Annotated in this window: 223 protein-coding genes, 4 tRNA genes, 9 pseudogenes and 1 CRISPR repeat array (1 of these 237 cut by a window edge); of the genes and pseudogenes, 124 read left to right on the top strand and 112 right to left on the bottom strand. The window is 31.3% G+C overall.

Features of this window, described 5'->3' with window-relative positions; all coding sequences use genetic code 11:
• The 3 genes and pseudogenes from MJ_RS07500 to MJ_RS09370 all read left to right on the top strand — a co-directional run.
• A protein-coding gene (locus MJ_RS07500; protein WP_244409407.1) for an archaellin/type IV pilin N-terminal domain-containing protein crosses the window boundary here: on the top strand, positions 1-301 show its 3' portion. 773 nt of this gene lie to the left of the window's left edge; the window shows 301 of its 1074 coding nt (coding positions 774-1074); its start codon lies off the left edge, out of view; the stop codon is at positions 299-301.
• 312 nt (positions 302-613) lie between these two features.
• Positions 614-1654: an archaellin/type IV pilin N-terminal domain-containing protein gene (locus MJ_RS07495; protein WP_010870919.1), complete on the top strand. Its 1041-nt coding sequence runs from the start codon at positions 614-616 to the stop codon at positions 1652-1654.
• 232 nt (positions 1655-1886) lie between these two features.
• Positions 1887-2097: pseudogene (locus MJ_RS09370) on the top strand (IS6 family transposase); the annotation flags it as partial.
• 188 nt (positions 2098-2285) lie between these two features.
• Here the strand turns inward: MJ_RS09370 and MJ_RS07490 are convergent.
• Positions 2286-4712, bottom strand: coding sequence for a DUF5814 domain-containing protein (locus MJ_RS07490; protein ID WP_010870918.1), 2427 nt, complete (start codon positions 4710-4712; stop codon positions 2286-2288).
• 116 nt (positions 4713-4828) lie between these two features.
• On the opposite strand from MJ_RS07490, the gene MJ_RS07485 reads away from it, so the two are divergent.
• Both MJ_RS07485 and MJ_RS07480 read left to right on the top strand, forming a co-directional pair.
• Positions 4829-5032: a class III signal peptide-containing protein gene (locus MJ_RS07485; RefSeq protein WP_010870917.1), complete on the top strand. Its 204-nt coding sequence runs from the start codon at positions 4829-4831 to the stop codon at positions 5030-5032.
• Positions 5033-5041: 9 nt separating this feature from the next.
• Positions 5042-5635 (top strand): AAA family ATPase, encoded by a 594-nt coding sequence (locus MJ_RS07480; RefSeq protein WP_010870916.1) that lies wholly within the window; start codon positions 5042-5044, stop codon positions 5633-5635.
• Here the strand turns inward: MJ_RS07480 and MJ_RS07475 are convergent.
• The 9 genes from MJ_RS07475 to MJ_RS07440 all read right to left on the bottom strand — a co-directional run bounded on the left by MJ_RS07475 (position 5613) and on the right by MJ_RS07440 (position 24715).
• Entirely contained in the window at positions 5613-6788 is a 1176-nt protein-coding gene (locus MJ_RS07475; RefSeq protein WP_010870915.1) for a winged helix-turn-helix transcriptional regulator, read from the bottom strand. The two genes, MJ_RS07480 and MJ_RS07475, sit on opposite strands and share 23 nt — an antisense overlap.
• 7 nt (positions 6789-6795) lie before the next feature.
• Positions 6796-7047, bottom strand: coding sequence for a hypothetical protein (locus tag MJ_RS07470; protein ID WP_244409405.1), 252 nt, complete (start codon positions 7045-7047; stop codon positions 6796-6798).
• 15 nt (positions 7048-7062) lie between these two features.
• Positions 7063-8514 carry a hypothetical protein gene (locus MJ_RS07465; RefSeq protein WP_064496816.1) on the bottom strand — a complete coding sequence of 484 codons (1452 nt, stop codon included), beginning with the start codon at positions 8512-8514 and terminating at the stop codon, positions 7063-7065.
• A 65-nt stretch (positions 8515-8579) separates the two neighbouring features.
• On the bottom strand, positions 8580-17264 hold the full coding sequence (locus MJ_RS07460) for a lectin-like domain-containing protein (RefSeq protein WP_010870913.1): 8685 nt from the start codon (positions 17262-17264) through the stop codon (positions 8580-8582).
• Between the two features lie 132 nt (positions 17265-17396).
• The gene (locus MJ_RS09795; RefSeq protein ID WP_010870912.1) at positions 17397-17795 is read right to left on the bottom strand and encodes a hypothetical protein; all 399 of its coding nucleotides are present in this window, start codon (positions 17793-17795) and stop codon (positions 17397-17399) included.
• A gap of 50 nt (positions 17796-17845) precedes the next feature.
• The gene (locus tag MJ_RS09790; protein ID WP_244409403.1) at positions 17846-18100 is read right to left on the bottom strand and encodes a hypothetical protein; all 255 of its coding nucleotides are present in this window, start codon (positions 18098-18100) and stop codon (positions 17846-17848) included.
• A 15-nt stretch (positions 18101-18115) separates the two neighbouring features.
• Positions 18116-21067, bottom strand: a complete 2952-nt coding sequence (locus MJ_RS07450) for a hypothetical protein (protein WP_064496815.1) — start codon at positions 21065-21067, stop codon at positions 18116-18118.
• 98 nt (positions 21068-21165) lie between these two features.
• Entirely contained in the window at positions 21166-22992 is a 1827-nt protein-coding gene (locus tag MJ_RS07445; protein WP_010870910.1) for a hypothetical protein, read from the bottom strand.
• A gap of 247 nt (positions 22993-23239) precedes the next feature.
• Positions 23240-24715, bottom strand: coding sequence for a 2-isopropylmalate synthase (locus tag MJ_RS07440; protein ID WP_010870909.1), 1476 nt, complete (start codon positions 24713-24715; stop codon positions 23240-23242).
• Positions 24716-25189: 474 nt separating this feature from the next.
• Between MJ_RS07440 and MJ_RS07435 the strand changes: the two genes are divergently transcribed.
• The 3 genes from MJ_RS07435 (at position 25190) to MJ_RS07425 (ending at position 27562) form a co-directional block, all read left to right on the top strand.
• The gene (locus MJ_RS07435; protein WP_010870908.1) at positions 25190-26446 is read left to right on the top strand and encodes an LL-diaminopimelate aminotransferase; all 1257 of its coding nucleotides are present in this window, start codon (positions 25190-25192) and stop codon (positions 26444-26446) included.
• Between the two features lie 196 nt (positions 26447-26642).
• Positions 26643-26963, top strand: coding sequence for a DNA-directed RNA polymerase subunit I (locus tag MJ_RS07430; RefSeq protein WP_244409401.1), 321 nt, complete (start codon positions 26643-26645; stop codon positions 26961-26963).
• Between the two features lie 194 nt (positions 26964-27157).
• Positions 27158-27562 (top strand): roadblock/LC7 domain-containing protein, encoded by a 405-nt coding sequence (locus MJ_RS07425; protein WP_010870906.1) that lies wholly within the window; start codon positions 27158-27160, stop codon positions 27560-27562.
• A 353-nt stretch (positions 27563-27915) separates the two neighbouring features.
• On the opposite strand, the gene ahcY is transcribed toward MJ_RS07425, so the two are convergent.
• Positions 27916-29163, bottom strand: coding sequence for an adenosylhomocysteinase (gene ahcY, locus MJ_RS07420; RefSeq protein ID WP_010870905.1), 1248 nt, complete (start codon positions 29161-29163; stop codon positions 27916-27918).
• 374 nt (positions 29164-29537) lie between these two features.
• Between ahcY and larC the strand changes: the two genes are divergently transcribed.
• Positions 29538-30677 (top strand): nickel pincer cofactor biosynthesis protein LarC, encoded by a 1140-nt coding sequence (gene larC, locus MJ_RS07415; protein WP_010870904.1) that lies wholly within the window; start codon positions 29538-29540, stop codon positions 30675-30677.
• 2 nt (positions 30678-30679) lie between these two features.
• Here larC and MJ_RS09535 read toward each other — a convergent pair whose 3' ends face one another.
• Complete coding sequence (locus MJ_RS09535) at positions 30680-30841, bottom strand: hypothetical protein (RefSeq protein WP_162484765.1); 162 nt, start codon at positions 30839-30841, stop codon at positions 30680-30682.
• A gap of 118 nt (positions 30842-30959) precedes the next feature.
• Positions 30960-31088: a hypothetical protein gene (locus MJ_RS09880; RefSeq protein ID WP_280109647.1), complete on the bottom strand. Its 129-nt coding sequence runs from the start codon at positions 31086-31088 to the stop codon at positions 30960-30962.
• A gap of 141 nt (positions 31089-31229) precedes the next feature.
• Between MJ_RS09880 and MJ_RS07410 the strand changes: the two genes are divergently transcribed.
• From MJ_RS07410 to MJ_RS07395, 4 genes are all read left to right on the top strand, one after another.
• Complete coding sequence (locus tag MJ_RS07410; RefSeq protein WP_010870902.1) at positions 31230-31769, top strand: tRNA (cytidine(56)-2'-O)-methyltransferase; 540 nt, start codon at positions 31230-31232, stop codon at positions 31767-31769.
• 24 nt (positions 31770-31793) lie between these two features.
• Entirely contained in the window at positions 31794-32378 is a 585-nt protein-coding gene (locus tag MJ_RS07405) for a SagB/ThcOx family dehydrogenase (RefSeq protein WP_064496814.1), read from the top strand.
• 228 nt (positions 32379-32606) lie between these two features.
• Positions 32607-33377 carry a TatD family hydrolase gene (locus tag MJ_RS07400; RefSeq protein ID WP_010870900.1) on the top strand — a complete coding sequence of 257 codons (771 nt, stop codon included), beginning with the start codon at positions 32607-32609 and terminating at the stop codon, positions 33375-33377.
• A 120-nt stretch (positions 33378-33497) separates the two neighbouring features.
• Positions 33498-33938, top strand: a complete 441-nt coding sequence (locus tag MJ_RS07395; RefSeq protein WP_010870899.1) for an EVE domain-containing protein — start codon at positions 33498-33500, stop codon at positions 33936-33938.
• Here MJ_RS07395 and carB (MJ_RS07390) read toward each other — a convergent pair.
• From carB (MJ_RS07390) to carB (MJ_RS07370), 5 genes and pseudogenes are all read right to left on the bottom strand, one after another.
• Positions 33935-35791, bottom strand: a complete 1857-nt coding sequence (gene carB, locus MJ_RS07390) for a carbamoyl-phosphate synthase large subunit (protein WP_010870898.1) — start codon at positions 35789-35791, stop codon at positions 33935-33937. The two genes, MJ_RS07395 and carB (MJ_RS07390), sit on opposite strands and share 4 nt — an antisense overlap.
• 8 nt (positions 35792-35799) lie before the next feature.
• Positions 35800-36152: pseudogene (locus MJ_RS07385) on the bottom strand (HepT-like ribonuclease domain-containing protein).
• Complete coding sequence (locus tag MJ_RS07380; RefSeq protein ID WP_010870896.1) at positions 36145-36447, bottom strand: nucleotidyltransferase family protein; 303 nt, start codon at positions 36445-36447, stop codon at positions 36145-36147. Before MJ_RS07380 ends, MJ_RS07385 begins: the two are co-directional and overlap by 8 nt.
• Positions 36448-36472: 25 nt before the next feature.
• Entirely contained in the window at positions 36473-36634 is a 162-nt protein-coding gene (locus MJ_RS07375) for a hypothetical protein (RefSeq protein ID WP_064496813.1), read from the bottom strand.
• 9 nt (positions 36635-36643) lie between these two features.
• The gene (carB, locus tag MJ_RS07370; RefSeq protein ID WP_010870895.1) at positions 36644-38092 is read right to left on the bottom strand and encodes a carbamoyl-phosphate synthase large subunit; all 1449 of its coding nucleotides are present in this window, start codon (positions 38090-38092) and stop codon (positions 36644-36646) included.
• Positions 38093-38276: 184 nt separating this feature from the next.
• Between carB (MJ_RS07370) and gltX the strand changes: the two genes are divergently transcribed.
• Positions 38277-39938, top strand: coding sequence for a glutamate--tRNA ligase (gene gltX / locus MJ_RS07365; protein ID WP_010870894.1), 1662 nt, complete (start codon positions 38277-38279; stop codon positions 39936-39938).
• Between the two features lie 11 nt (positions 39939-39949).
• On the opposite strand, the gene rrmJ is transcribed toward gltX, so the two are convergent.
• Positions 39950-40687, bottom strand: coding sequence for a 23S rRNA (uridine(2552)-2'-O)-methyltransferase (gene rrmJ, locus MJ_RS07360; protein ID WP_010870893.1), 738 nt, complete (start codon positions 40685-40687; stop codon positions 39950-39952).
• Between the two features lie 86 nt (positions 40688-40773).
• Here rrmJ and MJ_RS07355 point away from each other — a divergent pair, with 86 nt between their 5' ends.
• On the top strand, positions 40774-42021 hold the full coding sequence (locus MJ_RS07355) for a flippase (RefSeq protein ID WP_010870892.1): 1248 nt from the start codon (positions 40774-40776) through the stop codon (positions 42019-42021).
• On the opposite strand, the gene MJ_RS07350 is transcribed toward MJ_RS07355, so the two are convergent.
• From MJ_RS07350 to MJ_RS07325, 6 genes are all read right to left on the bottom strand, one after another.
• Entirely contained in the window at positions 42014-42814 is an 801-nt protein-coding gene (locus MJ_RS07350; RefSeq protein WP_010870891.1) for an MBL fold metallo-hydrolase, read from the bottom strand. The two genes, MJ_RS07355 and MJ_RS07350, sit on opposite strands and share 8 nt — an antisense overlap.
• A gap of 67 nt (positions 42815-42881) precedes the next feature.
• Positions 42882-43370 carry a protease complex subunit PrcB family protein gene (locus MJ_RS07345; RefSeq protein WP_010870890.1) on the bottom strand — a complete coding sequence of 163 codons (489 nt, stop codon included), beginning with the start codon at positions 43368-43370 and terminating at the stop codon, positions 42882-42884.
• Positions 43367-44200, bottom strand: a complete 834-nt coding sequence (gene uppS / locus MJ_RS07340) for a polyprenyl diphosphate synthase (protein WP_394296057.1) — start codon at positions 44198-44200, stop codon at positions 43367-43369. Before uppS ends, MJ_RS07345 begins: the two co-directional genes overlap by 4 nt.
• Positions 44193-44918 carry a methanogenesis marker protein Mmp4/MtxX gene (gene mtxX, locus MJ_RS07335; protein ID WP_064496812.1) on the bottom strand — a complete coding sequence of 242 codons (726 nt, stop codon included), beginning with the start codon at positions 44916-44918 and terminating at the stop codon, positions 44193-44195. Before mtxX ends, uppS begins: the two co-directional genes overlap by 8 nt.
• Positions 44919-44923: 5 nt before the next feature.
• The gene (locus MJ_RS07330; RefSeq protein ID WP_010870887.1) at positions 44924-45910 is read right to left on the bottom strand and encodes a methanogenesis marker 12 protein; all 987 of its coding nucleotides are present in this window, start codon (positions 45908-45910) and stop codon (positions 44924-44926) included.
• 29 nt (positions 45911-45939) lie between these two features.
• Positions 45940-46392: an EVE domain-containing protein gene (locus MJ_RS07325; RefSeq protein WP_064496811.1), complete on the bottom strand. Its 453-nt coding sequence runs from the start codon at positions 46390-46392 to the stop codon at positions 45940-45942.
• Positions 46393-46529: 137 nt separating this feature from the next.
• Here MJ_RS07325 and wtpB point away from each other — a divergent pair, with 137 nt between their 5' ends.
• Genes wtpB through MJ_RS07310 form a run of 3 tightly spaced genes read left to right on the top strand, consistent with a single transcriptional unit; the run spans position 46530 to position 49044 of the window.
• Complete coding sequence (gene wtpB / locus MJ_RS07320; RefSeq protein WP_010870885.1) at positions 46530-47279, top strand: tungstate ABC transporter permease WtpB; 750 nt, start codon at positions 46530-46532, stop codon at positions 47277-47279.
• Positions 47279-48172 carry an ATP-binding cassette domain-containing protein gene (locus tag MJ_RS07315; protein ID WP_010870884.1) on the top strand — a complete coding sequence of 298 codons (894 nt, stop codon included), beginning with the start codon at positions 47279-47281 and terminating at the stop codon, positions 48170-48172. The genes wtpB and MJ_RS07315 overlap by 1 nt, the downstream gene beginning before the upstream one ends.
• A 17-nt stretch (positions 48173-48189) precedes the next feature.
• Positions 48190-49044, top strand: a complete 855-nt coding sequence (locus MJ_RS07310) for a ribose-phosphate diphosphokinase (RefSeq protein ID WP_209320027.1) — start codon at positions 48190-48192, stop codon at positions 49042-49044.
• 20 nt (positions 49045-49064) lie between these two features.
• Here MJ_RS07310 and MJ_RS07305 read toward each other — a convergent pair whose 3' ends face one another.
• From MJ_RS07305 to MJ_RS07295, 3 genes are all read right to left on the bottom strand, one after another.
• Positions 49065-50258 (bottom strand): TraB family protein, encoded by a 1194-nt coding sequence (locus MJ_RS07305; protein ID WP_010870882.1) that lies wholly within the window; start codon positions 50256-50258, stop codon positions 49065-49067.
• A gap of 90 nt (positions 50259-50348) precedes the next feature.
• Positions 50349-51617 (bottom strand): tRNA pseudouridine(13) synthase TruD, encoded by a 1269-nt coding sequence (truD, locus tag MJ_RS07300; protein ID WP_010870881.1) that lies wholly within the window; start codon positions 51615-51617, stop codon positions 50349-50351.
• A 99-nt stretch (positions 51618-51716) separates the two neighbouring features.
• Positions 51717-51801, bottom strand: a tRNA-Ser gene (locus MJ_RS07295).
• 383 nt (positions 51802-52184) lie between these two features.
• Between MJ_RS07295 and MJ_RS07290 the strand changes: the two genes are divergently transcribed.
• Both MJ_RS07290 and MJ_RS07285 read left to right on the top strand, forming a co-directional pair.
• Positions 52185-52631 carry an NADH-quinone oxidoreductase subunit B family protein gene (locus MJ_RS07290; RefSeq protein WP_064496810.1) on the top strand — a complete coding sequence of 149 codons (447 nt, stop codon included), beginning with the start codon at positions 52185-52187 and terminating at the stop codon, positions 52629-52631.
• Positions 52632-52699: 68 nt separating this feature from the next.
• A complete protein-coding gene (locus MJ_RS07285; protein WP_010870879.1) occupies positions 52700-53668 on the top strand; it encodes a respiratory chain complex I subunit 1 family protein in 969 nt (322 codons plus the stop codon).
• Between the two features lie 69 nt (positions 53669-53737).
• On the opposite strand, the gene MJ_RS07280 is transcribed toward MJ_RS07285, so the two are convergent.
• On the bottom strand, positions 53738-54616 hold the full coding sequence (locus MJ_RS07280; protein ID WP_010870878.1) for a coenzyme F420-0:L-glutamate ligase: 879 nt from the start codon (positions 54614-54616) through the stop codon (positions 53738-53740).
• Positions 54617-54733: 117 nt separating this feature from the next.
• On the opposite strand from MJ_RS07280, the gene MJ_RS07275 reads away from it, so the two are divergent.
• The 4 genes from MJ_RS07275 to MJ_RS07260 all read left to right on the top strand — a co-directional run bounded on the left by MJ_RS07275 (position 54734) and on the right by MJ_RS07260 (position 57678).
• The gene (locus MJ_RS07275) at positions 54734-55021 is read left to right on the top strand and encodes a hypothetical protein (RefSeq protein ID WP_064496809.1); all 288 of its coding nucleotides are present in this window, start codon (positions 54734-54736) and stop codon (positions 55019-55021) included.
• Between the two features lie 60 nt (positions 55022-55081).
• Positions 55082-55810, top strand: a complete 729-nt coding sequence (locus tag MJ_RS07270) for a KaiC domain-containing protein (protein ID WP_010870876.1) — start codon at positions 55082-55084, stop codon at positions 55808-55810.
• Positions 55811-56023: 213 nt separating this feature from the next.
• The gene (locus MJ_RS07265) at positions 56024-56326 is read left to right on the top strand and encodes a hypothetical protein (protein WP_244409400.1); all 303 of its coding nucleotides are present in this window, start codon (positions 56024-56026) and stop codon (positions 56324-56326) included.
• 320 nt (positions 56327-56646) lie between these two features.
• Complete coding sequence (locus MJ_RS07260; RefSeq protein ID WP_010870874.1) at positions 56647-57678, top strand: potassium channel family protein; 1032 nt, start codon at positions 56647-56649, stop codon at positions 57676-57678.
• On the opposite strand, the gene MJ_RS07255 is transcribed toward MJ_RS07260, so the two are convergent.
• From MJ_RS07255 to MJ_RS07245, 3 genes are all read right to left on the bottom strand, one after another.
• On the bottom strand, positions 57673-58242 hold the full coding sequence (locus MJ_RS07255; protein WP_010870873.1) for a protoglobin domain-containing protein: 570 nt from the start codon (positions 58240-58242) through the stop codon (positions 57673-57675). The two genes, MJ_RS07260 and MJ_RS07255, sit on opposite strands and share 6 nt — an antisense overlap.
• Positions 58243-58436: 194 nt before the next feature.
• Positions 58437-60152: a DUF505 domain-containing protein gene (locus MJ_RS07250; protein ID WP_010870872.1), complete on the bottom strand. Its 1716-nt coding sequence runs from the start codon at positions 60150-60152 to the stop codon at positions 58437-58439.
• A gap of 43 nt (positions 60153-60195) precedes the next feature.
• Positions 60196-60633 (bottom strand): hypothetical protein, encoded by a 438-nt coding sequence (locus tag MJ_RS07245; RefSeq protein WP_010870871.1) that lies wholly within the window; start codon positions 60631-60633, stop codon positions 60196-60198.
• Between the two features lie 302 nt (positions 60634-60935).
• On the opposite strand from MJ_RS07245, the gene fdhF reads away from it, so the two are divergent.
• The 6 genes from fdhF (at position 60936) to MJ_RS07210 (ending at position 68835) form a co-directional block, all read left to right on the top strand.
• A complete protein-coding gene (gene fdhF, locus MJ_RS07235) occupies positions 60936-62957 on the top strand; it encodes a formate dehydrogenase subunit alpha (RefSeq protein WP_083774551.1) in 2022 nt (673 codons plus the stop codon).
• Between the two features lie 57 nt (positions 62958-63014).
• On the top strand, positions 63015-63776 hold the full coding sequence (gene nadE / locus MJ_RS07230; RefSeq protein WP_064496806.1) for an NAD(+) synthase: 762 nt from the start codon (positions 63015-63017) through the stop codon (positions 63774-63776).
• Between the two features lie 177 nt (positions 63777-63953).
• Positions 63954-65042, top strand: a complete 1089-nt coding sequence (locus MJ_RS07225; protein ID WP_064496805.1) for a class II glutamine amidotransferase — start codon at positions 63954-63956, stop codon at positions 65040-65042.
• 45 nt (positions 65043-65087) lie between these two features.
• A complete protein-coding gene (locus MJ_RS07220) occupies positions 65088-66620 on the top strand; it encodes a glutamate synthase-related protein (RefSeq protein ID WP_010870869.1) in 1533 nt (510 codons plus the stop codon).
• 123 nt (positions 66621-66743) lie between these two features.
• Positions 66744-67520, top strand: coding sequence for a GltB/FmdC/FwdC-like GXGXG domain-containing protein (locus tag MJ_RS07215; protein WP_064496804.1), 777 nt, complete (start codon positions 66744-66746; stop codon positions 67518-67520).
• A gap of 241 nt (positions 67521-67761) precedes the next feature.
• A complete protein-coding gene (locus MJ_RS07210) occupies positions 67762-68835 on the top strand; it encodes a Coenzyme F420 hydrogenase/dehydrogenase, beta subunit C-terminal domain (RefSeq protein WP_064496803.1) in 1074 nt (357 codons plus the stop codon).
• Positions 68836-68841: 6 nt separating this feature from the next.
• Here MJ_RS07210 and MJ_RS07205 read toward each other — a convergent pair whose 3' ends face one another.
• From MJ_RS07205 to MJ_RS07190, 4 genes are all read right to left on the bottom strand, one after another.
• The gene (locus MJ_RS07205; protein WP_064496802.1) at positions 68842-69822 is read right to left on the bottom strand and encodes a tetratricopeptide repeat protein; all 981 of its coding nucleotides are present in this window, start codon (positions 69820-69822) and stop codon (positions 68842-68844) included.
• A gap of 64 nt (positions 69823-69886) precedes the next feature.
• Complete coding sequence (gene queC, locus MJ_RS07200; protein WP_064496801.1) at positions 69887-70585, bottom strand: 7-cyano-7-deazaguanine synthase QueC; 699 nt, start codon at positions 70583-70585, stop codon at positions 69887-69889.
• An 89-nt stretch (positions 70586-70674) separates the two neighbouring features.
• Positions 70675-72021: a type I glutamate--ammonia ligase gene (glnA, locus tag MJ_RS07195; protein ID WP_064496800.1), complete on the bottom strand. Its 1347-nt coding sequence runs from the start codon at positions 72019-72021 to the stop codon at positions 70675-70677.
• A gap of 105 nt (positions 72022-72126) precedes the next feature.
• On the bottom strand, positions 72127-73053 hold the full coding sequence (locus MJ_RS07190) for a tetratricopeptide repeat protein (protein ID WP_064496799.1): 927 nt from the start codon (positions 73051-73053) through the stop codon (positions 72127-72129).
• 450 nt (positions 73054-73503) lie between these two features.
• Between MJ_RS07190 and glnK1 the strand changes: the two genes are divergently transcribed.
• A complete protein-coding gene (gene glnK1, locus MJ_RS07185) occupies positions 73504-73842 on the top strand; it encodes a P-II family nitrogen regulator GlnK1 (protein WP_010870862.1) in 339 nt (112 codons plus the stop codon).
• Positions 73843-73884: 42 nt separating this feature from the next.
• Positions 73885-75132 carry an ammonium transporter gene (locus MJ_RS07180; RefSeq protein ID WP_064496964.1) on the top strand — a complete coding sequence of 416 codons (1248 nt, stop codon included), beginning with the start codon at positions 73885-73887 and terminating at the stop codon, positions 75130-75132.
• A gap of 37 nt (positions 75133-75169) precedes the next feature.
• Here the strand turns inward: MJ_RS07180 and MJ_RS07175 are convergent, their stop codons facing one another.
• A complete protein-coding gene (locus MJ_RS07175) occupies positions 75170-75514 on the bottom strand; it encodes a hypothetical protein (RefSeq protein WP_010870860.1) in 345 nt (114 codons plus the stop codon).
• 235 nt (positions 75515-75749) lie between these two features.
• Here MJ_RS07175 and MJ_RS07170 point away from each other — a divergent pair, with 235 nt between their 5' ends.
• On the top strand, positions 75750-76688 hold the full coding sequence (locus MJ_RS07170) for a PLP-dependent aminotransferase family protein (protein WP_010870859.1): 939 nt from the start codon (positions 75750-75752) through the stop codon (positions 76686-76688).
• Positions 76689-76701: 13 nt separating this feature from the next.
• Here the strand turns inward: MJ_RS07170 and MJ_RS07165 are convergent, their stop codons facing one another.
• The 6 genes and pseudogenes from MJ_RS07165 to gmhA all read right to left on the bottom strand — a co-directional run bounded on the left by MJ_RS07165 (position 76702) and on the right by gmhA (position 80756).
• On the bottom strand, positions 76702-77046 hold the full coding sequence (locus MJ_RS07165; protein WP_010870858.1) for a roadblock/LC7 domain-containing protein: 345 nt from the start codon (positions 77044-77046) through the stop codon (positions 76702-76704).
• Positions 77047-77117: 71 nt separating this feature from the next.
• Entirely contained in the window at positions 77118-77582 is a 465-nt protein-coding gene (locus MJ_RS07160; RefSeq protein WP_010870857.1) for a GTP-binding protein, read from the bottom strand.
• A gap of 31 nt (positions 77583-77613) precedes the next feature.
• A complete protein-coding gene (locus MJ_RS07155; protein ID WP_064496798.1) occupies positions 77614-78642 on the bottom strand; it encodes a H(2)-dependent methylenetetrahydromethanopterin dehydrogenase-related protein in 1029 nt (342 codons plus the stop codon).
• 109 nt (positions 78643-78751) lie between these two features.
• Positions 78752-79568: pseudogene (locus tag MJ_RS07150) on the bottom strand (hypothetical protein).
• Positions 79569-79627: 59 nt separating this feature from the next.
• A pseudogene (locus tag MJ_RS07145) lies at positions 79628-80165 on the bottom strand (bifunctional heptose 7-phosphate kinase/heptose 1-phosphate adenyltransferase); the annotation flags it as partial.
• A gap of 34 nt (positions 80166-80199) precedes the next feature.
• Positions 80200-80756, bottom strand: a pseudogene (gene gmhA, locus MJ_RS07140) (D-sedoheptulose 7-phosphate isomerase).
• A gap of 89 nt (positions 80757-80845) precedes the next feature.
• Here gmhA and galU point away from each other — a divergent pair.
• Both galU and MJ_RS07130 read left to right on the top strand, forming a co-directional pair.
• A complete protein-coding gene (gene galU, locus MJ_RS07135) occupies positions 80846-81697 on the top strand; it encodes a UTP--glucose-1-phosphate uridylyltransferase GalU (RefSeq protein WP_010870852.1) in 852 nt (283 codons plus the stop codon).
• 32 nt (positions 81698-81729) lie between these two features.
• Positions 81730-82143 (top strand): EamA family transporter, encoded by a 414-nt coding sequence (locus MJ_RS07130; protein ID WP_010870851.1) that lies wholly within the window; start codon positions 81730-81732, stop codon positions 82141-82143.
• Between the two features lie 58 nt (positions 82144-82201).
• Here MJ_RS07130 and MJ_RS07125 read toward each other — a convergent pair whose 3' ends face one another.
• Positions 82202-82456 (bottom strand): hypothetical protein, encoded by a 255-nt coding sequence (locus MJ_RS07125; protein ID WP_010870850.1) that lies wholly within the window; start codon positions 82454-82456, stop codon positions 82202-82204.
• A gap of 98 nt (positions 82457-82554) precedes the next feature.
• On the opposite strand from MJ_RS07125, the gene MJ_RS07120 reads away from it, so the two are divergent.
• A complete protein-coding gene (locus tag MJ_RS07120) occupies positions 82555-83730 on the top strand; it encodes a redox-regulated ATPase YchF (RefSeq protein ID WP_064496963.1) in 1176 nt (391 codons plus the stop codon).
• A 20-nt stretch (positions 83731-83750) separates the two neighbouring features.
• Positions 83751-84173: an acylphosphatase gene (locus MJ_RS07115; protein WP_064496797.1), complete on the top strand. Its 423-nt coding sequence runs from the start codon at positions 83751-83753 to the stop codon at positions 84171-84173.
• Between the two features lie 2 nt (positions 84174-84175).
• Here MJ_RS07115 and cobZ read toward each other — a convergent pair whose 3' ends face one another.
• The 8 genes from cobZ to mobB all read right to left on the bottom strand — a co-directional run bounded on the left by cobZ (position 84176) and on the right by mobB (position 90387).
• A complete protein-coding gene (gene cobZ, locus MJ_RS07110; RefSeq protein ID WP_064496796.1) occupies positions 84176-84607 on the bottom strand; it encodes an alpha-ribazole phosphatase CobZ in 432 nt (143 codons plus the stop codon).
• Between the two features lie 97 nt (positions 84608-84704).
• Complete coding sequence (gene map, locus MJ_RS07105; RefSeq protein ID WP_010870846.1) at positions 84705-85589, bottom strand: type II methionyl aminopeptidase; 885 nt, start codon at positions 85587-85589, stop codon at positions 84705-84707.
• A 4-nt stretch (positions 85590-85593) separates the two neighbouring features.
• Positions 85594-86355, bottom strand: a complete 762-nt coding sequence (locus MJ_RS07100) for a class I SAM-dependent DNA methyltransferase (protein WP_162484762.1) — start codon at positions 86353-86355, stop codon at positions 85594-85596.
• A complete protein-coding gene (locus MJ_RS07095; protein ID WP_064496794.1) occupies positions 86333-87166 on the bottom strand; it encodes an HsdM family class I SAM-dependent methyltransferase in 834 nt (277 codons plus the stop codon). The genes MJ_RS07100 and MJ_RS07095 overlap by 23 nt, the downstream gene beginning before the upstream one ends.
• The gene (locus tag MJ_RS07090) at positions 87153-87878 is read right to left on the bottom strand and encodes a hypothetical protein (RefSeq protein WP_064496793.1); all 726 of its coding nucleotides are present in this window, start codon (positions 87876-87878) and stop codon (positions 87153-87155) included. The genes MJ_RS07095 and MJ_RS07090 overlap by 14 nt, the downstream gene beginning before the upstream one ends.
• 20 nt (positions 87879-87898) lie before the next feature.
• A complete protein-coding gene (locus tag MJ_RS07085) occupies positions 87899-89002 on the bottom strand; it encodes an OBG GTPase family GTP-binding protein (RefSeq protein ID WP_064496792.1) in 1104 nt (367 codons plus the stop codon).
• Positions 89003-89273: 271 nt separating this feature from the next.
• Positions 89274-89543 (bottom strand): ArsR/SmtB family transcription factor, encoded by a 270-nt coding sequence (locus MJ_RS07080; protein WP_010870842.1) that lies wholly within the window; start codon positions 89541-89543, stop codon positions 89274-89276.
• Positions 89544-89682: 139 nt separating this feature from the next.
• Positions 89683-90387: a molybdopterin-guanine dinucleotide biosynthesis protein B gene (gene mobB / locus MJ_RS07075; protein ID WP_010870841.1), complete on the bottom strand. Its 705-nt coding sequence runs from the start codon at positions 90385-90387 to the stop codon at positions 89683-89685.
• A 94-nt stretch (positions 90388-90481) separates the two neighbouring features.
• Between mobB and MJ_RS07070 the strand changes: the two genes are divergently transcribed.
• The 4 genes from MJ_RS07070 to MJ_RS07055 are packed head-to-tail and all read left to right on the top strand — an operon-like array spanning position 90482 to position 97172.
• Positions 90482-91582, top strand: coding sequence for a DNA repair exonuclease (locus MJ_RS07070; RefSeq protein WP_010870840.1), 1101 nt, complete (start codon positions 90482-90484; stop codon positions 91580-91582).
• 2 nt (positions 91583-91584) lie between these two features.
• Positions 91585-94596: an AAA family ATPase gene (locus MJ_RS07065; RefSeq protein WP_064496791.1), complete on the top strand. Its 3012-nt coding sequence runs from the start codon at positions 91585-91587 to the stop codon at positions 94594-94596.
• 18 nt (positions 94597-94614) lie between these two features.
• The gene (locus MJ_RS07060; protein WP_010870838.1) at positions 94615-96756 is read left to right on the top strand and encodes a protein argonaute; all 2142 of its coding nucleotides are present in this window, start codon (positions 94615-94617) and stop codon (positions 96754-96756) included.
• Between the two features lie 20 nt (positions 96757-96776).
• Complete coding sequence (locus MJ_RS07055) at positions 96777-97172, top strand: type II toxin-antitoxin system VapC family toxin (RefSeq protein WP_010870837.1); 396 nt, start codon at positions 96777-96779, stop codon at positions 97170-97172.
• Between the two features lie 80 nt (positions 97173-97252).
• A CRISPR array of direct repeats spans positions 97253-97920; the repeat unit is 30 nt; unit sequence TTTCCATCCTCCAAGAGGTCTGATTTTAAC.
• Between the two features lie 484 nt (positions 97921-98404).
• Here MJ_RS07055 and MJ_RS09520 read toward each other — a convergent pair.
• A complete protein-coding gene (locus MJ_RS09520) occupies positions 98405-98530 on the bottom strand; it encodes a MetS family NSS transporter small subunit (protein WP_162484761.1) in 126 nt (41 codons plus the stop codon).
• Between the two features lie 2 nt (positions 98531-98532).
• A complete protein-coding gene (locus MJ_RS07050; RefSeq protein ID WP_064496790.1) occupies positions 98533-100002 on the bottom strand; it encodes a sodium-dependent transporter in 1470 nt (489 codons plus the stop codon).
• Positions 100003-100123: 121 nt separating this feature from the next.
• Here MJ_RS07050 and MJ_RS07045 point away from each other — a divergent pair, with 121 nt between their 5' ends.
• Together MJ_RS07045 and MJ_RS07040 are read left to right on the top strand one after the other, a co-directional pair.
• Positions 100124-101911, top strand: coding sequence for a S16 family serine protease (locus MJ_RS07045; RefSeq protein WP_064496789.1), 1788 nt, complete (start codon positions 100124-100126; stop codon positions 101909-101911).
• Between the two features lie 44 nt (positions 101912-101955).
• Positions 101956-103152 (top strand): MFS transporter, encoded by a 1197-nt coding sequence (locus MJ_RS07040; RefSeq protein WP_010870834.1) that lies wholly within the window; start codon positions 101956-101958, stop codon positions 103150-103152.
• On the opposite strand, the gene MJ_RS07035 is transcribed toward MJ_RS07040, so the two are convergent.
• From MJ_RS07035 to MJ_RS07010, 6 genes are all read right to left on the bottom strand, one after another.
• The gene (locus MJ_RS07035) at positions 103135-103365 is read right to left on the bottom strand and encodes a DUF504 domain-containing protein (protein WP_064496788.1); all 231 of its coding nucleotides are present in this window, start codon (positions 103363-103365) and stop codon (positions 103135-103137) included. The two genes, MJ_RS07040 and MJ_RS07035, sit on opposite strands and share 18 nt — an antisense overlap.
• Before the next feature lie 13 nt (positions 103366-103378).
• Positions 103379-104452 (bottom strand): Clp1/GlmU family protein, encoded by a 1074-nt coding sequence (locus MJ_RS07030; RefSeq protein ID WP_064496787.1) that lies wholly within the window; start codon positions 104450-104452, stop codon positions 103379-103381.
• Complete coding sequence (gene cbiB / locus MJ_RS07025) at positions 104449-105372, bottom strand: adenosylcobinamide-phosphate synthase CbiB (protein WP_010870831.1); 924 nt, start codon at positions 105370-105372, stop codon at positions 104449-104451. Before cbiB ends, MJ_RS07030 begins: the two co-directional genes overlap by 4 nt.
• Entirely contained in the window at positions 105372-106583 is a 1212-nt protein-coding gene (locus tag MJ_RS07020; RefSeq protein ID WP_010870830.1) for an aconitase X, read from the bottom strand. The genes cbiB and MJ_RS07020 overlap by 1 nt, the downstream gene beginning before the upstream one ends.
• 101 nt (positions 106584-106684) lie before the next feature.
• Positions 106685-107650 (bottom strand): radical SAM protein, encoded by a 966-nt coding sequence (locus tag MJ_RS07015; RefSeq protein WP_010870829.1) that lies wholly within the window; start codon positions 107648-107650, stop codon positions 106685-106687.
• Positions 107651-107680: 30 nt separating this feature from the next.
• A complete protein-coding gene (locus MJ_RS07010) occupies positions 107681-108514 on the bottom strand; it encodes a sugar phosphate isomerase/epimerase family protein (RefSeq protein ID WP_064496786.1) in 834 nt (277 codons plus the stop codon).
• A 161-nt stretch (positions 108515-108675) separates the two neighbouring features.
• On the opposite strand from MJ_RS07010, the gene MJ_RS07005 reads away from it, so the two are divergent.
• From MJ_RS07005 to MJ_RS06960, 10 genes are read left to right on the top strand one after another with little or no spacing between them, the layout of a single operon-like run.
• Complete coding sequence (locus MJ_RS07005; RefSeq protein ID WP_064496785.1) at positions 108676-109032, top strand: cation:proton antiporter subunit C; 357 nt, start codon at positions 108676-108678, stop codon at positions 109030-109032.
• Positions 109033-109069: 37 nt separating this feature from the next.
• Entirely contained in the window at positions 109070-110515 is a 1446-nt protein-coding gene (gene ehbF, locus MJ_RS07000; protein WP_010870826.1) for an energy conserving hydrogenase EhbF, read from the top strand.
• A gap of 29 nt (positions 110516-110544) precedes the next feature.
• Positions 110545-110859: a hypothetical protein gene (locus MJ_RS06995; protein WP_064496784.1), complete on the top strand. Its 315-nt coding sequence runs from the start codon at positions 110545-110547 to the stop codon at positions 110857-110859.
• Position 110860: 1 nt separating this feature from the next.
• Complete coding sequence (locus MJ_RS06990) at positions 110861-111649, top strand: Na(+)/H(+) antiporter subunit B (RefSeq protein ID WP_010870824.1); 789 nt, start codon at positions 110861-110863, stop codon at positions 111647-111649.
• A 21-nt stretch (positions 111650-111670) separates the two neighbouring features.
• Complete coding sequence (locus MJ_RS06985) at positions 111671-111922, top strand: hypothetical protein (protein ID WP_010870823.1); 252 nt, start codon at positions 111671-111673, stop codon at positions 111920-111922.
• A 12-nt stretch (positions 111923-111934) separates the two neighbouring features.
• Complete coding sequence (locus MJ_RS06980; RefSeq protein WP_010870822.1) at positions 111935-112378, top strand: nucleotidyltransferase domain-containing protein; 444 nt, start codon at positions 111935-111937, stop codon at positions 112376-112378.
• Positions 112354-112812, top strand: coding sequence for a HEPN domain-containing protein (locus MJ_RS06975; RefSeq protein ID WP_010870821.1), 459 nt, complete (start codon positions 112354-112356; stop codon positions 112810-112812). The genes MJ_RS06980 and MJ_RS06975 overlap by 25 nt, the downstream gene beginning before the upstream one ends.
• Positions 112813-112823: 11 nt before the next feature.
• The gene (locus MJ_RS06970; RefSeq protein ID WP_064496783.1) at positions 112824-114314 is read left to right on the top strand and encodes a 4Fe-4S binding protein; all 1491 of its coding nucleotides are present in this window, start codon (positions 112824-112826) and stop codon (positions 114312-114314) included.
• Between the two features lie 7 nt (positions 114315-114321).
• The gene (locus tag MJ_RS06965; RefSeq protein WP_244409544.1) at positions 114322-114825 is read left to right on the top strand and encodes a 4Fe-4S binding protein; all 504 of its coding nucleotides are present in this window, start codon (positions 114322-114324) and stop codon (positions 114823-114825) included.
• A gap of 46 nt (positions 114826-114871) precedes the next feature.
• On the top strand, positions 114872-116053 hold the full coding sequence (locus MJ_RS06960; protein ID WP_064496782.1) for an ATP-binding protein: 1182 nt from the start codon (positions 114872-114874) through the stop codon (positions 116051-116053).
• A 262-nt stretch (positions 116054-116315) separates the two neighbouring features.
• Here the strand turns inward: MJ_RS06960 and bioA are convergent, their stop codons facing one another.
• The 4 genes from bioA to MJ_RS06940 all read right to left on the bottom strand — a co-directional run bounded on the left by bioA (position 116316) and on the right by MJ_RS06940 (position 120329).
• On the bottom strand, positions 116316-117701 hold the full coding sequence (bioA, locus tag MJ_RS06955; protein ID WP_064496781.1) for an adenosylmethionine--8-amino-7-oxononanoate transaminase: 1386 nt from the start codon (positions 117699-117701) through the stop codon (positions 116316-116318).
• A 5-nt stretch (positions 117702-117706) separates the two neighbouring features.
• Positions 117707-118351, bottom strand: a complete 645-nt coding sequence (gene bioD / locus MJ_RS06950) for a dethiobiotin synthase (RefSeq protein WP_064496780.1) — start codon at positions 118349-118351, stop codon at positions 117707-117709.
• A gap of 145 nt (positions 118352-118496) precedes the next feature.
• Positions 118497-119615 carry an 8-amino-7-oxononanoate synthase gene (bioF, locus tag MJ_RS06945; RefSeq protein WP_010870815.1) on the bottom strand — a complete coding sequence of 373 codons (1119 nt, stop codon included), beginning with the start codon at positions 119613-119615 and terminating at the stop codon, positions 118497-118499.
• Positions 119616-119627: 12 nt separating this feature from the next.
• On the bottom strand, positions 119628-120329 hold the full coding sequence (locus MJ_RS06940) for a 6-carboxyhexanoate--CoA ligase (RefSeq protein ID WP_064496779.1): 702 nt from the start codon (positions 120327-120329) through the stop codon (positions 119628-119630).
• Between the two features lie 59 nt (positions 120330-120388).
• On the opposite strand from MJ_RS06940, the gene bioB reads away from it, so the two are divergent.
• Genes bioB through MJ_RS06925 form a run of 3 tightly spaced genes read left to right on the top strand, consistent with a single transcriptional unit; the run spans position 120389 to position 122994 of the window.
• Complete coding sequence (gene bioB / locus MJ_RS06935; protein WP_209320026.1) at positions 120389-121456, top strand: biotin synthase BioB; 1068 nt, start codon at positions 120389-120391, stop codon at positions 121454-121456.
• A 14-nt stretch (positions 121457-121470) separates the two neighbouring features.
• Complete coding sequence (locus MJ_RS06930) at positions 121471-122127, top strand: histidinol phosphate phosphatase domain-containing protein (RefSeq protein WP_010870812.1); 657 nt, start codon at positions 121471-121473, stop codon at positions 122125-122127.
• A 9-nt stretch (positions 122128-122136) separates the two neighbouring features.
• Positions 122137-122994 carry a fumarate hydratase gene (locus MJ_RS06925; protein WP_010870811.1) on the top strand — a complete coding sequence of 286 codons (858 nt, stop codon included), beginning with the start codon at positions 122137-122139 and terminating at the stop codon, positions 122992-122994.
• Between the two features lie 107 nt (positions 122995-123101).
• Here the strand turns inward: MJ_RS06925 and MJ_RS09785 are convergent, their stop codons facing one another.
• The 3 genes from MJ_RS09785 to MJ_RS09775 form a co-directional block, all read right to left on the bottom strand.
• Positions 123102-123797 (bottom strand): hypothetical protein, encoded by a 696-nt coding sequence (locus tag MJ_RS09785; RefSeq protein ID WP_010870810.1) that lies wholly within the window; start codon positions 123795-123797, stop codon positions 123102-123104.
• 46 nt (positions 123798-123843) lie between these two features.
• Positions 123844-124557 (bottom strand): hypothetical protein, encoded by a 714-nt coding sequence (locus MJ_RS09780; protein WP_010870809.1) that lies wholly within the window; start codon positions 124555-124557, stop codon positions 123844-123846.
• 91 nt (positions 124558-124648) lie between these two features.
• Complete coding sequence (locus MJ_RS09775; RefSeq protein ID WP_010870808.1) at positions 124649-126307, bottom strand: hypothetical protein; 1659 nt, start codon at positions 126305-126307, stop codon at positions 124649-124651.
• 213 nt (positions 126308-126520) lie between these two features.
• Here MJ_RS09775 and MJ_RS06905 point away from each other — a divergent pair, with 213 nt between their 5' ends.
• The 12 genes from MJ_RS06905 to MJ_RS06860 are packed head-to-tail and all read left to right on the top strand — an operon-like array spanning position 126521 to position 135220.
• Positions 126521-127243, top strand: coding sequence for a hypothetical protein (locus MJ_RS06905; RefSeq protein ID WP_010870807.1), 723 nt, complete (start codon positions 126521-126523; stop codon positions 127241-127243).
• 12 nt (positions 127244-127255) lie between these two features.
• A complete protein-coding gene (locus MJ_RS06900; RefSeq protein WP_010870806.1) occupies positions 127256-128194 on the top strand; it encodes a hypothetical protein in 939 nt (312 codons plus the stop codon).
• Entirely contained in the window at positions 128191-128688 is a 498-nt protein-coding gene (locus tag MJ_RS06895) for a hypothetical protein (RefSeq protein WP_010870805.1), read from the top strand. The genes MJ_RS06900 and MJ_RS06895 overlap by 4 nt, the downstream gene beginning before the upstream one ends.
• 2 nt (positions 128689-128690) lie before the next feature.
• Complete coding sequence (locus MJ_RS06890) at positions 128691-129062, top strand: hypothetical protein (RefSeq protein ID WP_010870804.1); 372 nt, start codon at positions 128691-128693, stop codon at positions 129060-129062.
• A 5-nt stretch (positions 129063-129067) separates the two neighbouring features.
• Complete coding sequence (locus tag MJ_RS09770; protein WP_244409398.1) at positions 129068-129817, top strand: hypothetical protein; 750 nt, start codon at positions 129068-129070, stop codon at positions 129815-129817.
• 23 nt (positions 129818-129840) lie between these two features.
• On the top strand, positions 129841-130653 hold the full coding sequence (locus MJ_RS09765) for a type II/IV secretion system ATPase subunit (protein WP_010870802.1): 813 nt from the start codon (positions 129841-129843) through the stop codon (positions 130651-130653).
• Positions 130646-132385: a type II secretion system F family protein gene (locus MJ_RS06880; protein ID WP_244409543.1), complete on the top strand. Its 1740-nt coding sequence runs from the start codon at positions 130646-130648 to the stop codon at positions 132383-132385. The genes MJ_RS09765 and MJ_RS06880 overlap by 8 nt, the downstream gene beginning before the upstream one ends.
• A 3-nt stretch (positions 132386-132388) precedes the next feature.
• Positions 132389-132943, top strand: coding sequence for a hypothetical protein (locus tag MJ_RS06875; protein ID WP_010870800.1), 555 nt, complete (start codon positions 132389-132391; stop codon positions 132941-132943).
• Complete coding sequence (locus tag MJ_RS06870; RefSeq protein WP_010870799.1) at positions 132940-133305, top strand: hypothetical protein; 366 nt, start codon at positions 132940-132942, stop codon at positions 133303-133305. Before MJ_RS06875 ends, MJ_RS06870 begins: the two co-directional genes overlap by 4 nt.
• Complete coding sequence (locus MJ_RS09760; RefSeq protein WP_010870798.1) at positions 133293-133955, top strand: hypothetical protein; 663 nt, start codon at positions 133293-133295, stop codon at positions 133953-133955. The genes MJ_RS06870 and MJ_RS09760 overlap by 13 nt, the downstream gene beginning before the upstream one ends.
• On the top strand, positions 133931-134443 hold the full coding sequence (locus tag MJ_RS09755) for a hypothetical protein (RefSeq protein ID WP_244409396.1): 513 nt from the start codon (positions 133931-133933) through the stop codon (positions 134441-134443). Before MJ_RS09760 ends, MJ_RS09755 begins: the two co-directional genes overlap by 25 nt.
• A 12-nt stretch (positions 134444-134455) precedes the next feature.
• A complete protein-coding gene (locus MJ_RS06860) occupies positions 134456-135220 on the top strand; it encodes an A24 family peptidase (RefSeq protein WP_010870796.1) in 765 nt (254 codons plus the stop codon).
• Here MJ_RS06860 and MJ_RS06855 read toward each other — a convergent pair.
• The 4 genes and pseudogenes from MJ_RS06855 to MJ_RS06845 all read right to left on the bottom strand — a co-directional run bounded on the left by MJ_RS06855 (position 135197) and on the right by MJ_RS06845 (position 140509).
• The gene (locus MJ_RS06855; RefSeq protein ID WP_010870795.1) at positions 135197-136255 is read right to left on the bottom strand and encodes a transglutaminase-like domain-containing protein; all 1059 of its coding nucleotides are present in this window, start codon (positions 136253-136255) and stop codon (positions 135197-135199) included. The two genes, MJ_RS06860 and MJ_RS06855, sit on opposite strands and share 24 nt — an antisense overlap.
• Before the next feature lie 16 nt (positions 136256-136271).
• Positions 136272-136572 (bottom strand): annotated as a pseudogene (locus tag MJ_RS09360) (hypothetical protein).
• Between the two features lie 399 nt (positions 136573-136971).
• Positions 136972-140019 (bottom strand): hypothetical protein, encoded by a 3048-nt coding sequence (locus tag MJ_RS06850; protein ID WP_064496777.1) that lies wholly within the window; start codon positions 140017-140019, stop codon positions 136972-136974.
• Between the two features lie 16 nt (positions 140020-140035).
• A complete protein-coding gene (locus MJ_RS06845; protein WP_010870793.1) occupies positions 140036-140509 on the bottom strand; it encodes a hypothetical protein in 474 nt (157 codons plus the stop codon).
• A gap of 193 nt (positions 140510-140702) precedes the next feature.
• Here MJ_RS06845 and MJ_RS06840 point away from each other — a divergent pair, with 193 nt between their 5' ends.
• From MJ_RS06840 to ilvD, 5 genes are all read left to right on the top strand, one after another.
• Positions 140703-141248, top strand: coding sequence for a hypothetical protein (locus MJ_RS06840; RefSeq protein ID WP_064496776.1), 546 nt, complete (start codon positions 140703-140705; stop codon positions 141246-141248).
• Positions 141249-141788 carry a hypothetical protein gene (locus MJ_RS06835; protein WP_010870791.1) on the top strand — a complete coding sequence of 180 codons (540 nt, stop codon included), beginning with the start codon at positions 141249-141251 and terminating at the stop codon, positions 141786-141788.
• Between the two features lie 123 nt (positions 141789-141911).
• Positions 141912-142418, top strand: a complete 507-nt coding sequence (gene leuD, locus MJ_RS06830) for an Isopropylmalate/citramalate isomerase small subunit (protein ID WP_010870790.1) — start codon at positions 141912-141914, stop codon at positions 142416-142418.
• Positions 142419-142439: 21 nt separating this feature from the next.
• Entirely contained in the window at positions 142440-142577 is a 138-nt protein-coding gene (locus MJ_RS09515) for a hypothetical protein (protein ID WP_162484760.1), read from the top strand.
• 82 nt (positions 142578-142659) lie between these two features.
• On the top strand, positions 142660-144321 hold the full coding sequence (ilvD, locus tag MJ_RS06825) for a dihydroxy-acid dehydratase (RefSeq protein WP_064496775.1): 1662 nt from the start codon (positions 142660-142662) through the stop codon (positions 144319-144321).
• An 880-nt stretch (positions 144322-145201) separates the two neighbouring features.
• On the opposite strand, the gene MJ_RS06820 is transcribed toward ilvD, so the two are convergent.
• A complete protein-coding gene (locus tag MJ_RS06820; protein ID WP_010870788.1) occupies positions 145202-146368 on the bottom strand; it encodes a cation:proton antiporter in 1167 nt (388 codons plus the stop codon).
• Positions 146369-146490: 122 nt separating this feature from the next.
• Here MJ_RS06820 and dph5 point away from each other — a divergent pair, with 122 nt between their 5' ends.
• Entirely contained in the window at positions 146491-147264 is a 774-nt protein-coding gene (dph5, locus tag MJ_RS06815) for a diphthine synthase (protein WP_010870787.1), read from the top strand.
• A gap of 16 nt (positions 147265-147280) precedes the next feature.
• Here dph5 and MJ_RS06810 read toward each other — a convergent pair whose 3' ends face one another.
• The 8 genes and pseudogenes from MJ_RS06810 to MJ_RS06775 form a co-directional block, all read right to left on the bottom strand.
• Positions 147281-148333 (bottom strand): bis-aminopropyl spermidine synthase family protein, encoded by a 1053-nt coding sequence (locus MJ_RS06810; protein ID WP_010870786.1) that lies wholly within the window; start codon positions 148331-148333, stop codon positions 147281-147283.
• The gene (locus tag MJ_RS06805; protein WP_010870785.1) at positions 148333-148824 is read right to left on the bottom strand and encodes a 6-carboxytetrahydropterin synthase; all 492 of its coding nucleotides are present in this window, start codon (positions 148822-148824) and stop codon (positions 148333-148335) included. Before MJ_RS06805 ends, MJ_RS06810 begins: the two co-directional genes overlap by 1 nt.
• Entirely contained in the window at positions 148821-149333 is a 513-nt protein-coding gene (gene hacB, locus MJ_RS06800; protein WP_010870784.1) for a homoaconitase small subunit, read from the bottom strand. The genes MJ_RS06805 and hacB overlap by 4 nt, the downstream gene beginning before the upstream one ends.
• A gap of 205 nt (positions 149334-149538) precedes the next feature.
• Positions 149539-150576: a branched-chain amino acid ABC transporter permease gene (locus MJ_RS06795; protein ID WP_010870783.1), complete on the bottom strand. Its 1038-nt coding sequence runs from the start codon at positions 150574-150576 to the stop codon at positions 149539-149541.
• Positions 150577-150597: 21 nt separating this feature from the next.
• The gene (locus MJ_RS06790) at positions 150598-151509 is read right to left on the bottom strand and encodes a branched-chain amino acid ABC transporter permease (RefSeq protein ID WP_064496774.1); all 912 of its coding nucleotides are present in this window, start codon (positions 151507-151509) and stop codon (positions 150598-150600) included.
• A gap of 68 nt (positions 151510-151577) precedes the next feature.
• Positions 151578-152290: pseudogene (locus tag MJ_RS06785) on the bottom strand (branched-chain amino acid ABC transporter ATP-binding protein).
• A 21-nt stretch (positions 152291-152311) separates the two neighbouring features.
• A complete protein-coding gene (locus MJ_RS06780; protein WP_064496773.1) occupies positions 152312-153073 on the bottom strand; it encodes an ABC transporter ATP-binding protein in 762 nt (253 codons plus the stop codon).
• A 108-nt stretch (positions 153074-153181) separates the two neighbouring features.
• Positions 153182-154435, bottom strand: a complete 1254-nt coding sequence (locus tag MJ_RS06775) for an ABC transporter substrate-binding protein (RefSeq protein WP_010870779.1) — start codon at positions 154433-154435, stop codon at positions 153182-153184.
• A gap of 189 nt (positions 154436-154624) precedes the next feature.
• Between MJ_RS06775 and MJ_RS06770 the strand changes: the two genes are divergently transcribed.
• A complete protein-coding gene (locus MJ_RS06770; RefSeq protein WP_010870778.1) occupies positions 154625-155047 on the top strand; it encodes a nucleoside-diphosphate kinase in 423 nt (140 codons plus the stop codon).
• Between the two features lie 76 nt (positions 155048-155123).
• On the top strand, positions 155124-157325 hold the full coding sequence (gene purL / locus MJ_RS06765; RefSeq protein ID WP_010870777.1) for a phosphoribosylformylglycinamidine synthase subunit PurL: 2202 nt from the start codon (positions 155124-155126) through the stop codon (positions 157323-157325).
• A 24-nt stretch (positions 157326-157349) separates the two neighbouring features.
• Here the strand turns inward: purL and metG are convergent.
• From metG to MJ_RS06710, 11 genes and pseudogenes are all read right to left on the bottom strand, one after another.
• A pseudogene (gene metG / locus MJ_RS06760) lies at positions 157350-159308 on the bottom strand (methionine--tRNA ligase); the annotation flags it as partial.
• A 127-nt stretch (positions 159309-159435) separates the two neighbouring features.
• The gene (locus tag MJ_RS06755; protein WP_010870775.1) at positions 159436-160605 is read right to left on the bottom strand and encodes a DNA double-strand break repair nuclease NurA; all 1170 of its coding nucleotides are present in this window, start codon (positions 160603-160605) and stop codon (positions 159436-159438) included.
• 163 nt (positions 160606-160768) lie between these two features.
• Positions 160769-162004: a translation initiation factor IF-2 subunit gamma gene (locus tag MJ_RS06750; RefSeq protein WP_064496772.1), complete on the bottom strand. Its 1236-nt coding sequence runs from the start codon at positions 162002-162004 to the stop codon at positions 160769-160771.
• Between the two features lie 283 nt (positions 162005-162287).
• On the bottom strand, positions 162288-162683 hold the full coding sequence (locus MJ_RS06745) for a 30S ribosomal protein S6e (RefSeq protein ID WP_010870773.1): 396 nt from the start codon (positions 162681-162683) through the stop codon (positions 162288-162290).
• Between the two features lie 267 nt (positions 162684-162950).
• Positions 162951-163145: a DUF2116 family Zn-ribbon domain-containing protein gene (locus MJ_RS06740; protein WP_064496771.1), complete on the bottom strand. Its 195-nt coding sequence runs from the start codon at positions 163143-163145 to the stop codon at positions 162951-162953.
• A gap of 2 nt (positions 163146-163147) precedes the next feature.
• The gene (gene pyrH / locus MJ_RS06735; RefSeq protein ID WP_064496770.1) at positions 163148-163828 is read right to left on the bottom strand and encodes a UMP kinase; all 681 of its coding nucleotides are present in this window, start codon (positions 163826-163828) and stop codon (positions 163148-163150) included.
• 262 nt (positions 163829-164090) lie between these two features.
• Entirely contained in the window at positions 164091-164294 is a 204-nt protein-coding gene (locus MJ_RS06730) for a histone family protein (protein ID WP_010870771.1), read from the bottom strand.
• A gap of 82 nt (positions 164295-164376) precedes the next feature.
• Entirely contained in the window at positions 164377-165426 is a 1050-nt protein-coding gene (locus MJ_RS06725; RefSeq protein WP_010870770.1) for a THUMP domain-containing protein, read from the bottom strand.
• Positions 165423-166349: a 2-phospho-L-lactate transferase gene (gene cofD, locus MJ_RS06720; protein WP_244409394.1), complete on the bottom strand. Its 927-nt coding sequence runs from the start codon at positions 166347-166349 to the stop codon at positions 165423-165425. Before cofD ends, MJ_RS06725 begins: the two co-directional genes overlap by 4 nt.
• A 5-nt stretch (positions 166350-166354) precedes the next feature.
• Positions 166355-167539, bottom strand: a complete 1185-nt coding sequence (locus MJ_RS06715; RefSeq protein ID WP_064496769.1) for an MJ1255/VC2487 family glycosyltransferase — start codon at positions 167537-167539, stop codon at positions 166355-166357.
• A 26-nt stretch (positions 167540-167565) separates the two neighbouring features.
• Positions 167566-168873 carry a DUF7343 domain-containing protein gene (locus MJ_RS06710; RefSeq protein WP_244409393.1) on the bottom strand — a complete coding sequence of 436 codons (1308 nt, stop codon included), beginning with the start codon at positions 168871-168873 and terminating at the stop codon, positions 167566-167568.
• Positions 168874-169139: 266 nt separating this feature from the next.
• Between MJ_RS06710 and MJ_RS06705 the strand changes: the two genes are divergently transcribed.
• Positions 169140-169988, top strand: coding sequence for a protein translocase subunit SecF (locus tag MJ_RS06705; protein ID WP_010870766.1), 849 nt, complete (start codon positions 169140-169142; stop codon positions 169986-169988).
• A gap of 8 nt (positions 169989-169996) precedes the next feature.
• On the opposite strand, the gene MJ_RS06700 is transcribed toward MJ_RS06705, so the two are convergent.
• On the bottom strand, positions 169997-170500 hold the full coding sequence (locus MJ_RS06700) for a UPF0254 family protein (protein WP_010870765.1): 504 nt from the start codon (positions 170498-170500) through the stop codon (positions 169997-169999).
• 18 nt (positions 170501-170518) lie between these two features.
• On the opposite strand from MJ_RS06700, the gene MJ_RS06695 reads away from it, so the two are divergent.
• Positions 170519-171220 carry a class I SAM-dependent methyltransferase gene (locus tag MJ_RS06695; protein WP_064496768.1) on the top strand — a complete coding sequence of 234 codons (702 nt, stop codon included), beginning with the start codon at positions 170519-170521 and terminating at the stop codon, positions 171218-171220.
• A 14-nt stretch (positions 171221-171234) separates the two neighbouring features.
• On the opposite strand, the gene MJ_RS06690 is transcribed toward MJ_RS06695, so the two are convergent.
• From MJ_RS06690 to MJ_RS06680, 3 genes are all read right to left on the bottom strand, one after another.
• Complete coding sequence (locus MJ_RS06690) at positions 171235-171996, bottom strand: geranylgeranylglyceryl/heptaprenylglyceryl phosphate synthase (RefSeq protein ID WP_010870763.1); 762 nt, start codon at positions 171994-171996, stop codon at positions 171235-171237.
• A gap of 13 nt (positions 171997-172009) precedes the next feature.
• Positions 172010-172276: a hypothetical protein gene (locus MJ_RS09510; protein ID WP_162484759.1), complete on the bottom strand. Its 267-nt coding sequence runs from the start codon at positions 172274-172276 to the stop codon at positions 172010-172012.
• A 240-nt stretch (positions 172277-172516) separates the two neighbouring features.
• On the bottom strand, positions 172517-173602 hold the full coding sequence (locus MJ_RS06680; protein ID WP_010870761.1) for a 3-dehydroquinate synthase II: 1086 nt from the start codon (positions 173600-173602) through the stop codon (positions 172517-172519).
• 188 nt (positions 173603-173790) lie between these two features.
• On the opposite strand from MJ_RS06680, the gene MJ_RS06675 reads away from it, so the two are divergent.
• Complete coding sequence (locus MJ_RS06675; RefSeq protein WP_244409392.1) at positions 173791-174249, top strand: hypothetical protein; 459 nt, start codon at positions 173791-173793, stop codon at positions 174247-174249.
• A 32-nt stretch (positions 174250-174281) separates the two neighbouring features.
• Here MJ_RS06675 and hxlB read toward each other — a convergent pair whose 3' ends face one another.
• Both hxlB and MJ_RS06665 read right to left on the bottom strand, forming a co-directional pair.
• The gene (hxlB, locus tag MJ_RS06670; RefSeq protein ID WP_010870759.1) at positions 174282-174824 is read right to left on the bottom strand and encodes a 6-phospho-3-hexuloisomerase; all 543 of its coding nucleotides are present in this window, start codon (positions 174822-174824) and stop codon (positions 174282-174284) included.
• An 86-nt stretch (positions 174825-174910) separates the two neighbouring features.
• A tRNA-Trp gene (locus MJ_RS06665) sits at positions 174911-175021 on the bottom strand.
• A 172-nt stretch (positions 175022-175193) separates the two neighbouring features.
• Here MJ_RS06665 and sucD point away from each other — a divergent pair.
• The 7 genes from sucD to MJ_RS06630 all read left to right on the top strand — a co-directional run bounded on the left by sucD (position 175194) and on the right by MJ_RS06630 (position 179645).
• Positions 175194-176060, top strand: coding sequence for a succinate--CoA ligase subunit alpha (gene sucD / locus MJ_RS06660; RefSeq protein ID WP_083774550.1), 867 nt, complete (start codon positions 175194-175196; stop codon positions 176058-176060).
• 148 nt (positions 176061-176208) lie between these two features.
• The gene (locus tag MJ_RS06655; RefSeq protein ID WP_010870757.1) at positions 176209-176547 is read left to right on the top strand and encodes an MJ1244 family protein; all 339 of its coding nucleotides are present in this window, start codon (positions 176209-176211) and stop codon (positions 176545-176547) included.
• 11 nt (positions 176548-176558) lie between these two features.
• Positions 176559-176885: an MJ1244 family protein gene (locus MJ_RS06650; protein ID WP_010870756.1), complete on the top strand. Its 327-nt coding sequence runs from the start codon at positions 176559-176561 to the stop codon at positions 176883-176885.
• Between the two features lie 91 nt (positions 176886-176976).
• On the top strand, positions 176977-177348 hold the full coding sequence (locus MJ_RS06645; RefSeq protein ID WP_010870755.1) for a DUF134 domain-containing protein: 372 nt from the start codon (positions 176977-176979) through the stop codon (positions 177346-177348).
• Complete coding sequence (gene atwA / locus MJ_RS06640; protein ID WP_064496766.1) at positions 177345-178949, top strand: methyl coenzyme M reductase system, component A2; 1605 nt, start codon at positions 177345-177347, stop codon at positions 178947-178949. Before MJ_RS06645 ends, atwA begins: the two co-directional genes overlap by 4 nt.
• Before the next feature lie 175 nt (positions 178950-179124).
• Complete coding sequence (locus tag MJ_RS06635) at positions 179125-179328, top strand: nSTAND3 domain-containing NTPase (RefSeq protein WP_064496765.1); 204 nt, start codon at positions 179125-179127, stop codon at positions 179326-179328.
• A 23-nt stretch (positions 179329-179351) separates the two neighbouring features.
• Entirely contained in the window at positions 179352-179645 is a 294-nt protein-coding gene (locus MJ_RS06630) for a hypothetical protein (RefSeq protein WP_010870752.1), read from the top strand.
• 2 nt (positions 179646-179647) lie between these two features.
• Here MJ_RS06630 and MJ_RS06625 read toward each other — a convergent pair whose 3' ends face one another.
• Positions 179648-180325 (bottom strand): hypothetical protein, encoded by a 678-nt coding sequence (locus MJ_RS06625; protein WP_010870751.1) that lies wholly within the window; start codon positions 180323-180325, stop codon positions 179648-179650.
• A gap of 90 nt (positions 180326-180415) precedes the next feature.
• Between MJ_RS06625 and proS the strand changes: the two genes are divergently transcribed.
• From proS to cas6, 5 genes are all read left to right on the top strand, one after another.
• Entirely contained in the window at positions 180416-181783 is a 1368-nt protein-coding gene (proS, locus tag MJ_RS06620; protein WP_010870750.1) for a proline--tRNA ligase, read from the top strand.
• A gap of 120 nt (positions 181784-181903) precedes the next feature.
• Positions 181904-182578 (top strand): archaeal proteasome endopeptidase complex subunit beta, encoded by a 675-nt coding sequence (gene psmB, locus MJ_RS06615; RefSeq protein WP_010870749.1) that lies wholly within the window; start codon positions 181904-181906, stop codon positions 182576-182578.
• A gap of 239 nt (positions 182579-182817) precedes the next feature.
• On the top strand, positions 182818-184722 hold the full coding sequence (locus MJ_RS06610) for a beta-CASP ribonuclease aCPSF1 (RefSeq protein ID WP_010870748.1): 1905 nt from the start codon (positions 182818-182820) through the stop codon (positions 184720-184722).
• A gap of 284 nt (positions 184723-185006) precedes the next feature.
• Positions 185007-186284, top strand: coding sequence for a type III ribulose-bisphosphate carboxylase (gene rbcL, locus MJ_RS06605; RefSeq protein WP_010870747.1), 1278 nt, complete (start codon positions 185007-185009; stop codon positions 186282-186284).
• Positions 186285-186299: 15 nt separating this feature from the next.
• Positions 186300-187025, top strand: coding sequence for a CRISPR-associated endoribonuclease Cas6 (cas6, locus tag MJ_RS06600; protein ID WP_010870746.1), 726 nt, complete (start codon positions 186300-186302; stop codon positions 187023-187025).
• A 629-nt stretch (positions 187026-187654) separates the two neighbouring features.
• On the opposite strand, the gene MJ_RS06595 is transcribed toward cas6, so the two are convergent.
• The gene (locus tag MJ_RS06595) at positions 187655-188494 is read right to left on the bottom strand and encodes a class I SAM-dependent methyltransferase (protein WP_064496764.1); all 840 of its coding nucleotides are present in this window, start codon (positions 188492-188494) and stop codon (positions 187655-187657) included.
• Between the two features lie 140 nt (positions 188495-188634).
• On the opposite strand from MJ_RS06595, the gene MJ_RS06590 reads away from it, so the two are divergent.
• The 5 genes from MJ_RS06590 (at position 188635) to eif5A (ending at position 193847) form a co-directional block, all read left to right on the top strand.
• Positions 188635-189525, top strand: coding sequence for a CBS domain-containing protein (locus MJ_RS06590; protein WP_010870744.1), 891 nt, complete (start codon positions 188635-188637; stop codon positions 189523-189525).
• Positions 189526-189780: 255 nt separating this feature from the next.
• The gene (oadA, locus tag MJ_RS06585) at positions 189781-191484 is read left to right on the top strand and encodes a sodium-extruding oxaloacetate decarboxylase subunit alpha (RefSeq protein ID WP_010870743.1); all 1704 of its coding nucleotides are present in this window, start codon (positions 189781-189783) and stop codon (positions 191482-191484) included.
• A 34-nt stretch (positions 191485-191518) separates the two neighbouring features.
• Positions 191519-191737 (top strand): zinc ribbon domain-containing protein, encoded by a 219-nt coding sequence (locus MJ_RS06580; RefSeq protein WP_064496763.1) that lies wholly within the window; start codon positions 191519-191521, stop codon positions 191735-191737.
• Positions 191738-191749: 12 nt separating this feature from the next.
• Complete coding sequence (locus MJ_RS06575; protein WP_010870741.1) at positions 191750-193255, top strand: acetyl-CoA carboxylase biotin carboxylase subunit; 1506 nt, start codon at positions 191750-191752, stop codon at positions 193253-193255.
• A gap of 193 nt (positions 193256-193448) precedes the next feature.
• Complete coding sequence (gene eif5A / locus MJ_RS06570) at positions 193449-193847, top strand: translation initiation factor IF-5A (protein WP_010870740.1); 399 nt, start codon at positions 193449-193451, stop codon at positions 193845-193847.
• Between the two features lie 14 nt (positions 193848-193861).
• Here eif5A and MJ_RS06565 read toward each other — a convergent pair whose 3' ends face one another.
• Genes MJ_RS06565 through MJ_RS06555 form a run of 3 tightly spaced genes read right to left on the bottom strand, consistent with a single transcriptional unit; the run spans position 193862 to position 197872 of the window.
• Positions 193862-194584 (bottom strand): anaerobic ribonucleoside-triphosphate reductase activating protein, encoded by a 723-nt coding sequence (locus MJ_RS06565; RefSeq protein WP_010870739.1) that lies wholly within the window; start codon positions 194582-194584, stop codon positions 193862-193864.
• Between the two features lie 8 nt (positions 194585-194592).
• On the bottom strand, positions 194593-196995 hold the full coding sequence (locus MJ_RS06560) for a plasma-membrane proton-efflux P-type ATPase (RefSeq protein ID WP_064496762.1): 2403 nt from the start codon (positions 196993-196995) through the stop codon (positions 194593-194595).
• A 34-nt stretch (positions 196996-197029) separates the two neighbouring features.
• Positions 197030-197872: a CBS domain-containing protein gene (locus MJ_RS06555; RefSeq protein ID WP_010870737.1), complete on the bottom strand. Its 843-nt coding sequence runs from the start codon at positions 197870-197872 to the stop codon at positions 197030-197032.
• Between the two features lie 80 nt (positions 197873-197952).
• Here MJ_RS06555 and MJ_RS06550 point away from each other — a divergent pair, with 80 nt between their 5' ends.
• From MJ_RS06550 to MJ_RS06535, 5 genes are all read left to right on the top strand, one after another.
• The gene (locus tag MJ_RS06550; RefSeq protein WP_010870736.1) at positions 197953-198372 is read left to right on the top strand and encodes a DUF61 family protein; all 420 of its coding nucleotides are present in this window, start codon (positions 197953-197955) and stop codon (positions 198370-198372) included.
• A gap of 12 nt (positions 198373-198384) precedes the next feature.
• Positions 198385-198555, top strand: coding sequence for a hypothetical protein (locus MJ_RS09595; protein ID WP_162828716.1), 171 nt, complete (start codon positions 198385-198387; stop codon positions 198553-198555).
• Between the two features lie 4 nt (positions 198556-198559).
• A complete protein-coding gene (locus MJ_RS06545) occupies positions 198560-198796 on the top strand; it encodes a hypothetical protein (protein WP_244409389.1) in 237 nt (78 codons plus the stop codon).
• 216 nt (positions 198797-199012) lie between these two features.
• Positions 199013-199291, top strand: a complete 279-nt coding sequence (locus MJ_RS06540; protein ID WP_010870735.1) for a hypothetical protein — start codon at positions 199013-199015, stop codon at positions 199289-199291.
• A complete protein-coding gene (locus MJ_RS06535; protein ID WP_244409387.1) occupies positions 199266-199988 on the top strand; it encodes a glycosyltransferase family 2 protein in 723 nt (240 codons plus the stop codon). The genes MJ_RS06540 and MJ_RS06535 overlap by 26 nt, the downstream gene beginning before the upstream one ends.
• A 19-nt stretch (positions 199989-200007) precedes the next feature.
• Here the strand turns inward: MJ_RS06535 and MJ_RS06530 are convergent, their stop codons facing one another.
• Positions 200008-200889 (bottom strand): TIGR00341 family protein, encoded by an 882-nt coding sequence (locus tag MJ_RS06530; RefSeq protein ID WP_064496761.1) that lies wholly within the window; start codon positions 200887-200889, stop codon positions 200008-200010.
• A 138-nt stretch (positions 200890-201027) separates the two neighbouring features.
• Here MJ_RS06530 and MJ_RS06525 point away from each other — a divergent pair, with 138 nt between their 5' ends.
• The 13 genes and pseudogenes from MJ_RS06525 to MJ_RS06465 all read left to right on the top strand — a co-directional run bounded on the left by MJ_RS06525 (position 201028) and on the right by MJ_RS06465 (position 212359).
• Entirely contained in the window at positions 201028-202713 is a 1686-nt protein-coding gene (locus MJ_RS06525; RefSeq protein WP_449405447.1) for an N-6 DNA methylase, read from the top strand.
• 78 nt (positions 202714-202791) lie between these two features.
• Positions 202792-203097: a hypothetical protein gene (locus tag MJ_RS06520; RefSeq protein ID WP_064496760.1), complete on the top strand. Its 306-nt coding sequence runs from the start codon at positions 202792-202794 to the stop codon at positions 203095-203097.
• A gap of 24 nt (positions 203098-203121) precedes the next feature.
• Entirely contained in the window at positions 203122-204387 is a 1266-nt protein-coding gene (locus tag MJ_RS06515; RefSeq protein ID WP_083774549.1) for a restriction endonuclease subunit S, read from the top strand.
• Between the two features lie 41 nt (positions 204388-204428).
• The gene (locus MJ_RS06510) at positions 204429-204725 is read left to right on the top strand and encodes a nucleotidyltransferase family protein (protein WP_010870729.1); all 297 of its coding nucleotides are present in this window, start codon (positions 204429-204431) and stop codon (positions 204723-204725) included.
• A 10-nt stretch (positions 204726-204735) separates the two neighbouring features.
• A complete protein-coding gene (locus tag MJ_RS06505) occupies positions 204736-205101 on the top strand; it encodes a HepT-like ribonuclease domain-containing protein (RefSeq protein ID WP_010870728.1) in 366 nt (121 codons plus the stop codon).
• Complete coding sequence (locus MJ_RS06500) at positions 205085-205333, top strand: nucleotidyltransferase family protein (protein WP_064496759.1); 249 nt, start codon at positions 205085-205087, stop codon at positions 205331-205333. The genes MJ_RS06505 and MJ_RS06500 overlap by 17 nt, the downstream gene beginning before the upstream one ends.
• Positions 205334-205391: 58 nt before the next feature.
• Positions 205392-208439: a type I restriction endonuclease subunit R gene (locus MJ_RS06495; RefSeq protein WP_064496758.1), complete on the top strand. Its 3048-nt coding sequence runs from the start codon at positions 205392-205394 to the stop codon at positions 208437-208439.
• 9 nt (positions 208440-208448) lie between these two features.
• On the top strand, positions 208449-208781 hold the full coding sequence (locus MJ_RS06490) for a M56 family metallopeptidase (RefSeq protein ID WP_010870725.1): 333 nt from the start codon (positions 208449-208451) through the stop codon (positions 208779-208781).
• 10 nt (positions 208782-208791) lie between these two features.
• Complete coding sequence (gene pssA / locus MJ_RS06485) at positions 208792-209397, top strand: CDP-diacylglycerol--serine O-phosphatidyltransferase (protein ID WP_010870724.1); 606 nt, start codon at positions 208792-208794, stop codon at positions 209395-209397.
• Positions 209398-209399: 2 nt separating this feature from the next.
• Complete coding sequence (locus MJ_RS06480) at positions 209400-210029, top strand: protein kinase (RefSeq protein WP_064496757.1); 630 nt, start codon at positions 209400-209402, stop codon at positions 210027-210029.
• A 27-nt stretch (positions 210030-210056) separates the two neighbouring features.
• Positions 210057-210824 carry a proteasome assembly chaperone family protein gene (locus MJ_RS06475; protein ID WP_064496756.1) on the top strand — a complete coding sequence of 256 codons (768 nt, stop codon included), beginning with the start codon at positions 210057-210059 and terminating at the stop codon, positions 210822-210824.
• A gap of 97 nt (positions 210825-210921) precedes the next feature.
• Positions 210922-211712, top strand: a pseudogene (locus tag MJ_RS06470) (DNA-methyltransferase).
• The gene (locus MJ_RS06465) at positions 211703-212359 is read left to right on the top strand and encodes a BsaWI family type II restriction enzyme (protein ID WP_244409385.1); all 657 of its coding nucleotides are present in this window, start codon (positions 211703-211705) and stop codon (positions 212357-212359) included. Before MJ_RS06470 ends, MJ_RS06465 begins: the two are co-directional and overlap by 10 nt.
• 11 nt (positions 212360-212370) lie before the next feature.
• Here MJ_RS06465 and MJ_RS06460 read toward each other — a convergent pair whose 3' ends face one another.
• From MJ_RS06460 to MJ_RS06445, 4 genes are all read right to left on the bottom strand, one after another.
• Entirely contained in the window at positions 212371-213591 is a 1221-nt protein-coding gene (locus MJ_RS06460; RefSeq protein WP_010870720.1) for a methionine adenosyltransferase, read from the bottom strand.
• A 120-nt stretch (positions 213592-213711) separates the two neighbouring features.
• Entirely contained in the window at positions 213712-214392 is a 681-nt protein-coding gene (locus tag MJ_RS06455) for a KEOPS complex subunit Pcc1 (RefSeq protein WP_010870719.1), read from the bottom strand.
• 243 nt (positions 214393-214635) lie between these two features.
• A tRNA-Gly gene (locus MJ_RS06450) sits at positions 214636-214711 on the bottom strand.
• A 34-nt stretch (positions 214712-214745) separates the two neighbouring features.
• Positions 214746-214821 (bottom strand) — tRNA-Gly (locus tag MJ_RS06445).
• A 210-nt stretch (positions 214822-215031) separates the two neighbouring features.
• On the opposite strand from MJ_RS06445, the gene dnaG reads away from it, so the two are divergent.
• The 8 genes from dnaG to MJ_RS06405 all read left to right on the top strand — a co-directional run bounded on the left by dnaG (position 215032) and on the right by MJ_RS06405 (position 220341).
• Positions 215032-216297: a DNA primase DnaG gene (gene dnaG, locus MJ_RS06440; protein ID WP_064496755.1), complete on the top strand. Its 1266-nt coding sequence runs from the start codon at positions 215032-215034 to the stop codon at positions 216295-216297.
• A complete protein-coding gene (locus MJ_RS06435; protein ID WP_010870717.1) occupies positions 216290-216601 on the top strand; it encodes a UPF0058 family protein in 312 nt (103 codons plus the stop codon). The genes dnaG and MJ_RS06435 overlap by 8 nt, the downstream gene beginning before the upstream one ends.
• 21 nt (positions 216602-216622) lie before the next feature.
• On the top strand, positions 216623-217489 hold the full coding sequence (gene hisG / locus MJ_RS06430) for an ATP phosphoribosyltransferase (protein ID WP_010870716.1): 867 nt from the start codon (positions 216623-216625) through the stop codon (positions 217487-217489).
• 228 nt (positions 217490-217717) lie between these two features.
• The gene (rpl7ae, locus tag MJ_RS06425) at positions 217718-218071 is read left to right on the top strand and encodes a 50S ribosomal protein L7Ae (protein WP_010870715.1); all 354 of its coding nucleotides are present in this window, start codon (positions 217718-217720) and stop codon (positions 218069-218071) included.
• Positions 218072-218191: 120 nt separating this feature from the next.
• The gene (locus MJ_RS06420; RefSeq protein WP_012980426.1) at positions 218192-218419 is read left to right on the top strand and encodes a 30S ribosomal protein S28e; all 228 of its coding nucleotides are present in this window, start codon (positions 218192-218194) and stop codon (positions 218417-218419) included.
• Between the two features lie 57 nt (positions 218420-218476).
• Entirely contained in the window at positions 218477-218689 is a 213-nt protein-coding gene (locus MJ_RS06415; RefSeq protein ID WP_010870713.1) for a 50S ribosomal protein L24e, read from the top strand.
• Between the two features lie 78 nt (positions 218690-218767).
• Positions 218768-219859 (top strand): DNA cytosine methyltransferase, encoded by a 1092-nt coding sequence (locus tag MJ_RS06410; protein WP_209320024.1) that lies wholly within the window; start codon positions 218768-218770, stop codon positions 219857-219859.
• Between the two features lie 50 nt (positions 219860-219909).
• On the top strand, positions 219910-220341 hold the full coding sequence (locus MJ_RS06405) for a RecB-family nuclease (RefSeq protein WP_064496753.1): 432 nt from the start codon (positions 219910-219912) through the stop codon (positions 220339-220341).
• A gap of 19 nt (positions 220342-220360) precedes the next feature.
• On the opposite strand, the gene MJ_RS06400 is transcribed toward MJ_RS06405, so the two are convergent.
• Positions 220361-222646 (bottom strand): DHH family phosphoesterase, encoded by a 2286-nt coding sequence (locus tag MJ_RS06400; RefSeq protein ID WP_010870710.1) that lies wholly within the window; start codon positions 222644-222646, stop codon positions 220361-220363.
• A gap of 215 nt (positions 222647-222861) precedes the next feature.
• The gene (locus MJ_RS06395; protein ID WP_064496752.1) at positions 222862-224724 is read right to left on the bottom strand and encodes a threonine--tRNA ligase; all 1863 of its coding nucleotides are present in this window, start codon (positions 224722-224724) and stop codon (positions 222862-222864) included.
• Positions 224725-224821: 97 nt separating this feature from the next.
• Between MJ_RS06395 and MJ_RS06390 the strand changes: the two genes are divergently transcribed.
• Positions 224822-225922 carry an APC family permease gene (locus MJ_RS06390; RefSeq protein WP_010870708.1) on the top strand — a complete coding sequence of 367 codons (1101 nt, stop codon included), beginning with the start codon at positions 224822-224824 and terminating at the stop codon, positions 225920-225922.
• A 135-nt stretch (positions 225923-226057) separates the two neighbouring features.
• Positions 226058-227614, top strand: a complete 1557-nt coding sequence (locus tag MJ_RS06385; RefSeq protein WP_010870707.1) for a 2-isopropylmalate synthase — start codon at positions 226058-226060, stop codon at positions 227612-227614.
• Positions 227615-227864: 250 nt separating this feature from the next.
• Here MJ_RS06385 and MJ_RS06380 read toward each other — a convergent pair whose 3' ends face one another.
• The 3 genes from MJ_RS06380 to vhuU form a co-directional block, all read right to left on the bottom strand.
• Entirely contained in the window at positions 227865-229172 is a 1308-nt protein-coding gene (locus tag MJ_RS06380) for a formylmethanofuran dehydrogenase subunit B (RefSeq protein ID WP_083774548.1), read from the bottom strand.
• A gap of 23 nt (positions 229173-229195) precedes the next feature.
• On the bottom strand, positions 229196-230371 hold the full coding sequence (vhuB, locus tag MJ_RS06375) for a F420-non-reducing hydrogenase associated-polyferredoxin VhuB (RefSeq protein ID WP_064496751.1): 1176 nt from the start codon (positions 230369-230371) through the stop codon (positions 229196-229198).
• A gap of 113 nt (positions 230372-230484) precedes the next feature.
• Positions 230485-230637, bottom strand: a complete 153-nt coding sequence (gene vhuU, locus MJ_RS06370; RefSeq protein ID WP_012980417.1) for a F420-non-reducing hydrogenase selenoprotein subunit VhuU — start codon at positions 230635-230637, stop codon at positions 230485-230487.
• Positions 230638-230686: the final 49 nt, after the last annotated feature.

Genomic DNA, 230686 nt, shown 5'->3' with positions numbered 1-230686 from the left:
TACTGGAGAAGAATTAAAACCAGGATTTGGAAGTGGAACATTGGTTGCACAATGGTTCTGCAGTTCTGCAACATACTTAGATAAACTATTCAACAACCCAGAATATGTTGTAGGAACATTACCAAAGAACTCAGAAAAAACTGTAAAAACCTACTTATTCTTCAATACATTATACTTGCCAAACTACAAAGGATCTACAAATGATGGATATGTGACATTTGAAGTTCCGTTAAAAGTTGTATCTAACGAAGGAGTAACTAAAGAAGTTAAAGTTAAATTTACGGTCTATGATGATGAGTAGATTTTCTAATTTTTTCTTTTTTATTTATATACATCCATAAATTCAAATTTAATATAAAAATCTCTTTTCAAATTCTGAAAAAAATAAAATTTATGAAAAATAAATATTTTTTCATATAAAAATCATACTGTTAGTTAAATTTTCATATTTAAAATTTTCTTTATGAATTATATAGAAAATTTTATATAGACGAAATTCGTATATACATAACCACCTACATTAAAGAAAGTTTAATAATATATAAAGTAATATTTAATTCCAATGACGGTCTCCTGTAATAGGATACCCGAGGAAAGAACGAGGTGATGTAATATGTTTGAATGGATGAAGAACAAAAAAGCAATCTCTCCAATCTTAGCCTTATTAATCGTGTTAGGAGTTACAATAGTCGTAGGAGCAGTATTCTACGCATGGGGAAGTGGATTATTTAATAACAGCCAGCAAAGTACTCAGTCAGCATTAGAAGGAACAACATCCACAATAACCTACGCTGCAGGAGCCATAGGTGTTGGAGTTCCAAAAGAAATTGATGTTGAAGGAGATTTGGATTTAACATATCCTACTCCAGATTACAAACTCTCTCACTTGACTACAACAGATTATGGCTCATATGATGAAAGATTAATCGTTCCAGTTCCATTAACTTTAGAAAACTACTATGATTCGACATTAACAAATGTAAAAATAGAAAGTGACGGAGCCACAGAAGTTGCTGGTTTAACACTCAAAAAGATTACATTAAACTACAACGGACAAAACTATGATGCATATTTATTATGCACAAATGATGGGACTCCATTTAAAGGTATATTAAATAGAACTGGAATATACCCAGATGCTACATGGACTGGAGATGATGGAAACAACTATACAAGTGTATACTACATATTAGCTCCAAACTCAGTTACTGGAGTTGCAGCAGTAGATGGTAGTAAAGATTTATCAGTTACAACTGCTAAGAAATGGCCATATTCACAAAATGATGTCCAAAGTATGAGGTTGTATGCAGGAGGATTCAACAATATGTGGTATGCATGTGCGGTTAATGGTTCATATTCAAGCTGGACAAATACATTAACAGCTACAAAATTCATTGGATGGAACACTGCTCAAGCATTTTACAAATACAAAACACCAATCGATGCTAAGTTCTATACTTCAGAATGGGATGTTGGAACATTACATAAAGGAGAAAAAGTTTCAAAAGAAATATTCTTCTTCTTTGGTTCAAGTATGGGTTTCCAAGAAGAGCCAAGTGGAGAAACAACTGTTAAAATCCCTGTAAAAGTTGTTTCCGACCAAGGAGTATATAAACAAGTTGATGTCAATATTGTATTAAAAGATAGGTTATAAATTCTCACCTTTTTTCTTTCTTTTTTTTATCTAAATAGTTTTAAAGATTTAAATATAAAATAACCTTTAACTGCTAATATGTAATAAAATATATGCAATAAAATATTTCTTTTTGGATTAAAAAATAATTAGAATTTCAAAACAACCTTAAAATTATATTACTTTTTCTAAAGGTGATAGAAGAGATTGTCAAGTTAAGTTTTTATTAAATATTGATAAAAAATAATAAAATATGAGGCTCATGATAGAAGTTATAAAGGAGAGAATCGTAGAGAGGAAGCTTTTTAAAAGGAATAGGAATCGATAGAGGTTAAAATCTTAGCAGGGCTTTTATACTACCTCGGATTATCATTGAGGAAAGTGGTTTATCCCCCTCCAAATTCGAAGATATAAGTCACGAATCGATTAGAATTTATTATCATAAGATTAAAGAGGTTTTAAATAGATTTCCAAGTAATGGTAAATTCGATACGGTTGTTAGTTGAGTAAAAAGCTTCATAATGTTCTATAATTGGGTGAAATCGCTGATTTAACAACCTCTAAATCAAAAATAAAAGCTAAATAAACATTTTTATTAAAAAATAAAAAATTTTTATATGTGTTATTATAAAATCATGTATCCAAATATTATCTATTTTGGATTTTCAATTTTCTCTTTTAGTTCTTTAACTTTCTCGGCATATCTCTTGTTAAATATCCTCGCTATTCTCTCTGTAGCGTCTAAAAGATTTAATAACTGCTCTAAGTAATAGTAAATATCTCCAGAGTACGTTTGTATTTTAAACTCTTCATATAATGTCTTTGATATCTGTCCAGGAGTTTTTCCAGAAATCCTTAGATTAATAATCATCTCTAAAATTTTTTCTTCAACTTCAACTCCCTCAAATTCCATAATAATTAAAGTTAAATCCTCCTTTAACTTCTTATCCTTAATTTTTTCCATCCCCTCCCTAATAACTTCCAAAGCATCAAAAAACCTTGAAGGAACATTTATATTCAAAATTTTTGAAAGCTTTATTTTTAAATTGTTTGATAAATAGACGTTTTCAAAGGGCATAATTTCAGTAATTAGTTTTATAATCTCTTTATTCTCAATAATCCCCTCTTTAATTTTTTCAGCAACCTTTGGATATAAAAATGAAATAGCAACTGCACTTCCATAATTTGTTAATTTCACATCATTATTAGCTTTTATCATTCCATAACTCTCTAAATTACTCAAAATTTTGTTCAAAGAAAATGCCCTTCCAATATAAGGAACTCTATCTATATCGTATCTGTTAGTTATTCCAGCTGAGATTGTAGCTAATATCTGCTCTTCCTCCTCATCCTCATTATATTCAACTTTAACATCTTCAGGAACTGCGTTTAATAATTTAAATGCCACTTCATCCTCAGTATTTTCCATCTTTGCATGATATTTCTTCCCTATTTCCACCAAAAGATAGACCTTCCCAATTTCATGCATCCCCTTTCTTCCAGCCCTCCCACACATTTGCTGGAATTCAGCAGGATTTAACCAATCAGCCCCCATAGCTAAACTCTCTAAGATAACAGTTGATGCTGGAAAATCAACCCCTGCAGATAAAGCGGCAGTTGTAACAACGCACTGAATTTTTTGATTTGCGAAATCATCTTCAACTTTCCTTCTTTTTATATATTCCATACCTCCATGATAGAACTCTGCTTTAATTCCTTTAGATTTTAAAGCTTTAGCTAAATACTCTGCTCTCTTTCTTGAGTAAGTAAATATTAAGCACTGCCCTCTATATCCAAATTTTGAAATGTTCTGCCATTCTCTTTTAACAATTTCTTTGATAATATTTAGTTTGGCAAAGTCATTTTTGCAGAAAATTATATGTCTCTCTAAAGGAACTGGCCTTCCATTATATAAAACTAATTTGGCATTTAGTTGTTTAGCCAATTCCTTTGGATTTCCAATTGTTGCTGATAAATATATTTTTTGTGCCTCTTTAAATAAAAACCTCAGCCTACCAATTAAACCATCCAATCTTGCTCCTCTCTCCTCTAAATTCAAAGAGTGGATTTCATCAATAACCACTGTTCCAATATCTTTTAATCTTTTAGTTCTAATTAAATAATCAATTCCTTCGTAAGTCCCAACGATAATATCAGCATCTAACGATGTCTCAACATCAACTTTCTTTCCAATCCTACCTAATCCAACTCTTAAACTAACTTTAAAACCTAATTTTTCATATCTTTCTTTAAATTCTAAGTATTTTTGATTTGCTAAGGCAACTAAAGGAACTAAAAATAGAAACTTTTTTCCAGTTTTAATTAAATTTTTAATTCCTGCTAACTCACCAATTAAAGTTTTTCCAGATGAAGTTGCTGAAATAATTAATAAATCATCTCCGTTTAACAAACCAGCTTTAACGGATAGTGTTTGAACAGGCAAAAGCTCTTCAATCCCCCTACTCTTTATTATCTCTTTAAGTTCTTCTGGAATATCTAACTCATCTATCTTATAATTTTCAATCTTATCTTCTTCACTACCTGTTATAATATCATATCTTGTTAATTCCGGCTTATCCAATGGATTTCTTATTCTCAACAAAGATAGAACTTTATCAACATCTTTAAATCTCTTTAAAAATTTCTCTATAAATTCTTCGCTAATTTTTACTTCCTCTTTGATTTCATTAATCCCGCAGTTTATACATATTTCTAAATTTCCATATCTACATCTATTATTTCTTGTCAATCTTTTGTAGATATTTTTTAATAAACAGAATGGGCAGAGTTCTATATAATCAAACTTTAAATTGTATGATTTTAAAACTTCTTCTATTTCTTCCTCATTTTCTTTTAATATAAATATTTTGTCAGATTTTAACAACTCCAAAACCTTAGACGGCTGAATTAACTTATCTCCTACTCTACATCTGTATAATTTGTATTTATCTCCAACTTTTTTGTAATTTGCAAATATCTTCTGATTATTTTTAACTTCTATCCCATCTTCTATTTTTCCACCTACTTTAACAATTTCTATCTCATCTTTTTTCTTTTTTGGCTTCCTAACAATAAGCATTATAAATCACCGTTCAAATAAACATTCAAATAAAGCTATGAATAAAATAAGTTATAAATAATTATAACTTTATAATAACTTATTAGTAAATTTAGTAAAACTTTTTTGGGGATATTATGAAATTTATAATGAAATTTATAAAATCCAATAAAGGACAAATTTCTTTAGAATTTTCTTTGTTAGTTATGGTTGTTGTTCTCTCAGCAATAATTGTTTCATACTATTTGATAAAGACAGCTATCGAAACAAGAAATGCAAATATGGATGTTATAAATCAAAGTTCCAATGTTGCTGAAAAATCCTTAAGCAATGTAACGTAGTGTGAAACCATGCTGTTGATAGGTATTACAGGAATGCCAGGAGCGGGAAAAAGCTCAGCTTATGAAATTGCTAAAAAATATAATCTACCAATAGTTTCCATGGGAGACGTTGTTAGATATGAAACAAAAAAAAGAGGCTTAGAATTAACTCCAGAAAATGTTGGAAATACAGCTATAAAGCTAAGAGAGGAGTTTGGAAATGAGGCAATTGCAGTTGCATGTCTAAAATATATAGAAGAAAATTTAAAAGATAAAGAAATAGTTATTGTTGAAGGTATAAGGAGCTTATATGAGGTTAATTATTTTAGAAAACATAAACCTTTGGTTTTAATAGCCATTCACTCTTCTCCATTAACAAGATTTGAGAGATTGAAAAAAAGAGGAAGGGAAGATGATTCAGCAAACTGGGAAGTATTTGTAGAGAGGGACTTGAGGGAGTTAGGATTTAGTATTGGACATGCTATTGCATTGGCTGATTTTGTAGTAGTTAATGAAAAAAGCTTTGAAGATTGTTTAAATCAATTAGACAACATTTTACAGGAAATTTTAAATAACTTGGAAAAATATAAGAAATATAACTTTATTTATGAAACTTTAAGATAGATTCATTTATATAATATACTATTCTGTTTCCCTCTTCTTTAGATTTTACAATTCCAAGATTTTCCAGTTTTTTTAAATTATACCTTACAGTTTCAACATTCAAATTCAAATCTTTAGCAATCTTTCTTAAATGAGCAGGACTTTTTAATAAATATTCAAATATGCTTTTTTGCGTTTCATTTTTTAAATATAACAGTGGCAAATCCCTCATATCCATATCTGCTGGATAGTAAATTAATCGATTACCAAATTTTTTACTTTTAATTAGATTTGCTTTTTCTAATATTCTTAAATGCCACGTAAGTGTTGATACTGGTTTATTTAGGTTTTTAGAAAGTTCTCTTAAATGACATCCAGGATTGTCTAAAATATAATTGTAAATTTCTCTTCTTGTGTCATTTAGAAGGACTTTTTCTTCATCAAGAAGATTTATACGAGAGAGGATAAATACTTTTACTGATGCTAGTGCAGATATTAGCTCCAAAAACTTCTTTTTTAGGGTTTCTTGAAAAGTTAGCATTAAAGATGCAAGAGTTAAGAAAACAGTAAAAAGTATATAGGGCAGAGGATTTGATGTTTTCTTAACTATATGTATATAAATAAGATTAGCTAAAACATCCTCATCTGGCTTAAAACCAACATATATTTTATTATTTATCTTTATCGCCGCTGGTTTTCCGTCTTTATATCTTGCTATAACCTCTCCTTTTTCTGGTAATTCATATAATGCCTCAACCTCTGATTGTTTTAATTTGAGTGGGTCTTTTATCCAGATAATTGTCTTATTGCCATTAACTTCTCTCGAACCATTTATTGAAGTAAAAATAATAGCCATCTTGTTTGTATTTACATTTTTCTTTGTAATGATAAGGTTATAACTTTTATTCTCTATTTTAAATCTTAGTTTTTTAATTAAAGGAGCTATGTCTCTATCAACTTTTATATATGGAGGAATAATCACGAATTCTTTTTTCTCTCCAATATAAAAACATGGAGTTCCATTCTCATAAGAAAGATAAACCGTAGTGTTGTAAAGGTATTGACTAACATTTTCTAAGCTAACATTAATACCATAAATATGTACATAAATACCATAAACATGAACGATGCAAAATAAGATTAAAATTATAAGTAATAAAGTGTCCTTTTTCATGATTTCACTAATCTATGACTATAGGTGGAGGATACATGATTAAATAGAGCCCTAACGATAAAAAAATTAACGAAATAAACAATAATAACAATCCAAAGCTTATGTCTATATTAAAAACACCAACAAATATAAACACTGAAATTTCAGAAATTATTATGGATGTTGAGACTAAAAATGAACCAATGAGCGTTCTTCTCCTTTGCATTTTTCTAATTTTCTTCAATTTTATTAATATTTCTTTATTGTTTTCTTCTACCACATACTTCACCTCTATTTAAAAAAGATATGCTTCAAGTCCTATTTCAACTGCCACATCATACGCCTTTTTATCACTTAAAAATACTCTACCTCCATACTTAACACCCAGTATAATGGCTTTTGCTGAATTTAGAGGAATATCATAAATTTCATGTAAGTCCCTTGCAAGGTCTTTTTCTACATCAGTAAGTTTAATAATAGTTATACCTCCAGGTAATATATTTCCTAACTTACAACCCTCTGGAACATATACTGTGCCACTTAGTAGTTCAAGGTCTTTAATTGAGAAAATCCCTTTATCAACAATATATGAACGTCTCCTAAATATTGGAGGAATCAACATAGCAGTTATTGAAGTAGTTGTAACTGTGGCTATAGCAGCAGCTACTTTTTTAAATTTTTCTTCAATTATTAGTGGGTACTTTCTTTCTTTCTCTTGTTTATTCATCTCATTTTTAGAAGGTTTTTTTGTCTCCTGAGTCTGTGACTTCTCTTCTTTTTTATGTCTCTGCATTTGGTTTATAGTTTTAGATGACTCTTCGTTTTCCTTTTCTTCTTTTTTCTTTTTTATTTCTCTTTCCATATAGTTATAATATGGAATGTTAAAACTTAAACCTTCAACTTTTCCTATTCCAATAATGTATGAATTATCAACCTTAATTGCTGGTTTTATTTTTATAGTTTCATAAACATCTCGCCATGCATAAAATTTAAGATAAAAAATAGGAACATAATCTGAAGTGATATTAAATGACTGTGATACATTCTCATTAGGTTCTATAATATAGGAATAATTACCAAAATCTATTTTTGTATTATTAACAACAGCCCAATAGCTTGCATTTACATTTAAAGAGACATTCTTATCATTTTTTATTATATAAATAGCTGTCCATTCAATAGAACCATTACTTAAAATTTTATTTGACTTTATTATGGAAAATGGTATTGGCAGAGAATATCTTATCATCAATTTAGCGGGTACTTCAAAACTTATATTGCTATCTCCGAAATATAAAATATTTGAATTTTGTATTTTTGATAAAGTTATTATTTTATAGGACTTGGCAGGAACTAAGACTGATGCATTTTTAATGTTAAATCCTCCTGGAAAAGATATGTTAAATAAGATACTGTAGGGATAGTTATTGATTATTTTATAATATACCCTCCATTCATCTCTGCTGATTCTACTTGCAGATATAGTTATGGATATGTTAAATTTTTTTGGGGGGAGATTAAGAGTTATATTTTTTGAATATGGAAGATAAAAGGAGGAGTTTCTATAAGATATATAGATGCTAAAAGCATCGGGATTTTCATAATCTATATGTAACTTAGATACATCAACTGTTTGAGAACCATTTGGATAAAATACAACCCCCCTATACTCATATATTTCCCCAAAACTTAAAGAAATAAATGCAAAAAATAGTATAATAATAATAATTAAATATACCGATCTCATGGTCCCCAATTATTAGGTTTTATTTTTTAAAGTATTTAAGATTTATAGAACAATTTTTTGACGAATTATTTTTTTGGGTCAATACCGATAATAAGTCCCTCAACTGTTGTTATATTGGTTGTTATTGATATGTTCATTGTCTCATTTGCATTTATCACATTAAATTTAAACCAGTAGGTGTTTCCATAGGTTCCATTTTCATCATAATCCCCTGAAATATTGATTACTTCAATATTATCTGGCTTATACCAATAAACATAAACATCTCTTGTTGTATTATATGATTTTATTGTTATGTTGTAGCCGTTTGGAAGCATTACTATAGTTCCAGTTATGTTGAAGAACTTTTTAATTAAGAGATAGTTTCTTCCAAATTCTGATGTTCCAATACCTTTTATCGTTGCTGTTGCAGTTAGTAAAGATTCATCTCCAACCCCTTTTCCAGAAACATTTATTGTTCCACTGAAAAATCCATTACTATCAGCAATCAAACTTCCCAAATAAATCCAACTTTCTCCATAGGTATCATTCAATACAGTGCCATCTGAAGAAATATTATTTCCTATTAAATTATCTCCGCCACTTAAATTTTTAACTAAATAAATCTCAACTACCGCATTTGCAAAGTTTGAACTGCCAGTTCCATTTCCAATGTATCCTTTAACTGTTAAGTTATCTCCGTTTAACTCAGCATAGGTAATTATTGGATAGTCAATACCATGATTTGCTTCATTATAGTTCAATAGCCCATCATTTAGAGTTACATTATCATCATCTAAGTCAATTCCGAGTAGAGAGTTGTTGTAAATTGAGTTTTTGGAGATTATTATATTGTAAGGAACAAAATCCCAGTTTGGAATTGTAATTCCCTTTTCATTGTTGAAGATTGTGTTATTAATTATGTTGATGTCTTTGCTTGCCCCTATTAAAATTCCATAGGCAGAGTTGTTTGCTATGATATTCTTTGAGATATTAAATTCTAAGCTAATCCAACTCTCATTTAACCCATAAACCTCAATTCCTCCAACTTTTCCACCATAAGTTGGATTTGGACAGAGATTGTTGTTTATTATTTTATTACCCTCTATTATTATATATCCATTATCTTGATTATAAACTCCATAAGCCCCAACAGTTATTCCTGCGGTTATATTTCCTATTGTGACAGTTAATCCATTGTATTGAATTGTGTTGTTTATAATGGATATATTTGTTCCAATCCAATCCCAAGAATTCCATCCATTTGCCTCTTGAATTAAAATTGCCTGAGCATCGCTGTATTGAATCGTGTTATTAAATATAGAGACATTCTCAACTCTTCCTCCTATGTATATTCCATTACCGCTATTTTCTTCAATACCATTATTTGAAATTATGTTGTTTTCAACTTTAACATCACATAATGTTCTGCTCCACAACCCTTCTAAAGAAATACCATTACCCAAGTTGTGAGATATATTGTTATTTAAAATTAAAACTCCCTTGGTATAGTTTCCACTGATTTTTATTCCACTTCCTGCTGGGTCTCCTCCAATCAAACCGTTATTGGTTATGTTATTATTAACTATGTTTATAGCATTTACTCCATAGATGTAAATTCCATCTTTGTAGGAGCCGTTTATTAGTGATTTGGATATATTTACATTTGAAGCACTTCCCAACGAATAGATAAACAACCCATAGCTTCCGCTGTTTAATACACTTGAGTTATAAAGTTTTAAATTATTCAAAAATCCATCAGAAGGGACTTCAATATCAATACTGTTGTTTATTGAATCTCTTAATAATGAATTCAACACACTGAGGTTTGATAAATTACCATAAGAGAGTATTGAGTAATTGTTATTATACAATAGAGAGTTTTCAACACTTACATTTTCTCCATTAAATATTGCAATTCCATCTGTGCTTGCATTAAATATATTTGATGAATTTATATATACGTTAGATGAATTAACTATTTCAATTCCATAGGCATTATATGAAATATTCGATTTTTGAATTTTTGAGATGTAGTTTTCTTTTAAATATATTCCTATGCTATTGTTCATTATATTTGAATTCAATATTGAGGAGGATGAATTCTCTAATAATAAACCTTCATATCTATTTTTATATATAAGGGAATTATTCACCAATATGCTTGATATATTTGCATAGATTCCAATAGAGTTATTAATTATTGAAGAGTTAAGTATTTCTAAAGTTGAGTTCTTTGAATACACTCCCTCATAAACGGAATTCTTAATCTGAGAGTTTATTAGTTTTATTCCATTTCCATCTTTATATAAAACCAATCCTTGATTACATGAGCTTATAGTTATATTATAGATTGTTATGTTTCCAAAACCACCAGCCCAGTTTGCCCAATAAATCCCTACACCGTTTTTTAAAGATATTTGAGAGTTATACAACATAGCCCATATTTTGTTCAACATTGAAATTCCATATCCTCCAGAGGCGTTTATTGTTAAATTGTCAATATACAATGGATAATTCTGCAAACTCCAATCATAATCAACTAACTTAACCCCTGCATTTAATATTTTTCCATAAATTCCACAACTCTTTAATGTTAAATTATTTAGCCCAGTTTCATTTCCTAATATTCCAACACTGACATTTTCAAAGAATATATTTCCAATGTATGTATCAGCCCCCACATTGTCAATAATTGGATTTGGAGATATTTCTTCGAGATTTAAAACATTATCCCCATTTTTCACATATGTTGGCTTAACGTATTGTAGGTTTTTTGCTCCTCCTGTTCCTCCTGTGAATCCGAAATAAGTTGAGTTTCCTATAATTTGGGTTATGTCTTTATTCCATGTTAATGCTAAATTGCCATCGAAATATACTTGGAGTGTTTTTGTTGTTGCATTCCATACGATTTTTATTAAGTGTTCTCTTCCATCCTCAACATTACCTAAATCGTATGGGTTTGGTGTTGAGTAAGTTAAGGAGTTGTAAGTGTGATTTAAGTTCCCATCAACATCTATTGCAATATGGTCGGTTGTTGCTGGGCTGTCAAAATCGTTAAGCCAAGTATCAACCTCCACCGCTACACTCGGAGAAATTCCACCATAACCCAAATCTCCTCCAGTTCCACCTAATTCGTTAGTCCCCAACGATTGCAAGGTAAAGGTTATACCATCTGCTCCATCAGGATTGTCTCCCAAATACGCATAAAACTCAACAACCAAATCCTCAGATAGATTAACCGGCTTGTAATACCAAACACTACCTTTTTGGTTGTAGTCATCAGGCGTTAGTATCAAAGTTAGATTATTTGAATTATTTATGTATGCGTTACCGTTAGCTATCCATTGTAATCCTGATAAAATGATGGTTCCATTAATCTGAGTTGAACCATTGACAATAGTCAAATTGTCTAATATTTTATTTCCACTTGTATAAATGTAGTGATTTCCATTCTTTGCGTCGATATTTGGTATTCTGAAATAACTCTCATCTTTCCCATAAATTGCATTTGCATTTTTTATAAATTGGGAAAAACTACCCTGCCCCGTAGATTTCGTATTTGTTATTACATCAAAGCTGAATCCAAATGTTATATTTTTCCCACTATATGAATTTAGATTTATCAAACAGTAGTGTTCATATTTTCCATCTTCCCAATTATCTTCTTCATTAGGGTCTCTTCCTCCAAACATCTCAACTACTCCATAAGTTGGATTTATTATATACCCATCCCCATTTTTTACGTATATTGGCTTAACATACTGGAGATTTTTTGCTCCTCCCGTTCCTCCTGTGAATCCGAAGTAAGCTGAGTTTCCTATAATTTGGGTTATATCCTTATTCCATGTTAATGATAAATTGCCATCGAAATATACTTGGAGTGTTTTTGTTGTTGCATTCCATACGATTTTTATTAAGTGTTCTCTTCCATCCTCAACATTACCTAAATCGTAAGGGTTTGGTGTTGGGTAAGTTAAGGAGTTGTAAGTGTGGTTTATGTTGCCGTTAACATCTATTGCAATATGGTCGGTTGTTGCTGGAGCATCAAAATCGTTGAGCCAAGTATCAACTTCAACCGCTACACTCGGAGAAATTCCACCATAACCCAAATCTCCTCCAGTTCCACCTAATTCGTTAGTTCCCAACGATTGCAAGGTAAAGGTTATACCATCTGCTCCATCAGGATTGTCTCCCAAATACGCATAAAACTCAACAACCAAATCCTCAGATAGATTAACCGGCTTGTAATACCAAACACTACCTGCTTCACCATAATCATCTGTTGTTAATAGAAGCTTATCTGGGAATATTGAAGCATTTCCGTTGGCAATCCATTGAGAAGAGTTTATTGGAGTATATACTGTTTGATATGTTTCTTCAGCCCAGATGTCATTTTTGCTATATTGAGGGTTTAAACCTCTTGTAGTTCCTACAGTTCTTGAATTCACTACCACAAAGTAAGTTTTTGAGGAGTTATAAACTAAGAAGGAATAATGACCAAAAATATCTGTTGTTGTTGAATTTACTATGGTATCTCCAATATCTGGAATACCATCATTATTGCTGTCTTCAAGTAGAGATACATTAACCCCATAAATTCCTTTATCTTCACTATCTTCTTTTCCAAGGGTTCCAAAGTCCTCTTTTACATAGCCCTGAATTTCATATCCGCAGTATATGGTATAGTTTTTCTTCGAAATTACACCATTAGATTCGATTCCAGTTATTGTAATAAGATATTTTCCTGACTCTGGGAGGCTAAATGAGTAATTATAGAGCTTCCAAAGTGATGGGGAGTTTTTATCTATTTCCTGTAGTAGCATTGAAGAGTTGATATATACACTACCGTTTGGATAATACACAGTTATATTTGCCCCGCTTATATCGTAAGAACCAATAGGGTCTGTAATATTTGCAAATATTGTAACATTTTCATTTGGAAGATAAACGTTTTTATCTGAAAATATGTTATAAACATTAACATAAGTCGTAGTGTTTAGCGTTATATTGGATGGATATGTTGAATTATGATAGATGTTTATTGAGTTAGAAGATATTTGATTTTCCACTCTCAAAACCAAATAGTAGTTTTTGGGTATTGTAATTATTGAATCTAAGGTTATATTGAAAATGTAAGATTTTATAGTATCATCTAAGTATAGATACTCAACATCACTTCCTAAAGTAAAGGAATCAATTCCATTTGTGGCCATTAACGAAACAACAATTTTATGCATTTCAGTTCCAAATATAACGTTTGGGTCATTTATATAAAGCAAAATTGGAATTTTTCCTACAACTGTAAAGTTGTCTGCGAATCTTGGATATTGTATCCATGAAGCTAATGAATTGCTATTAATTGTTGTGTAGTTGTTAATTGTTGTAGGTATTGAAGTATTTAGAGTTCTTAAAGTATCTCCATGTAAATAGAAAGTTTTTTGAACTGAAGGAGGATATGGTGTTGATGTCTGGAATGTTGTTTTTCCAAATATTGATGGATTATTTATATTAACAAATTTTAATGTAGTTGTATCAATCTCTCCTAATGGGGCTGTTGAAGGAATTGTCTTTGAGACAGTTAAATTTATCTCTCCAGTTGGCACATAGATATCTGGCAAATTATTTGAGTTTAAATCATAATTTGGGTTTATATAATCCCAGATTCCATCCCCATTGGCATCTTCAGCTATTAAAATGGAGTTGTTGTATATTTTCGTTGTCCATCCTTTCGTTAAGTAGGTTATATTTATATCAAATCTTCCTCCAACTCCAAAGTTATATAATGTTATATTGTAAAATATCTCTTCTCCAACATTTCCAGTCTTTTCCTGATAATTTGGTTGGACTGAAAATGATGTTATATAGATTATAATGCTTTTTTCATCGTTTGATGTATTCTGGTCATTTGGAAGATTTGTCTTTATTGTTATATTGTAGGCTCCATAAGGCATATTTGAGATGTTTACTGGAAAGCTCACGAGTTTTTCTTCTTCATAAGGAACTGAGAGGTTTATTAAAGTTGAGTTTGTATAAATATAAGTTCCATTTATCTGTGTTATATTAATTGACACATTCAAGTTGTATGCATCTACCAATCCATATAAGGCAATTGTTGAATTTATGTATATTATTGGGCCAATATTTGGGTTAAAGCTGTCTCCATTGTTTGGGTAATCTATACTTTTAACTCCAGTATCATATAACTGGCTTAAACCCATATTTATTTCGTTCATCATGTCTGTATAGTTATAACCTAACCCCCAAATTATTGGCACTACCCAAATTTCGCCAGGTTTTAATGAATCTTTAGTCCATGCTAATGCTGTCCCTGCATCACCCTCATATGATGAATCATTATTTAAATTATCATATCTAATATCAGACCACGTACTCCAGTACAAATTAACATCATGTTCGTAACTTGGGATATTTGATTTAAAACCTCCGTATTGTATATCCCCAACAGGTGCGTTAGAATCGTAGCCATACACAACATCATCAATACTATTATAGTATGCATCATCTCCCCACCAGCTTCCTCTAAAATTCCAATCCATCCCTTGGAAAAACTTTAAATTTGTATATGTTTTTGTGGTTGGATTTTTTATGTAGTATATGGTAGCAAACCATTTATTATTTCCTCTAATAATAACCTTTTGAGTAATATTTAGCTCATTATTATTCCAAGGAGCATACATATCTGTTATAATTACACTCTCTAAAATCCCATTTGGAACGGTATTTAAAGGAATATCTGTCCTATTTATTTCAGATAGGTAATAATATGTCCACCATCCCAAACTACCTGCAGTTCCTAAAACCCCATACTGTCTTGTTAATGCTCCACTTGTATATTTTATCGCTATTTTTGAACCAGCGTAAGCATCAATATTATTTGCATAATTGTAATCTCCAGTCCTCCCTGCATGGTCATAAGTAGCCACGGTAGTTTCATCATCCTCCTTATTATATGGAAAGACAATTGCTGAAATCTGCCCACAACCACCATAATCTTGCCCATTATAAGATAATTCAACAGCTATTGAATGATTTGGAGCTGGAGGAATTAAAGATATATCATATCCATAAATAGGATCGTCGTAGAAGTATAGTGTGTTATTTTCAATATACCATCTTACTTCTCCAATAACCTCTCCTGTTAATCTATTTATTGAAATGTTATTTCTTATTACTCTTCCATCATCTCCAACAATTTCTTTAACCCTATAACCTTTTGGAATCTTACAGCTGAATCTATACCAAACCCCATCTACTTTATTATTAACTTCAACTCTAATTTTATTACTGCTTATTTTTTTCACTATCTCAGTTGTATTTAGAATATTTTCAGGTAAGTTGTAATCTTTTAGAATTTCTTTATCTGCTTTAAGTTTGATTTCTACAATACTATAATTGTAAATCTTTACTATTTTTGAAATCTTGTATTTTTTTCTTTTTTCGTATCTTTTCAATAACTTCTTAATCTCTTTTTCACTACCTTCAAGTTTAATAATTATCTCCTTATTGACTGGGTCATAGGAAATTAGCTTTTTAATTTCTTCTTTATTTTTGAATTTAACTTTTATCTTTTCTTTTGCATTTCCACAAATTAAAATTATTTTTTTAATTTTTTCTGGTTTTGAGATATTTAACTTGGGTATTAAATAATCTAAAGGAATTTCAAAGGCCCCATTTATTAGTGAAATATTAATTTCTTTTTTATCTACAATGCAAGTTATAAACTTCGGTTCTTTAACATAGTAGGATACGTTTCCAACGATAAATCTATTATCTATCAATTTTGCATTAATTTTGTAATAATCTACAGCAAAGGTTTTTTTAATCCCATCAACAACTACTGAGTAATTTCCTAATATAACATTCTTTTTTAGTTTTGTGGATAAGATATAAAACTTCCCTTTTTTATGAACTTTTAGATGTATTATTTTATTGTTAGGGGTTACAATATATGCAGTATGTGGCTTAAAATTTGTTTTTATAACTATTTTTTCTGATGGGAAATAAACGTTTTTCAATATAACGGTTTTATTCGTTGTCGTATTTTCCTCGATAGAGTAATTTAAAAATATTGTTCTATTCAATGTCTCATTTTTGAATTTTGCATAAATAATGATTGTTTTATTTAGAATTAGAGGATATACCAAGTATTCATGTTTTTTTATTTTTTTAGTCTTAACTTTTATATTGAGGTCTAAATATTTAGCATAGGGTTTCCCATTTGTTTTAACAATCAACTTAAAATTGTTGAATGAGACATTTAGATAATGTAATTCTTCTTTTTTTATGTTTGTTTCTTTTTTTTCTTTTTCTGGTTTTGTGTAATTTAAAATAACTGTTCTATGTAATATTTTATCATTGAATTTTGAGTAAATTTCTATTGGAACATTTAAAACTATTGGAGAGATTATATATTCGTTATCACCTATTTTGATAAACTTTAAGGGCGTTTTATTTGCAAATCCAAAAACTTCTCCATTAGTTTTTACTATAACTCTATAACCATTAATAGTAATGTTTAAATAACACTCATTTTTTTCTTTGTTTGTATCTGTTGTATTATTGATTATTATGCTACCACTATTATTAGTGGTGTTTGTTAAGGAATTGTTTAACTTATATATCAATGAATTATTTAATTCAAAATTACTGTTGTTGTTTGTTGTTGATACATTTAAACCTAAACTCACGTTTGAAAGCAATAAAATAGTGAATACAAATATTGAAATATTCTTTAAATAGGATTTCATATTATCCCATTGAAATTTTTAACACTGTTCAAAAGTAAAGTAATGTATAGGTAGTATATAAAATTTATAGAACAAATATTAGACAATTATTGAGATTATTAGTTTTTATTCTTCTTATCTTCCTTATTTTCTTTATTTTTTTCTTCTCAACTCAGTATAGACAAATATTATTATTAATATACACAATATGCTTAACCAAAACACCACATATCCATGAACTGGAAGTTTCGGTAATGGCAATATTGAAAACTCAGCATTTATAATAAGCAAAGTTTTTTTAGGGATTTGGAAATTATTTCCATCTGGTTCTTGGTAGGTTAGATAATAAGGAGAGACAAAGTTTATATGGAAGTTTTTTATATTCAAATCCCCTCCAATAGGAATTGAGACAGTTTTAAACAATATTCCATTATCAACAATATCAGCATCATATTCAATTATTAGAGTTATATTTTTTCCACCATCTATTGGCTCCCATACTTGATATGTTATAACTGAATAGGTATCTTTATAAGAGACATTTACATCCATTGGATATTTTTTATCCCCAATTATATAATAACCCCTTAAATTCTCAATCTTTACAGGTTTTTTTCTTTTGTAAATGGTATTGGAATAATCAGTATTTTCTTTGACTCTTCTTTTTGTAATCTTAACTCCCCAATTCCTGGAACAAGAGGATACTTAACAAGATTTTGAATAGTTATAACATTTGTTATATGTGCAGGATTTTTTGTTAAATCAACGGTCATATTATAGTTTGTTATTTCCTCAACATCTGCAAAAGTTGGTGTTATAAATGCAAGGAAAATAAAGAGTAATGCAAATCTCTTCATCATCATCCCCCAACTTTATTTATTATTCCTTATATTCCTCTTTGTTAATATACCTAATCCAAAGATAACGTTTATCAGTATTAAAAATATCTCAAAGTTGTTTTCTACTGTTCCGGCTACTGTTGTTATTTTTGGTGAGGTTGTTGGTAGTAGTGAGTTTGTAGGGTCGATACCAACGATAAATGCGTCGCTTGGGTAGAATTCGCCAGTTCCGTTTAGTTTGTAGTGTATGACTACTGTTTTATTTGCAAGTATTTCAGCAGTGTCGTTCCAGTTACCGTCCCCATCTGCTCCTGGATATATTGCATGTAACGCCCACCACATGCTTAAATTATACCTTGGATTTGTTGTAATGGTGTGATTTCCTTCAGCAATCAACATACTTGATTGATTAACCCACTCATCTGAGACGGTGAAGTTCTTAGGAATCAAATCATAAACATACACATACTCAGGAGTCTTCACACTACCAATATTCTCCACAACTATATAAATATCATAAGTCCCATCCGCATCCGGAACAATATGCTTAGTCACCTTAATCAAATAACTACCCACAACATAAATCTCCTCAACAACAACATAGGAACTTCCTATTTGACTTACTTCATTTAAAAGGATATAATCTTTTTTTGACAGTGTAAATGAGCAGTTTGCCCAAACGATTGGAACTCCACTAAATGTGAAGTTGTAGGTTTTAGAGTTCCATACTTCTCCTGGAGGTATGTCAATATTTGGAGTTATAGTGTAATTACTCCCATCTATCCAGATAGATTTGTTAAATGGATTCCAATACAACTCATAAGCAGATTTATTTACTGCCCATATATTAAGATTCGTTAAATTAAAGGAATATGATTTTGCATCATTTTTAAATGTTACATTTTCTATCCAAATGTTTATTTCTCCCGTAGTTCCATGATCTGTTGAAATACTATAACTTCCAGATGCATAAACACCTTTTATAGATGTGTTTGTATTGGTCCCATTGTAATTAAATAGTATTTTAGCAAATCCATACTTTGCTAAAATATTATCCCTTTCACTATATGAATAATTTCCCAATACATTAAATACCAAAGTTGCACTATCATTACTCCAATTTAAGGTAATATTTGTCCAATTTATTGCATTTAGATTTGAGGTATTGTAATCTTTTTTGAAATAGTCCCCATCAAATAAAACTGCTGTTCCTTCACTTGAATTTGCAGATGTTATTTCAAGATACTTCCAGTTTTTATCTCCATAAAAGTCGAAGTTTTTTGAATTCACTTCCAAATCATCAACATAATAAACATAACCTCCATGAATAACAACCCTATCAAACTTTGTATAGGTATTGTCTATTGTTGAGACAGTTGCGGCTAAGGAACCATTTTGATAATAAGTTGAGAATGTTATTGTTCCATTTGAATAAATTTTTAGTTCGAAGTAATACCATTCATCCTCTGGAGGATTCCAATAAACTTCAGGACTAATTTCTGTAGGATTTCCATTAGTTCTTCTATCAATTGATATGTAATTACTGTAGTGATTTACCTCAAATGAATATCCATCAAAATTCTCATCCTCCAAACCAATCCTGTCTATAGGGCCTCCTCCCCAGTTGCTCGGTCTATATACCCATCCACTTATAACTACATCCCTTCCAATTTCTTTTGGAAGTAATTTGTACCCTCCATTTGGATCGTTGTTTAAACTTGTTGAAATCCCATATTTTTCTAAAGAGTAATTTCCAGAATGAGATTGAATAGATGACCATTGAACTATCCCGTTCTTATACTGATTCCAACCAGTCCAATTTTCAAAGTTATCATAAAACTGCCCATTACTTAGATATTTTATAACATTAACATTGACATTTTCTCCATTAGGAACGAGATTTTTGTTTAAATATACAATTAAATTTACAGTCCATTCTGACATTTTATTTGCTGGTATTTTTGTAACATCGTAAGTTTCATTTACTAATATTGGTAGGGTTTGAGATGCATCGATATCAAACTCATATTCCACATAGCTGTTATTTGGTAGTATTGGGATGTGTATGTATGTGTTTGCATTTGGTAAGTTTGTATAAGCAGGAGCAGAACTCTCAATAAAAACCCCTTTTGGAGTTCCATTATAAACTAATCTCAAACCACTTGCATTATTTTTTATATCCACTGCTACCCACACATCGTTTAAAGTATCTTCTTTATAAGGGGCAGTATTTTCAATAATGATATGTCCCGTTAAACCATAGGAATAGTTTGTTTTTCCTGTTCCATCCACAGTAGCAGTTGCGTTGTACTCTTCAATATATCTTACCCTTAGTGGAGGATATAAATCTGAAATCCTCAAATCATCAACATAGTAATCTTGTCCTCCATGCACAACAACTCTATCGAACTTAGTATAGATGTTATCTATTGCTGAGACAGTAGCTCCTAATGAACCATTCTCATAATAAACTTCTAATCTTAAAGTTCCATTTGAGTAGATATAAAACTTAAAATAATACCACTGATTTTCTGGAGGATTCCAGTTAGTTATTACTAAAGTATTTACAGCAATACCATTTTCTCGAGTTTCTATTGCAATTTTGTTATAGTCGTGCTCTATTCTTATAGAGTATCCGTTGAAATTCTCGTCCTCAATACCTATTCTATCCCATCTTCCGCTAACATATGGCAAAGGTCTATAAATCCAACCTTCCATTACAATATCCCTTCCAATTTCCTTCCCAATTAGTTTGTATCCACCATTTGGGTCATCATTTAGAAACTTTCTAAGGGAATATATTCCTGAATGTGCATAATTAGAAGATTGCTCTACAGCCCCACTACTGTAGTTATACCACCCACTCCAATTTTCAAAATCATCGTAGAATATTGTTTTTAATCCAGAAACACTGTTTAACATTGATGCCATAAATACGAACAGTAAAATACATAAATATATGAATTTTAATTTTATATTTGGCATGCCCCACATCACCCATATAATATCGATAAAATTAACTTAATGTCAAAAATCATATTTGAATTTAGAAAAAGAATTATAAAAAATAAAGAAAATTAGTTTTACATTACCCTTCTTATTATGATTCCCAACCCTACAAGTAGGGTCAATAATGCAAGGAATGGTTCTGAGTTGTTTTCTACTGTTCCGGCTACTGTTGTTATTTTTGGTGAGGTTGTTGGTAGTAGTGAGTTTGTAGGGTCGATACCAACGATAAATGCGTCGCTTGGGTAGAATTCGCCAGTTCCGTTTAGTTTGTAGTGTATGACTACTGTTTTATTTGCAAGTATTTCAGCAGTGTCGTTCCAGTTACCGTCCCCATCTGCTCCTGGATATATTGCATGTAACGCCCACCACATGCTTAAATTATACCTTGGATTTGTTGTAATGGTGTGATTTCCTTCAGCAATCAACATACTTGATTGATTAACCCACTCATCTGAGACGGTGAAGTTCTTAGGAATCAAATCATAAACATACACATACTCAGGAGTCTTCACACTACCAATATTCTCCACAACTATATAAATATCATAAGTCCCATCCGCATCCGGAACAATATGCTTAGTCACCTTAATCAAATAACTACCCACAACATAAATCTCCTCAACAACAACATAGGAACTTCCGTACTTTGTTGAGTATTCATTAATACTTCTATTTATTAATGTTATGTTCTCGTCTGCTACCTTAAATGTACAGTTTGCCCAGACAACTGGAATTCCATCAAATGTGAAGGCATATTTAGTTGAACTCCAAACGCTTCCTGGAGATAATATTTCATTAGGTGAGGACGTCTGTTTTGAATTAGGGATTAATAATGTTATATTAAATGGGTCTAATATTACTGGATTACTACCATTTACAGCCCATATTGTCACATGAGTTAAGTTAAAGTAGTAACTTGATGCCTTGTTTGATACATTAGCACTTTCGTACCATATTTCATACTTACCGCTTGATGCATTTAAGAATGGTCCTTCCTTGGTTGCACTTACTCCACCATATCCTGTTGCATAAATCCCTTCAATTTTTGTTCCTGATTTAGTTCCATTGAATTCAAAGAAGATAACAGCAAAACCATATTTCATTAAGGTTCCTGTTCTATTTGTGTAAGTGTTGTTTCCTGTTATGTTGATTGTAATGGTTGCATTTTTAGTAGTATTTATTACGACTCCTGTCCAGGTTAATGAATCGTTGTATCCTGGTAAGAAGTAAGGACCATCCCAGAGTGTTATTGAACCTTCGTTGGCTATAGCACCTGTTATATTTAAGAAATTCCAAGTGTCACTTCCATAATTATTTGGGTCGTTACTTAGATATTTTGTCATAATAACAGAAACTGGTGTATCTGTTGCCGGTAGTGCTGAAACATTTCTGCTTATGTTTAAATAGACACTCCAATTTGATAATCTTTCTGATGGAATTTTAGTATCACTATATGTTTCGTTGATTATCAATGGAACTCCAGTTATTGATTTATCTATAGCAAATTTAATTATAACATAGCTGTTATTTGGTAGTATTGGGATGTGTATGTATGTGTTTGCATTTGGTAAGTTTGTATATGCAGGAGCTGAACTCTCAATAAAAACCCCTTTTGGAGTTCCATTTACATAAACTTCTGGTCCAGTTATGTTGTTGGATATATTAACTGCCACCCAAACATCGTATAAAGTATCATTTATTGTAGTCCCAGTGTTGTTAATTACAATATATCCAGTTATACTTTCTATTGTTGAAGATACTAAGCCATCACCTGTAGTGTTACCTGTTATGTTATATTTTTCGTAATATGCCACATATAGTGGTCCATTATCTCCATATCCAAATACAGTCCCAATAAACAGCAATGACATTAACAAGGCCATAAATATTAACTTTCTCATAACTTCACCTCATGCATTTGTGTGAAATAGGGGAACATTCTTAAGTAGGTAGTAATAATGTAATGTCTTCCGTTTGTATAAATAATTTATGGAACATTTTTTAGACATTTTTGATTTTTCAAAAATTTAGAAAAAGAACCCAAAAAGTCCAAGGTTTTCAATTTGAAAATAATAACAGCCGATATATAAACCTTTTGATATTAAAATTATCAATACCTAATAAAACATTTTAAAATAAGCAAAAATATTAATTCAATAACATATTGATTCCTTCCATTACAGCATCTACAGAAGCCCTTATTATATCAGCGTCTGATTTTCTAACTTCAACAATTTCAGTTCCTTTTCTTAATTTAACAACAACCTCTATTAACGCATCAGTTCCTCCACCAATTGCTTCAACTCTATACTCTACCAACTTAATATCTGCAACTCCACTTATTGCCTTTCTCACAGCATTTATTGCTGCATCTACCGGTCCAACACCATAAGCAGTTTCTATTAAAGTTATATCTTCTCCTTTATAATGGAGTTTAACAGATGCAATTGGTGTTATTTTATTTCCAGATACAACAGTTAATTCATCTAATTTGATTTTCTCTTCTACCAATTTTCCAGTAACTTCTCTAACTATAGCCAACAAATCAGCGTCTGAAATGTATTTACCCAAATCCCCAAATTCTTTAACTCTTTCATATATTTTATTTAATTGCTCATCACTAACGTTTATGCCCATCAAATCAAGTTTGTATTTTAAAGCTTTTCTACCAGAATGCTTACCCAAAATAATTCTTCTTCTATTCCCAACCATTTCTGGTTTTATTGGCTCATAGGTTTCAGTATTTTTTATTAATCCATCAACATGTATTCCTGCTTCATGAGCAAATGCATTGTCCCCAACAATTGCTTTATTTGGTGGAACAGGAAGTTTCATCAATCTTGAGACAATTCTTGAAACCTCATATAACTTTTCCATCTTTATCTTAGTATCATAGCCATAGAGTATTTTTAAAGCAGCAACAACCTCTTCCAATGAGGCATTTCCTGCTCTCTCTCCAATACCATTAACTGTTACGTGGCACTGAACAGCTCCACCTAAAACTGCTGAGCAAGTATTAGCAGTAGCCATTCCAAAGTCGTTGTGGCAATGAACTGAGACCGGTAAATTAACATTTTCAGTTATTTTTTTAAATAATTCCTGACTCTTTTGTGGAGTTAAAACTCCTACTGTGTCACAAACACAAACTCTGTCTGCTCCAACCTTTTCCCCTTCATTAAATAGTTTTATTAAGAAATTTACATCACTTCTTGTTGCATCCTCTGCAGATAACTCAACAATCAATCCATGTTCTTTAGCATACTCTACAGCCTTTAAAGCTGTCTCTAAAACCTCATCTTCTGTTTTTCTAAGCTTATATTTCATGTGTATTGGAGATGTTGGCACTACTAAATGGACACTATCTACATCACATTCTAAGGCAGCATCAATATCTACAGGTAAAGCTCTAACAAATGAGCAGATTTCTGCATTTAAACCTTCTTTTGTTATTAATTTTATTCCTTCTCTCTCTCCTTTTGAAGTTATAGCTGAACCTGCCTCTATAACATCAACTCCAAGCTCATCCAATTTTTTTGCTATCTCTAACTTATCATTTGGTGTTAAAGAAACTCCTGGTGTTTGCTCTCCATCTCTAAGTGTTGTATCAAATATCCTTACCATCATAACAATCCCTCATAAAAAATAATTTAATGAAATTTAAATACTCATAATGAATCTGATGATAAAATTGAATCATCTCAAAGATATTTGATATTGTATATTTAAAATTTATGTGGGAAATAGTTCTGGACTAAAAAGTTGGTAATATACATCTTTAAATTTAAATTTATAAATTAAGATTTCTTTTAAAGATTTTATTCCTGCGAAAGCCCCATTAACTTTATTAATAATCTTTATAAAATTTTTATTATTTTTGAAAGATACTATACGAAAGTCATAAAATACTCGCATTAAAGATTTAATACAAAACAATAGCGAAATTTTTATATTTGTTAAAATTTACTTACATTAAAACAAGTAGTTTTTGCAAAAGTTATTAAAATTAAAAAATACCTTACTAAAGGAAGGCATTCATTACTACCCATATATTCTTTTAAAATGCTCCGCAAAAACTAAAAATGCCAATTTGGTGATAAAATGGAAAGTTACATACAAAACTTATTTGCTGAGAGAATTGGTGGAAAGAAGTTTGGGAAAGAAGATGTAATTTACAAGTTTGAGAAAATTAAGAGAGCTAAGCAAGAGGCAATGAAAAGACACCCTGATATGGAATTAATTGATATGGGTGTTGGAGAACCAGATGAGATGGCAGACCCGGAGGTTATAAGAGTTTTGTGTGAGGAGGCTAAAAAATGGGAAAACAGAGGATATGCGGATAACGGAATACAGGAGTTAAAAGATGCCGTTCCTCCATACATGGAGAAGGTTTATGGAGTTAAGGATATAGACCCAGTTAATGAGGTTATACACTCAATAGGTTCAAAACCAGCTTTAGCTTATATAACATCAGCATTTATAAACCCTGGAGATGTTTGCCTAATGACAGTCCCTGGCTATCCAGTTACAGCAACACACACAAAATGGTATGGGGGAGAGGTTTATAATCTCCCATTATTAGAGGAGAATGACTTCTTACCAGATTTAGAGAGCATTCCAGAAGATATCAAGAAGAGAGCAAAGATATTATATCTCAATTATCCAAACAACCCTACTGGAGCACAAGCTACAAAGAAATTCTACAAAGAGGTTGTTGATTTTGCTTTTGAAAATGAGGTTATCGTTGTTCAAGATGCTGCTTATGGAGCTTTGGTTTATGATGGAAAGCCTCTTTCATTCTTATCAGTTAAAGATGCTAAGGAGGTTGGAGTTGAAATCCATAGCTTTTCAAAGGCATTCAACATGACCGGTTGGAGATTGGCATTTTTGGTTGGGAATGAACTTATAATTAAAGCGTTTGCAACAGTTAAAGACAACTTTGATAGTGGGCAGTTCATCCCAATCCAAAAAGCTGGAATTTATTGTTTGCAACATCCAGAAATTACAGAAAGAGTTAGACAGAAGTATGAGAGAAGGTTAAGAAAGATGGTTAAGATATTAAATGAAGTTGGATTTAAAGCAAGAATGCCTGGAGGAACTTTTTATTTATATGTAAAATCACCAACAAAAGCTAATGGTATTGAATTTAAAACAGCTGAGGATTTCTCCCAATACTTAATTAAAGAAAAACTTATTTCAACAGTTCCATGGGATGATGCAGGGCATTATTTAAGATTAGCAGCATGCTTTGTTGCTAAAGATGAGAACGGCAATCCAACAACTGAAGAGAAGTATGAAGATATGGTATTAGAGGAGTTTAAGAGAAGATTGGAGGGAATGGATTTAGAATTTGAATAATTGATTTTTATTTATTTTAAATTTTTCATATTTTTATTTTTACTATTCTTTATTTATATATTCGGATTAATAAAAATATCTAAAACCTGTTCTAAAATTTATTTATACTAAAATCTCCACTATATACAATCAAATAGAAAAAAAGAGGATGTAAAATTTTTCAAATTTTTGAAAGAAATGAAAAAAGGTGAAAGGTATGGATGAGTATGAAAAAATCATCAATGACTTAAATACCATAAACTCAAAAGCAAAATTTATTGGTATTAAGATTATTATGGTAAGAAGAATTATCGATATGCATAAAGATAATGATAAATTAATAAAAAAGGTATTAGAGGGTATAAAAAATACTGATCTTTATGATTTAGTTTTAAATGCATGTCCTGAATTGAAAGGAGAAAGGATTAAAGATGTTTATTTTAAGAAGAATGATTATTTTAATGTCATTAAAAAGACAATGAGCAGTGAAAATACTGTATTGAAAAATGTGTTGATTAATGATGAATCTCCGCCCTAAAGATGGGAATTTTAGGAGATTATGGGTTAAACTTTCATCCTCTCCTGCTCCATCAAAGCCATATTTCTGAATGCTTATGTCATAATAATAAACATCTTAGAAAGATATTTATAGTACTACAAAGTCATAATAGGAACAAAATTACATGAATATTCAAAAAAATTACTAAAAAAATGAATCAATAGGCGATTAATATGAAGGCAACAGAAAACAGAAAAGTAAATGAAATAAATGAAATTCTTCTACCTCTATCAAAAAATTTAAAGAATGTTGAGGGATTTGTCATAGTCTCAAAGGATTCCCTTGTTAAAGTAGGAAATATTGACGGAGAAGATTTAGAAATAATATCAAGGCATATGGCTGTTGTTATGGGTAGTTCAGAGATGCTCTATAAAAGATTTAATGATGAAGTCGAATACATTGAAATTAAAGGAAAAAAGCATAAAATAATCTTATATAACTTAGATGATTTTATATTTGCAGTCGTTGGTAATATCAAAGCTGATGAAATAAAAGATAAGGTTATGGAATTAAAGTTTAAAGTTAATAACATTGACGGATTAACAGCTGAGAATATTATTGAAGAGATTGCTCTTTAAATTTTAAAATTTTAATAGGACTTCATGGGAATAAACCATTATAAGGAAAAATACGGTTAAATGTGCTTAAAAATAGAAACATGGAATTTAAACTCTTTGTGATATTATCAAACTAATATTTTAATGAATTTATAGGCATAAATAAACCAATAAACATATAGCTATATTGGAGTTATACCTACATAATATACTACACAGTAAATTACGCAAAAAGATTATATGTAATAAAAACTATATGATAATAACAAGGGACTTTAAAAAATGATTAAGAAACAATTAAAATTGTGGGGGAGGGGTTAAATATATATAACAATAGTCAAAGCAGCTTTTTTATTTTTAAAGAATCTAAGAAGTTAAGTTCCTTCTCTCCAATCTTCTAAATATTTTTTTTGCTCTTTAGTTAGTTCATCAATTTCAATACCCATAGCTTTCAATTTTAGAGAGGCAATCATTAAGTCCTGTTCGTAAGGAATGTTATAAACCCTTGGCTCTAACTTCTCATGATTTTTTAAGATGTATTCAGCCGCTAAAGCTTGGTTGGCAAAACTCATGTCCATAACCTCACATGGATGCCCATCTGCACATGCCAAATTAACCAACCTACCCTCTCCCAATAAATATATTTTCTTATTTCCTAAGTCGTATTCAGTTACACAATTTCTAACTTCTTTTATTGATTTAGCTAACTCTTCTAAGTGCTTTTTATTAATCTCATTGTCAAAGTGTCCAGCATTTGCTAAGATAGCTCCATTCCTCATCTTCAATATATGTTCCTTTCTAATAACATCCTTACATCCAGTTGTTGTTATAAATATATCTCCAATCTCCGCAGCTTTCTCCATCTTCATGACTCTAAATCCATCCATTCTTGCCTCTAAGGCTCTAATTGGATTAACTTCTGTAACTACGACCTCTGCTCCTAAGCCTTTAGCTCTCATTGCTACTCCTCTACCACACCATCCATAACCAGCAACAACAACAGTCTTTCCAGCAATTAATAAGTTTGTAGCTCTCAGAATTCCATCTAAGGCACTTTGCCCAGTTCCATATCTGTTGTCAAATAGATGTTTCGTATATGCATCATTTACATCCATAACTGGAAATTTTAAAGCTCCTTCTTTTTCCATAGCTTTTAATCTGATGATTCCAGTTGTAGTTTCTTCACAACCTCCCATTATGTTATCCAAAAGTTCAGTTCTCTTTGTATGCAATAAAAATATTAAATCACAGCCATCATCTATAACAATATCTGGTTTGTGGTCTAAAACCTTGTTTAGGTTTTCATAATACTCCTCTACTGTCTCTCCTCTCCATGCATAAACATGCATTCCTTTTTTAGCACAAGCAGCGGCAACATCATCCTGAGTGGATAAAGGATTGCATCCAGTTATAGCAATCTCTGCCCCTCCTTCCATCAATGTCTCTGCTAAAACAGCTGTTTTTGCTTCTAAGTGTAGAGCCATTCCTATTGTTATTCCTTTAAATGGCTTTTCTTCTTTAAATCTTTCTCTAATTAAATTTAAAACAGGCATGTGTTGTTTTGCCCATTGTATTTTTCTCTCTCCTTCTTTCCAGAGGTTTATGTCCCTAACTTCATACATTCATTTCACCTTAAAGAATTAATTTTAAAAATTAGTAGGGTAGCAGAGATATATAAATTACTATTTTTTAGTGAAGAAAAGCTTTTATTATTTATAAATTCAAATATATAAATTAAATTAATAAAAAGAAAATAAACCTTAAATTTTTATTCTGAATCGGTCTGATTTTAATCTTGTAGTTTCCAAAGAAGGACACCAGCTAATGTTTCCATTCCAAATCAGTCTGATTTTAATAGGACAATCATTCACAACATAACTTATTTACTTACTTAATTAATCTTAATTTTTAAGTGTGTGACAGTTAGGTTAAACTTTTTATTAGTATTATCAGTATATTAATAACTTAAACTCTAAAAAATAGAGAGGAGATTTTTATGTTTCTATTAGACCCATTTTCTGGAATTAGTGGAGATATGTTCTTATCAGCAATGATTGATTTTGTTGATAAAGAAGATTTTATAAATACAATTAAAAAAGTTATTGATGTAGAGATTGAGATAAAAAAGGTAAAGAAATGTCATATATTAGCTAACAAAGTTAATATAATCCCAAAGTGTATTAATTGTAATGCAAACACTTATAAAGATATTAAAAACGTTATTAAAAGTTCTGATATTCAAGAAGATATTAAAATTACTGCCTTAGAAATTCTAAAGATATTGGCTGAGGCAGAAAGCAAAGTGCATAATGTGGATGTTGAAAATGTTCATTTCCATGAAGTTGGGAATTATGATACAATTGCCGATATTGTTGGGGCAGCATATATTATAAACAAGTTAAATCTAAAAAATAACTGCTTATATAAGCCAATAAATGTTGGAAATGGTTTTGTAAGGACAGAACATGGATTACTACCAGTTCCAGCTCCAGCTACGGCTGAGATATTGAAAGGACTTAAAATATTTTTTTCTGATATAAATGAAGAGCTAACAACACCTACTGGATCAGCTATTATAAAGTATATAAATCCAAAATTAGCTAAAGGGGCTTTTATTATAAAAGAAGTTTCTTATGGAGCTGGAGATAAGGATTTAAATCTTTTAAATGCCTTAAGAGTTTTTAGAGTTGAAGATATAAAGAGGGAGGATATAGTTTTATTAGAAACGAACGTTGATGACATTTCAGCAGAGATTTTAGGCTATTTATATGAAGTTTTAGATGGAAAAGTTAGGGATTTGCATTTTATCCCTACATATATGAAGAAGAACAGACCAGCTTATACAATTAGGGCTATTGTTGATAGAGATATAGCTGAGGAGGTAGCCAAAATTATAATGAGGGAGACTGGTAGTTTAGGGGTTAGAATATTTGATATAGAGAGAATAACAGCTGATAGAGAATTTAAAACTATAAAATTGTTTGATGAATCTGTTAGATTAAAAGTTGGGAGAGTTAATGATGAAATAATCTCTCAAAAACCAGAGTTTGAGGATTTGAAGAACATTGCTAAAAAATATGGCATTCCTTTAAAAGATTTATATAAGTTAATAAATATTTCCCAAATTAAAAATTAGATTTACAAATCTTTTTTTAGATACCTTATTATAATCCAAAAACCAATACCTAATAACGCTCCAGCTATAAAGTTATCTAATAACATTCCAACACCTAAACCTATGCATAAGAAACCAAAAAATAATTCATCATTTTCAGCATCTTCAATAATCTTATCTATCAAAGGTTTATTTCTCTTTCTTCCAAGATTTGGAGGATAATTTTTTATCTAATTCTTCATAGTCATCTATAATCCCTTTATATTTTATAAGAGCTTATTAAAAGCCATATCCCTAAGCCTATTAAACATCCAGCCCAGCATCACCAAATATCATTCCAATCCCAAGACCTAAGACAGTAAATCCAAAAGTTATCATCCTTCTAATCTTCTTTAATTCAGTGTAATTATTGACTGCAAATATTTCTGCCATTTTCATCCCCTTATAATCAAAAAAGTAAATATAATCAAAAAATATGGATGTAGAGATTTGGAAAGTTGTTTTAACAACTGCATCATATATTTTCAAATATTTATGACTTAGAGTATAAATAATTTATGATGAGGGATTATTATGGTTGTTGAGGTTTTAAGATTAGGACATAGAGGAGACAGAGATAAGAGGATATCAACCCACGTAGCTTTAACCGCAAGAGCCTTAGGAGCAGATAAAATAATTTTTACAACTGAAGATGAACACGTTGAAAATAGTGTTAAAAAAGTTGTAGAGAGTTGGGGAGGAAACTTTGAGTTTGTTGTTGAAAAACATTGGAGAAAATATATTAGAGAATTTAAAAAAAGAGGGATTGTAGTTCATCTAACAATGTATGGGGCTAATATAAATGAGATAATGCCAGAGATTAGAGAAATAAGCAGAGATAAAGATATATTAGTTATAGTTGGGGCTGAAAAAGTGCCAAAGGAGGTTTATGAATTGGCTGATTATAATGTATCTGTTGGTAACCAACCACACTCCGAAGTTGCTGCTTTGGCAATCTTTTTAGATAGATTGTTTGAGGGTAAAACACTTTATAGAGATTTTGAAGATGCAAAGATAAAGATAGTCCCATCAAAAGATGGAAAAGTAGTTATAAGAGAAAAGCAAAATAAATAATATCAAAATATATTGGGGGATACTATGGAAATCCAACTTCCAGATATAGAGGAAATAAAGTTAGAGGATGTTTTGATAAAGAGGAGGTCAGTTAGGGAATATTGCTCATCTCCACTGACTTTGAGAGAACTTTCTCATATACTATTTGCTGCCTATGGAGTAACTGATGAAAGGGGATTTAAAACTGTTCCCTCTGCTGGAGCAACGTATCCATTGGAAATTTATGTAAATGTGAGGGATGTTGTTGGAGTTGAGGAGGGAGTTTATAAATATATTCCAGAGAGGCACTCAATTGTTAGAATTTTAGATGAGGAAGTAGGGCACGAATTAGCTTTAGCAGCTTTAAAGCAGATGTTTATCGCCATAGCTCCAATTGTTTTAATTATAGCTGCTAACTATGAAAGAACTACAAGAGTTTATGGAGATAGAGGATTTAGATATGTGCATATGGAGGTTGGACATGTTGCTCAGAATGTATATTTAATGGCTACATCTTTAGGTTTAGGAACTGTATCAGTTGGAGCATTTTATGATAATGAAATAAGGGAGATTTTAAAGATAAAAGAATATCCTCTATTATTGATGCCAGTTGGTAGGAAGATAGAGTAATAGTGTCTTTCAAAAAACAAAAAATAATAAAAGTTATTGAGAAAAATGGCAGGATTTTCACAGGTCATAAGTATTAAATAACGTGTTTATATGTATGAGGTCATCAATATTCTTTATTAAAAATCAAAAATTTAATTTCTATAAAAGCCCTATGAACGCTTTTTCCTAAAGGATAGCGTTCATTAATACATTATTTATCTCATAAAAGACACTATAAAGGGTGGGGATATGATAGACACTCACATACACTCAGATACAAGAGGTTTAGAGGATTTGGAGTTAATGGCAATGTGCTTAGATGGAGTTATAACATTAGCTCATGACCCATTTGAGATGAAGAACATTAAAGTTTGGGAAGCTCATGTAGAAAAGCTTTTAATTAATGAGTTAGAGAGGGCTAAAAAGGTTGGATTGAATTTGTTTATTTGTGTAGGGATGCATCCAAGGGCTATTCCTCCAGAGATTGATGAGGCTTTAGATAAAATAAAGAGTTATATAAATTATAATAGTAGGGTTGTGGGTATTGGAGAGATTGGTTTGGAGAAGGCTACAAAGGAGGAGAAGGAGGTTTTTATAAAGCAGTTACTTTTAGCTGAAGAGTTAAATATGCCTGCAGTTGTGCATACGCCAAGAAGAAACAAGGAGGAGGTAACTAAAATCATATTGGATGAGATTTCCACTCTGAATTTGAAAAATAGGGATATAGTTATTGAACACTGCAATAAAGAGACAACAAAATGGGTTTTAGATGAGGAGTTTTATGTTGGATTGACAATTCAGCCAGGAAAATTAACTCCATTAGAGGCTGTTGAGATAGTTAAAGAGTATAAGGACTTTGCTGATAAGATTCTATTGAATAGTGATTGCTCCTCAAACGCATCAGATGTTTTAGCTGTTCCAAGAACTGTTTTGAAGATGAAGATTAATGGTATTGAAAAAGATGTTATTTATAAGGTTGCTCATAAAAATGCTGTGAATTTGTTTGGATTGGACATATAACAAAAACCAAAAATTAATTTTAAAAATCAATAAAAAATTTTATTAATAAAAATAATAGTTAGGACTCTCCGTATATTTAATTTTACTCACAAAAAATAAACAGTTTTAAACGGCGATATTATGGCATACTGGCTTTGTATAACAAATGAAGATAATTGGAAGGTAATAAAAGACAAGAAGATTTGGGGAGTGGCTGAAAGGCATAAAAACACTATAAATAAAGTTAAAGTTGGAGATAAACTAATTATTTATGAGATTCAGAGAAGTGGGAAAGATTATAAACCACCATACATAAGAGGAGTTTATGAAGTTGTTTCAGAGGTTTATAAAGATAGTTCAAAAATCTTTAAGCCAACTCCAAGAAACCCTAATGAGAAATTCCCATATAGGGTTAAATTAAAAGAAGTTAAAGTTTTTGTGCCACCAATTAACTTTAAGGATTTAATTCCAAAGTTGAAATTCATAACAAACAAAAAGAAGTGGAGTGGGCATTTGATGGGAAAAGCAATGAGAGAAATTCCAGAAGAGGATTATAAGTTGATTATTGAAGCTAAAGCTTAAAACCTATTTTTTATCCTTGCATCAAGCTCATCTAATGAATAAACACTTAACTCTCCAGTTTTTACAGCTTCTATTGCCTTAACAGCAGCTTTTGCTCCAGGGATTGTAGTTATATAAGGAATACCCAAATCCACTGCTGCCCTTCTTATATAATACCCGTCTGACTTTGCCTTCTTTCCAGAGGAAGTGTTTATTATTAAGTGCATCTTACCATCTCTCATTAACTTTAGGATGTTATCATTTGGACTTTCAGATATCTTCTTAACAAGTATTGCTGGAATTCCATTTTCTCTCAACACTTTAGCAGTTCCTTCTGTTGCGTATATTGTAAAGCCAAGCTCATGCAACTTTTTAGCAACATCTACGATATGCTTCTTATCCCTATCTCTAACACTTATAAAGACATTTCCAACGATTGGCAATTCCATATTTGCAGATAACTGAGCTTTATAGTATGCCCTACCAAAGTCTTTATCTATTCCAATAGCCTCTCCAGTAGATTTCATCTCAGGCCCTAAAACAGGGTCTACTCCAGGCAATTTTTGGAATGGGAATACTGCCTCTTTAATTGATACATACTTCGGCTTTGCAATCCAAACCTTCTCAGCAACTTTTTCAACATCATAATCTTTAATTAACTCCTCCAACTTTTTGCCGAGCATAATCTTTGTGGCTAACTTAGCCAATGGAATTCCAACTGATTTACTCACATAAGGAACAGTTCTTGAAGCCCTTGGGTTTGCTTCCAAAACATAAACAACTCCATCTTTAACTGCATACTGCACGTTTAAAAGCCCCACTATGTTTAAAGCCCTTGCTAATTTGGCAGTGTAATCTATAACAGTATCAATTATCTCCTTTGGTAAAGTTTGAGGAGGAATAACTGTTGCTGAATCTCCACTATGCACTCCAGCCTCTTCAATATGCTCCATTATTGCCCCAATTAAAACACTCTCTCCATCACAAACAGCATCAACATCCAACTCAATAGCATCTTCTAAAAATTTATCAATCAACACTGGATGCTCCTCTGAAACTTTAACTGCCTCTTCCATATACTCAATTAACTCATCCTCGCTATAAACAATTTGCATTGCCCTTCCTCCTAAAACATAGGAAGGCCTAACTAAAACAGGATAACCAATTCTTTTAGCTATCTCCAATGCCTCTTCTTTTGTATATGCTGTTCCTCCTTCAGCTTGAGGAATATTTAACTTCTTTAAAAGTTTTGAAAACTCTTCTCTATCCTCAGCAGCATTTATATTCTCTGGAGTGGTTCCTAAGATATTAACTCCCGCATTTTTTAATTTCATGGCTAAGTTTATTGCTGTTTGCCCACCAAATTGAACTATAACTCCCAAAAGCTCTCCTTTCTCCTTTTCTCTTTCAGCAATATTTAATACCTCTTCAAAGGTTATTGGTTCAAAATAAAGCTTGTCTGATGTATCATAGTCGGTTGAAACTGTCTCTGGGTTGTTATTTATGATTATAGCTTCAATTCCCATTTCCTTTAAAGCTAAAACTGCATGAACACTTGAATAATCAAATTCTATCCCCTGACCAATCCTTATCGGCCCAGAACCGATGATTATAACTTTTTTTCTATCTGATGGATTGCTTTCATCTTGCTCCTTATAAACAAATGTCTCATAGGCAGAGTAATAGTATGGGGTTTTTGCCTCAAACTCAGCAGCACAGGTATCTACCATTTTGTATAAAGGAATGATATTGAGCTTCTTTCTCAAGTCCCTAACTTCTATCTCATCCATTCCTAATAAATTAGCTATCTGTTTATCAGAGAATCCCAATTTTTTTGCTTTCAATAATATTTCCTTTAATTTTTCCATATCCATATAATCACCTATTTTTTATTTTCAATATCTTTTAAAACTATCTCAACTTCTTTCTTTATTTTAGGAACGTCTTCTTTAACTATCTTCCAAAGAAGGATATAATCAATCCCAAAATATTTATGAATTAAATATTTCTTAATCCTACCATCTCTTTCCATGGGACGTTGGGAAACTTTTCCCTAAAATCATTATTTATGTATCTTGACGCTTCTCCAATAATTTCTAAGGCTCTAATAACCGCATATCGTATCATTTTATTATTTATAAACTCATTATAGTCAATATCTTTAGTAAATTCAATAACATCATTAGCACTTTCTAAAATATCATATAGGAATGCTTTAACATCCCTCTTAGACATAAATTAAATCCTCCTCAATAGATTTTTTTACATAAGGATTGTGGATTGATTTTTTTGTAATTAAATCAACTTTTAATCCCAAAATCTTTTCTAAATATTCAATTAGCTCCAAATACTCTGAAAATGAAGGATAGTTGTTTTCATCAAATTCAACCATAATGTCTATATCACTTTCTTCTGTCTGCTCCCCTCTTGCATAACTACCAAATAAGGCAATAGATTTAACCTTATATTTATCTTTAAGGATTTTTTTATGCTTTCTTAGGATTTCTTTTATTTCGGAGAGTGTTTTCATGGTTTCACACTATATACTATATTTCTTATTCTTCTTTAACCCTCTTTAATGCCAATAATCCATTAATTACACATATAATTCCAACTAAAGTTACCAATATTCTTCCAGTTATTAAAGCCAATAATGTTAATGCTACAAATATAAGATTCATCAAAATTAATATATTTATTTTGGTTTCTTTTTTCATAATTTCCCATTAAGCATTCAATTTCTTAATTTCTTCTTTTAATTTCTCCAATTCCTTCTTCATATCTACAATATTCTTAATCTTCTTAATGAAAAATTCATCAATATCCGTTAGCTCAACTATTTTCTCAACACTCCAACCCTTCTCTAACGCCTTAGCAATAACAAAAATTCTTTCATCAGTTGGATTCTTTAATATTTCTTCTATCTCTTCATCCGTATAGTCTTTATCCTTTCCATCTCCAATTATGCCGAATCTTCCAATGTCTAAACTTCTAATTGCCTTTTGCAAAGCTTCTTCAAAGCTTCTACCTATAGCCATAACCTCTCCAGTGGACTTCATACTTGTTCCTAATTTTTTATCTACTGTTTTAAACTTATCAAATGGCCATCTTGGGATTTTTACAACAACATAATCTAAAGTTGGCTCAAAGCTTGCTGGTGTTTCCTTTGTAACATCATTTAATATCTCATCTAATGTTTTACCGATGGCTATTTTAGCGGCAATCCTTGCTATTGGATAACCTGTAGCTTTACTTGCCAGGGCAGAGCTTCTTGAGACCCTTGGATTCACTTCAATAACTCTATATTCAGTCATCTCCTTATTTACAGCAAATTGTATATTACAACCTCCCTCAATTCCCAAATGTCTTATAATCTTTATAGCAGCGTTTCTTAGCTTTTGATAAAACTCATCTGGTAGAGTTTGGATAGGTGAGACAACAATACTCTCTCCAGTGTGTATTCCCATTGGGTCTATGTTCTCCATACCACAGACAATGATGCAAGTGTCTTTTCTATCTCTCATAACCTCAAGCTCAAATTCCTTCCATCCTAAAACACTCTCATCAATCAAAACTTGGTTGATTATAGAATATTTTAATCCTTTTGAGGTAATATCTATTAACTCCTCTTTGTTATGGGCAATTCCTCCTCCAGTTCCTCCTAAGGTAAATGCAGGTCTTACAATGACTGGATAGCCAATTTCCTCAGCAAACTCAACTGCTTCATCAACAGAATTAACGGCCTTACACTTTGTAACTGGCTCATTAATTTCAGCCATTGCCTCGGCAAAAAGTTCTCTATCCTCAGCTATTTCAATAGTTCTAATATTAGAGCCGAGAAGCTTAATTCCATATTTATCTAAAATCCCTCTTCTATGTAATTCTAAAGCTAAGTTAAGACCTGTTTGTCCTCCCATTGTTGGTAAAATAGCATCTGGCCTCTCTTTCTCAATAATCTTCTCAACGATTGTTGGATGTAATGGCTCTAAATAAACCTTATCTGCCATGTCTGTATCTGTTTGAATAGTTGCAGGATTTGAATTCACTAAAATAGTATAAATTCCCTCTTCCTTCAAAGCTTTACATGCTTGAGAACCTGAAAAATCGAACTCTGCAGCTTGTCCAATAACTATCGGTCCAGAACCAAAAACCATTACTTTTTTAATACTCTCCATCAATATCCACCACAATAATATTTTACAATATTTATATATTTAACTATTATTATTCAGATTATCTTAATATTGAGGATGAGCTTTTAAAATTGCATAACTATATTTATGTTACTTAACTTTAAGTATCCTTTTCCTAATAATCAGTTAAGGTTTTTAAAGTTAATGGTAGGTAAATGGTGATAATGTGGAAGAGAAGATATTGCCAATTGCATTAAGAAATGCCATAAAATACAATGGAAAAGCTAATCCAAAGGCAGTTTTAGGGATATTTTTGTCAGAAAATCCAGAATATAGGAGTAAAGCAAAGGAGGTAATGCCAATTGTTGAGAAAGTTGTTGAAGAAGTTAATAAACTATCATTGGATGAAATTAAGAAAAAGTTGGAAGAATTAGGAGAAGATGTTAAAAAGAAAGAAAAAAAGGAGAAAGGTTTAGAATTACCAAACGTTAAAGATAAGGTAGTTATGAGATTCGCTCCTAATCCATCAGGGCCTTTACATATAGGGCATGCAAGAGCAGCAGTTTTAAATGACTACTTTGTTAAAAAATATGGTGGAAAGTTAATTTTAAGATTAGAGGATACAGACCCAAAGAGAGTTCTGCCAGAAGCTTATGACATGATTAAAGAAGATTTGGATTGGCTGGGGGTTAAAGTTGATGAAGTGGTTATACAATCAGATAGAATAGAGCTTTATTATGAATATGGTAGAAAATTGATTGAAATGGGACATGCTTATGTTTGTGACTGCAATCCAGAAGAATTTAGGGAATTGAGAAATAAAGGAGTTCCATGTAAGTGTAGAGATAGAGCCATTGAGGATAACTTAGAGCTTTGGGAAAAGATGCTGAATGGAGAACTTGAAAATGTAGCTGTTAGATTAAAAACAGACATAAAACACAAAAACCCATCAATTAGGGACTTTCCAATATTCAGAGTTGAAAAAACTCCACATCCAAGAACTGGAGATAAATACTGTGTATATCCTTTAATGAACTTCTCTGTTCCAGTTGATGATCATCTTTTAGGAATGACTCATGTTTTGAGAGGAAAAGACCACATTGTAAATACTGAGAAGCAAGCTTATATTTACAAATACTTTGGTTGGGAAATGCCAGAATTCATCCACTATGGGATTTTGAAGATAGAGGACATTGTTTTAAGCACTTCATCAATGTATAAAGGAATTAAAGAAGGTCTCTATAGTGGATGGGATGACGTTAGATTAGGAACTTTAAGAGCTTTAAGAAGAAGAGGGATTAAACCAGAGGCAATATATGAGATAATGAAAAGAATTGGAATTAAACAGGCAGATGTTAAGTTTTCTTGGGAGAATTTATATGCAATAAATAAGGAGCTTATTGATAAAGATGCAAGGAGATTCTTCTTTGTCTGGAATCCAAAGAAACTTATTATCGAAGGGGCAGAGAAAAAGGTCTTAAAACTTAGAATGCATCCAGATAGACCAGAATTTGGAGAGAGGGAGTTAATATTTGATGGAGAGGTTTATGTTGTTGGAGATGAGTTGGAAGAGAATAAGATGTATAGATTGATGGAGTTATTTAACATAGTTGTTGAAAAAGTTGATGATATAGCATTAGCTAAATATCACTCAGATGACTTTAAAATAGCAAGGAAGAACAAAGCTAAGATTATACACTGGATTCCTGTAAAGGATAGTGTAAAGGTTAAAGTTTTAATGCCTGATGGAGAGATAAAGGAAGGCTTTGCTGAAAAAGATTTTGCTAAAGTAGAGGTTGATGATATTATCCAATTTGAGAGGTTTGGATTTGTTAGAATAGATAAAAAAGATAATGATGGATTCGTATGTTGCTATGCACATAGATAAAAATAATTTTTTTATTTTTTAGATTTTAATTTCCTAATCTCTTTAATTTTTTTAGCTAAAAGTTCATTATCTTCATTTTCAACTTTTTTAACCCTTTTTATCTTATCCTCTTCTTCCCATTTTTTTCCAGTGTATCTCTTAGCTATAACATAAACCTCAGCACTTTCTTTTCTTGAAGCTTGAGGTTTTGTAATATAAACCTTTTCAAAGTATTTTTTAACTAAATTTACATAATCATCTATCATGTCTCCATAAAATACCTTAGCTACAAAATTGCCTCTCTCTTTTAGCATCTCAGTAGCTATTTGTAAGGCAGTAGTTACTAAATCTATTGAACGAGCGTGGTCTATATCCCAATAACCGCTTATATTAGGGGAGGCGTCACTTATAACCACATCCACCTTTTTTTCATCATTTGGAATTAGCTCTCTAATTTTGTTCAAATTTTCTTCTAAGGTGAAATCTCCTTTTATTGCAACTACATTATCATATTCAAATGGCTTAACTGGTTGTAAGTCAATACCAATAACAAAGCCTTTATCTCCTACAATCTCTCTTGCCACTTGCATCCATCCGCCTGGAGCACAACCCAAATCCAAAACTATCTTTCCTGGTTTAATAACGTTAAATTTTTCATTTAACTGCATGAGTTTAAAAGATGCTCTTGAACGATATTTAAGTTTTTTAGCTAATTTGTAGTAGAAATCTCTCTTTCTTTGTAAAACCCATCTTTTATCTTTTCTTCCCATAGTTTCACCACAAATTTTAAAAATATTAAATGTAATTTTTAAAGAAATAATAGGTAATAAAATAAACTTAGGAAAAGCTGATTCTTATGAGTTTGTGTAAGGATAGTATTTACATCCTAATGTCAAATTTATACTCAAAGGGAATGGCATATCTATTTTATTTTATAACTGCATTTTTATTGGGAACTGAAGCATTTGGTATCTTAAAGGGATTAATGCCAATAGCTGACACTCTAACAATATTTTTCTCTTCTGGTATTCCTCCAGCCATAGCAAAATTCTTAGCTGAAGAAAAAGAGGTAGATATTAACAAATATATTCCAATATTATATTTAATGATTTTGCTCTCAGTTGTTGGATTTATCTTAACTCCTTATATAAAATACATTTTAGGAGGGCATTATTTAAATCTGCCAAATATTTTGTATTTTGCAGTAGGTCTTTGTGTTGTAGCTTCAACAGTAATAGCATTTTCAAGAGGTATTTTACAAGGATTGTTAAAGATGAAATATCTCTCCCTTACGTGGATTGTTGAATACACTGCAAAAGTCATATTGGTTTTTATTCTAACTCTATATTTGGGAATCTTTGGCTCTTTGTTATCAATATCTTTGGCATATTTAGTAGGAGGGATTTTTGGGCTATATTTGATTTATAAGGCATTAAAAGGAAAATTTGATTTCAAAAAATTAATTGACATAAAAAATACAACAAAAAACATATTCTCTAATTTTAACTTAGACATTTTGAGATATTCAATCCCTATTGCTTTAACGTCATCATCATACAGATTGTTTGGAGATATTGATAATATAGTTATAATGTCCATTATGGGAGGATTTTGGAGTGGGATTTATGGTTACTCCTCTCTAATATCAAGAGGAATATTTATGTTTGCTTCAGCTGTTAGCATCCCTTTACTTCCAAGAATATCTAAAACTAAAGATTTAAGCTTATTAAAAGAAGGAATTATCCAAAACACTATCTTCTCATCAATTTTTGTTATTGGTTGTTTGTTTTTCCCTGAAATCCCATTGATAGCATTTTTTAAAACAGCTAATCCAGAAGGAATTTTATGCCTAAGAATTTTAGCAATCTCTTCTTTATTTATGAGCTATTATACTTTAATATCCTCTGCACTTCAAGGTTTAGGGTATGCAAAAATTTCTTTCTATATAATATTGTTTGGGTTGGTGTTAAATATTATCTTAAATTTAATTTTGGTAAATGCTTATGGAATTGTTGGAGGAAGCTTAGCTACATTAATAACATCAATATCTGTCTTTTTAATTGGTGTTTTTGCTATTTTAAGAATAAAAAAGCATATTATTTAATTAGCTGATACTTATACTTTCCATTTAAAAGCTCAACTTTCAGTCCTAATCTTGCTGGAATAACCTCTATTCCAGTATTTTGGGAAATATATTCTGCCTCTATTTGAGGATTTGTCATCTTAACTCCCATGTGATTCATTATCAACAACTCTGGCTTTTTGTTCATTGAGTTTATTAAATCAATGGCATCGTTAGAGCAGAGATGCCCTTTAATTCGCTCATTTTTCTTTCTAACAATATTCGCTATTAAAATTCTAACTCCATCAAAGTCTTCAATTAGCTGAGGGATAAATTCAGTATCTGAAGTGTAACCAATATCTCCATAAATTGTTGATAGTCTAAATCCAATACCAAACGGGTCTCCATGTTTTGTATGTGTTGCCTTTATTGTTGTATCATACAACTCTGCAGAGTCTCCAGGGTATAAAACTCTAACCTCTTCAAGCTTTGATTGATGGTATTTTGATACAACATACTCATATTCTCCAAAACCTTCAACAACTGATAAGCTACCTAAAAAAACTCCTCGCTTTTTTGTCATTCCTTGAGTTATAGCTTCAACAATAATTTCTCCATCAGTGTAGTGGTCTGGATGGCAGTGAGATATAAACAGGGCATTAGTTCTCCATGGAGATATTTTTAGCTCGTTTAATCTCACTATCGCTCCCGGGCCAGGATCTACATGCATTCTAAGCTCATTTGTATGGATTCTAAACCCTCCTGTTGCCTTTTTTTGTGTTATTGTTGCCCATCTTCCACCACCACATCCCAAAAAAATAATTTCCACCCTCAAAATACCACATCTCCTTTTTTGTGTTTGAACTGTAAATTATATATTAAGCCAAAATTATTAAATCTTTTTATCTTACTTCCTTACACTCTACATTGTATGTTCCATTTACAGATAGTTTTATATATGGATAAGTTACAACCATTGCTGCAAATTCTTTTGGAGGAATAACTTTATAATAGACAGTAATTTTATTGGCAGTTTCTGTTATATTTATTATCTTTATTTTATATCCAGCGGTTGGCATCTCTTCCAAGTTTATGACTATTATAGTTTTGTTATCTTTGTAGTAATAATAATATCCCCTATTTTTCTCTCCAAAAGCTCCATAGGCAATTATTTCATAATTTAAAGTGTTTAAAATATTGGTATTATTATTTACAATTTTATCACTGACATTTTGGATAGTTTGATTTTTGGAAACATTTGAGTTTATACATGAATTATTTTTTATATTATAATTGCCTATTTGGGTTTTTTCAAAAGAGATACAACCACATAAAGTTATAGAACAAAGAATAGCAGTAAATAGAAACAATATAATTATTTTCTTTTTCATTTTCCAAACCTCCGCTGTCTTCTTTGGTAATCTCTAACCGCCCTTAGAAAATCCACTCTTCTAAATAACGGCCAATATATATCACAAAAATACAGCTCTGAATAAGAGCTCTGCCAAATTAAAAAATTACTAATTCTTTCCTCCCCAGAAGTTCTGATAATCAAATCAGGATTTGGAAATGGCAAATTTGCTGTGTATAAATGTTTATCTATTAACTCTTTATCAATATCTTCTGGTTCTATTTCTCCTCTTTTAACCTTTTCAGCTATCTTTTTTACAGCATCTATTATTTCTTGCTGTCCTCCATAAGCTATTGCAATATTAACAAAAAATTTGTTGTAGTTTTTTGTTCTCTCTTCAGCGTATTTTATTGCTTTTTGAACATTTTTTGGCAATAGATTAATTCTACCAATTGCTCTAACTCTAACTTCATATCTATGAATTTCTTCATCATCTGCAATCTCGTAAAACTTTTTTTCAAATAATTCCATTAATTTATCAACTTCTTCCTTAGGTCTTCTAAAATTTTCAGTAGAAAAGGCATATAGAGTAACAACATTTATGCCCAAATCCCTTGCCCATCTTAAGACTTCTCTAACCTTCTCAGCCCCCAAGTAATGCCCGTAGTATCTATCTTTTCCATAAATCTCTGCAGCCCTTCTATTTCCATCCATTATTATAGCTACATGTTTTGGTAAATTGTCTTTATCAATAGCCTCTTCTAAAATCTTCTCGTAAATTTTTAAAACTCCGGAGTTGTCTAAAAATCTATAAAAATCAATTATTACTCTTTTTCCAATACTCTTTAATTTGTTTTTTATCTTACCCAAAATCCCCACCTATTAGGAATTTAATAGCGTTATAGTATCTCTCCCAATTAGCGTTTCTACTTGTATCAATAAAATTGACATTTTTATCTGATAAAATAACTGCCCCATAACCAGGAATTTTGCAAATCAAACCTAAACATCTGAAAATTAAATTTCCAGTAATTCCATCTACAGCTATAATAATATTGTATCCATCTTTTAAATATTCCTCTATTAATATACCATTATGTATAATATCCACATTTCCTTTAAAATGCTCAACTATTTCCTCAGCTTCATATATTGTTTCATCCACTACTTTATTCCTTCCTAAATCTCCTAATCTTCCTCCAGAAAGGACTGCAACTTTTGCTTTAATATTATAATTTTTTAAAAAGTTAGATGCAAATTCTATAATCCTTATTTTATCTTTTATTCTCTCATTTTTGTCTTCTGATATATCATCAATCCCTACTGGAGATAGTAAAAAGATTCCATTAGTAAAGGGATTCTTTAAAATTGATGCCCTATAAAATTTTCCTATTCTTTCTCTTAAATAGAGAATTACTTTTGATGAAGATAAAGATCCCCTAACAGCCCCATCTATCTCTCCATCCAATAGTTTATCTACTAAAAGTTTTGGATTGTCAATTAATTCAACCTCTATTCCTTCTTCTTTTAATTTTTCATAAGCCTTCAAAACTTCTTCTTTATTGTCTCCTATGCCTATAGCATACATAATTATCACTTAAACTCCACTTCTATTCCTAAAATATCTCTCTTCCCTTTTAAAATATCCTCTGCTATCAAAGCCCCCCCAATAGCCCCACTTTCTCCATATAAGACAAATATCTTTGCCTCAACAAACTCTTTAATTCTTTTTGGAATATCTATCGGATTCCTTAAAGTCCCTATAGAACCTGCTAAAACCACTCTTCTTTTATTTTTATCCAATAAAGGTAATAAGCTATTTATCTCCATAGAGACACTTAAAATTAAGCTATCAACTGCCAATCTACAATTTTCATCATTAAAATAGTTGTTAATTATCTCTTCTTTTGTATTTTCAACACCTTTATAGAGCTTGGCTATTTTAACAGCCCCTGCCTTTGAAAATGCTTCATTTGCTGTAATTTTTCCAGCATCTATATCTCTAATCATTTCTAAATCTATAGGGCCATGTAACATTCCAATAGCTCCAATACACGCATCAAATCCTCCAAAAATCTTACCATCTTTTATTAATAAAGTTACAGTATTTGAGGATATATCGGATAAAACAAAATCATTAAATCCAAATAATTTATATGCATAATAAGCTATAGAAACCTTTTCTGGAGATGCTATATGGGAGTATAAAGCTCTAAACCTCTCATCTAAGCATTCTATTCCTCTATGCAATCCTGGAATAACAACAGCTGGCAATCCAGATTCTTTAATCTCATCATAAACCTTTGTTCCTCCTCCAACCTTTTCTCCAGCTCCTTCAATACTTAAAACTCCTCTATTTTTCACTTTTTCTATTGGTAGGATTTTGTTTATCCCATCTCCCATTGAGTAAGTTAAAGCAATCAAATCAATATCTTCCAATGAAATATGTTTCTCCAACTCCTCTAAGTAAGATTTTTCTTTGAGTTCTGTTCTCTTTAGTTTAAATATTATCTTTTTATCATTATCTTTTATGCATGTAGTTATTCCCGACGTTCCATGGTCTATTCCAACGGTTATCATAGTTTCACCAATAATTTATGCAATTCTCTTTATTTTATAGAAATCATTCCAAATTTCTTTTGAAAGGCTTTTAAAATTTCATTAAAATCATGATGTTCAAGTTCTCCCAAACCATATCCATCAATATAATCTTGTATTTTTATAAATCTTTTTATTACAGCCTCTTTTGAGAAAATTATTACTGAAAATGATACTCTCCAAGGGAAAGTAACTTTATTTAAGTTTATTTCATTGTCCCATATTGGTGTTTGGTCATCATAATATGTCTCTTTTATAACTCCAATAGCATGAATCTCTCCGGTTTTTGCAATTTGGAAAACGGCAACATCAAAAGGTTTTATTTGGTTATATTTTCTTATAAAACTTCTCCAATTCTTTTTCTGTTTCTCTCCAGCGTTTCTATCCCAAAATCCCCAAATCATATGATTATAGCAGATTTCAATATTTCTTATATTGTTAGAGCTAAAGAGCCAATATGTCATAACTATATCCCTCATTTTAATAAATTTTTAATGAAAATATTATACTATCAAATGTCATCAATTTTGTTTAACACAAATTTTATATAATTAGGTAATTTAATTACCTTAAAAATGATTAAGATTGATTAGGGATAGGCATGGAGAAGTTCGATATTGCGATGACAGTGTTTTTGGTAATGATATTCTTATTCATATTTTTACCAATTATTTATATGCTATCAAATCCCGGAGATTTAAACCAATTGTTGGATAAAGAGGTTATAGAGGCGTTTAAAACTACTCTATTAGCTGGAGCTGTTGCTACTCTAATAGCTCTAATTTTTGGAATACCAACTGGCTATATTTTGGCAAGGTATGATTTTAAATTTAAAAGCTTTGTTGAGGCTGTTTTAGATTTACCGATGGCAATTCCTCACAGCGTTATAGGTATCATAATCCTATCCTTCATTTATGGTATTGATATTATAAATTTTATTGGTAGATATGTAGTTGATAACTTTTGGGGGATTGTTACTGTCTATCTATTTGTTGGCATACCTTTTATGGTTAATAGTATAAGAGATGGCTTTTTAAGTGTTGATGAAGAGATTGAGTATGTCTCAAGAACCTTGGGGGCTTCAAAGATAAGGACGTTTTTTGAAATATCTCTCCCATTGATAAAAAATAATATCATCTCTGGGATTATTTTGAGTTTTGCAAGAGGAATTAGTGAGGTTGGAGCAATATTGATAATAGCATATTATCCAAAAACAGTTCCTATCTTAATATATGAAAGATTTATGAGCTTTGGATTAGATGCTTCAAAACCAATATCTGTTGGAATGATTTTGATTAGCATAGCGTTGTTTGCATTACTAAGGATGTTTGGGAGGATGAGAGGGAGATAATGCTTAAAGTAAATAATCTATCAAAGATTTGGAAAGATTTTAAATTAAAGAATGTCTCTTTTGAAATAGATAGGGAGTATTGTGTAATTCTCGGTCCAAGTGGAGCTGGAAAATCTGTTTTAATAAAATGCATAGCTGGGATATTAAAACCAGATTCTGGTAGAATTATTTTAAATGGAGAAGATATAACAAATCTACCACCAGAAAAAAGGAATGTTGGTTATGTTCCACAAAATTATGCCCTATTTCCAAACAAAAACGTTTATAAAAACATTGCCTATGGTTTAATAATAAAAAAAGTCAATAAATTAGAGATTGATAGAAAGGTTAAAGAGATAGCTGAGTTTTTAAATATTTCACATTTATTAAATAGGGATGTTAAAACATTAAGTGGAGGAGAACAGCAGAGGGTAGCTTTAGCAAGGGCTTTAATTCTAAATCCATCTATTTTACTTTTAGATGAACCAACATCTGCTGTAGATATTAAGATTAAAGAAAGCATTATATCTGAATTAAAAAAGATAAAGCATATCCCAGTTTTACATATAACCCATGATTTGGCTGAAGCAAGGACTTTGGGAGAAAAAGTAGGCATTTTTATGAATGGCGAGCTTATAGCTTTTGGAGATAAAAGTATATTAAAAAAACCTAAGAATAAAAAGGTTGCTGAGTTTTTAGGGTTTAATATAATAGACGATAAGGCAATAGCTCCAGAGGATGTAATTATTAAGGATGGAAATGGAGGAGAGGTTGTAAATATCATAGATTATGGAAAATATAAAAAGGTGTTTGTCAAATATAATGGTTACATCATTAAAGCTTTTACAGAAAGAGATTTAAATATTGGAGATAATGTTGGATTAGAGTTTAGAGAACAAACAAAATTAACATGAAATTTTTTGGTGATAAGATGATTGTAGTATCAGGAAGTCAATCCCAAAATTTGGCTTTTAAGGTAGCTAAGCTTTTAAACACAAAATTAACAAGAGTAGAGTATAAAAGATTCCCAGACAACGAGATTTATGTTAGAATAGTTGATGAAATCAACGACGATGAGGCAGTTATAATAAACACACAAAAAAATCAAAATGATGCAATTGTAGAGACAATTTTGCTGTGTGATGCTTTAAGGGATGAAGGAGTTAAAAAAATAACCTTAGTTGCTCCATACTTAGCTTATGCAAGGCAAGATAAAAAATTCAATCCTGGAGAGGCAATAAGCATTAGAGCTTTAGCAAAAATCTACTCAAATATTGTTGATAAACTCATTACAATAAATCCACACGAAACACACATAAAGGATTTCTTCACAATCCCATTTATTTATGGAGATGCAGTTCCAAAGTTGGCAGAGTATGTTAAAGATAAATTAAACGACCCAATAGTTTTAGCTCCAGATAAAGGAGCTTTAGAATTTGCTAAAACTGCATCTAAAATCCTAAATGCAGAATACGACTACTTAGAAAAAACAAGACTCTCTCCAACAGAAATCCAAATAGCTCCAAAGACATTGGATGCTAAAGATAGGGATGTGTTTATTGTTGATGATATCATCTCTACAGGAGGAACAATGGCTACAGCTGTTAAGTTATTAAAAGAGCAGGGAGCTAAAAAAATAATTGCTGCATGTGTGCATCCTGTTTTAATTGGAGATGCATTAAATAAGCTCTATTCAGCTGGAGTTGAGGAAGTTGTAGGGACTGATACATATTTATCAGAGGTTAGTAAGGTTAGTGTTGCAGAGGTTATTGTTGATTTATTATAATTTTTAAAATTTTTAATTTTTTATCCTAAAAACCCAATAAACTTTCCTAAGCAATAAAATACACCAATAGATGCCCCTAAATTTGAGAGAGTGGCAACTAACAAGACTCTAAATAAATTGTTGTTTAAGAGCTCTTTAATTGATTCAGCATTTATTATTCCCACTAAATCTTTATCTGTTATCTCTCTATACTTTAACTCTACAAGTCCAGCTATCGTCCCCACAGCCGCTAATGGTAATGGGACGAGAGTAGTTATAGGGGCTGATAGAAAGGCAACTAATGCAGTTATCAACTTCCCTCTTGCCAATAAAACTCCCAAGGCAGATAAGCCCCCAGTAAATAATATCCATTGAAAAGTAATCATCTTTAATAATTCTGGATTATTTAGGGCGTAACATATCATATACAAAAAGATGCTAATTATAGTCAATGAAATACCATATGTTAAAAGCTTTTTTAATGATTTTTTTCTCTTTTTTACCTTTATTAATTCCATTAAATCAATATCATTTCCATTTTCAAGCTTTTTTAAATATCTTACAATTCCCTCAACATGTCCCGCTCCAACTACTGCCACCAAAGAATTTTTATTCTTACTCAATTCAAATAACCTTTTAGCCATGAATCTATCTCTTTCATCTACTAAGACCTCATATATTGTTGGAGATATCTCCTTTAGCAATTTAATAAATTTTTCAGGATTTTTAACCATATCGTTTAATAAATCATCATCTAATTCCAAATCTTCCTCATCAGAATTTAATAGCTCCCAAAAAATCTTCATTTTTTCTTTAAATGTCATTCTATCCATTAATCTTGATAAAGTGATATCTATATCCCTATCAATTAGATATATTGGCAATCCATATTTGCTTGCTATTTCTATAGCTTTTTTCATCTCACTACCTGGCTTTATTCCAAAACTCTCCCCTATCTTCTTTTGAGAATTAGCTAAAATTAAATATATGAAAAATTTTAAAAAATTCCCTTCCTTTAATACTTTTTTTAAATCCACTTTTTTCTCTTCATTTGTAATTAATGAGAAAAATCTTCTATCATCAAGCTCTACTGCAATTCCTTCTGGAGAGACAGATGATATAATTTTTTCTACTTCTTCAATACTATCCTTTGAAACATGAGCAGTTCCAATTAAATAGATATCACATTCATTAACTCCATTAAATACTCTAACATGTCTCAAAATAATCACCATCTATTTGTAAAAAGTGTCGTTGATATTTTTGTAGAAATTATTATTAAATTGTGCCTTTAAATATTTAACACTAACTATTAATTGTTTAATTTATCTTTTTCTTTTTTTAGTTTTTACACCTAAGAAAGCCCTTTTTATTATAATTGTTGCATAACTTCCTTTTTCCAATTCATAGCTTAAAGTTATTTTATATTTTCCTTTATTCAATTCATCCTCTTCAAACTCTCCAATTTTTAAGTTTTTAGGGATTGAAAGAATCTTTCTTTCACTGTATATGAACTTCCCTAACTCTCCTATATTATTTAGCTCTTCCATAGTAAGGCCTTCTCTCTTTAAGATTTCTTCAATAATTTCTTTTTCTTCTCCACTATATTCAATGTCTGGAGCTATTGTTGGAAATTTTTTATCTTTCAATATATTAAACACTTCCTCATCCATTTTTTTATAGAACATAAGGGTTCCACATTCATATTCATAATAAACCCTATCTTCTTCTGGAACATATTTTCTTAATAACTCTTTTACACACTCATTCCATAGATAGCTTTGATAAGCAGCAACAAAAATTTTCTTCAGCCTATCATCAACATAACTTAAAGCTTTTTTATAATCATTGCTTTTTTTAAGCTCTTTAACCATATTCACATATAATCTTGACTTTATATTATTTTCCTTAATATACTCCCAAATTTTATCCCAATCTCCCCAGTTTTTATCTATAAATCTCTTTAAATCTTTTATTAATTTCTTTTCAGATTTTTTATATTTCGTTAGCAATATTTTCACAGCTTCTTCATAATTGCCTTTTATAACTTCTTTGGCAATGAATTTTTTATCAAAAACGCTTCCAAATCTCTGACTATCAAAATAATTTGGAGCTCCAAATTCTAAGTATTTTAAATTTTCTTTTATTTTTGGGATGTCTTCTTTTTTTAAACCCCTAACTGTTATTGTGAATCTATTTCCCTCTAAATCTCCCAACAATAGAAATTTTGATTCTCCGATTAACTCTAATTTTAAATTTGGTTCATCTAAGCTTAATTTTCCATATTTTTTTGGTATAGATATATATTGAGTAGTTAAAGCATGCCTATCTTTTAATCCACAGTATCCAATATCCTTCAATGGAATTTTAAATTTTTTTGCAATATAAGAGAATGCTTTCAAACTCTCTATATTTCTCTTTGTTAATTTATAAAGGTAGCATCTATCTCCAGCTATTTTATTAAAATCAATAATTTCTTCAACGATAAAATCCTCTGGCTTCATTCTAAGTTTCATAAAAGCACCCCAACAATATAAACTTCTATTATTAAACTTAAATTTAAAAAAAGACTCTTTGGTTGAAATATTTTTCATAAAAAGACTTGAAAATTCACAGGAATTAGTTCCACAGAAAAAATAACCTAAAGGAATTTTTAACTTTCTTGGGTAATTTTTTAACTCTAAAATAGATGACGCGGGGGCCGGGACTTGAACCCGGGCTGGGCGTTGCCCAATGGGATTAGCAGTCCCACGCCGTACCAGGCTGGGCCACCCCCGCAATAAAAGCAAACACTAATTGGGTATAAGGTATATATATAGTTTTCGTTTTTACAATACAAGATATAGAAAATTAAAAACTATTTCGAACCCTAAAACATACAAAATAAAAACAAACTCATAAATTCTCTTAAAAATAAAACTTTAAAATTGAAAAATTAGTAATACTTTTTATTAATTTTCCAATACCAAAATCAAACAACCTACTTATAATCTTAAAAATCCGAAAGATTTCTAAAACCTGTTCGCTATGCTCACAAGAAGCAAGAAATTAAATTAAAAAATCTATTATGCATATTAAAATTCTCAATAAAGCATAATCTATTTATATTTTATACATCACTATTTGTCATTAATGATAATGATAAATTACTGGTGACAGTGATGATTAAAAAAATCGCAAGGAAGAAGTGTATTCATGTAATGCTTGTTTATACTGGTGGATGTAACGCTTGTGATATTGAAGTTGTTAATGCTATATTCTCTCCATTTTATGATGCTGAGCAGTATAATGTTTTTTTAACATTTAATCCAAGAGAGGCAGATATTTTAGTTGTTACTGGTTGTGTTACTAAAGTTGTTGCAGAATCATTAAGAAAAATTTATGAGAAGATTCCAGAACCAAAGGCAGTTGTTGCTGTAGGAGCTTGCGCATTGATGGGAGGAGTTTATAAAAACATTGGAGGAGATTTAGGAACTTCAGATTTTGTTGCAGGACCTGTTGAAAACATTATTCCAGTTGATGTTAAAGTGCCTGGCTGTGCCCCAAGACCAGAGGATATTATTGCTGGGATAGTTAAAGCTCTACCTAAGGTTATCGAAGGAAAATGAGGTTTTTATAAAATTTTATGAGTGAGAATGATTTATGTTTGTAAAATTTCTTTAGTGAGGGATAGGTTATGATTGATGAGCTAATATCCATAATTGGCATTCCGGCTTTAGCATTTGCAATCTCTACATATATTCCGGGAATTCAGAGAAAGATAGAGGCAAGGATACAACAAAGAATAGGGCCGAGTATATTAGCCCCAGGATTTTGGGCATTTTTTAAGTTTTTATTTAAAGAGACAAAAGCTCCTGATGCAAATTTGCCAAAACTATATAATTTGCTGCCTTTGTTGTCTATAGTTGTGTTGTGGGCATTGTTGTCTATAACATCATTAACATCCTTCCATATATTATCTAACGAGATTGGTATTGTTGGATTGCTGAAGTTGGAGGAGATGATGTATGTTATATTAGGTTCTTTAGCATTTTCAATTATGGGCTGGAAAATGCCGTTTATAGATGAATGCAAAGGCACACCGTTTATAAAAACTTTAAAGCTTTCATTGGAGCAGTTAGGAGCTGTAAGAAGCTTTAAAATGATAACTATAGGTTCATTTCCATTTTATTTAGCAACATTTTTGCCATTTGTTCAAAAGAAGAGTATATTCTTAAAAGATATTGTTGGAGAACCATTTTTATTCTCATTGGCTGGGATATTTGGAGCTGCGTGTTATTTCATTGGATATGTGATAATGATTAAAGAATATCCATTCTCAATAACTCACACAAAGGCAGATGTTATTGAAGGTCCTACAATGGAATTAATTGCAAAATATAGAGCTTTATATTTAGCAAGTAAGGAACTTTTGTTAATAGCTTTAGGAAGTTTATTTGCAACTCTATACTTAGGAATAGCTCCAGATATAGAGAATCCTATAACAATAGTTGAAAACTTTGCTATAGCTTTGATATTCCCTATATTGGCCACATTTGTTAGGGCATTTTCGCCAGTACTTTTATTTAAACAGATATATCCTATCTCCTATGTGGCAACACTAATTGGTGTTATTGGCTTTATATTTGCATTGCTTGGATGGTAAAGTATTTCAGAAAATATCTAATGAGTTATGAGAAAATGCTTAAAACAGCAATAATAATTATTTTAAAAATTATCTTTGAGATTCTGGTTTATACTCTTCCTTAATTTTAACAACTACTACTGGAGTATGCTCCAATTTTTCCAAAATCTCTTCAGTTATAACATAGGTGTTGTATTTTTCTAAAACTTCATTAATGTTTTTTATTGTTTTATGCACTCTATCACAAATAAAAGCTATCCTTGTAAGCTCACCAATAGAATACTTTTTATATACCTCATTTCCAGCTATTGCTAATGGTGTGCATCCAGCAAATCCACCAATCTTTAAAACATCTGCCAACCTTCCAAGAATGAAACCAAAAACTCCAATACCACTTATTATTCCATCAATTGCATAGGGAAGAGCGGTAAAATAGAAATTCAAAACTCTATAAGTAGCATCAGTATCGGCAACCATAACAACAACATCAACACCTAATTCTTTTTTTATCTCTTTATATAACTCCTCAGCCCATTTTTTTGGATTTTTTGGGAGAGGACAGGCATAAGTCCCAGGGACGTTTGTTAAATCAACTCCTCCTTCAGCATAAGGTTTTAAGGCATATCTTAATCCAACTATTTCTATAATTGTCTGTTTATGCTTTAAAGTCTCTTCCTTTGGCATTCTTCTCAAATTTTTTATTTTATCTTCTTTAACTTTCAATAACTTTCCAAGCACATAGCCCCAAAGATATTTAGACCAATAATAGCAGAGATAAGCTAAAACTCCTGGTTTAAATTTACTCTCATCAATAAAATTTCCCTCAGCAGTTGAAACCATCTTTTCACTTAATACTACAAAATCTCCATCCTCTAATTTAATTCCACTATTTTTTATTGCTTCAACAACAATTGGGATAAAATTTTCTCCCCTTTTTATGTATCTTGTTTTGATGGGATAAGCTCTCATATTCTCACATGTTAAAGTGTATCACCGTAGCAATATTGAATAGGATATTTATAAATATGGCTAATTAATAAATTATTATTTTGTTAGATAAAATCAAATTTAATTATGTGGGGGAGTATGCCAAGAAGGAAAATAGACAAATTGTATGTAAAAATCTATTTCGAAGGTAATGCAATAGAAGGTGAATATGATTTTGACGCAGTTACACACTTAAAAAATGGCATATTAAAATACCTATGGACTGGAAAAAAAGACCCAATAATAATTTGGAATATGGATAATAAGTCATTTACCATTATTGACCCATCAAAGATATGTGCTGTAGAGGTACAGGGTTCATTAATGTTCTTAGATGACATCCCTGAAAAGAAATTGGAAATGAAGTCATTTAGTGAGAGAGATTAGCTTCCTTACTTAATTAATAATTAAAAATAATTAAAAACAATAACTACTAAAGGTGAAAACATGAAAAGAGTAAAAACTGGAATTCCTGGGATGGATGAAATCTTACACGGTGGAATACCTGAAAGGAATGTTGTTCTATTATCTGGAGGGCCTGGAACTGGAAAATCCATATTCTGTCAGCAATTTTTATACAAGGGGGTTGTTGATTACAATGAACCAAGTATTTTAGTAGCTTTGGAGGAACATCCTGTTCAAATTAGAGAGAATATGAGACAGTTTGGATGGGATATTAGAAAGTTAGAGGAAGAGGGAAAATTTGCTATAATCGATGCCTTTACATACGGAATAGGAAGTGCTGCAAAAAGAGAAAAATACGTTGTAAATGACCCAAATGATGAGAGAGAGTTAATAGACGTTTTAAAAACTGCTATAAATGATATTGGAGCTAAGAGGATAGGAATTGATTCAGTCACTACCCTATACATAAACAAGCCAATGCTGGCAAGAAGAACTGTCTTTTTATTAAAAAGAGTCATCTCTGGTTTAGGATGTACTGCTATCTTCACTTCTCAAATATCCGTTGGAGAAAGAGGATTTGGAGGACCAGGAGTTGAGCATGCAGTTGATGGGATTATAAGATTAGATTTGGATGAAATTGATGGAGAGTTGAAGAGGAGTTTAATCGTATGGAAGATGAGGGGAACAAGCCATTCATTAAAGAGGCATCCATTTGACATAACCAATGAGGGAATAATTGTATATCCAGATAAGGTATTGAAGCTTAGATAAAATTTTAAGGGAGAGGATGGAGTCATTTATCTTAATTTTATCTTAATTTTATTATTTTTGGGAGTAGTGTTTGCTTTTGGATTTTATTTGATATTCATAAAGCTTACTGGATTAAAATTGATGGATTATTTTCCAAGATTTAAAGAGAATAGACTAAAAATGATTTTTAGTATTTTAAGTGTGATTCTTGCCTTTCTCATAAATTGGTTGATTATGAAAAATTTTAGTTTTTTGATTGAGATAATTCATCCAATTGCATCAGTCTGGATATTTATTATATTGATATATTTATTATTAAGATTCTTATTCCTTAAAAGAGTCCCATTATCAAATTATGAAAAGAAATTCATGGGAAATATGTCTGCAATAGCCATATTTCTTGAACTTTTAAAAATTATCGAATATGTGGATGAGCATAATATTGCCTCTCCAATAACAGTTGCTTTAGTGTTTTTTATCCCAGTTGTTGTTTTTTTTAATTGCAAGTATTTTTATGAAATGGAGTTGTCAAGTTAGCGATTTCATCCAGTTGTAGAACATCATGAAGCTTTTTATCCAACTAACAACCATTAGGTTTTGTAAATACAGCAAAAAGGTTATATCCTATTAGTTGTTATCTATAAAATATGGCAAAATAGGGGGGCTGGTAGTTATGGAGATAAACAACTTTTACATCGGCTTTATTGGATTAGCAGTATTTATTTTTGCTATTACTATTATGTTCTATATTTGGGCTTTTAAGTTTGATAAAAAGTATTTGGCTAAGGAGTAGTAGAACCATCTTTTTTAATCCTTAAAACCAAAAATTAATAATTAAAAGATTATCATGTGAAACCATGGAGACGTCAAAGAAGTTAGTTATTGTTGCAGTTCTCTCAATAACATTAATTTTAACTTATGCCTATTTAATAAGCATAATTGAGGGGGTTGATTATTTCACAGCTCTATATTTCAGTGTTATTACAATAACAACCACAGGTTATGGAGATTTTACTCCAAAAACATTTTTGGGGAGGACATTAACTGTAGTTTACCTATGTGTTGGTGTGGGAATAGTGATGTATCTCTTCAGCTTAATAGCGGAGTTCATTGTTGAGGGGAAGTTTGAAGAGTTTGTGAGGTTGAAAAAGATGAAAAATAAGATTAAAACTTTAAAAGACCATTATATTATCTGTGGATATGGAAGATTAGGGAAGGTTGTGGGGGAGAAGTTTATTGAAGAGAATATCCCATTTATTGCTATAGATATTAATGAAGATGTCCTAAAGGAAGAGTATGAAAAATACCCAGATAAGTTTTTATACATTGTGGGGGATGCTAAAAAGGAGGAAGTATTGAAAAAAGCAAAAATTGATAAGGCAAAGGGATTAATTGCTACTCTTCCTTCTGATGCAGATAATGTGTTTTTAACCTTAACAGCAAGAGAATTAAATCCAAACATTTTAATTACTGCTAAAGCAGATGAGAAGGAAGCCATAAGAAAATTAAAAATAGCTGGGGCTAATAGAGTAGTGTCTCCGTATTTAATTGGCGGATTAAGAATGGCTGAGGTCTCTGTTAGACCAGGGATTTTGGACTTTTTGAGCACATTTATTAAGATAGCTAAAGATGAATATGAGGAAGATATTGAGTTGAGAAAGTTTGTCATTGAAAAAGATTCTGAATTAGCATATAAAAGTTTAAAAGATGCGAATATTAGAGGAAAAACTGGGGCTACAATCTTAGGTATTCGAAGAGAAAAGGAGTTTTGTATAAATCCTTATCCAGAGTTTATTCTAAAACCTGGTGATGTAATATATGCATTTGGAACTGAAGAAAACTTAAAATATTTGGAAAATCTTGTTAAAAAGAAAAAGAAAAAGTTATAATCCCATCTTTTTTATTCCCAATTTAACGGCATTCTTTTTTAGGTTTTGGTTTATCCCAATATAATCTAAAACCTTGCTCTCAAAGTTCATGTATGCAGCAACATTTAACAATATAACCCTCTTCAATAAATCGTCTAAAATATCAACAATCTCCTGGGCATCTTCTTTTAATTCCTCTTTTAATTTATTTTTCAATCTGTCTTCAATTTTAATAATTATTGCAGTTAAATACTCTGGTAGGAAATCTTTCTCTACGTATTTAATTCCTCTTTTTACAATTTCTTTATAAAATTCATTTAAATCACTATCATTGGATATTTCAAATAAACCCTTTATCCAATTTTTAAAATCTTCCTCAAGTTCCTTTCTTTTACTCTCATCAAATAATGTCTTTGTTTTTTCATATGAGAAGATATCATTAAATACCTCTTCAACCACTTCGTCTATTGTCTTACTAATTAAGTCCTTATATTGTGTCAATTTAGAAAAATCCTTCTCTTCAGATGCAAAGTGATGCATATTTTCAATAATTTCGTTGTATATTCCATCGAATGTTACGTTCATTACTACCCCCTCCTCTATGTTAATTTTTAATTTGAATTATGGGTATATACAAATATAGTGTTATTTTATTGTTTAATATTATTACTTATTTAGTTTAGTCTGGAGTTTTTTAAATAAAAAATTAAGAATAATAAGTTTCTATTTAACTGCATCTACTAAAAATATGATTTAGAAATGGTATAAATACTTATTGGTTATTGGTAGAAGTTTAGATAAGCTTCTACCAATTTAACTCCAGCGTCTGTTAATCCCTTCTTCCCTATGAATCCAACATTCTTTAATATAACCAAGTTCTTTTTAATCTCCTCTGGGGTTAAAGATAGATACTTAGCTAACAATACAATTTCATTTTCTTTATGTTCTTTACCCTCACTCTTCTCTTTCCAAACTTTATCAAACTCTTCTTTATGGTCATAGATGGTTTTTAATATGTTGAATGTTGTTGGAGTTACAGCAAACTTTGTTGCCAACAATTCTTGGATTTTCGCCATTTCTATAGCTGTTTTAACCTCTTCCCCTAATTCTGTTAATTTAATCATCTTGTTTTGCAACTCTTTAATGAATCCTTTGGATTCTGCCTCACCTAAAGATTTAATGATTTCTTTCTCATCTCCACCAACATGACCTTGGATTAACTTAACTAATTCATCTCTGTGGATATATCTCTTTCTTGGAATCTTAATTAGAGTTGAGATATCATATTTTGTTAAGTATGGCTTTCTTTTAATTGTTTTTGATAATTTTATTAAGTATTTTCCTTTTTCTGTTATTCCTCTTTTTACAGTTCCTTCTTCTTTACCTTTAATTACCCATTCAGCAATTGGCACATCTCCACTTTCTGGATAGGTTATAGCTTTCATTCCATCTGTTGATACCTCTCCTAAATCTTTAACCTTCTCTCCAAACTCTGTCATCCAATATGTGTCTTTATTTTTAACAACTTCTCTCTTTATTAACTCTTTTGATTCTAAGGTGTGTAATACAGCCCCTAAGTCATCAATATTTGTTCTCTTTTTAATTTCATCGTAAGTTGGTATAATTTCAGGGTTTGTTTCATACTTTTCCTTTATTTCTTCAATTGCCTTTAAAACCTTAATCTCATCCTCTAAGACATAGATTGGGAGGGTTTTCTCCTCAACCTTACCCATCTCTTTATAAGTGTCCATCATTGCTTGTCCTAATTCAGTAACTTTTCCTTCAGCATAGAAACCGCTTTCTGTCATCTCTTCAGTAGTTTCTCCTCTCTCCAAAATTTCAAAGTCCTCTTTTCTCAATATTAAAGCCCTACTTAAGTTTGGAACTAATGAAGCTACTTTTAAAACATAGTTCAATGCCTTTGTTGTAGAAAATGCCTTTCCACTTTCTGTTTTTGGTGAAATTAAAAGCAATCTCATAGCTTGGAGTGCATTAATTATGTTATCTCCATATTCTTTAGTGTTTTTGTAAGTTATTAGCTCATCATAAACTCCAATCTTTGGCATATCTTTTATAAATGCCAATAATTCAGGAGTTAGATAAACAACTGGATGTGTCTCTCTATATATCTTTAAAATCTCTTTTCCAATCTCTGTTAAACCATTTTCATCTGCTAAGAATCTCTCTTTTAACATTAACATCCAGTCCTCTGGAACATTTCCAGTTTCCTCCAACAATTCCATAATTTTAATAATCTCAGAATCTACAAATATATCTGGAATCTTTTCTAAATCAATTTTATCAACAATCTCCATCAATTTTTTACCAGCTTCAGTGAATATTATCTTATCTCCTTTTAATTCAGCAAATCCTAATATAAACAGCTCTAAAGCTCTTGTTTTAAACTCTTCTGGTAGAGCTTTTTCTATCTCGTTCTGCATTTCTGTCTCTTTCATCTTTTTTAATATTTCCAAGTGTCTCTTTTTTAGGAACACGATATCACCTCATCACTATTTATTATTATTTTTGTATTTATTTTTATTGTGTTGTAAGTTCTTCAATAAATGCTTTATTGAATTCTTTTATTGCTCTAAATCTAAGAATCCACAACATTATCATAAAAACTGTTGCTCCAAAGAATGTAACCCATACAAGCAGGCTAAGATTTGGCACCAAATATAACGTTAAAGTTACTAAGAACAAAATTGAATATCCAACATCAATTACATACCTGTATTTTTCCATCTCAAAGAGAAATATAGAAGTTAGTGTGAATGTTGTTATTTTCTCTAAGGTATTTGTTAAATGACTTTTATTTATTATTTTATTTTCAAGTTCTTTCACATCTTCCCCTTTTTCATAGGCTTTGCTAATCTTTCTTATTATTTCATATCCTATAAGAATATGGCCTCCAATCCCTAAAAATACTAAAAAACCCATGGCTGAGAGAATTCCAAGTATTATTCCTACATCCATTATTTTCCCCTATCATATTTTGTTCTAATATTGCTAATTTATATTCATTTTTTACTAATTAAAGTTCTCACTTTTTTATGTCTATGAAGTTCTATAAAAACTTTTCTATAATCAATTAATTTAAATATGTTTAGAAATTTATAAACATAAAAATTAAAAAATAGGATAAAAATTTACAGTTTTTAAACTGATATAGCACCCGCCACCCTGCGAACCCAATATAAATAATACAAGGGAGCAGGTGGCGAAAAAAGACCCGAAGCATGCACAAAAATAAAAATTTAAAAGAATTAGGTGAAACCATGGAATTTAAGATTGTAAATACTATCTGCCCTTATTGTGGAGTAGGTTGTGGTTTGGGGTTGGTAGTTAAAGATGGCAGAGTCATAGGTATTCATCCTAACAAAAGACATCCAATAAATGAAGGAAAGTTATGTGCTAAAGGAAATTATTGCTATCAGTTTATACACAGTAAGGATAGATTAACAAAACCATTGATAAAAAAAGAAAGTGGTTTTGTTGAAACTACATGGAATAAAGCTTTAGAAGTAATTGCAGAAAATTTAAAGACCTATAAGGATGAGATTGGCTTTTTTTCATCTGCAAGATGCACTAACGAAGATAACTACATTTTACAAAAATTTGCAAGGGTTGCTTTAAAGACAAACAATATTGACCATTGTGCAAGGTTGTGACATTCAGCAACTGTTACTGGAATGAGTGCATGCTTCGGGTCCGGTGCTATGACAAACAGCATAGAGGATATTGAATTAGCAGATTGTATATTGATAATTGGCTCAAACACCTTTGAACAACACCCATTAATCGCAAGAAGAATAATGAGAGCCAAAGATAAAGGAGCAAAAATAATAGTTATAGACCCAAGAAGAACAATAACTGCAAAAAACTCTGATATATATCTACAAATAATTCCTGGAACTAATGTTGCCTTAATAAACGCCATGATTAATGTAATTATAAAAGAAAATTTGATAGATAAAGAATTCATAAAAAATAGAACAGAAGGCTTTGAGAAATTAAAAGAAATTATTAAAAAATATACACCAGAATATGCATCAAAAATATGCGGAGTTGATAAAGAACTGATAATTGAGAGTGCTAAAATTTATGGAAATGCTGAAAGGGCATCTATCATATACTGCATGGGAGTAACACAATTTACACACGGTGTTGATGCTGTCAAGGCATTGTGTAATTTAGCCATGATAACCGGAAATATTGGTAAAGAAGGAACTGGGGTTAATCCATTAAGGGGGCAGAATAACGTTCAAGGAGCTTGTGATATGGGAGCTTTGCCAAATGTATTTCCTGGGTATCAAAAGGTTGAAGATGGCTATAAATTATTTGAAGAGTATTGGAAAACTGACTTGAATCCAAATTCTGGTTTAACAATACCAGAGATGATAGATGAATCTGGAAAAAATATTAAATTCCTATACATAATGGGAGAAAATCCAATAGTATCAGACCCGGATGTTAAGCATGTTGAAAAGGCATTAAAAAGCTTAGATTTTTTAGTAGTTCAAGATATATTCTTAACTGAAACTGCAAAATTGGCAGATGTTGTTCTTCCAGCTGCATGTTGGGCAGAGAAGGATGGAACTTTTACAAACACTGAAAGGAGAGTTCAATTAATAAGAAAAGCTGTAAATCCACCTGGAGAGGCTTTAGAGGATTGGATAATAATCAAAAAATTAGCTGAAAAACTTGGTTATGGAGATAAATTTAACTACAATAAGGTAGAGGATATATTTAACGAGATTAGAAAAGTTACGCCTCAATATAGAGGCATAACCTACAAAAGATTAAAAATTGATGGCATTCATTGGCCTTGTTTAGATGAAAATCATTCAGGAACAAAAATCTTACATAAAGATAAGTTTTTAACAGATAACGGTAGAGGAAAGATATTCCCAGTTGAGTATAGAGAAGTTGCAGAACTACCAGATAAAGATTATCCTTTCATTCTAACAACTGGAAGAATAATATTCCACTACCATACTGGAACCATGACAAGACGATGCAAAAATTTAGTTGAAGAGATTAATGAACCATTTATTGAAATAAATCCAGATGATGCCAAATCATTAAAAATTGAGAATGGTGATTTAGTTAAGGTGATTTCAAGGAGAGGAGAGATAACTGCCAAAGCAAGAATAACTGAAGACATTAAAAAAGGAGTTGTATTTATGCCATTCCACTTCGTTGAGGCAAATCCTAACGTATTAACCAATACTGCGTTAGATGAGTTGTGTAAAATTCCAGAGCTTAAGGTGTGTGCTGTAAAGATTGAACGAATTTAATTTATAGAATTGTTTATATAATAGGAATCATATTTCCTAATGTTATGGGGTGAGAGTATGGAAGAGATAGTTAATAAGATTACAAAATTTATCAGGGAGAAGGTTGAAGAAGCCAATGCCAATGGAGTTGTTGTTGGATTAAGTGGGGGTATTGATTCTTCTGTTACAGCTTATTTATGTGTTAAGGCACTTGGAAAAGATAAAGTTCTCGGCTTAATAATGCCAGAGAAGAATACAAATCCAAAAGATGTTGAACATGCAAAGATGGTTGCTGAGAATTTAGGAATAAAGTATATTATCTCAGATATAACAGATATCTTAAAGGCATTTGGTGCTGGAGGTTATGTCCCAACGAGAGAGTTTGATAAGATAGCGGATGGAAATTTAAAGGCAAGGATTAGGATGTGCATCCTCTATTACTTTGCAAATAAATATAATTTATTAGTTGCTGGAACTTCCAATAAATCTGAGATTTATGTTGGATATGGAACAAAACATGGAGACATTGCTTGTGATATAAGACCAATAGGCAATTTATTTAAAACAGAGGTTAAAAAACTTGCTAAATATATTGGTGTTCCAAAGGAAATTATTGAAAAACCACCATCAGCAGGGCTTTGGGAAGGACAGACAGATGAAGAGGAGCTTGACATTAAGTATGAAACTTTAGATACGATATTAAAGCTTTATGAGAAGGGCAAAACTCCAGAGGAGATTCATAAAGAGACAAACATTCCATTGGAAACTATTAACTATGTGTTTGATTTAATTAAAAAGAATGAGCATAAGAGAACTTTACCTCCAACACCAGAGATTTAATTTTTAATTTTAGTTTAAATATTTTATTTTAGTTATTCTATTTTAAAATTAAATTATTTTATATATTGTAATATTCCAAATCATAAGTCTCAGACCATAATTATTTAAATATAACTTCAACCAATATTTAGAAAACCCAAAAAACTATCTCTTTTATATCTCTACGGAGGGTTGTTCATGTGTGGTATTATCGGTTTTATGAGTAGAAAAAAAAGAATGATAAAAGGGGATAAGATAGCGTTAGCGTTAGATAGTCTAAAAGAGAGAGGTAATGGGAAGGGTTCTGGTTATGTAGGTTATGGAATATATCCAACAAAGTATAAAGATTGCTATGCATTCCACATTTTAATTGACAACACACCAAAGTTTGAGAAAATAAAGGTAGAGGTTGAGAATGTCTTAGAGCAGTATGGGACAATAGTTAAAGATGAGGAAATACCAACAGAAGATGGCATTATAGAAAAAACACAAATTCCTTGGAGATACTTTTATGAAGTTGATGAAAAATTTGCTGATAGAGAGGAAGATGTTGTCGTAGATATAGTTATGGAGATTAATGACAAAATAGATGGAGCTTTTGTCATTTCAAGTGGTAAGGATTTAGGTGTTTTTAAGGCAGTAGGATGGCCTGATGAGGTTGCTAAATTCTATAGAATAGATAAATATGAAGGTTATATGTGGTTAGCACATGCAAGATATCCAACAAACACAAGAGCATGGTGGGGAGGAGCTCACCCATTCAATTTATTAAATTGGAGTGTAGTGCATAATGGAGAGATAACAAGCTATGGAACAAACAAAAGATTTGTTGAAATGTTTGGTTATAAGTGTAGATTATTAACCGATACTGAAGTTGTTGCCTATATATTAGATTTATTGATGAGAAAACACAAAATCCCTGTTGAGTATGCCTTATCTGCTTTAGCACCAAGATTTTGGGATGAAATAGATAAGATGCCAGAGGAAGAGAGAGAGTTACATACAGCAATAAGATTGGCTTATGGAGGAGCTATGCTAAATGGTCCTTTCGCAATAGCAGTTGGAACTCCTCAAGGTTTAATCTTTATGAATGGAGATATTGAGAAAGACACAACAATGTTTGGTTTAACAGATAGAATTAAGTTAAGACCATTAATTGCAGCTGAAAAGGATGATATGATATTTATTTCAAGTGAAGAATCTGCTATAAGAAGAATCTGCCCTGACTTAGATAGAGTTTGGATGCCTGACGCTGGAATGCCTGTTATAGCAAGACCTTGGAAATAAACAAAGATTAAAAGATTAAAAATAAAAACATGAGGAAGTGAAATCATGATTCCCAGCTATGTGCCACCAAAGTATAAAGTAGAGGTTGACCCAAACAGATGTATGCTATGTGAGAGATGTACAATAGAGTGTTCCTGGGGAGTTTATAGGAGGGAAGGAGATAGAATTATTAGCTACTCAAACAGATGTGGAGCTTGCCATAGATGTGTTGTAATGTGTCCAAGGGATGCAATAACAATTAAAGAAAATGCAATATCTTGGAGAAGCCACCCATTATGGGATGTAGATGCAAGGGTTGATATTTACAATCAAGCAAAAACCGGCTGTATTTTATTGAGTGGGATGGGTAATGCCAAAGAACACCCAATCTATTTTGATAAGATTGTTTTAGATGCATGCCAAGTTACAAACCCATCCATCGACCCATTGAGAGAGCCAATGGAATTAAGAACTTACATTGGTAAAAAACCAAAGCAGTTAGAGTTTGAATTTGTTGAAGAAGAGATTGATGGCAAGAAGATTAAAAAAGCTAAGTTAAAAACAAAAATAGCTCCAAACTTAAAGTTAGATACCCCAATAATGATTGCCCATATGTCTTATGGAGCTTTGTCTTTAAACGCTCACCTATCATTTGCTAAGGCAGTTAAAGAATGTGGAACATTCATGGGAACTGGTGAAGGAGGATTGCCAAAAGCTCTCTACCCTTATGCAGACCACATAATTACCCAAGTTGCAAGTGGAAGATTTGGAGTTAATGAAGAGTATCTTATGAAAGGTTCTGCAATAGAGATTAAAATAGGGCAGGGAGCTAAGCCTGGAATTGGAGGGCACTTACCTGGAGAGAAGGTTACAGCAGAAATTTCAGCAACAAGAATGATTCCTGAGGGAAGTGATGCTATCTCACCAGCTCCTCACCATGACATTTACTCAATTGAGGATTTAGCTCAATTAGTTAGAAGTTTGAAAGAAGCAACAAGATGGAAAAAGCCAGTGTTTGTTAAAATTGCAGCTGTCCATAATGCTCCAGCTATTGCTGTTGGAATAGCAACAAGTGATGCTGACGCAGTTGTTATAGATGGATATAAAGGAGGGACAGGGGCAGCACCAAAGGTATTCAGAGACCATGTTGGAATCCCAATAGAAATGGCTATTGCCGCAGTAGATCAAAGATTGAGAGAGGAAGGTTTGAGAAATGAAATTAGCATCATAGCAAGTGGAGGAATCAGATGTTCAGCAGATGTATTTAAGGCTATAGCTTTAGGAGCAGATGCTGTCTATATTGGAACTGCTGCAATGGTTGCTCTTGGCTGTAGAGTTTGTGGAAGATGTTATACTGGATTGTGTGCTTGGGGAATAGCAACACAAAGGCCAGAGTTGGTTAAGAGATTAGACCCAGAAGTTGGAGCAAGAAGAGTAGCTAACTTAATCAAGGCATGGACACATGAAATTAAAGAACTCTTAGGAGCTGCTGGAATTAACTCAATTGAAAGCTTAAGAGGAAACAGAGATAGGTTAAGAGGAGTTGGCTTAAATGAGAAGGAGTTAGAAGTTTTAGGAATAAAAGCTGCTGGAGAATAAATAGAACTTTCACAAATAAAAATACTTTATTGAAGGGTGATGCCTTTGGCATCTAAATTCCAAAATCAGCATATAAACTGTGAAAGTTCTATTTAAATTTTTTAATTTTTAAAGGTGAAAGGCATGGAAGAGGTTGTTATAGATGCAAAGGATATGCACTATAGAGAGCTGAATGAAAAAATACATGAAATTTTAAGGGAAAATCCAGACATTAAAAAAATTGTCTTAAAAAACGTTTTAGGGCAGAGGTTTATTGCCGATGGAATACAGAAGAAAGATTTAACTATAGAGATTTACGGCATTCCTGGTGGAGATTTAGGAATGTTTATGAGCGGCCCTACAATAATAGTTCATGGAAATGCTGAATTTGCTCCTGGAAACACGATGGATGATGGAACAATAGTTATCTATGGAAGTAGTGGGGATGTAACCGCCCACTCAATGAGAGGAGGAAAGGTTTTTGTTAGAGGGGATGTTGGTTATAGAAGTGGAATTCACATGAAAGCTTATAAAGATAAAGTTCCAGTTCTTGTGATTGGTGGAAGAGCTAAGGATTTCTTAGGAGAATATATGGCTGGAGGTATTATAATTGTCTTAAACATTGATGAAAAAGGAAATGATTTAGGAAAGGTTAAAGGAAGAATGATAGGAACTGGAATTCATGGAGGGGCAATTTATATTAGAGGAGAGATAGACAAAGACCAATTAGGTGTTGCTGCAGATATAAAAGAATTTACTGAAGAGGATTTAGAAAAAATAAAACCATACATTGAAGAATTCTGCAAATGGTTTAATCTGCCAGAAGATGTTAAAAATAAACTATTGAATTCAAAATGGACAAAAATAGCACCAATCTCAAAAAGACCATTCGGTAAGTTATATACTCCTGACTTAATGTGAAACTTTTAGTAAAAGTTTCATCAAAACTCGTCCATTAAGTTAGACTTTCAGTCCTAATTAATGTCCATTATTATAACAGTGGGACTGAACGCAGTGAAGCCCACTCTGGAGTATTCCAATAGGCGAAGCCCTATGGTTGCGGAAGCTCTATACTCCCCGACTTAATGTAATTTAATAGAAATTTTTATCAATTTTTAAAACTATTTAGAAGAAACACCAAAATGAGCCTTAGGTGAGATTAATGAAATCTTACAAAAACCTAAAAGAGGAAGTTTGGGATACTAATAGATGTAGTGGTTGTGGAGCTTGTGTTGCAGTTTGTCCAGTAAATAACCTATATTTTAGAGAAGAAAGCCCAGTAAAGTTTGAGTGCGATGAATGTTCCTGTATAATAGTCCCAGCAGATATCGTTGAGCATCCAATTTCAGCAGAGTTCTGTAAGACAGTAGTTTATGACGTCCCTTGTGGAGCTTGTTACGATGCCTGCCCAAGGATAAAAAAATCTGCTATTCCAAAACCAAAGGGATTGGGGAATATATTAAAGGCAGTTAGAGCTAAAGCATCAATAGAGATAAAGAATGCCCAAAATGGTGGAGTTGTAACAGCCATATTGGCAAATGCGTTTGATGAAGGATTAATAGATGGAGCCATTGTAATGATGGATGACAAATGGACTTTAGAGCCAGAATCATATTTGGCGTTATCAAAAGAAGATGTTTTAAAGTCTGCTGGTAGCAAATACCTATGGAAAGGTCCAATATTAAAGGCGTTAAAAACAGCAGTTATGGAAAAGAAACTTAAAAAATTAGCTGTTGTTGGGACTCCTTGTGTTATAAACGCTATCTATCAGATACTATCATCAGATAACGACTTATTAAAGCCATTCAGAGAAGCTATAAGATTAAAAATTGCCCTGTTCTGTTTTGAGACTTATGATTACAGCAAGATGATTAAAAAGCTTAATGAAGATGGCATAGAGCCATGGGAAGTTAAAAAGATGGATATCGAATCTGGTAAGTTAAAGATAACCTTAATCAATGGAAACACTGTTGAATATAAGCTTAAAGATGTTGAGTCTGCAATGAGGAATGGTTGCAAGGTTTGCGGAGATTTCACTGGCTTAACATCAGATATTTCAGTTGGTAATGTGGGAACTGAGAAAGGCTATTCAACAGTCTTAATAAGAAACAAGTGGGGAGAAGGATTCTTTAAGAGAGCAGTTTATAATGGTTATATAACCTATGATGAGAACGTTGATTTAGAAGCAGTTGAAAAACTTGTTGAATTAAAGAAAAAGAGAGTTAAAAAGGATTAAATTCAACTATAACTTTTTTTCAATAAACTCTTTCAAAACATAATAATCCAAGATTTCATTTAATAAATCATCATTATGGGCATCTTTATAGGTATTTGGTAATGGTCGTTTTATAATCTCTTTATAGATTTCATTTAACCTATTTAGCCATTCTTCTTTTTTTACATTGCCATTTTTTAAATTATATGCAATATCCACAATTAGATTAATCTTATTTTTCTCAATTTCATTAAATTCATCTAAATCAAAATATTCCTTAAATAGCATAACATAATAAAGGCATTTTTCATAATTTTCTTTTAGTAGATGGGCAATAGCCAATAAATCACTCATTGATTTGTCAAATCTTTTAATGATTTCATTGACAATCTCATTAGATATTTGGCAACTTTTAATTTTATTTTTAAATTCCTCATAAACTTCTAAAAATCTTTTCCAATTTCCAGCCCCTATAAAAAACATCATCATAAAATCAAAGAAATCTGAATTGAAATTATATATATTATCTTCAAATAGTTTTCTTAAATGAGGCTCTCTGTTTAAGATTTCTTTTCTTTCTTCATAGCTAAAGTCAAAAGTTAAAACACTTTTTAAAATATCCTCTGAATTAGCATCTTTAATAACATCGTTATAAATCCACTCTCCCCCACTATTTAAAAAGTTTTTTGTAATATCTAATTTCCCAATCTTTGCAAATATTGAGGCAATAGTTGATAACTCTCCACTTAAATTATAATAATCTCCATCTGCCAAAATCCCTTCAACAAACCAGTCGAATTTTTTAATTCCTTCTTCAATGTTGTTATTTAAAATTTCTTTATAAGCCTCTTCTCTAAGTCCATAATAATCACATTTTGGGACATTTTCTTTAAAGATTTTATTAGATAAACTAAAATACTCTATTGCTTTATCGTAGTCCTTTTTATTATAAAACTCACATCCTTTAAGCCAATATTTGTATAGAAAATTTGACGAATCTTTGTTCATAATCTCCCAATTAAGCTCTAAACATCTCAAAATAAAAAATCAACATATTAAAGAATCAATCTTCCTATTCAATATACTTTGTCTTATCTTCAACTCCAGCCATTAAAAAAGCTCTCTTCCTTCTCATACAGCTCTCACACTTCCCACAGTGTAAAAAGTCCTCTCCATTATCATGATAGCATGAATAACTATATTTCAAAACCTCAACACCAAGCTTTTTCTCCAATTCAGCCCCTAATTTAACAATCTCCTCCTTTGTTTTGTCATATAGAGGAGCTTCTATCTTAACCTTATTTAGTGTTCCATACTCCAAAACTTTATTAAATGCCTCAACAAATTCTATTGTGTTGTCTGGGAAAGTAACTCCTTCCTCTTTATTTATTCCAATGAATATCTTCTCTGCATCCAATGCCTCAGCAAATCCGCTTGCTATACCAAACATGATTACATTCCTTGCTGGAACCCATACAGCCTTCATTGTTTCATAAGCTTTCTCACTATCTAACTCTTCCATTTTTAATGTTGGAATTTCCTTTTCAGTTATTAAAGAGCTTTTTCCAAACTGTTTAACGAATGGTAAATCTACAACAATGTGTTCAATACCCAAAATCTCACAAATCTTCTTTGCTGAATTAATCTCTCTCTTAGCCGCTCTTTGCCCATAGTTAAAAGTTATTGCCGTAACTTCATAACCTAAATCTTTAGCTATCAGTGTGACTACTGTAGAATCTAATCCACCACTTAAAACAGTTATTGCCTTCATAATAATCACCTTTTAAAATTATATTAAAATTAAATAATTGGAATCTTTGGAATTTTGCTGTAATAAAAAAAGGTAAAAGAGAAGAAATTTTAGTAGATTAAGTATTTACCTGTCTCCCAGTCAGTAACTGCTGTTCTGAAGTCATCCCACTCAGCTCTCTTGATTTCCATGTAGTTTTCATATATGTGTTTTCCTAAAGCTTTCTGCAAGACTTCATCACATTCTAACTCATCCAATGCAGCAGCTAAGTTTGCAGGAACTGACTCAATTCCTAACTGCTTTTTCTCTTCTTCTGACATCTTGAAGATGTTTCTCTCAACTGGCTCTGGAGCTGTCATCTTCTTCTTAATTCCATCTAATCCAGCAGCTAACATACATGCAAATGCTAAGTATGGGTTGCATGTTGGGTCTGGAGCTCTGAACTCGATTCTTGTAGCTTTTCCTCTTGCAGCTGGGACTCTGATGATAGCACTTCTGTTCTTGTTTGCCCATGCGATATTTACAGGAGCTTCGTAACCTGGGACTAATCTCTTGTATGAATTAACTGTTGGGTTTGTTATAGCAACTAATGCCTTAGCGTGGCTTAAGATTCCAGCAATGTAGCTTAAACATGTTTCACTTAATCCATTGTAAGGCCCTTCTGGGTCGTAGAATGATGGTTCTCCGTTAAACCAGACACTCTGGTGGCAGTGCATTCCGTTTCCGTTCATTCCAAAGAATGGTTTTGGCATGAATGTAGCTTTTAAACCGTGCTTCTTAGCAATGTTTTTGATTGTCATCTTGAATGTTATAACGCTATCAGCTGTCTTTAAAGCGTTGTCGAATTTGAAATCAACTTCGTGCTGTCCTGGAGCGACTTCGTGGTGTGATGCCTCAACGTGGAAGCCGAGGTTTTCTAAAGCTAAGACGATATCTCTTCTAATGTCTGGAGCGTCGTCTAATGGTTCAACATCAAAGTAACCTCCATCGTCAGCAGGAACCCATCTGTGTGGGTTGTGTGGGTCTCTCTTTAACAAGAAGAACTCTGGTTCTGGACCAACAAAGTATTCTCCATTCATTTCTTTCTTTAATTCTTCTAAAATAGCTTTTAATCTGCTTCTTGGGTCTCCTTCGAATGGTGTCTTCTCATCTTTATAAACATCACAGATAACTCTTGCAACACTTTTCTCTTCAGGTCTCCATGGTAAAACAGAGAGTGTTGATAAATCTGGTTTTAATAACATATCTGATTCTTCAATACCAACAAAACCGGTAATTGATGAACCATCAAACCAAACTCCATTTTCAAAGATTTCTCTTAATTCTTCGATTCCTTTTTCTCCAGCCTTAACTGGGTATGCGACATTTTTTGGGAATCCTAAGATATCTACGAACTGGAATCTTATGAACTTAACGTTGTTCTTCTTTACATATTCTATTGCTTGTTCGACGTTCATTTCCATCCCCCAATGCAATTTGATTGAATAATTCTGGAAGTAAGTTTCCTACTTCCATATATATATAATTTACGGTATATTCAATTTAAATTAAAATATAAAAATTTATTCATAAATATCAAGTGCTCTATTGTAACACTCTATAGCTTCATTAATTTTTCCAAGTTTTTCGAGAGCTATGGCTTTCCCATTCCAAGCATCTGGAATATTTGGGTTAATTTCCAGCACTTTATCAAAATATTTTATAGCTTCATTATATTTTCCAAGCTTGTTTAGTATAATACCCTTGTATAGATAAAGTAATGGGTCATCTGGATTCAATTTTAAAGCTTTTTTAGTATATTCAAGGGCTTGATTTAATCTTCCAAGATAAATCAAAATTTGTATTATGTACATTAATGCACGAATATCTTTATTATTTCTTTCAAAAACTTTTTTTAGACATTTTAATGCTTCTCCATATCTTCCAAGTTTAAATAATATTTCTCCTTTGTACAATAAGGACTGGCAATCTTTGGGATTTATTTTTAAAGCATTATCAAAACATTCTAATGATTTTTTAAGTTTGCCTTCTCTATATAATATTTCCCCTTTTTCAGCCCAGGCAATAGCTGATTTTGGATATTTTTTCAATATTTTATCAATAATTTTTAATGCATAATCATACTCTCCAAGTTTTTTTAGTATAAAGGCAGTTACATATTTAACAGGTAAATCAGATTTTTCTAATCTGCATAATTTTAAGAATACCTCTTTTGCTTCTTCTAATTTACCCAAACTTACCAATAAAGCTCCTTTTAAAAAATTTGCTAAAATATATTTTGGTTTTAATTTTAACGCTTTATCAAAATATTCTAATGCTTTATCATTTTCCCCCAATGTTCTTAATATTCTTGCTTTTCTTACATAAACATCGGGAGATTCCCTAACCTCTAAGATTTTGTCTATCAATAATAGGGCTTTTTCATAATTTCTTTTTTCAAGTGCATCAAAATATTCATCCCATAAAATGCTTTCATTATATATTTCCATATTCACCCCCTCCCCCAAGGTTTTAGCAATATGCGATTTTAATCCCCCTATTTTACGAATTTCGTTAAATTATTATTACTATGATATTATTTATTAAAATTATTTTAGTGTAAAATATAAATTTTTCTATCTGTGAATACTGGATATTTTCTTTTATTTCCATATTATTTCCACATTAGTTTATTTAAAGTTAATAAGATTGGGGTATTAATTGTTTTATGACATTATACGCTATAATATAATTATAAATATAAAAATTTAATTATAAAAGTCCATAAATTACTTGTTTATCCCAATATTTGTTTATTTTGCATTTCCTACATTTTTATACTTGGCTCTATAAATTACCGAAAAGTTTTTATACTATTTTTAGAGTAGTTAGGAATGTAATTTCCTTTTCCCTAAGAATAAGATTTCCGTTTCCAAGTATATATATGGAGGCTGAAAAAAATGAAAAAAGTTGAAGCAATCATAAGACCGGAGAAGTTGGAGATTGTTAAAAAGGCTTTGTCTGATGCTGGATATGTTGGAATGACTGTTAGTGAGGTTAAGGGTAGGGGAGTTCAAGGTGGAATAGTTGAGAGGTATAGGGGGAGAGAGTATATTGTTGATTTAATTCCAAAGGTTAAGATTGAATTGGTTGTAAAAGAGGAAGATGTTGATAATGTTATTGATATTATATGCGAGAATGCAAGAACAGGAAACCCAGGAGATGGAAAAATCTTCGTCATACCAGTAGAAAGAGTCGTAAGAGTAAGAACAAAAGAAGAGGGTAGAGATGTACTTTAAAAATTTAATTATGTAATTTAAAGAGAGTTGTGGGGTGAAAACATAGCTACTGCGGATTTGTTTGCGAATGCCACAGATATACATTCAATAGTTCAGGCATTGACCACCTTAGCAAATGCTTCAGATGTGTTCTTCCTTGTAGTAATGGGAGTTCTTGTCTTTATGATGCAGTGGGGCTTTGCGATGCTTGAAGGTGGTCAGGTAAGGAAGAAAAATGTTAATAATGTTATGATGAAGAACATGGTTGATTGGTTGATTGGTTGTGTTGCATGGTTATTCATTGGTGGAATTTTATGTTCAAAAGGTTTTGATTTATCTGCATTTATAGATTGGTGGAAACAAATACTTGGAACAAACTGGCCAAATAATGGATTGGACTTAGCAAGCTGGTTCTTTGGTCTTGTCTTCTGTGCTACTGCTGCAACAATTGTCTCTGGAGGAGTTGCAGAGAGAATAAAATTCAGTGCTTATGTTCTAATTTCATTGATTATTACAGGTCTATTATATCCTCTCTTCGTATATTTAGGACCTTGGGGAGCAAGTATAGTTCCATGGCATGACTATGCTGGAAGTTTGGTTGTTCATGGTTTAGGTGGTTTTTTAGCTTTGGGAGCAATTGCAGCATTAGGTCCAAGAATTGGAAGATTTGTTGATGGAAGACCAGTTCCAATATTGGGACACAACATTCCAATGGCAGTATTTGGGGCATTTGCATTGGCAATTGGTTGGTATGGATTCAACGTAGGTAGTTCATTGGCTTTAGGAGATATTTCAGGGCTTGTATGTGCTACAACTACAATGGCAATGGCTGGAGGAGGAATAGGGGCATTAATTGCTTCAAGAAATGATGTTCTATTTACAGCCAACGGAATAGTCGCTGGTTTAGTTGCAATCTGTTCAGGGACAGATGTTGTTAGCCCAATAGGTGGATTAATAATTGGTTTAATTGCTGGATTGCAAGTTCCAATTGTCTATAAACTTGTTGAAAAAGCAGGATTGGATGATGTCTGTGGCGTAGTGCCTGTCCATGGAACTGCAGGTGTTATAGGAGCAATCTTAACTGGAATTTTAGGATTAAAAATATTTGGTGGAGCAGGAGGCGTTAGTTTAATAGACCAGATAATTGGAGCAGTATTTTGTATTATTTATGGAACAGGGCTTGGATATATTTTAGCGAAGATTGTTGGTATTGCATTAGGTGGATTAAGAGTTAGTGAAGAAGAAGAAAAAATGGGATTGGATATGGCAGAACACAAAATGCCTGCTTATCCAGAAGAGACAGTTATCTAAAATTCTTAATTTATTTTAATTTATTTTTGGACAATAATTATTTAATCCTAAACCAACAATATCCGTTTTCTTTTATTATTACCTTATTTCCATCCCATAAATTTATTTTGTAATCTTTTTTAGTCAATTCTCTCATGCAGCTTGCCAATATTGAGGGAATTGGACATGCACTTCCTGGAATTTCTGCTTCTCCAATCTGCTTTGGACAATATTTACACTTATCAATTTTTATTCCTATTTTTTCATCATCAATAACAAAATCATTGCACATGTCACAAAAATTAATTAAAAATTTTATTAATTCCTTATCTTCTATTTCTTTTGGATTAACTGTCTCTTTTAAACACTTTGCTATCTTTTTCCCACCCAGAACCCACAACATTTGTTGTTCCTTGATTTAAAATCCCCAACCTTGAAAACTCTGCTATCATCGATGTTAAAACAATGTGAAGATTTTTTTTAGGCTCCTATTCTTAAATAATTCTTTATATTTTACCCCAACCCCACCTAATAATTAAAAATACGTTAAATTTAATTAAAATTGTTTTGTATTATAGGAGATATATAAATATTTCTATGTCATATCGTTATCAAATATTGAGGGATATGGTGAGAAGATGATTCTCAAGCATAGAAGACCAAATATATATGGATTAATGAATAAAGAGGGGAATAAAGAAGAAGTTGAGATGATAATTAACGAGTTATTAAATAGGGATTATAAAATAACGTTCCTCCCTTCAGGAAGTTCAGCAGTCTTTTTATCAATGTGGATAGCAAAAATTTATAGTAACGAGATTTCAATCCCAGATATGGGAGGTTGGCAGGGATTTTTAAAATTTCCTAAATTATTGAATCTAAAAAATAATATGATAGAAACGAATTTGGGAATTATTGATTTAGAAAAATTAGATGAAAGTTTAAAAGAAAACTCATCACTTATTTTAACATCTTTAGCTGGATATTTAGCTCCACAACCATTAAAAGAAATAAAAAAATTATGTGAGGAGAGAGAGGTTTTATTTATTGAAGATATTTCAGGAAAAATTGGAGGAGATTGTGGATATGGAGATATTGTTGTTTGCTCTACTGGAACTCCAAAGATATTAAACTGTGAATACGGTGGTTTTTTAGGAATTAGTAAAGAAATTGAAGAAAAATTAGGTAATGCTTTAAATGACATTAAAATTTTATCCAAAACATATAAAACAATAAACTATTTTGGACTTTTAAAAGAGGAGTTACTAAATGCTAAAAAAACGTATAAGAAATATGTAGAGGCATCTAAAATAATTAAAGATGAAATTGAAAATGCCTATTTTAGAGAGTTTGAGGGAATATCTGTATTTATTGAATGCGATAATCCAAAAAATATCTCTAAAAAAATAAACAGTTTAATAAAATTGGACAATAGAAAATCAATAACAACAATCTGTCCAAACTATGATAGAATTTTAAAAAATGGGATTGTATTTGAAACAAAGAAAATTGATATCTCTGAATTGAACAGAGAAGTTATCAATGAAATTATTATAGCATTAAGCTCTATTTTATAATTATAATATTATTTTAGAACATTGCTTTTATTTTTTCTGCGGCTCTTTTCATTGTTATTCTGATTAAACCTAAATTAACTTTCGCATCAGTTAGGACTACTAAAATTCCCTCTCCTGCATCGACCATTAGGGTTTTACCGTGCTCTCCTTCAATCATTGTTTGTTCTAAAGTACCCATTCCAATTTCTGCTGCTGTTCTTTCAGCAGCCCCAAATGCTGCTGAAGCCATAGCCCCAACTAACTCAGCATCAACACTCCCAGGCAATTGAGAGGCAATAACTAAACCATCCTTACCAACAACCATAGAACCCTTAATACCCTCAGTCTTATTCAACTCCAACAAAACCCTATCAATCATATTTTCACCCTTATACTCTGGCTTATGTAAATTATGCGTTTTTGCTATATATAATTTTTTAAATTTATTTGTTATGTGTGGGACATAATTTTATTTATAAGTTCGTCAAGTCCATCTTTTTTCACTGCACAACCTTTAACAATGAATTTTGGGTTGCAAAAGTTATAAACTTCGGAGGTATCGATATCTCCAACATCTGTTTTATTTATAAAAATTCCGTACGGGATTTTTTTAGATTCTAATAATTTTATTATTTCTTCATCTTCTTTAGTTATTCCTTTTGATGCATCCAACACTACTAAAGCAAAATTAGTCCCTTTTAATGCCAATTCTCTCATGAACTCAAATCTTTTCTGCCCTGGAGTCCCAAAGAAGTGTATCTTCTTATCTTTTATTGTTAATGAACCATAGTCAATAGCTGTTGTAATTCCTTTGTATTCAACTTTTCCAATTTTATCAATTAAATTTTCCATTAATGTTGTTTTTCCAACATCACTTGAACCAATAACTACAACCTTAACCTCATCTTTTTTCATGAATCTCCCCTAAAAATAAAATATTATAAGTTTAATGCTCAAATAATTTTCTTGCACTTCTTTTTATTGCCCCCTCTGCAGCAGCCCCTCCTATTAAAGTTTTTATCTCCTTAACTAATGATTGAGCCGCTACAAGTGTTGTTGGTTTTATTTCTGCTTTTTCTACTTCTGCCTTTAATGTTTCATCTAAGTTTTGAAGAATCTCTAAGGCAGCATCTAAATCCTTCTGTCTATCTAATAACTTCATTGATGAAGCACTCCTTATTAATAACTCTGGATTTAATGCCTTTACCATCCCTTCAATACCTGATGTTTCAACAAGAGAAGCCATTGTCTGTAGGGTCATGATAACTTGCTGTTCAATCATCTTCTTAGGAGCATTTATAATCTTTCTTCCAACTGTATAGTAGTCCAGAACTCCCGATAAAGCAACTGCAGTAACTAAACTCCCCATATCAGCAACAACTGAAGAAACATCAGCAGGAACAACATAAGCCTCTTTTCCTGCACTTTTGGCAAGCTCTACAGCTTTTTTTATCTGTTCCTCAGTAGCCAATTCTTTTCCATCAGTGGTTTTCCCACCAATCACATAATGTCCGTGTTGTGGAGTTCCAGGAACAGCTGCTGGATGCATTGATGAAATTCCTACATCCTTTCTTTTTGTTCTTAATATTGGTTCTAATGAGTAGTATAACACTACAGGTGAAACAGTGCAGGTGTTACAAATAACAGCATTTTCAGGAACATGTTCAATAATTGTCTTTGCTATTCTAAATGTTGCCTTACCAAAAGGGGTAAATAAAACATGAATTTCCCCGTGCTTTGCAGCTTCGACATCATCACTAACAACCTTAACCCCAGCATCTTCAACCTTTTTCCATAAATCATCACTCATTATGTTTTTATTTGGTTCAGCTAAAACAACATCATGCCCTGCCTCAGCAAATTCAATAGCCATCCTTGAACCGCCATAAGGTGGCTCCCCACCGAATTTTTCTGGAAGGTTTAATTTATTTATGTATAGATTTTGATTCCCCGCTCCATATACGGATACCTTCATGTTATCAACCTTGATTTTTCTTATATTACGCATTTAGAGTTTCTGATGATTATTATATAAATACTTTATTATTTATTTTTCTTATTATTATGCTATTCACCGCCCTCAACTACTTTAATGTGTTCTCTAAAGCTTTTGGAATGGCGTTAATTATCTCTGTAATTTGAGTATTTGGATTAACATTAGCTATCTCTCCAAGTTTTCTATTTATTTTACATCCTAAACTCAGTGCTTCCTCTGTTTTAAAATCAACACTTATTAAAGATGATACTATCTCTGTTAAAGTATCTCCAGTTCCACCAATACATTCCATTGCCTTTATTTTTGGTTCTTTTATTTTATCAATTATCTTTTCCTCTCTAATAGTATAGTCAGTTTCCCCTTTAACAACCATATACTTTGGCATTTTTAGTTTATAATCCCTTTCAATGAGTTTTGGCACTTCATTATCGTCTATCTCAGATATAAAACCTCTAACATAAGCTGGATGAGAAGCTTTTTCATCTGCTAAGAATGCCAATTCACCAACATCAGGCAAAAAGAGATAAAATTTATCTCCAATATTTGCTGCCTTTGCAGCATACATTCCTCCAGCATCTGCAATAATCTTTGGAGAGAAATTTATCTCTCTAATTTTTGAAATCTTTGGTTTTATATAATGTATTATAACCAAATCATCATCTATCTCTTTTAATGCGTCATAAATCTTTAAGCTTCCATCCCCTTCTCCAATATCCCCTGTAGTTATTACTTTAACATCTTTTTCATCAAAATACTCCAAAGTTTTTAAAACAGCCCCTATCAAAGCTCCGGCCCTCCATAGAAATAGGAAATTCCTTGTTATTTATTATTTTATCTCCTTTTAAAATGGGTTTTCCAATAGTTAAATCTAAACCTTTTATTGGCATAGTTCCTGCTATAATCATTAGTAATCCCTACAATTTATTCATTTTGAGTATTAACTAACTCCTTAGCTTTTTCAAACGCCCTTCTCTAACGCATAGCCCAAAACTGCGATAAATGTATCTCCAGCCCCTGAAACATCATGACCTCTTTGACTTCTGTTGGAACATGGTAAATATTTCATCAACAGTTATTAATGTAGCTCCTTTTTCACCTCTCGTTATAACAAAGTTTGAATTGTATTTATCAACTGATTCCAATCCAGATTTTTCCAACTCATCATCTTTATTTTCTATCTCCCTTCCTAAAATTTGGGAAGCCTCTTTTAGATTCGGTTTTATTAAATAGACATCCTTATAAAAGTCATTTTTTGGTTTTGGGTCAATTAAGATTTTTCCCTTAAATTCTTTTTTTATGTCATCCATGAGTTCCTTTGTAATTAATCCCTTTGCATAATCAGAGATTACTAATATATCTGATTTTCCATTGAGATTTTTAATAACTCCCAAAATTTTACTGCTTAACTCATCGTTTATTGGATAGATTTTTTCATAATCAACCCTAAGCAATTGCTGATTATAACCCATAGCAACAAATCTATGCTTTACTATTGTTGGCCTTCTTTTTTAACGTTTCTCTATCTTCAATTATCATCTATTTCACCAATTTTTTCTCAACCTCCTCACATATAACATGATAAATTGTTAGATGGCACTCTTGTATCCTTGCTGTGTCATTAGAAGGAACCACCAATGCCAAATCAACAATATCCTTTAGCTTTCCTCCACCTTTTCCCAATAAACCAATTGTATAAATCCCCATTTCCTTTGCTTTATTAGCTGCCTTTATAACGTTTTCTGAATTTCCACTTGTTGATATACCGGCCAAAACATCTCCTTCTTTTCCCAAAGCTTCAACTTGCCTCTCAAAAATCCTATCAAAACCATAATCATTTCCTATAGCTGTTAAAATTGATATATCTGTTGTTAATGCAATTGCAGGCAATCCTTTCCTTTCTAACTTAAACCTTCCTACAATCTCAGCGGCAAAATGCTGAGAGTTAGCTGCACTCCTCCATTTCCACAAATTAAAATTTTATTTCCATTTTTTAATGCATTATATATGACTTCAATAGCTTTTTTTAACTTTTCCTCATCTTCTTCAATGAATTTTAGTTTCACATTTGCACTTTCCTCGAAATACTTTTTCATAATCATCACCAAATTATTTATACCTACTATATTAATACTATATAATTGTAACATAAATTAATTTAATAAAAATTTACTAAAGGGAGAGGATGATAAGAAAGGCAGTAATTCCAGTGGCTGGTTTTGGGACTCGACTATTACCAATAACAAAGGCTCAACCGAAGGAGATGCTTCCAGTAGTTAATAAGCCAATAGTGCAATATGTTGTTGAAGATTTGGTAGAAGCAGGAGTAAAGGATATTTTATTTGTAACTGGGAAGGGAAAACAGGCAATAGAAAACCACTTTGACGTAAATTATGAGTTGGAGTGTAAATTAGAGAAATCTGGAAAATATGAACTTCTAAAAATTATTAAAGAAATTGATAGGTTAGGGAATATATTTTATGTAAGACAGAAAGAGCAGAAAGGTTTAGGAGATGCTATTTTGTATGGGGAGGAATTTGTTGGGGAGGAATACTTTATAGCAATGGTTGGAGATACAATTTACTCTAAAAATATTGTAAAAGATTTAATAAAAGCTCATGAAAAATACGGCTGTTCAGTTATTGCATTAGAGAGAGTTCCAAAAGAAGATGTTTATAAATATGGAGTAATTGATGGGGAAGAGATAGAAAAGGGCGTTTATAAAATAAAAAATATGGTAGAAAAACCAAAAGTTGAAGAGGCACCTTCAAATTTGATTATAACCGGGGCTTATTTATTATCTCCAAAGATATTTGAAAAAATTAGAGAAACTCCTCCTGGAAGAGGAGGAGAGATTCAGATTACAGATGCTATGAATCTACTTTTAAAAGAGGAAGATATTATAGGGGTTGAAATTAACTGTAAAAGATATGATATTGGGGACGCTCTTGGATGGTTAAAAGCAAATGTAGAAATTGGAGCTGAAAGATTCCCTGAATTTAGAGAATTCTTAAAAGAATTCGTTAAAAATTTATAATCTAATTTTATTTTTTATTAAGTTGGGATAGTATGGATACAGCAATAATATTGGGACTTTTAGTGGCTGTGTTTTATGGGGTTGGGACATTTTTTGCGAAAATTGTCTGTGAAAAAAACCCTTTATTTCAATGGATAGTGGTAAATATAGTTGGGATTATATTATGTTTAATCATATTACTCAAATATAAAAATATAATTATTACTGACCAAAAAATTCTTACTTATGCAATAATATCAGCAGTCTTAGTAGTGATTGGTTCTCTATTGTTATATTATGCGTTATATAAAGGAAAAGCAAGCATTGTTGTGCCCTTATCATCAATAGGTCCAGCGATAACAGTAGCTCTGTCAATACTGTTTTTAAAAGAGACTCTAACACTTCCACAAATGATTGGGATAGTTCTTATAATTATTGGGATTATTCTCCTTTCAATATCTAATTAATTTATTTAATTTATAAAGTTTAAATTTATAAGGTAATAAAAAATAAAGATAAAAATAGTTACTGCCCTTCTAAGGTTAATAAATATCTTCTTGCCCCTTGCATTCCAAGCTGTAATTTTATTGCCTTTATAAGTTCATAAACATCTTCAACAGTTTCAGCATCATATAACGCTTCCTTAAATTTCTCTCTTTTTGAAGGTTCTATCAAATTTAACAAGTATTCAACTGTGGCAACCAACTCAATATATTTCCTCTCTCTATTCATTAAGTTATCTAATTCATTTATTATCTCTTGAATTTTTGGAGACGGCATTCATTTCACCTATTGTGTAATTTTAAATATCATTACTACATAAAGTCATATAAATATTTTAACACCATACTCAATATTTTTATGGTGAGAACTTGGCAATGATTGGTTTAGTAGGGAAACCAAACGTAGGGAAATCAACAATGTTCAATGCTTTAACTGAAAAACCAGCAGAAATTGGAAATTATCCATTTACAACAATACAACCAAATAAAGGTATCGCTTATATAACAAGCCCCTGTCCTTGTAAGGAATTGGGAGTTAAGTGTAATCCAAGAAATTCAAAATGTATAGATGGGATTAGACATATTCCAGTTGAAGTTATAGATGTGGCTGGTTTAGTCCCAGGAGCACATGAAGGTAGAGGGATGGGAAACAAGTTTTTGGATGATTTAAGGCAAGCAGATGCATTTATATTGGTTGTTGATGCCTCTGGAAAGACAGATGCTGAAGGAAATCCAACAGAAAACTATGACCCAGTTGAGGATGTTAAATTCTTATTAAATGAGATAGATATGTGGATTTATAGCATTTTGACGAAAAATTGGGATAAGTTGGCAAGAAGAGCCCAACAAGAGAAGAACATAGTTAAAGCTTTAAAAGACCAATTAAGTGGATTGAATATAGATGAGGATGACATAAAGATGGCTATTAGAGATATGGATGAAAGCCCAATTAAATGGACTGAAGAAGATTTGCTAAACTTGGCTAAAAAGCTTAGAAAAATTTCAAAACCAATGATTATCGCTGCAAATAAGGCAGACCACCCGGATGCAGAGAAGAATATTGAAAGGCTAAAGAAAGAGTTTAAGGACTATATAGTTATTCCAACATCTGCAGAGATAGAGTTAGCTTTAAAAAGAGCTGAAAAGGCTGGAATTATAAAAAGAAAAGAAAATGACTTTGAGATAATTGATGAAAGCAAAGTGAATGAACAGATGAGGAGAGCTTTTGATTACATAAAGGACTTTTTAAAGAAGTATGGAGGAACTGGAGTCCAAGAATGCATAAATAAAGCTTATTTTGATTTGTTGGATATGATTGTTGTCTATCCAGTTGAAGATGAGAACAAATTTTCAGATAAGCAAGGAAATGTATTACCAGATGCATTTTTGGTTAAAAAAGGAAGTACTGCAAGAGACTTAGCTTATAAGGTGCATACAGAGTTGGGAGAGAAATTTATCTATGCAATAGATGCAAAGAAGAAGATTAGAGTAGGAGCTGATTACGAATTGAAGCATAATGATATTATTAAAATTGTCTCTGCCGCAAAATAATTAAATTTTTGGTGGCCTCCATGGCTACAACTTATGAGCTGAGAATTTATGGAAATGTGGAGTGTGCTGAATTTATAGATAAAGTTGAGAGTTTAGGAAAATTGTTGGATGTGAATGGGGTTGTTTATGTTTATAAAGACAGTGTTAGGATTTTGGCAAACTTTCCCAATGAGAAGAAAAGACAGCTTTTTAAGGAAATCATTAAAGATTTAGAAGATGATGGTGGGTTAATAAAGGTTGAAAGGATAGAAGAAAGAGATTTAAATACATATATTGAATTTCCTAATGGATTGAATAAGATTTCAACGAATGAGTTAAAAGAGATTAATAAAAAGTTGGATAAAACAATTAGCTATTTAGAGAATATTTTTAATGCCTTAGAGAAGCAAATAAAAGTTTCAGAGGAGATTAGAGACATATTGAAAGATACCTTTGAAGTTTAACTTTATTCAAACACCTTACTCATACACCCAGCCAACAAACCGGCTATAGCATCATCTAAGAACATAAAGCCTTTCCTATCTAACTCTCCAATTATTCCGGGTTTTTTAGCATCATAGAATCTAAAGTTAAATATTGCCTTAGTTCCAGCAATCTCATTTGCTATAGCTAATCCAATAACCTCATCAACATACACATAGTTTGGGTCTTCGTTGTAGTTGAATGGCAGATTGTTAGCTCTGCCTTCATTATCCAACAAAATTGCTGCAATTAACAAAGTTGAGACATTAGGGTTAGACAACTGCTTTAACAAAATCTCCTTAAGTTTCTCTTTAACTCTGTCTCTTTCTTCATTACTCCCAATATATAAATCCATTCCAGCATCCAATAAGCTGTCAATAGTTATTCCAAACTCCTCTAATTTTTTAATAATCATTTTCTCACTTTAATATTTTGGATTTTATGGGCATATCTCTTATAATAAACATTAAAATAAAATCTCATTTTTTATTAAAAAACTTAAATATTCTATACTATTTTGTTGTTATCTCAACACCATTTTCAGTTATTAATATTGTGTGCTCAGCCTGGCCAACTATTCCATTCTCCCTCTCTTTTAATATTGGATAACCGTAAATGCAAGATGCCCTAATTAACGAGTTTAAAGCCAGCCTCTCGCTCTCATTTTTTAAAACCCATCTTTCAGCAAAGGGTAGATAAGGGTAATTTTTTGATATAACGTCTAAAAGTTTTCTTGCTTGTGGCAATCTAATTGGTCTTTTGGCTAAAAATTTATATATGTTTCCAAGATTCCCATCTTTAACCATTCCAAAGCCATCTGTTGCAAACGGCTCTATAGCCACCAAATCTCCAACATCTATATATTGATTGGTTCTTTCATAGACATTTGGAATACTAATTCCTGTATGCAACTCATATCTATGCATCACATGTCCAGAGAGGTTGGATATTGGTTTATAACCATAACTCTCAATAACCTCCTGAATAATCTTTCCCATCTCTCCAATGTTCATTGGAGGGTTTATCTCCTTAATAACTGTATATAGTGCATCTTCAGATGCCTTTACCAAATCTTTATAAGAGTTTGATAAATCTACTGTTATAGCTGTATCTGCTATATATCCATCGACATGAGCTCCTAAATCTAATTTAACAACATCATCATCTTTAAACTCCAAGTTATCATTTAATTTTGGAGTGTAATGAGCTGCTATCTCATTAATTGATATATTGCACGGAAATGCTGGCTCCCCTCCTAATTCCCTAATTCTATTTTCAACAAATTCAGCAACTTCTAATAGCTTAACTCCTGGCYTTATTAATTTTACGGCCTCCTCTCTGACTTTAGATGCTATTTTCCCTGCCTCTATAATCTTTTCATACCCTTCAATCTCCATACTTTCATCCTTTAAGTTTTGGTTTTAATAAGTTTTTTAGTGTTGTTTGATAACCTTTAAATTGATTGTTATTTATTGCTGAAACTATAATATAATCAATTTGTCTTTCTAAGTTTTCAATATCTTTCCCATTTTTTAAGTTGTAGATAATATCCTTGACTATATTTTTTATTTTCTCCTTAACTTCATCTGAGAACGTGGGAATTTTTGCATTCTCTAACAACTTTTGTGTAAATGCCACTCTCCCTCCTCTTCTTCCACCATTTGCAAGATAATAATTTCTAAAAAATGAGCTGTTCAAATATCCTAACAAAAAGTATATGTCATCATCGTTGTAGGGTTGGATAAATATAACGTCTCCTGAAGGTAATAGTTCATCATCTCCTAAACTAAACCTATTATATGGTTTTCTGTCTAAAGTTGGAACATATATTCGTTTTTTATTTAGATTTTTTATTAAAAATTTATAGTTTCTCAATGCCTGCCAATTAAACCATTTTTTGTTTTTTGGAAGGTATCTATTCTCCATTCTGTCTTTAAACTTCAACAATTTTTTATATATGTTTGGATATTTGGTTTTAAATATTTCTTCATCTTTTAGGTTGTCTTCAATTAATATATATTGAACAAATCCCTCAACTACAAACCTTTTACAGTTTTTTGCCTTAACAAAATTTTTTATAAGTTGTTTTTCATCTTCATTTAGCTTTGAGATGTCATCTTCATTTAATAAAAATGCCTCATCAAATCCAGAAACTAAGCCCACTCCAACTTTTGCTATATCCTTTAATAACACATGAGGAAAATCTGGGATTTTTGTAAAAAAGGTAGACCAAGGTTTCTGGTGTAGTGTAATGAGGAATTTCCATGTATTCAAAAATATCGTTTGATTTTTTTGCATTTAACACATTAATAGCTTTTTCTTTTATCTCTTTTAATTTAACTTTTTTTGAGATAATTCTAATAACATCAATTTTTTCAGATTTGTGGTTAAATTCTCCTTTTTTAAACTTAAATATTATTGTTTCAGGATTTTCATTTTTAAATAGCCTAACTTCATCCAAATCAATAATTATTTCCAATTTTCCATGTTTTAGAATGTTGTCTCTTACAATTTTTGCATATGTGTTATAAAAAAAGTGATATGGAACAATATAAATCAACTCTCCACCATCTTTTAAAAGATTTATTGATTTTATAATGAAAGCATAATAAATGTCCCCCTCACTTGTGCCTATAATCCGTTTTACTTCTTTTTTTATAAATTCTGGAAGACTGTTGAAATGGGCATAGGGAGGATTTCCAATAATTAAATCAAATTTTTCTTTAAAGTTATAGCTTAAATAATCTCCTAAAATTATCTCAAATTCATCAAATTTTGCCTTGCAGTGGTTGTATAAATCTTTATCTATTTCAATACCCACACAATTTTTGTATCCAAATTCTCTTAATACCTCTAAAAATATTCCTTTTCCGCATCCAGTGTCTAACACTAATCCATTTTTTGGGATTGTAGAAAGATTTATCATTAATTCAGCTATTTCTTTTGGAGTTTCAACAAAGCTAATCTTCTCCATGTTTGCCCTCTTTAATATTAATCAGTTGGATTTTTATTGAGTTCAAGACAAGAATTTCTGTTTTTATTGAATTTAATGACTTTTCTAAAGATTCTAAAATTGCATCTATAAGTTTTTTAACAAAAGCAAAGTAATCTATTGGGTCACCAAGATTTGGGCTATACCTTATCTGAAACATGTTATTTCTTGGATTAACATAAAAATCGTCCTTAATCTCTTCTAATAAGAAAAATTTGTATCCTCTTCTATACTTATCAACAACAAAAATTCCATAAGATACAATTTCATTACCTGAAATTCTATTATAGACCAATTCTCCATTTATGGTTATTTCTGACGTTAATCTCTGCCGTTTTATGCCCAAATATAAACGTAAGAGGTTATTGTATGTTGTTACATCGTTTCTTGTATTACTTTTTAAATCACCAAATTTATTGTTTATGAATATTAAAAAATTCTTTCCATTTATTATTCCATAGCATAATAAATCATAAGGTGTCCTTCTACCTTCATAGGAATATATTTCATCCTTTGGTTCAGAAAATTTAATTTTTAAGTTTTCTTCAGAGATTGTATAGTCTTTTAATAAACTTAAAACCTTATCGTCCAAATTTCTATCGTTAATATTCTCATCATTTTTTATTTTATTATAAATTTCCCTAAATATATCTCTTAATTTTCCCGATAAAATTTTAAGTTCGTTATTAACCAATTTTACCACCATTTAATGCATTATCTCTTTATGACAATTGTTAAAATGTCTCCATCCTCTAATTTATGGTCTAATCCAACTCTCTGCCCTGGATGCTTTGCTGACTTCCCCCAAACTTGGGCATACCTGAAATTTCTAACGAAATCTTTATGCAGTTTTTCACAAACATCTTTTACAGTAGCTCCTCTTCTCATAATTAGTGGTTCATCAAAGTCTGGCTTTTTCCCCTGTGGTTTTAGATAAATCTTTATAAAACCCAATTTCTCATAGATTTTCTCTTTCAATAAATCCAAGTTAATTCCTTTGTTACCAGAAACTAAGATATAATCCTTACCAAATTCCTCTAACTTTTGTTTTATATATTTTAGATACTCCTCATCAGCTAAGTCTATCTTATTAACTACCACCAAAGAAGGGATATAAACTCTGTTTCCAGCTACAACATCAATAAACTGCTCTAAGGTTATATCCTCCCTTATAACAACATCTGCGTTGTGTATCCTATATTCATTTAATATTGCTTCAATTGTATCTTCATCGATATGGGTTAATGGAACGGTTGAACTAACGTTAATCCCTCCTCTCTCCTTAACTTTGATTTTAACATCTGGAGGAGTTTGGTCTAATCTAATTCCAACATTGTAGAGTTCTTTTTCAAGCACTGGTAGGTGGTCTAATGTGTAGATATCAACTGTTAATAAAATCAAATCAGCACTTCTTACTGCAGATAAAACCTCTGTCCCCCTACCTTTCCCTGATGAAGCACCAACAATAATTCCAGGAGCATCTAAAAGCTGAATTTTAGCTCCCTTATATTCTAATATACCTGGAACAATTGTTAAAGTAGTGAAAGCATAAGCCCCAACTTCCGATTTAGCATTTGTTAATTTATTTAGCAGGGTTGATTTCCCAACAGATGGAAATCCTACAAAGGCAGCTGTAGCGTCTCCACTTTTCTTTACAGCATAGCCCTTTCCTCCTCCACCTCCCCCTCTACTCTGAGCCTGCTCTCTCAACTTAGCTAATTTAGCCTTTAACCTACCAATGTGTTTCTGTGTGGCTTTGTTATATGGTGTCTTTTTTAATTCTTCTTCTATCCTTCTAATTTCTTCTTCAATTCCCATAACATCACCAACAATATTAAATTTATGGTTTCTAAAAATAAAAATCCTCTTAAGAGATAACAAAAATAGCATTTATAATTTTACGCATGCATTTATTATAAATTGCGTTTGCTACATTAAATAAAATAGTTAAAAAAAGAGAAATTTATAGTTTCCTCTGACTACCTAAGAAGTCACATTCTTGTTCTTTATAGAGCTTGGACATTAATTGGGGCTGAAAGCCCCAACTTAATGGACGGGAGGTATCCCAATAGGAGGTCTCCTCCTATGGTTATAATTCATCAACTAATTTAATAATCTCTTTAACTCTGTCATCTACGATGTAGTAGAAATTCCATGTTCCTTCTTTTCTTGCTTTAACTATTCCAGCCTTTTTTAAGATGTTTAAGTGGTGTGAGATTGTTGGCTGTGGCTTTTTTAGCTCATCTATTATTTTACAAACGCACATGCTTCCATTTTCAGCCAATAACTTTAAAATCATCAATCTTGTTGGGTCTCCAAATGCCTTGAAAATTTCTGCCGCTTTTTCGTACTTCTCCATTGTTATCCCTCGTGATTATTTTTTATTTCTATTAAAATGTTTAAGTATATATTTAGACATATATTTTTCCATATTGATGTTTAAATTGCAATCAACTTTACTATAATACATTACTAGTATTTAAATATTTTGGTTTTGTTTATTTCAGCTTGGATACGTCAATCTCAACCTTGATAGTCTTTGGATTATCAACACCTTTCAAGGTTTCAATCATTGCTTTAATTGTGCTACCAACAATCTTAGAGACAAAAGGAACAGCAGGAATTATTTTACCATCAACAATTATTTTTATACCTTTCGCTAATACACAATCATCCCATCTTGCTTCTCCTTTAACAACTGCCTTAACAAATGTTCTGCAGTTATACCCACAATGTCCACAGTTTAAGTTCATTGTAGGAACTACGGCTTTTTCATAAATAACTTTTAAAACATCGTCAATGTTGTAGTTGTAATCTTCAATTATCATTGCTGTATGGTCATCAATCAAATCACTCCCATCTTTATCCTTAAGCATAACTATCTTAGGGATGTTTAACCTTTTTAAAGCCTCTTTAAAACCTTCTATAATAACAAAATCTATATTGTAATCTGATAATACTGATAAAATGTTTTCTAAATCCATCCTATCTGTAAAGAAAACTGTTTTACTGTCAGTTGCTAAAACTGTTATTTTAGCTCCCGCGTTTGACAATCTGTAAGTATCAGTTCCTTTTTTATCTACTTCTACATCTTCTTTAGTGTGCTTGATAACTGCTATTTTTTTATCAGAATGTTTTAGAATTTCTTCAATTAGGGTTGTTTTACCAGAATCTTTATAACCAATAACGCCTATGACTCTCATGTTATCACCATAAATATAAAAACTGTAGGTTTAACATATTTAAATTTTATGCATTAATTATTCTATCACAAAATAAAAATTTGAGGGATAGTATATGATGTTCGTTCATATAGCTGATAATCACTTAGGTTATAGACAGTATAACTTGGATGATAGGGAAAAAGATATTTACGACTCATTTAAATTATGTATAAAAAAGATTTTAGAGATAAAGCCAGATGTTGTTTTACATAGTGGTGATTTATTTAACGATTTGAGACCTCCAGTAAAAGCTTTAAGAATAGCTATGCAGGCGTTTAAAAAATTACATGAAAATAATATAAAGGTTTATATTGTTGCAGGAAACCATGAAATGCCAAGAAGGTTAGGGGAGGAATCTCCATTAGCCTTACTAAAAGATTACGTTAAAATTTTAGATGGAAAAGATGTTATAAATGTAAATGGGGAAGAGATATTTATCTGTGGGACTTATTATCACAAAAAGAGCAAAAGAGAGGAGATGTTAGATAAATTAAAAAATTTTGAATCAGAAGCTAAAAACTATAAAAAAAAGATATTGATGCTTCATCAGGGAATAAATCCATATATTCCACTTGACTATGAACTTGAACATTTTGATTTACCAAAATTTTCCTACTATGCGTTGGGACATATTCACAAGAGGATTTTAGAGAGGTTTAATGATGGAATTTTAGCTTACAGTGGTTCAACAGAAATTATTTATAGAAATGAATATGAGGACTATAAAAAAGAAGGAAAAGGATTTTACTTAGTTGATTTTAGTGGAAATGATTTGGATATCTCTGATATAGAAAAAATTGATATTGAATGCAGAGAATTTGTAGAGGTAAATATTAAAGATAAGAAATCTTTTAATGAGGCAGTGAATAAAATTGAAAGATGTAAAAATAAGCCAGTTGTTTTTGGAAAAATTAAGAGAGAATTTAAACCATGGTTTGACACTTTAAAGGATAAAATTCTAATTAATAAAGCTATTATAGTAGATGACGAATTTATAGACATGCCAGATAATGTTGATATTGAGTCACTAAACATTAAAGAGCTTTTAGTGGATTATGCAAATAGGCAGGGAATTGATGGGGATTTAGTTTTAAGTTTATATAAAGCTCTATTAAATAATGAAAATTGGAAAGAGTTATTGGATGAATATTACAACACTAAATTTAGGGGATGAGTATGATACTAAAAGAAATAAGGATGAATAACTTTAAAAGTCATGTGAATTCAAGAATTAAGTTTGAAAAAGGGATTGTTGCAATTATTGGAGAGAATGGAAGTGGAAAATCATCTATCTTTGAAGCAGTGTTCTTTGCCTTGTTTGGGGCAGGCAGTAATTTTAATTACGACACAATAATAACCAAAGGAAAAAAATCCGTTTATGTTGAATTGGATTTTGAAGTCAATGGAAACAACTACAAAATTATCAGAGAATATGATTCTGGAAGAGGGGGAGCTAAGCTCTATAAGAATGGAAAGCCTTACGCTACTACAATTAGTGCAGTTAATAAAGCAGTAAATGAAATCTTAGGCGTTGATAGAAATATGTTCTTAAACTCCATATATATTAAACAGGGGGAGATAGCTAAATTTTTGAGTTTAAAACCCTCCGAAAAATTGGAAACAGTTGCGAAACTTTTGGGAATAGATGAGTTTGAAAAATGCTATCAAAAAATGGGGGAGATTGTTAAGGAATATGAAAAAAGATTAGAAAGAATTGAAGGAGAGTTGAATTACAAAGAAAATTATGAAAAAGAATTAAAAAATAAAATGAGCCAATTAGAAGAAAAAAATAAAAAATTAATGGAAATTAATGATAAACTAAATAAAATAAAAAAGGAATTTGAAGATATTGAAAAATTATTTAATGAATGGGAAAATAAAAAGTTGTTGTATGAAAAATTCATAAACAAACTTGAAGAAAGGAAGAGAGCTTTAGAGCTTAAAAATCAAGAGCTTAAAATTTTAGAATATGATTTAAATACTGTTGTTGAAGCAAGAGAAACTCTAAATAGACATAAAGATGAATATGAAAAATATAAATCATTAGTTGATGAGATTAGGAAAATTGAGAGCAGATTAAGAGAATTAAAGAGTCATTATGAAGATTATTTAAAATTAACAAAGCAGTTGGAGATAATAAAAGGAGACATTGAAAAATTGAAAGAATTCATCAACAAAAGTAAGTATAGAGATGATATTGATAATTTAGATACTCTATTAAATAAAATAAAAGATGAAATTGAAAGAGTGGAAACTATTAAAGATTTGCTTGAAGAACTTAAAAATCTAAATGAAGAGATTGAAAAAATTGAAAAATATAAAAGAATATGTGAAGAGTGCAAAGAATACTATGAGAAGTATTTAGAATTAGAAGAAAAGGCTGTAGAATACAATAAACTAACTTTAGAGTATATAACATTGCTTCAGGAGAAAAAATCCATTGAAAAAAATATTAACGATTTAGAAACAAGAATTAATAAACTTTTAGAAGAAACAAAAAATATTGACATTGAAAGTATTGAAAATTCATTAAAAGAGATAGAGGAAAAAAAGAAAGTTCTTGAAAATCTACAAAAAGAAAAGATAGAACTAAACAAAAAACTTGGGGAAATTAACAGTGAAATTAAAAGGCTGAAAAAAATTTTAGATGAACTTAAAGAAGTTGAAGGAAAATGCCCACTATGTAAAACACCAATAGATGAAAATAAAAAGATGGAATTAATAAATCAACATAAAACCCAGCTAAACAATAAATATACTGAATTGGAGGAAATAAATAAAAAAATTAGAGAGATTGAAAAAGATATAGAGAAATTAAAGAAAGAAATTGATAAAGAAGAAAATCTTAAGACACTAAAGACCTTATATCTTGAAAAACAAAGTCAGATTGAAGAATTAGAATTAAAATTAAAGAATTATAAAGAGCAGTTAGATGAAATCAATAAAAAAATATCCAACTATGTAATTAACGGAAAGCCAGTGGATGAGATATTAGAAGACATTAAAAGCCAGCTGAACAAATTTAAAAACTTTTATAACCAATACTTATCAGCTGTTAGCTATTTAAATAGTGTAGATGAGGAAGGTATTAGAAATAGAATTAAGGAAATTGAAAATATCGTAAGTGGATGGAATAAAGAAAAATGTAGAGAAGAGTTGAACAAATTAAGAGAGGATGAAAGAGAAATAAACAGATTAAAAGACAAATTAAATGAACTTAAAAATAAGGAAAAAGAACTTATAGAAATTGAGAATAGGAGGTCATTAAAGTTTGATAAATATAAGGAATATTTAGGTCTAACTGAAAAATTAGAAGAGCTTAAAAATATTAAAGATGGGCTTGAAGAGATTTATAATATATGCAACTCTAAGATTTTAGCAATAGATAACATTAAGAGGAAGTATAATAAAGAAGATATTGAAATTTACCTAAACAACAAAATTTTAGAGGTTAATAAGGAAATTAATGATATAGAAGAAAGAATATCCTACATTAACCAAAAACTTGATGAAATAAACTACAATGAAGAAGAACATAAAAAAATAAAAGAGCTCTATGAAAATAAGAGACAAGAACTTGATAACGTAAGAGAACAAAAAACAGAAATTGAGACAGGAATTGAATATTTAAAAAAAGATGTTGAAAGTTTAAAAGCAAGATTAAAAGAAATGTCTAATTTAGAGAAAGAAAAAGAGAAATTAACGAAGTTTGTTGAATATTTAGACAAGGTTAGGAGAATATTTGGTAGAAATGGATTTCAAGCATATTTAAGAGAAAAATATGTTCCATTAATCCAAAAATATTTAAATGAAGCATTTAGTGAGTTTGACTTGCCTTATAGCTTTGTAGAACTCACTAAAGATTTTGAAGTAAGAGTTCATGCTCCAAATGGAGTTTTAACCATTGACAATTTAAGCGGTGGAGAGCAGATAGCGGTAGCTCTCTCTTTAAGATTAGCCATAGCTAACGCTTTAATTGGAAATAGGGTTGAGTGCATTATATTGGATGAACCAACTGTATATTTAGATGAAAATAGAAGGGCAAAGTTAGCTGAAATCTTTAGGAAGGTTAAGAGCATTCCACAGATGATAATTATAACCCACCACAGAGAGCTTGAAGATGTAGCAGATGTGATAATCAATGTTAAAAAAGATGGGAATGTTTCAAAAGTTAAGATTAATGGATAGTTATGAGGAGGATATAATATGGTTTTAAATAAAGTTACATATAAAATAAATGCATACAAAATAAAAGAAGAATTTATTCCTAAAGAAGTGCATTTCTATAGAATTAAAAGTTTTGTTAATGAAGCATTTAATTTTTATAGATTTGTTAATTTTTATGGTGGCATGATAATTAATAAAAAAGATAAAAGTTTTGTTTTACCATACAAAGTTGATAATAAAGTATTGAAATACAAAGATGGAAATAACGAAATCCCAATAGACATTGAATATATTAAATCATTAAAATTAGAATATGTAAAACCAGAAATAGCTGAAAAACTTGTTAGGGGATATCTTAAATCTGTCCATAAAATAGAGCCAGAATTATCAAGAATTATAAAAAACATTAGAAAACACAAAGTAGTGGAAAATATAAAAGTTGAGTCATATTGTGAGTATGAAGTTAAAAAACATGATGGGGATTATTATCTTATATTAAACTTTAGACATACAGCGTCTATTACAAAACACTTATGGGATTTTGTTAATAGAGATAAAGCACTATTAGAGGAGTATGTTGGGAAAAAGATTATCTTTAAACCTAATCCAAAGGTAAGATATACAATTTCACTGGTTGATGCTCCAAACCCTCAAAAAATAGAGGAAATAATGAGTCACATAATTAAATATTACAAATGGTCTGAAGATATGGTAAAATCTACTTTTGGGGAGATTGATTATAATCAACCCATTATGTATTGTGAAGAAATCTTAGAACCATTTGCTCCACAATTTTGTAATCTTGTATTTTATATGGATGAATTAGATAGCTATATTCTTAAAGAATTGCAGAGTTATTGGAGATTATCTAATGAAAATAAGGGAAAAATTATAAATGAAATAGCAAAAAAACTTAGATTTATAGATAATACACCTAAAGAATTAGAATTTATGAAATTTAATAATACTCCATTGCTCGTGAAGGATGTAAATAAAAATCCTACCAAAATATATTCAACAAATACATTATTTACGTGGATTTACAATCAAAATGCAAAAATATATCTCCCATATGATGTCCCAGAAATTATAAGGAACAAAAATTTATTAACATACATACTTATTGATGAGGAAATCAAGGATGAATTAAAAGCTATTAAAGATAAAGTAAATAAAATGTTTAGAAACTATAACAAAATTGCTAATAAAACAGAATTGCCAAAATTCAATTATGCCAATAGATGGAAATATTTTTCTACAGATGACATTAGGGGAATTATAAAAGAAATAAAATCTGAATTTAATGATGAAATATGTTTTGCGTTAATTATTGGAAAAGAAAAATACAAAGATAATGATTATTATGAAATTTTGAAAAAACAACTTTTTGATTTAAAAATAATCTCTCAAAATATATTATGGGAAAATTGGAGGAAAGATGACAAAGGATATATGACTAATAATTTACTTATACAAATTATGGGAAAATTGGGGATTAAATATTTTATCTTAGATTCTAAGACACCTTATGATTACATAATGGGACTTGACACTGGATTGGGAATTTTTGGTAATCATAGAGTTGGAGGTTGCACTGTGGTATATGACTCAGAAGGTAAAATAAGAAGAATACAGCCAATAGAGACACCAGCTCCAGGAGAACGGTTACATCTGCCGTATGTAATAGAATATTTAGAAAATAAAGCAAACATTGATATGGAAAATAAAAATATTCTATTCTTAAGAGATGGTTTTATTCAGAATTCTGAAAGAAATGACCTAAAAGAAATCTCTAAAGAACTAAATTCAAATATTGAAGTAATTAGCATTAGAAAAAACAATAAATATAAAGTTTTTACGTCTGATTATAGAATTGGAAGTGTATTTGGAAATGATGGTATCTTCTTACCTCACAAAACTCCATTTGGTTCAAATCCTGTAAAATTATCAACTTGGTTAAGGTTTAATTGTGGAAATGAAGAAGGGTTAAAAATTAATGAATCAATTATGCAATTGTTATATGATTTAACTAAAATGAACTATTCTGCACTATATGGAGAAGGTAGATATCTTAGAATTCCAGCACCAATACATTATGCAGATAAATTTGTTAAAGCACTTGGTAAAAATTGGAAAATAGATGAAGAACTGCTAAAGCATGGATTCTTATATTTCATATAAAAAAGAGGTGAATCTAAGATATGTATAAAATAGTTCCAGATACCAACTTTTTAATTTACGTTTTTAAGCATAAGATAAACTTTGATTATGAGATAGAGAGGGCTTTAAATACAAAATTTGAAATTGTTATTTTATCTCCAATAAAAGAGGAGTTGGAAAGGTTATTAAAAAGTAGAGATTTAAAAGGTAAAGAAAAATTGGCTGTTAATTTAGCTCTTGCAAAGATAAAAAACTATAAGTTAGTTGATTACACTGCCAATTATGCAGATGAAGCAATTTTAAATTATGCAAAGGAAAATGAAAACGTTATAGTAGCAACAAACGATAAAGAACTTAAGGAAAAATTAATGGAAAATAACATCCCAGTGATGGTTGTTAGACAGAAAAAATATTTTGAGATTTTTGGAATGGTATAATATTTTTATTTTGTTTATAAAAAATTCCAGTTATAAGCTTTTTTATTCTCTAATACGTCTTATTTTAATGAATGCTAAAGTTTTCATCCTCCAAGAGGTCTGATTTTAACTCCTTTTCTACAATCTTCCCATCCTCTAAAACCACATAATTTCCATCCTCCAAGAGGTCTGATTTTAACATTTACAATTGTCAGAAGATAAGAAAAAAGAGTTTAATTTCCATCCTCCAAGAGGTCTGATTTTAACAAATGGGCTAATTAAGTATGTTGTCATCCCAATAGGCCATACTCAGTTTCCATCCTCCAAGAGGTCTGATTTTAACTAGGGATGAAACTGTTAATAGCATTGAAGAATTAAAGTTTCCATCCTCCAAGAGGTCTGATTTTAACAATGGAAACGGCTATATAAACGGTATATATATAGGTAATGGAATGCGTTTCCATCCTCCAAGAGGTCTGATTTTAACCTCAATATTATAGATTGTTAATTTACCCTCTTTTTCGTTTCCATCCTCCAAGAGGTCTGATTTTAACTATTTTAATTATAACTTTCTCAGTATCTTCCTCAGTAATTTCAGCTTTGTTTCCATCCTCCAAGAGGTCTGATTTTAACTATTTTAGAAGAGTTAAAAATACAAAAAGAATGCGGTTTCCATCCTCCAAGAGGTCTGATTTTAACTTTGAATGCAATAGAAAACAATTATACAAGTGAATATAAGTTTCCATCCTCCAAGAGGTCTGATTTTAACAGGGCAATCATTCACAACATAATATACTTCATCACTCTTAATATTTAAGCTTTTCTATACCATATTTTTCTAAGGATAAATAACCATCTTACAATATAAACCTTTTAGTATTTAAAATTTTATCTCTTTACTAAAACAGAGTATTTTTATCTCCTTAAATTCAAAAATTTAACTTGTCTGTTAGAGAAATCTTATTTACTTACCTAATTAATCCTAATTTTTAAAAATCTGAATAATTCAATAAACTCAAATATTTTAAACAATCAAACCAGCTAACCCTTAGAAATTAAATAAAAATCCTTTGAACTAATTAATAAATTCTAAATACTCTTATTTTCAAAATCCAAACATATTCAACAAGACAATCCATTAACCAAACAACAAAATTAAAAATCCCATAAAAACCTTAATAGTAAAATTCTAAAATATAATATCTATGGAATCCATATAAATATATAATGATGCAAAAAAAAATAAAGCATGATTAGGATTCACTATTTTCATCATCTCTATTATTTTTACTCCTAATTGACCTCCATAAAAAATAAATTGCCCCTCCCCACAAAATTACAGCACCAAATATAAACATTGCTATTGCTCCAAGATTCATGATTACCAACCTTTAATCGTTTTCATTTTTTGAAGAATTACACTTACAACAAACGCCAATGGAATGATTAAAGCCCCAAATATAACATAGGTTGTTTTATAACCTCCATAACCAGATGTTAAAACATTAGAGGCATCTAAGAATACAACAGCAGTTAATATTATTGGAGACACAACTCCAGCCAAATACTTCCACCAAACTCCCAACTTTATCTCTGAAAGTTTATTTACATGTTCTCTAAGCTTATCTCCACCAAATAGCCATATGGCTATTATAATCTCTAAGATTGCTGCTATTGGAAGCAAATAACCAGAGGCAAAGTGGTCAATAATATCCAAATAATATAATCCAGCTCCAGTTGTAAATATTGGTGAAATTATAATAAATAAAGCCAATACAGCAAGTAGAGCTTTTTTCCTACTCAATGAGAACTTATCTATAATTGCAGATACACTTGCCTCTACGATAGAAACAGCAGAGGATATTCCAGCAAAAACTAAGGCTAAAAAGAATACTATCCCAAATAATCTACTTGCAAATGGTAATAAAGACAGTGCCTTTGGAAAGGTAACAAAAGCCAAGCCAATCCCTTCTGAAACAGCCTTATCTAATGGAATGCCACTTGTATAGCTCATATATCCAAGTGTTCCAAATACAGCAAAACCAGCTAAAAATGAAAAACCGCAATTTAAGAGAGATACAGTAACAGCGTTTATTGTTAAATCACTTTTTTTGGGAAGATAGCTTGCATAAGCAATTAAAATTCCAAATCCTAAAGATAGGCTAAAGAAAATTTGAGAGAATGCACTTAACCACACGTTATAATTAAAGAGTGCTGAAAAGTCTGGAGTTAAATACCATTCAATCCCAGTTAAAGCTCCTGGTAGAGTTAGTGCGTTTAAAACCAACAAAATTATTAAAAACAGTAGAAAAGGAATCATTATTTTATTTGCTTTCTCCAATCCATTTTTAATTCCTGCACTTAAAATTAAAGCTACAATTCCCCAAACAGCTAAGGTAGATACTAAAATTCCATAAGAAACTCCACCAATGTCCTCTACACCAGATGATATTTGAAGTATATTATGGAAGAAATAAGCATTAGGGTCTGATGGATACCCATAGATAACTAAAATTATCAAATAGTAAAGACACCAGGCAATAATAACAACATAATAACTTGTTATAATAAACCCTGAAATAACTGCAAACCACCCTGTCCATTCTGAACCTTTATGCAATTTTTCCAAAGCTAAGGGTGCAGATTTTTTTGTATAATGTCCAATGGCAAATTCAAGAATCATTAATGGGATACCAACACAGAGCAAAGCAACAATATATGGAATTAAAAAAGCTCCCCCACCATTCGTATAAACCATATATCCAAATCTCCAAATGTTTCCTAATCCTATAGCCGAACCAACACTCGCCAATATAAATCCCAAGTTAGAGCTCCAGCTTTCTCTTTCCATATAACTCACACTACTTTTACTTTATACTTTAATTTCATACTATTTTTTATATTTGTTCTGAGTAATTATTTAAGTATTATCTGAAGTATAATGTATCCTTATGAAGACTTGGAGGGAGAATATGAAAAAAATATTGACATTGCTATTAATAACATTTCTTTTAAATTCTGCTTTTGCTGTGATTATAAAAGCTCCAGCAGTATCTTTAACGGATAGAGGATACGTGGGGGTTCCAATAAATATTCAAATTAATGTTACGAAGGGAGATGGACATGTATTTATGGACACTATGCCTCTAACTGAATTAGATATGCAAGGTTCTGCAAGAATCGCTGCAAAAGTTGCTGGGGAAGTTACTGGAAAAGATATGAGTAAATATAATGTATATATCACAGTAAGAAGTGATGTTCCAGTTGTTGGGGGGCCATCAGCAGGGGGAACGATGACTATTGGAATCATCTGTGAGTTGATGAACTGGAGTTTAAATAAACATGTTATGATGACTGGAACGATAAATCCGGATGGTAGTATAGGACCTGTTGGAGGGATATTGGAAAAGATAGAAGCTGCTAAGAAAGCAAACTGCACAATTATGCTAATCCCAAAAGGGCAGAGGTATGTTGAAGTAGAGGGCAACAAAGTTGATGCAGTAGAATTTGGTAAAAAATTGGGAATTAAGGTTATAGAAGTTGGAAGTATATATGAAGCGATTCCTTACTTCACAAATAAAAAGATAATAATGAAGGAATATCCAGAAAATCCACTTATCGAAGAGAAATATAAAGACATAATGAAGGAGTTAAGTGAAAACGTTTTAAAAACAGCTAATGAAAAATATGAAAACCTCTCTAAAGAGTTAAGTAACAGTTATGTTGGATATGAATATCAAAAAGCCCTGTTAAATGAACTAACTACCTCAAAGAGCTTATTAGAGAAGGCTAATGATGAATATCTAAAAAACAAATACTACTCTGCAACATGCTCTGCGTTTAACGCATTAATTAAACTTGAAACTATTGAACACACCCTAAAATACTTAACTGGAGAGGAAGATGTTAAAACTTTCTTAACAGAGGTTCAAAATAAAATTAGCCATGATAAAGAAATTGTTTATTCAAAAAATGTAACTACTAACAACTTTGAAGAGATATTGGCAGGAAGGATAAGAATTGCTGAAGCGGAAAAACTCTTAGATAATGCGTGGAAATCTTACTATTTAGGAAATTATGATGAAGCGATAAAGTATGGTAGCTTTGCGAAGTTGAGGGGAGATAGTGCAATATGGTGGGTTTCTTTAAAAGAAAATGATAACAATGGCAAGATAATAAATGAAGCTAAATTAAAATCATTAGCTCAGCAGTATTTAGACAACGCTGAAACAATCTTAACTTATGTAGAAACATTATTCCCCAATCTACCTACTGATGACCTTGAAAATGATTTAGAATCAGCAAAAGAGGCATATAAGGATGGGGACTATTTACTAACCATAGCTGAGAGTATAGATACCTGTGTAAAGGCAGAGATTCCATTGGTTATATTTGGAGATATTGAATACTCCAAAAAATATGCAAGGAACAAAATAAACTTGGCTGAAAACTTAGGAATAACTCCAATCTCAGCCCTTGGTTATTATGAATATGCAAATAGTTTAAATGATACCATTTCAAAAATTATGTATTATAAATATAGCTCATACTACGCCCAAATGGATATAGATGTAATAAAAGAGTTGAATAAAAGTATCAGTGAAAATATCAGCAGTGAAATTAATATAGTCACTAACGAGAATGTTAATATTGAAGAAACTACAACTAAGGAAAATAATGTTGGAATAATGATTTCTGCAATAATTGGTGGATTAATAGGGTTTGCAGGAGGATACTTAGCAAGAAGAGTTTCTGCTTAATTAACTTTTTATATTTATTTTTTAGTTTATTTTTATTATTTTTTATGGTGAGAAAAGTGGCAGAACAAAATTTACAAAAAAATAATGAGAATGATAGGGAATTATCTAAAAATGTTTATTTATTGGGATTTACAAGCTTTTTGAATGACATGAGCAGTGAGATGATAATGCCAATTTTACCAATGCTTATTACAAGCGTTGGGGGAGGAAGTTTATCAATAGGTTTAGTTGGAGGTTTAAGAGAGTTTATCTCAAACATTTTAATGGTTTTAATTGGTTATTGTTCAGATAAAGTTAGGAAAAGGAAGATTTTTGTTGTTTTAGGTTATTTAACATCTTCAATGTTTAAACTACTCTTAGGTTTATCAAAAAGCTGGTTAGGAGCTGTTATATTTTCTTCCCTTGAAAGAATGGGCAAAGGGATAAGAACAGCCCCAAGAGATGCGATAATATCTGAAAGTATGCCTAAAACTTTGGGTAAAGGATTTGGAATACAGAGAGCTTTTGATACCGCTGGGGCTATACTTGGCTCTACCTTATCATTATTGTTTATTCTATATCTTCAATATAGTTTCAATCAAATAATTTTAATAGCTGCGGTTATTGGATTTTTAACCCTAATTCCTCTATATTTTGTTAAAGAGAAACCTTCACCCTCTAATAATAAAATAACATTTAGAGTAGGGATTAAAAATTTACCAAAAGAGTTAAAGCTTTTTATTTTAATCTCAGCTATATTTACCCTAAGTAACTTTAGCTATATGTTTTATATTTTGAGAGCTCAGGAATTTTTAATGATAGTAGATGAAAAAATGGCTATTATAATCCCTATTGCTCTATATATTTTATACAACATCTTTTACGCCACATTTTCAATTCCATTTGGAATTTTATCTGATAAAATTGGGAGGAAGAGTGTTTTAACTATTGGATATATAGTTTATGGTATTGTCTCTTTAGGATTTGCCTACTTTATATCTCAAAAAAGCTTAATATTGTTATTTGCTTTATATGGAATTGCCTATGCATTATTTGCTGGAAATCAGAAAGCTTATGTCTCAGATTTATCGTCAGAGGATATTAGAGCAACAGCCTTAGGGCTGTTTTATACAGTTGTGGGATTAACAAGCTTACCTGCAAGTTTAATAGCTGGATATTTGTGGAAGATAAGCCCAGAAATGACATTTTTATATGGAAGTGTCTTAGCTATAATTTCAGGTTTGTTACTTCTTTTTATATAAAATCTCTCCAGTTTTTTTATTTCTAATCTCTAAGATTCTATGTAGAGGTATATAAGTGTCAAAATATATTAAATAATTCCCTTTAAGCTCAACATCATCTAAAGATATAGCTTTTTTATTTTCTTCAGCCCCTCTATGTAATATAACAACTTCAAAATCTTCTCTCTTATAATCAGGATGCCAAAAGATTTTGTTTAATATTTCTTTAAGCATAAATATCCCCAATTTATATAGAATCTCTATCTAATAAGCCAAGTTCCTCACCATTTTCATCAACTCTAATCCTTCCAAACCTTATTTCTCTAATATTTTTAATATCCTCTTCACTTATTGGAGTTAAAATTTCTAATGTTTCATTCTCAAAATCAATAGTTTTTAAAATACCTAATCCAATGCAAAAGCTATCTTCATCAATCAATCCAACTATTAAATTGTTAAACCGCTCTGGCTCAATGTAATATAGGATGTTTTTATCTATTTGCCTTGGCATATTTACCAAATCTCTTTTTACTATTGTATATCTTCCATCGCATTTGCTACCATAAAGTATCTTCCACTTAAAAAGTGATTCTAATAAGTATTTCTCATCCTCTAAAATCTTCTCTCCTTGAAATACCTTGGTTCCACCAATAACTACATCATTAAAACCAATATTATAAATTTTTGAGTTTTTAAAGTATTCTTTCCATTTCTCTGCTCTAATTTCTTTTCTTTCCTCTCTGCTGAATGATTTTGCATTTTCATAAACTTTTAAGTAAAAAACCCTGATTTTATTTTCAAAGGGCTTTAAAATACTCTTAAGTTCATTTCTTTTCTCCAATGCTATTATAATATCTGGCTTAATCATTTCTATTTTCATCCTCTTTAAATCAGCTCCAGAACCAGATATCAGCCCAGTGGTATCAACTATAATAATATCAGCCTTATCTTCAGCATAATCACACAATAATTTAGTTCCAGTAATCATCTCTCCAAAAAATTGTATTGGGGCTGTTGAACCAACGAAATAACTTTTGTATGGTTTAATTTCATATAAATTGTTAAAATTTGTTTCTGGGAAAGCTAAGCTTATAGTTGCTGGAGGTAAAATGCTCTTCTGCCCTACATCACTATCGACTATAGCAACTTTAAATCCTAAGTTTAAAAGCTCATTTGCCAAAAAAGTAGCTAATGTTGTTTTACCACTATCAACTCCTCCAAGTAATATAATTTTAAGAGGTTTTTGACTATCTTTAATACAACTCAGAGCTTCAAATCTATCCTCTGGAATCTCTGTAGTGTAATAAGCTTTACTTATCATGTTATCCACCAAATTAAAGTATAAATAATTAAAAACACAACGACTGTATAATCAACTGCCTTAAAAGCGTTTAAAGATTTTTCAACATCTATTTTCCCACTACCAAGTTTATAATATCCTATCTTCTCCAAAGTTATATTTAATGCATTTGCCAATGTAGCCATTGTATAACCAGAGTTTGGTGATGGAACCTTATTAGCTTCTTTTAAAAACCCATATATTGCCTTTTTAACATCTCCTTTATAAAATGGGGCAGTAATTATTAGCAAAATCCCTGCTATTCTTGAAGGAATAAAATTGGCAATATCATCCAACCTTGCTGCTAACTTCCCATACCATAGATATTTCTCATTTTTATAACCAATCATTGCATCTAATGTATTTATCGCCCTATAAACAAAGGCTCCAGGCAAACCAAAAAATATAGCATAGAATAAAGCTCCAATTATACTGTCTGTTATGTTCTCGGATAAGCTCTCTACTGCAGCCGATAATACATGCTCTTTATCCAACTTTGAGGCATCTCTGCTAACTATATGCTGAACAGCTTTCCTTGCTCCCTCTAAATCACCATTTTTTATATATTCAATCGGCTTTTTGCAGAATTCGAATAATGATTTGTAGCCAATAGTTGTTGATAACAAAAAACCATAGATAATATAGTTTAAAGGAAATGGTAACAGCATTATGCATTTATCAACAAAAAAAGCTATAACTCCCACAACTAATAGAGTAATAAATGTTGTTAGTGAGCCAAACAAAAAATCTCTATATTTATTTTTGCAATTTGTAGATTTAAATATGTTCTCTAAAAAAGCTATCAACTTCCCTATCCAAACCGTTGGATGAATACTCTCTGGCAACTCCCCAATGATTCTATCAAAAATAATAGCCAAAAATAAGATTATTGGATTCAGCATTATCTCCCTTTTAACAATTCCTCAATATCTCCAAAAATTACTTCACTCTTACAAAAGCTTGGTAGATAAACAGCAGCTTTTCCAGAGTTTGTTGCAACTCTTTTATAACCTAAATCCTCAATTGGAGAAACAACCATACAGGTGTCTTTAACTACCTTTCCACCAGCTTTTTCAATAATCTTTGTATATCCCATTCTATCTGCTATTGCTTTAATATGAAGAGAGCAGCAAACCCATAAATCAGCATTCAATTTTTTATTTTTTAAAAGTTCAGCAATTTTTTTAATTTCCATTAAACTGCAGTGAGGGCAACCAATACAAATTAAATCTGGCTCTTCATTTGTTGTATTTAATTTTTCATAAGCTTCCTTTATCTCCTCAACTCCAATAGATATCTTTTCAATTTTATCATTAACAACTTCTTTAACTCTGCATTCAGCTGTCAAGTTTTTTGCGTGATATAAGGCGATACCACCACTTGCAGCCATTGCAGCTCCCAAGGATTTTAAATTATCGTTATTTGGATTTAATTTATATAGATTTTCAAAATATGGAATGCCATTCTTAACAATCTTCCCAACTAAGTAACCTAAAGCTCCATAAAAACTCTCTCCATATTTAAAGTTAGAGATTAATTGTCCATCTAACTCAATGATATGTGTTGTCTTTCTATTTTCATCTAAGTGATATCCATAATATGGTGTTTTTCCAATAATTGCAGCTGCTAATGCTGATGGCCCACCTTCTCTATTTGTCTTAGCTCCTAAGACAGAGTTTGCAAAGCTCACAGCTGAGCTTTCGGCCCAACTTATATGCTCTCCGAATCTTGGAAGGTTTCCAGTTAAATAGGGCGTGCAAGTGCAACTTATCTCAACTTCCATCTTTTTAAATGCTTCAATAATTCTCAACTGCTTTTTGGCAAACTTCTCATCAATGCCAAGCTCTCTCCATATATCTAAATCCATTCCAGCTGGGTTTAAAGTGGCATAGACCTTAACTTTAACATCTTCTTTAGCAAAATCTTCCAAAAACTCTAAACCAATATCTTTAATAGTTTTGTATGAAACTCCAGAAATTTGAGCTGAGCTTATAGGGATTAGCTTATCAGCTCCATAAATATCTCCCAAAGAAACTAATAAATTCATACATCTTCTTAAAACCTCTCCATATTCTCCATCTAATATTTTCTCTTCTTCTTTAGTTAGATACATTTTTATCCCTCAAATTTTTACTAAAAATCTGATTAAAAATAGATTACAGTAGGGCTGAATGTAGTGAAGCCCCGCTCTGGGTATCCCAATAGGGCGAAGCCCTATGGGTTAGATACATTTTTATCCCTACTTTTAATATTTTTCATATAGAATACTTTTCCATCATATTCTAATTTTATTAGTTTTCCCTCATTTACCATTTTATTTATAATATCAAAGCTAATATTTGATTTATTTAACAATTCTTTAATAACTTCCTCTCTCATTGGATGAACGGAAGTTATAGCCAATATATCCTCTTCAACATTTTCAGAGAATATAAATTCATTTCCTTCAAATTTCCCTAAGAGTTTAATTTTATTTTTACCAATAATTTCATTAAATATGGCTAATATTTTAGTTATAACTTCTATTTTAGGAGGTTTTATATATTTTTCAGATGGTGGCCTTATTGGAGTATTTAAATAGCATTTATTTGGATTTAATTCTTTTAAAAATTCTGCTGTTTTGATTATAGATTCCTCTGTATATTTTATACTTCCTAAAATCATCGTTTCAGTTATCAACTCTCCTTTATAGTTATCTCTAAAAGCTATCATTCCTTCTAAGATTTTATCTAACACCAAATCTTTATGAGGTCTATTTATTTCTCTCCAAATTTTTTCATCAACAGAATCAACCTTAAAAGATACTAAATCAAAGTTTAATATGTCATTTCTAACATCTTCCCTCCAAATTAATGAAGAGTTTGTAATTATTGCTATTGGAATGTCAAAATCTCTAAGCATTTCAACTTCTTTTGATAAATTTATATCTAATGTTGGCTCTCCATCTGCAACAAAAGTGAGGTAGTCAATTTTCTCATTATTTAGCTTACCTATCCTCTCCTCTACTGACTTAAAAATATCTTCTGGACTATAAAACTCTCTCCTCTCTATAGTTTTGTTTATGGTTCTTCCAACTTGGCAATATACACAATCATAACTACAAAACTTACATGGAATGCTATTTATCCCTAGACTCTTCCCTAACCTCCTTGATGGAACTGGTCCAAATGCTATAGTCATAGAACCACCAAAAATAAATAAAATATAAAATTATTCCTCTATTTTCTCCTTCTCAGCCACTTTCTCATTAACGATTTCCAAATATTCTTTTAATATTTCCTTACTCTTCACAGCATCCCTAATATTTTTATTTTCTATGCTAATAACTCCATCATAGCCAATTTCTTTTAGCTTTTCAAGGACTTCAATAAAGTTAATATTTCCTTCTCCTATTTTCAAATGCTCATCATCATAGCCGTTATTGTCGTGGGCATGAACATGTATAATTCCAATTCCAATATTTTGTAGTTTTTCAACAAATTCAGCTGGATTTCCAGCAGTGTTTGCGTGTCCTATATCAAAAGTTATCCCTAAATTCTTTGAGTCAATGTCTTTAACAATCTCCAATAATGATTCTGGAGTTATCCCTAAAACTCCTCTAAAGTTTGGCATGTTCTCCAAACCAATCTTTATTCCATAATCTTCAGCTATCTCTACAATCTCAGAAAGTGTTGAGAAATTGTTATCCAGTATCTCACTTACATAGTTACTCCAGAGCTCTGGAATATAGCCAGGATGAACTACAACAACCTCAGAATCAAGCTCAAAAGCACCTTCTATAGCGTCTCTAATACACTCAACTGTTAATTTCCTAACTCTCTCATTCATTGATGCAGGGTTTAAATCTGAAAAAGGTGCATGCACTACAATTTCAACTTCGTATCTATCTCTCAATTCCATGAGATACTTTATATTCTTTGGAGATAGGTAATGAGTTCCCTCACAGACAATCTCCCATGCATCAAAGTTGTGTTCAGCTATCTTCTCCATTGATGAAGTTAAGCTCTCTGGTAAAAAAACTAATGATGAAACACCAAATTTCATATCTAACACCCATTTTGATTTTTTGTCTAATTTAGTTTTACGCTTCAAATTAATATTTATGTTTTTAATAGCTTTTAGCTTTTTGGTTGCTAACGTAATGTTTATATACTGTTAAACCTAATCTGTCATTAATGATAATGATAAATTATTTGGTGAATAGAATGGATTTTCAGATGGCATCATTCATAACTTCTGGGCTTTTAGTTATTATTGGATTATATGGTGTGTTTTTTGTTGATAATGTTCTGAAAAAAATCATAGCTTTAGAGATTTTAGGTAGTGGAGTTAATTTAGCTTTAATTGCAATTGGTTACAATGGTGGAACAATCCCAATAAAACTTCCGGGTGTTTCTGTAGAAGTTTTTGCTAAAGAATCTGCTTATCCATTAACTCATGCATTAGTTTTGACAAATATAGTTATAGAGGCATCAATGCTTGCTGTGATGCTTGGAGTCTCTATAATTTTGTATAAAAAATATAAAACACTCAGAAGCTCTGTAATACTAAAAGAGGATTAATTCTATTTAACTTTCTCTAAAAGATTGGAGGGAGAATATGAATTATCTGCCGATGATGATAGTGTTTCCATTAATCATGGCAATAATAATGAATTTATTGCATGGAAAAGAGAAAGCAGTAAAATATATAACATTTATTACAGCTGCTATTTTGATTATTTTGCCATTTATCAGCCAGTATGGTTATTATTACTTTGGTGGGCATGGAGTTGTTAATGGATGGGTATCTGGTATTGCCTATCTATATAACCCAGCAAAGCAGGCAATTATTGTAACTCTGTCTTTAATTGCCTCTCTTGTTTTAATTACAGGAATGGGAGAGAAATTAAAGAATAATATGTTTGTTACCCTCTCATTAATGGGATTTGCAAGTATTGCAGCTATAGTTTTGGCTGATGATATATTCAACTTGTATGTGTTCTTTGAGATAGTTTCAATTGTCCAAGCTGGATTAGTATTTTTATCTGGAACTGAAGAGGCATATAAAGCAGGATTAAGATATATGATAATGGGGAATGTTGCGGCAGCCTTAATGCTATTAGGAATAGCGTTCTTATTAGCTTCAACTGGAACTCTAAACATCACAGACATGAAACACTATCTGTTAGTTGATAATCCAATGATTTATGGTGGCTTGTTGTTGCTAATTGTTGGTTTAGCTTATGGGGCTGGATTGCCGCCATTCCACAACGTTAAAGCTGATTTATACGCAAGGTCTAAGGGATTTATCTCTGCAATGCTCCAAACATACTCAAAATTTGTGTTAGTTGGCTTGATGATAATTATTCTAAAATTATTTAATGGATTAGATTATTTTGCAAGTGCTCATGCTGTTTTAATTGCATTGGGAGTTTTGGCAATGGTATTTGGGGTTGTAATGGCGTTATTGCAAAGTGATTATAAAAAGCTTTTGGCATATCACGCTATAAGTCAAGGTGGCTATGTGGCTACTGGCTTAGCTTTAGGAACACCATTAGGAATTGTTGCTGGTATCTTCCACGCTATAAATCACGTTATTTATAAATCTGCCTTGTTTTTGGGGGCGTATATTGTAAGCTGTAAGAGAGGAAGTAATTTGCATAAGTTGGGAGGTTTATTGCCTCTAATGCCCTCTGTGGCATTTATGGTTTTATGTGCAAAGCTTGCGATTAGTGGAATTCCACCATTTAACGGATTTCAGAGTAAGTGGATGCTTGCCCAAGCAGCTATGCAAGTGAATATGCCAGAAATAGCTATAATAATGATTATTGTTAGTATAGGGACGTTTGTCTCAATGATGAAGGCATTCTATTTAATTTACTTAAAACCAGTTGATGAAGAAACTCTGAAAGAGTATCAAAACAAGGAAGTTCCTAAACTTGCTGTCTTTAGCTTGTTTGTATTAACTGCTCTATGCATAATAATTGGTCTCTATCCAGACATTGTAACAAACTATCTCTGGGACTATGCAAAGGAGTTAGGGGTTAATTATTATTTAAAATAGACAAAATAACTTAATTTTTGGTGGATTTTATGGATTATAATGACTTTCAAAAAAAGTTGGATAAAGAAGAGCATGGGGATGGAATCACAGTTGGAGCAGTTTATACTGGAGAATTTACTCTCTATTTATTGTTTATATTTGGAGCTTTGATTATTGGGAGAGTTTATGGAAAAACTTTGATGACTTTGTTTGGTTTAGCTGCATTAGCTTTCTCTCTGTCAGTGTCTCCTTTAATCTTTAAGTTTAAGGAAGAGAACTCAAATGCCATAAACTACCAGTTGTTTTGGCTCTCCATATTCTTGGGGGCAATTGCATTCTGCATCTATATGACAACAAGGTGGTAAAATGAACTCTAAAAGAGATTTAGCTGTTGCCATATCCTTCTTTGTATTTGGGGCATCTGTATTATATAGTTTAGCACACATGCAGATTAGTCCAGGAGTTAATGAAGTTTATCTCACTCACTATATAATCCCAAACTATGTGTGTGCTGTAATATTTGACTGGAGGGCTTATGATACCTTGGGAGAGTGTTTGGTCTTAGTTGTTGCCGTTATGGTCTCTTGGATTGTGTTTGGGAAATCATTATATGATAACACCTATCTAAAAGAGTTATTTCACGCTCCAGAGTCAGATGATTACATAACACTTCAAGGTTGGGGAGAATATACACCAATAATTAAGTTTTTGGCATTTCCTATGAGTGTTTTAATGGTTGCATTGGGAATTATAACTGTGTTAGGAGGGCATATAACACCAGGAGGAGGGTTTCAAGGAGGAGCTCTAATTGCTGCTGCATTTATACTATCAGTTATAGCCTTTGGTTCTAACAGCCCATTATGGTTTGACCATAAATTTTTGGAGAAGTTGGAGGCATTGGGAGCTTTAGGTTATCTATTACTTGGTGTTGCTGGAATGTTTATTGGAGGATATTATTTATTCAACTTCACAGAAATTAATGGCTTTACTATCTTTCCAGCTCCAAAAGAAATCATAACAGCTGGAATCATTCCATATCTAAACATTGCAGTTGGATTAAAGGTTTTAGCAGGGTTATCTACTGCTGCATTCTTACTGTCTTGTGAAAAGGTTATTATTGAAAAAATTAGCAAATCTGAGGAGAAATTGGAATAAATTGGAATAATGGTGATTTAAATGCTTGATGCAATATTATCAAACTATTTATATTATCCTTCAATTCTTGCATTTTTGTTTGGAGTGTTGATGGGAGCTAAGTATAGGCATAAAATAGGAAATATTTTTGGATACTTAATTTTAACTGTAGTTATAGCTTATTTCTTAAAGGCATTTCCATACTATGACTTACTTCCTTTATCTTGCTCTTATCTATCTGCAGTAATTGGAATAATTATTGGAAACAGGTTATTTGGAGGGAAAATGATTTAATTTGGTGAAATAATGGATGAAAAAATGTTGAATAATATTTTAGATGAATTTCTACAAAAATGCAAACAAAAATTTGGAGATGATTTAATTTCAATTATTTTATTTGGTTCTTATGCAAGAGGCACTGCTGTGGAGTATTCAGATGTTGATTTATTAGTTATTGCTAAAAATTTACCAAAAAGAAGGATTGACAGACATAAAGTTTTAAGGGACATAGTATTAGAGTTTATTTATAGATATGGGATTAACATTTCTCCAATATTGGTAGAGCCAAGGGATTTATCACTGAAGAGTATAAATCCGTTGATTTGTGGTATTTTAACTGGATATAAAATAATATATGATAGAGATAACTTCTGGAAAAATTACCTTGAGAGAATAAAACCGATTATTAAAAGAATAAAGCCAATATTTATCGATGAGGAGAAAGAATGGAAGATAGCGGATTTAATATAAAGTATGCTAAGCTATTCATAAAAAGGGCGGAAGAGGATTTAGAAGTGGCAAAAGTTCTACTAAAAACAAATCACTATCCAGATTCAGTCTATCACTCCCAACAATGTGTTGAAAAAGCTGTAAAAGCAGTTTTAATTTTAAATGGAATTATTTTCAGAAGACATGTAGTTTCAGGAGTGTTTAGGAATGTCATCTACGAGATGAAAATTGAGGATTCATGGAAAGAGAAATTACTAAATCTAATACCAAAAATAGAAAGCTTAGAAGAACATTGGGTTATGCCAAGGTATCCAGAACCGTATTTTGGAGAACTTTGGAATCCATTGGAAGAATATACTAAAGAAGATGCTGAAGAATGTTTAAAAGATGCTGAAAATGTGTTGGAAGTAATTAAAGACTTTTTAAAAGAGAAATATGGCTTAAAACAAATTTGAGGGGAGGAAGGATGATTATAACTATATTAGATGAATGTAGGGTAGAGGAGAAATGCCAATCCTGTCCTTTCTCACAAACATCCAAGTGTATGGAAGCTTGTCCAACAGATGCAATATTTTTATTAAATAATAAAAGTTTTAGCTGTTTAACATGCGGAGAGTGTGCAAGAAACTGCCCAAACAAGGCAATTAAGAGGAATGAGTTTGGAGGCTATTATGTAGATAGAAGGAGATGTAACGGTTGCGGTATATGTGCCAACGTCTGCCCAATTGGAATTATAAAGATTGTAGAGAAAGATGGAAAAAAATTCCCAATGGGAATTTGCTCAATGTGTGGCGTCTGTGTTGAGGTTTGCCCTTACAATGCAAGAGTTAGCTCTTATGAATTGTTAAACACAAAGAGAGAAGGCTTAGCAGAGAGATACTTAAAAGTTTTAGAGAATCTTATGAAAGTTAAATTATTTAGAGCTGAAGAAAAACCAGGAAAAGTTGTTGAAAAAGTAGAAAGGAAATCTATTAAAATTGATAGAGATAAATGCGTTGGATGCTTAAGATGCTCTTATTTATGTCCAAGAGATACTATAGTCCCAGATTCTATAGATGCATGCACATCCTGCAATTTGTGTGGAGAGAACTGCCCAAAAGATGCCATTAAAGATGGAGAAGTAGATTATAATAAATGCATTCTCTGTTTAAAATGTGTTGAAATCTGCCCTAACGATGCTTTAAAAGTTGAAAACTTTAAAGTTATTAAAGTTAAGGAAGATAAAACATCCCAACCAACAAGTTATTGTATAAATTGTGGGTTGTGTGCTGAACACTGCCCAAGTGGAGCTTTAAGGTTTGAGAATGGACATCTATATTACAGCCCAGATGTTTGTTGGAAATGTATGGAATGCGTTAAAATCTGCCCTAACGATGTTAGAAGAATTAAACAGGACTTTCGCAGATTATACATCCATAAAGGAAATTTGATGCCAAAGGCATCTATGGGCAATAATAAACTTTACTCCTGCGAAAGTCCTGTAGATGATAGAGTTGTTGGAGGCTGCTCTCTATGTGAAATTTGTATAAATAACTGTCCAGAAGAAGCAATATCAATAACAACAGTTAAATTGGAGAAAATTAAAGATGAAAACTGCATACTCTGTGGAACATGCTCAAATGTATGTCCAAGAGACGCTATAATAATAGACAGAAGTAATGGAGAGGTTTTATTTACTGATAATTGCATAGCTTGTGAAACATGTGCTATTCACTGCCCAAGAGATGTGATTCCAAACACAACTGGCTATAAAAAGGTTGTTGATAGAGAAAACTCATTTATTAGAACTGATATGGACTTCTGTATAAAGTGTGGTCTCTGCAACAAGGTCTGCCCAAATAATTGCATTGATTATGGAGTTATTGATAAAGAGAGATGTGAGTTCTGTGGAGCTTGCTACAATATTTGCCCAACTAAAGCGATATATCTACATAGAAAATGGAAAGTGAAAGAATAAAATTTTGGTGATTGAGTTGGCTGAACTAAAGAACTTTGCCAAGATATTTTTAACCGGGATATATGAAAATTTGGAGAGAATTATCTTTGGGTCTGGAAGATACACAAGCTTAGAGATGAGAAACGCTATACTAACTGGAACTGTTAAGATTCCAAAAACCGTTATTGAAGAACTCTGCATTGGTTGTGAGGGATGTGCCAACGTCTGCCCAACTAAGGCAATTGAGATGATTCCAATTGAGCCCGTTAAAATAACAGATAACTATGTTAAAGATAAAATACCAAAAATTAATCCAGAAAAATGTGTATATTGCCTATATTGCCATGACTTCTGCCCAGTTTTTTCTGTGTTTAATGAAATATCTCCAATACATCCAAGAGATGTTGGTGAAGAATATATAGAGATTGATATATCAAAATTGTTACAGAAAAAAATTGAGATTTCTGAGGAGCAAATTAATAAGATTAGCTCATTGTTATCAATTAATTTGAGGAGAATTATTAAGGATTAAATTTACTATATATTCTCATTTTATAATGGGAATTTTGGTGATTTTTATGAAATTCTTCAATAGAGAGAAAGAAATTCATAAAATCTTATCTATTATAGAAGGAGAACCAAATTTGATTTATTTCATCTATGGCTCCATAAATAGTGGAAAAACTGCCTTAATAAATGAGATTATTAACAATAGATTAGATAAAAATAAATACATTGTGTTTTATTTTGATTTGAGGGAGATTTTTATCTCTAAATACGATGATTTCATTGAAGTTTTGTTTGAGGAATATGAAGGAGATAAAAGCCCTATAGAAGTAATTAAGGCAATTATCAATGACTTACCTTCATTGTATGGCATTCCCATACCAAAAAATACTCTAAACGAGATTTTTAAAAAGAAAACAACTAAAAATGTTTTTAGATATATAACCAATGTTTTAATGGACATTAAAAGAGAAGGAAAGCAACCAATAATTATTATTGATGAACTTCAAAAGATTGGAGACATGAAAATTAATGGATTCTTAATCTATGAGCTATTTAATTACTTTGTATCTCTAACCAAGCATAAACACCTATGCCACGTTTTCTGCCTAAGTTCAGATAGCTTATTCATAGAGAGAGTTTATAATGAAGCAATGTTGGAGGATAGAGTTGATTATATTTTGGTGGATGACCATAGAGGGGGCTACGCCCCCTCTATTGGTATACTCCCCCAGATAGAAAGTGGGGTTGCCTTTGGCAACCCCGCTCTGGAGTATAGCAATAGAGGCTTTGCCTCTATGCGAGGTGAATATATCTTAGTGGATGATTTTGATAAGGAAACTGCCTTAAAATTTATGGATTTTTTGGCTAAAGAGAATAACATGAGCTTAACTAATGAAGATAAAGAGTTAATCTATAATTATGTAGGGGGAAAACCAGTTTTAATAATAAAAGTTATTGATAAGTTGAGATATGAAAATTTAAACGATATTTTAGATTTTATGCTTAAGGATGCTACTCAAAAGTTAAAATATTTCTTAGAGGATGTTAAAGAAGAAGATGAGGAACTTTATAAAAAAGTTGTTGATGCATTAAAATTATTTAAAGAAGATTATGAAATAGAGGATATAAAAATACCTAAAAAAATTAGAGAGTTTTTAATTAAAAGAAATATCTTATTCTTAAATCCAATAGAAGGGATTTTAAAGCCTCAGAGTTTTTTAGTTTGGAATGCTATAAAGAAGGTGTTATAAAATAATAGAAAATAACTATTCATTATTTACTAGTCGGCTTCCTTTATAGCATCATATAAGGAATCATATAGATAAATAATCTCCTCGAAACTTTTAGAAAAAGTTTCATTAAAACTCGTCCATTTAACCAATTATCAAAGTTTTATAATTAAATAAGGCACTTATAGAAGCCCTTTGGGCTTCTAAATATTCCTTAATTAGATAATTTAGCTTTGATAATTGGTTATAAGTTAGGGCTTTCAGCCCTAATTAATGTCCATTATTACAGGTCAGCTTCCTTTATAGCTTCATACAACGCATCGCATAGATAAATAATCTCTTTCTCAGTTATTGACAATGGTGGGACTAAGATAATAACATTACCAATTGGTCTCATGTAGATACCTTTTTCTAACAGCTTTTCAGCAACTCTGTAGCCAGCTTTATAACCGTAAGGGTAGGGTTCTTTAGTCTCTTTATCTTTTACAAGCTCTATTCCGACCATAAAACCCCTTCCTCTAACATCTCCAACATGCTCAAGTTCCTTTAATTTCCTTAATTCTTTATGGAAGAGCTTTATTTTTGGTTGGATATTCTCTATCACATTCTCCTTCTCAAAAATCTCTAATGTTGCTAATGCAGCAGAGCATAGAAGTTGGTTTCCAGTGTATGTATGACCATGATAGAGTTGCTTACTCTCTCCAAACTCTCCTAAGAATTGGTTATAGATTTCATCAGTTGTTAGAGTTGCCGCTAATGGCAAATAGCCTCCAGTTAATCCCTTTCCAAGACAAAGGATATCTGGCTTCTCCAACTTTTTTAGCTCTTCATTATCACAGAAAAACATCTTCCCAGTTCTTCCAAATCCAGTAGCTACCTCATCGAGGATAAAGATTACATCATTCTCCTTACATGCCTTTGCAACTCCTTCAATATATCCATCTGGATATGGAATCATTCCAGCAGAACCCATAATTCCTCCTTCAAGGATAACACAAAATACTTCCTCAGCATGTTTTTCAATTAAACTAATCATCTCATTTAAACATTCCATTTCACAACCTTTTTCATTTCTCTCATCAGTATCTTTAAAGTTGTGGTATTTGCATCTGTAGCAGTAAGGAGGATTTGCATGATAGCCTTTAAACAATAAAGGCTTAAAAACCCCATGGAATAATTCACTCCCCCCAACACTCATTGCTCCAACAGTGTCCCCATGATAGCCTTCTTTAACTGAAATAAATTTAGTTCTTCCCTTATCTCCTCTTAAAACATAATATTGATAAGCCATTTTAATTGCTATTTCAACTGCCTCTGCTCCATCTTCAGAGTAAAATACCTTTGTTAAATGCTTTGGAGTTATATCCACCAATTTTTTTGCCAATAAAATTGATGGGACGTTTCCACAGCCTAAAAGTGTTGAATGGCAGATTTTATCAGCTTGATTTTTTATTGCTTCAATTATCTCCTTTCTACTATGTCCAAATAGATTACACCATATAGATGAAACAGCATCCAAATACTTATTTCCATAAATGTCAATTAAATAATTGCCCTCTCCTCTCTCAATAATCAAGTTTTTTGATTCTCTATATTCTTTCATCTGTGTGTATGGATGCCAAATATATTCTTTATCCCATTTTTCAAGTAAATTTTTATCAATGTTCATTTTATTCACCTCAAAATCTTTTCAAAATCAATCTCAAAATCTTCCCTACTTTTAACAATCCCAATTATTTCAATGTTCCCAACTTTTTCTATTGTTTCAAAGGTTTTTTCATAATATAAAACTTCACTTAAATCAGTTATACAGTTAATAATAACTCCTCTAACGTTAATTCCTTTATTCCTTAAATGTTCAACAGTTAATAGTGTGTGGTTTATAGTCCCTAAATTAGGTCTTGAAACAACAACTGCATCTAATCCTAAAAACTTAATCAAATCACTCATTAAAAAATCTTCTTTTATTGGAACGCAAACTCCTCCAGCTCCTTCAACAATCAAAAAATCATATTTTTCTTTTAAAGTTTCATAAGCATTTTTTATTTTCTCTTTTATCTCATCCAAAGTTAAAGGGGAGTTTTCAACGTCAAACGCAATATTTGGAGATAGGGGAAGTTTTAAATTAATAGGATTCATTAAATCCAAATCATCATCTGTATTTAAAATATTTTTTAAAGTTAGAGTGTCTTCTCTCCCTCCTGTCTCAACCGGCTTTAAATATCCAACGTTAATGCCCATTTTTTTCAAATTCTCTGCTAAAATTGATGAAACGTAAGTTTTCCCTATACCAGTGTCTGTTCCAGTTATAAATATCATTTTATCACCTATCAAAATTTTTAATCTACTGTTTAAATAACTTACCACAAAATGATAATCGTAATTATTATAATTACAATTATCATTGATATAGGAAACCAAATAAATGCTTATTTTATTTAATAAAAACTAAAAAAGAGAAATATCAGTCACTACTATAAACCTCTTTAATCCTCTCACACAACAGTTCAAAATCCTCTTTTTCATGCCCAACATTTATGCTAACCCTTATCCTCTCCAATCCCTTAGGAACAGTTGGATATCTAATTCCTACACAAAAGATATTATTTTTTATTAAATGTTCTGCTATTTCCATGGTTTTTTCTTTAAAAATAAATGGATAGATTGGAGTTAAGTTATCTTCTTTAATAAATTCATATTTTTTAAAAACTTTATTTGCTATTTTTATGTTTTTTTGAAGCTTTTTAACTATATCTGTTTTTTCAATAATCTCAAAGGCCTTAATGCAACCCTCAACTACATGAGGAGGTAGAGCAGTTGAGAATATAAAACTCCTCGAAGTGTTTATTAAATACTCTACAACCTCCTCAATTCCACAGACAAAGCCTCCTAAACCACCAATTGCTTTAGATAAAGTTCCAATTTGCACTATGTTGTCAGAAGGTTTTAAATTAAAGTGCTTTAATGTTCCTCTCCCATCTCCTAAAACTCCAGTGCCGTGTGCGTCATCAATAATTAAAATGGCATTAAATTCATCAGCTATCTTCTTTAAATCCCTCAAAGGAGCTATATCCCCATCCATACTAAAAACTCCATCAGTTACAATAAAGAGGTTGTTATATTTCCCCCAATTCTCTTCAATTAAGTTGGTTAAATGCTCAACATCGCAATGATTGTAAATTAAAACATCTGCTTTACTCAACTTGCAACCATCAATGATAGAGGCATGATTAAGCTTATCACTCAAAATTAAATCTCCTTTTTTGCACAATGCAGAGATAACTCCAACATTCGTTGCATAGCCGGATGAATAAACTAAAGTCCTCTCCGTCTCTTTAAATTCAGCTATCTTCTCCTCCAATCTTTGATGGTTTATATTTCCAGAAGTTAATCTTGAGCCGGTTGAACCAGCCCCATATTTTAGCCCTTCTTTAACTGCTTCAATAACCTCTGGATGCTTTGATAGGCATAGATAATCATTTGAAGAGAAATCTAAAACTCCATCATCTTTTTTCCTTAAAAATCTATATAATCCGTTGTTCTTTATAATTTCAATCTCTCTTCTTAATTTCTCCCTAAACATAAAAATCCCTTTTTATTTTATAATAAATGGTTTGTTTTCTAATTTGTTGATTAAATCCTCTATATCAACATCATCTTTAACAAAAAATACCCTTCCTCCACTTTCTCCCTCTTTTTTTAAATTTGTAATTCTAAAGTATCCCTTTTTAGTTGCTACATAGCCAGTTGTGTAGCTTTTATTATCCGATGTGCAGAGTTCTGCAATAACTCCCAAATGAATAACCTTAGATGCTATGGCAATGGCATCGACAGTTCTTTCTGTCCCTAAATTTTCTTTTAAAATCTTCTCTTTCAATTCCTTTGTTGTATCTATGTTTTTAACTCTAACTCCTCTCTCCTTATCTGGCTCTAACCTCTCTCCCTTTAAATTTAAAATTGCTGCTCCTCTCATTCCCCCTTTATCAATAATCTCATAAGCATAATCTATAACGCTATCTGGGATGCCTTCATTTCTTAATATTTTCTTTGCCGTTTCTCTTGCCTCTTCTTTATCTTTACAGTGTATTGTTTTTATTGGCAAGTGGTTAATGTATGTTATCTCTTCTTTAATCTCTTCAATCTTTATATTTATAAAGTCTGGAGTTCCATTTTCATGAGTTAAAGCCCTTCTTACAAGCTCCTTAACAGTCTCTTCAATCTCATCTTTATTTACAATTCTCTCAGCTCCAGAGATGTGTTTTCCATTCTTCGATGCCCTCATCTTTATACTATACATAACAATCACCAATAAATTTTAAAAGTTAATGTTTATTTATTGTATATAGGGTGATTTTTATGGAGATTGAAACTTTTTTAAAAAAATCTCTAAAGAACAAAATAGATTTTGATGATGCCCTCTATTTATATAATAACTTCAGTGCTATAGATTTGTTATATTTGGCTTTTAAAATAAAAAATAGGATAAAAAATAATAGCAAAATTAAATTATGTGCTATAATAAATGCAAAAAGTGGAAAATGCAAAGAGGATTGTATTTTCTGCTCTCAATCAATTTATAGTAAATGCAACATCCCAATATATCCATTAAAATCTAAAAAGGAGATTTTAGAGTATGCTAAAAAAATCATCGATGAATGTTCTAAAATTTCCTCATCCATAGAACGTGGGACATTAATTGGGGCTGAAAGCCCCAACTTAATGGACGTGGGGTATCCCAATAGGGGGTTTCCCCTATGGGTAGAGAGATTCAGTATAGTAACAAGTGGCAAAAAAATTAATGATGATGAATTCATTGAAATTGTTGAAGCTATAGAGCTTATAAAGGAAGAAACAAATTTAAAAGTGTGCTGTTCTTTGGGTTTATTGGATAGAGAAAAATTAAAAGAACTAAAAAAATTGGACGTTAGGATTCACAATAACTTAGAGGCATCAAAAAACTACTTTAAAAATATCTGTTCAACTCATAGCTATGAAGATAAAGTAAAAGTTATAAAAGAGGCAAAAAAACTTGACTTAGAGGTTTGTAGTGGTGGAATATTTGGACTTGGAGAGAGCGTAGAGGAGAGAATAAAGATGGCTTTTGAACTTAAAGAGTTAGGGGTTGATAGCGTTCCAATAAATATTTTACATCCAATTGAAGGAACTAAAGCTTATGAAAAAATAAAAAATGGAGAGATTAAGCCAATAAGTGTCTCAGATGCTTTGAAATTGATAGCGTTATATAAAATAATTATGCCTTATGCAGAGATTAGATTGGCTGGTGGGAGAATATACAACTTAAGAGACTTCCAATCTTATGCCTTAATGGTCTTAGACGGATTAATGGTTGGGAATTATTTAACTACAAAGGGAAGATGTTTAGAGGATGATTTAAAGATGATTGCTGATTTCCACAGTTTATAAAATGAGGTGATATTTTGAGATTTGATTTTCATACGCATACGGTTTTTAGTGATGGAGAGCTAATTCCTGCTGAATTAGTTAGAAGGGCAAGGGTCTTAAAACATAGGGCTATAGCTATAACAGACCATGCTGATTTTAGTAACTACAAAGAGCTTATAGAAAAAACAACAATCGCTAAGGAAGAGCTAAAAAAATACTGGGATGATATCATAGTTATTGTTGGTGTTGAGCTAACCCACATCCCACCAAAATCTATACCAAAGATGGCTAAAAAAGCTAAAGACTTAGGGGCTGAGATTGTCGTTGTTCATGGGGAGACGGTAGTTGAGCCAGTTGAGGAAAAAACTAATTACTATGCCTCAATATCTGAGGATGTTGATATCTTAGCCCATCCTGGCTTTATTGATAAAGAAACTGCTGAAAATTTGAAGGAGAATGATATATTTGTTGAGATAACTTCAAGGAGAGGACATAACATAACTAACGGCTATGTGGCTAATATAGCAAGGGAGTTTGGATTAAAAACTTTGATAAATACTGACACCCATGCTCCAGAGGATTTAATAGATGATGAGTTTGCAAAAAAGGTTGGTTTAGGGGCAGGATTAACCAATAAAGAGTTGGAAAATACTTTATTGCATTATCCAAAGGAGCTTTTAAAGAGAATTTGAGGTGAAAGAATGAAAATCTCCGATGTTGTTGTTGAATTATTTAGAGAGGCAGCTATTTATCTACCAGAAGATGTAAAAAATGCTTTAGAAGAAGCATATAAAAAAGAAAGTAGTGAAATATCAAAAAACACATTAAAAGCAATCATAGAAAATAACAAAATAGCTGAAGAAACGCAAGTTCCTCTATGTCAAGATACTGGTGTCCCAATAGTATTTTTGAAAATTGGAAAGAATATAAATTCATCAGAAATAATGAAAATCATTGAAGAAATAAAAGAAGGAGTAAAAAAAGCAACGGAAGAGGTTCCTTTAAGACCTAATGTAGTTCATCCTTTAACAAGAGAGAATTTTAAAACAAATGTTGGCTTAAATTCCCCATTCATAAATATTGAGTTTGATGAAAGCTTAGATAGAGAGATTGAGATAATTGCATTTCCAAAAGGGGCAGGAAGCGAAAACATGAGTGCTTTAAAGATGTTAAAGCCCTCTGATGGAATAGAGGGGATAAAAAACTTTGTTTTAGAAACAATTGCAAATGCTGGAGGAAAGCCATGTCCTCCAATAGTTGTTGGAATAGGCATTGGGGGAACTGCTGATGTAGCATTAAAATTAGCTAAAAAAGCACTGCTAAGAAAAATAGGAGAGAGACATAGGGATAAAGAAATAGCTAATCTTGAAAAAGAGTTGTTAGAAAAAATAAATAGCTTAGGAATTGGAGCAATGGGTTTAGGAGGGGATATAACTGCTTTAGATGTTTTTATTGAGATTGCTGGATGCCATACAGCTTCTTTACCTGTAGGAATTTGTATTCAATGCTGGGCAGATAGAAGGGCAATTAAAAGAATAAAATTGGATGCTAAATTATAAGTGTCTTTCAAACTTCTTAGATAACTAACGCACTAATAAACGCCTTCCTTTGGAGGTGTTCAAACCTTCTTCAATAAATTTTATTGATTTGAAAAAAATAGAATAAATTACATCTCCTTTTTAATATCTACTACTAAAAACCCTCCAATTGATAAGTTTTCTGGTTTATATATAATGAAATATTGCCCTGGAACTTCATTCTCTGGTATTTTGAATAATCCAAGGTATTTATTTTTTCCAGTTTTTATTAATTCTATTTTGTATTTTTTATTTGTTGGGGATAGTATATACAAATTATTGCCAATATCTATCTCAGAAGATATTTCAATTCTTACTGTGTCCCCTAATGAATAAATTACATCAGATATATAGATTTTTGGAGGTTTTGGTAGTTTTATGGTTTCTTTTTTCTTAGGTTTAGGTTTTTCTTTAATTTTTAATTTATAGAGAATGGATGCAATTATAGATATTACCTTTGGACGTGTTGGTTCATACATTAATAAGCCGATTATTGTTATAATCAATCCAATAACGAATAGGATTATTAAATCCTTTATTAAATTTAGCAAATATGGGTAGGGCGATATTTTTTCTTTAATGAATATTTTATTTAAGTTTTCAATATTAAATGGTAGATATTCATCGAAACCTGTAATTTTTATAAGAGCATATACTATTTCTAAATCTTTAGAGAGATTTGTAAAATCATATTTACTAGTTCTATTTACCTCAGTTTTAATATTTGGTGGTAGGGTGATATTATTTTTAATTTCATTTGTTTCCTTTCTGGTTTTATTTGTCATTTTTCCTTTTTCAGTTTGGTTGTATATTTTAGTTTCGTTTGTTATATTAATTATATTTGTTAACTACTGTTTCATTAATAGAAGTTTTAATTTTATTTAATTTTTTGAAATAAAATGTTTTTTTGAATTTTTTTATCGTTGATATATTATTAAGTAGTTCAATGCTTACAGTTATATTGTTTCTATCTTTCCCAACATAAAACGGAACTTTTGTCTCTTTATATGGGTAGATTGTTATTATTTTGGAATATTTACCTATTGTAGCATTAACCTTTATAGGAACTTGATAATTATGAGATAGTGTTAGATTTGCCCAAGGGTCTGAAGGATTGTATTCTAAACCAAATACTACCGGATAGGTGACCATAATTGGTTTATAATATAGAGGAATAACTGCCTCCCCAGTTTTAGCATATATTATTAAATATCCCTCTAATGAGTCATTGAATAAAATTTCAAGATTAACTTTTCTATAATTTCCGTAAATATCGATGGTTTTCTTTTTACTACAGTTTATTAATCTGCCATTTTCATCCATTGCAGAAGCCCAGATTTCTATATCTTTTAAATCTGGAACAGCACTTTTTAGAGAAACTGTAACATTAACAGGATATCCAACAATTGGCTCATACTTCACAAATCCCTGCGTTCTATTTCTTATTTTTATAAAGACAGTGTAATTGTGCAGATATACATCCTCACAAGCAATTATTGGTCTTGATTTAATAATCCTTGTTACTACACACTCTCTAACTCCCATATTTGTAGCAACGTGTATGTAGATAGGGCCGTGTATTCCTTTAAAAATAGCGTTTTTATATTTACAGGAATCTCTTCCATTGTTCCAATTTTTAAATACTTCTCTTCAAAATAGTATATTTTTTAATATCGTCTGGGACTGTTATATATACTCTTGTCTCAACGCATCTTCCAACGACTTTCTTTAAGCTAAAAGATAAATTTTGAGGATATCCAACAAATATCTCATCATTTAAGTTACTGCATAGATAAACTGGTGGAGTTGGAATTAAAGATAAATTTATACTTATATTTTTCTTAATGATGTAGTATTTTTCATAAGGTGGAGTTATAGCAGTAACTATAAATTTGAGTTTAATTTTTCCATCGTGAGATAAATCTTTTGCATTAATTTTTAATCCACTAAATTTAATAATATTTACGCAACTTTTGTTAAGCTCCACTTCTTTTGAGTAGGTTTTATTATAAATATCCTTTATCGATATATTCGCATATATCTTTTTATTTAAGTTATTTGTTACATTAACATAAACATCATAGAATATGCTTTCATCAACAAAATAGTAATGTTCTGGATAATTCTTTACTTCTAAACTATTTATCTTTATTGGCTTAGTAAATGTTTTATAATAAAAACTTTCCATATTTCCAGTTTTACATAACACAAATATTGTGAAATTTTCATCATAAGGGTTTAACGCTGATGTATTAAGTTTAACTGGAATTGAGTATCCATCATTAAATTCTTTTGCTAAAAAGTATTTATTTATTGTTTTATTATTTAATATGAGATAATTATCTCCCTCTTTTTTACATAGAAATACCTGTAGAGTTCCATAAACATCATAATCAACTGTATTATTCACATCAACATCAAACCAGTTTGAATATGCATAGTCCCCATATTCATCCTCACATCTAACATTATATACATACAGTGGGCAAGCTATTTCTACATTATAGACCTTTATCTCATCTCCAAATAGAGATTTTAAAATTACAGTATTACCTTTAACTGTTTTTTCAGTTGAATAATGATTATCACTAACTGCCTTTACTGTTATCGTGTATTTTCCAGAATAGTAAAAATTAACTTTTATGGGAATTATAATTTTGGATTTTGGAGGAACATAAACGTTAGGCGTCCAAGATTTTATTATTAAGCCATTTGACGGAGGATTTGATTTTATTATTTTGTTGTCTTTAATGATGTAATAAGTTCCTTGTAAAGATGCCGTAAATGAAATATTAACATAGTGAGGAACATAATCGTTGTTTCTTATAGTTACATATACAAAATCGTAAAAAGGAGGATATGGGTAGGGACATATTTCAAACTCTAAACCCTCTATCTCTATCTTTTTAGTTACTTCTTCTTCAGGAACTGGAACTTTGCTGTTATATGCATAGGTTATATTTATTTTTTTATAAAAAGTATAGGTTATATTATTACTTTTTATTGTTACAAATACTGTATGAACTCCTTTTTCATTAAACACCATCTTCTTTCTAATAAACATTAGAGAATATTTTGGGATTGAGTAATTAAACATCTCCACTTGCGTATCTATTTTGTTGTCTATATATCCAATTATTGATATATTTGCATTAATGTTATTATCTGGATTACTTACTGTTATTATTAGATATTGCGAGCTATCGCTGTAATCAATATCCTTTATCTCTAAGCCATTAACTGTGATTAATGCTAAAGACAGTGCAAATAATAATACGATATATTTGAATTTCATAAATGTGACACCTAATTTTATATATTGTAATGTGCTATGTAATAATAATGTTTAAATATATATGCCATAATACCGCATTTATATTTAAAATATCATACTACAATAATCAAATAATTAATAAATTTTTTATAGTTAAGATAATCTTAAATATCATAAAATTTACTTTATTGCCCATATACATAAACACTTACATAAACTTAATGGTGAAGTTTAATGAACAAGTCGGGAATGTCCCTAATAATTACAATGTTATTATTAATAGGAACTGCAATTGTCATCGGTGCAGCTTATTACGCTTGGAGTAACAAGGTATTTAGCGACACTACCGAAAAAATAACCCCAACAATAAAGTCATCGATAGGGAATATCATAAAACCTATTGAAATTTCTACAATTGAAACATACTATTTTACAAATCTTGATTTAAATGGAGATTCCCGGATAACAAATAACCCAGAGGAGCGATTTATTCAAACAATAAAATTAGAATTTATAAACAATATTGATGAAGATTTAAATGTAAATACAAGAATATACTGCTTAACTCCAAATGTTTCCTGGGCATCAGTAAATATAGATGATAGCAGTAACAATTTATTGTTGGATAGAGATGAAAACCCTTACAATTATAGCGGACAATATGTTTATTTTAATGGAACAGTGTATTATTCCTCAATGAAATTTTATGATGAAAATGGAAAACTATTCTATGCTGCTGCTTCTAATGGAAACGCATTGAATACTTCAAATTTGCTTGATTTAATTGATTTAAATTGTCCAACAGAGAGTTTTTTATTGAAGGGGAATTCTAAAACAGATATAAATTATTACATCCTAATAAATAATACAAAAGTTCCAAATACAATAATATTTGAAATCATTGCTTCAACGAAATATGGAGACGTAGAGAAAAAAATAACATTTGAAATTAGTTAAAAAGGTGATAGTATGAAAAAGGCAATTTATTTGTTAATTTTATGTATTTTTGGATTATTCTCTGTTTATTTTACTTATGCTGAGAATATTTCAGATATTTCAAACACAACCTCTAAAAACATCTCAAGTTCAAATATTTCTCACAATAATATAATCTACAGTAATATAAACTACAACGAAATTCTATATATTATTGTAAAAAACAATACTGCCTATGTTAAAGATGTAATAAATGGGACAAACAATCCATATCACATAAAATCCGCTGGAATTATTTTGTATGAGAAAATATATGGATACAACTATTCTAATTTACTATATAGAAACTCTTCAAATTCTCTTATATTCTACTACAATTTTAGTGTTGATAAAATAAATTACACAATAAACATAACGATTCCTCAAATTGAAGATTATGTTGGCTCCCTTGGAGGACCAATTAGAATGAGGATTCCACCAAATAATGTGAAAATAATCATAGTGGCGGAAAATAAATTGGCTGAGACGAATGGAAAATATATCTTAGAGTATAATAAAACAGATAAAAAAGTTATAAGTTTGATTTATTTAGATAATGTCTCCTCAATTTGTAATATTTATTATACAAAGTTCTTCAATAGTTCAGAATTTTATGGATATGCAGTAGCAAATGTTACATCAATTACAGAAAATAGGACATCTTACACTATCAAAAACCCAAAAGGGACATTTACATTTGATAGAAAATATAATGTTTTTGTTTCAAATAAAACTGCCTATTTAAAAGAGCCGTATTTGTATGTAAAACTTTATAATTCGACAATTGATGATATAATAATATTAGAAAATAATAAAATCTCTGAAAACTCTACGAAATTCATGAGTAATTATTTATTAAGCTTTATTGGAATTATTATAGGTTTTGGGATAATAGGATTGGCTATTTATTTGAGTAAAAGGGGAAGAAAATGAATACATATCTATCTACTCTTTTAGTTTTAACTACAATCTTTGCATTATCAATTATTGCCTATGAATGGGGAATTAACATAATAGACACCACTTTAAATCAGGTTTCAAAAGAAAAAGAAAAAAATCGTATAGAAATTATAAAAAATCTAATAAATGATGTAATATACAGTGGTGTAGATTCAGAAAGGACATTTGATGAAACTAAGATTACTTTAAAAGAAAATAATGTTAAAATTTCTAATGGGACAAAGTATGTATCATTCAATATCACAACCATTGAAGGAATTGATTATGATGTTTATCTTGAAAAAGGAACATTATATATCTTTATCTACAACATCTCCGCTCAATGTCCAAATGTTTATTATATCAAATATACAAATCTATCAATTTATGAGTTTGGAGGAAATATAACAATAAACTACTCCGATAATTTGAGGCATTTCTATGTTAATAACTCAAAGGTTTATGTTTATAGCTTATTGATGGGATAAATATGCATATTATTGCAAAATCCATTCTTCTTATGGCAGTTTCATTTTTGGTTATTATATTTACCTCTACAATTTACTCTGAATTAATTGAAATTGGAAAATATAGGTATATTGACAAGGTTGATAGGGAAATAACTTCAGAAGTTATGAATGCAGTAGTTTTAGCAAATGAGGGGAATATAACTCTCTACAAAAAAATAAACCTAAATTGCAAGGTCATATTTGAAAATAATTCATTTACAATAATTTTCCAAAATAAAACCTATGTTCATAAGTTTAATAACAACATTAGATTCTTTAAAAATGAGATTTCTGACATTTCTAAAATCTCATGTAAAAAGGTCAATAACACCTATATGATTTATATAGAGTGATATTTATGGTAATAAAGAAAATATTTGGTGAAAATTTTAATTTTAACAAAAATATAGACATTAAAAAAATTTTTAAATTAGACAAAAATGTAAAAAAGGATAGAGAGGAAAATGAAAGTTATTTGGATGCTTTAAAAGAGATTTATGAAGAAATTAAAAATCTTGAAATTTATGAAAAAATGACGATTGGTATGGCGGAGATTATAATTGGTTATGATAATGTAGAAAAAACAAAAAAGTATATTGTTATTGAGCCAATTCTAACAAAAGAAGAGATAAAACTATTTTTAAAACTAAGAAAAGTTGTTCAGGCATTATTGGATGTTCCAGTTGAAGAAATAGACAAAGAAAAGTTGGAGGATTATTTAAAAGAAAAAATTAAAGAAATTTTTGACGATTTAAAATTAACATTGGATGATGTAACAAGACATAAGTTAATTTACTTTTTAATTAAATACCTCATTGGATATGGGAAAATAGATGCTCTTATGAAAGATGAGAATTTGGAGGATATCAGTTGCACAGGTGTTGGAAAGCCAGTGTATGTGTTTCATAGAAAATACGAACATTTAAAGACAAATATAAAATTTGAAACTGATGAAGAATTAGACTCGTTTTGTATATCCTTAGCCCAAAGGTGTGGAAAATCTTTAACATTGGCTAATCCAATAGTGGATGGTTCTCTCCCAGATGGTAGCAGGCTAAATGTAACCCTTGGAAGGGATATCTCAGATATGGTTCAACATTTACAATAAGAAAATTCACACACACTCCTATATTGCCAACAGATTTAATAAGATATGGGAGTATTTCTCCAGAGATGCTTGCATATCTTTGGTTACTCATTGAATATAAAAATTCTATTATGGTTGCTGGAGAGGTAGCTACTGGAAAAACCACCCTTTTAAATGCATTCTCTCTTTTCATCCCTCCTCAAATGAAAATCGTATCTATTGAGGATACTCCAGAAATTAGGTTGTATCATGAAAACTGGATTGCTGGAACTACAAGAAGTGGATTCGGTGGAGAAGAATATGAAATAACTATGATGGATTTATTAAAAGCGGCTTTAAGGCAAAGACCAGATTATTTAATTGTTGGAGAGGTTAGAGGTGAGGAGGCGAAGATATTATTTCAAGCAATAACTACAGGACATTTGGCGTTATCAACGATACACGCAAAATCCCCAGAGGCAGTTATAAGGAGGTTGAATGCTGAACCAATGAACATTCCAAAGATTATGCTTGAACAACTAAATGCCATATGTATGCAGGTTAGATTGATTTATAAAGGAAGATTTGTTAGAAGAACTAAGAGTATAACTGAGATTGTTGAATACGACCCAAAAATTGATGATATTATATTACATGATGTTTTTAGGTGGAATCCTGAAGATGATACATTTGAATTTTCTGGAGAAAGTTATTTGTTAAGAAGAATAGCTGAGTTCATTGGAATTTCAGAAAAAGAGATTATTAATGAACTTCATAGTAGAGCAGAATTTTTGAGGAATTTATGTAAAACAAAACCAAATTTTGAAGAATTTGTTAAAAAGATATGTGAGTATAAAGAATATCATAAAGGTGATTGAATTGGATTTTTTTGCCAATTTAAAGTTAAGGTATTATAAATTGGCTATGAAACTTTTTAAAATAGAGGATGAGAAATTTGATGAAATTTTATTAAAAGCAGGTATGAATGCAGTTTCTTCCACATATCTGCCTGTAGTATTTTTAACATCTATAATATTAGGGTTAATTATCTTCATAATTTTTTTAATAGTATTTAATATATTCTATGCAATTTTTGGGCTTATTGGAGGGATTTTTATTGTTATTCTTATTGGGGTCTTATATCCTTATGTCTTAGCTGAAGAAAAGGCTAAAAGTATAGATGAGAATTTACCTTATGCGTTTGCCTTTATCTCTGCCTTATCTTCAGCAAACATTCCTGTAGTGGAGATATTTACTTCTCTATCAAAAGAGGATATTTATGGAGGGATGAGTAAAGAGGCAAAAGAAATAGTTAAGGATACGAAGGTATTCAATTATGACATTATAACAACATTTTTAAGAAGAGCAAGGATAACACCAAGTAAAAAGCTGTCTTCAGTTTATTATAATATAGTAGCCTCTTTAATAGTTGGGGCTGAGATGAAAAACATTTTTCATGAAATATATGAACGATTGATGGAAGATAGAAAGTTGGAATTATTTGAAGCTATTGAAAAAGTTGAGATACTGTCTGAGTTTTATGTAATAGCATGTGGTATGATTCCTCTTTTTGTTGTTATGACAGTTCCTGTAGCTTCATCCATTAGTGCAATTTTACAAACCGCATCACTTTTTGGAGACCCAAAGCTACTTCCACTGACCTTTTATTTATGGGTTCCAATAGCATCAATAATTTTTATGGGATTGGTTTATGGAATACTACCAAAAGACTTCAAATTAAATGTTTCTTTATTAGATGTTTTAAAAGAATTTGATGAACCAGAGATAGAAGGCATAAAAATGAAATTTAAATGGAAACCAGTTCATTTTATTACTTTGTTTTTTTGGATGCTTTCTATAATTTCTTTTATGTTGTTTTTCATTAGAAAATCAATTTTTAAGTTCCATGGAACTGATTTCTTAATGTTTGGAATTTTGTTTCTTATACTTCCTTTTATTTTAACAAGCTATTGGCATTTTATTATTGAAAATCAAAAGGAGAGATACTACCCTATATTTTTAAATGATTTAACCATGGCTGTGAGAAGTGGTATGGATATAATTAGAGCGATGCAGGTCTGTGCAAGAACGAACTATGGGCCTTTAACAAAAATTGTTAAAAAAATGGCTATTCAGATGTCTTGGGGAAGGCCTGTGAATGAAGTATTTGCCGATTTAGAAAGAACAGAAAAATCTTTAATTGCAAAAAGAATCGCCTCAATATTAAAAGAATGTGCCGTCTCTGGTGGGGATGTAAAGGATATCTTAACCTCAGTTACGGTTCATGCATACAAGTTAAGTGAAATGAAAAGGGAGATAAGTGCAAGGCAGTTTATATATGTGGTTGTCATCTATCTCTCATTTTTCCTGTACATTGGGACATCGTACATTATGGTTCATTCCCTCCTGCCAACATTATTAAAAAATATTCATGGTTTGAGTGTTGAATTTTATAAAAACTATTTATTCCAAGGAATTTTGATATATTCCATATTCTCTGGAGCTTCTTTAGGAATACTTACTGAGAGGTCGATTATTGCTGGAATAAAGCATATATTACTAATGTTGATTGTTGGATATATGCTGTTTAAATTTTACATTGGGGGATAATAAATGGAATTGGACTATTTACTTGCAACAGCCATGTTTTTAATTGTATGTGTCTATGTTATATCTGAAACCGTTAATTTACATAGTGTTTATGATATTGAAGAAGCTAAAAAAGAGTTTTTAATGTATTATAATGATTTAAAATATAATTATTCAATTTCAAAGGGAGATTTAATTTTTAATTTTAAAGTTAATAAAATAGGATATGTTATTGAGGGATTTGTATTCAAAGACACATCTGAAAGTAGAGAGTTAATAAAGTATCTTGAAAACTTGAATGGCTCATACATTATTGCATACTCCCCTTCTAAGGATGAATTCATTATAACAAAAAATCATGAGTTTTTAAGAATTATAGGGCATTATAATATTTCTGCAAAATACAAAAAAGGAGAGTATGGGGATATTGAGATAATATATCCAAAAAACTATTCTATCAACTATAGGGAATTCCAAGGTATTAGTTGTAATAAGTTGTTTGAAGTTCCGTTCTATATAGTTGATAAAAATGAAAACATAACTCTCAAATACTACGGCATTTTAGAAGTGGGAAGATGATACTTAACAATAAAGGGTTTATTAGAATCTTAGAAGCTACAATTGCAGGTATTATGGTTATATTAGTTTTTTCTTATTTGGTAATGTCCCAGAATTTTGATTATAATCTTTCTTTAGAATTTATTGGATATAATGCATTATACTCTGCACATATTGAGGAGGGGGATTTTGAAAATATCTCCTCCCTCTACAAAAAAATTGAACTGCCAAGTAATGTAGGTTATGGATTTGAGATTTACAAAAATGGGAATTTAATTTATTCTGATGCAAAAAATGGAGTTGTTGTTGAGAGAAATTTTATATTTGAGAATAACACCTCAGTAAATTTTTATAAGTTAAGGTTGATATTATGGTGGAGATGAATAAAAGAGGGCAGTTTTTTATTATTGGTGGAGTTATTTTATCCATTGGATTAATATTGTTTTTCTTACTTGGTTTTAACTCCTATACTTCTGATGGCTCTTATTTAACAGTATTTAAAATGAAAGATGTCAAAAACTCTATAGAAAGCTGTTTAATAAACTCTTTAACTTCAAACTCAAATTTAAGTAAAAATTTAGACATGCTAAAAAATAATTATAAAGATGAAGGCATTGAAATTAATTACAAAAAAATAATATTTTCTAATATAAGATATGAGGCAAAAAACTTAACATTCAATTTTTCACTATACAATGGAAATTTTTCTTATAACATATCAAATTATGGATTTGGAGGGGCATTTAACGGAAGTTTAAACGTATCAAATTATGTATTCAGCAAGAATCTATTGTTAAATATCTCTGAAAATGGCTCAGTTACTGGGAGTTTTAATATAACTGGAAGTTATGTTAATGTATTTGTTTATGATAGATTTGGAAATTTGATACTTAATGAAACCATTTATAATAATTCCAATGAAAAATCGTTATATTATTATATCTTAAATGTATCAAAAGAAGGGATTTTGCTATATTTATTATGGCAAAGGATGTTTTTAACAACTCATTGGCAGAAAATGTATCCTTTATAAATACAAGTGGATATTACAATAACTCTGAGAATGTAACATATATAAACATGTCAATGAATGGAAGCTTTTCTGGAATATTATATGTTAAAAGTTCATATAAAAACTATACTATAACAATTAATGAAAGCGGTAATTTTGTCTTTAATGATACAACTTCGCCAATTGAAGTTGAGTTGTTAAATAACTATTCAGATGTAATTCTTAACTATAATCTTAATGAGAGTATAAACAATTTTAGTGACACTTCTTATCTCATCCTAAATGAATCCTGCAAAAATAGCTATTTCAATGTCATTTATGGTAATTCACCAATGCTTTATGTTTCTTTGCATGATGAAGATTTTAATCACAACATAACAATTTTTAATCCACAAAAAGGAATATCTTCTAAGGGATTTGTTTTGACAGATATTTTTATAACGACTCCAAGGATGTTTTATTCATCTTTAAATAATTCTTTTGAATATCAAAGCTGGAACATTAATTAATTTGGTGGAAGTATGGATTTGGGTTATTTATATGGGTTGATTTGCTCAATATATGGGGCAGTTGAGGATTGGAGAAAAAGAGAGGTTACTGACTTTTTATGGATATCTATGCTCTGGGTAGGAGTTTTTATTCATCTCCTATATAATAAAAGTTTATTACTATTTTTTATTGAGATTTTTGCTGTTTTATTTATTACCCTATCTGTTAGATATGAAAAGTTTAATAAGTTAGTTTATATTGGAGTGTTTTTATTTTTATTGTCATTTATTTTGTTTAAATCATACTTTGCGTTATCTTTTTTAGTATTTTATTTGATTGGAATTTTTTTATACTACCTTAATTTTATGGGAGGAGGAGATTGTAAATTTTTAATGGGGCTGAGTTATTTAAAAGGGATGTTCTTTACCTTCATTATTTTTTTAAATGCAATACTTTTTGTCATCCCCTACTGTATATTTATCTTATTAATAAACCTAAAAAATGGAAATCATAAAAGATTAAAGTTAAAGAATTTACCATTATTGTTTATAGCTTTAAAAAAAGATATAGACAAAGTTAAAAAATTTGAGACCATTATGGGGGATGATGAAAACCTTTCCTTAATTCCCAATATAAATGAAGAAAAGGAAGAGAAAAAAACATACAAAGGAAAAGTTTGGGTTACTCCTCAACTCCCTTTTTTGGTTTTCATATGTCTTTCTTATATTTTGTATATTGTCTCTCCTTTTCCGTTGATTTTTAAAGTAATAGAATTAGTTATTAAATCTCATTTCTAAGAGGTTTATTAAATCCCCATATATTGCAATTCCTGGAACTTCTTTTTCTTTTATTAATTTTATGCCATCCCTTTCTTTTACAACTCTAAACATTACAATGCTGGCGATTCTCAAATTGTCTTCAAATGTTTGGGCAGTATATTCGTTAATTGGAATCAAATATGGCTGTTGGTCTATAACAAAGTATGTATTATCTATTTTCACAGCAACTGAAGCATGATAGGATGAGATTTTTAATGATGAGGTATTATATAAAGCAACATCTAACATATAAGGGATTATATTATCATTTAGCAATAGAGCGGAGGTTAATGTGGCGTAATCTAAACAAACTCCTTTTTTTGTTTTTACCGTTTCTGATGGGGTATTGTACTCATCCCAGCTAAATTTTCCACTTTCTATTTTTTTACACTTATCATAATCATACTTTATGTTGTTTGCTACCCACTTTGCTATATTTTCAATAGTAGCCTTTTTATCCTTTCCTTTTAATTTATAAGATAGGGATTTAACTTTTTCAATTTCTTTTGGTGTTAATATATTTTTTTCAATAAAGTCTCTAAAATATTCACTATTAAGAGACGTGCTGTAAATATTAACTTTGTTTGAGGTTTCACATATAATTGGGTTTTCTGGAATGTCGTTTAGATTAGCAAATGTTATTATTGATGCATAAGTTCCCTGTATATCAGAACCAGCTAATAGAATGACTGTATGTCCATTTATTATCTGTTTTTCAATAATCCCTTTATTTTTTCCTGGAAAGGTTTTATTTATTTTTATTTTAAAGAATCCAATGTATTTTTTTGTTAAAGGATTTTCTTCTGGATTGCCAACTAATATTGTATCTTTTGTAATTGTTGTTTTGTTATCTGCGTTTAAGGGGGTTATAATCTCTGCAGTTTTTACAAATTTTTGAAGTTCAACAGATGTTAATGTGTAGTAGCAAACATGATTAACATCATAGATTTTTTCATAAGCGTAGATATTTTGGAGTATTAAAAATATAAAAAATATTAAAATAATCTTCCTCATTCTATCACCGAGGTTGTCAAGTTAGTGATTTCACCCAATTATAGAACATCATGAAGCTTTTTATCCAACTAACAACCGTATCGAATTTACTATTACTTGGAAATCTATTTAAAACCTCTTTAATCTTATGATAATAAATTCTAATCGATTCGTGACTTATATCTTCGAATTTGGAGGGGGATAAACCACTTTCCTCAATGATAATCCGAGGTAGTATAAAAGCCCTGCTAAGATTTTAACCTCTATCGATTCCTATTCCTTTTAAAAAGCTTCCTCTCTACGATTCTCTCCTTTATAACTTCTATCGTGAGCCTCATAGTTTATTATTTTTTATCAATATTTAATAAAAACTTAACTTAACAATCTCATAAACAATATCACAATATAAATATTGTTTTTTTATTAAAATAGTAATATGTATTGTTATATCATAATGTTAATGAGGAGGCTTTGCCTTCGAGACGAAATGTTGATACTAAATATTAACGAAGTTTGGATTTTGGGGCTGTATCTGTTCAGTCCTAAGTCTGATGAACTCATAGTGAAGGGAATGGTGCTCCCGATGAAGCTATGGGCTGAGGACAACCCATTTCCATAGCTTACCGATTCGTATAGTAAGTTATTAAATGCTATGGTAAGCTATGGAAACGGGAAACAGTATTCATCACTACATTATGTATTTTAAAATGTTTGCAAAAAATTACATATGTATTTTATTACCAATTAGTTCCAAATAGATAGAGCTTGTTGTTTGTTGTATAAACCCTAAACTCTACACGTCCATTTTTTGAATCCCCACTATCTCCTCTATAAATATACTTTCCAGCAAATGGGACACTTATGCTATAATATTTATCATAAATTTCATCGTAATATACATTTTTTGGCTCGAATTTAACTATATATATTGAATTTCCATTTTCGTCATATACAGAGTTCCCTTCTGCATCTTTTTTAGCTTCAAACTCTATATTGTAGGTTTTTATCCATCCATCTCCAGCCACTTCCACTTGTGTCCCAAGCCAATTGTAGTTATGACATATTGACAATCCAGTAACTCCATCAATATTTAAGCCACCTTCATAGTTTCTTGCAATATAGTAAATATCCGAATTATCTGATTCAGATTTAATTTTTATATCTGTATAATATACCTTACTTCCATCATAATATACCAATAATCCAGAACCTGTATCAAAAGCATAACATTCAATATTTGTTTTTAAAGAGTCAGTTATTTTAAACTCATCTGGCTCTCTTTTATAAACAGTTATTATATAAAGCCCATTTTCTGTTGCCACTATTATATAATTCCTAAAATCACTTCTTGCATCTATTATATTACCATTAAACTCAAACTCCTTAATTTGCACAGGTGGGAATGGTTCATCAAATCCATCTTCATATTTACTGTTATAAGCCCAATCTTCAAACTTATCTTTCTCCATAGTAATTAAGTAAAGTTTATTTCCTTTCCAACCAATAACTATTTTGTAATTATTTTTATTATCCTCTGCTCCAGCCATCAATTCATCAACATCCACATTTGCTACCACAACATCTTTTTTAATTTTAGCTAAATCAATTTCAACATTTCCTGTTTTATCCATTATTGTTTCTTTTGGACAGTCAAATATTACATGATGCAACTTTCCATTATCATCCTCTATAAACCACCCCGCTCCATAAAAGTCATCACATACTGCTTTTACATTGTAAGGCATTTCTATTAAAATTATGTCATCAACATCGGCATCGAATCCCATATTATCGTTATATGTGAAATATCCATACTCTCCTCCACTAAATCCAAAACACCATATTTTATTTCCATCTATAATTATTGGATTTCTAAATTCACAAGGGCTATATTTCCAATCTTCAAATGTTACTTTCTTATTTCCAAAGTCGAACATAACTCCATCCATTCCTGCAACTTCGAGTTCTTTCCATGTTAAAGGTAATTCATAAGTGTTGGTCTCTTTATCTTCATTTTCAAACTGCTGTTCGGTCTGTTGTTCATTTTCTACGTTGGTTTGTTGCTCTTCATTAATTTGGTTTTCTTCTTCTTCATTTACATTTTCACAATTTTCAAGTTTTTTCAATCCAATCCAATCAGAACTTACAAGAGTGTATCCATCATACTCACCAAACTCATCTTTGTCAATAGTAAGTGTGGTTGTTACTCTATTTCCATCCACTTCAATATTATAATCTGTATATCCATAGTTTTCATAATCATTTTCTATAATATATTTTCTTTTTTTAGCATATTCATCATCAATACATATCCAAAGTCCCTTAATTACAATTTTATCTCCCTCATCATAATAAAATTCCCCTCCATCTGCATCAAACTGATTGTATAATTTGAATGCAAAATATCCTTTTGGCATTTCATTTATTATCTCTCTTATATTTTCATCTTCAGTTACCAAATTATTTTTTCCATTTATAGCATCAATAACTTTTTCAACTCCTCCTTTTAATCCAAATATGAAATATCCTTTATAGTTTGTAGCTGCAAATTTGCCTACCATATCAGATACTTCTGTAGTATATACTAACAAAGTAGCTCCACCATAATATTCCTCATTGTAACTATAGCCCAATTTTTTTAAGTATTCTTTAGCAGTTAGTTTATCTGTTTTTATTAAATTGGCTGTTTCTAAGTTCATATAAAACTCAACATCATCTGGAGATAATCCATAGCACTTTAATATACTGTTTAACTCATCATACACGCCCTTTCCCTTCACCACTTTAGAAAACTTTCCTACATCCACATAGCTCGCCCAAAACACATTTGGGATTAAATTATATGGCTCTTCAAGATTGATATTTTTATTAACTTTGTTGGTATTATCGTGGTTAAATTCACTTTTCTCTTTAGTTTGTGTATTGTATTCATTTTCAGTATTGTATTTTATTTCATTTCCAAAATTTAAACCAAGTTTGTTAGCATAATCTCCTAAGAATTCCTCTTTACTCATTATTACCTTTGCTACAACTATATTGCCATCCCTATCTATATCGTAATCTTTGATGTTTCCATTATCTAATTCATCCTCTAATTCCTCTTTTACATATTCATACTGCTCTTTTGCATCATCTACGTCATTATATACGGCAACAACATCAAACTCTACATTTCTTCCCTTAAGGTATATAAAAGCGCCATAATACCCCTTATAATTTCTTCCGATATTTGCTATTACATAATCGTCATCTACTTTACTTAACATGTCCTTAATTTCCTTCTTCTCTGTTATCGATGGATAGTCCCCTTTTATTGTGTCTATAACTCTTTTTACATCTTCAGTATTTCCATGAATAAGGTAATTTTTGTATTTTGCAACAGCATAATTGTGATTTTCATTTATAAGCATATTTGCTCCATTATATTTTTCTTCTTTATAATCTAAGCCAAGTTCGTCCATGAATTTATATTCATCTAAGCCATATCCCTTTAATACATAAGTATTGTCTGCTTGGATTGTGTATTCAATATCATCCACACTTAAACCATACTTCCCAATTAACTCCTTATATGCATTTACTATTTCACTATTCTCTCCCAATAAATCAACAAATCCTTCTGTTTTAGTATATACAACTTTTTCAGATGATTTTGGAACAATATCTAATGGTGATGATATAGATTTTTCAGATATTTTTGACTCTTCATAACTTCCTTCCTCTGAAACACAACCAGCAAATAGGACAGCAATCGAAATAGTCAAAATAATAACAAATTTTTTCATAAAAAACACCTCCTCTTTAATAGTCGTCGTCTCCTCCATTATCAAAGTCATCAACAACATCTTCAACAAAGTCCTCTGCCTCTTCCACAATATCATCAATTATATCTTCTCCCTCTTTTACAATATCTTCAACCTCTTCTTTAATCTCTTCACCATATTCTGCTACTCCATAACCAGTTACTGCTCCAGCTCCAAAGGCAATGGCTTTATCTATTAAACTATCATCTTTATCACCCTCTTTTTTTCCTCTTTCATCATAAATGTCGTCATCGCCATAATCATGGACATAGACATCTTTAGTTACATAATGGTGATGATAAACATCATGACTTCCATAACCTCTTTTACTTGATGAGCTTCCATGTCTAACTTGATATGGTTTTGGCTTCTTTTTTGGAAATAGAAGTTTTTTTATCAGCCAAATTCCAAAAATTAAAATTAAAAGCCCAATTATGGCAAAAATTATGAGTAGAGTTAATATTAAATTCATATTTTCACCTATATATTTAAATATACAAATTTTTATATTTAAAACTAATATAAAATTTTAAATTTTTAAGCAATATACCTGAATACAGTAGAAATTTTTATATAGTTGAATGGATACCTAATAAATACTTTAAAATTATTTCTATAAATAGTTTAAAGTATTAAAAATTTTATTATGGCAATTGGTGATTTTAATGGATAAGAGGTTTATAGAATTAATAAAAAAAGGTTGGAAATTAAAAAATGAAGAAAATAAAGCAACATATATTGATGAAGTTTTTTTAGGGGCAATAATAACAACATTAACTGACAATGGATATGTTTTAATGGACATCGCTTCAAATGGAAACTTCCATTACTTTATGTTTGAACATTTAGAAAGCTGGGATAGAATAAAAATAGTTGCTGAAGTGCTTCCCCACTCATTAACAGATGTCAAAGTTATAGGGGCGAGGATGTTTATTGAATTTTCTTATGGGGTTATGATTAAAGGAATCCCACCATCCTTATTTGGTTTAGGATTAAAAGGATACCTATCTCAAATGCTATCAAACATTGGAAGTATTAGATATGAGTATGATGGTTATTATACTTTTGTAAATTGTGCAACTTATTTGCTAATAAACGATTACATTGACTTTGACACGCTAACGATTGATTGGGAAAAACTAAATAATGATATAAATGCAATAATATCCTCTCTTGCTAAATATTTAGAAATTCATAAAAAGGTGGAATAAATGGGAATTTTTGATTTAGCTAAAAAAATAACTCATTCAAGAGAATACACTAAGAGCATTGACGAGATATTCGTTGGTGAGTTAATAAATTTTATGTATAAAAATGGAGCTGTTTTAACAGAAATTAACTCACCAACAGAAAGCTCTCACAGCTTAACCTTCAAATTTGTAAATCATCCGGTCTTACACATACTTAGGATTACGGTAGATAGAAAAATTGAGGGGATGGCGTCAAAAATTCTTGGTTCTCAGTCAGTTTTAACATTTGAAGCAGTAATTAAAAATGACTTGGTTGAACCAAATGATGTTTTAGTTATGTATCAAACTGATTTTAAAAATATGTTTAAAATTCCAATATTTGGAAAAGTTAAAATAAATCATGATTTGAACTACATAATAGCAACAACAACATATATTGAAGATTTAGGAAAATATATAAAATCAGATAGAATAGAAAAAGAAGCCCTTAGGGAAGAATTGGAGAAGATATTAAATACATTAGTTAAACATTTAGAGCCATTAAAAAAGAAGTTTGACTAATGTTATTTCTATTTTCTTATATTTAGATTTTCATATTAAACAATACAGAAAACAAAACTTATTTATTCACTTACTTTTTATTTTAGTTATAATCTACATTAATCATATTCAAAAGGTGAAATAATGAGAAGTATAATAAAGGGAAGAGTTTGGAAGTTTGGAAATAACGTAGATACAGATGCTATATTACCAGCAAGGTATTTAGTTTATACAAAACCAGAGGAATTAGCTCAGTTTGTTATGACTGGGGCAGACCCAGATTTTCCAAAGAAGGTTAAGCCAGGAGATATAATAGTTGGAGGAAAGAACTTTGGATGTGGTTCAAGTAGAGAGCATGCCCCATTAGGATTAAAAGGAGCTGGAATCAGCTGTGTTATTGCTGAGAGCTTCGCAAGAATATTTTATAGAAATGCCATAAATGTTGGATTACCATTAATTGAATGTAAGGGCATTTCAGAGAAAGTCAATGAAGGGGATGAGTTAGAGGTTAATTTAGAGACTGGAGAGATTAAAAACTTAACCACTGGAGAGGTTTTAAAAGGTCAAAAATTACCAGAATTCATGATGGAAATTTTAGAGGCTGGAGGATTAATGCCATACTTAAAGAAAAAGATGGCTGAAAGCCAATAATTTTATTTTTTGGTGGTAATTATGGCTACACAGACGATAACTTTAACTTTTGAAATTCCAGAATTTATTGATAAAAATAAATTCAAAAAGGAGCTTGAAAATTTCATCAAGAAAAAAATCTTGGGAGAGAAATTCTATAAACTTATGGAAAAGGTGTAGATGTTGAAAAAATTGAAAAAGAATGTGAAGAATTTAGAAAAAAATTCAAATTCAGAAATTGAATTTTATGAAGAGGGAGAAGATGATAAGTGATAGAGTAAAAAAAGGATTAAAAAGAGCTCCAAATAGAAGTTTATTAAAGGCTTGTGGATATACAGATGAGGAATTGGAGAGACCATTTATTGGAGTTGTTAATAGCTTTACCGAAGTTGTTCCTGGGCATATTCATTTAAGAGATATTGCTGAGGCAGTTAAAAAAGGAATTTACGCAAATGGAGGAACTGCCTTTGAATTCAACACAATGGCAATATGTGATGGAATAGCAATGGGACATGAGGGGATGAAATATTCCTTACCTTCAAGGGAAATTATAGCAGATACTGTAGAGAGTATGGCAAAAGCTCATGGATTTGATGGATTAGTTTTAATTCCTTCATGCGACAAAATAGTTCCTGGAATGATAATGGGAGCTATAAGAACTGGATTACCATTTATAGTTGTTACTGGGGGGCCGATGTTTCCTGGAGAGTTGAGAGGGAAAAAGTATGATTTAATTAGTGTATTTGAGGGAGTTGGAGCTTGTGCAGCTGGAAAAATTACAGAGGAAGAACTTAAAGAGATTGAAGATATTGCCTGCCCAGGAGCTGGTAGTTGTGCTGGACTATTTACAGCAAATACCATGGCTTGCTTAACAGAGGCTATGGGCCTCTCTTTGCCATATTGTGCAACATCACATGCAACAACAGCAGAGAAGATAAGAATAGCTAAAAGAAGTGGGATGAGAATAGTTGATTTAGTTAGAAACAACATAACTCCAGATAAGATTTTAACTAAGGAGGCATTTGAAAATGCCATTTTGGTAGATTTAGCTTTGGGTGGTTCAACAAATACAACTCTACATATTCCGGCAATAGCAAATGAGGTAAAGCCAAAGTTCATAACATTGGATGACTTTGATAGATTATCTGGTGAAGTTCCTCACATAGCTTCTTTAAGACCTGGTGGAGAGCACTTTATAATTGACTTGCACAGAGCTGGAGGAATTCCAGCTGTTTTAAAGGTTTTAGAGGAAAAAATAAGAAAAGAATGCTTAACAGTTAGTGGAAAAACCATTGGAGAAATAATTAAAGAGGTTAAATACATTGATTATAGTGTAATAAGACCTGTAGATAATCCAGTTCATGAAACAGCTGGTTTGAGAATATTGAAAGGAAGCTTAGCTCCTAACGGAGCAGTTGTTAAAATCGGAGCTGTAAATCCAAAAATGTATAAGCATGAAGGGCCTGCAAGAGTCTTTGATAGTGAGGAAGAGGCAGTTGATGCTATATTGGGGGGAGATATTGAGAGAGGAGATGTTGTGGTTATCAGATATGAGGGGCCTGCAGGAGGGCCAGGAATGAGGGAAATGTTGGCTCCAACTTCAGCAATATGTGGAATGGGGTTGGATGATTCTGTCGCTTTAATTACAGATGGAAGATTCAGCGGAGGAAGTAGAGGACCGTGTATTGGGCACGTTTCTCCAGAGGCAATGGCTGGAGGTCCGATAGCGATAGTTGAAGATGGAGATATTATAAAAATAGACATGATAAACAAGAAGTTGGATTTAGCTTTAGATGAAGAAGAGATTAAAGAGAGATTAGCCAAATGGAAAAAACCTGAACCTAAGGTTAAAAAAGGTTATTTAGCAAGATATGCTAAGCTTGTAAGTTCAGCTGATGAGGGAGCTGTATTAAGATATGATTAATAGAGATTTCTTTATGCTTATTGTATTTTTTACATAATATTTTTATTACCAATTTATAATTTTGTCGTAATACACTAGGACTAGGATTTTTAATTTTATATGGATTTGGAAAGTTTATCTCGTTCAATACATTTATAATTAGGAAAAACCCATTTAAAATCTGATATCATTATTTTTAACCTTTTTTATCTAATTTCTAAGGGTAGCTTATTTTAAAAATTTTATTTATTTGGATTTGTTAAATTATAGGGATTTTTAAAAAATTCTACTTAATTGTTTTTATTTTGAGATTTCTCCAATGATTAATTTTTATTTTGAAAATCAAATATTTTAAAAACCAAGTTTATACCATAGAGAAAAGTTTAAATATTGGTTAATGGTATATAAATAAAAGGTGAAACCTACCCATCGGTAAAATGTGGGTAGTAAAATATAAATATCAGAAAGATTATAAAATAAATCATCTGATATGACCGCCTGTTAAAATCAGACCTCTTGGAGGATGGAAACCAATTGTCTAACTGCTTCCCCTAATCCTTCCTTTATATCCTCCGTTAAAATCAGACCTCTTGGAGGATGGAAACGTTAATTGCATTCTGATAGTTCATAAATGACACCATTGTTAAAATCAGACCTCTTGGAGGATGGAAACTTAATAAATTATTATTATTATTGTAATATATTAGTTCTCCTCGTTAAAATCAGACCTCTTGGAGGATGGAAATTATAGCTAAAAATATCAATATAATTGGGAATAAATTAATCTCCTGGTTAAAATCAGACCTCTTGGAGGATGGAAACCTTTATGAACTCTAAATCACTCTCATTGAGATTTCCTGTAGTTAAAATCAGGAATGGATGATATTAAGATTTAAAAAAATTAATTTTTAGCTTTTTTATTACATTTTGCAACAAATATATGCTTCACCACTATTGGAGTTATTGTAGCTGTTATTACAGAGAGAGCTACAATTGTTACAAATATTTCATTTCCTATTAAACCAAGTTCTCTTCCAATTGATGCTGCTACTAACGAAGCTGAAATTTTTGGAACTGTTAATAAACCTCCAATAGTATTTTTTATTCTATCAAAACCTAAAATTCTTAAAGCGATAAAACCAGAGATAAATTTTAACGCCACTGCTGAAATTAGTGTGATTAATAAAAGCTCTAAGTTACTTAAATTAAATATAACTCTTATATTTGTCTCCATTCCTAAAACTAAGAAGAATATTGGTATAAAGAAACCATAACCAATTGCATTCAAATTTTTGTTTAGAAGTTCATCATGCTCTTCTTTAGTTAAAGCTTCACTAACAGCAACACCACAGATAAAAGCCCCAACTATTGGATGAATTCCAATAACCTCCCCAACTATTATGGCAATGAATATAATAAATAAAACATAGTGTATTCTTTGAGCGTGAAGCTTTTCAAATACTCCAAGGATATTTTTGGATAGTGATGGGATAGCTAAAAGTAACACACCAATGTATAAAACTGTCTCTAATAAGAATGTTCCCACATTCTCTCCACCAATCCCTAACTTTATAACTACTGATAATAAAAGAAGAGTAAATAAATCAACGATAATTGTAGCACTTAAAATTATAGTCCCCAATCTTGTTTTAACCATTTTCAGCTCTTCTAATATTGCATAAACAATTGCTACAGAATGAGACGCAAATATTACAGCATATAACAAACTCCCAATAAATCCAAGACCTAAATACTGCCCAATTAGGTAACCTCCAACACCAGGGATTAGTAGTGAGAATAAACTTAAAATTAGGGAGTTCTTAAACTCTTGTTTTAAAGTTTCATTATCTACTTCAAGTCCTGCTAAAAACATTAACATAATCGCTCCAAAATCTGCAAGTATTTTTAATGTCTCATCCACCTGCAATATATTTAACCCATAAGGACCTATAATAATCCCTGCAATCATAATGGATGTTATGGCAGGGATGTTAAACTTCTTTAATAGATTAGGCACAATGAAGATTATTGATAATATTATGAAGAACACATAATAATAACTTTCCATTACCCCACCATCAAAATTTTAATTGTTTAGGTTAGAGGGCTATTTTAATATATAACCCTTTTGCTGGAACCATTCTTAGTCATTCTAAAAGTTTTGAAAGACATGAAAAATTGGTGATATAAATGCTAATCTTAGCGGGTTTAGGATTGTATGATGAAAATGACATGACCTTAAAAACCTTAAAATTTGCCAAAAAAGCTGAGAAAATCTATGCTGAATTCTACACTGCAGTTTTAACTGGAACTACAACTGAAAAAATAGAAGAGGTTTTAGGTAAAAAGATTCATGTTTTAAGTAGGAAAGATGTTGAATACAATGGATATAAGTTGATAGAAGAGGCAAAGGATAAAGACATAATGTTTTTAACTGCTGGCGACCCAATGGTTGCTACAACACACGTTGATTTAGCAATAGAGGCAAAAAAGAAAGGGATTGAAGTTTTAATAATAAATGCTCCATCCATATATTCAGCTGTTGGAATTACTGGATTGCAGTTGTATAAATTTGGTAAAACTACATCAATTGTCTTTCCAGAAGAAAACTACTTTCCAGAAACTCCATACAATGTAATAAAGGAAAACTTAGAGAGAGGGTTGCATACTCTCTGCTTATTGGATATTAGGATTGATGAAAATGAAAAGAGGTTTATGACAGCAAATGAAGGATTAAAAGTGTTGTTAGAATTAGAAAATAGAAAGAAAGAAGGAATTATAAATGAAGATACAAAGGCTGTGGTGGTTGCAAGAGCTGGAAGTTTAAAACCAAAACTTGTCTATGGGAAGATAAAAGATTTAATTAATTATGATTTTGGTGAGCCTTTGCATTGCATAATAATTCCAGGAAAACTTCATTTTATGGAAGAAGATGCATTAAAATATTTATGTGAAAATATTTAAAAATTTTAAAAATTTTTTATGTTGTTGAACTTTCAGCATCGTTGTATAACTCATCTCCAACATCAACTTCTTCTTCAAATCCTCTGCTATCCTTCAATGTCTCTATTCTGAACATATAGGATTTATACCAAATATCTTCTGGTTTTTTCTTTACAGGAGCTAATTTCCAAGCTCTTGTTTCTTCTTCATAACCCCAATTTACATAGTGGTTGAAATTCCTTATTATGTCAGTTATAACCACATTGAAGTCGTTTATCAATGTTCTTTGAATTTCTCTCCACTTATCCAATGAACTCTCTCTTCTTGTAATTCCAAAGTAACCAGCTCTTCTCTCTCCTTTTAATGCTGATATTCCTCTACCAATGAATGTTTTTACAGCATAAACTGTTTCTGGTGGGTCTGTTATAAAAGTATCAAACGCTCTGCTGTATTTCTCTGGAAGTGGTTTTCTTAAATCTAAGGTTATAACTTCTATATTTTTGTAATTTAATTGCTCAGCAACCTCTTTTATGAAGTTGATTAATCTATCGTCAATATCAACAACAACTATTTTTTTTGGAAGATTTGAGAGCATTAAAGCAATACTTGTTAAGTCATCATCCCCTAAAACTAAAACATCCTTATTGAATAAATCTCCTCTTGAGTTCATTAAAGCGATTCTTGAAATTGTGCATTCTGGTGTAACGAAACCTTGGTCGTATTCGTGTTTTGGCATTGGTCTATTTTTAACAATCTCTTTAAATCTCTCTAATAAATCTTGGTAGTTCTTTAAAGAAACCCCCCTCCCTTCACAGCATTCACAAACACTATTATCTTTAGCTCCAATTCCATAGGATTTTATAAATTCATTTCCTTTTTCAGTAAATTCTATTCCATTACTTATCTTTACTAATCCCTCCTCTTCTAAAATTCTTATAATATCAGCAACTAAAGGTAATGGTTCCTCACTTAAATCAACAATCTTCCAAAAATCGTTGGTTGTTAAAATAGCTGACAAAACATTCTCAATTGATTTGTCATATACTGGAATCTCTGACTTTGCTCTAACCTTCTCTAAGATTCTTTCCATTATTTCACCTCTAAGTATTTTCTATAGCAAGCTCCCTGTCCTATTCCCTCATTGATAGAGACCTCTATCCAATTTATATTAGAAAAACCGAGATTTTTTAATCTATCTGCTATTTCATTGGCAAAATATATTGCTAAATCTTCAGCTGTAGTTGATGGAATAGGTAATAAAATGACATCCTCAACAGGAATACTGTATTCTTTATTCTCATATTTAAAGTATAGGGTTTTATCTCTTAACTCATAATATACATGTTCATGATTTTTTGGAAGTATTAATTTGTGGTCTAATTCATCACAAATCTCTTTTACAATTTTTTTAATTATTTTAAAATCACATACAAATTTGAAGTCTCCAGCCCTCTCTCCATAAAGTTTTACATCTACATAATAAGAATGTCCATGTATAACCCCACAAGTTGGATGTCCAAATACAATATGGGCTGATGAAAACCTTAAACCTGCATGTAGTCCATTTAACTCCAACATCATGTTTTTACACCTTTTTTTGATTGTATTAGTTTTCTCTTTTTTAAATAATTGACTAAGCCACCAGCAGCCAATATTTCTCTTTCTAAACCTTTTGGTGTTTCACACTTTATTGTTTTGTTTTTATTGGTTATTACAATCTCTTCTTTATCTAAATCAATCTCTACTATGTCTCCGTCTTTAATTTCATCTGTATTTGCTATTATTGGTATTAATCCAACGTTTATTGCATTTCTATAGAATATTCTTGCAAAGCTTTTTGCTATCACAGCCTTAATACCACAGTATTTTATTGCTATTACAGCCTGCTCCCTACTTGAACCACAACCAAAATTCTCTCCAGCAACTATCACATCCCCCTCCTTAACCTTTTTCGGGAAGTTTTCATCTATCCCTGCCATGCAGTGTGAAGCTAACTCGTAAGGGTCTGTAGTCCTTAAGTAAGGTCCTGGAATTATTGCGTCTGTATCTACATCATCCCCAAATTTGTGAGCTCTTCCCTTAATAATCATTTCTTATCACCACAAAAATATTTTATCTTAATTTTAAAAATTAAATTTCAAAAGAGCTGAAAATGTTCAAATAAAAATATTCTTTAGGAAATATGGTATCTTTCAGAAATTAATAAAATTTATTAATGGGTATTATAGGAGTTTCTATATATTTACTTCAGAATGATAAAAACATTTATTCTCGGGAGAATTCTATTATATTTAGTTATTTGCCACTAATTTCCATGATTTTCTTTTTCATTGGTGGAGTTATAATTGGTTTCTCTGGAATTAAGCCAGATGGCTTGTAGTAGAGGATAAGAAGCATTAAAACTCCAAATAACATATATGAAAGCCAGACGGGCTCAAATGGAATACCTAATGCATATTTTATATTATATTTGTATATATCTAATAAGACCTTAACTATCACATAACATAAAACCCCTAAAGCAACTCCTTTGTTATTTCCCTTTCCTCCCAATAATACCATTAAAAATGGGAAGAAAGTCCAATCTACTCTTGTAAATGCATTAGCAATGATATTTACAGTATATAATGAATACAAAACCCCTGCAATTGCTCCAATTGCAGAACCAATTGCCATTGTTTTTATTCTTAATTTCATTATATCTCTACCAAATGCTTTAACTGTATTTTCATTTTCTCTCATAGCCCTTAATACTCTACCAAATGGAGTATTCAACAATCTTTCAAAGAATAAATAAACTAAGAAAGCAATAAATAATACAATCCATGCAAATACCCAACCTCTATATTCTCCAGAGACAAATGCTAATATATCTGGGGTTGAAATTCCATAATAACCACCAATTATATTTAAGTTATATGTGCAGATTAAAAGAACTGCTTCACTTATAGCTAATAAGGTAATTCCTAAATAGTCCTCCTTTAATTTAGCACTTGGTAAGATAAAGATTGCCCCAACTACAAAACCAAGAATTGAAGCCAATATTATTGCTAATATTAATATTCCAATCCCAACTATTGGATTTGAGGCAATTAAATTGTTTATAGCAGATGTTGCATAAGTAGTTCCAGTGATAAAATCTCCTCCAATACCGAAATATAGCATTAACAACCTATCTAAAATTCCCCCAACTGCAATAGCTCCAACCAAAACTGATAATGCCTTACCAAAGTTTGGAATTCCTGCATAACCAAATTCCATATTTAAGGAAAGAGAAACAATATAATAAAGCCCAAACCACAATAAAATCATGGATATTAAATCAATACTCATATTTTCACCCCATAAGTTAAATTATGAAGTAGATAATAATCTTTTTAACTTTTTCCAATCGACTCCAGTAATTCCATAAGGTGCTATTAATAATGTTGCTATCATTATTATTAAGGAGATAACCTTTCCATAAACCAAAAATCCTGTTCCAAATGCTGATGCTAAATAATAAGTTATTAAACTCTCAGATATTCCAATTATATAGCCCCCTATTAATGCTCCACTTATATGCCTTAAACCTCCAACAATACTTGCCGCAAAGATTGAAATAATAATTAAATCCCCAGTGGCTGGAACAATCTCTTGCATGAAAGGTAAAAGCCCACCAGCAACTCCAGCTAAAGCTCCAGAAAGAATCCAAGAAAATAATCTTGTTTTTTCAACATCAATTCCCATAGTTTGAGCTAATGAAGGATTCTCCATTGAAGCTCTCAAAGCAATACCAAACTTTGTTTTATACAGGAGGAGATAAAGTCCAATTAATAGTAGTATAACTACGAAGGTTGAAACAAATAAAATTCCTTTAAATCCAAATAATGAAAAATCCAAGTTTGCAAAAACGAATTTTGCTTGAGTAGAACCAACAATTTGACTTAATATTTCAGAGTAAGCCCCAATAACACCCAATAATATTAAATCTATAGCAAGAGTTGCAATCATTAAAATCTCTACAGAGGCATTTCTTTTTATCAAGGGCTTTAAAGCTAAATAAGTTATTAAACCAACAATTGCCCCAACAACAAATAAAACTGGTAAAGAAAGATAAGGACAAATACCAAACAACTTTAATAATGTTAAAGCAACATAACTCCCAACTATCGCATAACTTCCCTGAGCAAAGTTTGGAACGTTTGTTGTTATATAAGTTAGAGTTAATCCCAAAGCCAACAAAACCAAAAGGTTGGAGTATATAATAGCTCCTTCTAAAATCATTTTCTCACCTAAATCTTTTAGTAAAAGCTTGACCAAATGTGTTCATTAGGTTTTATAAAAATTATACCTTATACAGCAGTTATTCCTAATGAATATTCCTTAAATTTCTCATGGTTTAACAACTCTTCTGCTGTTCCCTCAAATGCTACTCTTCCACTTACAAACATATAGCCGTTATCACTAATCTCTAAAGCTCTCTTAGCATTTTGCTCAACCAACAAAATTGTTAGTCCAAAGTTATCCCTCATCTCAATAATCTTTTCAAATATCACTTCAGCGAGTTTTGGTGACAATTGAGCAGTTGGTTCATCTAACATTAAGACCTCAGCATCCCTAACTAAAGCCATACCCATGGCTAAGAACTGCCTCTGTCCTCCACTAAGCGTTCCTGCCTTTCTCTTTAAAATGTCCTTAAGCTCTGGGAATACACTTAAGGCTATTTCAATTCTTTCCTTTACCTTATCTTTATCTAATACATAACCAGCAATTTTTAAGTTCTCCTCTACGGTCAAATTAGCAAATACATTGTTTGTTTGTGGTAAATAAGCTATTTTCATCCTTGCTTTTTGATGTGGAGGGACTTTTGCTATATCTTTATCCTTAAATATAATCTCTCCAGAATATATTTTTGTTAAACCAAACAACGTTTTTAAAAATGTGGATTTTCCACTACCATTAGGTCCAACAACTGTGGTAATTTTCCCTTTTCTATTTTTGCATTCACATCAAATAGTATCTGCAATTTTCCATAACCAGCGTTTAGATTTTTTACTTTTATCATATTAATCACCAAGGATTTTATTTATTCTCCAATGTAAATTTCAACAACTTTTGGGTCCGATAAGACATTCTTAATCTCCTCTTCTCCCCTACCTTCAGCAATAATCTGTCCATTAAACATAACATACAAGTGGTCTATATAGTTCAAAACAATATCTAACCTATGCTCAATAATTAGGAAAGTTATTCCTTTAGCTTTTAATTCAAGGACGTGATTAAATATATCGTGAGCTAAACCTGGAGCAACTCCTGCTATTGGCTCATCCATAACAATCATTTTTGGATTTGTCATCAAAGCTCTTCCAATCTCAACAAGTTTCATCTGCCCTCCACTTAACTCTCCTGCCTTTCTATCATATAGATGGGATAATTTTAAAAATTCCAATATTTTGAATGCCTTTTCAACCATTTCTTCCTCTTTTGGAATCCATTTTTTATAGAATAGGGAATTTAAAGGGCTTTCTCCCGGATTAATCTCTCCTATTAACAAATTTTCTAAGACCGTCATCTCTTTTAATGGCTGAGGTGTTTGAAAAGTTCTAACAATTCCGTAATGGTAGAGTTCTGCTGGTTCTTTGTTGGTTATATCCTTATTTTCAAAATAAACTCTCCCCTCATCTGCCTTTAAAAATCCTGTAATAACATTTATTAGGGTAGATTTTCCACTTCCGTTTGGTCCTATGATTAACGTAACATCTCCCTTATTTACACTTATAGAAACCCCGTCTAAAGCTTTAAACTCTCCAAAATATTTTACAATATTTTCTGTCCTTAAAATCTCCATTGTATCCCTCAAAAAAATGATAAAAAGTTTAAAGAATAAAATTTATAATCTTAGAACTTGCATATCTTAAAAATTTAAAAAAGAGTTATTTAAAGTTTTAGGAATTTTTTATTTCCAGTTGATTTTTCCAGTTGTTGAATCCCAAACTCCAACTAACTTCCATCCATCTTCTGTTACTGCAAAGATTCCATAGTTTCCACTTGCTCTGTCATTCCATTCATTTAATTTAATGTATCCAGTTACTGACTTAACACCGAACTGCCCTTCTGAGTATTTAACAGTATTTTCTTTTATTAGTTTTGATAATAAGTCAGCGTCGTATTTTCCACCAGTTTTATTTAACATTTCAGCATATGAAATAGCTCCAACCCAGAATGCATCATAGACGTTTAATGCATACTGGTCAGGCTCTCCATATCCTCTCTTTTTAAACTCTTCTTTTATCTTTTCAGCTTCATCCGTCTCTGACTGGAACATTGTTGAATAGAGTTTAACCTTAACTGCCTTGTTTTTAGCCTCTTCCAATACCTTTTTACTGTTTGCAGTTCCGTCACAACCAATCCAAACATGTTTTAATAATGGTGAGTTATCATCAATCTGTGATAATAATGTTGCAACCTCTTCATAACCAATGAATATTACTCCAGTATCATTTCCTTTTCCAGCAATTTTATTTGTTGTAGTTTGGATTATTGGACTCCAGTCCCCAATGTTAGGGTCGTAAGGAATTTCATCAATAATATTTATTCCATTTGCCTTTAGTTTTTCAACAGTTGCTCTCTCCAACCCATCTCCCCAAGCATCCTTTCTGTATATGACTATTACATTTTTTAAACCAAGTTGCTTAGCAACATCTCCAATGGCATTTCCTTGGAAGTTATCTGTTGGGACAAATCTAAATACATACTTTTTCTCTTCTGGAGTTCTAAATCCAAGCATCTGTGGTGGGGCAGTTGAACTTGGGGATATTATAACGATTTTATTTGAGTTAATAAATCCTTTAATATTTTTGACTTCACCACTTGCCATTGGTCCTAAGAAAAAGGTTATTCCCTGAGCGTGAAGAGCTTGAACCTTCTGCAAACATATATTAGGGTCTGCTCTTGTATCTTCAACATAAAGTTTTACTTTGTAAGGCATTCCCTTCTCTTCAAAGTATTTGTTTATCTTCTCTTCTGCAATCTCACAAATATGTTTTTCATTGTTTCCATAGGTTGCTAAACCTCCAGATAAATCAACCAACAAACCAACTTTAATGACATTTTCTTTACTTCCTGACTGAGTTGTTGTAGTTTCCTGATTTTGTGTGCATCCTGCTAAAAACACACCTCCTATGAGAATAGCCCCCCAATAATAGGGCAATTATTCTTTTAATGGTATCACCTCAAAATGTTATGGCAATTTCATTTTTTATATATGAGCAATATTTAAATTTTTCGAGATAGATTTAACCAACAATATTATCATTATTTTTAATAACTTCCGTATCAAAAAGCTTTAAAGTATTAGTAATAATAATAGTAATTATATAATATCAAAAGCGGGATAGTTATGAAAGAAAGAACCTTTGTAGCTTTAAAACCAGATGCTGTAAAAAGAAAACTAATTGGAAAAATCATTGAAAGATTTGAAAATAAAGGTTTTGAGATTGTGGCTATGAAGATGATTAAATTAGATAGAGAGATGGCAGAAAAATATTATGAAGAGCATAAAGGGAAAGAATTTTATGAGAGACTAATAAACTTTATGACATCTGGAAGAATGATAGTTATGGTTGTTGAGGGAGAAAATGCCATATCTGTTGTAAGAAAGATGATTGGTAAAACAAATCCTGCTGAAGCAGAACCAGGAACTATAAGAGGAGATTTTGCTTTAACAACCCCGGATAATATAATTCATGCATCAGATTCAAAGGAAAGTGCTGAAAGAGAGATAAAACTATTTTTTAAAGAGGATGAGATATTTGATAAATAAGCATAAAGGTTTAATAACACATCCTTCATTTTTTGTATATCCACAAATAATATTAATTAACTAATAAGGTGTAATTATGGATGAGAATGATTTAAAGTATATAGAAAAAGTTTTAGGAAGAAAGCCAAACCACATAGAGTTAGCAATGTTTGAAAACTTATGGAGTGAGCACTGTGCTTATAGAACCTCAAAAAAGCTCTTAAGAATGTTTGCTAAAACAGTTAATGAAAAGACCTCTAAAAATATAGTTGTTGGAATTGGAGATGATGCCGCTGTAATTAGATTGAAAAATGATATCTGCTTAGCAATAGCTATGGAAAGCCATAACCACCCATCATACATAGACCCATATAATGGAGCTGCTACAGGAGTTGGTGGGATTGTTAGAGATGTTTTGTCAATGGGAGCTAAGCCAATAGCTTTATTAGACCCATTAAGGTTTGGAGATATATTTGGAAAGGAAGGGGATAAAGTTAGATGGCTAATTGAAGGAGTTGTTAAAGGTATTGGAGATTATGGAAATAGGATTGGAGTCCCAACAGTTGGAGGAGAGTGTGAGTTTGATAGCTCTTTTGATTACAACAACTTAGTAAATGTTGTTTGTGTCGGCTTAGTTAAGGAGAATGAAATCATTACAGGTAAAGCTAAAGAGCCAGGATTGTCTTTAATATTAATCGGCTCAACAGGAAGGGATGGAATAGGAGGAGCTTCATTTGCATCAAAGGATTTAACTGAGGAAAGTGAGGAAGAAAGGCCAAGTGTTCAGGTTGGGGATGCATTTTCTGAAAAATGTTTAATTGATGCTGTTTTAGAGGCAGTAAAAACAGGAAAAGTTAAAGCTATGAAGGATTTAGGGGCTGCGGGGCTTTCAGGAGCTTCATCTGAGATGTGTTATGGTGGAGGAGTAGGATGTGAGCTTTACTTAGAAAATGTTGTATTGAGAGAGCCATTAACTCCTTACGAAATTATGGTTTCTGAGAGTCAGGAGAGGATGTTATTAGCTGTTGAACCAGGAAGTGAGGAGGAAATAATTGAAATATTTAAAAAGTATGAACTACCTGCATCAGTTATTGGAAAAACAATTCCAGAGAAGAGGATTATTGCCAAATACAAAGGAGAAGTTGTTGTTGATTTACCATTAGATTTGTTATGTGAAGCTCCTTTATATGATAGGGAAGGTAAAGAGGACTTAAAAGAAAAAGAGGATGATAAGGAAAAAATAAAGATGCCAGAAGATTTAAATGCTGTGTTATTAAAACTCTTAGAGAGTCCAAATATTTGCTCAAAGGAATGGATTTATCAGCAGTATGACCACGAAGTTCAAATAAGAACTGTTGTAAAGCCAGGAAAAGATGCCGCTGTTTTAAGAATAAATGAAGTTTATCCAATGGGAATTGCCTTAACAACTGACTGTAACTCAAGATACTGCAAACTAAACCCTTATGTAGGGGCAGTAAATGCTGTAGCTGAAGCTGTGAGAAATTTAGCAACAGTTGGAGCTGAACCAATAGCTATGCTTGATAATCTAAACTTTGGAAATCCTGAAAGACCAGAGAGATTTTGGCAGTTGGCAGAATGCATTAAAGGTTTAGCAGATGCCGCTGAATTCTTTGAAATCCCAGTTGTTGGAGGAAACGTAAGTTTATACAATGAAACAGTTATTGAAGGTAAAGAACATCCAATAAACCCAACTCCCGCAATATTTGTATTAGGTAAAGTTGAGGATGTTGAAAAAGTTCCGGGAGTTTTAGATAACAAGATTAAGGAAGGAGATATATTAATAATTACAAATGAAACAAAAGATGAAATGGGAGGAAGCGAATATTATAAAGTTATACACAATACTGAAGAGGGAAGAGTGCCAAGAGTTGATTTAGAGAAAGAGAAGAAGATTTATGAAGAAGTTAGGGAAGTTGTAAAAGAAGGATTGGTTAGTGAGGCAGTAGATTGCTCAAGAGGAGGTTTAGCTGTAGCTTTAGCCAAAATGGCTGTATTAAACAATATTGGTTTAGAAGTTGATTTAACTGAGTATAATAAAAATAATTTAAGGGACGATATTTTACTGTTCTCAGAAACTTCTGGAAGGATAATATTGGCAGTTAGAGATGAAAATAAAGATAAAGTTTTAAGTAAATTAAGTTCTGCTTATATAATTGGAAAAGTTGGAGGAAGCAGATTGAAAATAAAGATTAACGAAAAGGATGTTGTTAATTTGGATGTGGAAGAGATGAAAAAGAGGTATTATGAAGCATTTCCAAAGATGATGGGAGAGCTTTAGATTAAATATTCTTATTTTTTTAGTTTATCTAACTTTACTACCTGCTTTTATATCCTTATCAACAGTTAATAAGCTAACATTTCCTTCATCATCTTCGGCTGCTAAAATCATTCCTTCAGATAAAACACCACATAATTTAGCTGGTTTTAAATTGCAAATAACAATAACCTTTTTTCCAACTAAATCTTCAGGTTTATAATATCCTTTAATTCCTGAAACAATCTGTCTCTTCTCATCTCCCAAATCAACCATTAGTTTTAAAAGTTTCTTTGATTTTGGTATGTCTTCTGCCTCTACAACTTCTCCAACTCTTAAATCAATCTTTTCTAAATAACTTATATCTATTTGCTCCATTTTTTCTCCTCCTTTTGTTTCTTCTTTTTTATTTTCATAAAGCTTTTTCTTCATCTCTTCTATCTTCTTATTATCTATCTTTTTGAATATAATCTTTGGTTTCTTTAATTCATTCCCTCTAAGCTCTAAATCAAGTTCTTCATTCATTAATTCCAATAGTGCAAGAGATTTTTTAGGCATGTATGGGTATAGCAGATAGACAAGAGTTTTTACTGTCTTGCAGCAAGTATATAATATTTCCTTCAATCTTTCTTCATCATCAACAGCCCAAGGCTCCATCTTTTGGAAGTAACTGTTTCCTTCAATGGCAAGATGTAATATATTAACTAAAGCATCTCTAAACTTAAAGCTCCTTATGTTTTTATCCACAGCCTCAAGTGTCTCTTCACATTTTTTCAATAGCTCTTTATCTTCCTCTTTTAATCTATCTTCATCAACTATTGGGACTTTCTTAAACTTTCTATGGGTAAAGGTTAAAACTCTGTGGGTGAAGTTTCCAATTATGTTGATGAGTTCATTGTTTATCTTATTTTTGAAATCATCAAATGAGAAATCACAATCTTTAAAGAGAGGGGCTGACATGATTAAGTAGTATCTTAAATAGTCAGCATCAAAGTTTTTAACAAAATCTTTAACCCAAACAACCCATCTTTTACTTGTGCTCATCTTTCTTCCTTCTAAGGTTAGATAACCTCCACTAACTACTGCAGTTGGTAAGTTAAAGGAACCATGAGCAATCAACATTCCTGGCCAGAAAACGGCATGATGAACAGTTATATCCTTTCCAATGAAGTGATAAATCTTTGTATCTTTCTCTAACCAATATTTCTTCCAAATCTCTCCCAACATCTTTGTAAATGAGATATAGCCAATAGGGGCTTCTAACCAAACATACATTACTTGATTAGTCCCTGGAATTGGAACTCCCCAGCTTATATCTCTTGAAATATCCCAATCATGTAACTCTTTAATCCAATTCAATGCCATATTTTTAACATGCTCTGGCATTTCTTTTGCATTTTTTATATACTCCTCTAACTCCTTTTTTAAAGCACTTAACTTAAAGAAGTGATGTTTTGTCTTTCTAATCTCTGGCTTTCCTTTGCAAATTACACAATATGGGTCTTTTAACTCAAACGGCTCTAAGTGTCTTCCACAAACTTCACAGTGGTCTCCTCTTGCCTCTCCTCCACAGTATGGGCAGATTCCCTCAACATATCTATCTGGTAAGAATTTTTTACAGTTTGGACAGTAAAATTGCTCTATTTCCTTCTCATAGATATAGCCATTCTCTTTTAGCTTTAGATAAAACTCTTGAGCTGTTTCTATATGTATTTGGCTGTGAGTTTTGCCAAATGCATCAAACTCTACTCCTAACAAATCTAAATCTTCTTTAATCTCATTATGGTATTTTTCAACAATCTCCTCTGGGCTTTTTCCCTCTTTTTCAGCAGTTAATGTTATAGGAACTCCGTGGTTATCAGTTCCTCCAACGTGGATAACATCTTCCCCTCTCAACTTTAAGTATTTATATATAATATCTGCTGGGATGTAAGTGCTTCTTGCATGCCCTAAATGTAGAGGGCCGTTTGTATAAGCTAAGGCAGTTGTTATTAGATATCTCATCCTCTCCCTCCTTTTGACTAATAGTGTCTTTCAAAATATTTTGTAATAACTATTAATGTATTAATGAACGCCTTCTTATAGAAGGCATTCAAATTTCCTTAATAAACTTTAATACCTTTTTTGAAAGACACTAAAATTTCTTTTTTTTCTTCCCTAAGATGTGCCTTGCTATAGGGTCATCTATATTTAATAGTTTAGCAATTGCTTCAAGTTTTTTAGTGGTTATCTCAACTGTTTCATGGGATTTTTTTAATATATAAGGGTAGCCATTAATTGATATTTCTTTTAATGAGGATAAGACTTCTTTATCTATTTTATTGAAGCTTGTTAATCCAACAACTCCACAGTTATCTTCTAATCTCACAAATTGTATATATGCAGTGTCAATTTTTGCATAGAATGGCTTGTTTTTAATAAAGTTTATTCCTTTTACCACACTACTTAATTGTTTATGCTTTTCTTTCTTTTCATCCCCTAATTTATTAACAAAGTCAATTGGTTCTGAATAACCAGATTTGTCGGTATATTTTGTAAATATGGCTATATCAGGCATGTTTTTATCGAAATAAATGTTTATTTTTGAAGTTTTTGATATTCCTATAATTCTATCTTTAAATTCGTTAATAAGTTTTGTTAATGTTAAAATATATTCAACATGCTCAACTAATATTTTTTTATTTAATTCCAAGTTCAAATCTTTTGATATAATGCCAATTTCTCCAGATTTTGTTTCTTCATCAATTTTTTTATTAAATTCTTTTCCATATTCATTATAAATCTCTTCTAACTCTCTCTCATACATCTCTATACCTTTTTTTGTGAATATCAACAAAGAAAATAAAGACCCATCAAAAATGTAATAATCAATATTATAATTTTTGAGAACATAAAGGGCTGTTTTTAATTCCAAAGTTAGCATATATCTCCTTATTCTATCTTCAATATCCAAAGGATGGGTTATATCAAATATATACTCCTCCTTAGCTTTTTTTACTTTTTCCCCTCTGCCGTGTATAAAGCTAACGGCCCCAACTCCATAGAATGAGAAAGATATGTAATCCAATTTATTACAGCTTCCATCTCCTCCTGCAAATCCCATATCTTTTGGATTTTCAAAATTATCCAAAATCCATTTTTCTTCAACTTCTTTACGATTGATATCATTAATTTTTTCCATTTTTTTAATAATTTGCTCTCTGTTTTTTAATAGATATTCAATCATCAATAATCCCTCAATTTTAGTAAGAATTAAAGGATTAGGCAATATAACTGTATTTTCTACAAAAATTTTAAAAAACATTAAAATAATTCTCCCTCAATCGTTCCAATAAGCATAGAGGAAGCCTCCATCAGATGAAATCCTAAAGGATTTCATTACTCGCCCCTACGGGGCGATTGCGATACTCCCTAACACCTCCTCGCTAACGCTCGGAGGTGTAAATTTGATACTCATATTATTAAAATTATCCCTCAATTGTTCCATAACCAATTAATCTCCATCTTGAGCCAACTCTTCTGCTAATAGCTACTCTATCTCCAATCTCAGCACATATTGGAAGCTTTAATTTTATATCCGCTATATCTCCTCTTGCTGAGGTTATAACCCCCGCGGTTGTAGCAGTTCCAATATTTAGCATTAAAACCTCTCCTGTTCTTAATGGCTCTATTTTCAATTCCTCCTTAGTTCCTACAACCCTATCCAACAAATTAGCCCTTATTGTTATCTTCTCTCTTATAGGAGGGAGAGTTCCAGGCAATCCAACAACACTTCCAGTTAATGCATCTGATTTTGTTAAGTATGGGTCTAATGTTGTCCCAACCCCAATCAAACCCCCTGGATGAGCTTTTCTAAGTATGGTATTTCCAGCGGCTAATGAAACAATCTTTGTAGTTAATGGTTTCCAGAATGTTTTGTTTCCTTCAGTTACTTTGATTCCAGGTCTTATTTCAATCTCATCCCCAACTTTAAATACTCCCTGAATAATTGCCCCTCCTAAAACCCCTCCTTTTAAATCCTTAATCTCAGTTCCTGGTTTGTTTATGTCAAAGCTTCTTGCAACATACATTCTTGGTGTTGCATCAGGGTCTCTCTTAGGTGTTGGAATAAAGTCCTGTATTGCCTTTAACAAAACATCAATATTTGCTTCGTGGTGGGCTGAGATTGGGATTATTGGAGCGTTTTCAGCAATAGTTCCCTTAACAAATTCTTTTATTTGCTCATAATTTTCTTCTGCCTGCTTCTCATCAACTAAATCAATTTTATTTTGGACAATTATAATTTTATCAATTCCTAAAATCTCTAAAGCCATTAAATGCTCTTTTGTTTGTGGTTGTGGGCATGGTTCATTAGCGGCTATAACCAAAATTGCTCCATCCATCAAAGAAGCTCCAGAAAGCATTGTAGCCATTAATGTTTCGTGCCCTGGGGAATCAACAAAAGAGACCCTTCTCAAAAACTCTGTTTCAGCTAAACAGTTTGGACATCTTGGTTTTGTTGTGTAAGTTCCACATTGTGGGCATTTTCTTATCTCACAGTCAGCATAACCCAATCTAATTGAAATCCCTCTTCTCAACTCTTCACTATGCCTGTCAGTCCAAACTCCTGTTAATGCTTTTGTTAAACTTGTTTTTCCATGGTCAACGTGTCCAACCATTCCAATATTTACTTCTGCCTGTTTAGCTTGTTTTTTCTTTGCCATAATTATCCCCTTTATAAATTTCTTATTTATCTGTAAAATATAAGTGTTTTTCAAATATATAATTTTTGAAAAATGCATTTATAAAAGCCCTACGGGCTTTTATATTTATTCCTTAATTTTTATTAACTTTGAAAAACACTTATGGTATTTTCACATTTTTATAATTTTAGCTTATAAAGTTATACTCGGAGTATCAAAATAGTCAAAAAACTACAGAAATCACCACTACAATATTTAAACACAGATAAATAAAATAAAAATAAAATTAGGAGCTATATTTTATTTATTGTTCTTGATTTTCTCCACCTTCTAATCCTAACAATTCAGGGATTGATTTCTCTCCATATTCAACAACCTTAACGTTAATTTGGACAATATCAGGAGCTATTGTGTTTCCTCTAACTGTTTTTCTTCTTCTTTCTCCTTTTCTTTTTGGTTTAAACCCAGGAGGAGCACTCAATAAAACTCTAACCTTTCTACTTCCGTGGATATCTGGTCTCATTGGGAAACCGCTTGAGTCAGTTCCTCCTCTTATTTGTAATTTGTAGCCCTCTAATCCTATAATTTTTCCATCAAATACTTCCCCAATTTTCTTACCAACTAATGGTGTGTTATCTGCCTCAATTTGATAGCATCTTCCTGTTTTTGGGTCTGCAACAACGAATTTTGCTGTTGGCATAGTATTCCCTCCTATTTTTATTTTTGTTATTTGTTTGGTTTCTAATTTTTAAATTAACTTTTAAGTTTTGATAAAACAGATTTTTTAAGGGCATTTTTATAAATATCTTTATTTCACCCTATGCCTCCCCAGCTTCATCATTTCACTACCCCTTTGGGGTAAAGGGGCAGAACTCCACTGGGTCATTGACACGTCCCAACTCCATTGGGAGTCAGGACAATAGCCAGGATAATTATTGAGACATAATATTTTAAATAATTTTTGGTTTTAAACTTTCAATGCTATTGTGATAATATAATAGAGAATTATAAGCCCTGCAATAGCTAAAAACATGTATTGCGTTCTTAACATCCTTTTCCTTCTTTGCATATACTCAATTCTACACTTCTCTGAACAAAAAACTTGGTCTGGAGGTATTGAGATACCACAATTTAAACAATGTCTGTGCTTTGGAATCTCCATACTTATCCCTCAATTATTGTTCCATTTATTATTCCTTTACTAACATTTAAGAGCTCTTCTGGGGTTCCTTTAACAACTGCCACTTTTAATTTAGCTCTTTCAATAATCTTAGCTGCTAATAAATCAACAACTGATGAAGAACCAGCTTTTAATGAAGATGATATTGCCAAATCAACAAGTTCTTTAGCAGACATTTTATCAAATTTTTTGGCATCTTCATATTTATTAGGGTCTTTGTCATAGACTCCATCAACATTTGTCCCTATAACTAACAAATCAGCATTTATAAACTCTGCTAATGAAGCAGCTACAGCGTCTGTTGTATGTCCTGGATGGGTTCCTCCCATGACAGGGATTTTTCCTAAGTTTAATATAAGTTCTGCCTCTTCAAATGATGTAGGGACTTTTTTTATACTATAATCTCCTAAAGCAGTAATTAATATCATTGCATTCATTCTTGTAGCCATTATTCCAAGCTCATCACAAAAACTCTCACTGGCTCCAAGTTCTCTTCCTATTTCTATATATTCTCTTGCTGTTTTTCCACCTCCTACGACTATAGCTACCTCATGCCCCTCATCCTTAATCTTTTTAAAAATATTGGCATATTCCATAATTTTTTCAGCTTTTGCTCCTTCCTTTGGCATCACGACTGAACCTCCCAAATCAAAAACGATTCTCATCTTCTCACCAACCCCATCCTTTAAAAGAGTTATTAATATCAAACAAAATAGCCCTATTTATAGTTTTTTGCAAAAGGTATAAATTAAATATGAATATTTGAACGCCCTATTTGGGACGTTCATTGTGTGCCTTATTTATCTTAATAATGTTTTGCAAAAAACTATTTTAATTCCATTTAGTTCTAAATATTCAAATATTTCTATTAATATGCACAAAAAATAAAAAGGTGTAGTGATATTATACATATAATGTAAGTTGGGCTTAACCTCTCAATGCTGCCTTTACATCTTCGACCTTTACGGTCTTTCTCTTTGCGTGCTTAGCTAAATCAACTGATTTCCTTGCTATCTCTAAGGCAATTTCTTCCAAAGCTTCAGCAAAGTATTTCCCTGCCGCTTCACTAACTCTCTGAGCACCAGCCTTCTTTAAGATTCTTACACATGGTGCAACTGGAAGCTCAGCCATAATACCACCTCAGAATCTTACATTTTCAATTTTTTATTATGGGAGTATATATATTTTTCGGAGATATTCCTAAATATTTTTGCTATACTTTTTTGAGTATCAATGTGAGTTCATTTTTAGTATTGGCTCTTAAATTAATTATTTTGAATATTTTTATATTTCTATAATAGCTTAGGATTTTTAACACTTTCTCTAAATCCTCTTTTTTAGTTTTCAAATTCCTTGCTTTTAATGTATGAATTATATAACCATTAGTTTTTAAATGTTTTGCAAATTTTAGTGTTAAGAAGAGGGATTCATCAGGATATAGATTAGTGTCATTGGTTATCAAATCAATTTCTTCGTTGATATCTTTTTCAAAATCTACGTTCTCAGCCCTCTTTTTTATATGGATTATATTATTTGCTTTTATTTTTAATTCTCCTGTGTCTATAGCATAAACCTTTTTAGCCTTTTTTGATAACATCTTCGCCCATCCACCAGGAGAGGAGCCAATATCTACAACGCAGTTTATGTTTTCAAATATAAATGGAAATTTCTCCATCAACTCCTGCATTTTTCTCTCTGAGCGATTTAATGGTCTTTCAATATATCTCTTTAGGTTTTTTAAGTTTTTTATGTTTTCTTCAATAACAAGTTCATTAAATTCATCCTGAAATATTGAGATATAGCTCTCATCCTGCAGAATCTCAATATTTATTTTAAAATCCCAATCTTTTAGATTAACTCTAAGATTTAAATCTTTAAAATTTTCTAATACATATTCTCCAATTATTCTTTCAAGTTCTTCACTTGTAAATTCGTGATTTCCTCTTCTGTTGCATCTAACTACGAAAGATTTATTTTTTAATTTTTCTTTCTTTTTATTGATTAAAAAAGAGATGGCTTTTTTTATCTCATTAATGTCTGTTTGGCATCCTATTTCCAATGGAATTATCCTTAGTGAAAATTTTAAATTATTTTTATTTTCTTTGATAATATTTAAAAATTCATAAGGATTTTGAGACAAAACTTTTAAAATTCCTCTAAATGGTGTCCAGAGAATTTTCTTTTTTATTGGTAATTTATTTAGCTCCTCTCTTAATTGTGGCTCAAATCCTGGTTTTGTTGTAACTAAAGCTACCGGCTTCATAAAGACCCACAGAACTCAATAATATTTTTAGCTAATCTAACTTTATCATCCAATGTTTTCATAATTGTGTTGGTTATTAAAACCTCACAAGGTATTTCTTTAGCTATCTCTTTATCAACATTATCTATTACTAAAACATCAACTATGTCTTTATAGAACTCATAAATCCCTTTAACAGAGACATCATAACCTTTAGCTTTCATTAATTTACCCGCAGGACCTGAAACAGCAGAATTTCCAACTATTGGCGAAACAACCACAACCTTTTTATCTTTTAATAGCTCTTTAATTCCATTTAAACTTAAAATTGGACCTATGGAAGTTATTGGATTTGAGGGCCCTATAATAACAAGGTCACTATTTTTTATGGCCTCAACTGCCTTTTCACAAGGTTTAGCATATAGAGAGTTTTCATAAATAACATCTAAAACCTCAACGTCCCCCTTTCTCTTAACCCAGAAGTCATGAAACTTTAATAAATCAACCTTTCCATCAACTTTTGCTAAAATTTTTGTCTCAACCCTATCATCAGTCATTGGGATTACTTTAGCTTTAATCCCCAAAGCTACTTTCTCCATATCTACAACTTCTGAGAGTTTATGTCCCCTCTTTAAATAATAAGTTTTATGCATTTTTAAGGCTCTATCTTTATCCCCTATCCTTAAAACTTCATCAAATCCAAGATTTTTTAATTGCTCATGAGTATAAAAAGTATCTTCCTTAACCCCATACCATGTCTCTTCATTAATCAAATCTGCTAAGGTATATAGAACGGTATCAACATCAGGAGATAGATATAAATCTCCTATCCAAGTATCTTCACCAGTATTAACAATAACAGCCAACTCTTCATTATTAACAACCCTTTTTAAACCCTGCAATAACTTTGGTGTCCCAGTTCCTCCTGACAATACAGTAATCACAAATATCACCTAATCTTTAGCTTGAATTTATTAATTAACTTATTAGCTATTCTATCAGTTAAGTAGTATTTTCTTATATTTTTTCTTGTTTCAAAAAATTCATCTATTATTTTTTTAATATTTTTCTTTCCATCATATTTTTTTGCAAGTTCTTTCATTTTTGAAGCGTTTCTTTTATACATCTTCATATTTCTTATGTCTAAAATTGCCTCTTCTAATCTATATAACTCTTTATAAGATAAAGCTATTCCACAACCCAAATCATGGACTTTTTTGGCATTATTTCCTTGCTCTGGATGGTCTAAATCTGGAATGACAATTAATGGTTTTCCAAATGATAGGGCTTCCATTATTGTTGAATGCCCACCATGGGATACAATAAGTTCAGCGTTTTTTATAAGCTCTTTCATATTTGTTGTTATTGGAATTATTTCTACATTTTCATTTTTATAAGAGTTTAAGTTTAAATCTCTCATTAGTTTTTTAGCAACTTCATAACTTCCACATACAAGTTTAACATTTAGGTTATTTTTTAAAGCAATTTTTCCAAGTTCTTCAAGGATTTTATATCTATACTCAAAACCACCAATAACGCTTAATATATAATCTTCTCCATAATTATCAACATCATCAACATCGTATCTAATTAACGGCCCAATAAATTCCATATTTTTTATAATTTTTAGGTTGTATTCACATATGGTATAGGGTAAAGGAAAATCAGGAACAATAAATCTTTCACATCTCTCATTTATAATGTTTAGAGCTTTCATTGTTGGATAAACTATTAAATCAGTTTTTAATTTATATCTCGTGTAGTTTTGATTACTTATGCAAATAACTGGCTTTTTTAAAAGCTTTGCAGCTACAACTGTGCTATATTTACAATCAGAAATTATCAAATCAGGATTATATTCTCTTATAATATTAATTTCTCTTCTAATGGCTTTTTTTGGGCTGTATTCTTTATTCAATATACTTGAGGTTATGTCAAATTTTCCATCCTTTCCTTTAAGTTTTATCTCTGGAAAGGTTTCAAAAACTTTAAATCCATATTTTTCAATGAAATTTTTGCTTTTTCCATAGGCAATGTAAGAGATTTCGTAATCATTTTTCAATGCTTCACCAATTGCGACACATCTCGTTGTATGTCCAAAACCCTCCCCACATACTGAGATTAGAATTTTCATGTTTTCACCCAAAATTTTTAAATGGGTTATAATAACTTCTTACTCTCTTCTGTAAGGGTTAATTTATTGATTCGTCCTATTTTTTCTTTCCTTATTATTTTTCTATCTTCTAATTCGGAGATAATTCTCGAAACCTTTGGTTTGCTCATTCCAGTAATTTCAACAATTTCTTTTTGAGTAATATGTCCATGTTTTTTTATTAAATCGATTATAATTTTTTCATCTTCAGTTAAAAAGCTCCATAATACTCCTCTTTTTTCTTCCATGTATTTTTTTGCAATATCACTTAACTCTCTAACCTTATCTTTTAGCTTATCATTTTCTTTCTTTAATGTTTCGATATATTTATTTAATGATTCAATTTTTTCTTTATATATTATATTTTCATCTAAAAGTTTTTGTATTTGACTTTCATATTCTGAAATCCTTTCATTTAGAACACTAATAATCTCATCTTTATTTAGCAAGTTTTTATTAGCCTTACTTAATTTATCTTCCAAATCTTTTATTTTTATTGCTAAGTTTTTGATTTCTTCTTCTTTTTCTTTTAATTTATTTTTTAAGGAGGTTAATTCATTTTTTATATTTTTAGTTCTTTCTATAATCTTCCTTTTAGAAATTTTTTCCTTAACAAATAATCCTCCAAATATTGCTGTTCCAAATATTGCGATTATTAGGAGATATTTCAAATTATTGTTAATGGCTGGCTGTTCTATGATATTTTGTCCAGGATATGATATGAAAGTGTATTTCACAGTAATTGTGAAAGTTATTTCCTTATTTAAAGACAAATCCCATACAATAATTTGATGTTTTCCGTCGGTAGTTATTTTATAGCCAGAAGGCGTTACAAGTAAAGTTCCTTGAGGGGAGAGAATAACTGCCCCTGGTGGGAGAACTATTTTAATGGTTGCATTTTTTGAGGTAATGGGGAAGCTCAGTATAAGTTGCTTAATTCCATTTTTTGTCCATATTGCATCATTAACAAAACAATTAATAGTTATATTTGTATAACCTCCTTTAGGTATTGGTTTTTCAAATTCAATAGCGATTTCTGTAACTCCTTCATTGTATAAAGCACTGTATCCCTTTACTCCTGCTGATGCATTTATTGTAAAATTTCTTATGGTTTGAGGAATTGTATATGATATATGAGATAGGTTTTTGTCTTCATTGTTATATATAACAAAACTTATTGTTTCGTTTATTGTATCGTCTGGAGTTACAATGCAATCAATATTTAGATTCTTAATTACATAAGCTGAAGATACATTAAAAGCCACAAAAAATAATAATAAAAAAATAATAACATCTTTTGTTTTAATATATATCACCTTCAACCATAAAGTATTTGTATTTATATAACTACTGTTTTTATATAAAAAATTTATCTTATAGTTCTTTGCAAAACATTTATAGAATAAAAAGGCAATCAATATAATGAACTCCTTCTTAGAGGGAGTTTAATCATCCTTAGTTAATTTAAATAACTTTGCAAAGAACATACTTTGGATGGTATTTGCAGAGCCTCTGCAAATATCTCTATTAAAAAATACCTTTCAATAATATAATATATACATTAATTAATGGGGTTGGAAAAATGATAAAAGATTATAAAGTGTCTATAGCTATTCCAATAGCCCTTCTTATACTTTCAATTTTGTTAATTGGTTTTAAAGGGATTCCAAAAAGTATAGATATAACTGGAGGGACAGAAATAACAATTAAAGTAAATGAAAACATGGATATAACTCCTCTAAAAGAGTCACTTAATGGAATAGCTGAAGTAAAAAAATTAGAATCAGCTGATGGATATTACATAGTCATTAGATGTAAGAATGAAGATGTAGATATTGTAAAGCAGAAAATTAAGGAATTTTTCCACGTGGATAGCTTAGATAAGTTAAATTATTCTGAAAAGACGATTGGGGCTACTTTAAGCTCTAAATTCTTTGAAGAAGGATTTAAAGCTGTTGGATTTGCATTTATGTTTATGGCTATTGTAGTTTATCTATATTTCAGAAATCCAGTGCCAAGTGGTGCTATAATATTATCTGCACTTTCAGATATAATTATGGCTTTAGGGGCTATGAGCTTATTAGGAATTGAGCTTTCCTCTGCAACTATAGCGGCTTTATTAATGGTTATTGGTTACAGTGTAGATTCAGATATACTGCTAACAACAAGAGTTCTAAAGAGATTAACAAAGAGCTTTGATGAAACTGTTAAAGAGGCTATGAAAACAGGTTTAACAATGACATTAACAACAATCACTGCTATGCTAATATTATTAATTGTTGTAAAGCTCTTCATTCCAGTAGCAGATATACTGGCAAATATAGCAACTGTCTTAATTTTGGCTTTAATTGCTGACATTATAAACACTTGGCTATTGAATGCTGGAATATTAAAATACTACATAACTGAATATAGAGCAAAGAAGATTTAATTAAATATTTAAAAATACTCTTTTTTTAAAATCTCTAAAAACCTTTTTATTCCCTTCTCAATACCATTTTTTTGCCTCTCTTTAATATTTTCAAAAGTTATTAAATTGGCATAAACATCTGAAGTAAATAAATAGCGGTTATTATCGGTTAATATACAAATAGCTCCCCTCCCAACACCAGCTGTGGAACCAATGGATATATTAACATTAAGCTTTTTCTTTAACCCCTCTGCCATCAACTTAGCAACTTCCAAATCTTTCTCTTCGCTATATGCTTTTGCATATTTATAATTAAAATCTGGCTCTGGAAGCTTTATATCCAAAAGTTTTTCTACTCCAATAATAGAAGGAACAAACATGGCAGATATAACTCTAACATTTTTCATTAATTTTAAATCCTCCTCACTAAATAAATACTTAAATTCAAAATCTTCATAACCAGCTGCTGCCTTGTGAATAGTTAAGCCAATATTTGCATGTGTAAAGCATTCTGCAGTTGCTACAGTTATCATTACCATCACCGTGAGAAAATGGGAATTAAAGAGTATTATGACAAGTTGGCTAAGAGTTATGATAAGCTATATAAAAACAAGTATATGAGGATTGTGGAAAGGGAAATTATACAGAAAGAGATTAAAGATGGTGACTTTGTCTTAGATATTGGTTGCGGAACTGGAGAGCAGTTAAAAATTTTAAATAATGCAGTTGGTTTAGATATATCATTAGAAATGGCTAAAATAGCAAAAAATAAAACAAATAAGCCAGTAGTTGTTGCTAATGCTGAATTTCTCCCATTTAAAAATAAGAGTTTTGATAAGGCAATATCTTTCTTTGGAGCTTTAAATCATTGTAATTTAAAGAGAGCTTTAAGAGAAGTTAATAGGGTTTTAAAGGATGATGGAATTTTTATATTCACTGTGGCAAACATCTACGATATAAAATGGATTATAAAAAACATTTTAAAAGGAAATTTTAAAAAGGTAAAAAATGCCATGAAAAAAAGAAAAGGAACAATAACAAAAGTAATTGATGGAGAAAAAATAAAAGTAAAAACAAGATTCTATGATTTTAAGGAGGTTGAAGATGCCTTAAAAAAAGAAGGTTTTGAGGTAGTTTATACATTTGGGACAAATATTACCAATTCTCCATTAGATAAATTTATTTACAAAAGCTTTTTAAAAAACTTTGCATCATACATTGGATTTGTTGCGAAAAAGGTAAAAAATAGATAACCGTTTAAATTCTTTTACTTATTTTTCAATTTCTCTTTTCCAGCTTTTTTAATAGCATCATACATCATCTCAACAGCTTTAGGATTCTCTTCCAACAAATTACCAGTAACTATAGCATCAGCTCCAGCTAAAACTTTCTCATAGGCAATCTCTGGCTTTCTAATTCCTCCACCAACAATTATATTAATTCCAGAGAGTTTTTTTGATAAGGCTATAGTCTCATTGTTTACTGGGTAAGATGCCCCACTACCAGCCTCTAAATAAGCCCATCTCATTCCAAAGAACTTTGCAGATAAACAATACATTGCAGTTATTTTTGGTTTGTTTTGAGGTATCTCTCTAATCTCCCCAACATAACCAACGGCTGTTTTTTTTGCTGGTTCTATGCAGAGATAAGCCATTGGAATTGGCTCTAAATTATATTTTAAAATTGTTATCGCCCCTAAAGTTGGGGCTGTTACAACCCAATAAGTGTTTGCTGAGTTCATTAGGCTCATGTAAAACACAGCGTCAGCATATCTTGACAATCCATCAACATTTCCAGGGAATAGAATTATTGGGAGCTTAGTTATCTTTTTTATTTTTTTAACTGTTTCATCTAAATTAACAATTCCAATACTTCCTCCAACCATTATTGCATCTGCATAATCCTTAACATTTTCAGCTATCTCTTCAATATTTTCTTCTTCTGGGTCTAATAGAGTTAAATAGACAGCTCCTTCCTCTTCAATAATTTGATTTAATCTTTTTTCAACTTTGCCAATCTTTATCTTCATAATCTCACAGGATTTATTTTTTATACATAATTTCCTTTGGATAATATTTTATCTTAATCTTTAAATAGCCTTCATCTTCTTTTATATCGAGTTCCTCCCAATTATAAAATGCAACTCTATCAAATACAACTCCTTTTTCATAAAACTTTATTGTTGGATTTCCTAAAATGTAGTCGTCAAATAAAACAAGTCCTAAAATTAAATTTGATAATAAAAAACTTATATATGGGAAGAAACTATTTGAATGAAGTAGGGATTTTATAAAAACGCTAATAATCATAAGAATAAATAAAAATCTTAAAGTTTCTATACCGGGTCTTTTTATTTCGTAAAGTAATTTTCCTTTGTCAGTGCTTTCAATCTTTATATAACAATACGCCCAAGTAATTCCAAATAAAATAAAAGAAAGTAGGAAGGCAAATAGAAAATTATAATAAAATAAAGACAATATTAAGGAAACCAGAATTATTAATAAAAAAGATATTTTAAACAATACTGGGTTTATTCCTCTCATATATTATCACTTTTCAATAATCGTCTCTTTTATTGCCATTCCAAAATGCCTTGCATACTCCTCTGGTTTTATTAAAACTTTGTCTCCAGGTTTTAAATCAACAACAGAAATTGGTTCTCCTTTTTCATTAACCAATCTTATAGTTTCAGCATTCTGCAGTATAGTTCTAATAATATCCCCTTTATACTCTGCCTCAATTAACACTAAAGGTCTTCTTTCAATCTTTACCCTGCCAACTATTGCCTCCCTTGTATTTCCATCCTTATCTACAATCAAAACCTTATCTCCAGCTTTTAGCTCACTGAGATATTTTGTTTTATTACCAGGGCATAATATGTATGCATGAACAGGTCCAGCATTAACTCTGAATGGCCTTGTAGCTACGTAAGGGTTCTCAACAGTCTCAGAATGAACTAAGAAGAGAGCTCTTGAGTAGGAGCCAATTAACATTCCTTCTCCTATCTTCATTAGTGAGCAGGTATCTATACAAACCCTGTCTCCACTACCTATTGGCTCAACCTTTGTTACTGTTGCTACATCTAAAGCCACTTTCTCTTTATTCATCTCTTCAATTAATTTTGATAACTCCTTTATATCCTCTAAGTTTTTTGGATTTAAGAGAACCCCATCAGTCCCTTTCTCTAAAATTTCATAGGCAACCTTTGCCTCATCAACTGAATTAACACTTGCTACAATCTTAACATCCCTATGGAATAAATCAGCTATTAAATTTTCTAATGGAATGATTGTCCAATCTCTCCCCTCTAAGATAATGTTATCAACAAATCCAAACCTTGCAACCTCTGAAGCAAACTCTTCATCTTCCTTTGATTCAATTGGAATGTATATGGCTGTTTCTTTTCCTAAGTTCTTTGCCTCTTTTAAAAACTCTATGTTGTCATTTTTATTTACTAAAACAATATCCGCGTCTAAGGAATGGGAGGCAACTTTAATATTTCCAAGTTCTTTAATTTTTTCAATATCTTCTGGTTCAGCAACAACTACTGGGATTGATGACTCTAATGCTGTTGTTACTATCTTCTTTTTCTCTTCCCAGTTATCTCCAATAACATTAACCCATCCAAATTTCATAGTTTCACCCTAAGTTATTGTTTTAGATTTTATTGCCTACCCCTATATTTAACTTCTCAATTTAATAATTTTCCTATTTTTACACGTTGTTCTAATATAATTATATTCTAAAAATAGGAAGATTTATATACTATTAGTGAATAATTTATCATAGTTTATGATATACAGCATAAGTTGGAGGGATGAAGATGGAAGTTATAGAAAAGTTATCTGAACTTTCTGGAATTGATAAAAAGTCATTGAGGAGAATATTAATTATATTAGAGTTCTCCCTAAGAAAAAAGGATGGTTCTCCAACAAGTTTTGCTGAGAAGTTTAATATAAAATCATTTGGTGATTTATACAACTACATAAGAGATGTAAAAAGTAATTTAAAAAGAGACCATGAAATTGAGGGATTCAATGGATTGACTGAAATGTGGAAAAGTGTAGCTCCAAGAGCACAATATTGGATTATGGACACATTTGGAGAGGAGAATCCAAGAGATGCTCTATTTTCTGCAAGTGTATTTACAATGAGGACATTTGGAATAATGTTGGATAACTTACTATTGCTAAAAAAGATAATTAAAACATTAGATGAGTATCAAAAAGAAGTTACAGAATATGTTTCAGCTCAGAAATTTGAGGCTGAGGATTTAGAATAAACGCTTTATTTTTTATTTTATATATTTTTATATTAAAGTAAATTACAATGTCTCTTTATTATTTCACTTTCATCTAAATTCAATCTTTTCATAATCTCAGCTATGACTAAATCTAAAAATATCAAAGCTGTTTCTTCAAAAGTGGTTCCCATTGGTAAATATTTTGATTTCTTCACTTCTAAAGGAATTGTTAAATCAGCAAACTCTACTACATTTCCACATTCACATACAATTGCGATAATGTTGTTATTTATATTCTTTGCCTTTTTAGCTACTGTTAAAACACTCTCTGTTCTTCCACTACCCGATATTAAAATTAGTAAATCATCTTTTTCATAGGAAGGAGTTGTAGTTTCCCCAACAAAATATGATTTAAAACCAAGATGCATTAATCTCATGGCAAAACATCTTCCAATATATCCACTCCTACCTACTCCAAAAATAAAAATTTTTTTAGCTTTTATAATCCTATCAATTAAAGAATCCAGTTTATTTTTCCACTCATCGTTTGTATAGAATTTTTTTAATATCAATATATTGTTAGATACTATATCAAGTTCTTCCAATTTCGACACCTATCGAAGTTATTTTCACAAATGTATCCAAATCTATGAATTAATTATTAAAAAATAAATCAGAAAGATTTAAGTTATTTAAAAAATGGTGGGGGTGCTGGGATTTGAACCCAGGTCCAGGGATTTCTCCTGCCGTGGTCCAGCGCCCTATAGGCAACTGGAGTCCCCGATGATAGACCTGGCTACACCACACCCCCGCATCAATGTAGAATCTTCACAGGAATAAATCTACTATTGGAATGACGATACCCTTTAGGCATCAAAGTGCCTTATAAATATATAAATTGTGAAAGTTCTACAACGACACATATAAAAAGTAAAAGGGGATATATAAATTTTACGGTTTAATACATGGTGTTGAGGGATAAAATGATATTATTGGATGAGAACACAAAGGCGATAGTTCAGGGAATTACTGGAAGGCAGGGAAGTTTTCACACAAAGAAAATGTTAGAATGTGGAACTAAAATTGTTGGAGGAGTCACACCAGGAAAAGGAGGGCAGAACGTCCATGGAGTTCCTGTTTTTGATACAGTTAAAGAGGCAGTTAAAGAGACAGATGCCAATGCGTCAGTAATTTTTGTTCCAGCTCCATTTGCTAAAGATGCAGTTTTTGAGGCAATAGATGCCGGAATTGAGTTGATAGTTGTTATTACAGAGCATATCCCAGTTCATGATACTATGGAGTTCGTAAATTACGCTGAAGATGTTGGAGTGAAGATTATAGGGCCGAATACACCAGGTATAGCATCACCAAAAGTTGGCAAGCTTGGAATTATACCAATGGAAGTTTTAAAAGAGGGAAGTGTAGGGATGGTTTCAAGAAGTGGAACTTTAACTTATGAGATAGCTCACCAAATAAAAAAGGCTGGTTTTGGAGTTTCAACTTGCGTAGGGATTGGAGGAGACCCAATAGTTGGATTAAGATATAAGGAGGTTTTAGATTTATTTGAGAAGGATGATGAGACAGAAGCTATTGTTATGATTGGAGAGATTGGTGGAGGGGCTGAAGAAGAGGCAGCTAAATTTATAGAGAAGATGAAAAAACCAGTTATTGGTTATATAGCTGGACAATCAGCACCAGAAGGAAAGAGAATGGGACATGCTGGAGCTATTGTTGAGAAAGGAAAAGGAACAGCAGAAAGTAAGATGAAGGCTTTAGAAGAGGCAGGTGCTTATGTGGCAAAAAATATATCTGATATTCCAAAGTTATTGGCAGGGATTTTAGGAAAATAATATCCTATTATTTAAAAATTTGAAAATTATAATACGATAATTGTTAAAATTTCTTTTTTTAATAACATATTAAGGAAACTAAATGAAAAACTTTATATTCTATATTTTTAACAGTTAAATTGTAACTTTTCCACATAAGGGGGATATTATGACAAAAAGAGTTTTGTTTGAATTGTTTGTTGAAGAAAAAAATGTGGGTAAAGCAATAAATATAATGACCTTAGCTGGAATTACTGGATTTTTCTTGCATAAATATAGGGGATTGTCCCCAGATAAGTTTAAAAATTTAAGTAAAGAGGAGTTAGAGGATATTGAGAAAGTTTATGAAATTATAAGGGATGAGTCTGATAAAGCAGTTGTTATTGGGACTGTAGTTAAAGAGGAAAAAGCTAAAAAAATAGAAGAACTATTAAAAGAAAAAATGAACAATGAGAGATGGACAGTGATGAAGATTCCAATATTAAAGGTTAAGGTCCATAGGGTCTAAAGGTGGGATAAATGAAAATCTTGTTGTATTTATTCGTTGAAAGTGAAAATGTTGGAAAGGCAATAAACGCTCTATCAGAAGGAGGAATAACTGGATTTTTCTTATATGATTATAAAGGTATGTCTCCCCAAGATTGGCAGGGATTTTTGTTAGATGAAGACCCAGAGATGGCTATTAAGGCAGTTAGTGATTTAGCACAGAATGCTGTATTAATTGGAACTATTGTTAGTGAAAATAAACTCATGGAAATTGAAAAGCTAATAGATGAAAAACTTGCTGACTGCAAATACACGATAATTGAAATTCCTATTGAAGGAATAATTGTAAATATGCCTTAAAAATGAACTTTCACATGTGGTGTTTCTTTAATATGCTAAAATTCCTCAAATAAAAAACGCAAAAAACTTCTATTTAAAATGAGGAGATTATATGAGTAGAAGAGGAAGACCAAAAATTCCAAGATTTATATCTGAAGAACCAAAATTTAGGATATTTAAACCACATGGAGTTTCTCTTACAGAGGTAGATAAAGTTATATTGAGTGTGGATGAGTTAGAGGCAATTAGGTTAGTTGATTATCTTGATTACACACAAGAAGAGGCATCTAAGTTGATGGGAATCTCAAGAAGAGTTTTGTGGAGCTTATTGACAGAAGGTAGAAAAAAGATTGCCGATGCTTTAATAAATGGAAAGGCAATAGTTATTGAAGGAGGAGAATATAAGATTAGAGAATGTGGTTTTTGTATGAGGCATAGATTTGGCATAAAAAAGCACTGTAGAACTTGGAGGGAGGAGCTATGATGCTATTGGAAGTTAAAAATGTCACAAAAAAATTTGGAGATAAGGTAGTTTTAAAAAACATTTCATTTACATTAGAAGAAGGAGAGTCATTAGGGATTTTGGGAAAGAGTGGAGCTGGAAAATCTGTTCTATTGCACATGTTAAGGGGAATGGATGGTTATGAGCCAACTGAAGGGCAGATTATTTATCATGTCTCCTACTGTGAAAAATGTGGCTATGTGGATGTCCCTTCAAAAGCTGGAACTCCTTGTAAAAAATGTGGAAATGAGCTTAAAAAAATAGAAGTGGATTTTTGGAATGACAAAAAATACACCTATAATTTAAAAAGAAAAATTGCTATAATGCTTCAGAGAACTTTTGCTTTATATGGGGAGAAAACTGTTCTTGAAAATATCTTAGAAGCTTTACATCAGGCAGGTTATGAAGGGAAGGAAGCTATTGATATGGCATTAAAGTTAATCAAAATGGTTAAGTTGGAGCATAGAATAACCCACATTGCAAGAGATTTAAGTGGAGGAGAGAAGCAGAGGGTAGTTTTAGCAAGGCAAATAGCTAAAGAGCCATTTATATTCTTAGCTGATGAACCAACTGGGACCTTAGACCCTCAAACTGCTAAATTGGTTCATTCAGCTTTAAAAGAACTTGTTATTAAGAATAAGATAAGCTTAATCTTAACCTCTCACTGGCCAGAGGTTATTGCTGAGCTAACAGAGAAGGCAATTTGGTTAGATAAGGGAGAAATCATAATGGAAGGAACTTCAGAGGAAGTTGTTAATAAATTCATGGAAACAGTTAAAGAGTTTAAAAAACCAGAAACAGAAGTTGAAATTAAAGAGGACATTATAAAGTTAGAAAATGTTTCAAAACACTACTGTTCTGTTGAGAGAGGAGTTATTAAAGCAGTTGATAATGTAACTTTAAACATTAGGGAGAGAGAAATATTTGGTTTAGTTGGAACAAGTGGAGCTGGAAAAACAACATTAGCAAAGATTATTGCTGGAGTTCTTCCACCTTCAAAAGGAAAATACTGGTTTAGAGTTGGAGATGAATGGGTTGATATGACTAAACCTGGACCTATGGGTAGAGGAAGGGCTAAGAGGTATATTGGTATATTATTCCAAGAATATGCCCTCTATCCACATAGAACTATCTTAGAGAATTTAACAGAGGCTATTGGTTTAGAACTTCCAGATGAATTTGCAAGAATGAAGGCGGTTTATACGTTGGTTTCAGTAGGATTTAGTGAAGAAGAGGCAGAGGAGATTTTAGACAAATATCCTCATGAATTGAGTGTTGGGGAGAGGCATAGATGTGCTTTAGCACAAGTTTTAATAAAAGAGCCAAGAGTTGTTATATTAGATGAGCCTACTGGGACAATGGACCCAATAACAAGAAACACAGTTGCTGAATCAATCCACAAATCAAGGATAGAGTTGGAGCAAACATATATTATTGTTTCACACGATATGGACTTTGTATTGAATGTATGTGATAGAGCTGGATTGATGAGAAATGGTAAGTTAATAAAAGTTGGTAAGCCAGAAGAGATAGTTGCTTTATTAACAGAGGAAGAGAAGCAAGAGATGTTTGGACAGAAGTAATTTTTTTATCCTATTTTTATCTTATTTACTGTTTCAAAGCTTTTTTGGTTAAAATGTAAAAATTTCTTTTTTGTATAAGGTTTTATTGCAGTATAAGAAAAATATTATATATAAATTAATGTTCAAAATCTTAAATATGTAGTCATACTACTTTTTAATTAAAATGGTGTTAAAAATGGAGATAAAGTGGTATGTTAAAAGAGGTTTTGAAGATAATTTAATAGATGCCTTAAATACTTATGGCTCAGCTTGCGTCTTGGGCTTAGCTGGAATGGGTAAAACTACCATTGCAAGATATATCTACACAAAGTTGAGGAGAGAGGGAGTTAAGGTTGTTTATCTTACATCTGATGAAGAATCAAAGACCATTAAATTTTGAGAAGATGTATAATAGCTTTTTAAATGGAAATAAAAAAATCCTATAAAGATTATAAAAAACTTGTTTGGAATGTAAGTACTGAATTTACACAAGCCTTAGCAAGAATTATGTTCTTCTATATTGTCAATGATTTAGAAACTGCAAAGAATTTAGCAAAAATTACAAGTCCGTATCTTCCAAAAGTTCCAAGTAAGCTTCTAAAAGAGTTAAGTGAAGCAATAGAGGAAGAGATTAAAGCTAAATCAGATATTGAAAAAGAAAAAGCCAAAGAAAAAGTTAAAAAAGCGTTTGTAAAGTTGTTTTATTATACAGTGTAAAATTATACACTAAAACATCTAACAAAATTTAATATCTCCTCTTTATTTGGAATTATTGGATAACCAACAACTATATCATTATTTTTAATCCTCTCTATGCTTTCCTCATCATTCAAAGACAATATAAAATCTCTCCAATTACCTCTATAGTTTTTCCTTCTATTTAGATAACCTTTCATAGATTCTAACGCATTCTCATTAATCTTTGTAGCATAAGGGACATATATAGCTCTCTTTGAGTTTATACTGCATTCTTGCCCATACAGATAATAAGCTATAAGGTTATGTTCCTCTACAATATCTTTAACCAAACTCTCAACTCCCTCAATTCCAACCCAAATATCTCTGCTACATCTCATAGCCTCTTTGATAACATCCAAAATCCTATAATTTTTAAATTTTCTTTCTTTTTCAGTTAAATACTGCTTGTTTCCTAAAACAACACATAAATCAAAGCCATAAGATGCATAAAGCTCTAACAATTCAAAAGCATCAACTCTCTTAGCTTGAACTGTCATAACAACTTTTGATATCTTTTCCAACCTCTCTAAAATCTCTTCATCTTTTATAACCTCATTTTCAGCATCTATAATATAATAATCAAAATATCTTCCAATAAAGTGTCCAAAATCTACAATATCTTCATTTATTTTACTTGGTTTTATGGCTATTCCTATCATTGCCCCACCATGAAAAACTTTAAATAACCAACTGTCATTTTAAATAAAAATTAATATTTATTAATTTGCTATAAAATAAAAGGTGATATCTTGGAATTTTCAGAATGGTATTCAGATATATTAGAAAAAGCTGAAATTTATGATGTTAGGTATCCAATAAAAGGTTGTGGAGTTTATTTACCTTACGGATTTAAAATAAGAAGATACACATTCGAAATAATAAGAAATTTATTAGATGAGAGTGGGCATGATGAGGCATTATTCCCAATGCTGATTCCAGAGGATTTATTAGCTAAGGAGGCAGAGCATATAAAAGGATTTGAGGATGAGGTTTATTGGGTAACTCATGGAGGAAAAACACAGTTAGATGTTAAATTAGCTTTAAGACCTACTTCAGAAACACCAATATACTATATGATGAAACTTTGGGTTAAGGTTCATACTGATTTGCCAATAAAAATCTATCAGATAGTTAATACATTTAGGTATGAAACAAAGCACACAAGACCTTTAATTAGGTTAAGAGAGATAATGACATTTAAAGAGGCCCACACTGCCCATTCAACAAAGGAAGAGGCTGAAAACCAAGTAAAAGAAGCTATATCTATCTACAAAAAATTCTTTGATACTTTGGGTATTCCTTATTTAATATCCAAAAGACCAGAATGGGACAAATTCCCTGGGGCAGAATACACAATGGCTTTTGACACTATATTCCCAGATGGAAGAACTATGCAGATAGCTACAGTCCATAACTTAGGGCAGAACTTCTCAAAGACATTTGAAATTATATTTGAAACACCAACTGGAGATAAAGATTATGCTTATCAAACATGCTACGGAATCTCAGATAGGGTTATAGCTTCAATTATAGCAATACATGGGGATGAGAAAGGTTTAATTCTGCCTCCAATAGTTGCACCAATACAGGTAGTTATAGTTCCATTAATTTTCAAAGGAAAGGAAGATATTGTTATGGAGAAGGCAAAAGAGATTTATGAGAAATTAAAAGGTAAATTTAGAGTCCATATAGATGATAGGGACATAAGACCTGGAAGGAAGTTTAACGATTGGGAGATAAAAGGCGTTCCATTGAGGATTGAAGTAGGTCCAAAAGATATTGAGAATAAAAAGATAACCTTATTTAGAAGAGATACAATGGAGAAATTCCAGGTGGATGAAACCCAGTTAATGGAGGTTGTAGAAAAAACTTTAAATAATATTATGGAAAACATTAAGAATAGAGCATGGGAAAAATTCGAAAACTTTATAACCATCCTTGAAGATATAAATCCTGATGAAATTAAAAATATACTATCTGAAAAGAGGGGGGTAATTTTAGTCCCATTTAAGGAAGAGATATACAACGAAGAACTTGAAGAGAAAGTAGAGGCAACTATTTTAGGGGAGACAGAATATAAAGGTAATAAATATATAGCAATAGCTAAAACCTACTAAATCTTTTCTTATTTTTAGGTTAAGATTTATGAACAAAATAAAATTTTTATTTATTGAAATATTATTAGAAAGCTATTAAAAGTGAGAAATAGGAAATAGGTAATTATTTAAGGTGAAAGAATGGATGTAATGAAAGGAACAACAACCGTTGGTTTAATTTGTGACGATGCAGTAATTTTAGCGACAGATAAAAGGGCATCATTAGGTAATTTAGTAGCTGACAAAGAAGCAAAAAAATTATATAAGATAGATGATTACATAGCGATGACCATTGCGGGAAGTGTTGGAGACGCTCAAGCGATAGTTAGGTTATTAATTGCTGAGGCAAAACTATACAAAATGAGAACTGGGAGAAATATCCCTCCATTGGCATGTGCTACCCTATTGAGTAATATATTGCATTCAAGTAGAATGTTCCCTTTTTTAACTCAGATAATTATTGGTGGGTATGATTTATTGGAAGGAGCTAAATTATTTTCATTAGACCCATTAGGAGGAATGAACGAAGAAAAAACTTTTACAGCTACTGGTTCTGGTTCTCCAATTGCCTATGGGGTTTTAGAAGCTGGATATGATAGAGATATGTCAGTTGAAGAAGGGATAAAATTAGCCCTAAATGCATTAAAATCAGCAATGGAAAGAGACACATTTTCAGGAAATGGTATATCATTAGCTGTTATAACAAAAGATGGTGTTAAGATATTTGAGGATGAAGAGATTGAAAAAATCTTAGATAGTATGAAAGCTAAACCTAAGAAAAAAACCACAAAAAGAAGTAGAAGAAAGAGCAAATAAAATAAATTAGATATGGAATTGTTAGAATTAAGCTAAAGGCTAATAAGTTTAATATAAGATTAAAAATTTTAAGAAAAATATAGATAAAAATCTATAAAATCTCTTAATTTAACTAAATATCTCTATTTTATGCTATATTTTTAATTTTAACATTTTTTCATAAACAATTACAAAATATTATCAAAATTTTCAATTTAAAACACGGCAGAGATTTTTAAAAGTTAAGGAGGAGGATTATTTTGTCAGCAGAGGAAGTTTTAGAAAATATAAGAAAAGAGATAATAAAAAAATCACCAAAAGAGGCGAAAATAGTTGATGTTCAGTTTGAGGGGCCTGAAGTCGTTGTCTATGTAAAAAATCCAGAAATTTTCACAAATGAAATTATTAAAAGCCTTGCTAAGGATTTGAGGAAAAGAATTTCCATAAGACCAGACCCATCTGTTTTAGTTGAGCCAGAAATAGCTAAACAGAAAATTTTAGAAATTGTCCCTGAAGAGGCAGAAATAACTAACTTTGTTTTTGATGCAAACACTGGGGAAGTCATAATAGAATCAAAGAAACCTGGATTGGTTATAGGTAAAGAAGGAAAAACACTGGAAATGATTAAAAAAGCAATAAGATGGGCACCTAAACCAGTAAGAACTCCACCAATACAATCAGAGACAATAAAAGCAATTAGGGCCACACTTTATAGGGAGAGACATGAGGTTAAAGAAATTTTAAGAAGAATTGGAAGGAGAATACATAGAGATATAGTTGTTAGAGGAGATTATTGGATAAGAGTATCTTTCTTAGGAGGAGCAAGAGAAGTTGGTAGGTCTTGCTTATATGTTCAAACACCAGACACAAGGGTATTAATTGATTGTGGTATCAATGTAGCATGTGAAGATAAGGCATTTCCTCACTTTGATGCTCCAGAATTCTCAATTGAAGATTTAGATGCTGTTATAGTTACTCATGCTCACTTAGATCACTGTGGTTTTATTCCCGGTTTGTTTAGATATGGTTATGACGGTCCTGTTTACTGCACAAGACCAACAAGGGATTTAATGACTTTATTGCAAAAAGATTATTTAGAGATAGCTAAAAAAGAGGGTAAAGAAGTTCCTTACACCTCAAAAGATATAAAAACATGTGTTAAGCACACAATACCAATTGATTATGGAGTTACAACAGACATAAGCCCAACAATAAAATTAACCCTACATAATGCTGGACACGTTTTAGGTTCTGCTATTGCCCATTTACATATAGGAGAGGGGTTGTATAACTTAGCCTATACTGGAGACATCAAGTTTGAGACATCAAGGCTGTTAGAGCCGGCTGTTTGCCAATTCCCAAGATTAGAAACATTGATAATTGAATCTACTTATGGGGCTTATGATGATGTTCTGCCAGAGAGGGAAGAGGCAGAGAGAGAGCTTTTGAGGGTTGTTAGTGAAACAACAGATAGAGGAGGAAAGGTTTTAATTCCAGTATTTGGAGTTGGAAGAGCTCAGGAGTTAATGCTTGTTTTAGAAGAAGGATACAATCAAGGCATATTTAACGCTCCTGTCTATTTAGACGGAATGATTTGGGAAGCTACTGCTATACATACTGCATATCCAGAGTATTTATCAAAAGAAATGAGGCAGAAGATATTCCACGAAGGAGATAATCCATTCTTATCTGAAGTATTTAAGAGGGTTGGAAGCACTAATGAAAGAAGGAAAGTTATTGATAGTGATGAACCATGTGTAATCTTAGCAACATCTGGAATGCTTACTGGAGGGCCGAGTGTTGAGTATCTAAAACACTTAGCTCCAGATGAGAAAAATGCAATAATATTTGTTGGTTATCAAGCAGAGGGAACTTTGGGTAGAAAGGTTCAGAGCGGTTGGAAAGAGATTCCAATCATTACAAGAAATGGAAAGACAAAATCAATTCCAATAAATCTACAGGTTTATACAATTGAAGGATTTTCAGGACATAGTGATAGAAAGCAGTTAATTAAGTATATCAGAAGATTGAAGCCTTCACCAGAGAAGATAATTATGGTTCATGGAGAAGAGAGTAAGTGCTTAGATTTTGCAGATACAGTTAGAAGATTGTTCAAAAAACAAACTTATGTGCCAATGAACTTGGATGCTATAAGGGTTAAGTAATTAATTTTATGTGCCTTTCAAAACTGTTTAATTCTATTTGTTAAATTTTTTCAAAATATTAAAATCAAATCAATTCGGAATGAAAATTTATTAATTCATTAATTTTACATTCATCCTTTTTTATATTTGGTTAAAATAAGCCTTTAGCATTATTTTACTGTTCAATAATTAATTTAAATATATAAACTAAAGGTAAAGCTTTCTAACACTATTTATATTAGAAACGACCATACAAAAAATTAATAATACTTAATACCAAAGAATTCGTGGGGGAGGGATATACTATGGACTACATAAACTTAAACTACAGACCAAATGAAGGTGATTTGTTATCTTGTATGGTAATTAAAGGAGAAAATTTAGAAAAGTTGGCAAATGAGATTGCTGGGGAGAGCTCTATTGGAACATGGACTAAAGTTCAAACAATGAAAAGCGATATTTATGAAAAATTAAGACCAAAGGTTTATGAAATTAAAGAGATTGGAGAAGAAAATGGGTATAAAGTTGGACTAATAAAAATTGCCTATCCATTGTATGATTTTGAAATAAACAACATGCCAGGAGTTTTAGCAGGGATTGCAGGAAATATATTTGGAATGAAGATAGCCAAAGGTTTAAGGATATTGGACTTTAGATTTCCAGCGGAGTTTGTTAAAGCTTATAAAGGGCCAAGATTTGGAATTGAAGGAGTTAGAGAAACTCTAAAAATCAAAGAAAGACCTTTACTGGGGACTATAGTTAAACCAAAAGTTGGTTTAAAAACTGAAGAGCATGCAAAAGTTGCCTATGAAGCATGGGTTGGAGGGGTTGATTTAGTTAAGGATGATGAAAATTTAACTTCCCAAGAATTCAATAAATTTGAGGATAGAATTTATAAAACCTTAGAGATGAGAGATAAAGCAGAAGAAGAGACTGGAGAAAGAAAAGCATATATGCCAAATATAACAGCTCCATACAGAGAGATGATTAGAAGGGCAGAGATTGCTGAAGATGCTGGAAGTGAATATGTGATGATAGATGTTGTTGTTTGTGGATTCTCTGCAGTGCAATCATTTAGAGAAGAGGACTTTAAATTTATAATCCATGCCCACAGAGCTATGCATGCAGCAATGACAAGAAGTAGAGATTTTGGAATATCCATGTTGGCATTAGCTAAGATTTATAGGTTGTTAGGAGTTGACCAATTACATATAGGAACAGTTGTTGGAAAGATGGAAGGAGGAGAAAAAGAGGTTAAAGCAATTAGAGATGAGATTGTTTATGATAAAGTTGAAGCAGACAACGAAAACAAATTTTTCAATCAAGATTGGTTTGATATTAAACCAGTATTTCCAGTATCTTCTGGCGGAGTTCATCCAAGATTAGTCCCAAAAATAGTTGAGATTTTAGGCAGAGATTTAATTATTCAGGCAGGAGGAGGAGTTCATGGACATCCAGATGGGACAAGAGCTGGAGCTAAGGCAATGAGGGCTGCTATTGAGGCAATTATAGAAGGAAAATCATTAGAAGAAAAAGCAGAAGAAGTTGCAGAGCTAAAAAAGGCTTTAGAGTATTGGAAATAAATAAAAGGGAGACTTATGAGGTTAAAGTTATCCCTAACTCCTAAACAAGATTTTTCTTTTGATAAAATTAATAAACATACTATACAGGGTTTTATTTATTCTCTTTTAAAGGATACTGAGTTTGGGGAGATGCATAATCAGCCAAGGTTTAAGTTTTGGTGTTTTTCTGATATATTTCCACCGAATGATTTTGTTAAAGGGGAGGATAAATATCTACTAATATCCTCACCAAGGGAGGAGTTTATTAATGTATTATATGAGAGATTAGATAATTTAGAAGAAGTTAATTTAAATAATTTTAAATTTGAAGTTTCTGAACTTAAAAAATTTGATTTGAAGGTTAAAAATAAGTTTATAACTGGTTCTCCAATTGTTTTATACAAGGATAAAGATAGAGGAGAGTATATAAAGTTTTATGATGATGATTTTGATTTGATGTTTTTTGTTCAAAGACTGCAGGATAATGCAGTTAAAAAATATAAAGCATTTTATAATGAAGAGCCAGTTTTAAATGGTTTTATTTTTGATAGAATATCTCCAAGAGTTAGGAATGGGAGGGTAGATGTTTATGTTAGGATTGCTAAGAAGGGAAGAGAGTTTTTAGTAGTTGGAACTACATGGAAGTTATTAGAGAAGATTAAAATTAGAAAAGAAGAGAGGAAGTTTTACAAGTTTATAATGGATTGTGGTTTGGGAGAGAAGAATAGTTTAGGCTTCGGATTCATAAATCCTATAAAATAAGTTTGAATATTTGATTTTATAAAATGCATAAGAAAAGTTTTTATTTTTTGAAGTAATAAGTTATTTAGATTTTGTTTTTAAAGATTTTTGACCAATATTTTTAAATTTCATTGGATAGGAGTTCTCTGTTTAATTTTAATAATCATTTTAACAAAAAAGTATTAACTTAAATTGGATTTGGATAGAAGGGAGATATTTTTTAAAGATAAAATATACTTTCATCTTATTCTTTGATTAAAGGTTTTTTTATTTGCTTAGAAATAAAATAAAAGGTTTTTTGTTTGAATTTAATATTGGTTATTAAGATTATTGAATAGGAAGGGTATAAATATGAGTTATGATACATTTGAATGTAATGGGTTTAAGAAAAACAGTATTGTATGGAAACTGTTTTGGATTAATTTGTGGAATGTAAGGGATTATTAAGTGGACTTGTTTAAGAAGAACAATATTGTATGGAAACTCTATAGGTTTTGCATTTATAACAATCCCTGAAACGGGGACTTCAAATTCGTTTAAGAAGAACAACATTGTATAAAAATAAAACATTAAACTTAATTTTTTAAATTTATTAAAAAAAGCAAAATAATATTTCTCTTTTGATTGTTTAAATTAAAAAAATAGAAAGCTTAATCTCTTGGTTTTACAGCAACAACTCCCAACGCTTCTTCAACCCTTTTAACATTTACAAATCCAACTTTCCTCAACCTCTCCATAACTCCCTTCTGTAAATCCTTTCCTCTATACTTCTTTCCTGGATTACCAACATAATGAAACAATCTTCCTCCCGGCTTTAAAACTCTAAAAATTTCTTTATAGAATTCTTCGCTGTATAGATGTCCAGCTAAGCTGAACCTTGGAGGGTCGTGGATAACAACATCAAACTCCTCATCTTTAAATCTCTTTATGACATCATAAGCATCTCCTAAAATAATTTTAATGCCTCCTTTAAACAGCTCTTCACTATAAGGGTTTATTTTAGCTAATTCTAAAACATTTGGATTTTTTTCTATAGTTATAACTTCAGCTCCTCTTCTATACGCCTCTATAGCTGTATAACCCAAACCCATGCAGGTATCTAAAACTTTTTCTCCCTTCTTTACTTTTACGGCATTTATCTTATTTAGTGTATCTTCATAAGGATTAACTTCTTTAGTTCTATGCATTCTTATTCCATTTATCTCAATTGTTGGTGGAATTGTTGGAACTAACTTATAATAGCCGTTATTTGATATTGCAGCTTTAAAAACTTCTCCATCTTTTATAAAGTATATATGCCCCTCATCCTTGGCAATCTTCTTTAAAATGTCAAAGCTAACATCTCCTTCAGGAAATTTGGCAATCTTTTTTTCCCTATCTATCAAAATCTTTTCTTTCTTTTCTGTCTTATTTAAATCCAAATTTAAAAAAATCTCCTCAGATTGTGAATTTAAAATTTCCTTAGCTATTTTTGAGGTTATGTAATTCATAGTTAGCACCAAAGTAATTTTACTCAATTCTGAATTAAATCGATAAGTATATATTTATTTTATTGCCATAAATATTTATCATGGATGTCAATAATCTATTATAATTTATAATCATTAGTATTTTTAATAAGGGGGTTTTTATGGAACTAACGGTTGTGCAGAGAGAGATATTACAAGAACTTATAAACCTATATAGAGAAAAAAATAGACCAATCAAAGGAACAGAAATTGCCTTAAGATTAAATAGGAATCCAGGAACTATAAGAAACCAAATGCAAGCTTTAAGGGCATTAGATTTAGTTGATGGTGTTCCTGGACCTAAAGGGGGATATGTGCCAACAAGTAAAGCTTATAGAGCTTTGGGATTAGAAGATGAGGGGGAGATAATAGTCCCTATATATAAAGATGGAAAGAAAGTTGAGGGAGTTAAGGTTGTAAAAATAGAGTTTGACACTGTTTCACATGAAAAATGCTGTTCTTCAAAGATACACATTGAGGGGGATACAAAGCACTTTAACATTGGAGATATTATTAGAGTCGGCCCTACTTATCATAATAAAATTATTATTAATGGAAAAATTATTGGAAGGGATGATATTCATAGGATTTTGCTAATAGATGTTTTAGGAGTTTCAAGTATCCCAAATATAAAAGTTGGAGATGTGGGGATTAAAGAGGTTTGGACAATAAATCCAAATTGCACTTTAAGAGAAACTGCCAAATTATTTGCTGAAAAATATATCAGTGGAGCTCCAGTTGTTGATAACGATAAATTGGTTGGTGTAATAAGCCTACATGATATTGCTGAGAATATAGATAATATTGATAAAAAGGTCAAAGAGGTTATGAGAAGAGACGTTATAACAATACATAAAGATGAAAAGATATATGATGCATTAAAAATTATGAACAAAAATAATGTGGGGAGATTGGTTATAGTCGATGATAACAATAAAATCGTTGGAATTATAACAAGAACAGATATATTAAAGATTATTAGTGGTAAATTTCCAGAGAATTTCCATACTTAATAGAACCTAAGTAAAGCATATATATCATTTCAATCAATACTACACTACGGCTATAAACAAGGATAGAGATTTTTGTATTAATTAATTTAAACTCAATTTTATCTCCTAAATCTTAAATTTTCTTAATCAATTTTTGATGAGGGGTAACTATGATTGAAATTATAAGACTATGGCTAACCAAATAACGGAACTGCATTGCCGTTTTATTTGGCTGTGCCTTTTTTAAATCAAAATAAATATTTGTGAGGGATAGCTATGGTTAAGATTGTAGATACTACTTTTAGGGATGCTCAGCAGTCATTGATAGCTACAAGAATGAGAACTGAAGACATGCTACCAATAGCGGAAAAGATGGATGAGGTTGGATTCTACTCTATGGAGGTTTGGGGAGGAGCTACATTTGATGCATGTATAAGATATCTAAATGAAGACCCATGGGAGAGGTTGAGGGCTTTAAAAAAGAGGATTCAAAACACTCCATTACAGATGCTCTTAAGAGGGCAGAACTTAGTTGGTTATAGGCACTACCCAGATGATATCGTTGAAAAGTTTGTTATAAAAGCCCATGAGAATGGAATTGATATTTTTAGGATTTTTGATGCTTTAAACGATGTAAGAAATATGGAAACTGCAATAAAAACAGCTAAAAAGGTTGGGGCTGAAGTTCAGGGGGCTATATGTTACACTATAAGCCCAGTTCATACAATTGACCAATATGTGGAGTTAGCAAAAAAATTAGAAGAGATGGGGTGTGATTCAATCTGCATAAAAGATATGGCTGGGCTTTTAACCCCTTATGAAGGATATGAGTTAGTTAAAAGATTAAAAGAAGAGATATCACTTCCTATTGACGTACATAGCCATTGCACAAGTGGTTTAGCTCCAATGACTTACCTAAAAGTTATAGAAGCTGGAGCTGACATGGTAGATTGTGCTATCTCACCATTTGCCATGGGGACATCCCAACCACCAACAGAGAGTATCGTTGTTGCGTTAAAAGGAACAAAATATGATACTGGCTTAGATTTAAAGCTCTTAAATGAGATTAGAGATTACTTCATGAAAGTTAGAGAAAAATATAAAATGCTATTCTCTCCAATATCCCAAATTGTCGATGCAAGGGTTTTGGTGTATCAAGTTCCTGGAGGAATGCTATCTAACTTGGTCTCACAACTTAAAGAGCAGGGAGCTTTGGATAAATTTGAAGAAGTTCTACAGGAGATTCCAAGAGTAAGAAAGGATTTAGGATATCCTCCATTAGTTACACCAACCTCTCAAATTGTTGGAACTCAGGCTGTTTTAAACGTTTTAACTGAAGAGAGATACAAGATTATAACAAACGAAGTAGTTAATTATGTAAAGGGCTTTTATGGAAAGCCACCAGCTCCAATTAACCCAGAGTTGTTAAAGAGAGTATTGGATGAGGGAGAGAAACCAATTACCTGCAGACCAGCTGATTTATTACCTCCAGAATGGGAGAAAGTTAAGAAAGAGGCAGAAGAGAAGGGAATTGTTAAGAAAGAAGAGGATATATTAACCTACGCTTTATATCCACAGATAGCTGTTAAGTTCTTAAGAGGAGAGTTGAAAGCTGAGCCAATACCAAAAGAGAAGGATATAGGAAAGATTTTAGAGATTCCGACTGAATATATTGTAGAGGTTGATGGAGAGAAGTTTGAGGTTAAGATAGAGCCAAAGATTGGAACAGAATTGAAGAGAAAGAAAGAAGTTATAACTGCAGAGATGGAGGGAGCTGTTACTTCACCATTTAGAGGAATGGTAACTAAGATTAAAGTTAAAGAAGGAGATAAGGTTAAGAAGGGGGATGTTATTGTTGTATTAGAAGCTATGAAGATGGAGCATCCAATAGAAAGCCCAGTTGAGGGAACTGTAGAGAGAATATTAATTGATGAAGGAGATGCTGTGAATGTTGGAGATGTAATTATGATTATTAAATAAACTTCTCTTTTTTTGTGATATTTTGGTGATATTTATGGAAAAAAGATGGAAATGTCCAAAATGTGGAAATACAGAATTTTTTGAAAAAGAAGTTGCAATGACTGGAACTGGATTATCAAAGATATTTGATATCCAACATAACGAATATATTGTTATAACATGCAAAAAATGCGGATATTCTGAATTTTATGATAAGAGTATAGTCAAGAGTAAGGATAATTTAATGAATATTTTAGATATCTTCTTTGGATAGAGGTGAAAAATCATGTTTAACAAAGTTTTAATTGCAAATAGAGGGGAGATAGCGATTAGAATTATAAGAGCATGTTGGGAGTTGGGAATTAAGACAGTTGCAGTTTATTCTGAGGCAGATAAGAGGTCTTTACATGCTACTTTGGCTGATGAAGCTTACTGTATAGGTCCTGCTCCAGCGGCAAAGAGTTATTTAAACATTGATGCCATATTAAATGTAGCTGAGAAAGCTAAGGTTGATGCCATCCATCCAGGATATGGATTTTTAGCTGAAAATGCTGAATTTGCAAGGGCTGTTAAAAAAGCTGGTTTTGAATTTATAGGGCCTAATCCAGATGCTATAGAAGCAATGGGAAGTAAAATTAACGCTAAAAAAATCATGAAAAAAGCAGGAGTTCCTTTAATTCCTGGTAGTGAGGGGGCTATTGAAGATATTGATGAAGCAATAGAAATAGCTGAAGCTATCGGTTTCCCTGTAGTTGTTAAAGCTTCAGCTGGCGGTGGCGGAATGGGAATGAGTGTTGCATATAGCAAAGAGGAGTTAAAAGAAGTTATTGAATCTGCAAGAAACATTGCAAAGAGTGCATTTGGTGACCCAACAGTATTTATTGAGAAATACTTAGAAAATCCAAGACACATTGAAATCCAATTATTGGGAGATAAGCATGGGAATATTATTCATTTAGGAGATAGAGAGTGTTCAATACAGAGGAGACATCAGAAGTTGATTGAAGAGGCTCCCTCACCAATAATGACTGAAGAGTTAAGAGAAAGAATGGGAGAAGCGGCAATCAAAGCAGGAAAGGCAATAAATTATGACAGTGCAGGAACTGTTGAGTTTTTGTATGAAAATGGCAACTTTTACTTCTTAGAGATGAATACAAGAATTCAAGTTGAGCATACAGTTACAGAGCAAGTTACTGGAATAGATTTGGTTAAGGCGATGATTAAAATAGCTGCTGGAGAAGAATTAACTTTAAAGCAGGAAGATGTTAAAATAAGAGGGCATGCAATTGAGTGCAGAATTAACGCAGAAGACCCATTAAATGATTTCGTTCCATGTCCTGGAAAGATAAAACTATATAGGTCTCCAGGGGGGCCTGGAGTTAGGATTGACAGTGGTGTCTATGGAGGGGCTGAAATTCCTCCTTACTATGATTCAATGATAGCTAAGCTAATTACTTATGGAAATAGCAGAGAGGAGGCAATAGCAAGAATGAAAAGAGCTTTGAGGGAGTATGTTATAATAGGCGTTAAAACAAATATTCCATTCCATAGGGCTGTTTTAGAGGAGGAGAACTTTTTAAAAGGGAATATCTCAACTCACTATGTAGAGCAGAATATGCATAAATTAAGAGAGAAAATGGTTAAATACGCATTAGAATCAAGAGATTTATACAGTGTTGTATCAGAGAAGGTATTTGAAAAGAATAAAAAGATAGCCGCCGCTGTTGGTGGTTTAACAATGTATATATCCCAAATTATGAAAGAAAATGAAGTGAATAACAAAGAATGGTAACTATCTAAAATTTTATTTTTTATATGCTTAAAAGATAGAAGTTATTGAAATTTTGTTAAATTTGAATATTAAATTTAATAGATTAATAAGATTAATAATCTCAAAAACTCAGAATGTGTTGATAGTAATATTTATATAACATAAGGCAATAGTTATTAAAAGTTTCTTTTTTAGAAAATAAAAGGTGATAATAATGCCAGGAACAAAACAAGTTAATGTCGGTTCATTAAAAGTTGGACAGTATGTTATGATTGATGGAGTTCCATGTGAAATTGTAGATATTAGCGTTTCAAAGCCAGGAAAACACGGAGGAGCTAAGGCAAGAGTTGTAGGTATTGGAATATTTGAAAAAGTTAAGAAGGAGTTTGTTGCACCAACATCAAGCAAGGTAGAAGTTCCAATAATTGACAGAAGAAAAGGACAAGTATTGGCTATAATGGGAGATATGGTTCAAATTATGGACTTGCAAACTTACGAAACATTGGAGTTGCCAATTCCAGAAGGTATTGAAGGATTAGAGCCAGGAGGAGAAGTTGAATATATAGAAGCAGTTGGTCAATACAAGATAACAAGAGTTATTGGTGGAAAGTAAATTTTAATTTTAATTTAAATTTCAAAAGTTCCATTTATGGTCCTTATAACAACATTATCAATATATTTCTTTGCTATTTTACCCAACTCTCTCAACTCATTTTCTTTAGGCATAGGGAGTTTTTTAAATTCTTCATCATAGGCATCCTTTGGCTCAAACTGCTGAATTGCATATAAGTCACAGTCTTTAACTGTTTTTGCTATATCTTCAATATCTTCCTCATCCATAACTTTTGGGACAAAAGTTGTTCTACACTCAACAAATACATTATTTTTTTTGCATAAATCAATAATCTTTAATATCTTATTTTTAATCTCCTCTCCATCCTCTCTGCATTTTACAAACTCTTTATACTTATCAAATCTACATTTTACATCAATAGCAACATAATCAATAAGCTTATTTTTAATTAGCTCCTCAATAACCTCTGGATGTGTGCCGTTTGTATCAATTTTCACTGGAAACCCTTTTTCTTTAGCATATCTTGCTATCTCTATCACAGCATCTTTCTGCAGAGTAGGTTCTCCTCCACTTATGACGATAGCATCTGCAAATAAAAAATCTATATCATTAAAAATTTCCTCAACTGTCATCCCCCTCTTATGCTCCAACATAAACTTTAAATTGTGGCAATAAGGGCATTTCATATTACATCCATATAGAAATATGACAGCTGAAGCTTTTTTTGGATAATCAATTGTTGATAAATCTACTATTCCTGAAACTAAAGCTTTCACTTTATCACCTAATCAATTTTTAGTCTTTTTAGCAAAATCATTTTAATCTCATCGTTAATTAACATCCAAACATGGGCATAGAGCCACATAAACAAAGCCAAATCCCAACCAATTGGAGCCATGAATATTCCTTCAGCAGCTACAATTGTTCCAATAATATTTGTTCCCATAACTCCCCAGAACAGCAACTTACTTGGATATGGCTTTTTCCACAACCTATCTCTAATTCTTGTAACGAATATGGTTGCATGTCCAGCCAATATCAACTTTAAAAATACAAAGCTCTGCAACTCTGCAATTGTTAGATGTAAGAATACATCAGATATATAGAATATCAGGAAGGAGCTAACAACTCCACTCAGTCCTAAAGCAGTTGAGAGCATTAAAATCTCTCTCATCCTCCATCTAACTGGAGATTTTGGCTCAACAACGTTATCATAGGCGATTGCCAATATAGGGATGTCATTCAATATAGCTAAGAGCACAATCATCAATGCAGTTATTGGATAAATGCCCAAAATCAATATGCATAACTCAACAAAGAATAAAATCCTTATTGTCTCAGTAATTCTATAAATAACATAGCTTTCCATTCTTTGAAATATCCTTCTTGCCTCTTGGATTGCATCAACAATAACAGATATTCCAGGAGATAATAAAACTATATCAGCAGCGGCTCTTGCAGCATCAGTTGCATTTGAAACAGCAATCCCACAGTCAGCCTTTTTTAAGGCAGGAGCATCATTAACTCCATCCCCAGTCATGGCAACAAGATGCCCTCTCTTCTGCAGTGAATCAACAATCTTATATTTATGCTCTGGGAATACCTCAGCAAATCCATCTGCTTCTTCAACAATCTCATCAAATTTTTCTTCTTTAATCTCTCCTCTTTTTAGTTTTTTCAATAGCTCACTAATTGATATTATCTTGTCTCCAATGCCCAACATTCGTGCTATATTCTTAGCTATAGCTACATGGTCTCCAGTAACCATCTTTATTATAACTCCAAGCTCTTTAATCTTCTTAACTGCCAAAGGAGCATCTTCTCTTGGAGGGTCATACAATGGGATTATTCCAGCAAAGTGCCATCTCCCATTTTTATAAACAGCTACCCCTAAAGCCCTATAACCATTTTCAGCAAGCTTATCAACAATTTCCTCAACCTTTCTCCTTAACTCTTCATCTGCATTGCATAAATCTAATATAACCTGAGGAGCTCCTTTTGAGACTTTAAACTCCTCATCGTTAGTTACCTCTGCCTCTGTCCTCTTAATAACTGGGTCAAATGGAATGAACTTCTTTATTTTGTAGTTTTTTATTTTTTCCATCAATCCTAATTTCTTAGCCTCATTTAAAATTGCCATATCTATTGCATCAGCATCCTCTTCCCTTGAAGCAAGAGCGGCAAATAAAACAACATCCTCTTTACTAAATCCATTTAAAGCTATAATTTCCCCACACACAAGCTGATTCTTTGTTAAAGTCCCAGTTTTATCTGAGCAGAGAATATCAACTCCTGCAAGTTCTTCAATAGCTACAAGTTTCTTAACAATAGCATCCTTCTTTGCTAAATTTAATGCTCCAATAGCCATAGTTATTGATAACACAGCTGGCATAGCCGCTGGAATTGCTGAAACAGCTAACACTAAAGCAAATTGGGCTGTTTCTATTAAACTCTTTCCTCTAAACAATTCAACGGCAACCATTATTGCTATTAAAATTACTGCTAAAACTATCAAATAGTCTCCTATCTTGATAATCATCTTTTGATAAGAGCTAACTTTTTCTGCTTTTTCAACTAACTTAACGGTCTTTCCAAAGTAAGTATTTAGCCCGGTAGCTTTAACTATTCCAGTCATCTCTCCTTTTTTAACAATAGAGCCAGAATAAGCAATATCTCCAATCTTCTTCTCTACTGGCAAACTCTCTCCAGTTAAGGCAGATTCATCTACAACTAAATAATCTCCATCAACCAATATTATATCAGCTGGAACGATATCTCCAATCCTAATTCTAACAACATCTCCAGGGACTAATTCTTTTGCTGGAATTATTTGCCATTTTCCATCTCTCAAAACCCTTGCATTTAAAGCCATCTTCTGCTTTAAAAACTCTATGACATTTTCTGCCTTATATTCTTCCCAAAAACCAACAACACCATTAACCAACAGTAGTATTAAGATTATAACAAAATCCACCCAGTGTTTGATTATTGCAGATAAAATAGCGGCAATTTCAATCATCCAAGCAATAGGATTCCAGAAGTAAGAGAGAAATTTAATAATTGGATGAACCTTTTTTTCTGGGATTTCATTATATCCATAGATTTTTAATCTCTTCTTAGCTTCTTCAGTTGATAATCCAGTTTTTATAGAAGTTTTATATTCTTCTTCAATTTCCTCAACATTCATAACAACCCCCCACAAAAAATAAAAAATAATTTATTTAAGCAAAGTATTTTAAAACATCCTTCTCTGTGATAATTCCTTTTATCCTTAAGTTTTCATCAACTACTGGTAAAGCCCCTATATCATTGGTTACCATTATTTCAGCTATCTTCTTTAATTTATCTCCCTCTTTTGCAGTTATAACATCCCTCTTCATAATCTCTTCCATTCTAACATTTGTTATCTCTCTAACATTACCAGTTTGCATGTGGTTGAAAGCCCAATCACTACCTAAAAGTTTTATAAAGTCCGTTGATGTTATAATCCCTACCAATCTCCCCTCACTAACAACTGGCAGTCTTCTAAACCCATTTCTCACCATAGTTCTCGCAACATCTTTCAACCTCTCTCCTGGTGTGGCTACAATAACGTCCCTTGTTATATAATCATCAATAACCTCATTTTCGTCTATCTTATCCAATAAAGCCCTTATCACATCTCTTTCTGTAATTAATGAAATGAGTTGGTTCTCGTCATTAACTATTGGAGCCCCCCCAACATTTTTTGTTAAGAATGTCTCTATTGCTTCATCAATATCTGCATTCTCCTTTAAAGTTATAACATTCTCCTCCATTATCTCTCTAACTGGTTCATTTATTGCTGCTAAAAAATTCCTTTCATGCTTCTCTCTAATTAAGTTGTATTTTGAACCCCCACCCATGAAATCTACAATATCCATACTTGTAATTATACCAACAACTTTGTTATTTCCCGCATTTACCACTGGCAATCTTCTGTATTTATTCTCATTCATAGTCATAAGGGCTTTTCTTATTGTAGTTGTAGGATAAACAGTTACAATCTTTTTATTTTGGGCAATTTTCATGACTCTCACAAACATCCCTCACAGGAAATTTTCAATAGTTTAAATTTAAATTTGAATTCTTACACATAATATTAATATTTCATTTAACGTATAAAATGATTATCCTTGTGATGAGTATGAGAGATGTAGAAAAGATTATAAAAGGAATAATAAAAGATATGAATCCAAGGTTTAAAAGGAAAACTTTAAGAGAGTTATTGAGTGAAGAAAAACCACATGTAATAATAAACGGTAAAAGGCATAGGATAAAAAGGAGAGAGCTTGAGTTTTTAAAAGAGATAGCAAGTGAAGATTTAAAAATCCCTATTGTTTTAGAGGTTGATTCCTCTTTAGGAGGGGCTATAAAAATCAGTGGAAAAGAAGAAGTAAAAGTTATATCAAAGATTTTGGGGAAAGAGATTGATATTTTTTCAGAGAAGGATGTAATGTATATATATAAACCAGAACTAAAGATTGTTAGAAAAGAACTGCCGACAACAACACAGCTTATATTTAAATTATCTTTATTTGACTAAAAAGTGATAATTATGAAAAGAAAAAAATACTATGGGAAAGACCCAATAAAAAAGCTTTTAAATGACCCGGAAAAGAGAGAAAAGATTTTTAAATTTTTATTTATTTTGAATATATGGGTTTGGTTGATGGTATTTTTAGGGGCGGTGATTTTTATCATATTGATGATAAAGTATTATTGGTGAAATTTTGGATGATGAAAAACTGACTAAAAAGAGAGAATTACTATTTAATGCCATTTTTGACATTTATAAAATATTTCTTGGAGCAGGATTGACTTTATTAGTTGCTGTCGTTATTAAGGTTTCATTTTCTGAAGGTAGTTTTAATATTGGCTTATCACTAATTTTAACAGATATAACAATCATTATTTACATTAGCTTGCTGTTTGGAGCAATTTTATATGATATTTATAAAAGATTGTAACTTATTGTATCAACTTCCTTCCAACTTTCCAATACCAGACTGCAATAGCTGTAGCAAACAATGCCATAAATCCCAATATAACTAACACCAATATTGCAAAGGCATCCAACTGCATACTTCCAACCTCTTTTTATAACCAAAAAGATTATTAACTTTAAGTTATCTAAGTTAATATTTAACTGATAATTATATTTATAACTTTTATTTGGTGGTAGTATGAATATCTATGTTTGGTTATTTGCTATTATAGCTCTAAGCTTCTCTGCATTAGTGGGATTAAGATTATCATTTAAAAAGGGAACTGCCAATGTTTTAGTTGGGGAGTCAATAATTACCGTTGTTGCTGGGACGTTGATAGTTGTTATCTCCCAAAAATACAACCTTGCATTTGCCGATACTATAGCCTTAGCCATCTTTATATGTGGGGTTGTTGGGGCATTTGCCTTCTGTAAGGTTATAGGTGGAGATAATGAAAAAGCAAAACAGCCAAATTAATGAGATTAATAAAGATGAGATATTTGTAGTCGTTCCTGCATTCAATGAAGAAAAGATGATTGGAGAAACTTTAAAGAATTTAAAAAAAGAGGGCTATAAAAATATAGTAGTTGTTGATGATGGTTCAATGGATAAAACTTCAGAGATAGCTAAAAAAGAGGGAGTTATAGTCTGTAGGCATATATTGAATAGAGGGTTAGGGGGAGCTTTAGGGACTGGGATTAAATGTGCTCTGCTATATAAACCAAAAATCATCATTACCTTTGATGCAGATGGGCAACATCATCCAAAAGACGTTGAGAAGGTTGTTAAGCCAGTATTATTTGAAGGCTATGATATGGCTATTGGTAGTAGGATGATGGATAAGAATGAGTTAAAGAATATGCCATTAGTTAAAAGGATTGGGAATTTTGGCTTAAATTTTATAACTTATTTGATGGGAGGGTATTTTGTTACAGACAGCCAAAGTGGATTGAGAGCTTTCTCTTATGAAGCGGCTAAGAAAATAATAGGGGATTTAAAGAGTGATAGGTATGAAGTTTCCTCTGAATTTATAATTTTAGCTAAAAAACATGGATTAAAGCTTAAAGAAGTGCCAATAAAAACTATATATACTGAATATTCGATGAGTAGAGGAACTAATGTAATAACTGGGTTTAAAATTTTATTTAAGTTGATTATGCAGAAGATTTTTTAAAATGGAAAAATAAGAGTTTTTAATATTTTATTTTTTGATTTATCTTTCCAACTTTGTATTTTAAGCCAATGTAGCCACCAACATCTAATAACACTATGTTTATAGCCAACAGAATGAAGGTTATATAAATCAGATATAAGTCCATGGTAGCTAAAGCCATGCCCATTAATAAAGCTGGGATTAATATTGAAACATCAATTGTAACTCCAATGATTTCATACTCCTTTCCGCTTGCAATACTCATTCCCCCTGAAATACCTGCAATAATTGCAACAATAGCACTCAATATTATTGATGTCTCTGATAGATACTGTAAAACCAACTCTTTTGAAACAAAAAACAAACTTGGAATAAATGCACAAACTATAACAATCCCAGAGCAGAGGAGTTCTTTTTTCATCCCTTGGATGAATAACTCTTTATCTCCCAATACTGTTCCTATGGCACTTCCCATAACTGTATCAACTAAAGGTGCTATAATCATCGCCCCAATTAATGTTGGAATATTATGCTCTATCAATCCAATAACTCCCATGATACTTGCCAATATAACTTTAATTATAACATTTTTCGTAATTTTAACCATAGTTTTTGCTTTGTAGTAGAGTTCTAAAGGAGACAAGCTTGTTGAAGCTATTCCCTCCTCCCTACATGAGAATGTTATGTTTGCTGGCATTATTGTCACACTTCCATGACCTTTCTCTCCTAAACCTAATTTTTTTAATTCTAAAACTATTTTTTCTGCATCTCTTGCATCTGCGTTGCATGTTATGATGATTCCATCTTCAATTGATGTCTTTAATGGTTCAATTATTGATATTGAGTAGGCATTGTTCTTTTTTAAAATTTCCTCAACAGTATTTAGGAATTTTTTTGGAATGATGATTTTCATGTATCTCATTCTCTCACCAAACCACAACCTTTATATACACCCTACATCCAATTACATAGTGAAAACATTAAAATAACTATCTAAGTTGGTGATACCTTGAAACTTAGAAATGTTGAACCAAGGTTTTTGAAAGCATATAATATATTAATGGATAAATTTGGGCTATTCCCATTTACCTATGATATGGCTGAAAAGGTTCTTAAAGATAACTATGAAAATGTGAATGAAGTATTATCCAAGTTGGCTGATGCTGGATTATTGGAAAAGACAGCAAAGAAGGAAGATAAAAGAAAGAAAATTTATAAAATAAAGCCATTAACTACTGAAAAAATTGAAAAGGTAAGTAAAGATAAGTTAATTGGTTTGCTTAAGCAAGGGGCTGATTTGATAAGAACGCAGGTAGATTATAAAGTATTACTGTTATTTTTGTTTTTTAAGGCAATTAGTGATAAATATCTGTTAAAAGTTGAGGAGTTGAAGAAGGAGTTTGAAGATTTGGATGAAGAAGATATATATGTATTGGCAAATGAGGAAATTTTAGAGCTTTATGATGTTGAGGGTAAAAAGTTGTATGTATGGCATGAAGTAGCAAATAATCCAGAAGATTTTATAAATGCATTAAATAAAATTGTTGAGATGAATAAGGAGAAATTGAGTGGTTTAGATGAGTTGATAAAAAGAACTGGACTTCCTACATTATTTGAAAATGAAAATAGGCATATTGTTCAACATTTAATTAATTTATTTAGTAGAGCAGATTTTTCAGAAGCATCTTATGATATATTGGGAGATGCTTATGAATGGACTTTAAATTATTTTGCTCCAACAAAGGCAAAAGAGGGGGAGGTTTATACTCCTATTGAAGTTAGCAAACTAATTGCCCATTTGGTTGAACCAAAAGACGATGAGGTAATTTTAGACCCTGCATGTGGTTCTGGTTCTATGTTGATAGAGCAGTATAGATTTGCAGGTAGTAATCCAAATATTGTGTTGGTTGGGCAAGAAAGGAATGATGTTACTGCCGTTTTAGCAAAGTTGAATTTTATACTGCATGGAATTAACTTAAAAGATGCTAAGGTGTTTATTGGAGATTCTTTACTAAATCCAAAGTTTGAGAGTTTTATTNAAGAAGTTAAAGGTACTGGAAAAGCTGATAAGGTTGTAGCAAATCCACCATGGAATCAGGATGGTTACGATGAAAACACCCTAAAAGTGAATGAAAAATATAAAGATATTTATATGTATGGATTTCCAAATAAAAACTCCGCTGATTGGGCATGGGTTCAGTTGATAAATTATTATACTGAAAAAAAGGCGGGGATTGTTTTAGATTCAGGGGCTTTGTTTAGGGGAGGGAAAGAGAAGACAATAAGGAAGAGATTTGTAGATGATGATTTAATTGAGGCAGTTGTTTTATTGCCTGAGAAGTTATTTTATAACTGTCCTGCACCAGGGATTATTTTAATTTTGAATAAAAATAAGCCAGAAGAGAGAAAAGGAAAGATTTTGTTTATAAATGCCTCTAATGAATATATTAAACATCCAGAGGTTAAAAAATTAAACAAACTCTCTGATGAGAACATTGAGAAAATAGCAAAGGCATATAAAGAGTTTAAGGATGTTGATGGCTTTTGTAAGGTTGTAGATATTGAGGAGATTAGAAAGAATGATTATAATCTAAATGTTTCTTTGTATATCTCTCCAATTGAAGAAGATGAGGATGTTGATTTAGGAGAGGTTTATGAAGAGCTTAATAAATTGCATAATGAGTATTTGGAGAAGTTTGAGGTTGTTAAAGGTTATTTAGAGGAGATTAATGGGTTGATTAAATAGATATTTTTTTGAGGGATTTTAAGAGCTGGAAGTTAATTTAATTTGTTTGATTGATTAGAAATAAGTAAGGTGGTTAATATGGCTCCAAATACAAATTTTGCCAGTTTAGTTGCAGTAGCTGGATGTGTTTTGTTAGGATATAATTACTATACAGGCAATATATTTTGTGGAGTTATAGGTTCTTTATTATTATTTGGAGCTTTATGGAGCCTAAATGGAGGTAAAATTTGGGGTATTATATCGTTTATCATATCAGCAAGTATTTTCTGTTATATAAATTGGGACTTTATCCTTAATTTGTTATTCTATTCGATTATTGCTTTTATAGTTATGTCCATATTGATTTTAATTTTTGGGAATAATCGTGGAGGATATTATTACTAAATACTATTTTTTTTGGTGATAATTATGCAATTTTATAAAGAAGAGAATTTTAAAGAGATGCATGGGTTGAGAGTTCCAGAGGACTGGGAAGTTGTAAGAATTGGAGATTTTATAAAATATATTAAAGGTAAAAAACCAGCTGTTATGGTAGATGAAGAACTTGAAGGTTATTATCCTTATTTATCAACTGAGTATTTAAGGGATGGAATAGCTTCAAAATTTGTAAAAATAACCAATAAGGAAATTATTGTAAATGAGAATGATATACTGCTATTATGGGATGGTTCAAATGCAGGGGAGATATTTTTAGGTAAAAAAGGAATTCTTTCTTCAACAATGGTAAAATTAGAACAGAAAAATAAAATTATGGACGATTTATATTTATTTTATTCCCTAAAGTTAAAAGAAAGTTTTCTAAAAAGTCAAACAAAAGGAACTGGAATTCCACACGTAGATAAAAAAATATTTGAAAATATAAAAATCCCCCTCCCTCCCTTAGAAGAACAGAAACAAATAGCAAAAATATTAAGTGACTTTGATAACCTAATAGGAACAATAAATAAGCAGATTGAAGTATTAAATAAGGCAAAAAAGGGGATGATGAAAAAATTATTTACTAAAGGAGTTTTTGAGCATAAAAGTTTTAAAAAATCAGAGATTGGAGAGATTCCAGAGGATTGGGAGGTTGTTAAATTAAAGGAAGTAGTGGATATACAATCTGGAAAATATTTTAAATATTCAGAATTTTGTGAAAATGGTGTAAAATGTTTGAAAATCGATAATGTAGGATTTGGGAAAATTTTTTGGGAAACAGTTTCTTTTCTTCCAGAAGATTATTTGAATAAGTATCCACAATTAGTTTTAAAATCTGGAGATATAGTATTGGCATTGAATAGACCAATAATAGGTGGAAAAATAAAAATTGGAATTTTAAAGGATATAGATGAGCCAGCTATACTCTATCAAAGAGTAGGAAGATTTATTTTTAAAAGTGAAAAGATAGACAAACAGTTTTTGTTTTATTTGTTAATGAGTGAATATTTCAAAAAAGAACTTTCTAAATTGCTTATTGGGACTGACCAGCCTTATATAAGAACACCCGTCCTACTAAACATAAAAATCCCTCTTCCTCACTTAGAAGAACAAAAGGCAATGGCTGAAAGATTAAAAAGTATAGACAACCTAATAGAAATAAAAAGAAAAGAAAAAGAACAAATAGAAAAAGCAAAAAAGAAAATAATGAATCTACTACTAACTGGAAAAATAAGAGTAAAAAATTTAAATTTTTAAAATAAAATTTTTATTGTTAATAAAATTTTGCTGGTGAAATTATGAAAACTCTCTCTGAAATAAAAGAAATCCTAAGAAAACATAAAAAAATACTCAAAGAAAAATATAAAGTTAAATCTATCGCTATATTTGGCTCTTATGCAAGAGAAGAACAGAAAGAAACATCAGATATAGACATATTAATTGACTACTACGAGCCAATAAGTTTATTAAAATTGATAGAGTTAGAAAATTACTTATCAGATTTATTGGGAATTAAAGTTGATTTAATCACTAAAAACTCCATCCACAACCCTTATGTAAAAAAATCCATTGAAGAAGACTTAATTTATATTTAATGGTGGTTAAATGCCGAAGAGAGATATAAAGGCATTTTTATATGATATTTTAGAGTATATGGATGACATAATTAACTTTACTAAAAATATGGAATATGAGGAGTTTATAAACAATAAGGCAATAAAATATGCGGTTGTTAGATGCTTAGAGGTTATTGGAGAGGCGGTTAAAAAGATACCAAAGGATATTAGAGAAAAATATCCTCACATCCCATTCAAAGAATTGGCTGGAATGAGAGATAAATTAATCCACCAATATTTTGGTGTAGATTATCTAACCGTTTGGGAGACAGCAAAATATGAAATTCCAGAGATAAAGAAAGAATTTGAAAAGATTATAAAAGACATTGAGGGGAAGGATGAAAACTCTCTCTGAAATAAAAGAAATCTTAAGGAAACATAAAAAAGAATTAAAAGAAAACTATAAAGTTAAATCTATCGCTATATTTGGCTCTTATGCAAGAGGAGAGCAGAAAGAAACATCAGATATTGACATTATGGTTGAGTTTTATGAAACTCCGGATTATCTCAAATTCTTTGAGTTGGAGGATTATTTAGAGAATATTTTAAATATCAAAGTTGATTTAATTACAAAAAACTCAATTTAAAATCCATACATTAAAAAATCCATTGAGGAAGATTTAATTTTTATTTCAGGTGAATAAAATGCCGATTCCGGAGATTTACGTCCATAATGATATAGAAGAGAATTTAAATAAATTAGGTTGGAAAGAATTGGAGGGATATGAAGGGGAGGCATTTAGCAACTACATAATAAAACCAATATTAGAGGAGCAACTAAAAATTATAAACGACCACATAGGAGAATATAAAGATGAATTTATTGAGAAAGCAATAAATAAACTAATAAATGAACCAAAACCAGAGGAGATTTTAGATTATATTAAAAATGGAATATTAATAACCTTAGATAAGGGAAGAAAAGGGCAAGTTTCTAATAGAGTTAAATTAATTGATTATAAAAATATTGAGAAAAATATCTTCAATTATGCCCACGAATTGAAATTTAAAGGAAACGACAACATTATCCCAGATTTTACCCTATTTATTAATGGAATTCCCATAATTATTATAGAGGCAAAAAGAGAATTTTCTGAAAAAGAAACTTATGAAGAGGCGATAAATCAAATAAATAGATATGAAAGGGAAGCTCCTAAACTATTCAACTATGTGCAGTTTGCCATTGTTTATGGAGATGAAAAACTTTATATCCCAACATATCCAAACGAAGAAAAAGAAGATAGATTTAAAAAGCCATACAAATGGAAAAATGAGAAAAAAGAGGAAGATATTTGGGATTTATTAAAAAGGGAGAGAGTTTTAGATACAATAAAGAACTTTATATTTTTTAGTAAAGACAGGGCTGGAAGAAAAACTAAAATTATCCCGAGATATATGCAATATTGGGCAGTAAAAAAAGCTTATGAAAGAATAACCAACTACCTAAACAACAAAGATTATAAAAATAGGGGATTAGTTTGGCATTGGCAAGGTAGTGGAAAAACCTTCGAAATTTTATATTTGGCGGAGTTATTTTATAATGAATTTAAAAACAAAGACCCTATTGTTTTTATAATGGTGGATAGGAGAGAGTTAGAGACTCAATTTAATGATGATATCATTGCCTTACAAAATGCGAATTTTAAAGATTGCTTCAAAAAAATTAACAGTGTTGAAGAACTTAAAGGAGTTTTAGAGGACATAAAAGAGTCAGAAAATAACCCAAATATTTCAGAGAAGGGCGTTTATTTGGTTATGATGCACAAATTTGATAAAAATAAATTAAAGGACTTTATAGAATCTTTTGGCTCAATTGATAAAAAAGAAATTTTGATTTTGAGGGATGAAGCTCATAGAACTGAATCAGGTAAATTTGCCACCCTAAGAAACAAAATTTTAAAAAACGCCATTGCCATTGGTTTTACTGGAACTCCCGTTCATAAAAAAGATATGAGCACATTTAAAGAATATGCCTATCCACAAGAAGGAGAGTTTTATTTAGATAGGTTTTTTATTGAGGAATCGATAAAAGAGGGCTTTACTTTGCCTTTAATCTGGAGAGTTGTTAAACCAGAGGATATAAAAGATATCTCAGAGGAAGAAATAAAAAACATTATAGAAAAATTGTTTGTTGATGAAGAAGATGCTGATAAGATTGTTGTATCCAAAAAAGAAATTGCCGAGAAAATAAAATTATCTGATTTATTAAAAAGTGAAAGCAGTATAAAAGAGGCATCAAAATACATAGCAGAGCATATTTTAGAAGACACTGAAAACTTTAAATTCAAAGCCATGGTTGTAGCTCAAGATAGAAAATCATGCATTTTGTTTAAAAAATATTTAGACGAATATCTTAAGGAAAAAATAAAAAACTACAATGAGAACTGGACTCAGGTTGTTATTACATATATTCACAATGATGATGTAGAAATTGAGAATTATAAAAAAGAGATTGAAAAAAAATATGGTAAAAATGTAGATGAATTAAACAAAAAATGGACTGAAGATTTTATAAATAAAGAAAATCCAAAAATTTTAATTGTCAATAAAAAACTATTGACCGGTTTTGATGCTCCAATATTAAAAACTATCTACATCCACCAATTTCTTAAAGATTATCTCTTACTTCAAGCATCTGCAAGGGCAAACAGACCAGCAAAAAATAAAAAATATGGACTTATTGTTGATTTAACAGGAATATTAATTGAAAACTACAAAAAGGCAATTGAGAACTATAACCTATACAGAGATGAAGCAATAAATAAGGATATTTTAAACAACTTATTTGTTGAAACATCAAAAATCTGGGAGAGCTTTTTAACGAAGTTAAATGAGTTTAAAGAGTTGTTTAAGTTAATTGTAGGGATTGAGTTTGATGATTTCATTGTAAATCTAAAAAAACAGAAAAACTCAAAAGAATTTAAAAAAATTATAAGCAAAATTATCCTAAGTGATAAATTTGACTATTTCTATGCAAAACTTAGAGAACTTATTCAATTATTTGAGGCTGTTGGGGCTTATGGAGAAAAGTTAAATTATTACGAAACCTATGAATGGCTAAAAATAATATCTGCTGGAATAAATAAGCAGATGAGACCTAAAAGTTATAAAATTCCTTACAATCAAATAAAAAAGGAAGTAATAAAATATTTAGAGTTTGATACTTATGCAGACATTGCTTCAACCTCAATAAATCCTCAACTATTGGAGAATTTAAAAAATAAAGATGAAATTAATGTAATAGTTGCAGATATGATCTATTATGCTTTAGATACACTTCAAAATAAAAAAGAGCCAATATATAGGATGATATACGACAGAATAAACGAGTTAAAAAACGCATATATTTCAAAAACTAAAAAAAATGAGTATGTGATTAATGAACTAATAAATTGCTTAAATGCATTAAAAACCTACGAAGAGGAGGAAAAAACATTATCAAAATCAGAAAAGGCAATAAAAAATATGCTGTTTTATTTAAAGAATGTAGAGAACTGCAATATTAAAAAACTTCCACTAACTGAAAAGACCTTAAAAAATTTGGAAGATAAAAAATTAATAAAACCAAGTGATTTTGATAAAATTAAGAAATTCTTATTTGTTGATTTGAAAAATGCTATTAAAGAAACTGAAAAAAGAAGAAAAGTATCAAATAAAATAGTTGAAGAAATTATTAAACCAATTTTTATTTAATGTGATATAATGAAAGATAGAAAAATATTAAACGAAATATTGAGTAATACAATAAATGAACTAAACCTAAATGACAAAAAAGCAAACATAAAAATCAAAATAAAGCCACTTAAAAGAAAAATTGCCTCTATCTCATTGACCAATAAGACAATTTATATAAATAAAAATATACTGCCTTATTTAAGTGATGAAGAAATAAGGTTTATTTTGGCTCATGAGCTTCTACATCTAAAATATGGAAAATATCACATAAATGAATTTGAAGAAGAACTTTTATTTTTATTTCCAAATAAAGAAGCAATTTTAATAAACCTTATAAACAAACTGCATCAGAAAAAATAAAGGAGGGAGTATGTTTAGCATAAGAAAGATAATAACAATCTCTGACTATGTAACAATGCTGAATATCATAACAGGACTTTTAGCTATCTTACTAAATAGCTTTTCATTAATCTACCTCTCAATAATCTTTGATTCTTTAGATGGATATGTAGCAAGAAAAACTGGAACTGTCTCTGACTTTGGGGCTGAGTTAGACAGTATTTCAGATGTAGTTAGCTTTGGAGTAGCTCCTGCTTATCTATTATATAACAACTTTGAATCAAACTTAGCTTTGATATCAGCAATAATATTCTGCCTCTGTGGAGCTTTAAGATTGGCAAGGTTTGGGATTTTGAATGTTAAAGGTTTTATTGGCTTGCCAATTCCTGCAGGAGCTTTATTGTTAGTTGGATTCTGCCAATTAATTAATAGCTATTTAATTAACTCAATATTGGCAATATTAATAGGGCTTTTGATGATTAGTGATATAAAATATCCGAAGTATCCTAATAAGATATTTATCTATATATTTGCTGTCTCCTTATGTTTGGCTATAGTTGGAATCCCACACTTTGCTTTAATGTTGTGTTTAATCTACGCTATTTATGGAATAATCAAATATATAAGAGGTGATTAACAATCAACAAAGAAATCCTCAAAAAAATCCCAGAGAATATTTTAAATAAAGATGCAATAAACAAATTAGAAAATAAAGGAGTAAAAATTGTAGATGTTTTAGGAAAAGGACATAGAGGGGTTGTATTAAAAGGCATATACAATAACAAGGAGGTAGCCATAAAAATCCCAAGAACAGACAGCCCAAAAAACACCATAGAACATGAGGCAAAGATTTTAAAACTCTTAGAAAAATATGACATAGCTCCAAAGGTTTATGAATTTGATAGCGATTATTTAATCATGGAATTTATAGATGGAGAGGAGTTAAAATCAGCCGTTGATAAATTAGATAAAGATAGATTGCTAAAAGTAGTTGAGGATATTTTAAAAATTACTCTAAAACTTGATATCTTGGGGATTGAGCATAAGGAGATACAGGGAGGGAGGCATTTTTTAATTACCAATAAAAAAACCTACATCATTGATTTTGACAAAGCTAAGGAAAAGAAAACCACGAAAAACTTCACTGGAGCTATAGCTTTATTGTTTGGAGAAGGAAGAATAGCAAAAACCATAAGAGAAAATCTAAATATTGGAATTGATGAAATAAAATTTATAAGGGAGTTTGCAAAAAAATATAAAAAGCTCTAATGATAATAAATTATTAAGGTGATGTTTATGGTTAAAATTATCACAAGAAAGGTAAAAGACATCGAACCATTAGAAAATGCGTTATTAATTGAAGGACTGCCAGGAATTGGACACGTTGGTAGATTGGCAGCTGAGCATTTAGTCCATGAATTTAAAGGAGAGAAGTTTTTAGAACTCTTCTGTTATGACTTCCCACCACAAGTTTTGGTTAAAGATGATGGAACTATTGAATATATGTGTGCCGAATTCTATGCAATTAGAGAGCCAAAGCCAATGATTGTTGTTTTGGGCAACACTCAAGCGTTATCCCCAATTGGTCAATACCACTTAGCTGAAGAGATTGTTAAAATAGGCATAGAGTATGGAGCTAACTTTGTCTATACCTTAGGTGGCTTTGGAGTTGGAAAGCTATGCGAAGAAGTTAAAGTTTATGGAGCTACAACATCAAAAGAACTTGCTAAAAAGTTAAAAGAGCATGATATCTTATTCAGAACTGATGGGGGAGGAATTGTTGGAGCTGCTGGTTTAATGCTGATGTTTGCAGATTTAAATGGAATTCCTGGAATCTGCTTAATGGGAGAAACTCCAGGCTATCTAATAGACCCAAATGCTGCAAAAGCAGTTTTAGAAAAGTTCTGCAAGCTTGAAAATATAGAGATTAATATGGAAGAGTTGGAGAAGAGAGCCAAGGGCATGGAGCAGTTTATTGAGAAGATTAAGAAGTTTGAAGAAGAGATGCTAAAAGCTGCCCAGGCAAAACCACCAAGTGAAGAGGATTTAAGATACATTGGATAAACAATTAACTTTAAATATTATCTTCTCTTTTTTTAATTTTAATGGTTTTCCCTTATTTTATTAAAAATTTAAATCCATTTTGAGTGTTAATCTTTCAATGAAGGTGATTATTGTGAAAATCTGGAATAAAATCAATGGAATAACTCTAATAAATGATGATTTTTTAAATGTGGATTTACCTAATGAAAGTATTGATTTAATAGTTACTTCTCCTCCATATAATGTAGGAATTGACTACAACCAACACGATGATACAATTCCTTATGAGGAATACTTAGATTGGACAAAACAATGGTTAAAAAAGGCACTAACTCTTTTAAAAAAGGATGGACGGCTTTGCTTAAATATCCCATTAGATAAAAATAAAGGAGGGATAAAACCAGTCTATGCCGATATAGTTAAAATTGCCTTAGATGTTGGATTTAAATATCAAACAACAATTATATGGAATGAACAAAATATATCAAGGAGAACAGCGTGGGGTAGCTTTATGAGTGCTTCTGCTCCTTATGTTATTGCTCCAGTTGAAACTATTGTAGTTCTATATAAAGAAAGCTGGAAAAAGCTTTCAAAAGGAGAATCTGATATAACTAAGGAAGAATTCATTGAATGGACTAATGGTTTATGGACTTTTCCGGGGGAGAGTAAAAAAGAATTGGACATCCAGCACCATTTCCGTTAGAACTCCCAAAAAGATGTATTAAACTTTTTAGCTATGTGGGAGATACTGTCTTAGACCCATTCTTGGGCAGTGGAACAACAGCAATAGCCGCATATAAATTGAGAAGAAAAGCTATTGGTGTAGAAATAGATGAGAAATATTTTGAATTAGCAATAAAAAGAGTCTCAAGAGAATGTTGCACTTTGGAGGGTTTATTATGGAAATAAACCACATATCTAAGATTTTAGAAAAAGAGAGGGAAGAATACATTAGAAATAAAGTTGAAGAATATTTAAAACAAGGTTTTTCTAAGGATGATGCGGTAAATAAGGCAAATCAATCATGGAGAACTTACATTGGACATAGAATTCAAGATGTTATTTACAATCTACTTAAAAAATTTTTAAAAGATAGCGGATTAAAAGTAACTACTGACAAAGCTTTAAATAATAGAAATTTACCAGAAGAATTGGATAAAGTTAAAAGATTGATAGCCATAAATTATGGTGAATATCTTTTCCTTCCAGATGCAGATGTTATTGTTTATAAAGTTGAAAATAATGATATAAAAATAATAGCAATCATTTCAGTTAAAAATTCTTTTAGAGAAAGAAGATTTGAAACAACATATTGGAAACTAAAATTGAAAGAGTCCCCAGTAACTTCACATATAAAGGTATTCTTAGCCACTCCAGATAAAGACAATGAAATTTCTTATAAATGTCCAAATGGAAAACCTAAAAAGATGAGAATAATCTTAGAATACGAACTTGATGGAATATATTTCCTAAAAGAGGACTTTGAAGAAACAGAAAAAGCAAAACATTTTGGAAAAATTGTTGAAGACATTATAGAAATTTCTAAGAAATTATAATTTATTTAGATTTAGAATGTAGTTACTTTTCCTTCAACAATCATCTTTTGAACTTCCATGATGTTATCTAACCATTTATTGGCTATCTCTTTTGCTTTTGGTTCAATATCCTTTATATCATAGCTATCTTCAGTTATAATTTCTATATCTAAAGCCTTTGGCTCATTGATTGGCTTACCAATTTGGCTTAATATTCTAACATAGCACTCTTTAACTCCTTCCAATTTGGCAATATCGTTTGCTATTAAGTTTGCTAAGATATTGTAGATTTTACCAACGTGATTTACTGGGTTTTTACCACTTGCTGCCTCCATACTCATAGGTCTGAATGGAGTTATCAATCCATTAACTCTATTTCCTCTCCCAACTGAACCATCATCCCCCATCTCTGCTGATGTTCCAGTAACTGTTAGATAGACACTCTCCCTCTCATAATCATCTGCTGTATTTATATGAATTTCAACCTCATATCCATCAGCTATCTTCTTAGCTAAATCTTCAACCTTCTTTCTAACCTTTTCAATAACTTCCTTATATTCCTCAATATTTTTAACATACCTATCAACAACAGCCATAGCAATGGTTAAAGTTATCTTCTTACCCTCTCTTAATCCCATAACCTTTATGTCCTCTCCTACAGCTGGAATCTCATTCTTTAACTCATCACTATTTAAAAATCTCTCTGTTTCTAAAACTAACCTCTCTGTTGTTGATAATGGAGCATAACCTACTCCAAATGATGTATCATTAGCTAAAGGAACTTCATTCTTTTGTCTCTCAAAGACATCAACTAAATCCATACTTCCCTGCCCAATTCTGCAGTCAATAATAACATCTTTATCAACATCAACATTTCTTAAAACCTTCTTTAAATATTCTTTAGCAGCTTTAACAGCAGTTGTTCCTACTGGGAGCTTTATAACTTCATTTTTCTCCTTATCTAAGATTTCCATTGTTGCTCTTCCAGATAATAAAATATAAATAGGGCTTACCATTACTCCTCCTCCAAACTTAGGATATGCATGTCCCCCTACAAGCTCAACTTGGTCTGTATTGTGGTGCAAAATAGTTCCAAACTTCTCCATGTACATCTTACATAAAGCCCTACTAACACTCTCAGCAATACCATCACAAATTGAATCTGGATGCCCCAATCCCTTCCTCTCAACAATTTCAGTTGGTCTTTCTTCAATTGGTTCAACATCTAATTTTTTTACAATTATGTTTCTCATCTATATCACCATGTCCTAATTATCAATAAGTAAAATGATAAAATAAATTTTTTATATTTAAAGTTAATCCTCTTATAAAATAGAAAGCTAAAAACTCCCTAAATTAGAAAAAATATTTTATTAAATTCTCTTTACCATCCTTAACCATCCTTTGACGACTTCTTTTTCCTCAAAACCCAATCTTTTATAGAATTCTATAGCCCCTTTATTCTCTACCCCAACCCACAACTCAACAATTCTCCTCCCTCTTTTTTTAGCATATTCAATAGCTTTGTTTATTAGAGCGGTTCCAATCCCTCTCCCCCTAAAATCTGGGTCAACAAATATTTCATGGATTTCGGCAACCTCTCTTTTTTCTATATTACTTATCCAATTGCAATCACAAGCAACAAAACCAACAGGCTTTCCATTAACTTCACAAACAAAAAATCCATCCTCATCTCTCTTCATCAACCATTTAAAATACCATCTTGCCCATTTTTTCTTTTTATAATAATATTTATCAAATCCCCTATATGCCTTAAAATAAAGCTCAAGAAAGTCATCTAAGTCATCTTTAGTTACATTTCTTATTGTATAGGTTTTTATTAAGTTATAAACCTCCATAGCTGCATTTTGACATCTGAAGAAATCATCTAATATTGATTTTAATGAGCCAATGGAGTGGGTTTTTATATACAATGTGGGCTTTTTTTCACATTTTAAATTAATTTCAATGCTATTATTAATGTAGTTATCAACCTCTAAGCTTCTACAAACTTCTTTTGGAATTTCTAAGTGTAAAATTAGCTGGACTCTCATAATCTCACAGAAATAATTTAAATTTATTAATTTAACTTTATGAATATATAGATGTAAAATAAAAAATAAAGATTGGTGCGCCGGCCGAGGATTTAAACGAACCTTTTAGTAAAAGGTTCATCAAAACGGATGCATTGCTTCCTTTAAGGAAGCAATGCCTCTTAGATTAAAGTGGGGCTGAACGAAGTGAAGCCCCGCTCTGGGGTATACCAATAGGGGCTTTGCCCCTATGGAAATAAATTATGGTGCGCCGGCCGGGATTTGAACCCGGGTCGCTGGCTTGGAAGGCCAGAGTGATACCAGGCTACACCACCGGCGCATGTCCAAATCAAGCCCTGGCTAATTGAAGCCAGTGGTGCGGCCTCCGGGATTTGAACCCGGGGTCCGGGCGTGGCAGGCCCGTGTGTTACCAGGCTACACCAAGGCCGCTCCATTGCAAGCAACAATAACATACTCAGAACTACTATAAATACTTTTCGGTTTTATTGTATTAAATATTTTAATTAATGTCTTGAATTATAAGAATAGGCGTCAAAATAAAAATAATTTTTTATACTTTGATTTGTTTTATTAGATTATGTTAGATATTGTGAGATTACTCTCACTCATGAGACTGGTAGAATTTTACTGGTGATTATTATGGATTTAGGAACTACTAAGTATATCATTTATGCAGAACTCATTGCTGATGGTTATGTTGAAAAACATGATGTTATTGGAGCAATATTTGGGCAGACGGAAGGGTTGTTAGGGGATGAGTTAGATTTGAGAGAACTACAAAAAACGGGAAGAGTTGGAAGGATAGATGTAGAGCTAACCAATATTAATGGAAAGTCAATAGCCAAAATAACAGTCCCATCAAGTTTGGATAGGATTGAAACCTCTATATTAGCTGCCACTTTAGAAACAATTGATAGAGTAGGACCATGTGTAGCAACAGTTAAAGTAATAGATATTGAGGACATTAGGAAAAAGAAGAGAGAATACATAGTTGAAAGAGCTAAGGAAATATTGAAGCAGTTGATGAGCAACATAGATGTGAATACAATTATTGAAGAAGTCAAAGAAAGTGTAAGAATGGGAGAAATTATTGAATATGGCCCTGAGAGATTGCCAGCAGGTCCTGCAGTAGATAGTTCAGACGATATTATAGTTGTTGAGGGAAGGGCAGATGTTTTAAACTTATTGAGGTGTGGCATTAAGAATGTGATAGCTGTTGAAGGAACCTCTGTCCCTAAAACTATCATAGAGCTTAGTAAGAAAAAGATAGTAACTGTCTTTACAGATGGAGATAGAGGAGGAGAACTGATTTTAAAAGAGTTACTACAAGTTTGTGATGTTGATTTTGTGGCAAGAGCTCCACCAGGAAAGGAAGTTGAAGAGTTATCTAAAAAAGAAATTATGAAATGTTTAAGAAGTAAAATCCCTGCTGAGCATATATTGGCTCAAATATTAAAGGATAAACAAAAAATTGATGAAAAAGTATGTAAAGATGAAATTAGAAATATGGGGATTCAAACAATACCAGAAATAAAACCTGAAATAAGTATAACATCTAATGATGATGTGGAAGTTTCAAGTGTTGAGTGTAATCCATCTAATAATGAAGAACTACCACCTAAATATAACAAATACCGAAAGTTTTATGAAAAACTTATTGAATTAGAAGATTCTAAAGTGTTAATTATTAATGGGGATAAAGAGGAAATTGTTAGTATTGAGGAGTTAATTAATAATACAGATAACTATAAATCTATTGACGCAATTATAATTAATGGGACAGTTACTCAAAAACTTATAGACATCTTATATGAAAAGACAAATTTAATTTTCTGTAAAGATGCAAAAATCATAAAAAAGCCAGTTAATTTAACACTCATCACTTTCGGTGATTTAAATGCATAAAGATGAGCTGATTCAATTACACCAACTCCTTATCTATTTAAGAAAATATATCGAAAAAAAATATAATTGCGACAATAACGAATTTAAAGAGTATGATGAGTTAAATATCTATCCCCATCATATTCACAGAACAAAGGCAGAGCATATATATACCATCTTTTTACTTTCAAGTATTATAGCAAAAATTTTATCTGATAATGGGAAAATCCCAAGAAGCGTATCAAACTTACTTAGAGTCAGTGGAGAAAAAATAAAAAAAGAAATTCAACGAAAGAGATGCAAAATAAAAAATACAAATACATGAATATAATAATTACGTGAGAAGATGATAATGTTTGCATTACCAAATAAAGGGAGGATTTCAGAGCCAGTAATGAAAGTTTTAGAGAAGGCAGGATTAAAGATTACAGTTAAGGGAAGAAGTTTATTTGCTAACACTGTAGATGACAACATCAAAGTAATGTTTGCAAGAGCAAGAGATATTCCGGAGTTTGTGGCTGATGGTGTTGCAGATATAGGAGTAACTGGCTATGATTTAGTTTTAGAGAGAAATGTTGAAGATAAAGTTGATTTCCTATTAGATTTTGGTTTTGGATTTGCAAAACTGGTTTTAGCCGCTCCAGAGAGCTCAAATATAAACAGCATAGACGATATAAAAGAAGGGATGAGAGTAGCAACAGAATTCCCAAACCTAACAAAAAAATACTTTGAAAAATTAAATAAGAAAGTTGAGATTATTGAACTTAGTGGAGCAACAGAGATAGCTCCATTCATAGGAATAGCTGATTTAATTAGTGATTTAACATCTACAGGAACAACTTTAAGGTTGAATAGGTTAAAAGTTATAGATGAAATTGTCTCATCAACTACAAGATTAATAGCAAACAAAAACAGCTTAAAAGATAAAGAGAAAAGAGAAAAAATAAATCAAATAGTTATTGCCATAAAAAGTGTTTTATTTGCTGAAACAAAAAGATTAATTATGATGAATGCCCCAAAGGATAAAGTCGAAGAGATTAGAAAATTAATTCCAGGAATGGCTGGTCCAACAGTTTCTAAGGTTTTATCTGACGATAATATGGTAGCTATTCATGCCGTTGTTAATGAGGATGAGATATTTACCTTAGTTCCTAAGCTTCATGCTTTAGGAGCGAGAGATATATTGGTGGTGCCTATTGAGAGGATTTTATAAACTTACCCAAAAGTTTTATATACTAAAAGTCAATATGTTGTTATACCTATTCTAAGCCACGATGATAACTACAGGGCTTTTGCAGGAAAATATTTCTTATATAAAAATATGCACCTTATAGATGCAAAATTCCTTATAAATATCAACAAGTGCAAAAGCCCTGTAGGAGTGGGCAATTCCCTCCGGATTGCCCATTTTTTAGCAAAGAGATGAAGGAGGTTGAAAGACATGGCAGTTTATGTAAAATTTAAAGTTCCAGAAGAAATTCAAAAAGAGCTATTAGATGCAGTTGCAAAAGCACAAAAAATCAAAAAAGGAGCTAACGAAGTTACAAAGGCAGTTGAAAGAGGTATCGCAAAATTAGTTATCATTGCTGAAGATGTTAAACCAGAAGAAGTTGTTGCTCACCTCCCATACTTATGTGAAGAGAAAGGAATTCCTTACGCTTACGTAGCTTCAAAGCAGGATTTAGGTAAGGCTGCTGGATTGGAAGTTGCTGCATCATCAGTTGCTATCATCAACGAAGGAGATGCTGAAGAGTTAAAGGTATTAATTGAAAAGGTAAATGTTTTGAAGCAGTAAATTATTAGAACGCTATTTAACCATCAATCAATAGTATATAGTTATTATTATATAAATTATGAAACACTACTACTAACTTTTTTATAAATTTTAAACCTTCATTAATATTAGGTGATGAGGATGGAAGATGAATTTGTTTATAAGGAAGCAGTAGCTGCTGAAGTTATTGAAGTCATTGGTAGAACAGGGGTTACTGGAGGAATTATACAAGTTAGATGTAAAATCTTAGGTGGAAAAGATACTGGAAGAGTTTTAGTTAGAAACGTTAAAGGTCCAGTTAAAGTTGGAGACATTATTATGTTAAGAGAAACAGAGAGAGAAGCAAGACCATTAGACAGAAGAAGATAAATAATTTAATCTTAAATTATTTTAAAATCACTGAAACACTATTAAAGGGGGATAGCTATGCCAGAATGGAGAACATGCAGCTTTTGTGGTTATGAAATTGAGCCAGGAAAAGGAAAAATGGTCGTAGAAAAAGATGGGACTGTATTATATTTCTGCTCATCCAAATGTGAGAAAAGCTACAGAATGGGAAGAAATCCAAGAAAATTAAAATGGACTAAAGTCTATCAAGATATGAAGGCAGAGTTAAAGAAAGCTCAAGAATCACAATAAGTTATTTGGCTTTTTTGGTATTTAATTTAAATTTTTAAATTTATTTTATTTTTTAAATAACCTTTTATTTTGGTGATAATGTTGAAATTTATTGATTTATTTTGTGGATGTGGGGGATTTTCAAGAGGGTTCGTGGAAGAGGGTTTTGAGCCATTGGTAGCTATAGAGTTAAATGAAGATGCCGCTTTTTCTTATGCATTAAATTTTAATGGTCAAATATATGAAAAAATAAGACCTGGAGAATTCAAATTGAAAGAATTAAAGGGCTATGTTGGAATCTACCCATTCAAATTTCCTTTTGAAGAGGAAGATATAAAGTGGCTAAAAAGACTGGGAACACTAAATGAAAAAACCAAAAAATTAAGTCCTGTTGTTATTAATGATGATATTAGAGAAATTCATGCAATTGAGATAGAAAAGTTCATCAAAAATAAAAAAGTAGATGTTATTATTGGCGGTCCTCCCTGTGAAGGTTATACAGGAGCTAATCCAAAGAGAGAGAAAAATCCTTATGATAGATTGTATAAAGACGAAACTGGAAGATTAGTTTTAGAATATATAAGGATTGTTGGAGATTTACAACCAAAAATATTTGTTATGGAAAATGTTCCTGGTATTAAAGAAGTTAGAGGGGCAATAATAAAAGAGTTTAGAGAAATTGGTTATGAGGACGTTTATTTCAACACTTTAAGAGCTGAAGATTACGGAAATCCATCTGTTAGAAGAAGAGTTTTTGTTTCAAACATAGAAATTAACCCAGAAAAAACTCAGCCAAAAACTGTTATTGAGGCAATAGGAGATTTAATGTATAAAGGTAGAGATGTCCCAAATCATGAATTCGCCGCTCTACCTGCAAGGTTTAGGAAGAGAGTCCATAAATTAGGTTGGGGAGATGCATTTATCTATTTCAAAGGAGCCAATAGAAGGTTGGGGAATTATATAAGGTTGCATCCACTTAAATTAGCTGAGACAGTTATGGGTAAGAGGTTCTTTATCCACCCTTATGAAGATAGATTATTGACACCAAGAGAACAGGCAAGGTTGATGAGTTATCCTGATTACCATCTATTCGCTGGAGGTATAAGAAGCTGTTATAATCAGATTGGGGAAAGTGTTCCTGTGGCTTTAAGTAGAGCTATAGCCAGGGTGATTAAAGAAAACTTAAAATAAAAAAATGAAAAATAAATAAAAAAATACAAAAAACTAAAAAGGTGAGAAAAATGTTTATTTGTTTGCATAACACATACAGTGCTAAGCAAGTAGAAGAGTTTGGAAGAATCGCTTATGGATTTGATATCAACACAATAGTTGTAACAAAGGCAACTGCATCAGCTGCTCAGAGTGGAATTCCAACACTACATAAAATGGCATACAAATTAGGAAAGAATGTTTTATTCTTTGAAGAGTTAGATGATGCTATAGAAGTTTTAAGACCTGAGAAAGTGTTTTTAATTGGAAATAAAAGTATCTGTGATGAGAAGGTAGATTTTAATGAAGTTGGAGAAAATGATTTGGTTGTTTTCTGTGGAGCTTCAACCGGTTTCACAAAATTAGAGTTAGAGAAAGGTTTAGGGAGATATATAGTAGAAAATGAGATTGGAGCTTTAGGTAATTTAGCTATCTTCTTATATGAGATGAGCAAAAAAATCTAAAAAAATTATTTATTATTTTTTATTGCTCTTTTGGCTTCATATTTTTGATGATTTCAATAAATCTACCAATTACTTTATCTCTTAACCCCTCAACAAACTTCAAGCTACCTGCACACTCATGACCTCCTCCATCCAAAGATGCCTCAGGAATCTCCTCCATTAATTGCTCAACTATTAAGTTTAAGTTGAAATTGTATTTTTCATGAACTGCATCTGTAGCTCTAACAACTCCAAAGTCAGGGCCATAGGAGAGAGTTATGATTGGCTTATCCTCACCATATTTTTGAACTATATAGTCATGAGCAAATCCAGTTGTTTTTCCTGGAGCTGGGAAGGTAAATTTGTGGGCATATTTCTCAACATCTAATGTATTTAATATAATTCCATTCTCTAAGAATTCTGTTTTTAAAGCTGGAATTACTGCCTTCATCTGTCTTTCAACCATCTTCATTGCCTGCTCATACAATATGTCTATAAGTTCTTCATGTCTTCCAAACTCTTTTATGTTTGTTGCTAATATATCATCAACAATTCCCTTACCATCCATGAATCTTAAGTAGAACGCCTCAAAATCCATACATAGGGCTATTTTCTCCAAATACTCTCTATCGTAAGTTCTTCCTTTACCGTATTTTTTACTCAATTCATTCAATCTGTCAAGGGCTATTTTTACATACTGTTCCGCTTCCTCTCCTTTAGCATGGTCTCCAACAACTGCTATTCCTGGAATATGCTTTATCTCATCCTCAACATCTGGATTAATCATCCTCGCTATTTCAGTTCCTAATACTCCAGCGGTTAAATTGCTATCTCCTCCAACTAAGTATGGATTGACATGAGCATCTACGTAGTCATCAACCTCAACTTTTCCATCAACAACCTCTCCAGGGAAGTGGTGGTCTATTACAATAACCTCTATACCATAAGCTTTAGCTTTGGATATGGCTGGAATATCTTCATCAGTACTTCCATTATCAATCAATACAATCAAAGGTAGTTTCTGACCAAATTTCAAGGCATCTTCTATAGAGAATACCAAATCCTTTGTTACATCTTCTAATTCATAGAATGGTGCTTTTGACGGCCTCCTTTTAAAGAAGTGCCATATTGCATCAACGTCTATGGCAAATTTATCAATTATTGGTAATATTGCCTTTTCTAAAGCAATTCCTCCACAATAACCATCTGTATCTGCATGATGTCTAATAATTATTGGTCTTCCGTCTAAAACTGCCTTCCTAATTCTCTTAGCAACATCCGCCATTTTTGGTCTCAATCTCTCTAAAACTTCACTCTTAACTAAGAATGGAATATCCTTAGCTGGCTCTGCCCTTCTATCAATTTCTTCCTCTATTTTTTTCCTAATTTCCTCTGCCTCATCTCCTTCCAATTTTTGAAGCTTTATCCTTTCAATCTGTAATCTTCCATCCCTTATTGTTACTCTACCAATAACATCAACTATGTCTCCAACTTTAACATCCGGATGAGCTCTCAAACCGGCTATTTCTAAAGCAGCTACCCATGCAAAGTCAGTTCCATCTGTTATGGTGAATACTGTAGGTCCTGGTGTCTGAACAATCTGAACAACCTCTCCTCTTATATGCACAACCTGGTCTCTCATCTCAACTAAATTTTGGGATATGTCCTTTATCTGAGACAATGGAACTTCTTTTTCATATTTAACTAAATCATAGGTTGTTAGTGGGATGTATTTAAAGTCAATCTCTCTCTTTTCTGGTCTTACATCTATTGCTTGAACTATGATTTCATCACCAACATTTAAATTCTCCAATCTTAAGCTTATCATGTCTCTTGGTCTTAAAAGCCCTCTAACTTGTTCATTTAAATTGATAAAAGCTCCATACTTCTCAATTCTTGTAACTACTCCTTTGTAAAATTTACCTGGCTCAACATCATAGAATGTTGCCAATTCATCAAACACATATACATTTCTAAGCCCTTTCTTTCTCTCTTCCTCTTCTTTTAGACATTTATCACACAATGTCCTATCTTTAAAGTCAGGATATTTACCAATTATAGCTCCGCATCTATCACATTTAACTACCTTTCCACTTCCACCACAAAAATCACATTTTGCATAAACTGGAACTTTTCCTGTCCCTTTACATTTAGGGCAGGGAATTTCTCCATAATCTAAGTCATAAGTTGCTCTCTTAGAAACTCTTTTCATGTGTTGCTTTGGTGAAAATTCATCTATAAATCCAGTTCCCTCACATACAGGGCATGTTTTGTATTTAACTACTTTCTTTCCTGTTCCATCACAAATTGGACACTTTACTATCATGTTCTCCCCCAGATAATTGTAAAAAAGACCTTGGCTTTAAATTACTAACATTTATTTAAGTTAATATAATGGATGATATTTTTATATGATTTATTATATAGAAAATAGACAGCAAATAGTTATTTAAAAATAAAATATCAATTGTTATTTATATAGTTTTTCATGCATGTGATAAAAACAATAAGAAGAATATTTAGTATAGCTATAAAAAATTTTTAATGGAACTTTGGCTGTAATGAGCATCTTATTGGCAATGGTAAAGGCCTATATGGGTAGTTAGCAGTTTCTTTTTTAATCCTTTCAATCAACTCATCTAATGTCATCTTCTCCTTATATGGTTTCTTTAAGGTTGATTTTTCTCTAATAGTAACTGTCAATTTGTCAGATTCCATTTCCTCATCTCCAATAACTACAACGTAAGGAACCCATTCTTTTCCTGCATTTCTAATCTTTTTGCTTACACTTTCTTCTCTATCATCAAAATCTGCCCTAATGTTGTTTTCTCTCAACTTCTCAGCTACTTTTAAAGCATAGTCATAATGTCTTTCAGCCACTGGAATAACTCTAACTTGTATCGGAGAGAGCCAAACAGGCAACATTGGAGCATTTCCTTTTTCAGCCTCTATAGCAGCTTTTTCCAACAAACCACACAAAACCCTCTCAATTGAACCAGTTGGTGAGCAGTGCAATATTATTGGATAAATCTCTCCTTCATTTGTATGCACTTTTATATCAAATCTCTTAGCACTCTCAACATCTATTTGCACGGTTGGGTTCTCAATAGGTCTTCCTAAGCTGTCTATTACAGCAATATCTACCTTACCAACCCAATAGTGTTTTCTTTTTGGTAAAATCTCTAAAATTACATCTTTCCCATATTTGTTCTTATATTCCTTTGCTATTTTAAAGAACCAATCCCTATGCTCATCAAAGAAGTCCTTTGTGAATCTAAATATTACTGAATAGCTTAGATTTAAATCATCCCCAGTTTTTAAACATTCCCAGAACTGTTTTTCAAACTCTTCCATTGCTTGCTCTAAGTTTAAGCAGACAGTATGCATATCAGGCATTGTAAAGCATCTCAATCTCTTTAAACCAACCAACTCCCCCCTCTGCTCATATCTAAAGCTGTATGTTGATAATTCATAGAGTTTTAATGGCAAATATCTTGGCAATAGATACATATCCTTTTTCATCATAAACTGCCCAAAGCATGCTGCAAATCTTAGCATTAGCTCTTTATTTCCTTGTCTAAACCTATACTGCCTCTCTCCAAATTTATCAGCATGTTCCCTAATAGCAGGGTTTCCTAAATCATACATAATTGGTGTTTCTACTGGCATAGCTCCCATATTGACAACTAAGTTATAAACATAATCAGCTAACAAATCTCTCATCAACTTGCCCTTTGGATACCATCTGAAATGTCCAGGGTCTGATGCTTCCTCATAACTGCAGATATCCTTTTCTTTAATAAACTTTACATGAGGAGGTTCATCATGTTCTTTATGCTCTCTAATTCCCAATTCATGTTTAGCTAAAGCTAACAACTCTTCATCTTTAATTATATTTATGTTGTTTTCATTCAATTCAATAATTTCCTCTGTTTCTGGGTTTAATAAGTAGAATTTTGATTCTTCTCCTTCTTCTTTCTTTTCTTCCTTAGCTACAATCTTTCTTGACAACTCACTCAAAGGATGTCCTTTACAGCTGATTTTAAATGCCTTATACCATCCAAATGGTGCTCTTAAGACATTATAACCTCTCTCTTTTAAAATACTCTCAATGTCTTTTAAAACCTTAACTGCTGTTTCTGGTGAGGATAAATCACTTGATAGATGTGCATAAGGATAAACAACAATATTATTGACCTTTAATTGATTAGCAACTTTCTCAATCTCTTCAACTGCTCCTATTGCAGTTCCTTCTGGATTGTTTTCATCTTCTCTTTCAACTGCAATAAAGCAGGCTAAACACTCATCCAACTTACCTTTTAAGTTTTCTGTTTCCTCTGCAATCTTGGTTTTTTCTTTAGCTTCAAACTCTAAGTAATCAGAATGGATTAGTAGCATCTTCATATTATCCCTCAATTAAATTTTAGATAAAGATAATTATAAAAGAAAAAGATATATTAAATATTTTTGCTTTGTTTAATCAATTTATAAGGGTGTAGTTATGGGGCATCTAACACTCAAAGATGCGGTATTTTTAACGATAACGTCCATTGTTGGTGGAGGGATTTTTGTTCTATCTCCATTAACCTATTTGCTGTTTGGAAAATCTATAATATGGGGTTGGGCTTTACTAATATTTGTGTCTCTAATTATGGCTTCTCCTTTTGCCTATGCTTCCACTAAAATAAGTGAGAGTGGAGGGGTTTATAAATTTGTAATGAAAATTTTAGGGAGAGAAATTGGAGTTTTTTCAGCCTATATATTATGGCTCTCTGGAGTTTTTGCTCTATCTGGAGTTGTGTCATTCTTTGAAATAGTTTTTAATACAAAATTTAACGTTTCTTATGTTGGATTATGTTTGATTGTTATTTTAACAGCTTTAATATTGGGAGGGTTGAGGATTGTGGGAAACTTTGTCAGAATCTTTGGAATTTTAACGATAACGATTATTTTATATATCGTATTTTCAAATGGAATAAAAATTGACAGCATTGGAGAGTTTAATTTAAAAAATGCTATTTTGACAATATATTTTGGATTATGGACTGCTACTGGTTGGGAAGGTATAACAATGCCATTGTCAGCATTTAAAAATCAAAAAGCTATAGCTTATGGACTCTTGGTAGGGACTTTTATCATTGGAGTTTTGTATCTCCTGTTTTCCTTGACCATAGTATCTTTAAATGTAAAAACAAACAACTTAGATGAGATATTAAAGATACTGATTGGAGATAACCTATTTTTATTGGCTGGGATGTTATTAATAATTTCCAGCTGTGCGTTTAGTGTTTTATTTACTTTATCATATATGCCTTATGGGATGGGAAAAGATAGGATATTCCCAAAGGCATTTATAAAATTAAGGAAGGAGATTCCATACTATGGAGTTATTTTAAATACTTTATTAGTTATAATCCTATTAATTTTTGATGCAAAGACTTTGGTGGATATGAGTATGTTTTCTACATTAATAGCCTATTTTCTGCTATATTTGGCAGTGTTTAAAGAATCTTCAGGTAAAATAAAAGCTATATCATTAATCTCTATGCTGATAACTGGATTGTTGATATTATTTAGGGTTTATAACTTTATTATTCTTTAGTTGATGAATTAAATGAACTTTAATCTATCATTTTGAAAGGTTAAGTTATAGCGTTTTAATGATATATCTGATTAGGTAAAATTTTTATAACATCCCATCATAAATAACAGAAAATTAAAAAGTTTTGGTGGGATTATGATAATTTATAGGGAAGAGAATGAAATTATAAAAAAGGCACTTGAGAATTTAAACATTCCAGATAGGGTTTATATCTTTGACACAACACTCAGAGATGGAGAGCAAACTCCAGGTGTCTCTTTAACTCCAGAGGAGAAAATAGACATAGCCATAAAATTAGATGATTTAGGAGTTGATGTTATTGAGGCTGGTTTTCCAGTATCATCATTAGGAGAGCAGGAGGCTATTAAAAAAATCTGCTCATTAAACTTAGATGCTGAAATCTGCGGATTGGCAAGGGCTGTAAAAAAGGATATAGATGTAGCTATAGATTGCGGAGTTGATAGAATCCATACATTTATAGCAACCTCTCCATTGCATAGAAAATATAAATTAAAAAAATCAAAGGAAGAGATTATTGATATTGCAGTTGATGCCATAGAGTACATAAAAGAACATGGGATTAGAGTTGAGTTTTCAGCAGAAGATGCAACAAGAACAGAGATTGACTATTTAATAGAAGTTTATAAAAAGGCAGTAGATGCTGGAGCAGATATAATCAACGTTCCAGATACCGTTGGAGTTATGATTCCAAGGGCTATGTATTATCTAATAAATGAGCTAAAGAAGGAAATAAAAGTCCCTATATCTGTGCATTGCCACAACGACTTTGGTTTAGCTGTTGCAAACTCATTGGCAGCAGTTGAAGCAGGAGCAGAGCAAGTACATTGTACAATAAACGGCTTAGGAGAGAGAGGAGGAAATGCAGCATTGGAAGAGGTAGTTATGAGCTTAATGTCAATCTATGGAGTTAAAACTAATATAAAAACACAAAAACTTTATGAGATATCTCAGCTTGTATCAAAATACACTGAAATTAAAGTCCAACCAAACAAGGCAATTGTTGGAGAGAACGCTTTCGCTCATGAAAGTGGAATACATGCACATGGAGTTTTAGCTCATGCTTTAACCTATGAACCTATACCCCCAGAGTTAGTTGGGCAGAAGAGAAAAATAATCTTAGGTAAGCACACAGGAACACATGCAATTGAGGCAAAGTTAAAAGAATTAGGAATTGAGGTTGGTAAGGATATAAATAAAGATCAATTTGATGAGATAGTTAAGAGAATTAAAGCTCTTGGAGATAAAGGAAAGAGAGTCACTGACAGAGATGTTGAGGCAATAGTTGAGGATGTTGTTGGTAAGTTGGCTAAAAAAGATAGAGTTGTTGAGTTGGAGCAAATAGCGGTTATGACAGGTAATAGAGTTATTCCAACTGCATCAGTTGCTTTAAAGATTGAAGAAGAGATTAAGAAGAGCTCAGCTATTGGTGTTGGACCAGTAGATGCGGCAGTTAAGGCAATACAAAAAGCCATTGGAGAGAAGATTAAACTTAAAGAGTATCATATAAATGCCATAACTGGAGGAACTGATGCATTGGCGGAGGTTATTGTAACCTTAGAAGGATATGGAAGGGAGATAACAACAAAGGCAGCAAGTGAAGATATAGTTAGGGCTTCAGTTGAGGCAGTTATAGATGGAATCAACAAAATCTTGGCAAAAAGAGAAAAATGATTTCATCTCCTTATAAATTAATATAAAAATAAAATTATTTTTTATTTTATAAAATTTAATTTATGAATTCAAATAAACTAATTAAAATCTCCAAAATAATAAAATGTTGGAGGGTCCCTTACGGGTTCCCCTCCAACATACGACGTGTAACGCAGGATGTAGGATACCCCAAAGATGGTTAGCGTTGCACGCCCACCCCAATATCTCATTACATGCAAATCTAATATTTATACTTTTCTTATTAGAATTTTTAGAGCATCTCTTTAACTTTCTTAATGAGTATCTTCAATATTTCTCTATCTGGTAAGACTCCTTCTGGTGGATCAATAACCTTCCTCAACTGAATTGGAACCCCATCCATTCTATAGGCAGTTCCTTCAACCTCAACTCCAGCGATTGCTGGTGGAATGATGATGTTTGCCAATTGAGTTGTTGGTGTTTCGTGTGGGTCAATACAAACCAATGGTATCTTTGCCATGTGCTGTACAGCTTTTTGTGGGAAGTGTGCTCCAGGATCTGAAGCGATGTTCAACATCATATCAGTTTCTCCTCTTTGCAACAAGTCGTTAGCTGTTGTCTCTCCTGGGTTGTATCTTGGATAACCTCTTGAGAAATCAACACCAAATGGATAACCTGTAACCCATGTCAAGACTTGGTTGAATCCATTGACGTTGTAGTGTCCTCTCATTGGCATTAATCCGAATTTTGTGTATGCGTTTAAGTCAATAACCAACTGGATAGCATTGTCAATGTTTCTATGCTTACCTCTTGTCATCGTTACTCCCATAGCGAAAAACAACTCTCCAAATTGGGCATTTTTACAAACTTCAACTGCTTCATATATCAAATCAGCTGGAACTCCAGCAACTTTATCTACTTGTAACTCAAAGCCCTTCAACACAGCCCTCATTGCACTAACTAATTCATAATCTTTATGTGGCTCTACTTGTAAATGAATATCTGCCAACTTTGCAGTATCAGTCTCTCTTGGGTCAACAACAATCAAAGTCCTATCCTCTCTTCCCCTCTCTCTGAAAAACCCTCTTGCAAAGACTGAATATCTACTCATATGCCTTGGGTGGGCGTGCATTGGGTTTGAACCCCAGAAGATGATAACATCAGCTCTGTTTTTAACTTCTCCTAAGGTACAGACGGGGTATCCTACATCCTGCACAGCTAAAAGTGAAGGTCCGTGTCAAACACTTGCAGTGTTGTCAATAACTGCCCCAACTAATTCAGCCAACTCAACCCCGTACATATGTGCATGACATTCAGTAGCACTCCATCCATAAATTAGAGGTAAAGTAGCCTCAGTTAATAATCTTGCTGTTTCTTCAATTGCAGTTTCATAATCAACTTTTTTGAAATCATCTTTCTTGTTTTCTCTCATTAAAGGCTCTGTATATCTTACAGCTCCCTCAAAGTGCATAAACTTGGCATTTCCAATTCTACACGCATGTCTTGTTCCAACTATGTGGTTATCTTCAACTAAAATCTCTAAGTCATCACATAATGTCCCACAGAACGGACAGACAACATTTCTAACAACTTTTACCATAAGGGATTCACCCCTTTTTTAATTTATCTTAACTCCAAAACCTTTTTTCCTTTCTTTTCTTTTTCAGCTACACTTAAGCAGAGTAAGCACATTACACAGTATCCTTTCAATGGTAATTTGCCTCTTGATAATCTTAATGTCTTCATTGGGCAGACTTCTACACATTTGCCACACTTATCACATAAGTAAGGGCTGAATTCAATTCTGTTGTATTCCTTACCATTATGTTCTATCTTACCAAGCTTTAAAGCTCCTGTTGGACAGGCTACAGTACAAGCTCCACAGACGATACACATTCTTACTTCCTTCTTCTCCTCATCAACTACAATTGCTTCAGTTGGACAGACTGAAGCACATTTTTTCAAAACCTCAAAGTCCTCCTCAACAATAACCAAGCCCTCATCAGTTATTGGGTGTGGTGAGCTTAGTTTAACCTCTAAATCTAAAGCATCGACTGGACAGATATTAACACAGAGCTTACAAGCTGGGCATGATTTTGGTGGAATAACGATTAAGTTTTCCTCATCAACCTTAATCATATCTCCCGGACAGACTTCAACACACTTTAGACAATAAATACACTTCTCTGCATTAACTTCAAACTTCTTAACTTCCTTCCTCCTCTTCTTAGGTATTTTCCCAGCTACAAATATAGCATTCCATGGACATGTTTGGGCACAAATACTGCAGTAAATACACTTACTCTTATCGATGACTGCTTTATTATTCTCTAAGGTTATTGCATTAACTGGACATTCAGGAACACAAATTCCACAACCAACACAAGCATCAGTAACTGCTATCGGTTCTTTTGGTGGCTTTATTTCCTTCTTAGGCTTATCAATAACTCCAGGTAATGAAATGATCTCTATTGGACACACGTCAATACACTTTTGACAGAGGACACAATGCCCCTTTGAGTAAGGGAAATCATCATCAACCTTTTTTATGCCAATAGGACAAGCCTCAGCACACTGCCCACATTTCTCACACTTATGAGCTAAATAATTAACCCTCTTCAACTTCTTCCCATTAACTTCAATCTCCTCCTCCACCAAAGCTCCCGTTGGGCAGACTTTAACACACTCCATGCATAAGTTGCATACTTTAAAACTATCTATATCTATTGCTTTGGTAGGACACTCCGCCTGACACGCATAACAGACTAAACAAGCATCTTTTTGAATTGTTATGCTCATTAATCTCATCCTCCTAAAAATTATACGCTAAAATCCCAAAAAAGGATTTTAGCGAATTCCCCCTGCATAGAGGGAGAGAGCTCACAACCTCCCAAATGGGTTCGGTTGTGAGCTTATTCTTTAATAACCTCAATAATTTTGTTTCCTTTTTCATCTTTAACTATTATGTGGGCGGCACATGAGTATCAAGGGTCGTAAGCTCTTAATACCATTTCTATTAAGTTTAATTTTACTTCATCAACTTTAACTGTGCTTTTCTCAGCCATGTTTATCACCATAACCATAAATGATTAGATAATCATAATTGATTTTCTT

It is taken from the genome of Methanocaldococcus jannaschii DSM 2661 (assembly GCF_000091665.1).
GTDB classification, from domain to species: domain Archaea; phylum AGJL01; class Methanococci; order Methanococcales; family Methanocaldococcaceae; genus Methanocaldococcus; species Methanocaldococcus jannaschii.
This window is presented reverse-complemented; position numbering and strand designations above follow the sequence as displayed.

Coding starts and splice junctions, on each gene's coding strand:
- MJ_RS07495 (WP_010870919.1), top strand. CDS start 614: ATGTTTGAATGGATGAAGAACAAAAAAGCAATCTCTCCAATCTTAGCC.
- MJ_RS07490 (WP_010870918.1), bottom strand. CDS start 4,712: ATGCTTATTGTTAGGAAGCCAAAAAAGAAAAAAGATGAGATAGAAATT.
- MJ_RS07485 (WP_010870917.1), top strand. CDS start 4,829: ATGAAATTTATAATGAAATTTATAAAATCCAATAAAGGACAAATTTCT.
- MJ_RS07480 (WP_010870916.1), top strand. CDS start 5,042: ATGCTGTTGATAGGTATTACAGGAATGCCAGGAGCGGGAAAAAGCTCA.
- MJ_RS07475 (WP_010870915.1), bottom strand. CDS start 6,788: ATGAAAAAGGACACTTTATTACTTATAATTTTAATCTTATTTTGCATC.
- MJ_RS07465 (WP_064496816.1), bottom strand. CDS start 8,514: ATGAGATCGGTATATTTAATTATTATTATTATACTATTTTTTGCATTT.
- MJ_RS07460 (WP_010870913.1), bottom strand. CDS start 17,264: ATGAAATCCTATTTAAAGAATATTTCAATATTTGTATTCACTATTTTA.
- MJ_RS09795 (WP_010870912.1), bottom strand. CDS start 17,795: ATGGATGTAAATGTCTCTTATAAAGATACCTATTCAGTTATAACATAT.
- MJ_RS09790 (WP_244409403.1), bottom strand. CDS start 18,100: ATGAAGAGATTTGCATTACTCTTTATTTTCCTTGCATTTATAACACCA.
- MJ_RS07450 (WP_064496815.1), bottom strand. CDS start 21,067: ATGCCAAATATAAAATTAAAATTCATATATTTATGTATTTTACTGTTC.
- MJ_RS07445 (WP_010870910.1), bottom strand. CDS start 22,992: ATGAGAAAGTTAATATTTATGGCCTTGTTAATGTCATTGCTGTTTATT.
- MJ_RS07440 (WP_010870909.1), bottom strand. CDS start 24,715: ATGATGGTAAGGATATTTGATACAACACTTAGAGATGGAGAGCAAACA.
- MJ_RS07435 (WP_010870908.1), top strand. CDS start 25,190: ATGGAAAGTTACATACAAAACTTATTTGCTGAGAGAATTGGTGGAAAG.
- MJ_RS07430 (WP_244409401.1), top strand. CDS start 26,643: ATGGATGAGTATGAAAAAATCATCAATGACTTAAATACCATAAACTCA.
- MJ_RS07425 (WP_010870906.1), top strand. CDS start 27,158: ATGAAGGCAACAGAAAACAGAAAAGTAAATGAAATAAATGAAATTCTT.
- ahcY (WP_010870905.1), bottom strand. CDS start 29,163: ATGTATGAAGTTAGGGACATAAACCTCTGGAAAGAAGGAGAGAGAAAA.
- larC (WP_010870904.1), top strand. CDS start 29,538: ATGTTTCTATTAGACCCATTTTCTGGAATTAGTGGAGATATGTTCTTA.
- MJ_RS09880 (WP_280109647.1), bottom strand. CDS start 31,088: ATGGCAGAAATATTTGCAGTCAATAATTACACTGAATTAAAGAAGATT.
- MJ_RS07410 (WP_010870902.1), top strand. CDS start 31,230: ATGGTTGTTGAGGTTTTAAGATTAGGACATAGAGGAGACAGAGATAAG.
- MJ_RS07405 (WP_064496814.1), top strand. CDS start 31,794: ATGGAAATCCAACTTCCAGATATAGAGGAAATAAAGTTAGAGGATGTT.
- MJ_RS07400 (WP_010870900.1), top strand. CDS start 32,607: ATGATAGACACTCACATACACTCAGATACAAGAGGTTTAGAGGATTTG.
- MJ_RS07395 (WP_010870899.1), top strand. CDS start 33,498: ATGGCATACTGGCTTTGTATAACAAATGAAGATAATTGGAAGGTAATA.
- carB (WP_010870898.1), bottom strand. CDS start 35,791: ATGGATATGGAAAAATTAAAGGAAATATTATTGAAAGCAAAAAAATTG.
- MJ_RS07380 (WP_010870896.1), bottom strand. CDS start 36,447: ATGAAAACACTCTCCGAAATAAAAGAAATCCTAAGAAAGCATAAAAAA.
- MJ_RS07375 (WP_064496813.1), bottom strand. CDS start 36,634: ATGAAAAAAGAAACCAAAATAAATATATTAATTTTGATGAATCTTATA.
- carB (WP_010870895.1), bottom strand. CDS start 38,092: ATGGAGAGTATTAAAAAAGTAATGGTTTTTGGTTCTGGACCGATAGTT.
- rrmJ (WP_010870893.1), bottom strand. CDS start 40,687: ATGGGAAGAAAAGATAAAAGATGGGTTTTACAAAGAAAGAGAGATTTC.
- MJ_RS07355 (WP_010870892.1), top strand. CDS start 40,774: ATGAGTTTGTGTAAGGATAGTATTTACATCCTAATGTCAAATTTATAC.
- MJ_RS07345 (WP_010870890.1), bottom strand. CDS start 43,370: ATGAAAAAGAAAATAATTATATTGTTTCTATTTACTGCTATTCTTTGT.
- mtxX (WP_064496812.1), bottom strand. CDS start 44,918: ATGTATGCTATAGGCATAGGAGACAATAAAGAAGAAGTTTTGAAGGCT.
- MJ_RS07330 (WP_010870887.1), bottom strand. CDS start 45,910: ATGATAACCGTTGGAATAGACCATGGAACGTCGGGAATAACTACATGC.
- MJ_RS07325 (WP_064496811.1), bottom strand. CDS start 46,392: ATGACATATTGGCTCTTTAGCTCTAACAATATAAGAAATATTGAAATC.
- wtpB (WP_010870885.1), top strand. CDS start 46,530: ATGGAGAAGTTCGATATTGCGATGACAGTGTTTTTGGTAATGATATTC.
- MJ_RS07315 (WP_010870884.1), top strand. CDS start 47,279: ATGCTTAAAGTAAATAATCTATCAAAGATTTGGAAAGATTTTAAATTA.
- MJ_RS07310 (WP_209320027.1), top strand. CDS start 48,190: ATGATTGTAGTATCAGGAAGTCAATCCCAAAATTTGGCTTTTAAGGTA.
- MJ_RS07305 (WP_010870882.1), bottom strand. CDS start 50,258: ATGGTGATTATTTTGAGACATGTTAGAGTATTTAATGGAGTTAATGAA.
- truD (WP_010870881.1), bottom strand. CDS start 51,617: ATGAAAAATATTTCAACCAAAGAGTCTTTTTTTAAATTTAAGTTTAAT.
- MJ_RS07290 (WP_064496810.1), top strand. CDS start 52,185: ATGATTAAAAAAATCGCAAGGAAGAAGTGTATTCATGTAATGCTTGTT.
- MJ_RS07285 (WP_010870879.1), top strand. CDS start 52,700: ATGATTGATGAGCTAATATCCATAATTGGCATTCCGGCTTTAGCATTT.
- MJ_RS07280 (WP_010870878.1), bottom strand. CDS start 54,616: ATGAGAGCTTATCCCATCAAAACAAGATACATAAAAAGGGGAGAAAAT.
- MJ_RS07275 (WP_064496809.1), top strand. CDS start 54,734: ATGCCAAGAAGGAAAATAGACAAATTGTATGTAAAAATCTATTTCGAA.
- MJ_RS07270 (WP_010870876.1), top strand. CDS start 55,082: ATGAAAAGAGTAAAAACTGGAATTCCTGGGATGGATGAAATCTTACAC.
- MJ_RS07265 (WP_244409400.1), top strand. CDS start 56,024: ATGAAAAATTTTAGTTTTTTGATTGAGATAATTCATCCAATTGCATCA.
- MJ_RS07260 (WP_010870874.1), top strand. CDS start 56,647: ATGGAGACGTCAAAGAAGTTAGTTATTGTTGCAGTTCTCTCAATAACA.
- MJ_RS07255 (WP_010870873.1), bottom strand. CDS start 58,242: ATGAACGTAACATTCGATGGAATATACAACGAAATTATTGAAAATATG.
- MJ_RS07245 (WP_010870871.1), bottom strand. CDS start 60,633: ATGGATGTAGGAATAATACTTGGAATTCTCTCAGCCATGGGTTTTTTA.
- nadE (WP_064496806.1), top strand. CDS start 63,015: ATGGAAGAGATAGTTAATAAGATTACAAAATTTATCAGGGAGAAGGTT.
- MJ_RS07225 (WP_064496805.1), top strand. CDS start 63,954: ATGTGTGGTATTATCGGTTTTATGAGTAGAAAAAAAAGAATGATAAAA.
- MJ_RS07220 (WP_010870869.1), top strand. CDS start 65,088: ATGATTCCCAGCTATGTGCCACCAAAGTATAAAGTAGAGGTTGACCCA.
- MJ_RS07215 (WP_064496804.1), top strand. CDS start 66,744: ATGGAAGAGGTTGTTATAGATGCAAAGGATATGCACTATAGAGAGCTG.
- MJ_RS07210 (WP_064496803.1), top strand. CDS start 67,762: ATGAAATCTTACAAAAACCTAAAAGAGGAAGTTTGGGATACTAATAGA.
- MJ_RS07205 (WP_064496802.1), bottom strand. CDS start 69,822: ATGAACAAAGATTCGTCAAATTTTCTATACAAATATTGGCTTAAAGGA.
- queC (WP_064496801.1), bottom strand. CDS start 70,585: ATGAAGGCAATAACTGTTTTAAGTGGTGGATTAGATTCTACAGTAGTC.
- glnA (WP_064496800.1), bottom strand. CDS start 72,021: ATGAACGTCGAACAAGCAATAGAATATGTAAAGAAGAACAACGTTAAG.
- MJ_RS07190 (WP_064496799.1), bottom strand. CDS start 73,053: ATGGAAATATATAATGAAAGCATTTTATGGGATGAATATTTTGATGCA.
- glnK1 (WP_010870862.1), top strand. CDS start 73,504: ATGAAAAAAGTTGAAGCAATCATAAGACCGGAGAAGTTGGAGATTGTT.
- MJ_RS07175 (WP_010870860.1), bottom strand. CDS start 75,514: ATGTTGTGGGTTCTGGGTGGGAAAAAGATAGCAAAGTGTTTAAAAGAG.
- MJ_RS07170 (WP_010870859.1), top strand. CDS start 75,750: ATGATTCTCAAGCATAGAAGACCAAATATATATGGATTAATGAATAAA.
- MJ_RS07165 (WP_010870858.1), bottom strand. CDS start 77,046: ATGATTGATAGGGTTTTGTTGGAGTTGAATAAGACTGAGGGTATTAAG.
- MJ_RS07160 (WP_010870857.1), bottom strand. CDS start 77,582: ATGAAAAAAGATGAGGTTAAGGTTGTAGTTATTGGTTCAAGTGATGTT.
- MJ_RS07155 (WP_064496798.1), bottom strand. CDS start 78,642: ATGAAGGTATCCGTATATGGAGCGGGGAATCAAAATCTATACATAAAT.
- galU (WP_010870852.1), top strand. CDS start 80,846: ATGATAAGAAAGGCAGTAATTCCAGTGGCTGGTTTTGGGACTCGACTA.
- MJ_RS07130 (WP_010870851.1), top strand. CDS start 81,730: ATGGATACAGCAATAATATTGGGACTTTTAGTGGCTGTGTTTTATGGG.
- MJ_RS07125 (WP_010870850.1), bottom strand. CDS start 82,456: ATGCCGTCTCCAAAAATTCAAGAGATAATAAATGAATTAGATAACTTA.
- MJ_RS07120 (WP_064496963.1), top strand. CDS start 82,555: ATGATTGGTTTAGTAGGGAAACCAAACGTAGGGAAATCAACAATGTTC.
- MJ_RS07115 (WP_064496797.1), top strand. CDS start 83,751: ATGGCTACAACTTATGAGCTGAGAATTTATGGAAATGTGGAGTGTGCT.
- cobZ (WP_064496796.1), bottom strand. CDS start 84,607: ATGATTATTAAAAAATTAGAGGAGTTTGGAATAACTATTGACAGCTTA.
- MJ_RS07095 (WP_064496794.1), bottom strand. CDS start 87,166: ATGGAGAAGATTAGCTTTGTTGAAACTCCAAAAGAAATAGCTGAATTA.
- MJ_RS07085 (WP_064496792.1), bottom strand. CDS start 89,002: ATGGGAATTGAAGAAGAAATTAGAAGGATAGAAGAAGAATTAAAAAAG.
- MJ_RS07080 (WP_010870842.1), bottom strand. CDS start 89,543: ATGGAGAAGTACGAAAAAGCGGCAGAAATTTTCAAGGCATTTGGAGAC.
- mobB (WP_010870841.1), bottom strand. CDS start 90,387: ATGAGAGTCATAGGCGTTATTGGTTATAAAGATTCTGGTAAAACAACC.
- MJ_RS07070 (WP_010870840.1), top strand. CDS start 90,482: ATGATGTTCGTTCATATAGCTGATAATCACTTAGGTTATAGACAGTAT.
- MJ_RS07065 (WP_064496791.1), top strand. CDS start 91,585: ATGATACTAAAAGAAATAAGGATGAATAACTTTAAAAGTCATGTGAAT.
- MJ_RS07060 (WP_010870838.1), top strand. CDS start 94,615: ATGGTTTTAAATAAAGTTACATATAAAATAAATGCATACAAAATAAAA.
- MJ_RS07055 (WP_010870837.1), top strand. CDS start 96,777: ATGTATAAAATAGTTCCAGATACCAACTTTTTAATTTACGTTTTTAAG.
- MJ_RS09520 (WP_162484761.1), bottom strand. CDS start 98,530: ATGAATCTTGGAGCAATAGCAATGTTTATATTTGGTGCTGTAATTTTG.
- MJ_RS07050 (WP_064496790.1), bottom strand. CDS start 100,002: ATGGAAAGAGAAAGCTGGAGCTCTAACTTGGGATTTATATTGGCGAGT.
- MJ_RS07045 (WP_064496789.1), top strand. CDS start 100,124: ATGAAAAAAATATTGACATTGCTATTAATAACATTTCTTTTAAATTCT.
- MJ_RS07040 (WP_010870834.1), top strand. CDS start 101,956: ATGGTGAGAAAAGTGGCAGAACAAAATTTACAAAAAAATAATGAGAAT.
- MJ_RS07035 (WP_064496788.1), bottom strand. CDS start 103,365: ATGCTTAAAGAAATATTAAACAAAATCTTTTGGCATCCTGATTATAAG.
- MJ_RS07030 (WP_064496787.1), bottom strand. CDS start 104,452: ATGATAAGTAAAGCTTATTACACTACAGAGATTCCAGAGGATAGATTT.
- cbiB (WP_010870831.1), bottom strand. CDS start 105,372: ATGCTGAATCCAATAATCTTATTTTTGGCTATTATTTTTGATAGAATC.
- MJ_RS07020 (WP_010870830.1), bottom strand. CDS start 106,583: ATGTATCTAACTAAAGAAGAAGAGAAAATATTAGATGGAGAATATGGA.
- MJ_RS07015 (WP_010870829.1), bottom strand. CDS start 107,650: ATGACTATAGCATTTGGACCAGTTCCATCAAGGAGGTTAGGGAAGAGT.
- MJ_RS07010 (WP_064496786.1), bottom strand. CDS start 108,514: ATGAAATTTGGTGTTTCATCATTAGTTTTTTTACCAGAGAGCTTAACT.
- MJ_RS07005 (WP_064496785.1), top strand. CDS start 108,676: ATGGATTTTCAGATGGCATCATTCATAACTTCTGGGCTTTTAGTTATT.
- ehbF (WP_010870826.1), top strand. CDS start 109,070: ATGAATTATCTGCCGATGATGATAGTGTTTCCATTAATCATGGCAATA.
- MJ_RS06995 (WP_064496784.1), top strand. CDS start 110,545: ATGGATTATAATGACTTTCAAAAAAAGTTGGATAAAGAAGAGCATGGG.
- MJ_RS06990 (WP_010870824.1), top strand. CDS start 110,861: ATGAACTCTAAAAGAGATTTAGCTGTTGCCATATCCTTCTTTGTATTT.
- MJ_RS06985 (WP_010870823.1), top strand. CDS start 111,671: ATGCTTGATGCAATATTATCAAACTATTTATATTATCCTTCAATTCTT.
- MJ_RS06980 (WP_010870822.1), top strand. CDS start 111,935: ATGGATGAAAAAATGTTGAATAATATTTTAGATGAATTTCTACAAAAA.
- MJ_RS06975 (WP_010870821.1), top strand. CDS start 112,354: ATGGAAGATAGCGGATTTAATATAAAGTATGCTAAGCTATTCATAAAA.
- MJ_RS06970 (WP_064496783.1), top strand. CDS start 112,824: ATGATTATAACTATATTAGATGAATGTAGGGTAGAGGAGAAATGCCAA.
- MJ_RS06960 (WP_064496782.1), top strand. CDS start 114,872: ATGAAATTCTTCAATAGAGAGAAAGAAATTCATAAAATCTTATCTATT.
- bioA (WP_064496781.1), bottom strand. CDS start 117,701: ATGAACATTGATAAAAATTTACTTGAAAAATGGGATAAAGAATATATT.
- bioD (WP_064496780.1), bottom strand. CDS start 118,351: ATGATATTTATAACTGGAACAGACACTGGTATAGGGAAAACTTACGTT.
- bioF (WP_010870815.1), bottom strand. CDS start 119,615: ATGTTTAGGGAGAAATTAAGAAGAGAGATTGAAATTATAAAGAACAAC.
- MJ_RS06940 (WP_064496779.1), bottom strand. CDS start 120,329: ATGTATAGTATAAAGATGAGGGCATCGAAGAATGGAAAACACATCTCT.
- bioB (WP_209320026.1), top strand. CDS start 120,389: ATGGAGATTGAAACTTTTTTAAAAAAATCTCTAAAGAACAAAATAGAT.
- MJ_RS06925 (WP_010870811.1), top strand. CDS start 122,137: ATGAAAATCTCCGATGTTGTTGTTGAATTATTTAGAGAGGCAGCTATT.
- MJ_RS09785 (WP_010870810.1), bottom strand. CDS start 123,797: ATGACAAATAAAACCAGAAAGGAAACAAATGAAATTAAAAATAATATC.
- MJ_RS09780 (WP_010870809.1), bottom strand. CDS start 124,557: ATGGGAGTTAGAGAGTGTGTAGTAACAAGGATTATTAAATCAAGACCA.
- MJ_RS09775 (WP_010870808.1), bottom strand. CDS start 126,307: ATGAAATTCAAATATATCGTATTATTATTTGCACTGTCTTTAGCATTA.
- MJ_RS06905 (WP_010870807.1), top strand. CDS start 126,521: ATGAACAAGTCGGGAATGTCCCTAATAATTACAATGTTATTATTAATA.
- MJ_RS06900 (WP_010870806.1), top strand. CDS start 127,256: ATGAAAAAGGCAATTTATTTGTTAATTTTATGTATTTTTGGATTATTC.
- MJ_RS06895 (WP_010870805.1), top strand. CDS start 128,191: ATGAATACATATCTATCTACTCTTTTAGTTTTAACTACAATCTTTGCA.
- MJ_RS06890 (WP_010870804.1), top strand. CDS start 128,691: ATGCATATTATTGCAAAATCCATTCTTCTTATGGCAGTTTCATTTTTG.
- MJ_RS09770 (WP_244409398.1), top strand. CDS start 129,068: ATGGTAATAAAGAAAATATTTGGTGAAAATTTTAATTTTAACAAAAAT.
- MJ_RS06875 (WP_010870800.1), top strand. CDS start 132,389: ATGGAATTGGACTATTTACTTGCAACAGCCATGTTTTTAATTGTATGT.
- MJ_RS06870 (WP_010870799.1), top strand. CDS start 132,940: ATGATACTTAACAATAAAGGGTTTATTAGAATCTTAGAAGCTACAATT.
- MJ_RS09760 (WP_010870798.1), top strand. CDS start 133,293: ATGGTGGAGATGAATAAAAGAGGGCAGTTTTTTATTATTGGTGGAGTT.
- MJ_RS06860 (WP_010870796.1), top strand. CDS start 134,456: ATGGATTTGGGTTATTTATATGGGTTGATTTGCTCAATATATGGGGCA.
- MJ_RS06855 (WP_010870795.1), bottom strand. CDS start 136,255: ATGAGGAAGATTATTTTAATATTTTTTATATTTTTAATACTCCAAAAT.
- MJ_RS06850 (WP_064496777.1), bottom strand. CDS start 140,019: ATGAAAAAATTTGTTATTATTTTGACTATTTCGATTGCTGTCCTATTT.
- MJ_RS06845 (WP_010870793.1), bottom strand. CDS start 140,509: ATGAATTTAATATTAACTCTACTCATAATTTTTGCCATAATTGGGCTT.
- MJ_RS06840 (WP_064496776.1), top strand. CDS start 140,703: ATGGATAAGAGGTTTATAGAATTAATAAAAAAAGGTTGGAAATTAAAA.
- MJ_RS06835 (WP_010870791.1), top strand. CDS start 141,249: ATGGGAATTTTTGATTTAGCTAAAAAAATAACTCATTCAAGAGAATAC.
- leuD (WP_010870790.1), top strand. CDS start 141,912: ATGAGAAGTATAATAAAGGGAAGAGTTTGGAAGTTTGGAAATAACGTA.
- MJ_RS09515 (WP_162484760.1), top strand. CDS start 142,440: ATGGCTACACAGACGATAACTTTAACTTTTGAAATTCCAGAATTTATT.
- ilvD (WP_064496775.1), top strand. CDS start 142,660: ATGATAAGTGATAGAGTAAAAAAAGGATTAAAAAGAGCTCCAAATAGA.
- MJ_RS06820 (WP_010870788.1), bottom strand. CDS start 146,368: ATGGAAAGTTATTATTATGTGTTCTTCATAATATTATCAATAATCTTC.
- dph5 (WP_010870787.1), top strand. CDS start 146,491: ATGCTAATCTTAGCGGGTTTAGGATTGTATGATGAAAATGACATGACC.
- MJ_RS06810 (WP_010870786.1), bottom strand. CDS start 148,333: ATGGAAAGAATCTTAGAGAAGGTTAGAGCAAAGTCAGAGATTCCAGTA.
- MJ_RS06805 (WP_010870785.1), bottom strand. CDS start 148,824: ATGATGTTGGAGTTAAATGGACTACATGCAGGTTTAAGGTTTTCATCA.
- hacB (WP_010870784.1), bottom strand. CDS start 149,333: ATGATTATTAAGGGAAGAGCTCACAAATTTGGGGATGATGTAGATACA.
- MJ_RS06795 (WP_010870783.1), bottom strand. CDS start 150,576: ATGAGTATTGATTTAATATCCATGATTTTATTGTGGTTTGGGCTTTAT.
- MJ_RS06790 (WP_064496774.1), bottom strand. CDS start 151,509: ATGATTTTAGAAGGAGCTATTATATACTCCAACCTTTTGGTTTTGTTG.
- MJ_RS06780 (WP_064496773.1), bottom strand. CDS start 153,073: ATGGAGATTTTAAGGACAGAAAATATTGTAAAATATTTTGGAGAGTTT.
- MJ_RS06770 (WP_010870778.1), top strand. CDS start 154,625: ATGAAAGAAAGAACCTTTGTAGCTTTAAAACCAGATGCTGTAAAAAGA.
- purL (WP_010870777.1), top strand. CDS start 155,124: ATGGATGAGAATGATTTAAAGTATATAGAAAAAGTTTTAGGAAGAAAG.
- MJ_RS06755 (WP_010870775.1), bottom strand. CDS start 160,605: ATGTTTTTTAAAATTTTTGTAGAAAATACAGTTATATTGCCTAATCCT.
- MJ_RS06750 (WP_064496772.1), bottom strand. CDS start 162,004: ATGGCAAAGAAAAAACAAGCTAAACAGGCAGAAGTAAATATTGGAATG.
- MJ_RS06745 (WP_010870773.1), bottom strand. CDS start 162,683: ATGCCAACAGCAAAATTCGTTGTTGCAGACCCAAAAACAGGAAGATGC.
- MJ_RS06740 (WP_064496771.1), bottom strand. CDS start 163,145: ATGGAGATTCCAAAGCACAGACATTGTTTAAATTGTGGTATCTCAATA.
- pyrH (WP_064496770.1), bottom strand. CDS start 163,828: ATGAGAATCGTTTTTGATTTGGGAGGTTCAGTCGTGATGCCAAAGGAA.
- MJ_RS06730 (WP_010870771.1), bottom strand. CDS start 164,294: ATGGCTGAGCTTCCAGTTGCACCATGTGTAAGAATCTTAAAGAAGGCT.
- MJ_RS06725 (WP_010870770.1), bottom strand. CDS start 165,426: ATGAAGCCGGTAGCTTTAGTTACAACAAAACCAGGATTTGAGCCACAA.
- MJ_RS06715 (WP_064496769.1), bottom strand. CDS start 167,539: ATGAAAATTCTAATCTCAGTATGTGGGGAGGGTTTTGGACATACAACG.
- MJ_RS06705 (WP_010870766.1), top strand. CDS start 169,140: ATGATAAAAGATTATAAAGTGTCTATAGCTATTCCAATAGCCCTTCTT.
- MJ_RS06700 (WP_010870765.1), bottom strand. CDS start 170,500: ATGATAACTGTAGCAACTGCAGAATGCTTTACACATGCAAATATTGGC.
- MJ_RS06695 (WP_064496768.1), top strand. CDS start 170,519: ATGGGAATTAAAGAGTATTATGACAAGTTGGCTAAGAGTTATGATAAG.
- MJ_RS06690 (WP_010870763.1), bottom strand. CDS start 171,996: ATGAAGATAAAGATTGGCAAAGTTGAAAAAAGATTAAATCAAATTATT.
- MJ_RS09510 (WP_162484759.1), bottom strand. CDS start 172,276: ATGATTATTAGCGTTTTTATAAAATCCCTACTTCATTCAAATAGTTTC.
- MJ_RS06680 (WP_010870761.1), bottom strand. CDS start 173,602: ATGAAATTTGGATGGGTTAATGTTATTGGAGATAACTGGGAAGAGAAA.
- MJ_RS06675 (WP_244409392.1), top strand. CDS start 173,791: ATGGAAGTTATAGAAAAGTTATCTGAACTTTCTGGAATTGATAAAAAG.
- sucD (WP_083774550.1), top strand. CDS start 175,194: ATGATATTATTGGATGAGAACACAAAGGCGATAGTTCAGGGAATTACT.
- MJ_RS06655 (WP_010870757.1), top strand. CDS start 176,209: ATGACAAAAAGAGTTTTGTTTGAATTGTTTGTTGAAGAAAAAAATGTG.
- MJ_RS06650 (WP_010870756.1), top strand. CDS start 176,559: ATGAAAATCTTGTTGTATTTATTCGTTGAAAGTGAAAATGTTGGAAAG.
- MJ_RS06645 (WP_010870755.1), top strand. CDS start 176,977: ATGAGTAGAAGAGGAAGACCAAAAATTCCAAGATTTATATCTGAAGAA.
- atwA (WP_064496766.1), top strand. CDS start 177,345: ATGATGCTATTGGAAGTTAAAAATGTCACAAAAAAATTTGGAGATAAG.
- MJ_RS06635 (WP_064496765.1), top strand. CDS start 179,125: ATGGAGATAAAGTGGTATGTTAAAAGAGGTTTTGAAGATAATTTAATA.
- MJ_RS06630 (WP_010870752.1), top strand. CDS start 179,352: ATGGAAATAAAAAAATCCTATAAAGATTATAAAAAACTTGTTTGGAAT.
- MJ_RS06625 (WP_010870751.1), bottom strand. CDS start 180,325: ATGATAGGAATAGCCATAAAACCAAGTAAAATAAATGAAGATATTGTA.
- psmB (WP_010870749.1), top strand. CDS start 181,904: ATGGATGTAATGAAAGGAACAACAACCGTTGGTTTAATTTGTGACGAT.
- rbcL (WP_010870747.1), top strand. CDS start 185,007: ATGGACTACATAAACTTAAACTACAGACCAAATGAAGGTGATTTGTTA.
- cas6 (WP_010870746.1), top strand. CDS start 186,300: ATGAGGTTAAAGTTATCCCTAACTCCTAAACAAGATTTTTCTTTTGAT.
- MJ_RS06595 (WP_064496764.1), bottom strand. CDS start 188,494: ATGAATTACATAACCTCAAAAATAGCTAAGGAAATTTTAAATTCACAA.
- MJ_RS06590 (WP_010870744.1), top strand. CDS start 188,635: ATGGAACTAACGGTTGTGCAGAGAGAGATATTACAAGAACTTATAAAC.
- oadA (WP_010870743.1), top strand. CDS start 189,781: ATGGTTAAGATTGTAGATACTACTTTTAGGGATGCTCAGCAGTCATTG.
- MJ_RS06580 (WP_064496763.1), top strand. CDS start 191,519: ATGGAAAAAAGATGGAAATGTCCAAAATGTGGAAATACAGAATTTTTT.
- MJ_RS06575 (WP_010870741.1), top strand. CDS start 191,750: ATGTTTAACAAAGTTTTAATTGCAAATAGAGGGGAGATAGCGATTAGA.
- eif5A (WP_010870740.1), top strand. CDS start 193,449: ATGCCAGGAACAAAACAAGTTAATGTCGGTTCATTAAAAGTTGGACAG.
- MJ_RS06560 (WP_064496762.1), bottom strand. CDS start 196,995: ATGAATGTTGAGGAAATTGAAGAAGAATATAAAACTTCTATAAAAACT.
- MJ_RS06555 (WP_010870737.1), bottom strand. CDS start 197,872: ATGTTTGTGAGAGTCATGAAAATTGCCCAAAATAAAAAGATTGTAACT.
- MJ_RS06550 (WP_010870736.1), top strand. CDS start 197,953: ATGATTATCCTTGTGATGAGTATGAGAGATGTAGAAAAGATTATAAAA.
- MJ_RS09595 (WP_162828716.1), top strand. CDS start 198,385: ATGAAAAGAAAAAAATACTATGGGAAAGACCCAATAAAAAAGCTTTTA.
- MJ_RS06540 (WP_010870735.1), top strand. CDS start 199,013: ATGAATATCTATGTTTGGTTATTTGCTATTATAGCTCTAAGCTTCTCT.
- MJ_RS06535 (WP_244409387.1), top strand. CDS start 199,266: ATGAAAAAGCAAAACAGCCAAATTAATGAGATTAATAAAGATGAGATA.
- MJ_RS06530 (WP_064496761.1), bottom strand. CDS start 200,889: ATGAGATACATGAAAATCATCATTCCAAAAAAATTCCTAAATACTGTT.
- MJ_RS06520 (WP_064496760.1), top strand. CDS start 202,792: ATGGCTCCAAATACAAATTTTGCCAGTTTAGTTGCAGTAGCTGGATGT.
- MJ_RS06515 (WP_083774549.1), top strand. CDS start 203,122: ATGCAATTTTATAAAGAAGAGAATTTTAAAGAGATGCATGGGTTGAGA.
- MJ_RS06510 (WP_010870729.1), top strand. CDS start 204,429: ATGAAAACTCTCTCTGAAATAAAAGAAATCCTAAGAAAACATAAAAAA.
- MJ_RS06505 (WP_010870728.1), top strand. CDS start 204,736: ATGCCGAAGAGAGATATAAAGGCATTTTTATATGATATTTTAGAGTAT.
- MJ_RS06500 (WP_064496759.1), top strand. CDS start 205,085: ATGAAAACTCTCTCTGAAATAAAAGAAATCTTAAGGAAACATAAAAAA.
- MJ_RS06495 (WP_064496758.1), top strand. CDS start 205,392: ATGCCGATTCCGGAGATTTACGTCCATAATGATATAGAAGAGAATTTA.
- MJ_RS06490 (WP_010870725.1), top strand. CDS start 208,449: ATGAAAGATAGAAAAATATTAAACGAAATATTGAGTAATACAATAAAT.
- pssA (WP_010870724.1), top strand. CDS start 208,792: ATGTTTAGCATAAGAAAGATAATAACAATCTCTGACTATGTAACAATG.
- MJ_RS06475 (WP_064496756.1), top strand. CDS start 210,057: ATGGTTAAAATTATCACAAGAAAGGTAAAAGACATCGAACCATTAGAA.
- MJ_RS06465 (WP_244409385.1), top strand. CDS start 211,703: ATGGAAATAAACCACATATCTAAGATTTTAGAAAAAGAGAGGGAAGAA.
- MJ_RS06460 (WP_010870720.1), bottom strand. CDS start 213,591: ATGAGAAACATAATTGTAAAAAAATTAGATGTTGAACCAATTGAAGAA.
- MJ_RS06455 (WP_010870719.1), bottom strand. CDS start 214,392: ATGAGAGTCCAGCTAATTTTACACTTAGAAATTCCAAAAGAAGTTTGT.
- dnaG (WP_064496755.1), top strand. CDS start 215,032: ATGGATTTAGGAACTACTAAGTATATCATTTATGCAGAACTCATTGCT.
- MJ_RS06435 (WP_010870717.1), top strand. CDS start 216,290: ATGCATAAAGATGAGCTGATTCAATTACACCAACTCCTTATCTATTTA.
- hisG (WP_010870716.1), top strand. CDS start 216,623: ATGATAATGTTTGCATTACCAAATAAAGGGAGGATTTCAGAGCCAGTA.
- rpl7ae (WP_010870715.1), top strand. CDS start 217,718: ATGGCAGTTTATGTAAAATTTAAAGTTCCAGAAGAAATTCAAAAAGAG.
- MJ_RS06420 (WP_012980426.1), top strand. CDS start 218,192: ATGGAAGATGAATTTGTTTATAAGGAAGCAGTAGCTGCTGAAGTTATT.
- MJ_RS06415 (WP_010870713.1), top strand. CDS start 218,477: ATGCCAGAATGGAGAACATGCAGCTTTTGTGGTTATGAAATTGAGCCA.
- MJ_RS06410 (WP_209320024.1), top strand. CDS start 218,768: ATGTTGAAATTTATTGATTTATTTTGTGGATGTGGGGGATTTTCAAGA.
- MJ_RS06405 (WP_064496753.1), top strand. CDS start 219,910: ATGTTTATTTGTTTGCATAACACATACAGTGCTAAGCAAGTAGAAGAG.
- MJ_RS06400 (WP_010870710.1), bottom strand. CDS start 222,646: ATGATAGTAAAGTGTCCAATTTGTGATGGAACAGGAAAGAAAGTAGTT.
- MJ_RS06395 (WP_064496752.1), bottom strand. CDS start 224,724: ATGAAGATGCTACTAATCCATTCTGATTACTTAGAGTTTGAAGCTAAA.
- MJ_RS06390 (WP_010870708.1), top strand. CDS start 224,822: ATGGGGCATCTAACACTCAAAGATGCGGTATTTTTAACGATAACGTCC.
- MJ_RS06385 (WP_010870707.1), top strand. CDS start 226,058: ATGATAATTTATAGGGAAGAGAATGAAATTATAAAAAAGGCACTTGAG.
- vhuB (WP_064496751.1), bottom strand. CDS start 230,371: ATGAGCATAACAATTCAAAAAGATGCTTGTTTAGTCTGTTATGCGTGT.